The 230,686-nt window shown below is 35.7% G+C and carries 207 protein-coding genes, 6 tRNA genes, 1 other RNA gene, 1 pseudogene and 1 riboswitch (1 of these 216 cut by a window edge); of the genes and pseudogenes, 118 read left to right on the top strand and 97 right to left on the bottom strand.

Annotated features, from left to right (window positions below):
- From EK417_RS16070 to EK417_RS15945, 25 genes are all read left to right on the top strand, one after another.
- Nucleotides 1–783: the 3' portion of a relaxase/mobilization nuclease domain-containing protein gene (locus EK417_RS16070; RefSeq protein ID WP_317129514.1), read on the top strand. The gene continues 690 nt to the left of window position 1, outside the view; 783 of the gene's 1,473 nt are visible here — the last part of the coding sequence; its start codon lies beyond the left edge, outside the window; its stop codon occupies nt 781–783.
- An 89-nt stretch (nt 784–872) separates the two neighbouring features.
- On the top strand, nt 873–1,526 hold the full coding sequence (locus EK417_RS16065; RefSeq protein ID WP_136522712.1) for a ParA family protein: 654 nt from the start codon (nt 873–875) through the stop codon (nt 1,524–1,526).
- Nucleotides 1,527–1,564: 38 nt separating this feature from the next.
- The gene (locus tag EK417_RS16060) at nt 1,565–2,101 is read left to right on the top strand and encodes a hypothetical protein (RefSeq protein WP_136522711.1); all 537 of its coding nucleotides are present in this window, start codon (nt 1,565–1,567) and stop codon (nt 2,099–2,101) included.
- Between the two features lie 117 nt (nt 2,102–2,218).
- Nucleotides 2,219–2,539, top strand: a complete 321-nt coding sequence (locus EK417_RS16055) for a DUF4134 domain-containing protein (RefSeq protein WP_136522710.1) — start codon at nt 2,219–2,221, stop codon at nt 2,537–2,539.
- 3 nt (nt 2,540–2,542) lie between these two features.
- Nucleotides 2,543–2,857 carry a DUF4133 domain-containing protein gene (locus EK417_RS16050; protein ID WP_136522709.1) on the top strand — a complete coding sequence of 105 codons (315 nt, stop codon included), beginning with the start codon at nt 2,543–2,545 and terminating at the stop codon, nt 2,855–2,857.
- Entirely contained in the window at nt 2,829–5,909 is a 3,081-nt protein-coding gene (locus tag EK417_RS16045) for a TraG family conjugative transposon ATPase (protein WP_136522708.1), read from the top strand. The genes EK417_RS16050 and EK417_RS16045 overlap by 29 nt, the downstream gene beginning before the upstream one ends.
- The gene (locus EK417_RS16040; protein ID WP_136522707.1) at nt 5,896–6,549 is read left to right on the top strand and encodes a hypothetical protein; all 654 of its coding nucleotides are present in this window, start codon (nt 5,896–5,898) and stop codon (nt 6,547–6,549) included. The genes EK417_RS16045 and EK417_RS16040 overlap by 14 nt, the downstream gene beginning before the upstream one ends.
- Before the next feature lie 10 nt (nt 6,550–6,559).
- Nucleotides 6,560–7,282 carry a hypothetical protein gene (locus EK417_RS16035; RefSeq protein ID WP_228457953.1) on the top strand — a complete coding sequence of 241 codons (723 nt, stop codon included), beginning with the start codon at nt 6,560–6,562 and terminating at the stop codon, nt 7,280–7,282.
- Between the two features lie 47 nt (nt 7,283–7,329).
- Entirely contained in the window at nt 7,330–7,998 is a 669-nt protein-coding gene (locus EK417_RS16030) for a hypothetical protein (RefSeq protein WP_136522706.1), read from the top strand.
- Between the two features lie 4 nt (nt 7,999–8,002).
- Complete coding sequence (locus EK417_RS16025) at nt 8,003–8,836, top strand: hypothetical protein (RefSeq protein ID WP_136522705.1); 834 nt, start codon at nt 8,003–8,005, stop codon at nt 8,834–8,836.
- 1 nt (nt 8,837) lies between these two features.
- The gene (locus EK417_RS16020; RefSeq protein ID WP_136522704.1) at nt 8,838–10,172 is read left to right on the top strand and encodes a TraJ family protein; all 1,335 of its coding nucleotides are present in this window, start codon (nt 8,838–8,840) and stop codon (nt 10,170–10,172) included.
- 10 nt (nt 10,173–10,182) lie between these two features.
- The gene (traK, locus tag EK417_RS16015) at nt 10,183–10,797 is read left to right on the top strand and encodes a conjugative transposon protein TraK (protein WP_136522703.1); all 615 of its coding nucleotides are present in this window, start codon (nt 10,183–10,185) and stop codon (nt 10,795–10,797) included.
- A gap of 1 nt (nt 10,798) precedes the next feature.
- The gene (locus EK417_RS16010) at nt 10,799–11,149 is read left to right on the top strand and encodes a hypothetical protein (protein WP_136522702.1); all 351 of its coding nucleotides are present in this window, start codon (nt 10,799–10,801) and stop codon (nt 11,147–11,149) included.
- Complete coding sequence (gene traM / locus EK417_RS16005; RefSeq protein ID WP_136522701.1) at nt 11,146–12,360, top strand: conjugative transposon protein TraM; 1,215 nt, start codon at nt 11,146–11,148, stop codon at nt 12,358–12,360. The genes EK417_RS16010 and traM overlap by 4 nt, the downstream gene beginning before the upstream one ends.
- Nucleotides 12,361–12,364: 4 nt before the next feature.
- Nucleotides 12,365–13,234: a conjugative transposon protein TraN gene (gene traN, locus EK417_RS16000; RefSeq protein ID WP_136522700.1), complete on the top strand. Its 870-nt coding sequence runs from the start codon at nt 12,365–12,367 to the stop codon at nt 13,232–13,234.
- Nucleotides 13,235–13,402: 168 nt separating this feature from the next.
- Nucleotides 13,403–13,603 carry a hypothetical protein gene (locus EK417_RS15995; protein ID WP_136522699.1) on the top strand — a complete coding sequence of 67 codons (201 nt, stop codon included), beginning with the start codon at nt 13,403–13,405 and terminating at the stop codon, nt 13,601–13,603.
- On the top strand, nt 13,603–15,591 hold the full coding sequence (locus EK417_RS15990; RefSeq protein ID WP_136522698.1) for a type IV secretory system conjugative DNA transfer family protein: 1,989 nt from the start codon (nt 13,603–13,605) through the stop codon (nt 15,589–15,591). The genes EK417_RS15995 and EK417_RS15990 overlap by 1 nt, the downstream gene beginning before the upstream one ends.
- Nucleotides 15,592–15,595: 4 nt before the next feature.
- The gene (locus EK417_RS15985; protein WP_136522697.1) at nt 15,596–16,480 is read left to right on the top strand and encodes a M23 family metallopeptidase; all 885 of its coding nucleotides are present in this window, start codon (nt 15,596–15,598) and stop codon (nt 16,478–16,480) included.
- A gap of 12 nt (nt 16,481–16,492) precedes the next feature.
- Nucleotides 16,493–17,203 carry a hypothetical protein gene (locus tag EK417_RS15980; protein ID WP_136522696.1) on the top strand — a complete coding sequence of 237 codons (711 nt, stop codon included), beginning with the start codon at nt 16,493–16,495 and terminating at the stop codon, nt 17,201–17,203.
- A 62-nt stretch (nt 17,204–17,265) separates the two neighbouring features.
- Complete coding sequence (locus tag EK417_RS21320) at nt 17,266–19,353, top strand: hypothetical protein (RefSeq protein WP_181446083.1); 2,088 nt, start codon at nt 17,266–17,268, stop codon at nt 19,351–19,353.
- A gap of 69 nt (nt 19,354–19,422) precedes the next feature.
- Entirely contained in the window at nt 19,423–20,103 is a 681-nt protein-coding gene (locus EK417_RS15965) for a hypothetical protein (protein WP_136522695.1), read from the top strand.
- On the top strand, nt 20,096–25,261 hold the full coding sequence (locus tag EK417_RS15960) for a helicase-like domain-containing protein (protein ID WP_136522694.1): 5,166 nt from the start codon (nt 20,096–20,098) through the stop codon (nt 25,259–25,261). The genes EK417_RS15965 and EK417_RS15960 overlap by 8 nt, the downstream gene beginning before the upstream one ends.
- A 244-nt stretch (nt 25,262–25,505) precedes the next feature.
- The gene (locus EK417_RS15955) at nt 25,506–26,726 is read left to right on the top strand and encodes a hypothetical protein (RefSeq protein WP_136522693.1); all 1,221 of its coding nucleotides are present in this window, start codon (nt 25,506–25,508) and stop codon (nt 26,724–26,726) included.
- 3 nt (nt 26,727–26,729) lie between these two features.
- Nucleotides 26,730–27,752, top strand: a complete 1,023-nt coding sequence (locus tag EK417_RS15950; protein ID WP_136522692.1) for a hypothetical protein — start codon at nt 26,730–26,732, stop codon at nt 27,750–27,752.
- The gene (locus EK417_RS15945; protein WP_136522691.1) at nt 27,749–29,329 is read left to right on the top strand and encodes a metallophosphoesterase; all 1,581 of its coding nucleotides are present in this window, start codon (nt 27,749–27,751) and stop codon (nt 29,327–29,329) included. The genes EK417_RS15950 and EK417_RS15945 overlap by 4 nt, the downstream gene beginning before the upstream one ends.
- 540 nt (nt 29,330–29,869) lie before the next feature.
- On the opposite strand, the gene EK417_RS15940 is transcribed toward EK417_RS15945, so the two are convergent.
- Together EK417_RS15940 and ssrA are read right to left on the bottom strand one after the other, a co-directional pair.
- Nucleotides 29,870–31,105 (bottom strand): site-specific integrase, encoded by a 1,236-nt coding sequence (locus EK417_RS15940; RefSeq protein ID WP_136522690.1) that lies wholly within the window; start codon nt 31,103–31,105, stop codon nt 29,870–29,872.
- A gap of 247 nt (nt 31,106–31,352) precedes the next feature.
- Nucleotides 31,353–31,754: a transfer-messenger RNA gene (ssrA, locus tag EK417_RS15935) on the bottom strand.
- Between the two features lie 269 nt (nt 31,755–32,023).
- Between ssrA and rpsU the strand changes: the two genes are divergently transcribed.
- The 12 genes from rpsU (at nt 32,024) to EK417_RS15875 (ending at nt 41,918) form a co-directional block, all read left to right on the top strand.
- The gene (rpsU, locus tag EK417_RS15930) at nt 32,024–32,221 is read left to right on the top strand and encodes a 30S ribosomal protein S21 (protein ID WP_034693154.1); all 198 of its coding nucleotides are present in this window, start codon (nt 32,024–32,026) and stop codon (nt 32,219–32,221) included.
- A 78-nt stretch (nt 32,222–32,299) separates the two neighbouring features.
- Entirely contained in the window at nt 32,300–33,187 is an 888-nt protein-coding gene (locus tag EK417_RS15925) for a tyrosine-type recombinase/integrase (protein ID WP_136522764.1), read from the top strand.
- Entirely contained in the window at nt 33,184–33,474 is a 291-nt protein-coding gene (locus tag EK417_RS15920) for an HPF/RaiA family ribosome-associated protein (protein WP_076594989.1), read from the top strand. The genes EK417_RS15925 and EK417_RS15920 overlap by 4 nt, the downstream gene beginning before the upstream one ends.
- 109 nt (nt 33,475–33,583) lie before the next feature.
- Nucleotides 33,584–33,657: transfer RNA gene (locus EK417_RS15915), tRNA-Thr, on the top strand.
- 18 nt (nt 33,658–33,675) lie between these two features.
- A tRNA-Tyr gene (locus EK417_RS15910) sits at nt 33,676–33,756 on the top strand.
- 86 nt (nt 33,757–33,842) lie between these two features.
- Nucleotides 33,843–33,915, top strand: a tRNA-Gly gene (locus EK417_RS15905).
- 42 nt (nt 33,916–33,957) lie between these two features.
- Nucleotides 33,958–34,029: transfer RNA gene (locus tag EK417_RS15900), tRNA-Thr, on the top strand.
- 131 nt (nt 34,030–34,160) lie between these two features.
- The gene (locus EK417_RS15895) at nt 34,161–34,841 is read left to right on the top strand and encodes a response regulator transcription factor (protein ID WP_110368383.1); all 681 of its coding nucleotides are present in this window, start codon (nt 34,161–34,163) and stop codon (nt 34,839–34,841) included.
- A complete protein-coding gene (locus tag EK417_RS15890; protein WP_136522689.1) occupies nt 34,842–36,206 on the top strand; it encodes a sensor histidine kinase in 1,365 nt (454 codons plus the stop codon). It abuts the gene before it with no gap.
- 209 nt (nt 36,207–36,415) lie between these two features.
- Nucleotides 36,416–37,657, top strand: a complete 1,242-nt coding sequence (locus tag EK417_RS15885; protein ID WP_136522688.1) for a TolC family protein — start codon at nt 36,416–36,418, stop codon at nt 37,655–37,657.
- A 4-nt stretch (nt 37,658–37,661) separates the two neighbouring features.
- Nucleotides 37,662–38,747 carry an efflux RND transporter periplasmic adaptor subunit gene (locus tag EK417_RS15880; protein ID WP_110368401.1) on the top strand — a complete coding sequence of 362 codons (1,086 nt, stop codon included), beginning with the start codon at nt 37,662–37,664 and terminating at the stop codon, nt 38,745–38,747.
- Between the two features lie 69 nt (nt 38,748–38,816).
- On the top strand, nt 38,817–41,918 hold the full coding sequence (locus EK417_RS15875) for an efflux RND transporter permease subunit (RefSeq protein ID WP_136522687.1): 3,102 nt from the start codon (nt 38,817–38,819) through the stop codon (nt 41,916–41,918).
- 85 nt (nt 41,919–42,003) lie between these two features.
- Here the strand turns inward: EK417_RS15875 and EK417_RS15870 are convergent, their stop codons facing one another.
- Nucleotides 42,004–43,506, bottom strand: a complete 1,503-nt coding sequence (locus tag EK417_RS15870) for a DUF4394 domain-containing protein (RefSeq protein ID WP_136522686.1) — start codon at nt 43,504–43,506, stop codon at nt 42,004–42,006.
- Nucleotides 43,507–43,828: 322 nt separating this feature from the next.
- Between EK417_RS15870 and tuf the strand changes: the two genes are divergently transcribed.
- From tuf to EK417_RS15750, 25 genes are all read left to right on the top strand, one after another.
- Nucleotides 43,829–45,016 (top strand): elongation factor Tu, encoded by a 1,188-nt coding sequence (tuf, locus tag EK417_RS15865; RefSeq protein WP_034693176.1) that lies wholly within the window; start codon nt 43,829–43,831, stop codon nt 45,014–45,016.
- A 63-nt stretch (nt 45,017–45,079) separates the two neighbouring features.
- A tRNA-Trp gene (locus tag EK417_RS15860) sits at nt 45,080–45,150 on the top strand.
- Between the two features lie 12 nt (nt 45,151–45,162).
- Nucleotides 45,163–45,369, top strand: coding sequence for a preprotein translocase subunit SecE (gene secE / locus EK417_RS15855; protein ID WP_002976410.1), 207 nt, complete (start codon nt 45,163–45,165; stop codon nt 45,367–45,369).
- A 19-nt stretch (nt 45,370–45,388) separates the two neighbouring features.
- Nucleotides 45,389–45,931 carry a transcription termination/antitermination protein NusG gene (gene nusG / locus EK417_RS15850; RefSeq protein ID WP_002976412.1) on the top strand — a complete coding sequence of 181 codons (543 nt, stop codon included), beginning with the start codon at nt 45,389–45,391 and terminating at the stop codon, nt 45,929–45,931.
- A 483-nt stretch (nt 45,932–46,414) separates the two neighbouring features.
- Nucleotides 46,415–47,035: a hypothetical protein gene (locus EK417_RS15845; RefSeq protein WP_076594994.1), complete on the top strand. Its 621-nt coding sequence runs from the start codon at nt 46,415–46,417 to the stop codon at nt 47,033–47,035.
- A gap of 12 nt (nt 47,036–47,047) precedes the next feature.
- Complete coding sequence (locus tag EK417_RS15840; protein ID WP_110368386.1) at nt 47,048–47,695, top strand: hypothetical protein; 648 nt, start codon at nt 47,048–47,050, stop codon at nt 47,693–47,695.
- Between the two features lie 6 nt (nt 47,696–47,701).
- Nucleotides 47,702–48,370 carry a hypothetical protein gene (locus tag EK417_RS15835; protein ID WP_076594996.1) on the top strand — a complete coding sequence of 223 codons (669 nt, stop codon included), beginning with the start codon at nt 47,702–47,704 and terminating at the stop codon, nt 48,368–48,370.
- 270 nt (nt 48,371–48,640) lie between these two features.
- Nucleotides 48,641–49,084, top strand: a complete 444-nt coding sequence (gene rplK, locus EK417_RS15830; RefSeq protein ID WP_047435399.1) for a 50S ribosomal protein L11 — start codon at nt 48,641–48,643, stop codon at nt 49,082–49,084.
- Between the two features lie 11 nt (nt 49,085–49,095).
- A complete protein-coding gene (gene rplA / locus EK417_RS15825) occupies nt 49,096–49,788 on the top strand; it encodes a 50S ribosomal protein L1 (protein WP_002976422.1) in 693 nt (230 codons plus the stop codon).
- Between the two features lie 17 nt (nt 49,789–49,805).
- A complete protein-coding gene (gene rplJ, locus EK417_RS15820; RefSeq protein WP_110368387.1) occupies nt 49,806–50,393 on the top strand; it encodes a 50S ribosomal protein L10 in 588 nt (195 codons plus the stop codon).
- 46 nt (nt 50,394–50,439) lie between these two features.
- A complete protein-coding gene (rplL, locus tag EK417_RS15815; protein ID WP_062675820.1) occupies nt 50,440–50,808 on the top strand; it encodes a 50S ribosomal protein L7/L12 in 369 nt (122 codons plus the stop codon).
- A gap of 270 nt (nt 50,809–51,078) precedes the next feature.
- Nucleotides 51,079–51,471, top strand: coding sequence for a hypothetical protein (locus EK417_RS15810; protein ID WP_136522685.1), 393 nt, complete (start codon nt 51,079–51,081; stop codon nt 51,469–51,471).
- A gap of 19 nt (nt 51,472–51,490) precedes the next feature.
- The gene (locus EK417_RS21165; RefSeq protein WP_168802010.1) at nt 51,491–51,634 is read left to right on the top strand and encodes a hypothetical protein; all 144 of its coding nucleotides are present in this window, start codon (nt 51,491–51,493) and stop codon (nt 51,632–51,634) included.
- 31 nt (nt 51,635–51,665) lie between these two features.
- On the top strand, nt 51,666–51,896 hold the full coding sequence (locus EK417_RS15805; RefSeq protein ID WP_076595001.1) for a hypothetical protein: 231 nt from the start codon (nt 51,666–51,668) through the stop codon (nt 51,894–51,896).
- A 573-nt stretch (nt 51,897–52,469) separates the two neighbouring features.
- Nucleotides 52,470–56,291, top strand: coding sequence for a DNA-directed RNA polymerase subunit beta (gene rpoB, locus EK417_RS15800; RefSeq protein ID WP_110368389.1), 3,822 nt, complete (start codon nt 52,470–52,472; stop codon nt 56,289–56,291).
- A gap of 122 nt (nt 56,292–56,413) precedes the next feature.
- Nucleotides 56,414–60,679: a DNA-directed RNA polymerase subunit beta' gene (gene rpoC, locus EK417_RS15795; RefSeq protein ID WP_076595003.1), complete on the top strand. Its 4,266-nt coding sequence runs from the start codon at nt 56,414–56,416 to the stop codon at nt 60,677–60,679.
- Nucleotides 60,680–60,766: 87 nt separating this feature from the next.
- Nucleotides 60,767–61,072 carry a DUF3467 domain-containing protein gene (locus tag EK417_RS15790; protein ID WP_002976436.1) on the top strand — a complete coding sequence of 102 codons (306 nt, stop codon included), beginning with the start codon at nt 60,767–60,769 and terminating at the stop codon, nt 61,070–61,072.
- A 178-nt stretch (nt 61,073–61,250) separates the two neighbouring features.
- Nucleotides 61,251–61,901 (top strand): Crp/Fnr family transcriptional regulator, encoded by a 651-nt coding sequence (locus EK417_RS15785; protein ID WP_136522684.1) that lies wholly within the window; start codon nt 61,251–61,253, stop codon nt 61,899–61,901.
- Between the two features lie 125 nt (nt 61,902–62,026).
- Nucleotides 62,027–62,869, top strand: coding sequence for a DUF5777 family beta-barrel protein (locus EK417_RS15780; RefSeq protein WP_136522683.1), 843 nt, complete (start codon nt 62,027–62,029; stop codon nt 62,867–62,869).
- 1 nt (nt 62,870) lies between these two features.
- A complete protein-coding gene (locus tag EK417_RS15775; protein ID WP_228457952.1) occupies nt 62,871–63,218 on the top strand; it encodes a hypothetical protein in 348 nt (115 codons plus the stop codon).
- 9 nt (nt 63,219–63,227) lie between these two features.
- Nucleotides 63,228–63,773: a YceI family protein gene (locus tag EK417_RS15770; protein WP_136522681.1), complete on the top strand. Its 546-nt coding sequence runs from the start codon at nt 63,228–63,230 to the stop codon at nt 63,771–63,773.
- Nucleotides 63,770–64,294 (top strand): ankyrin repeat domain-containing protein, encoded by a 525-nt coding sequence (locus EK417_RS15765; RefSeq protein ID WP_076595007.1) that lies wholly within the window; start codon nt 63,770–63,772, stop codon nt 64,292–64,294. Before EK417_RS15770 ends, EK417_RS15765 begins: the two co-directional genes overlap by 4 nt.
- 1 nt (nt 64,295) lies before the next feature.
- On the top strand, nt 64,296–65,045 hold the full coding sequence (locus EK417_RS15760; protein WP_136522680.1) for a T9SS type A sorting domain-containing protein: 750 nt from the start codon (nt 64,296–64,298) through the stop codon (nt 65,043–65,045).
- A gap of 176 nt (nt 65,046–65,221) precedes the next feature.
- Nucleotides 65,222–66,070, top strand: a complete 849-nt coding sequence (locus EK417_RS15755) for a GNAT family N-acetyltransferase (RefSeq protein ID WP_076595009.1) — start codon at nt 65,222–65,224, stop codon at nt 66,068–66,070.
- A gap of 109 nt (nt 66,071–66,179) precedes the next feature.
- Nucleotides 66,180–67,463 carry an alkaline phosphatase family protein gene (locus EK417_RS15750; RefSeq protein ID WP_136522679.1) on the top strand — a complete coding sequence of 428 codons (1,284 nt, stop codon included), beginning with the start codon at nt 66,180–66,182 and terminating at the stop codon, nt 67,461–67,463.
- Between the two features lie 115 nt (nt 67,464–67,578).
- On the opposite strand, the gene EK417_RS15745 is transcribed toward EK417_RS15750, so the two are convergent.
- A complete protein-coding gene (locus EK417_RS15745) occupies nt 67,579–68,457 on the bottom strand; it encodes an NAD(P)H-binding protein (RefSeq protein ID WP_136522678.1) in 879 nt (292 codons plus the stop codon).
- Between the two features lie 81 nt (nt 68,458–68,538).
- Here EK417_RS15745 and EK417_RS15740 point away from each other — a divergent pair, with 81 nt between their 5' ends.
- Nucleotides 68,539–68,967 carry a winged helix-turn-helix transcriptional regulator gene (locus EK417_RS15740; RefSeq protein WP_076595012.1) on the top strand — a complete coding sequence of 143 codons (429 nt, stop codon included), beginning with the start codon at nt 68,539–68,541 and terminating at the stop codon, nt 68,965–68,967.
- Between the two features lie 53 nt (nt 68,968–69,020).
- Here EK417_RS15740 and EK417_RS15735 read toward each other — a convergent pair whose 3' ends face one another.
- Nucleotides 69,021–70,076, bottom strand: coding sequence for an NAD(P)-dependent alcohol dehydrogenase (locus EK417_RS15735; protein ID WP_136522677.1), 1,056 nt, complete (start codon nt 70,074–70,076; stop codon nt 69,021–69,023).
- A gap of 190 nt (nt 70,077–70,266) precedes the next feature.
- On the opposite strand from EK417_RS15735, the gene EK417_RS15730 reads away from it, so the two are divergent.
- Together EK417_RS15730 and EK417_RS21160 are read left to right on the top strand one after the other, a co-directional pair.
- Nucleotides 70,267–71,169: a helix-turn-helix domain-containing protein gene (locus EK417_RS15730; protein WP_076595013.1), complete on the top strand. Its 903-nt coding sequence runs from the start codon at nt 70,267–70,269 to the stop codon at nt 71,167–71,169.
- Nucleotides 71,170–71,537: 368 nt separating this feature from the next.
- Nucleotides 71,538–71,705, top strand: coding sequence for a hypothetical protein (locus tag EK417_RS21160; protein ID WP_168802009.1), 168 nt, complete (start codon nt 71,538–71,540; stop codon nt 71,703–71,705).
- A gap of 75 nt (nt 71,706–71,780) precedes the next feature.
- Here EK417_RS21160 and EK417_RS15725 read toward each other — a convergent pair whose 3' ends face one another.
- From EK417_RS15725 to lpxK, 6 genes are all read right to left on the bottom strand, one after another.
- Entirely contained in the window at nt 71,781–73,241 is a 1,461-nt protein-coding gene (locus EK417_RS15725; protein WP_228457951.1) for an alpha-amylase, read from the bottom strand.
- Between the two features lie 56 nt (nt 73,242–73,297).
- A complete protein-coding gene (dinB, locus tag EK417_RS15720; protein ID WP_136522675.1) occupies nt 73,298–74,395 on the bottom strand; it encodes a DNA polymerase IV in 1,098 nt (365 codons plus the stop codon).
- Between the two features lie 181 nt (nt 74,396–74,576).
- On the bottom strand, nt 74,577–75,032 hold the full coding sequence (locus EK417_RS15715; RefSeq protein ID WP_136522674.1) for a GNAT family N-acetyltransferase: 456 nt from the start codon (nt 75,030–75,032) through the stop codon (nt 74,577–74,579).
- An 85-nt stretch (nt 75,033–75,117) separates the two neighbouring features.
- Nucleotides 75,118–75,633 (bottom strand): TlpA family protein disulfide reductase, encoded by a 516-nt coding sequence (locus EK417_RS15710; RefSeq protein WP_076595081.1) that lies wholly within the window; start codon nt 75,631–75,633, stop codon nt 75,118–75,120.
- A 209-nt stretch (nt 75,634–75,842) separates the two neighbouring features.
- On the bottom strand, nt 75,843–76,658 hold the full coding sequence (locus EK417_RS15705; RefSeq protein ID WP_136522673.1) for a purine-nucleoside phosphorylase: 816 nt from the start codon (nt 76,656–76,658) through the stop codon (nt 75,843–75,845).
- Nucleotides 76,642–77,667, bottom strand: a complete 1,026-nt coding sequence (gene lpxK / locus EK417_RS15700; RefSeq protein WP_136522672.1) for a tetraacyldisaccharide 4'-kinase — start codon at nt 77,665–77,667, stop codon at nt 76,642–76,644. The genes EK417_RS15705 and lpxK overlap by 17 nt, the downstream gene beginning before the upstream one ends.
- Before the next feature lie 87 nt (nt 77,668–77,754).
- Here lpxK and truA point away from each other — a divergent pair, with 87 nt between their 5' ends.
- The 3 genes from truA (at nt 77,755) to EK417_RS15685 (ending at nt 80,874) form a co-directional block, all read left to right on the top strand.
- The gene (gene truA / locus EK417_RS15695; RefSeq protein ID WP_228457950.1) at nt 77,755–78,507 is read left to right on the top strand and encodes a tRNA pseudouridine(38-40) synthase TruA; all 753 of its coding nucleotides are present in this window, start codon (nt 77,755–77,757) and stop codon (nt 78,505–78,507) included.
- 27 nt (nt 78,508–78,534) lie between these two features.
- Nucleotides 78,535–78,879, top strand: coding sequence for a hypothetical protein (locus tag EK417_RS15690; RefSeq protein ID WP_076595020.1), 345 nt, complete (start codon nt 78,535–78,537; stop codon nt 78,877–78,879).
- A gap of 243 nt (nt 78,880–79,122) precedes the next feature.
- On the top strand, nt 79,123–80,874 hold the full coding sequence (locus tag EK417_RS15685; protein WP_076595021.1) for an ABC transporter ATP-binding protein: 1,752 nt from the start codon (nt 79,123–79,125) through the stop codon (nt 80,872–80,874).
- Nucleotides 80,875–80,962: 88 nt separating this feature from the next.
- Here EK417_RS15685 and EK417_RS15680 read toward each other — a convergent pair whose 3' ends face one another.
- Nucleotides 80,963–81,577 (bottom strand): class I SAM-dependent methyltransferase, encoded by a 615-nt coding sequence (locus EK417_RS15680; protein ID WP_076595022.1) that lies wholly within the window; start codon nt 81,575–81,577, stop codon nt 80,963–80,965.
- 204 nt (nt 81,578–81,781) lie between these two features.
- Entirely contained in the window at nt 81,782–82,456 is a 675-nt protein-coding gene (locus tag EK417_RS15670) for a DUF4919 domain-containing protein (RefSeq protein WP_136522671.1), read from the bottom strand.
- Between the two features lie 218 nt (nt 82,457–82,674).
- Between EK417_RS15670 and EK417_RS15665 the strand changes: the two genes are divergently transcribed.
- A complete protein-coding gene (locus tag EK417_RS15665; RefSeq protein WP_076595024.1) occupies nt 82,675–82,890 on the top strand; it encodes a hypothetical protein in 216 nt (71 codons plus the stop codon).
- Between the two features lie 57 nt (nt 82,891–82,947).
- On the opposite strand, the gene EK417_RS15660 is transcribed toward EK417_RS15665, so the two are convergent.
- Together EK417_RS15660 and EK417_RS15655 are read right to left on the bottom strand one after the other, a co-directional pair.
- Entirely contained in the window at nt 82,948–84,240 is a 1,293-nt protein-coding gene (locus EK417_RS15660; protein WP_076595025.1) for an MFS transporter, read from the bottom strand.
- A gap of 107 nt (nt 84,241–84,347) precedes the next feature.
- Nucleotides 84,348–85,100, bottom strand: a complete 753-nt coding sequence (locus tag EK417_RS15655; RefSeq protein WP_136522670.1) for a DUF3575 domain-containing protein — start codon at nt 85,098–85,100, stop codon at nt 84,348–84,350.
- 166 nt (nt 85,101–85,266) lie between these two features.
- Between EK417_RS15655 and EK417_RS15650 the strand changes: the two genes are divergently transcribed.
- Nucleotides 85,267–87,351, top strand: coding sequence for an outer membrane beta-barrel protein (locus tag EK417_RS15650; RefSeq protein ID WP_136522669.1), 2,085 nt, complete (start codon nt 85,267–85,269; stop codon nt 87,349–87,351).
- 62 nt (nt 87,352–87,413) lie between these two features.
- Here EK417_RS15650 and EK417_RS15645 read toward each other — a convergent pair whose 3' ends face one another.
- From EK417_RS15645 to EK417_RS15560, 18 genes are all read right to left on the bottom strand, one after another.
- Complete coding sequence (locus tag EK417_RS15645; protein WP_076595028.1) at nt 87,414–88,412, bottom strand: T9SS type A sorting domain-containing protein; 999 nt, start codon at nt 88,410–88,412, stop codon at nt 87,414–87,416.
- Between the two features lie 136 nt (nt 88,413–88,548).
- Nucleotides 88,549–89,196 (bottom strand): 3,4-dihydroxy-2-butanone-4-phosphate synthase, encoded by a 648-nt coding sequence (ribB, locus tag EK417_RS15640; protein WP_076595029.1) that lies wholly within the window; start codon nt 89,194–89,196, stop codon nt 88,549–88,551.
- A 92-nt stretch (nt 89,197–89,288) separates the two neighbouring features.
- Nucleotides 89,289–89,414: riboswitch (FMN riboswitch) on the bottom strand.
- Nucleotides 89,415–89,540: 126 nt separating this feature from the next.
- Nucleotides 89,541–89,981, bottom strand: a complete 441-nt coding sequence (locus EK417_RS15635; RefSeq protein WP_076595030.1) for a DUF1801 domain-containing protein — start codon at nt 89,979–89,981, stop codon at nt 89,541–89,543.
- A gap of 39 nt (nt 89,982–90,020) precedes the next feature.
- Nucleotides 90,021–90,800, bottom strand: coding sequence for an alpha/beta fold hydrolase (locus EK417_RS15630; protein WP_136522668.1), 780 nt, complete (start codon nt 90,798–90,800; stop codon nt 90,021–90,023).
- A 399-nt stretch (nt 90,801–91,199) separates the two neighbouring features.
- Nucleotides 91,200–91,703 (bottom strand): DinB family protein, encoded by a 504-nt coding sequence (locus tag EK417_RS15625; protein WP_136522667.1) that lies wholly within the window; start codon nt 91,701–91,703, stop codon nt 91,200–91,202.
- Between the two features lie 32 nt (nt 91,704–91,735).
- Entirely contained in the window at nt 91,736–92,119 is a 384-nt protein-coding gene (locus tag EK417_RS15620) for a 5-carboxymethyl-2-hydroxymuconate Delta-isomerase (RefSeq protein ID WP_136522666.1), read from the bottom strand.
- Nucleotides 92,120–92,249: 130 nt separating this feature from the next.
- Entirely contained in the window at nt 92,250–93,860 is a 1,611-nt protein-coding gene (locus EK417_RS15615; protein ID WP_136522665.1) for a serine hydrolase, read from the bottom strand.
- Between the two features lie 99 nt (nt 93,861–93,959).
- Nucleotides 93,960–94,739: a hypothetical protein gene (locus tag EK417_RS15610; protein ID WP_136522664.1), complete on the bottom strand. Its 780-nt coding sequence runs from the start codon at nt 94,737–94,739 to the stop codon at nt 93,960–93,962.
- 3 nt (nt 94,740–94,742) lie between these two features.
- Nucleotides 94,743–95,246, bottom strand: a complete 504-nt coding sequence (locus EK417_RS15605; protein ID WP_136522663.1) for a hypothetical protein — start codon at nt 95,244–95,246, stop codon at nt 94,743–94,745.
- A 12-nt stretch (nt 95,247–95,258) separates the two neighbouring features.
- Complete coding sequence (locus EK417_RS15600) at nt 95,259–95,774, bottom strand: hypothetical protein (RefSeq protein WP_136522662.1); 516 nt, start codon at nt 95,772–95,774, stop codon at nt 95,259–95,261.
- Nucleotide 95,775: 1 nt separating this feature from the next.
- Nucleotides 95,776–96,135 (bottom strand): hypothetical protein, encoded by a 360-nt coding sequence (locus EK417_RS15595; protein WP_076595038.1) that lies wholly within the window; start codon nt 96,133–96,135, stop codon nt 95,776–95,778.
- Nucleotides 96,136–96,196: 61 nt separating this feature from the next.
- Nucleotides 96,197–96,739 carry a hypothetical protein gene (locus EK417_RS15590; protein WP_076595039.1) on the bottom strand — a complete coding sequence of 181 codons (543 nt, stop codon included), beginning with the start codon at nt 96,737–96,739 and terminating at the stop codon, nt 96,197–96,199.
- A 69-nt stretch (nt 96,740–96,808) separates the two neighbouring features.
- Nucleotides 96,809–97,450 (bottom strand): hypothetical protein, encoded by a 642-nt coding sequence (locus EK417_RS15585; RefSeq protein WP_136522661.1) that lies wholly within the window; start codon nt 97,448–97,450, stop codon nt 96,809–96,811.
- A 68-nt stretch (nt 97,451–97,518) separates the two neighbouring features.
- Nucleotides 97,519–98,487, bottom strand: coding sequence for a hypothetical protein (locus EK417_RS15580; protein WP_136522660.1), 969 nt, complete (start codon nt 98,485–98,487; stop codon nt 97,519–97,521).
- Between the two features lie 59 nt (nt 98,488–98,546).
- A complete protein-coding gene (locus EK417_RS15575; protein ID WP_136522659.1) occupies nt 98,547–99,023 on the bottom strand; it encodes a hypothetical protein in 477 nt (158 codons plus the stop codon).
- 84 nt (nt 99,024–99,107) lie between these two features.
- Complete coding sequence (locus EK417_RS15570) at nt 99,108–99,767, bottom strand: DUF2461 domain-containing protein (RefSeq protein WP_136522658.1); 660 nt, start codon at nt 99,765–99,767, stop codon at nt 99,108–99,110.
- Nucleotides 99,768–99,859: 92 nt separating this feature from the next.
- Nucleotides 99,860–100,270 (bottom strand): SMI1/KNR4 family protein, encoded by a 411-nt coding sequence (locus EK417_RS15565; protein WP_076595044.1) that lies wholly within the window; start codon nt 100,268–100,270, stop codon nt 99,860–99,862.
- Between the two features lie 19 nt (nt 100,271–100,289).
- A complete protein-coding gene (locus tag EK417_RS15560; RefSeq protein WP_168802008.1) occupies nt 100,290–101,465 on the bottom strand; it encodes a T9SS C-terminal target domain-containing protein in 1,176 nt (391 codons plus the stop codon).
- Between the two features lie 424 nt (nt 101,466–101,889).
- Between EK417_RS15560 and EK417_RS15555 the strand changes: the two genes are divergently transcribed.
- A complete protein-coding gene (locus EK417_RS15555; RefSeq protein WP_076595046.1) occupies nt 101,890–102,318 on the top strand; it encodes a CBS domain-containing protein in 429 nt (142 codons plus the stop codon).
- Nucleotides 102,319–102,546: 228 nt separating this feature from the next.
- Here the strand turns inward: EK417_RS15555 and EK417_RS15550 are convergent, their stop codons facing one another.
- From EK417_RS15550 to EK417_RS15490, 14 genes are all read right to left on the bottom strand, one after another.
- A complete protein-coding gene (locus EK417_RS15550) occupies nt 102,547–103,188 on the bottom strand; it encodes a hypothetical protein (RefSeq protein WP_136522656.1) in 642 nt (213 codons plus the stop codon).
- A 336-nt stretch (nt 103,189–103,524) separates the two neighbouring features.
- Entirely contained in the window at nt 103,525–104,085 is a 561-nt protein-coding gene (locus tag EK417_RS15545; protein ID WP_076595048.1) for a hypothetical protein, read from the bottom strand.
- Between the two features lie 69 nt (nt 104,086–104,154).
- The gene (locus EK417_RS15540; protein WP_136522655.1) at nt 104,155–104,787 is read right to left on the bottom strand and encodes a tetratricopeptide repeat protein; all 633 of its coding nucleotides are present in this window, start codon (nt 104,785–104,787) and stop codon (nt 104,155–104,157) included.
- Between the two features lie 43 nt (nt 104,788–104,830).
- On the bottom strand, nt 104,831–105,400 hold the full coding sequence (locus EK417_RS15535) for a hypothetical protein (RefSeq protein WP_136522654.1): 570 nt from the start codon (nt 105,398–105,400) through the stop codon (nt 104,831–104,833).
- 52 nt (nt 105,401–105,452) lie between these two features.
- On the bottom strand, nt 105,453–105,737 hold the full coding sequence (locus EK417_RS21430; protein WP_228457949.1) for a hypothetical protein: 285 nt from the start codon (nt 105,735–105,737) through the stop codon (nt 105,453–105,455).
- A 9-nt stretch (nt 105,738–105,746) separates the two neighbouring features.
- Entirely contained in the window at nt 105,747–105,902 is a 156-nt protein-coding gene (locus tag EK417_RS21425; protein ID WP_228457948.1) for a hypothetical protein, read from the bottom strand.
- Nucleotides 105,903–105,921: 19 nt separating this feature from the next.
- Nucleotides 105,922–106,329: a helix-turn-helix transcriptional regulator gene (locus tag EK417_RS15525; RefSeq protein ID WP_076595052.1), complete on the bottom strand. Its 408-nt coding sequence runs from the start codon at nt 106,327–106,329 to the stop codon at nt 105,922–105,924.
- 233 nt (nt 106,330–106,562) lie between these two features.
- Nucleotides 106,563–107,261 (bottom strand): DUF4386 domain-containing protein, encoded by a 699-nt coding sequence (locus tag EK417_RS15520; RefSeq protein WP_136522653.1) that lies wholly within the window; start codon nt 107,259–107,261, stop codon nt 106,563–106,565.
- 235 nt (nt 107,262–107,496) lie between these two features.
- Nucleotides 107,497–107,910, bottom strand: coding sequence for a phenolic acid decarboxylase (locus tag EK417_RS15515; RefSeq protein WP_136522652.1), 414 nt, complete (start codon nt 107,908–107,910; stop codon nt 107,497–107,499).
- A gap of 460 nt (nt 107,911–108,370) precedes the next feature.
- Nucleotides 108,371–109,081 carry an exonuclease/endonuclease/phosphatase family protein gene (locus EK417_RS15510; RefSeq protein WP_136522651.1) on the bottom strand — a complete coding sequence of 237 codons (711 nt, stop codon included), beginning with the start codon at nt 109,079–109,081 and terminating at the stop codon, nt 108,371–108,373.
- A 448-nt stretch (nt 109,082–109,529) separates the two neighbouring features.
- Entirely contained in the window at nt 109,530–110,411 is an 882-nt protein-coding gene (locus EK417_RS15505) for a helix-turn-helix domain-containing protein (protein WP_110367958.1), read from the bottom strand.
- Nucleotides 110,412–110,448: 37 nt separating this feature from the next.
- A complete protein-coding gene (locus tag EK417_RS15500; protein WP_228457947.1) occupies nt 110,449–110,604 on the bottom strand; it encodes a DUF1348 family protein in 156 nt (51 codons plus the stop codon).
- Between the two features lie 57 nt (nt 110,605–110,661).
- A complete protein-coding gene (locus EK417_RS15495; protein WP_076595060.1) occupies nt 110,662–111,192 on the bottom strand; it encodes a carboxymuconolactone decarboxylase family protein in 531 nt (176 codons plus the stop codon).
- 264 nt (nt 111,193–111,456) lie between these two features.
- Nucleotides 111,457–111,981, bottom strand: coding sequence for a hypothetical protein (locus EK417_RS15490; RefSeq protein ID WP_136522650.1), 525 nt, complete (start codon nt 111,979–111,981; stop codon nt 111,457–111,459).
- Between the two features lie 498 nt (nt 111,982–112,479).
- On the opposite strand from EK417_RS15490, the gene EK417_RS15485 reads away from it, so the two are divergent.
- Nucleotides 112,480–112,788 carry a helix-turn-helix domain-containing protein gene (locus tag EK417_RS15485; protein WP_168802007.1) on the top strand — a complete coding sequence of 103 codons (309 nt, stop codon included), beginning with the start codon at nt 112,480–112,482 and terminating at the stop codon, nt 112,786–112,788.
- A 154-nt stretch (nt 112,789–112,942) separates the two neighbouring features.
- Here the strand turns inward: EK417_RS15485 and EK417_RS15480 are convergent, their stop codons facing one another.
- The 10 genes from EK417_RS15480 to EK417_RS15440 all read right to left on the bottom strand — a co-directional run bounded on the left by EK417_RS15480 (nt 112,943) and on the right by EK417_RS15440 (nt 122,183).
- Complete coding sequence (locus tag EK417_RS15480; protein WP_136522648.1) at nt 112,943–113,989, bottom strand: hypothetical protein; 1,047 nt, start codon at nt 113,987–113,989, stop codon at nt 112,943–112,945.
- Nucleotides 113,990–114,012: 23 nt separating this feature from the next.
- Nucleotides 114,013–114,978, bottom strand: coding sequence for a DUF6414 family protein (locus tag EK417_RS15475; protein ID WP_136522647.1), 966 nt, complete (start codon nt 114,976–114,978; stop codon nt 114,013–114,015).
- A gap of 120 nt (nt 114,979–115,098) precedes the next feature.
- Nucleotides 115,099–115,497: a hypothetical protein gene (locus EK417_RS15470; RefSeq protein WP_136522646.1), complete on the bottom strand. Its 399-nt coding sequence runs from the start codon at nt 115,495–115,497 to the stop codon at nt 115,099–115,101.
- Between the two features lie 224 nt (nt 115,498–115,721).
- A complete protein-coding gene (groL, locus tag EK417_RS15465; RefSeq protein WP_076597731.1) occupies nt 115,722–117,347 on the bottom strand; it encodes a chaperonin GroEL in 1,626 nt (541 codons plus the stop codon).
- A 53-nt stretch (nt 117,348–117,400) separates the two neighbouring features.
- Nucleotides 117,401–117,760, bottom strand: a complete 360-nt coding sequence (locus EK417_RS15460; RefSeq protein WP_110367965.1) for a four helix bundle protein — start codon at nt 117,758–117,760, stop codon at nt 117,401–117,403.
- A gap of 34 nt (nt 117,761–117,794) precedes the next feature.
- Nucleotides 117,795–118,073 (bottom strand): co-chaperone GroES, encoded by a 279-nt coding sequence (locus tag EK417_RS15455; protein ID WP_076597733.1) that lies wholly within the window; start codon nt 118,071–118,073, stop codon nt 117,795–117,797.
- A gap of 115 nt (nt 118,074–118,188) precedes the next feature.
- Nucleotides 118,189–118,446 (bottom strand): hypothetical protein, encoded by a 258-nt coding sequence (locus EK417_RS15450; RefSeq protein ID WP_228457946.1) that lies wholly within the window; start codon nt 118,444–118,446, stop codon nt 118,189–118,191.
- A gap of 178 nt (nt 118,447–118,624) precedes the next feature.
- Complete coding sequence (locus tag EK417_RS21580) at nt 118,625–118,759, bottom strand: hypothetical protein (RefSeq protein WP_262484577.1); 135 nt, start codon at nt 118,757–118,759, stop codon at nt 118,625–118,627.
- 390 nt (nt 118,760–119,149) lie between these two features.
- The gene (locus EK417_RS15445) at nt 119,150–121,537 is read right to left on the bottom strand and encodes a M1 family metallopeptidase (RefSeq protein ID WP_136522645.1); all 2,388 of its coding nucleotides are present in this window, start codon (nt 121,535–121,537) and stop codon (nt 119,150–119,152) included.
- 67 nt (nt 121,538–121,604) lie between these two features.
- Nucleotides 121,605–122,183, bottom strand: a complete 579-nt coding sequence (locus EK417_RS15440; RefSeq protein ID WP_110367967.1) for a HupE/UreJ family protein — start codon at nt 122,181–122,183, stop codon at nt 121,605–121,607.
- Between the two features lie 151 nt (nt 122,184–122,334).
- Here EK417_RS15440 and EK417_RS15435 point away from each other — a divergent pair, with 151 nt between their 5' ends.
- On the top strand, nt 122,335–125,553 hold the full coding sequence (locus EK417_RS15435) for a S8/S53 family peptidase (RefSeq protein WP_136522644.1): 3,219 nt from the start codon (nt 122,335–122,337) through the stop codon (nt 125,551–125,553).
- An 80-nt stretch (nt 125,554–125,633) separates the two neighbouring features.
- Nucleotides 125,634–126,149 carry a DUF6702 family protein gene (locus EK417_RS15430; RefSeq protein ID WP_076597737.1) on the top strand — a complete coding sequence of 172 codons (516 nt, stop codon included), beginning with the start codon at nt 125,634–125,636 and terminating at the stop codon, nt 126,147–126,149.
- Between the two features lie 5 nt (nt 126,150–126,154).
- Here the strand turns inward: EK417_RS15430 and EK417_RS15425 are convergent, their stop codons facing one another.
- A complete protein-coding gene (locus tag EK417_RS15425; protein WP_110367970.1) occupies nt 126,155–126,748 on the bottom strand; it encodes an acyl carrier protein phosphodiesterase in 594 nt (197 codons plus the stop codon).
- 122 nt (nt 126,749–126,870) lie between these two features.
- The gene (radA, locus tag EK417_RS15420) at nt 126,871–128,220 is read right to left on the bottom strand and encodes a DNA repair protein RadA (protein WP_110367971.1); all 1,350 of its coding nucleotides are present in this window, start codon (nt 128,218–128,220) and stop codon (nt 126,871–126,873) included.
- Nucleotides 128,221–128,358: 138 nt separating this feature from the next.
- On the opposite strand from radA, the gene EK417_RS15415 reads away from it, so the two are divergent.
- The 3 genes from EK417_RS15415 (at nt 128,359) to yidC (ending at nt 132,739) form a co-directional block, all read left to right on the top strand.
- Nucleotides 128,359–128,928 carry a YceI family protein gene (locus EK417_RS15415; RefSeq protein WP_076597740.1) on the top strand — a complete coding sequence of 190 codons (570 nt, stop codon included), beginning with the start codon at nt 128,359–128,361 and terminating at the stop codon, nt 128,926–128,928.
- A gap of 225 nt (nt 128,929–129,153) precedes the next feature.
- The gene (pyrG, locus tag EK417_RS15410; RefSeq protein ID WP_136522643.1) at nt 129,154–130,761 is read left to right on the top strand and encodes a CTP synthase; all 1,608 of its coding nucleotides are present in this window, start codon (nt 129,154–129,156) and stop codon (nt 130,759–130,761) included.
- 178 nt (nt 130,762–130,939) lie between these two features.
- On the top strand, nt 130,940–132,739 hold the full coding sequence (gene yidC / locus EK417_RS15405; RefSeq protein WP_136522642.1) for a membrane protein insertase YidC: 1,800 nt from the start codon (nt 130,940–130,942) through the stop codon (nt 132,737–132,739).
- A 132-nt stretch (nt 132,740–132,871) separates the two neighbouring features.
- Here the strand turns inward: yidC and rnhB are convergent, their stop codons facing one another.
- Nucleotides 132,872–133,456, bottom strand: coding sequence for a ribonuclease HII (rnhB, locus tag EK417_RS15400; protein ID WP_136522641.1), 585 nt, complete (start codon nt 133,454–133,456; stop codon nt 132,872–132,874).
- A 489-nt stretch (nt 133,457–133,945) separates the two neighbouring features.
- Between rnhB and EK417_RS15395 the strand changes: the two genes are divergently transcribed.
- Nucleotides 133,946–136,897: a SusC/RagA family TonB-linked outer membrane protein gene (locus tag EK417_RS15395; RefSeq protein WP_136522640.1), complete on the top strand. Its 2,952-nt coding sequence runs from the start codon at nt 133,946–133,948 to the stop codon at nt 136,895–136,897.
- An 8-nt stretch (nt 136,898–136,905) separates the two neighbouring features.
- On the top strand, nt 136,906–138,333 hold the full coding sequence (locus tag EK417_RS15390) for a SusD/RagB family nutrient-binding outer membrane lipoprotein (protein ID WP_136522639.1): 1,428 nt from the start codon (nt 136,906–136,908) through the stop codon (nt 138,331–138,333).
- Nucleotides 138,334–138,444: 111 nt separating this feature from the next.
- Here EK417_RS15390 and EK417_RS21795 read toward each other — a convergent pair.
- Nucleotides 138,445–139,258 (bottom strand): annotated as a pseudogene (locus EK417_RS21795) (transposase).
- A gap of 123 nt (nt 139,259–139,381) precedes the next feature.
- Here EK417_RS21795 and EK417_RS15380 point away from each other — a divergent pair.
- The 4 genes from EK417_RS15380 (at nt 139,382) to argS (ending at nt 146,538) form a co-directional block, all read left to right on the top strand.
- The gene (locus EK417_RS15380) at nt 139,382–139,648 is read left to right on the top strand and encodes a lipocalin-like domain-containing protein (protein WP_168802005.1); all 267 of its coding nucleotides are present in this window, start codon (nt 139,382–139,384) and stop codon (nt 139,646–139,648) included.
- Nucleotides 139,649–140,081: 433 nt separating this feature from the next.
- A complete protein-coding gene (locus EK417_RS15375) occupies nt 140,082–143,009 on the top strand; it encodes a SusC/RagA family TonB-linked outer membrane protein (RefSeq protein ID WP_136522637.1) in 2,928 nt (975 codons plus the stop codon).
- Between the two features lie 5 nt (nt 143,010–143,014).
- A complete protein-coding gene (locus tag EK417_RS15370; protein ID WP_136522636.1) occupies nt 143,015–144,640 on the top strand; it encodes a SusD/RagB family nutrient-binding outer membrane lipoprotein in 1,626 nt (541 codons plus the stop codon).
- Nucleotides 144,641–144,777: 137 nt separating this feature from the next.
- On the top strand, nt 144,778–146,538 hold the full coding sequence (gene argS, locus EK417_RS15365) for an arginine--tRNA ligase (protein WP_136522635.1): 1,761 nt from the start codon (nt 144,778–144,780) through the stop codon (nt 146,536–146,538).
- A gap of 93 nt (nt 146,539–146,631) precedes the next feature.
- Here argS and EK417_RS15360 read toward each other — a convergent pair whose 3' ends face one another.
- The 5 genes from EK417_RS15360 to ccoN form a co-directional block, all read right to left on the bottom strand.
- Nucleotides 146,632–147,573, bottom strand: coding sequence for a YihY/virulence factor BrkB family protein (locus EK417_RS15360; protein WP_136522634.1), 942 nt, complete (start codon nt 147,571–147,573; stop codon nt 146,632–146,634).
- Between the two features lies 1 nt (nt 147,574).
- Entirely contained in the window at nt 147,575–149,902 is a 2,328-nt protein-coding gene (gene tamL, locus EK417_RS15355; RefSeq protein ID WP_076597749.1) for a translocation and assembly module lipoprotein TamL, read from the bottom strand.
- Nucleotides 149,902–154,929 (bottom strand): translocation/assembly module TamB domain-containing protein, encoded by a 5,028-nt coding sequence (locus EK417_RS15350; protein WP_136522633.1) that lies wholly within the window; start codon nt 154,927–154,929, stop codon nt 149,902–149,904. Before EK417_RS15350 ends, tamL begins: the two co-directional genes overlap by 1 nt.
- 287 nt (nt 154,930–155,216) lie before the next feature.
- Nucleotides 155,217–156,104: a cbb3-type cytochrome c oxidase N-terminal domain-containing protein gene (locus EK417_RS15345; protein ID WP_076597750.1), complete on the bottom strand. Its 888-nt coding sequence runs from the start codon at nt 156,102–156,104 to the stop codon at nt 155,217–155,219.
- 19 nt (nt 156,105–156,123) lie between these two features.
- Complete coding sequence (gene ccoN / locus EK417_RS15340; RefSeq protein WP_076597761.1) at nt 156,124–158,403, bottom strand: cytochrome-c oxidase, cbb3-type subunit I; 2,280 nt, start codon at nt 158,401–158,403, stop codon at nt 156,124–156,126.
- Between the two features lie 184 nt (nt 158,404–158,587).
- Between ccoN and EK417_RS15335 the strand changes: the two genes are divergently transcribed.
- From EK417_RS15335 to EK417_RS15320, 4 genes are all read left to right on the top strand, one after another.
- Nucleotides 158,588–158,881, top strand: coding sequence for a helix-turn-helix domain-containing protein (locus tag EK417_RS15335; protein WP_047435138.1), 294 nt, complete (start codon nt 158,588–158,590; stop codon nt 158,879–158,881).
- A gap of 274 nt (nt 158,882–159,155) precedes the next feature.
- Entirely contained in the window at nt 159,156–160,574 is a 1,419-nt protein-coding gene (locus EK417_RS15330; protein ID WP_110367984.1) for an amino acid permease, read from the top strand.
- 263 nt (nt 160,575–160,837) lie between these two features.
- The gene (locus tag EK417_RS15325; RefSeq protein WP_136522632.1) at nt 160,838–161,470 is read left to right on the top strand and encodes an HdeD family acid-resistance protein; all 633 of its coding nucleotides are present in this window, start codon (nt 160,838–160,840) and stop codon (nt 161,468–161,470) included.
- Nucleotides 161,471–161,566: 96 nt separating this feature from the next.
- On the top strand, nt 161,567–161,902 hold the full coding sequence (locus tag EK417_RS15320) for a hypothetical protein (RefSeq protein ID WP_076597753.1): 336 nt from the start codon (nt 161,567–161,569) through the stop codon (nt 161,900–161,902).
- Between the two features lie 301 nt (nt 161,903–162,203).
- Here EK417_RS15320 and EK417_RS15315 read toward each other — a convergent pair.
- Nucleotides 162,204–162,274 (bottom strand) — tRNA-Gln (locus tag EK417_RS15315).
- A gap of 100 nt (nt 162,275–162,374) precedes the next feature.
- Between EK417_RS15315 and EK417_RS15310 the strand changes: the two genes are divergently transcribed.
- From EK417_RS15310 to EK417_RS15290, 5 genes are all read left to right on the top strand, one after another.
- Nucleotides 162,375–163,403 carry an AMP-binding protein gene (locus EK417_RS15310; protein ID WP_136522631.1) on the top strand — a complete coding sequence of 343 codons (1,029 nt, stop codon included), beginning with the start codon at nt 162,375–162,377 and terminating at the stop codon, nt 163,401–163,403.
- Nucleotides 163,404–163,443: 40 nt separating this feature from the next.
- On the top strand, nt 163,444–163,836 hold the full coding sequence (gene arfB / locus EK417_RS15305) for an alternative ribosome rescue aminoacyl-tRNA hydrolase ArfB (protein ID WP_136522630.1): 393 nt from the start codon (nt 163,444–163,446) through the stop codon (nt 163,834–163,836).
- 47 nt (nt 163,837–163,883) lie between these two features.
- Nucleotides 163,884–164,525: a DUF2715 domain-containing protein gene (locus EK417_RS15300; RefSeq protein WP_136522629.1), complete on the top strand. Its 642-nt coding sequence runs from the start codon at nt 163,884–163,886 to the stop codon at nt 164,523–164,525.
- A gap of 294 nt (nt 164,526–164,819) precedes the next feature.
- Nucleotides 164,820–165,200 carry a GreA/GreB family elongation factor gene (locus tag EK417_RS15295; protein WP_076597757.1) on the top strand — a complete coding sequence of 127 codons (381 nt, stop codon included), beginning with the start codon at nt 164,820–164,822 and terminating at the stop codon, nt 165,198–165,200.
- A gap of 272 nt (nt 165,201–165,472) precedes the next feature.
- Complete coding sequence (locus EK417_RS15290; protein WP_047097747.1) at nt 165,473–166,447, top strand: deoxyhypusine synthase family protein; 975 nt, start codon at nt 165,473–165,475, stop codon at nt 166,445–166,447.
- 127 nt (nt 166,448–166,574) lie between these two features.
- On the opposite strand, the gene EK417_RS21155 is transcribed toward EK417_RS15290, so the two are convergent.
- Nucleotides 166,575–166,721 (bottom strand): hypothetical protein, encoded by a 147-nt coding sequence (locus EK417_RS21155; RefSeq protein WP_164465392.1) that lies wholly within the window; start codon nt 166,719–166,721, stop codon nt 166,575–166,577.
- Nucleotides 166,722–166,794: 73 nt separating this feature from the next.
- On the opposite strand from EK417_RS21155, the gene EK417_RS15285 reads away from it, so the two are divergent.
- On the top strand, nt 166,795–167,091 hold the full coding sequence (locus EK417_RS15285) for an MGMT family protein (protein ID WP_076597759.1): 297 nt from the start codon (nt 166,795–166,797) through the stop codon (nt 167,089–167,091).
- A 280-nt stretch (nt 167,092–167,371) separates the two neighbouring features.
- Here EK417_RS15285 and EK417_RS15280 read toward each other — a convergent pair whose 3' ends face one another.
- Nucleotides 167,372–167,764 (bottom strand): helix-turn-helix transcriptional regulator, encoded by a 393-nt coding sequence (locus tag EK417_RS15280; protein ID WP_076595785.1) that lies wholly within the window; start codon nt 167,762–167,764, stop codon nt 167,372–167,374.
- Between the two features lie 314 nt (nt 167,765–168,078).
- Nucleotides 168,079–169,971 carry a molecular chaperone HtpG gene (gene htpG / locus EK417_RS15275; RefSeq protein WP_136522760.1) on the bottom strand — a complete coding sequence of 631 codons (1,893 nt, stop codon included), beginning with the start codon at nt 169,969–169,971 and terminating at the stop codon, nt 168,079–168,081.
- A gap of 152 nt (nt 169,972–170,123) precedes the next feature.
- Between htpG and EK417_RS15270 the strand changes: the two genes are divergently transcribed.
- Nucleotides 170,124–173,018, top strand: a complete 2,895-nt coding sequence (locus EK417_RS15270) for an alpha/beta hydrolase family protein (protein WP_136522628.1) — start codon at nt 170,124–170,126, stop codon at nt 173,016–173,018.
- A gap of 140 nt (nt 173,019–173,158) precedes the next feature.
- Nucleotides 173,159–174,592 (top strand): hypothetical protein, encoded by a 1,434-nt coding sequence (locus EK417_RS15265; protein WP_076595788.1) that lies wholly within the window; start codon nt 173,159–173,161, stop codon nt 174,590–174,592.
- Between the two features lie 309 nt (nt 174,593–174,901).
- Here the strand turns inward: EK417_RS15265 and recA are convergent, their stop codons facing one another.
- The 3 genes from recA to EK417_RS15250 all read right to left on the bottom strand — a co-directional run bounded on the left by recA (nt 174,902) and on the right by EK417_RS15250 (nt 178,285).
- Nucleotides 174,902–175,903: a recombinase RecA gene (gene recA / locus EK417_RS15260; protein ID WP_047419990.1), complete on the bottom strand. Its 1,002-nt coding sequence runs from the start codon at nt 175,901–175,903 to the stop codon at nt 174,902–174,904.
- A 319-nt stretch (nt 175,904–176,222) separates the two neighbouring features.
- Entirely contained in the window at nt 176,223–177,413 is a 1,191-nt protein-coding gene (locus tag EK417_RS15255; RefSeq protein ID WP_228457945.1) for an oxygenase MpaB family protein, read from the bottom strand.
- A 71-nt stretch (nt 177,414–177,484) separates the two neighbouring features.
- On the bottom strand, nt 177,485–178,285 hold the full coding sequence (locus tag EK417_RS15250; protein ID WP_136522627.1) for a response regulator transcription factor: 801 nt from the start codon (nt 178,283–178,285) through the stop codon (nt 177,485–177,487).
- 279 nt (nt 178,286–178,564) lie between these two features.
- Between EK417_RS15250 and EK417_RS15245 the strand changes: the two genes are divergently transcribed.
- Together EK417_RS15245 and EK417_RS15240 are read left to right on the top strand one after the other, a co-directional pair.
- Nucleotides 178,565–178,987: a hypothetical protein gene (locus EK417_RS15245; RefSeq protein WP_110367994.1), complete on the top strand. Its 423-nt coding sequence runs from the start codon at nt 178,565–178,567 to the stop codon at nt 178,985–178,987.
- A complete protein-coding gene (locus EK417_RS15240; RefSeq protein WP_110367995.1) occupies nt 178,984–180,243 on the top strand; it encodes a hypothetical protein in 1,260 nt (419 codons plus the stop codon). Before EK417_RS15245 ends, EK417_RS15240 begins: the two co-directional genes overlap by 4 nt.
- 73 nt (nt 180,244–180,316) lie before the next feature.
- Here EK417_RS15240 and gap read toward each other — a convergent pair whose 3' ends face one another.
- From gap to EK417_RS15220, 4 genes are all read right to left on the bottom strand, one after another.
- Nucleotides 180,317–181,321, bottom strand: coding sequence for a type I glyceraldehyde-3-phosphate dehydrogenase (gene gap, locus EK417_RS15235; RefSeq protein ID WP_076595791.1), 1,005 nt, complete (start codon nt 181,319–181,321; stop codon nt 180,317–180,319).
- 32 nt (nt 181,322–181,353) lie between these two features.
- Complete coding sequence (gene pfkA, locus EK417_RS15230; RefSeq protein WP_076595792.1) at nt 181,354–182,340, bottom strand: 6-phosphofructokinase; 987 nt, start codon at nt 182,338–182,340, stop codon at nt 181,354–181,356.
- Nucleotides 182,341–182,423: 83 nt separating this feature from the next.
- A complete protein-coding gene (locus tag EK417_RS15225) occupies nt 182,424–183,302 on the bottom strand; it encodes a DUF4846 domain-containing protein (protein WP_136522626.1) in 879 nt (292 codons plus the stop codon).
- Between the two features lie 69 nt (nt 183,303–183,371).
- Nucleotides 183,372–183,719, bottom strand: coding sequence for a winged helix-turn-helix transcriptional regulator (locus tag EK417_RS15220; RefSeq protein ID WP_110367997.1), 348 nt, complete (start codon nt 183,717–183,719; stop codon nt 183,372–183,374).
- A 95-nt stretch (nt 183,720–183,814) separates the two neighbouring features.
- Between EK417_RS15220 and EK417_RS15215 the strand changes: the two genes are divergently transcribed.
- Together EK417_RS15215 and EK417_RS15210 are read left to right on the top strand one after the other, a co-directional pair.
- Nucleotides 183,815–184,453 (top strand): peroxiredoxin-like family protein, encoded by a 639-nt coding sequence (locus EK417_RS15215; protein WP_110367998.1) that lies wholly within the window; start codon nt 183,815–183,817, stop codon nt 184,451–184,453.
- Nucleotides 184,450–185,250 (top strand): DNA alkylation repair protein, encoded by an 801-nt coding sequence (locus EK417_RS15210; RefSeq protein WP_136522625.1) that lies wholly within the window; start codon nt 184,450–184,452, stop codon nt 185,248–185,250. The genes EK417_RS15215 and EK417_RS15210 overlap by 4 nt, the downstream gene beginning before the upstream one ends.
- 387 nt (nt 185,251–185,637) lie before the next feature.
- Here EK417_RS15210 and EK417_RS15205 read toward each other — a convergent pair whose 3' ends face one another.
- Nucleotides 185,638–186,396, bottom strand: a complete 759-nt coding sequence (locus EK417_RS15205) for a TIGR03915 family putative DNA repair protein (protein WP_136522624.1) — start codon at nt 186,394–186,396, stop codon at nt 185,638–185,640.
- A 175-nt stretch (nt 186,397–186,571) separates the two neighbouring features.
- The gene (locus EK417_RS15200) at nt 186,572–187,831 is read right to left on the bottom strand and encodes a putative DNA modification/repair radical SAM protein (RefSeq protein ID WP_110368001.1); all 1,260 of its coding nucleotides are present in this window, start codon (nt 187,829–187,831) and stop codon (nt 186,572–186,574) included.
- Nucleotides 187,832–187,987: 156 nt separating this feature from the next.
- Here EK417_RS15200 and EK417_RS15195 point away from each other — a divergent pair, with 156 nt between their 5' ends.
- From EK417_RS15195 to EK417_RS15175, 5 genes are all read left to right on the top strand, one after another.
- Nucleotides 187,988–189,316, top strand: coding sequence for a hydroxymethylglutaryl-CoA reductase, degradative (locus EK417_RS15195; RefSeq protein ID WP_110368002.1), 1,329 nt, complete (start codon nt 187,988–187,990; stop codon nt 189,314–189,316).
- Nucleotides 189,317–189,482: 166 nt separating this feature from the next.
- Complete coding sequence (locus tag EK417_RS15190) at nt 189,483–190,553, top strand: hypothetical protein (protein WP_076595800.1); 1,071 nt, start codon at nt 189,483–189,485, stop codon at nt 190,551–190,553.
- A 1-nt stretch (nt 190,554) separates the two neighbouring features.
- The gene (locus EK417_RS15185) at nt 190,555–190,941 is read left to right on the top strand and encodes a DUF423 domain-containing protein (protein WP_076595801.1); all 387 of its coding nucleotides are present in this window, start codon (nt 190,555–190,557) and stop codon (nt 190,939–190,941) included.
- A 207-nt stretch (nt 190,942–191,148) separates the two neighbouring features.
- A complete protein-coding gene (gene sucC / locus EK417_RS15180) occupies nt 191,149–192,339 on the top strand; it encodes an ADP-forming succinate--CoA ligase subunit beta (RefSeq protein ID WP_045500844.1) in 1,191 nt (396 codons plus the stop codon).
- A gap of 399 nt (nt 192,340–192,738) precedes the next feature.
- Entirely contained in the window at nt 192,739–194,940 is a 2,202-nt protein-coding gene (locus EK417_RS15175; RefSeq protein ID WP_136522623.1) for a reprolysin-like metallopeptidase, read from the top strand.
- Nucleotides 194,941–194,968: 28 nt separating this feature from the next.
- Here EK417_RS15175 and EK417_RS15170 read toward each other — a convergent pair whose 3' ends face one another.
- The gene (locus EK417_RS15170) at nt 194,969–195,853 is read right to left on the bottom strand and encodes a mechanosensitive ion channel family protein (protein WP_076595803.1); all 885 of its coding nucleotides are present in this window, start codon (nt 195,851–195,853) and stop codon (nt 194,969–194,971) included.
- A 94-nt stretch (nt 195,854–195,947) separates the two neighbouring features.
- On the opposite strand from EK417_RS15170, the gene EK417_RS15165 reads away from it, so the two are divergent.
- Entirely contained in the window at nt 195,948–196,583 is a 636-nt protein-coding gene (locus tag EK417_RS15165) for a peroxiredoxin (protein ID WP_076595804.1), read from the top strand.
- Nucleotides 196,584–196,679: 96 nt separating this feature from the next.
- Here the strand turns inward: EK417_RS15165 and EK417_RS15160 are convergent, their stop codons facing one another.
- From EK417_RS15160 to EK417_RS15150, 3 genes are all read right to left on the bottom strand, one after another.
- On the bottom strand, nt 196,680–197,270 hold the full coding sequence (locus tag EK417_RS15160; RefSeq protein WP_076595805.1) for a hypothetical protein: 591 nt from the start codon (nt 197,268–197,270) through the stop codon (nt 196,680–196,682).
- A gap of 267 nt (nt 197,271–197,537) precedes the next feature.
- Nucleotides 197,538–198,053 carry a hypothetical protein gene (locus EK417_RS15155; RefSeq protein WP_076595806.1) on the bottom strand — a complete coding sequence of 172 codons (516 nt, stop codon included), beginning with the start codon at nt 198,051–198,053 and terminating at the stop codon, nt 197,538–197,540.
- A gap of 93 nt (nt 198,054–198,146) precedes the next feature.
- Nucleotides 198,147–200,432: a TonB-dependent siderophore receptor gene (locus EK417_RS15150; protein WP_136522622.1), complete on the bottom strand. Its 2,286-nt coding sequence runs from the start codon at nt 200,430–200,432 to the stop codon at nt 198,147–198,149.
- Nucleotides 200,433–200,613: 181 nt separating this feature from the next.
- Between EK417_RS15150 and EK417_RS15145 the strand changes: the two genes are divergently transcribed.
- Nucleotides 200,614–201,669 carry a Gfo/Idh/MocA family oxidoreductase gene (locus tag EK417_RS15145; protein ID WP_136522621.1) on the top strand — a complete coding sequence of 352 codons (1,056 nt, stop codon included), beginning with the start codon at nt 200,614–200,616 and terminating at the stop codon, nt 201,667–201,669.
- Nucleotides 201,670–201,830: 161 nt separating this feature from the next.
- Here EK417_RS15145 and EK417_RS15140 read toward each other — a convergent pair whose 3' ends face one another.
- The gene (locus tag EK417_RS15140) at nt 201,831–203,723 is read right to left on the bottom strand and encodes an ABC-F family ATP-binding cassette domain-containing protein (RefSeq protein WP_136522620.1); all 1,893 of its coding nucleotides are present in this window, start codon (nt 203,721–203,723) and stop codon (nt 201,831–201,833) included.
- 216 nt (nt 203,724–203,939) lie between these two features.
- On the opposite strand from EK417_RS15140, the gene EK417_RS15135 reads away from it, so the two are divergent.
- The 3 genes from EK417_RS15135 (at nt 203,940) to EK417_RS21150 (ending at nt 205,139) form a co-directional block, all read left to right on the top strand.
- Nucleotides 203,940–204,452, top strand: a complete 513-nt coding sequence (locus tag EK417_RS15135; RefSeq protein ID WP_110368008.1) for a 5' nucleotidase, NT5C type — start codon at nt 203,940–203,942, stop codon at nt 204,450–204,452.
- 141 nt (nt 204,453–204,593) lie between these two features.
- Nucleotides 204,594–204,800 (top strand): carboxypeptidase-like regulatory domain-containing protein, encoded by a 207-nt coding sequence (locus EK417_RS15130; protein ID WP_136522619.1) that lies wholly within the window; start codon nt 204,594–204,596, stop codon nt 204,798–204,800.
- A 171-nt stretch (nt 204,801–204,971) separates the two neighbouring features.
- Nucleotides 204,972–205,139, top strand: coding sequence for a hypothetical protein (locus EK417_RS21150; protein WP_168802004.1), 168 nt, complete (start codon nt 204,972–204,974; stop codon nt 205,137–205,139).
- 23 nt (nt 205,140–205,162) lie between these two features.
- Here the strand turns inward: EK417_RS21150 and EK417_RS15125 are convergent, their stop codons facing one another.
- Complete coding sequence (locus EK417_RS15125; RefSeq protein ID WP_076595811.1) at nt 205,163–206,026, bottom strand: glycoside hydrolase family 25 protein; 864 nt, start codon at nt 206,024–206,026, stop codon at nt 205,163–205,165.
- 66 nt (nt 206,027–206,092) lie between these two features.
- Here EK417_RS15125 and EK417_RS15120 point away from each other — a divergent pair, with 66 nt between their 5' ends.
- The 5 genes from EK417_RS15120 to deoC all read left to right on the top strand — a co-directional run bounded on the left by EK417_RS15120 (nt 206,093) and on the right by deoC (nt 210,588).
- Complete coding sequence (locus tag EK417_RS15120; protein WP_076595812.1) at nt 206,093–207,355, top strand: NAD(P)/FAD-dependent oxidoreductase; 1,263 nt, start codon at nt 206,093–206,095, stop codon at nt 207,353–207,355.
- Complete coding sequence (gene trmD / locus EK417_RS15115) at nt 207,352–208,023, top strand: tRNA (guanosine(37)-N1)-methyltransferase TrmD (RefSeq protein WP_076595813.1); 672 nt, start codon at nt 207,352–207,354, stop codon at nt 208,021–208,023. Before EK417_RS15120 ends, trmD begins: the two co-directional genes overlap by 4 nt.
- A gap of 381 nt (nt 208,024–208,404) precedes the next feature.
- Nucleotides 208,405–209,340 (top strand): endonuclease/exonuclease/phosphatase family protein, encoded by a 936-nt coding sequence (locus EK417_RS15110; RefSeq protein WP_110368010.1) that lies wholly within the window; start codon nt 208,405–208,407, stop codon nt 209,338–209,340.
- A 29-nt stretch (nt 209,341–209,369) separates the two neighbouring features.
- Nucleotides 209,370–209,840, top strand: a complete 471-nt coding sequence (locus EK417_RS15105; protein WP_002976659.1) for an Lrp/AsnC ligand binding domain-containing protein — start codon at nt 209,370–209,372, stop codon at nt 209,838–209,840.
- Between the two features lie 4 nt (nt 209,841–209,844).
- Entirely contained in the window at nt 209,845–210,588 is a 744-nt protein-coding gene (deoC, locus tag EK417_RS15100; RefSeq protein ID WP_136522618.1) for a deoxyribose-phosphate aldolase, read from the top strand.
- Between the two features lie 51 nt (nt 210,589–210,639).
- Here deoC and dusB read toward each other — a convergent pair whose 3' ends face one another.
- Together dusB and EK417_RS15090 are read right to left on the bottom strand one after the other, a co-directional pair.
- On the bottom strand, nt 210,640–211,635 hold the full coding sequence (gene dusB / locus EK417_RS15095) for a tRNA dihydrouridine synthase DusB (protein WP_076595816.1): 996 nt from the start codon (nt 211,633–211,635) through the stop codon (nt 210,640–210,642).
- Between the two features lie 144 nt (nt 211,636–211,779).
- On the bottom strand, nt 211,780–215,007 hold the full coding sequence (locus tag EK417_RS15090; protein WP_136522617.1) for a DUF8818 domain-containing protein: 3,228 nt from the start codon (nt 215,005–215,007) through the stop codon (nt 211,780–211,782).
- Nucleotides 215,008–215,157: 150 nt separating this feature from the next.
- Between EK417_RS15090 and EK417_RS15085 the strand changes: the two genes are divergently transcribed.
- The 3 genes from EK417_RS15085 to EK417_RS15075 all read left to right on the top strand — a co-directional run bounded on the left by EK417_RS15085 (nt 215,158) and on the right by EK417_RS15075 (nt 217,966).
- Nucleotides 215,158–215,949 (top strand): T9SS type A sorting domain-containing protein, encoded by a 792-nt coding sequence (locus EK417_RS15085; protein ID WP_076595817.1) that lies wholly within the window; start codon nt 215,158–215,160, stop codon nt 215,947–215,949.
- Between the two features lie 177 nt (nt 215,950–216,126).
- Complete coding sequence (locus EK417_RS15080) at nt 216,127–216,996, top strand: T9SS type A sorting domain-containing protein (protein ID WP_136522616.1); 870 nt, start codon at nt 216,127–216,129, stop codon at nt 216,994–216,996.
- Between the two features lie 160 nt (nt 216,997–217,156).
- The gene (locus tag EK417_RS15075; RefSeq protein ID WP_136522615.1) at nt 217,157–217,966 is read left to right on the top strand and encodes a T9SS type A sorting domain-containing protein; all 810 of its coding nucleotides are present in this window, start codon (nt 217,157–217,159) and stop codon (nt 217,964–217,966) included.
- A 102-nt stretch (nt 217,967–218,068) separates the two neighbouring features.
- On the opposite strand, the gene EK417_RS15070 is transcribed toward EK417_RS15075, so the two are convergent.
- From EK417_RS15070 to EK417_RS15035, 8 genes are all read right to left on the bottom strand, one after another.
- On the bottom strand, nt 218,069–220,891 hold the full coding sequence (locus EK417_RS15070; RefSeq protein ID WP_228457944.1) for a gluzincin family metallopeptidase: 2,823 nt from the start codon (nt 220,889–220,891) through the stop codon (nt 218,069–218,071).
- A gap of 53 nt (nt 220,892–220,944) precedes the next feature.
- Nucleotides 220,945–222,324: an orotidine-5'-phosphate decarboxylase gene (gene pyrF / locus EK417_RS15065; RefSeq protein ID WP_136522614.1), complete on the bottom strand. Its 1,380-nt coding sequence runs from the start codon at nt 222,322–222,324 to the stop codon at nt 220,945–220,947.
- 121 nt (nt 222,325–222,445) lie between these two features.
- On the bottom strand, nt 222,446–222,787 hold the full coding sequence (locus EK417_RS15060; RefSeq protein ID WP_136522613.1) for a YkvA family protein: 342 nt from the start codon (nt 222,785–222,787) through the stop codon (nt 222,446–222,448).
- Nucleotides 222,788–222,869: 82 nt separating this feature from the next.
- A complete protein-coding gene (locus EK417_RS15055; RefSeq protein WP_110368017.1) occupies nt 222,870–223,409 on the bottom strand; it encodes a TlpA family protein disulfide reductase in 540 nt (179 codons plus the stop codon).
- Between the two features lie 9 nt (nt 223,410–223,418).
- Nucleotides 223,419–223,982, bottom strand: coding sequence for a thioredoxin family protein (locus EK417_RS15050; protein ID WP_136522612.1), 564 nt, complete (start codon nt 223,980–223,982; stop codon nt 223,419–223,421).
- Nucleotides 223,983–223,999: 17 nt separating this feature from the next.
- Nucleotides 224,000–225,070 (bottom strand): chorismate synthase, encoded by a 1,071-nt coding sequence (gene aroC, locus EK417_RS15045; protein ID WP_076595825.1) that lies wholly within the window; start codon nt 225,068–225,070, stop codon nt 224,000–224,002.
- A 50-nt stretch (nt 225,071–225,120) separates the two neighbouring features.
- The gene (locus tag EK417_RS15040) at nt 225,121–226,755 is read right to left on the bottom strand and encodes an LIC_10190 family membrane protein (protein ID WP_136522611.1); all 1,635 of its coding nucleotides are present in this window, start codon (nt 226,753–226,755) and stop codon (nt 225,121–225,123) included.
- 56 nt (nt 226,756–226,811) lie between these two features.
- Nucleotides 226,812–227,363, bottom strand: a complete 552-nt coding sequence (locus EK417_RS15035; protein ID WP_076595827.1) for a glycine zipper domain-containing protein — start codon at nt 227,361–227,363, stop codon at nt 226,812–226,814.
- Nucleotides 227,364–227,608: 245 nt separating this feature from the next.
- Between EK417_RS15035 and EK417_RS15030 the strand changes: the two genes are divergently transcribed.
- Complete coding sequence (locus tag EK417_RS15030; RefSeq protein ID WP_136522610.1) at nt 227,609–228,049, top strand: hypothetical protein; 441 nt, start codon at nt 227,609–227,611, stop codon at nt 228,047–228,049.
- Between the two features lie 357 nt (nt 228,050–228,406).
- Here EK417_RS15030 and EK417_RS15025 read toward each other — a convergent pair whose 3' ends face one another.
- Complete coding sequence (locus tag EK417_RS15025) at nt 228,407–229,240, bottom strand: glycosyltransferase family 2 protein (RefSeq protein ID WP_228408049.1); 834 nt, start codon at nt 229,238–229,240, stop codon at nt 228,407–228,409.
- A gap of 987 nt (nt 229,241–230,227) precedes the next feature.
- Nucleotides 230,228–230,656 (bottom strand): CPBP family intramembrane glutamic endopeptidase, encoded by a 429-nt coding sequence (locus tag EK417_RS21720; protein ID WP_136522608.1) that lies wholly within the window; start codon nt 230,654–230,656, stop codon nt 230,228–230,230.
- Nucleotides 230,657–230,686: the final 30 nt, after the last annotated feature.

Below are 230,686 nucleotides of genomic sequence, written 5' to 3'. Positions count from 1 at the left end.
TCATGCAAGGTATTCAGGATTGAAGACCGCAGGGCTGGGGAAGGTATGCTGCCTGAAGAAAAGCAAAACGAGAACCGGAAGCCGAAAATTGAATTTGAGAGTGAGCTTCAGAAAAAATTGAGGGATGTTTTCGGGATTGATATTGTATTCCATACTTCTGACAAAGTAAAAACTGCTGTAGATCTCAAACCTTTTGGATATACGTTAATTGACCATAAGACCGGATCAATATATAAAGGAAGCGAGATTATGAAAATGAACGAGCTGTTTGAGTTCACTTCCGATGTCATTGACAAAAGGCTTTTTGAAAGCTTAAAGGATTACAATATAGCAGATGAAGCTTCTAAGCAAGTTATGCTAGAGTATTTGAAACGCCAGAATCCTGACCATATACCAAAAGATTTTATGCTTTTTGAAACTAAAAAAAGAAAAAATAAAGAAATATTTGGCGCTGTCAGGAGTGAGGTAAAGCAATATCTCAGAACACAGAACGTAAAAGATGTTCACATTATAAAGTCCGAAGACGGTAAATTTTATGCGATACACTCAAAACTACACTATGTAGGAAAGCTGGAACAGCTGATCGGCGAAAAAGACTATCAAAGATTCCTGAATCCGGCTGAAAAAGGGCAACAGGTTTCAGAAACCCAAAATGAAAGACTTGCAAAAGAACTGAACCGAAGCATCAATGATCTGATTTTTCAATTCAGCATATCATCAGGAGGATCAGAAAAAGACCCCGGAGAAGAGGAGCGTAAGAAAAGAAGAAAAAAGAGAAAATAGAGCCAATGGCTATCAGTTGATCGCCTATAAAAAAATTAACGGACATCTTTAAAACCGATAGCCATTGACCAACAGCTAACAACCCAACTATGATTATCACCTTTGCCACCCAAAAGGGCGGAGCGGGAAAAACCACTCTTGCCATTGCATTTGCCAATTACCTTTGGGAAACCTCACAAAGGAAAATCAAGGCATATGATTTTGACTTTCAGAAATCTTTTTTCAACAAATGGAAAGAGGACGAAAATTCAGAGCTGCCCAGGCTTTATGAAGTAGAACTCATCGGAGACGATGAAGAAGAGCAGCCTTTTGCTGATCTGGAAAAAATTATAAGCCTTAAGGAAAGCGAAGAAATATACTTGTTTGATCTGGCAGGCACGCTGGACCAAAAATATAGTGACTTACTCATTTACAGTGATTTTATTATCATTCCTTTTGAATATTCCGATGTATCAGTAAAATCGACCCTGGTATTCAAAAACCTGCTGGGTCTACTCGAAAGTGAAGCAGAGCGGATCTTTATCCGTTCCAAATATGACAAAGGCTATAAATATCTCAACCAAAAGGAGATGGATATCGAGATCGCCAAATACGGAACCCTGATTGAAAACCCTGTGTACAAAAGGAACTGCTTGCAAACGATTAATACGAGGAAGCTTACCTACGAACAGCGATACGCCATAAAAAAGCCATTCAACAAAATTATTGAACAAATAAGCGGCGTCTTACAAATTACCTTGTAGAGCAGATTCCTAAAGAAAAACAAAATAAAAAATGAAATATGATAAAGTATTCACTCATCCTTTTAGCAGCTTATTTCCTGTATTATGCCGGAAATATCCTGTACGACCTTTTTTTAAAAAAAGAAAAGATTACTCACGTCGATCTGACCGAAGAATTTTCACTGGGTGGTTTTGCACAAACTGATGCAGAACCTCCAAGCCGGATTGGAATTGAAGATGTTGAAAACGTCAGTACCCCCAAATCCTTTTTGAAAAAAGAACTTGATTTCCAAAAACTATCTTCTACCAACCAGCAGCCGGATTTAGAAGAGATGAGAAAGCGATTTGAAGCTGAGCAGGATATTGACTATATGACTGCACCGGTGAACGATACCAAATCAGCACCAGCAGAAAAGAGCCCATCCGATAACACAAACCAACCTCAGGATATGCCTGTCAAAGCAGAAGAATATCCTAAAAGGGAAAAGGCTGAGCCCAAAAAGTCCCATTGGAAAGAGCTTTTGAATTTATCGGAAACCACCGTGCAGCTCGTGGCTAATTACGGTGGCCAAAAGGTCTACCACTCCGTCATTTAAGCAGTAAGGAACACTTCAAATTGACCCAATATCATCCTGTCAACAGATACGGATAGCATACCCCTTATGCCAATTCCTAAACACAAAAATCTAATTCTAAACCAATAATTAATCATTATGAACAACAATTTAAAACGCCATGCAGCAGTAAAAAAGATATTGACTGCATGTATGATTCTTCTTGCTGTCGCTCCCGTATTTGCCCAGGGCGGAGCAACAGCCATCTCCAATGCAGCCAATGACATTAAGGACTATTGGGACCCCATCAAGCTGATTCTGAAAGCCGTGGGCGGATTGGTCGGCTTTATCGGAGGTCTTAGAGTGTATAACAAATGGACTAATGGAGATCAGGATGTTAACAAAGAAATCCTGGGGTATGGCGGAGCCATGATCTTTCTGATTGTCGTTCCGGAATTCGTCACCTCATTCTTTGCGTAAGCTATGGGATTCTACCTCTACAAGGGGCTCAAAAAGCCCCTTGTATTCTTCGGACTCAAAGGAAAATACATTTTCTATGCGGTGGGTGTTATCGGAGCCGGAGTCGTAGCCGCACTCATATTATCCAGGTTCGGATTACTGGGTTCCTTACTGGGCCTTGTAGCCACCGGAGGCGGTGTTTACCTCATTTTCAAAAGACAGGATACCCTTGGCCTTTATGATAAGACTAAAAACTTCGATCAGATTTTCATATTTCCTAAAAGGTTGGACAATAAAAAATTTTTGCAGCATGGCAACAACAAAAAAACAGGCATTTAATATTCCTTTCATCGGGTATGATTATGGAAAAGATCACCATTGGGATTTTGATGTTCTTTTCGGGCAGTACGGAAACCCCATCATTGGCATTAAAATCAGGAATATGGTGGAACAATATTCGGCAGATCCGGATTATTACCTTCATTTCCATACGGTCTTGAACCAGGTGGTAACCATCATCGGGGAGGGGAGAATTGTTCAGAAGCTTGATATTTTCTCAAAAAAGAAATATTCAGCCGAGCCTTCTAAAGAGTTCCTCCAGCAGAAATATTCCGAGCATTTTGACGGGAGGCTTTTTAAAACCATTGAAACGATGTTGCTGTTTACGGATATTATTGATGATAAGCTGAAAAAGAACAATAAGCATTACGGATTTTCTGAAAAGAGGTATAAAGAGCTTCGGGATAAATGCCAGAAGGTGTGTATGCTTTTAAAACAAAACGATTGTGAACCGGAATTTCTATTTGAGAAAGATTTTGAGTATTATATTTCCGGAGTTTTATCCATGCAATTTTCGGGTACCCCGTCTTTTGACAATCTTAAAAGTACCAATGAATATTTGCAAATAGGCAACCGGTTCGTTAAAAACATCTCTTACGTCGATGTGGAAAATATTGATCTGCCCTCTGAAATAGAACCTTATTCCATACTGGGAGGAAACGGAGCTGCCGCAGAAATGGCAGTGGATAATTTTACCTTCATCAATGAACTGGAAGATTACGAAACCATTATCTATAATCAGGTCATTACCATTCCACATCAGGCACAGCAGCAAAGGGAACTGGACAAAAAAAGGAAAAAGCACGAAGGAGCGGCAAATAACTCTCCATCCAATGCCATTATTGCCGAAGAAATCCAGAGCCTGTTACATCATATTGCCATAGACGGCCAGCTTATTGTTAATGCCCATTTTTCTATTCTGTTTTCAACAAACACTTTGGAAGAAATGGAAGGGACACAGTCCCTGATTGAAAATAAGCTGTTTACCAAAGGGATTATTGTCTCCAGAAATGCCTATAACCAGCTGGAGCTTTTCCGGGCAGCCCTACCGGGCAATGCTACGGAACTTAGGGAGTATGATCTGTTTATGACGACAAGCGAAGCGGCGCTTTGTTTTTTTTTTAAAGAAAGCTACCCCATGAATGAAGAAAGTGGCTTCTACCTCAGATTTACCGACCGACAGGGCGTTCCCCTAAAAGTTGATCCCTCGGATTTACCGATGAAAACCGGAAGAATCAATAACCGTAACAAGTTTGTGCTGGGACCCAGCGGTTCAGGTAAGAGCTTTTTAATGAATAATATCGTGGAGCAATACCTTACATATAATTATGATGTCGTGATCGTGGATACCGGAGATTCCTACTCGGGAACCTGTCAGTATAAAGGCGGAAGATATATCCAGTATACGGAGGACAAACCCATTACGATGAATCCTTTCCTGATGGACCAAAAAGAATTCAATATTGAAAAAATAGAGTTTTTAACTAACCTGATCTTTTTGATCTGGCAGGGAGCTGATGCTACGATGTCCTCCGCACAGAAATCCATATTAGATAATGTCCTGATGTCGTATTACCACCAGTACTTTAATTCGGGAACGAAGTGGTACAAAAATAAAACCTCGGAAGAACTCATTCTCTATTTAAGCAAATATAATATTCATGAAGAAGATGTTTACGCAGTATACGAAGAGCAGTCCAGGGGACAACATACCTATTATTATATTCTGGGAATTGCCTTTGATGCTGGTTTTGATGAAGTGAAAGAAGCCTTTAGAAAACTGGCTATTGAATACCACCCCGATAAAAATCTGAATAACCCCGATTATGACAGCGAGAAATTTTATACAATCTATGAAGCTTATGAAACCCTGAGTGATGAGGAAAAACGTAGAGCTTATAACGAAACCCAGCTGATTCTTATTCAGGCTAATGAAATCATACAGCAGCCCAAAAACGCTGGAGACTGGGATGAATCCTTTAGGAAAGCTCTGATCAAAAAAATCAAGGAGCTGGAAGAAAAACTTGTTATAAAAGAACTTTCCTTCAATGGGTTCTATGAATATTGCGAAAAATTTCTTCCTCTTTACCTGAATAATAAAAAGCATAAAATTAGAGAAACGGAGTTTAACCTAAGAACATTTCTATTTGTATTAAGGGATTTTTACAAAGGCGGACGTTACGGAACGACCCTAAATAATGAAGGAGACAATAGTCTCTTTAATGAGCCTTTGATCGTATTCGAAATTGATAACGTGAAGGAGAACCCAAAACTTTTCCCCATCGTAACACTCATCATTATGGACACTTTTATTCAGAAGATGAGACTGAGAAAAGACCGTCGCAAAGCCCTGATCATCGAAGAAGCATGGAAAGCTATCGCCAGTAAGCTGATGGGAGGATACATTTTGTATTTGTATAAAACCGTAAGGAAATTCTGGGGGGAAGCGGTGGTAGTTACCCAAGAACTGGACGATATTATCGGGAATGCCGTCGTAAAAGACAGCATCATCAATAATTCCGACACGTTTATTCTTCTTGATCAGACCAAATTCAAGGATAATTTTGACCGCATAGCGGCTCTGCTTTCCCTAAATAAAGTAGAACAGAACAAAATCTTCACGATCAACAACTTAAATAATAAGTTCGGGCGAAGCCGGTTCAGGGAATTTTATCTCAAACGGGGATCCAGGGGAGAGGTGTATGGCAACGAAGTGGCCCTCGAGCAATATCTGACCTACACCACGGAAAAACCCGAAAAGTCGGCAGTTGAATACTACGTTGGGCAGTACGGAAATTATGATAAAGCCTTAGAAATTTTTGTAGAACAGGTGAAAAGCTTCGGGGATGATATGGGAAGTATGGTTTCCTTAGTAAACCTCTATCAAAAGCCTTTGGACTCAAAAGTCCTTGCATTCTACCACGGACTAAAGAACCGGAAGGTGAACCTTGGTAAAAATATTTTCAAAATCATCTCCCAGGAATTGGAAGATCATAACATCAGCCTTTCGGAATTAATCAATAAACAACTGCATGAATATGAAAACGTTTAGCTTACTATTTTTAGGATTTGGAAGTTTATTATATGCCCAAAATACCTACATAGACCCTACTGTAACAGCAGCGATGATCCTGTATTCAGAAAACCTGAAAGCAAAGCAGAATGAAGTTATAGATGAAACTTCCAAGCTGAAAGATGCCCAAACCTGGGTAGGAACCCAGATGGTAGCGGCCAACGATATTCAGAATAAAATACTCAAAGGTTTAAAAGAAGTTTCCGGAACCCTGCAAAACGGGATTCAGGTCAAGGAAATTTATACGGAGCTCAATAAATGCTATGGGTATTCTTCTGATGTCGTTCAGTTGGCTTCCGCCCATCCCCAATATGCCATTTTCGGGGTTAAAGCCTCGCAAAAAACCTATGAGCAGAGCCTGAAAATCGTAACGGATGTATCAGACATCCTGGCTTCAGGAGAACTGAACCTCGCTACGGCAGGAGACCGCTATAAGATACTGCATAACATCTCGGGAAACGTAAAAAATCTAAAGCTGTGGCTGTTGGCTATCAAGCTGCGATTGGAAAAAGCCAACAGACTGGGATTCTGGAACTCCATTAATCCCTTTGCGGGCTATATCAACACGGATAAGGCCATTGTTGAAGACATTATGAATCGGTACAAACGGAATTTTTAATTTTTTTAAGATGAAATCGAGTAACGAGATTCGCCGACCTAATGGAGGCAAAAAGAATTTTTTTTTAAGCGTATTCATTCCGATGGCTTATATCGTAATCACTTCTTCCGGAGGCGGCTCCACGCCCGCCTGGCAAAAAGAAAATGTTTCCTTTCCAATGATGGACCTGGAAATTAGTGCCACGATGAAAGAGCATGACAGGCAAAAGGAGATGCGGCAAAACCAGACGCTGAATGCCGGAATTGAAACGGTCAATAAAAACGAATGGAACAGCTTCAAGGATAAGGTGGTTAAAATACAGGACAGACTTAGGATTGTTTCATTTGCCTTGCAGGCGATTCCAACAGGAGTAGCGATGAGCCGAGAAATCAATAAGATCACTCAAAACCAGGTGGCCATTATTGACGAAATCAGTACCGCACCTTATTCCATTGCAGCAGTCCTGCCTTCCGCAGTACAGTATGTGGATGATTTACAGATGGTAACACGCCTGATCACCGGTATTATCCTCTCTTACGGAGCAATCAATCAAATGGAAAAAGCGGAACGCAAGATTTTATTGGACTATGCGCTGGGTGAAGTCAAAACCCTGAGCAGGAACTCAACCCATATGCTTTTAAAAATACGGGATATTAAAGCTAAAGTACTGCGCAATAAAAGAGCTTTCCAATATTATGTCAACAGGGATAAACAAGTGGTAGAAAACATTATGAAGAACATTAAATCCTTTTAAGAATGAAATCGAAGATTAGCAAATACCATAATGAAAAAAATAAGGATATGAACAAAAAAATACTAACCCTCGGAATTGTACAGCTTTTTACGATTTGCGTAAAAAGCCAGCAGATTGTGATCAATGATAAATTGCTGTCCCAGATTACGGTCAATCATGGCGTTCGATTAGGGAGTGAGCAGGCTTTTTTAGACTCTTATGAAAAGCAAAATGAATTATATAATGAGATTAAAAATAAAACGGCCCAGGTGATTGCCATTCAGGAATATATCTACCAGCAGCTTAAAAATGTCAATTCAGCCCTTACCCAAAGTAAAAAGCTCATCTATCTCTATCAGTATTTAGGAAAAATCGTAAGCAACTCCAAAACCATGCTGGATTTGTCCATGCAGCATCCGGAATATGCCGTGCTGATTTCAAAGTATTATGCAGCCATAGGACAGCAGGCCATAAAGCTCCAACAGGAGGTCACGCAGGATATCCTGAACGAAAACAAAGATTTTCTCATGGATGCAATGGATCGGGAGATGCTTATTGAAAAGGTCCTGACAAGGGTCAGAAATATCAACGGTAATATTCTCTATATCATTTTACGGCTACAGAACGCCAAAAAGATCCCTTACCTCTATCAGGTCCCTGTCCTTAGGAATTATATCAATATCGACAGAGCCATAGTGGGAGACATTATTCAGAAACACAAATACATTTTTAACTAAAACAATGGAAAATTTATTTATAAAATTAATCAGGCTGCAATTACTGCTTGTAGCTGCTGTCGTTTCCGCACAACTGAGTGTAAAACGCCTCAATGACCCTGCCATTGTCGCTCAGCATAAGCGAATGGTTTTTGAAAGCTGGGGAGACTGGCGACCGTATCCTAAATATTTCCTGGGAGTTCAGACCAATTTTGCCTATGCCACGGTATGGGGGATGTGGGCTCCCAAGATCAACAGGGATTATAAGGACGGAGACGACATTAGGCCCTTAAAACCTACGGGAGTACAGAACCAGCGATTTGCAGAAGTGAAATACGAAGAAGAAGAAGAAGCCAAAAAAATAAAAGCAGCTTCCGATACCATTTATAAAAGGAGTGTCCAGGATTTTGCCCATTGGACTTCCGCTACCATAGATGCTGATCCACTTTGGCTTTTGTATTACAAACGAATGTTAAAGCCTATTACTGAATTTCCTGATATCCCGCAGAATTTTATGGAATGGAGGCTGAAAGACCAGCAAAGTTATGAAACGCTTAATAGTATAGGAACATTAAAAAGGCTTCAACAGGAGCTGGATATGATCAAGGAAAAATATGCGATGTCCCGGTCTATGGATATGCCGAGAGGAAAGCGCTTCCTGATGTATCACGAAACCCTCCTTCGTTGGAGAAAATTTGTTCAGGAATTAAGGAAGCATAATAACAAGACGACCCTTCTTCTGGATTATAAAAATATCCTGAAAAATCATTCTCCTTATGCTTTGCCTACAGCCTGGAGTCCGTTGTCGGACGGACAGGTCGTTCAAAATATTATGAATCAATACAAACACCGATATTAAAATGAATAAAGCAGTAACCCTATGCTGTTGCCTTCTGGCTCTTTTATTGCCGGTGATGGGCTTTGCCCAGACCGATGGCGATTACAGCAATTTACTCCAGTTCCTGAAAGGCGACGGAGCTTTTGAGAAATGGTTCATGGAGGTCTTTACCAAGCTGGATACCAGTGTTCAGGATAATGCTAACGATACGGCATTGGTTGGAAAGGCCATTGGCGGATTGGGGGCTTTGATGTACCTCGGGTATATGGGATGGCAAATGGCTGCCGGAGACCGGGAATGGGAGATTACCCCGATGCTGAAGCCTATCCTGATCGGGTTCACCCTGATCTACTGGACGGGATTTGTCAATCTGATACAGGCTCCCTTTGAAGCTATCGCAGAGCCGGGAATCAGTATTTTCAGTGATATAGAATCTGAGGTTAATGATCTTCGGGTGCAGCGCTTCAAAAAACAACAGCAATTGCTCGATGCCATCATCAAGCTGAAAGCAGATGAAGATGCCAAGCAGGAAGTTATTGAGAATACCGGACAGGATGCCGATGATTCGTGGTTTGATATCAGTGAGGGCTTAGATAAACTTATACAGCCCATCAAGGAATGGCAGATCAGGATGCAGTTCCAGATGCAAAAATTGGTGGCTGAAGTGATTGAGTTTATCTGCCTTTCCATTCTGAGAATTTGTGTCTACCTGATTTTCTTTATTCAGAAGATCTGGGCGTACATCCTTATTATATTAGGGCCGATTGCGGTGGGTATGGCTCTTGTTCCGGGATTTGAAAGTTCCTTCTACAACTGGGTTTCCAAATTCATCAATATCAATCTCTACACTTTTGTGGCGTATACCATCATCAACATTGGCCAGCAGCTTATCGCTTCCGGCTATATGATGGAAATAGAAAGATATGACACCCTTTTAACAAACGGAACGGTGACCAATTTAGATGCCTTACTGGTCTATGTAACTAATTCGGGAATGATTTATAACCAACTTTTTACGTGCGTAGCTTATATCGTTACCGGAATCGGGGTTCTGATGACCCCTACCATTGCAGATACCATTGTATCAGCAGGAGGAGCCGGAGCCATGACCAAAATGAAAAGTGCCATAGGCAAAATGGCTGGCAGCGCTAAAACTGCGGTTCTGGCTGTTAAAACCGGAGGTGCTTCTGTGGCTGCAACAGCTGCAAAATCTGCGAAATCCGGTTCTGCATCCGGTAGGGTGAGCAGTGCAATGAACAATAATAGAAGTACTGGTAATAATAGTATTAACAATTGCAGTGGGAACAGTAACCGTAATAGCAGCGATGGTCATAACAGTAGTAGCAATAATAAATAATAAATTAAAAATGCTTATCAAAAATATAGAACAAAGAATCAAGGTGAATAAGGTGGTTTCACTTTCTGCCATTGCCTTTGCCGTTTTTATTGTCATTGCAGGATTTTTCTTCGCTTATAAAATGATTGAAGATTCCAGGAAATCCATTTACATCCTGGATAACGGTGTCCCGGTTTTGGCAAAGCAAACCGATGTTTTACTTAACAGGCCCGTTGAATATAAAGCTCAGATTGAACTGTTCCACCGGTTATTTTTCACATTGGCTCCTGACGATACCTATATCAAGGATAATATTCAGAAATCATTGTACCTGATCGATGACAGCGGAAAGAAAGAATACACCAACCTTAGGGAAAAAGGCTTTTATAACCAGATCATTGCTTCAAGTTCGATGGTAAGCATTCATACCGATTCGGTTAAGCTTGATATGGAACAAAAGAAATTCGCCTTTTTCGGGAAACAGATGATCACAAGAAAATCATCCGTCATTACTCGAAAGCTCATCACCGAAGGTTTCTTTGAGGATATTATCCGAAGTCCCAATAACCCGCATGGAGTGATCCTTAAAAACTGGCGCATCCTTGATAATGAAGAAATTTCCAATCAAACCAAAAATTCATACTAATATGAACTCTATATTCAAACACACCAGACAAAAATGTCTGCAATGGATTGTATATCATCCTAAAAAGTTTTTTACCTATTCGATGATTTTTCTGTCAATATCATTCATAGGTTCTCTGATCCAGGGAACTTTCTTTCCCAGCGAGACAGTATTTACCATTAAGCCGCCTGTCCTTTATTCTAAAAATCAGATGTCTCAGCATTCCACTGTAAATAACGAGAAAGAGATGAAAAAAATTGTGGAAGAGCTGGGGACTTTGAAAGTAAAAAGAGACCAAAAACAGTTACAGAAAGAGGACAGCCTGAGGATTGAATATTTGTATAACCAATTTCAAAAATTAAAAACTCAATGAAAAAACTTGATTTCAAACAGAAGAAATACATCCTGCCTCTCTTGGCACTACCGTTTCTGCTACTTTTTATATATGTAGGCACCCAGTTCGCCAAAGAAGAACAGCCCAAAGAGAAGCCCAAAGAACTCTCCATTTCCCTTGGGGAGTCGCAGGATTCGATTATGAGTAAGAATGATGCCTATGACGCATTTTTCAAAAAAGAAGATAACAGGACGATGCTTGAAGGGTTGGACAAAGAAAAGGACAGCTTGCTAGACTACGAAGACCAGCTATCATTAGCTCAGAAGAGAAAAATAGATTCGCTCAAAGCGGTGTCAGGAAGACAAAACAGGTATCAGTCGAAAGGAAATTTATCTTCTTACTATAATCCGAAAAAAGAACAGAATGACGACGGGGATTACAAACGATCTTCAGAAATTATCCGGATGCTGAACGATAAATCCTATGGCAAACCGGAAAGTGACTATGCTTCAGAGCATTCAAAAGCAACTCCTCAAACTCCTCAACAAAACCCTGATCCGGTCAAATACCTGAAACAGCAGATGCTGGTCATGGATTCTTTGGAAAAAGCAAGAGACCCGGAATACCAAAGTAAACTGGCAGCTGAGGAAAAGCTGAAAATGAGTAAGGAAAAAATGGAAGAATTCCTTAATTCGACCTTCAATGTCAGCAAATCAGGGATCAACAGCGAGTTCAATGCTTTTTACAAAGAAAAGGAAAACAGCTTTATCAAAGCAGTTATTGATGAAAACAACAAAGGGTATTTGGGGAGCCGGATCCGGCTGAGATTATTGGAGGACATCTTTGTCGGGAACAAAAAGCTCAGCAAAGGGTCCATACTCTATGGGCAGATCTCAGGATTTGCGATGCAAAGGGTTAATCTCAGTATCGTATCTGTATTTACCAAAGGAGAAATTTACCCGGTCAACTTATCGGTTTACGATGTCGATGGAATGAAGGGGCTGTATGTTCCGGAGAGTATTTTCCGGGATATGATGCGGGAAATGGGGAGCAATTCCGTACAGGGAACGCAGATGGATATGGGCGGACAGGGATTTTTCACCAGTATTGGCTCTAAACTGTTTACATCCACTTCCAAGTCCATTGCTAACCTGATTAAAACCAACAAAGCCAAATTGAAATACAACTCTTATGTATTCCTGATTGACGAAAAACAATTGAAAGATTCACAAAACCAACAAAAAAAATAAAAAAATGAAAGCCATATTGTACACATTACTGATTTTCATAACACAGCTTTTTACGGCACAAACAGCCACTAAAGAACAGCTCATTTCGGATTTACCGGAACTCGAAATTACCGAAGGTATCAGTCTTCATATTATTTCTCCGGAACCCATTCAATATGTGGACCTCTCCACCCAGCAGCTCACAGGGGATTTACCTTCAACCCAGATTGCACGGGTTAAAATTGCCGATAAGCCTGAAAGCACCGACAAAGAAAAAAGTCAAAATCTATTTCTACACTATAACGGAGATCAAATCGGGGTGATCACGGTGGTGGGGCAATCTTTTATTGCGCAGTACAAAGCTATTTACAGAAATTCTGAAAACCTGAATACCGTTACCAATATCCATATTCAGCCGGAGGAGATGCAGCCCATCGAGTTTGATACAATGGCTTTCTCCAATCTTGAGCTTAGAAAATTTGCGATGGACATCATTCAGAAAAAATCAGAAAAAAATCCGATCCGGGAAGAGAAGAATCTCGGGCTCAGTGTTCAGCTTAATAATGTCTATGTCATCAGCGACTATATATTCCTGGATATGACTTTTAAAAACAGTTCCAACTTAAGTTATGATATCGAAGCTTTGAAATTCTCCGTAGAAGATAAAAAGATCCATAAGGCGACCAACAACCAAAGTATTGAAATGACTCCGGTATTTCAACTAAACCCTCAAAAGCATTTCAGGAAGAATTTCCGGAATATCTATGTGTTCAAAAAATTCACTTACCCGAACTCTAAGATGATGATGATCCGGCTGATCGAAGAACAGCTCTCAGGAAGAACCATCGAAATGAAGGTCAATTATTCGGACATTTTAAAAGCCGATACTTTGTAAACAATTACTATTATGGACAATTTTATAACTATCGCAATCATAGTATATGGACTCATGCTAATTGCAACTGTATACTGCTGTGTTTGTCTCATCATTTTTGGAAAAAAATGGAACCAATATGCAAAGGATTAGGAGCAATTATTAATCTTTAAAAATGAGTTTGAGAAAATGTCTGAAGAGGCAGGCTACTCTTACATGATTGAAAGGCTAAAAAAAAGAGGATATGAAATCAAGAATCAATTGAATCTGTTGAAGACTGATCTGGTTACAATACAGGAACATTATGAAAAATTGCAACAGCAGAAGCGGAATCATAACCAGTCTGAGAAGGAGCCATCACTGGACAATTTTTTTGAAAACTATTCCTAATGCAAGAACAACAACATCAGATCAAAATCTACGGATTCCTGCAAAAAGTGGTTTATGCCGTCGTAGCGCTGGATTGTGCATCGCTATTTTATCTGCACGCCAATATTCCGGTGGTTTCCAACTTATTGAAGAATTTTTCGAGAATGAGCTTCATTTATCCTCCTGTCAATGCTAAACTGGCGACACTCATTCTGATAGGATTGGTGGCGATCGGAACCAAAGCTAAGAAAAAGAAATACCTTAACATCGCTATGGAAATAGTCGTTCCTATGGTATTGGGGCTGGTGATGATGTTTTCCTCTTTGGTTTTGGAGGATAAAGCTGGAAATCCAAACTTCCCTAAAATCTTTCCGGGAATGAACATCTATCAGGCAGTTTATGCCTTGCTTTCGTTTCTGGGAGCTGTTATCCTTCAAATGGGAGCTGACAGTATTTCCAAGCTGATGCAGCAGAAAATGGGAAAAGACCGCTGGAATGTGGAAGAAGAATCTTTTGACCAAAATCAGGAGTTGGTAGAATCCGACATGATGATTAATATTCCTTATTTATTTAGGTATAAAGAGAGAAGCAATAAAGGCTGGATGAATATTAATCCTTTCCGGGGGACGATGGTGATTGGCGTGCCAGGTTCAGGAAAATCTTTTGGAGTGATCAATCCCGCCATCAGGCAGATGATTGCCAAAGGTTTTTGTCTCATCATTTACGATTTTAAGTTTCCCGACCTGGCGCAGATTGCCTATTACCATTATTTATTCAAAAAAAGTAAAGAATCAGGTTATAATTACAATTTTTATGTTATTAACCTCAATGAAGTGGAGAAATCCAAAAGAGTCAATCCTTTCAAAAAAGAATATGTAAAAACATTGGCCGAAGCACAGGAAATGGCAGAAGCAATGGTATCTTCTTTACAAAAAGGCAGTACCAGTTCCGGAGGCGGTGCTGACCAGTTCTTTACCCAATCCGCAATTAATTTCCTTTCATCCTGTATTTATTTTTTTGCGACCCACGAAAACGGAAAGTATTCGGATCTGCCTCATATTCTTTCTTTTATGAACCGTAGCTATAAAGAAATTTTTGATACACTTTTCGGTCACGAAGAACTGTATTCTTTATTATCGCCTTTTAAATCAGCCTATGATAACAAGGCTTTTGACCAATTGGAAGGGCAGGTAGGAACATTGAAGATTTTCCTGTCGCGACTGGCTACCAAAGAAAGCTTTTGGGTGTTTTCAGGGGATGAAGTGGAACTCAAAATAACAGACCGGAACAATCCTTCCATTGTTATTTTAGCATCAGACCCGGGAACTCAGGATATCAACTCCGCTTTGTATTCTTCGGTACTCAACAGGACTTTAAGACTGATCAATTCAAAAGGCAATCTCCCCGGAGGAATCATTGCCGATGAATTTCCGACCATTTATATCCACAAGATAGACAATGTGGTGGCTACGGCAAGGAGCAACAGGGTTGCTGTTTTGCTCGGGCTTCAGGAACTTCCACAACTTCGTCAGTTCTACAAAAAAGAAGTGGCAGATACCATTTCTGCCATTGTCGGAAATATCCTGTCCGGTTCTGCAAGGGATAAAAATACGCTGGACTGGCTCGAAAAATTGTTTGGAAAAATAAAGCAGAAGTCGTATTCGCAGTCCATTTCCCAGCAGGGTACGACGACAAGCATTAATGAGAAAATGGATCATATGATTCCCGCCGGAAAAATAGCGGCACTCAAAACTGGAGAAATGGTAGGAATGATTGCCCAGGGAGAAGAAAATGATACCGAAGAATACAAAACCTCCGCTGTGAACGGTAAAATCAACCTGGATATGAAAAGTATAAAAAAAGAGGAAGCGGAACTTCCGCCCATGCCTAGCTATTATTCTTTTGTTGATAAGGCAGGAGTTAACCGCAAAGAAGAAGTTTTAATGACCAACTTCAGGAAAATCAATAAGGAAGTGGAGTTAATCGTCAGAGAATCAGTAAAAGCATAATGTTATGAAGAGTAAAGTAATTGATATCCGGATTTATAGGATGATAGTTGCAATGTTTCTGTTTGCAGGCAGCTTTACGTTTGCCCAATTCAATACATTAACACTTGTACAGGCCCAAAAGCCGGAAAATAAAATCCGTATAGAAACTGCAAAAGAAGAGAACTCTCCTGAGCAAAAAAATAGAAAAAATTTCTGGGAGAGAATCTTCAAAACGACGACAAAGACGGATTTAAAAAATGAATTGGATTCCTTGAAAACCCTTATGAAAGGATATCGTCAAGAGAATAATGACAGAAAAGCACGATACGAAAAAATGAGAGATTCCTTACTAATAGCCACTAAGCTTAGAGCCGAACTGAAAAAAGACCCTTTAAAAAATCAAAGTTCTCAGGCTTTATATGATTTTGTAGAGGAACCTAAAGGATCTTTATCAAAAATCGTTATGCCTTTAGCGGGTAAGATGATAATCACTTCTTCTTACGGTACGCGGGTTCATCCTATTTCCGGAGCCCGGAAAATGCACAGCGGTATTGACCTGAAAGCATATTATGAAAATGTACATTCTGTCATGGACGGAATCGTAACGGCAGCAGGCTGGGATCCGCGTGGCGGGGGCAATTATATTAAAATACGACACTTTAACCGCTTTGAAACCGCTTACCTGCATCTGTCTCAAATTTATTATAGAGTAGGAGAAAGGGTAAAAGCCGGATTTATCTTAGGAAGAAGCGGAAATACCGGAAATTCAACAGGACCTCACCTGCATTTTTCGGTGAAAGAATTTGGACAAAGTATTAACCCTGCTCATTTTTTAAATGATTTAATAAAAGCCACTCATCTCATGGCAGCTTATCATAATAACGATACGGCTCTATACAAGCCCTACTAAAATAAATTAACAATGAAAAACAGCAATTTACCTACAGACGAACTGAAAAAATATGGAATTATTGGTGAAGACCATACATTTTCTAAAAAACTAAGTGCAGAAGATATTCAGAGATTCCTACAGGGATACACCATTGTCGCTGACAACGATAAAAACAGGGCAACTTTTCAGCTCACGGATAATAATACTCAGCTGAAAGTTATCTTCCTGGAAAGGGATAAAAGCCTTCCTGAAATCCTTAAAAACAGTGAAACAAGAATAGAATACTCCGATATCAAGGGGTTCTCAAATAAATTGCCACCGGAGCTTTCGGCGTTGGAAAAGAAAGCATTTATTTTCGATCAGGAAACCGGCAAAGTGGTCGAGTTTGATTTCATCAGGCATACAACAGAGTTGACGGCTATTATTGCTGATCTAAGAGATGCAACTGAAACTAGGCGATATAAAAATGAGTTACTAAAGCTTAAAGGATTCATCCGGAATAAATTGGAAGCGGAACTTCCGCCGGAGATAGCTAAAGAAATTACCAGTGATTTGAATATTATCTCTAAAGAGATAGATACAGTTGATGGAATTCTTGCCAGGCAGTATGATGATTCTCAAAAACAAGAAAAATCTGATATCAGTTTGAATGTAAATGATCCTGATCTCTATCAGGATGCCAACCGAATGAGAGATGAAGAAGAGCAGGAGCGAGAAGAAAAACGAAGGTTTAGAAGATAAATCCTATGGATGCCTCTAATAAACTGTTTCAGAATATATAAATCTCAAAATAAAATTTTAAAATGGATTTATTTGAAGATTACAGCCTTCTTCAGGAAGAATTGAAGGCGGTCTGTGATAAATGGCAGGAAAAAGCAGCGTACTGGGGACTTGATTATAATGATTGTGAGATTTTTCAGAAAGAATGCGAAGCTATCGGTTATACGTTTGATTACGGACTGGATGCCGAACCATTTGATTTACGACCCATCAATTTAGGGCAACAACAATTGCAGGATCATATTACTAACAATCAAAATCCAGACATTATGGGAACAACAAATGATTTAAGCTGGTATGATAAGAATATTACTCCTATAACCCGGGCTTATAAAGATTTTGTAAAAGAAAAAGAAAATATATCACCTGAAATTTTTTTTCAGGATGGTGAGAGAGTCTTTACGGCGAGAGAAATCAAGTTTTTAGCGATTCTTGGGTATAAAAATTCTAAAAATGAAATGAATGTTTCTTATCCTGAAAGGATAGAATCAGTAACCGGTGAAGCAATGACAAAAGATATCAGGAATGAATCTGTTAAAGATAATCTAAGTTTTGATCCCGGTACTCGAAATGTTATACAAGAGAATTTAGGTATTGCAGAGAACAGAGCATTGAAGCTTGATGAACTCAAGGATATGCTTAATAAGTACTATGAAAAAGAGCAGGAAAATATGTTTGATTTTACCCATCCTAAATCTATTAAGACGTTGGAACTGGCATTATTTCTTCAAAATGCAGATGAATCGTTAAAGAAGGAAGTTCTGACATACATTTTTACAGAACCGCCACTACAGCCTGATTTTTACGACTTCATGGATGATTCTTATGATAGGGGAGAATCTTTTTATGAGAAAGCAAAGGAATCCTATAAGATAAAGATAGATAAATATAACCTTTTTTTAGAAAATGCTTATTCAGTTTTTGACAGGTACAATTTTGATATTCATATGGTCCATAAATCCAATGTCGAAAGTGCACCTGATGCATTCAAAGTCTTAGTGCATGACCTGTCTAATCGGTTTTCTGCTGAAACTAAAGCTACCATTAAAGCCATTAATATAGATCAATCAGTAATTCATGCTAATAATGATAGGAAAACGTATGAAATAACATCGTCCCCTCAAATGGAAAAAAATAATCCCCATGTGGAAACTACCATCGAAGGGTATAGCAGCAGTGAATTAATGAATCTGTCAGATGGCGAATTAGAAAATCTGTTAAAGCTAAAGAAAGAACAGTATAAAATAGAACAAGTGAACGATGATATCATTGCTATGTCTTTTATTGATAGTGAAATAAAAAGACTTCTGGCCCTGATTCATCATAAATCAATTAATAACAATCAAAATCCCAACATTATGGAAACAACAAAAGAATTCGATCAGGTTCAATACCTAAAAGACCAGTTAAAATACCTTGGCTTTGGCGAAGATTCAACACTTCACGAAGATTTGGAAAAAGGTATTGAGTCTCCCAAACAGCAGTTTGAAATCAAGGCAGTCTCAGATAAGGCACTGTCCGGAAATACCGTAGACTTTGTTTTGAAATTCAATAAAAGCGAAAATGGAGGTGCTTTCTTTAATTCTTACCTGGCAACGCTGAAAAATGAAAAAGATGAAAGTTTTTCCCACAATTTTTATGTGAGCAAAGAAAACACCTTTACTGCTAAAGAGGCCGTTAATCTGCTGGAAGGGCGTTCCGTGAAAATAGAATTTCACAATCCGAAAACAGACCAGGTGGAACCTGCCTTTGTTAAGCTTGATTTTAAAGAGCCCAAGACCGAAAAAGACAATTATAATTTCCAGAATTTTTATAAAAACTATGGTATTGATACCGCAGAAATTGTAGAAAAATCCAATTTGGTCTTTGCTCAGCCTGAATATAAGGAGAATACGATAAAATCTTTGGAAAAAGGAAACGTGGTTAAGGTGAAATTTGAACTGGATGACGGGGTTATAGAAGGAAAAGCAGTTCTTAATCCCCAATATAAAAACCTGAACCTATATGATATGGATATGAACAGGATCAATACCAACAAACCTTTACAGGGTTTGGAAGATGAGAGAGAACATGATAAAGCCAATGTAAGAGAGCAAAGCATCAAACGATAAAATTTCCTACCTATTATCTGAAAGCGGTAAGTCTGATGATGATTTGCCGCTTTTTTAAAATCTACCCATATGAAAATACACTTAATACTGCCATACCTGCTTTTTCTTTTCACTATCAGTTCCTGTCACAAAGAAATCAAATCCGAGAAAGGCGGAATTGATTTGATTTCCAATGTCTATTTTGATGCATCCAAGGGACTGGATAATATGCAGAGTTTTCATGTCTCGAAAATAAATTATTCTCACGATCAGCTAATAGAATATGTTCCGGACCTTTCATTTCCTGAAATTAACAGACAGGTGTACTATATCAGGGACTCACTTTGTTATCCTATTCACCCGATGGAGCGCGATCTTATCTTTTCTGATCTTTCCAGAAAACAAAAGCCTCTTCTGGTTTGGAAAAAGAAAGAGGGAGCAGTGTTTTCAAAAGCATGGATTCCCAACTACAGGAACAGAAGAAACCTGCCAGACACGGTTTTATTCCATAAGAAATACAAGCGATTTGAAATTAATTCTCCCTGGACGTATACAAGATTCTATATGTATCCGACAGATACCATTTTACCTTATTCACTGTACAGACATGCAGAAAAAGACTATCATGGACGGTTGGAACGTATTGATTCCTATAATAAAAAGGATGACGTTTTTGTAACGCTTCAATTACTGCCCAGAAAAAACTGGGATGATACTGCGAAAGAAATATTTGAATTTAATCATTTTGTAAAAAAACGGGAAAGTGAATGAAAATCAGCTAGCATATAACATCGATGATATTTCCGTAATAGAAGGGAATAAAAATGAACTGATTGTTTTTAACAGCAGTAAGGACAGGGATTCGTTTCTGGAACTGTTGAAATTAAATAATCAGAATAATAGCAGAACCCTTGTTGCCCTTCATTCCGGTGCAAATACCAAAAAGTTTATGAACAGGTATCAGAACTATGAGGGGAAAATATTCCTTTGCCTGGATGGAGATCGGATAGGAAATATAATGACCCTGAAAATCCTTAATGAATTAAACGGGAAAAATATAAAGGACATCCGTCCCTTATATGGAATCTCAGAAAACGGTAATCAAAGCCTAAGTGAGTATTTAGAAAACAAACTAGATCTTCAAAATAAAAATACTATTTTAGTCGAACCAAAAAATTCAGAAGATGCAAACCTTAATAATAAACGAAACGGAATTCCCAACACTCAGCACGTGGGATCCGAACTTTCTGAACGAAATTCTGGAAAGCCTCTCCAAAGCAGCCAATCCGGGCAAAACGGAAATCACCCGGGAGGACAAGCTATGGGCAGCCACCATGCTGGAAATGGATTTGAAGGCACAAAGCGGAGCGATTTGGGAAGCGGAACAAGAGGAAGATCCAATGACAGAGCACAACCGCAAAATGATGAAGAAAATGAAGGAAGAAAACATTCCGTGGGCGGAATCGTATCCGGGAGAGCTTTATCCAATAGATCAGGATTAGATTTATCCCATAAAAATAATGAGGATGTAGATATTCTCGTTTCAAAGTATAGCGGTCAGAAGCTGACCAATGAGCAAGTTGCGGAAGTGGTTTCCGCAGCTTGCTTTGTTTTGGGGAATCACAAAATTTCTCTAAAGGCAAATTTTATTCTGACAGATGAGCTGCAAGATATTTGTAGTCAGTTCAAAAGCGGTGGTACAGCCAAGGAAGGCAGGGGGATTTTAGATGAATACTACACCGATTCAAGGATTGTAGATGCTGTCCGCAATTTAATCAAAGACCGGTTTAAAAACCATCAGGAAATTTCAGTATTGGAACCCAGCGTAGGAACAGGAAACTTTATCTATGCTGCAAAAGACCTAGGAGTAAAAACCAATATTACGGCTTTTGAAATCAACGACACCACAGCAAAAATTGCAAAAATCCTTCATCCCGAAGCAGAGATCCATCTTCGTTCCTTTGAAACTGAATTTATTGATGAGAAAGGTGACAAAAAAGAATTTTCCGAAAAATATGATCTGGTTATCGGTAATCCTCCCTATGGTGATCATCGGGGATTGTACAAAGGGTTGGGTGAAGAGCCGAAAATCTCAAAATATGAAGATTATTTTGTTAAACGCTCTTTAGATTCCTTAAAGCCCGGTGGGATTCTGGCAATGGTGCTTCCATCGGGTTGGCTCAACCGTCAAAACCAATTGAAAAATGTCGAATTGATTGAGGGATACCGTTTGCCTAGTGGTGCTTTTGCCGGAACCGGTATTGGTACGGATATTATTATTCTAAGAAAAGACTCTCAGAAAATTTCCACGGATATTTCCAGTTATTTTGAAATTAATCCCGAGAAAATTCTTGGCGAAACCCGGCAGAAAACCAACCGGTTCGGGCGTCAGGAAAACTATGTCCACGGAAATTTAGAGGAGGCTTTAATAAGAATTGAACAGCTGAGGGGCAAAAAGGAAACCGAAAGAATCGGGAATCTCTTTGAAGATTTATTCCTGGAAGCTGAACAAGAACCTAAAATCACCTTAAAAAATAAGGTTTCGATGGTTCAACCGGAAAAAATTAAAGATTCTGAGCCTGGTGAGATAGATCTTACTGAAGTCCGGGGAAAAGTGGAACAAGTACTTTCATCACTTAATTCTGTAAAATTCAAATCTCCGGCAGTTGTAAAGGAGATTGGTAAGTATACGAAGATTCAATCCCAAATTGCCAGCGAGCCAAAGAAATTCGATCAAAGCCAAATTGATGAAATTCTCCAAAAAGCGGAGAAAATTATTCAGTCTCAAAATGAAAAAAATACAGAGTATAGAATTCAGACCAAGCCGGAGCTTAAAAAAGGAGTTCTAAAGTATCAATTCCTCAAACCCGATGAAATTGTAAATTCTTCGCTTCAAAACAGTTCTGATCTTTCTAAGGCACAGATTGAAGCCTTTAGAGATACCTCATATGACGGAACTTTACATAATCGAGGAAAGCATTATCAATTTGCTAACTACTTAGGTGGAAAATGGGTACATGACTTTTACTATGCCGAAGGGAATATTTATGCAAAGTTGGAACAATTAGAAAGAGACTTTTCAGATAAATATGCTGTTGGCGGAACCGAACATCAATATGAAAAGCAAAAGGCTCTACTGGAAAGCGTTTTACCCAAATCTAAATCCCTTGATGAAATTTATATCAGCCCCAACCATGAATTCATTCATCAATTTAGTTTAGGGACTATTGAAAGGTTACGATATAATTCAATTACAAAAAGTACAGAGCCTGTCACGGAAAATTATACACTTGCAGAGAAATTTAAGGATTTTGTAAGCAGTTTACCCAGTGATGCCTTTGCGGGATCATCGTGGTGGGAAGTTAGAGGCTTTGTGGATAATGAAACGGTTACGGGGAGTGATAAGGAAAGAAATGCTCTCGTCCGTGAAAGGAGAAAAGCTGCTGCTAATGATTTGTTTTATAAATTTTTAAGAGAAGAATTATCGGATGAATTAAGACAACGTTTCGTAAAAGACTTTAACAGAAACTATAATAATATTCATGTTCCTGATTATGCCAAATTCCCTCTTTTTTCTAAAATTCATCTTAATTTCAAAGGAAGAGAATTAAAACTAACCGAGGTTCAGAAAGCAGGAATCGGAAGACAAACTACAAAAGGAGTTGGATTATTAGCTCACGAGGTTGGTTTTGGGAAAACCTTATCCGGAATTTTATCTATGCACGAAGCTATGGAGCGTGGAAATGCAAAAAGACCTTTAATTGTTGTTCCGAACGAAAGTATTCTCAAACAATGGGTGGAAACAATTTTTGAAACCATTCCTCATGCGAAAGTGAATATACTGGGAAACCTGGGTAAAGATTATGATCTCTCAAAGTTTGATAACAAGGACGGAGAGATTACCATTGTGACCTATGAAGGCTTTAATAATATCGGTTTTTCTGAAAATATTACTCAGGAGCTGGCTTCCCGATTTTCTTACATTTCAGAAAGTGAACTAAAAAGTGTTAATTCCATTAGCGAAAGGGATTTTCAGAAAGAACTGGAGAAAGGAAAAGAACTGGAGGGAAAAATGAGGCGTGGTAAAATCTATGATTGGGAAGATTTTGGCTTTGACCATCTTACTTATGATGAAGTCCATAATGCCAATCATATTGTAGGAAAGGTTAGAGTAGAAGACCGGAGATTTGCATCGGATTTCAGGAGCCAGAACCAGCAGACTTCCAAATTGGGAATCAATACATGGATGGCAGCACAATACATTCAGGACAAGAATAATGGAAGGAACGTTACTCTGCTTTCTGCTACCCCTTTCACCAATAAGCCTTTAGAATATTATTCGATTTTATCCCTGATCGCTAATAAACGTCTGGAAGAGTCCGGCTACTTCAATGTCAATACATTTTTTGAAACCTTTATGGAGGCAGATAATGATATGGAAATTGATGCCAAAGGTGATGTGAAATTCAAAGCGAATGTCCGTAGGTTTAAGAATAATTCTTTGTTTCAGCAGCTGCTTTCAGAATTTATTGATATCAAAGGAGAAGAAGACAATCCCGAGCTGAAACGACCTAACAAAATCAACAAGGAATTTAAAATTGAACAAAATGATCTGACGAAAGAGCAATATGATTTACTTAATGAAAGCTTTAGTGAAACGGAGAAAGGAGCGATTCTTACCCATATCCTTAATGCAAGGTTGATTGCCATTTCTCCGTATTTGTCACCTTATTATGATGGAGAAGAGCCTTCAATACGGGAATTTATAGAAAATTCTCCGAAGCTAAGGCAGACGATGCAGCTGATCCGGCAGAATAAAAAAGACATTCCGGATTCAGGACAGATTATTTATTCAGAACTAGCAGTTGCAGAATTTCATAAATTGAAAGAATATCTTGTACAGAAAATTGGCTATAAACCTGAAGAGATTGGAATCATTACCGGAGCAACAAATAAACCTAACAGGTTAAAAATCCAGGATGATTTTAATTCTGGGAAAATTAAAATTATTATTGGCAGCGAAGCTATTCAGGAAGGAATGAATCTTCAGGAAAATACAACCGATCTGTATCTCCTTTCTTTACCCTATAATTTCACTTCTCTACGGCAGGTGGAAGGACGAATATGGAGACAAGGGAACAGGAACGAAAATATCCGTGTCAATTTTATGCTGACTAATGACAGCATTGATGTCTTTATGCTTCAAAAATTGCAGGCTAAGCAGGCAAGATATTTAGAAGCGATGAAAAAAGGGGCGGATGTTTTGGATGTTTCTGACATCAGTACCCAGGAACTCAAAACATCAATTATTACCAATCCAGAAACAAGGGCTAATATTGAAATTGAATTGATGAAAAAACGAATTGAAAGTGAGAAAAACAAACACCTTGCAGATAGTGCCTTTGTATTAAGGAAGTATGAAGATTTTATCAAAGTTCAGGAGGGAGTGACCAAAGCAGAGTATAGTTATAACAGGATTTTAGGGTACTCCAAAGAGGAAGGAGAGGACTCAGAATATTGGAAAAATCAGCTTCCATCTTATCAAAAAACGATAGAGCTGGCAAGAGAAGAAGTTCAAAAAGCAATCCAGCATTTAGCTGAAAAAGGAGTGAATGTTACAGAAATTGAGAAGCAAACCAGGGCTACAGAGGATAAAATTTCTGAATTGGATAAAAAGCTGGAAGAGCTTCCTGGGATAAAAGATAATTTAATTGCTCAATATAAGATAGAAAAAGAGCAGCAGCTTAAAATTAATAAGCATATAGATCATGTAAAAGACAGGGCAGAAGAGAATAAAGATCTATATAATACTTTATTGAACGTGAGTCCTATAAATACTATGGATAGTAAAATCTCATTAGATGTAACATCAAATCGGGAAGAGGCTATGAATTTGGGTAACGTATCGGCTATAACCAGAAAAAGATAAGGAATTAATCAATATTTAATCTGACAGATATAGATTTGAACCGTTTAAGTATTATCTAATTCTCTCAATAAGATATAAATTATCTTATAAAAACACAATTGTTTTTTTAATATTTAATGGGTTTTGTTACCGTTCATTCTATCATTTAATTTGTTACATTTGTCTTTATGCATTAAGAAGTCACTTTTTTGTGAAGAGTAACTATTTTTGCCTCAAATTTTAAAATTTAGAAACCTTCAAAATTATGGTTAGCATCCTAAAAAATGGTGAAAAATTAACTCCTTTTTCTTTTTATACAAGATTTCTAACTGAAGTTGCGTATAATCTAAAGGAATATGAAGATATAAGTTTTAAACTAGTTGAAAATGGTGATACATTAGTTTATGACTCTGATTATAAAATAGAACCTATAACAATACCATTACTTTTAAGTTTGGTTGAACAATTAAGTAAATTTTACCAAAAACCTATTGATTTATCACTATATAATAATCTAGCGACTAAGAATGTGTTAAACTTTTTATATAAAAGCGATTTCTTCTATATTGCCGGAAAAAACAAAAATCCTTATTATCCTAATGGTCGGAACATTCTTAAGTTTAAAGAAGAGTATCTTGGCGATTTTATAAATAAAGATTTAAGGCCGGAGCACAAAGTCCGTTGCTATTCAATTAATGATTATAATTTGTATGCTAAACTAGATAGTTATAAAAAAGAAGATGAAAAAAGAGACTATTTGATTTCTGAATATACCTATATTGTCCGGGATCATTTTCAAGATTTATTATTTGATAATGAAAATACATCTGGTAGTATTGAGTTTTATGTCGAGATCTTAGCTGAACTAATCACAAATGGTGTATTGCATTCAAAATCAAATACATTTGCTTTGATGTTTGTTAATAAGTTTGCTACAAAATTTTCGATCTCGGATAATGGGATTGGTTTAATCCAATCTTTAAAAACTAAAAGTGAAGACAACTTATACAAATCGCTTGAATTAATTTCACGGTTACAAGAAGTCAAAATTTTAAGTATCAATTCTAAAATTTTAGAAAACTTAAATTTTATTTTTGAAACACTATATTATTCTTCACTTAAAGATAGAAAAGGGTTATTTGATCTAATGGTGTCAGTTGTTCTCAATTCAAATGGATACTTTAGATTACATTCAGAAAATGCCCAGATTATTGTATCAAATAGAATGCAAAAGGAGCTGACTGAACTTAATAATCTTAGAAATCAACTATTTAATATTCATAGAGAAATATTAATAGATGGAGTTTCTTTAGAGTCTCGGCAAGGCACAATGGTATCAATAAAAAACTCCATACTTGAACATTTTATTTTATTATACGAAAACATCTGCAACAAGTATAATGAAGATTATAAGTATTCATCGATAAGATTTTTTAATGTGAAATTTAGAGGAGTGCATATCGAAGTGGAAATTCCAAATAATTAGAGTATGATAGTTTCACAAATAAAAGATACAAACTATTTATATTTTAGTTTGCACGCCGAGGAAGTATTTACCTCTAACTATATTAAAGATAATAATGAAGGAATTTTTATTAGAAGCTTACAATATGAGACAATTTGCAGACTTTTAATATTCTTGCAGGATAATCCTGATCCAGATGTTAAATATATTATTCTTGATTTTAAATTTATTAGACACCTCCAGTCTAATATTTTTGACAAGATAATAGAAATTAGACAATTAAATTTTAAGTTAGTTTATATCAATGTTTCTAGTCAATTAATTACACCATTATCACTAAATGCAGTAGAGAATCCTAACAATATACAAAATGATAATGAGGGATTTGATACGTTCTATTTTTTTTCAAATGAAAATGAAGAAATTTATGATATCGAAATAAAAGCAAATAATATATTTGATAATTATTTTGAAAAACTGATCAAAAAGTATGTGATACCTTACGAAAAAAAGCATGTTTCATCTTTTGTCTATTTGTATTCTTTTATTGATTTGAAGAAATTGATAAGCAATGAAAATCCTTTTATATATTTTGCTCTTTACAAGCTTGCAGTTAAAATATACATCAGATGGAAAATTGAAATAAAAAATAATCCGATTTTGGTCTGTCAGAGTCTAACGAGTACTTTCATTGTTTCTATTTTATCTAAACTTCTTAATTTAGATATTCTGGTTTTTGATAAAATAGGACCAATTACCAAGCTTTACAATAAACTTGAAAAACACAATTTTGAAAACCGAAAATATATCATTGTTTCTGATCTTGTATGTTTAGGTACTGAGGTAAAAATAACCAAAAATCTAATTGAATTTTCTGGGGGTAAATACTTAGGAAATGTTTCATTAGTCAAAATAGAAACATTGACACGAGAAGATCTTCAACTTGATAATATTGATAGAACCATAGCAATTTTTTCAGTTTCCGAAAGTAATAATCAAGAATTAGATTATTATATCTACACTAATTTAAAAGCTAGCAATGAATGAATAGTATAATTTTACATATTTCTGATCTCCATGTTTCCCGTGACCAAGAATTCGGAGGTGGAGCCATTAAAGTTCAATATTACCTATCTACCAGTAAGGAAACTGAAGCTTCGATACATTTTATCGATAAATTTATTAACAGGATAAGTTCTGATTTTCCAGATACTAAAATTTATTTACTTATAACAGGTGATATTACAAATAGTGCTGAAAAGAATGAATTTGAATTCGCATTATCTTTTATAACTCGCATAATTGATAAACTGCATATTGAGAAAAAAAATATATTAATTATTCCCGGTGATCATGATTTAAACCGAAGAGATATAGCAAACCTTTTTTCTGTAAAAGAACCAAGAACAAATGAAGAAGTTAATATTGCTAAATACCATAATTTTTGTAATTTTTATCAAAATGTTTTAGGAAGAACTTTTGATCCAAATAAAGTTATTTTTGATCAATTAATAGTCGAGGATTCAATTGTTCTTTTAGGTCTAAATTCGTGTACACAAATTGATTTAAAACAAAAAGAAGGCAGTATTCCTATTGAAAAATTCGAAGAAGAGTTTGCAGAAATCTCTGTTGGTGAAAAAAAAATCATAGCCTGTGTACATCATAACTTTACATCATCATATGAAAATAAAAATGACGGTCAATGGGTATCTGGGAATAGACAAAGGTTTGTCGATAAACTATTAACAAATGGTATAAATTTTATATTTACTGGGAACGAGCACGCTAATAGTTCTAAAACCATTTTTTTAGGAGAAATTACAACTAGTGATGCCGGTTGTTTAACTAGTAAAGATTGGGATGCTTCATATAAAGTATATCCGATTCAAATTAGTGAAGATATCGTTTTAAAAAATAAAATATTCTCGCTACATAAAATTCACGGAAATGATTCTGAATATGAGTGGGATATCCGAACAAATAAGACTTTTCATCAGCCAGAGGAATATATAATATTCAAAAACAAGCCACCTGAAATTGATAGTGAAATAACTGAATTGGCTTCTGATCATCAAACTGAGCCAACAGTAGCTGCTGCTGCTTCTACAGATGTACCTATCGAGATACCAGTAGTAGAAAATAATTATTACAACTCAGAATTTACGGATGTTTTATATGATAAGGTTAAGGAACTTAAAATTTTCTATTCAGGGCATTTTCATTGGAGCGAAACTTCGAGAGCACATAATTGGATAGATGTTTCAAAACTTATTGAAAACAAAGATAATTTGAATTTTATAAAGAATGTGATCGTTGATGTTTTTGAAACAAAAATAAAGCCTGAAAATATTGATCTAATAATTGGTTTGGGATACGAAGGAAATATAATTGCAACCAAGACCGCAATTAAGCACAATAAAAAATATAGTTTTTTACCATATTCTTATAGACATGATGAACATCATGAAGCAGAACGACAGTTGAACTTTGATAACTCTAATTGTGAATTTAGGAATGTAGTTATAATTACCGATGTTGTAAATGATGGTCGTACTATCAGAAAGTTAATCAAGAAAAGACAAGATCCATTCTTTAAAAATGTTGAAAAAATCTATGTTGTATAATTGTTCTATACAGGGCAGTCAATTCTTAAAAATAACATATTAAATTTTGATTTTATAAGTACAATTCCTGGGTACGATATAGAAAATGATGAAGAAGTTAATAATATAGAGTATTATACTGTTAAAAGTTTAAAGGTAGAAAAGTGTCCATATGGAAAGGAATTTAGGAATGAGTGCTTTATTTATAAAGATGATCTAAGTTGTGTTAATTTATTTTACGATGAAAGTAAATATCAGCAGATTTAATTAAATAAAATAGTTATTTTTTGGCACAGGCTTACTAATTTAGCCTCAATGTCTGAAGAAATATGCAGAAAATGGTTTCTTCCAAAAGTGATAGATATCTTATATTCGATAATTGCCGAAATAAAAAAGTCAAGGTAAAAAATGCTGTAAAATCGATATTTTACAGCATTTTATTTAAATTAAGTTCTAAAATTATAATATCAAAGCCTTAATTTTTAATCCTTGCATTTCACGCGATAATGTCTTCCAAGTAATCTTTATAGCAGCTGGAGGAAGAGGAGATCTTATACATCCCTAACACATTTCTTTTTTTATTTTTTTACCTTTTATCAATATTTTTTTTAATACGGACATATCCTCTCCAATTTTTTTATCTTGTATTTTAGCATAATGCTGCGTCATTCGAATGTTGGCATGACCAAGCATTTTGCTTACAGTCTCTAAAGGTACACCATTATTAAGAGTAACCGTAGTAGCAAATGTATGTCTTGCCGTGTGAAAAGTAATATCAAAATCAATTTCACATAAGTCTCCAATCTCTTTTAAATACCCATTCATCTTTTGATTGCTTAGTACCGGTAAAACAGTATTTTCATTTATACATTTCGGATGATTTTCATATCTGCTTAAAATTTCCTGTGCTTCTGGTAGCAGCGGTATACTGGCTTCGATCTTTGTTTTAACTCTTTTGGTTTTTATCCATAATCCTGTGTCAATTCCCTTTGTTATTTTATCTCTTGTAAGATTCTTGGCATCAATATAGGCTAACCCTGTATAACAGCAGAATACGAAAATATCACGTACTATTCTTAATCTGTCAGAATTAAAATTCTTCTCACGGATTTTTTGTAGCTGGATATCAGTTAAGAATCTGACATCGACGCTTTCTATTTTAGATTTATAGCCTATAAAAGGGTTTTTGCTAATCCATTCATTGTTGAGACAGATATTAATTATTTTTTGAAAATTTCTAATATACTTTACAGCAGAATTATTTGAGCAGTTTCTCACAGTTCTCAAATAAAACTCATAATCTGCAACGAATCCGGGATTAATATGACGGACATCAATGTCACTGATATTAAATTTCCATTTCAAAAATGCCTGAGTATGCCGTAATGATGTTTCATACCGTTTCCACGTTCCTTTAGAAAATTCTCTATCTACAAGTTCCTTTACCTTTGAGTTGTGATCTTTAAAAGCTTCAATAAGAGTAACTTTTTTTTCTTCAATTCCTAAATATTTATTTCGGAGATTTTCACAAGTTATCTCTTTGCCTTCGTTATACAAGGAATTATAGCATTCAAATAATTTAGCTCTGAAGCTTTCCAGTAAGGAGTTTAATTGTCTACCATTGGGACTATTACCTGATATCTTACCTGATTTTATACTCCATTGAGAGGTTTTCACCGTTTGTCCTGTTGAAATCTCCGTTCGTTTTCCGGCAACAGTGATTCTCATGTAAATTGTAGATAATTCAGGGTTGTTCTTTGCCTTTTTGGCATAAAATAGTAAGCTGTAGGTTTGCATAACATTTTAATTTTAAAGATTAATAATATTGCTGAATCTTTAAACCTACAAGATGTTCAATCAATGAACAGGCTGATGAATAAGCTGTTTAATGAGAATTCGGTGAGTCAAAAAGCTACCTAAAGACGACTCACCGAATGACTCACGTTCGATTTGTATTTCTTTGGTATATTTTGATAACTCAAAAAATAAAAAAGCCCTTAAATACTAGGATTTAAAGGCTTTTAGATTAATTTGGTTTCCCACCTGGTGGAGTTGGAGGGATTCGAACCCTCGTCCAAACAAGCAATACATAAGCTTTCTACATGCTTATTCTACCATTGGTTTTCGACTGGAAGCAGAGGATAGACACCCAACTAACAGCTTATCTTCTGAAATTTTCGAGCTTTAGCCAAAGCTTCTAAAGCCTTATTTCCGCATTCCTATATCCCAGGTTCAAACGCCGCAGAACAGAGCATTTGTGGAATATCTTGCTTCCCTACTGAAATCTTCGGGAAAACGCTTGATCTACTATACTTCGATATTAAGCTGCAAGAGCGAACTCTTCGTTGCCAGTTAAAATTTTGTAGCAAGGGATTATAGAGATCGCGCTACGGTTCTCTGCATGCTTACTTACCCATTGGTCTTGCTGTCGAAACCAGTCAACCCCATGAATAAATTGTATGCAAAGATAGTGCTTTTTGTTTACATTTCATTAATATAGGTGGTTTTAATAGTAATTGGGAAAGAAAATGAATAACCTGAAGCTATTAAAAATTGAATGTCTGGTTATTGTGGATAAAAAATTAATGCCTGTTAACAGGCATTAATACGAGTTTTTTTAACAGTCTTAAGATAGGGTAGTGATTGTTTATTGCAATATATTTTGTGTTCTCATAAAAATTACCTAGTTTTGCAATCCAAAATGAGATGTAAAATATGTTAATAATTCCAGTAAAAGATGGTGAATCCATCGACAGAGCTTTAAAAAAATACAAGAGAAAATTTGATAAAACAGGAACTGTTCGTCAATTAAGATCTAGACAACAGTTTATTAAGCCTTCTGTAACTTTGAGACAAGCTAGACTAAAAGCGGCTTACAAACAAAGAGCGCTTAGCAAAGAAGAGCAGGCTTAAGATTTTTTCTTAACCATATATTAATTCACTTCTTAAATTCTTATATTTGAGGAGTGAATTTTTATTTTTATACCTATGATGCTGGAAAAATTTTTAGAATACTTACAATTCGAAAAAAGATATTCTCCTCATACCATCACAAGCTACAAAAAAGACCTTGAAGACTTTTCCCATTTCTTCCTCCGAACAGAATCTTCCGACAATTTAGCCAGGGCAGACAAAAAAATTATCCGAAATTTTATTGTTGAATTGAGCGAAAATAATATTTCCAAAAGAAGTATCAATAGAAAATTATCTTCACTCCGAAGTTTTTATCTTTTTCTTTTAAAAATAGGGGAGATTGAAGTTTCTCCTGTAGAAGGGATTTCTTCCCTGAAGTTTTATGCTGAAAAACAGATTCCTATGTCTAAAGAGGAAATGACTGATCTCAATGAAAGAATTTTCGAACAGGTACATGAAGTGCTTGAAAAATGTATTATGGAAGTTCTTTATCAGACAGGAATGCGTAAAGCAGAACTTTGTGGCCTGATATTTGAGAATGTTGACTTATATGGAAATGAATTAAAAGTAATAGGAAAAGGGAACAAAGAAAGGGTGATTCCCATTTCCAATGAATTGTCTGAGCTTCTGAAAAGTTATCTGGAAATAAGAAATCCGCAGACAGAATTCAAATCATATTTTTTCGTCAATAAGAAAGGGAAAAAACTCAATGAAAAATTTGTTTATGTGGTAGTTAATAAGTACCTTAGTCTTGTAACAACGAAAGAAAAAAAAAGTCCTCACATCCTACGGCATAGCTTTGCTACCCACGTATTGGATAATGGGGCGGAGATCTCCAAAGTAAAAAAAATATTAGGGCATTCCAGCCTTGCCAGTACTCAAGTCTATACGAATGCTAATATTGAACAATTGAAAAAAGTGTTTAATCAGGCTCACCCTCGAGCATCAAAAAAAGAAGAATTATGAAGATTTCAGTTCAATCAATTGGTTTAACACCACACGAACCACTAGAGTCACACATTGACAAAAAAGTAAGCAAATTGGATACCTTTTATGACAAAATTCATGAGTGTAAGGTATTTTTAAAAGTAGAAAATAACGCTGATAAAGCTAATAAAACTGCTGAGATTATTTTGGCGGTTCCGGGAGACGATATCGTAGTAAAGAAAACATCTACCAGTTTTGAAGAAAGTTTGGACCTTTGTGTTGATACAGCTAAAAAGCTACTAATCAAGAAAAAAGAAATGGCGTAGAAAAAAAAGTCAAAAAAAGTTTATAAAATATTTGAGAATTCAAAAAATCCGTTCTATATTTGCACTCGCAAAAAAGGAACAGTGATCTTTTGAATTCTTTTTTATATTTGCCTCCATAGCTCAGTTGGCCAGAGCACGTGATTTGTAATCTCGGGGTCGTGGGTTCGAATCCCTCTGGAGGCTCATAAAATATAAACTTTTGGGGAGATTCCAGAGTGGCTAAATGGGACTGACTGTAACTCAGTTGCTTCGGCTTCGTAGGTTCGAATCCTGCTCTCCCCACATTTTATATTATAAAAATAGTTGCGAGATTAAATAAGTTTTCTTAGTTTTGCACAGCGTTTACCAATAGTTTTGGAAACAAAATTGCGGAAGTAGCTCAGTTGGTAGAGCGTCAGCCTTCCAAGCTGAATGTCGCGGGTTCGACCCCCGTCTTCCGCTCAACGAAAAATCACGCTACTTAGTGTGATTTTTTTAGTTGATGCCGACTTAGCTCAGCGGTAGAGTGCTTCCTTGGTAAGGAAGAGGTCACGGGTTCAAGTCCCGTAGTTGGCTCTCGATTTTCCCGAATTTTCTTCGGGATTTTTTTATGCCCAACTTTTGAGACTGATCCCTTAAAACTTTTACTCCAGCTTTACAATCACAATCATAAAATTTTCGTTAAATTCGTGTAAAATAAATTTTTGATGAATATTCTTTTACTGGAAGATGATCTCATTCTGTCTGCAGAATTGTGCAGATTTTTAGAATCAAATAATTTTAACTGTGATAAAATCTATGACGGAGAAACCTTTCTCCGTCAGATAAAAAATAGTACCTATGATCTGTATCTGCTGGATATTAATGTTCCTAAAATAAACGGACTAGATGTCTGTCAGACGATCCGTTCTTTTGACAAGAATACTCCCATCATTATCATCTCTGCCTATGGAGATATCTCTGATAAAAAAGATGCTTTCACAAGACTGGCTGACGATTATCTCGTAAAGCCATTTCAGTTTGAAGAACTTCTTCTAAGAATCAATTCGCTGCTGAGGAGAAAAGCTCCTTCTGATAATTCCGATCAGGATATTGTAAGAATTGATGACCTTATTATCAACAAAACAGAGCAGAAGGTTTATCGTGGAGGAAATGAAATAACCCTTACGCTGAAAGAATTTCAGTTGTTGGTTTATCTAGCGGAAGCGCAGGGAAGAACGGTTTCCAAACAACAGATCACAGAACATGTATGGGAACACAATTTTAACACAAATACCAATACCGTAGAAGTGTATATCAATTTTCTGAGGAAGAAGATTGATAAAGATTTTAAAATAAAACTGATCCACACCCGTTCTGGTTTCGGATATTACCTAAGCCCATTATAAATGTCTTTAAAAAGGAAGATCGCTTTAACGATAAGTATTGCCTTTTCATTACTATTTGGAATGGTGATGGCGGTCATTTATTTATCTTTTAACGATTTCAGAAGGGATGAGTTTAAAGAACGATTCAGACAGCGACTTGAATTTACTTCCCATTTTATCTCAAAATCAAAAGACTTTGAAGAAGAGGCTCCGGTTTTTTTCAACGAAAATTCAGATAACATTCTTTTGAATGAAAAGATTTTAATTTTCAATGAGAAAAAAGAACTCATCTACAGTACGATCAAAGACCGGAATGTCATCTGGGACAGTGCAATGCTTAAAGAGCTGGATAAAAAGAAAATTATCTATACAGAAAAAACAGTTCCGGAAATCTATGCTGCACTCAGGAATATTAATGGAGAAAATTATTATATCCTTACCAGTGCTTTTGATACCAACGGAAAATCCAAGTTGGGATATCTTAAATATCTTTTGATTACGGCTTATGTGATGAGCACCATGCTTATTGGTTTTTTCAGTTATTATTTTGTCGAAAAGTTCCTTCGTCCACTGGAAGACCTGAACAAGGAAATTTCTGAAGTTACTGCCCATAAACTCACCACACAGATTCCGGTAGAGCAGTCTAATGATGAAGTAAGTGTTCTTGCCAAATCCTTTAATACCATGATTGGAAGGCTGGATGATGTATTTCAGTCGCAAAAAGATTTTACGGCCAGTGCTTCGCATGAGATCAGAACGCCGATAACAAGAATGGCATTTCAGCTGGAAAATCTGATTAAATTTGAGGAACATTCTCCGGAAACGATGTCTTCTTTAAAACAGATTCAGCGGGACGTTTATCAATTATCAGACCTTACCAATTCACTTCTGCTGTTGACAAAGTTTGATAAAGAAAATATTCAGAGCATTTATGAGGAAGTAAGAATTGATGAAGTCATCTTTGAAGCCTTTGAAGCGGTGGAGAAAAGTTATCCACAACTTAAGCTGGATTTTCTGATCAATGAAGATAGTTCTGAAAATGCTTTTCTGACTATAAAAGGAATTCATTCATTATTGGTAATCGTATTTATCAACTTATTTAAAAATGCAGCAGTGTATTCAGATAATACAGAAGTGAATGTTTTGATTACTGAAACCAACGATAATCTTTCCGTTGAAGTTATTTCTCACGGCAATACTATTTCTGAAGAGGAACAGACTAAACTGTTTGAAGCTTTCACAAGAGGAAATAACGCACAGAATATAGCAGGGTCAGGATTAGGCCTTAGAATTGTCAAAAGGATTCTGGAATATCATGATGCAGATATTGTATACGCTTCCCCTGAGGATCACATGAATAAGTTTACATTATTTTTTAAAAAATAAAAGCGACTGATACGAAAACAGTTGCTTTTTTGTTAAACTCCTGATTTGAATTTTTAACAAAAATTGAATGTTTGTAGAAAAATTAACTGATTTTGTCTCGTAATTTATTCTGTAAACAGCCTGTTCATAACTATTTTAATATTTTTTTAAGCGTCATTTAAGTTTCTTTTAATAGCATCAAAGCAATTTTGTAATTTAAAAAAATAATAATGAACAGAATTGCAGTGCTGTGCCTCGCCGTTTCCTCATTCATGGCGGCACAACAGCAGATGTCTCTTTTGGAATGCGAAGAAGCTTTTCAGAAGAACAACCTCCAGCTGCTCGCCGAACAATACAACATCAATATGGCTGATGCGGATATTCTGCAGGCTAAAATCTGGGAATTACCTCAGTTAAGCGGACAGTTCAATGCTTACAATCCTCAGAACAAAAAGTTTTTTGATGTCGGACATTCTAAAGGAGCGGGTATTACTCAATTGATTTATATGGGCGGCAAAAAGAAAAGTGAAATTGCTTTTGCCAGATCCAATAAAGAACTGGCCCAGCTTCAGTTTTCACAATTGCTGGTAGACTTAAGATCTCAGCTTCGCTCTGCTTATTTTAACCTTTATTACGAAAAACGAAAGCTGGAAAATACCAACAGGCAGTTAGGATATATGAATGATCTTTTGAATGCCTATCGTATACAGTCGGCAAAAGGAAATGTTTCCCTTAAAGATGCTGTAAGGCTGCAGAGTATTGTGATTCAGCTGAATCATGATAAGCTGGAGATCAATAAAAATATTCTTGATTTTGAGCAGAATTTGAAAGTTCTGACAGGAGTTGCAGAAGAGATAGAGCCAGCAATGTCTGAAACCGAAGCAAAAGAAGCTCTGGCAGCACAGCCTTTCGGTGATGAAGAAGAACTGAAAAGCAAAGCCCTCGAAAATAATGCAGATTACCGATACAATTTGAAGCTCATTGATAACAGTAAGTTGTATGCACAGTGGCAGAAATCATTGAATGTACCGGATGTTACGGTAGGTGCAGCGTGGGATCAGGCAGGAGGAACTTTTAATAACGAAGCTAATCTGACCTTGGGAATTCCTTTGCCACTATGGAAAGCCAATCAGGGAAATGTAGTAAAAGCAAACTATGCTATCCGGCAGAATCAGAAAAATGCTGATTTTCAAAAACTGACGCTGGAAACTAAAGTTCAATCTGCATACAAAACCTGGAAGGCACAATATGATCAGCTTCTGGATGTAAAAACTACAGACCTTCAGAATATGGAACTTGTTTACAACGGAATGCTGACCAATTTCAGAAAAGGAAATATCAACCTGATTGAATTTACAGACTTCATGGATAGCTATAGGGAGACAGCTCTTCAGATCTATGATATGAAAAATGAGATCATGCAGTCGGCAGAACAACTTAATCAACTAGTACAAACGAAAATCTTCTATTAAAATGATGAAAACATATATTATTCCCGCATTGATGGTCCTTTCATTAATGGCCTGTTCAAAAAAAGAGGAAGAGAAAAATAATCATACGAAAAAAGGATTCGAGCTCAGTAACACCATGCTGAATTCTATTTCTCTGGCAAAAGTTGAAAAAAAGAATATAGAAGATGAATACAGCTTCTATGGAAAAATATCGGCAGACAAAAACAGTTATATAGATGTTTACCCTTTGGTAGGAGGAAATGTGATGAGTGTGAATGTAGAATTGGGTGACTATGTAAAAAAAGGACAGGTGTTGGCTACCATCAGAAGTACTGAGCTTGCAGAAATTCAGAAAGATGTTAGCGATGCAAAAACAGATCTTGTAGTAGCAAAAAATAACCTCCGTGTTGCAAAAGAACTCTACGAAGGAAAGCTTAATACGGAAAGAGATGTACTGGAAGCTAAAAGTCAGTTACAAAAAGCAGAAGATCAGTTGCAGAGAGCCGCCGCTGTAAGTACCGTTTATAATGTGAAAAGCGGAAATATATACAGTGTAGTAGCACCTATCAATGGTTATATTGTTCAGAAAAGTATTAACAAAGACATGCAGCTGAGAAGTGACAGGAGTGATAATATCTTTGATGTGGCCAATACTACCAATGTATGGGCTATTATGAATGTCAACGAATCTGATATTGATAAAATCAGCCTTGGAATGAAGGCCCAGGTATCCACACTTTCTTATCCGGACAAGGTTTTTGATGGAAAAATTGATAAGATCTTCAAAATTATTGATCCGCAGACCAACGCCATGCAGGCAAGAGTAGTATTGAACAATGCCAACGGACTTTTGATCCCGGAGAGTAAAGCCACGATAAAAGTTTCCAGCCTTGAAAGCAACGCTACACTTACCGTTCCCTCCAAAGCAGTGATTTTTGATGATAATAAAAGCTTTGTGGTGATTTTTAAATCCAGAACAGATGTAAAGATCAGAGAAATCAAAGTATTAAAGCAGGTTGGTGATGTCACCTATATTGCACACGGTCTTAAAGAAGGAGAAGAAGTAATTACCAATAACCAGCTGCTGATCTACCGTTCACTGAACAGCTAGTCTTATTAAACCATTAAGAATATGTACTTTTTTCTTTAACGGCTTTTTTAGGTCATCAATGTATCTATCATGAATAAATTCATAAAAAATATAATCGCTTTTTCATTAAAAAATAAAGCATTTACCTTTATCTGGGTAGCGATTTTAGCCATCTCTGGTTTTATAAGTTTCAAAAACATGCCTATTGAAGCTTTTCCGGATGTAACCAATACCCAGATTGTCATCATCACCCAATGGAATGGGCGTAGTGCAGAAGAAGTAGAACGTTTTGTCACGACACCCATCGAATTGGCGATGAGCCCGGTTCAGAAAAAAACAAGTGTAAGAAGTACCACCATGTTTGGGCTTTCTATTGTTAAAATTCTTTTTGACGACGGGGTGGATGATACTTTTGCCAGAAATCAGGTCAATAACCAGTTAAGAACCATTAGCCTTCCTGATGAGGTAGACCCTGAAGTACAGCCACCCTACGGGCCAACCGGTGAGATTTTCAGATATACGCTGGAAAGTAAAACAAAAGACTCCCGAACACTGCTTACCCTGCAAAACTGGATAATAGACCGTGCTCTAAGAGGAGTTCCGGGTGTAGCAGATATCAATGTTTTCGGAGGGCAGGATAAAGTGTTTGAGCTCAGTATTGATCCGAGAGCATTGGATAAATATAACCTCACGCCGCTTCAGGTATATGATGCCGTTACCAAAAGTAACCTGAATGTAGGAGGTGATGTTATTGAGAAAAACGGACAGGCCTACGTGGTAAGGGGAATTGGTCTCGTAAAATCTGTAGCGGATATCGGAAATATTACGATTCAGAATGACAGTGGAAATCCTGTTTTGGTAAAAAATGTAGCAGAAGTTCACGAAAGCTCTATGCCCAGAGTAGGACAGGCTGCACTGAATCATCATGATGATACCGTGGAAGGAATCGTTGTGATGAGAAAAGGGGAGAATCCAAGAGAAGTACTGGTAGGAGTGAAGGCTAAAATTAAAGAGCTTAACGAAAAAGTCCTTCCAAAAGATGTGAAAATGGTCACTTTCTATGACCGCGACAATCTGATGGATTTCACAACCCATACCGTAATGCATAACCTTATTGAAGGAATTGTTCTGGTAACGGTAATCGTTTTAATCTTCATGGCAGACTGGAGAACTACGCTGATTGTTTCCATCATCATTCCTCTATCCTTACTATTTGCCTTTTTATGTTTAAAACTGGCCGGGATGAGTGCCAATCTGCTTTCGTTAGGTGCTGTAGACTTCGGGATTATCATAGACGGAGCCGTCGTCATGGTGGAAGGCCTCTTCGTAATGTTAGATCATAAAGCGAAGCGTTACGGAATGGAGAAATTCAATAAACTCGCAAAAGGAGGCTGGATCAAGCAGACAGGAACCGGATTAGGAAAAGCGATCTTTTTTTCAAAATTAATCATCATCACTTCGTTGATTCCTATTTTCTCATTTCAGAAAGTGGAAGGTAAAATGTTCTCTCCTCTGGCATTTACATTAGGATTTGCATTAATGGGAGCATTGATATTTACATTAACATTGGTTCCTGTTCTTTCGCATATCCTTTTAAATAAAAATGTAAGAGAAAAAAATAATCCGTTTGTTAACTTTTGGGACAGAATCGTTTTGAAAGGTTTTAATTTAACATTCAGGCACAAAAAAATGAGCATGATTGCAGCGATTTCCTTTCTGGCTGTTACATTGTTTTCCGGAAAGTTTTTAGGAACAGAATTCCTGCCTCAGCTGAATGAAGGATCATTGTGGATCACTGCAGAAATGCCGATGAGTTCTTCATTAAAAGAATCTCTGAAAACAGCAGATCTTTTAAAGAAAGACATTCTGAGCTTCTCCGAAGTGACAGATGTTCTTGCGCAGACGGGAAGAAGTAATGACGGGACTGATCCCAACGGGTTCGGATTTGTGCAGTTTGCAGTTAATCTTAAGCCAAGAGAAGAATGGAAGCGTAAAATTACTTATGATGAACTGATCAATGAAATAGACAAAAAGCTCAGAAGTTACCAGGGAATTACTTTCAACTATTCCCAGCCGATCTCGGATAACGTAGCCGAAGCTGTAGCAGGATTCAAAGCAGAAAATGGAATCAAGATCTATGGTGACAATCTGGAAACGCTGGACAAATTAGCCCATGAAGTTTTGCTTAAAATTAAAGACGTACAAGGCGTAAAAGACCCGGGAATTATTAAAAATATCGGCCAGCCTGAAGTAAGTGTGGTTCTGGACAGAGATAAAATGGCTGCTTACGGAGTAATGCCTGCAGATGCACAAGCCGTTTTGGAAATGGCGTTTGGAGGGAAAACAGCGTCTGAAATGTTCGATGGGGAAAGAAAATTCCCGATCCGTCTTCGTTATTCTCAGGAATACAGAACCAATGAAAACGATATTGCTTCTTTGATGGTCCCTACACAGGATGGAGCAAAAATTCCCTTAAAAGAAATAAGTACCATTGTTAAGGATAACGGAGCCGCATTTATTTACAGAGACAATATCAAGCGATATATCGGGGTTAAATTCTCCATCCGTGACAGAGATTTGGGAAGTACCATTGCGGATGCACAGAAAAAAGTGGAAACTATTGAACTTCCGGATGGGTATTCCGTAGGATGGACAGGTCAGTTTGAAAACCAGCAGCGCGCATCACACAGATTGGCACAAGTAGTACCGGTGAGTATCCTGATGATTTTCTTCCTGCTGTTTATTCTGTTCGGAAATATGAAAGATTCTCTTCTGGTACTGGCGAATGTGCCTTTTGCTTTGATAGGTGGAATTATCGCCCTGCATGTTACCGGTATCAATTTCGGAATCTCTGCCGGAGTAGGGATGATTGCTCTTCTTGGAATTTGTATTCAGAACGGGGTAATCCTTATTACAGAGTTCCACCAGAATGTTAAAGACGGAATGGATATAGACACCGCCATCTTAAATGGAGTAAAATCCAGGACGAGACCTGTAATTATGACAGCATTGATGGCTTCCATAGGGCTTATGCCGGCAGCCTTGTCTACAGGAATCGGATCGGAGTCTCAGAAACCTCTGGCCATTGTTATTATTGGAGGACTGATTACCGCTACAGTGCTTACCCTGCTTATTTTCCCTATTATCTTCTGGATTTTCAACAAAACGAAAAGCTCGGTCAAATTTGATTAATCTTTCATTTATATAGTAAGAAGCGCGGAAAACAAAGTTTTCAGCGCTTCCCGATTATTGAAATAAAATAGGATGAGTTTAAAATTTAAAATCCTAATCCTACTGCAAAAGCTTTTACAGCATTCGGATAATCGGAAACAGAAGTGGCTGCTCCTGTCGTTGTATTGATAGAGTAAATTTTTGTAGATGAACCTACTGATGCCATTAAATAGGCCTTTTGGCTCATACTTCCAATATCAAAACCATTGGCATTGGTAATGTTGATTCCTAAAGAACCTGTTTCAACCAAAGTTCCGTTATTGGGTGGGTTTTGGAGATATAATTTATCCGTATTATGATCAATCACCAATAAGGTAGTTGAGGTAGCTCCGGCAAAGTTGTTGGTATAGGCGGCTGCACTTATCATGGGACTTCCCGGGTTCAGTGTAAGATCTACAGCAGCAATTGTTCCATCGTTAGGATTGAGGCGGAGATTTTGTCCTGTATTGCTTACTACCCTTATTCTGTCTACTGTGGGATTAAAATCAAATCCGAAATCCGTGCCGGAAAGTAAGGTGGAAAATGGAGATGCTCCCACAGCAGTAGCGGCACCTGTACCTAAGTTAATTGTATAGATTCTGCTTGAGCTTCCCAAAGCATACAATTGTCCGTTCGCAGGACGGAAATCTATTCCTAAAATATTCTCGCCGCTTTGTAATCCGGCCACTGTTTTAGAAACAGGCATAGGATTATTGGGATTGAAAATCTGAAGATTATTTGAATTGTCAATAGCGTAAGCTACCGGTTCTGTAGGGATGGCAATATCAATAATTCCCTGCTGAAGTGATCCTATTGAGGTTGTTTTACCATTATTCAGGTCCAGAACATGTAATTTATCATTGAAAGCTAGAAGAGCAGTACTGTTATCATATTTGATGTCAAAAGCAGACTGTCCCGTAAAAGTCGTTCCAAGACTTCCAACCTCTACTAAAGTTCCATTGTTGGGAGGGTCCTGCTTATATAATTTCCCCAAAGTAGGATCGATATCGTATAAAACAGTTGTAGAGGCACCTGCTTTGCTGTTGGTATATGCCAATCCGGTTATGGACGGGCTTCCTGTGCCGTTAATATTGATGTCTGTGGCCGCAACAGCTCCGGTTTCCGGATGTAAGCGTAGATTTTGGCCAGAATTACTTACCAAACGAATTCTGTCAACAGTAGGGTTGAAATCAATAGAAGCAATTGTTCCGGAGATCATAGGAGTAAATGCCGTTGAACTTACCACTCTTGCGGAGGCATTGGCTGTATTGATAATATATAATTTGCTGGCATTTGATAATGCATACAATTCTCCTGTGGCAGGTCTGAAATCTATACTTAACAGCTTTTCGCCTGATGCAACACCTGTTACAGATGTTTTTGAGGTGAAATTTTTTGGATTGTTGGAATTAAAATAAACAAGCTCGTTCATGGCTGTTATTCCATACACCATAAGATCAGGCCCTTGAGATGTCATATTTTCAGTCATGATATTTTCATCTGAATTATCACATGAAAATAAGGTTGTAATGGCAAACAAAGCCAAATACATGGGTAATAGTTTTCTCATAATATTGATTTTAGTTGTTGTTTTTATATTTACGAGAAAAAAATAAAGCTGGATGTACACAAATTAATTCTCTGGATTTTTTTTCAGTATATTGTATTCATAATTAGTAAGATAGTTTATATTTTTAATAAAACGTTTCTAAGGATTTTTTCTATTGGGAAAAATTTGTAAATTTGCAGTCTCAATACGTTGAAATATAAGGTTTGTCCTTCACTGGATGAGAATATTGAAAGTTTTTTTAATAAAAAGTTTTTGGTATTTAAAAATTCATTATATTTGCACACCGAAAATTTGAAAAACAATAAATAAATAATTTTAAATCATGGCAAAGGAAACGTTTAATCGTAACAAACCACACTTGAACATTGGTACTATTGGTCACGTTGACCATGGTAAAACTACACTTACTGCAGCTATCAGTAGTGTATTAGCGAACAAAGGTCTTGCTGAGAAAAAAGACTTCTCTGCTATTGACTCTGCTCCAGAAGAAAAAGAAAGAGGTATCACTATTAATACAGCTCACATCGAGTACGAAACTGAAAACAGACACTATGCACACGTTGACTGTCCAGGTCACGCCGACTATGTTAAGAACATGGTAACTGGTGCTGCTCAGATGGATGGAGCGATCTTAGTATGTGCTGCAACTGATGGACCAATGCCTCAAACTAGAGAGCACATCCTACTTTGCCGTCAGGTAAATGTACCAAGAATCGTTGTTTTCATGAACAAAGTTGATATGGTGGATGATGCTGAGCTTTTAGAGCTTGTTGAACTTGAACTTAGAGATTTATTATCTACTTACGAATATGACGGAGATAACTCTCCAGTGATCCAAGGATCTGCTCTTGGTGCTCTTAACGGAGACGAGAAGTGGGTTAAGACTGTTGAAGAATTGATGGATGCAGTTGATACATGGATCGAGCAGCCTGTTAGAGATCAGGATAAGCCATTCTTGATGCCAATCGAAGACGTATTCTCTATTACAGGTAGAGGTACTGTAGCAACTGGTAGAATCGAGGCTGGTGTTATCAACACTGGTGATCCGGTTGATATCGTAGGTATGGGTGATGAAAAATTAACTTCTACTATTACAGGGGTTGAAATGTTCAGAAAAATCCTAGACAGAGGTGAAGCTGGTGATAACGTAGGTCTATTGTTGAGAGGTATTGAAAAAACTGACATCAAGAGAGGTATGGTTATCGCTAAGAAAGATTCAGTTAAGCCACACAAAAAATTCAAAGCTGAGGTTTATATCCTTTCTAAAGAAGAAGGTGGACGTCACACTCCATTCCACAACAAGTACCGTCCTCAGTTCTATGTAAGAACTACTGACGTTACAGGTGAGATCTTCTTACCAGAAGGTGTAGAAATGGTAATGCCTGGTGATAACTTAACAATCACTGTTGAATTACTTCAGCCAATCGCTCTTAACGAGGGTCTTAGATTCGCGATCAGAGAAGGTGGTAGAACTGTAGGTGCAGGTCAGGTAACTGAAATCATCGACTAATCCACATCTAAAACATATAAAAAGCTTCCGTAAGGAACATTCTTTACGGAGCTTTTTTTAACTACGGGCATCGTCCAATGGTAGGATACCGGTCTCCAAAACCGTTGATCAGGGTTCGAATCCTTGTGCCCGTGCAAATATAAATTATGAGTTCATTTGTCGATTTTTTAAAAGGTTCTTATAACGAATTCAGACATAAAGTTGAATGGCCAAAATGGGCTGACCTTCAGTCTTCTACAATTGTAGTGACTATAGCGACAGTTATTCTGGCTTTATTTACCTTTGGAGTTGATGAATTGTTTTCAAAGGCAATCAGCAACATAATAGGAATGCTAATCAACTTGTTCAATTAATAATTAAGTATTTTCCATAATGAGCGAATTGAAATGGTATGTGCTGAAAGCAATCAGCGGACAGGAAAATAAAGTGAAAAACTATATTGAGACAGAAATCAAACGTTTAGGTTTTGAACAGTACGTTACTCAAGTGGTTATTCCTATGGAAAAGGTGATTCAGATTAGAAATGGTAAAAAAGTTCCTAAAGAAAGACCTTACTATCCTGGCTACTTGATGATTGAAGCAGACCTGATGGGAGAGATTCCTCACGTTATTAAAAATATTCCTGGAGTTATCTCTTTCTTAAGTTTAACAAAAGGAGGTGATCCTGTTCCAATGAGAAAATCAGAGGTTAACAGAATGCTTGGAAGAATGGATGAACTTTCAGAATTCGCAAGCGATGTTGAAATTCCTTATGTAGTAGGTGAAAACGTTAAAGTGATCGACGGACCTTTCAACGGATTCAATGGTACAGTTGAGAAGATTCTTGAAGACAAAAAGAAAATTGAGGTTTCTGTATTGATCTTCGGTAGAAAAACTCCAATGGAACTGAGCTACATGCAAGTAGAAAAAGTATAATACATTACTTATAAAATATAAAAAGACCGTTTTAAAAACGGTCTTTTTCATTTGTATCTTTTTATATTTTTCAATGACTTCTTTTGAAATAATTAATTCTGTACTCCTATTAATTCATAATGAAATTTTGAATTTTACTTTTACACTTTTTCCCTGTTGTTAGAGTTTTTTTAATTTAATGATATTATTTTATTGATCCTCAAAATATCATAACTCTGTTGATTGCCTCTATAGTGTACTTTGCTTTAATTGAAATATCACCGTTTTGTGATTAAATTTTCATTTTAAGCATTAAGCTTTTTTTAATTGTTTGATTCACTTTCAGATGGCATAGTTCTTGCAAACAAGCTGTTAACTAATTCTTAAAATTTTATATCTTTTTATTTCAGACAATACAGAGGTATGGATATTTTATGTTTAAAATAAATGTCAAATTCGGATCAACTATCCATAAACACAAGCTTTATATAAACACATAACCCAATGACAAAAATTATCTCGATGATCACTCTGGTAGGTGCATCTGTGTTCATAAACGCACAGGTTGGTATTAATACCACAACGCCGGAAAAAGAACTTACCGTGAACGGTACAATGAAGACATCAGGAATAGTTTTCAAGCAGCCCCTTGAAAAACTGACTGCAGACGAGAATTACACTTTCATTATTAAGTCTCCGTCTCCGGAAAACAAAATTACAGCGTACAATGATTCTTTTGTACCTAATTCACCGGCACCTATCAACCTTATTCAATTCAAGATTACCTGTGATCCTACAGACAAGGATTGGGTAAATCAATTTGACACAAAGATCAATTCCAGTAAGTTTCTGGTCGTTATTTCTTCTTTCGGATTTACACAGCCTACAAGAACATATTCTGCTGATTGGCTTACTCCGGTACCTCAGATTTTTGCTTATTCTTCGGGAGGAACATGGAAGCTTAAGGCAGATTACGAGGGATTCGCTCCTGATAATTCTTTCCCTACAGGAGTCTGGACACTGAACTTATTGGTATTTGACAGATCATATGCCAAAGATTTTAATTCAACACAAAACCTTAGCGGTTCAACTACTGGTGCTGCTGCTGCTCCATTAATTCAATAAAACATAAACTCTATGAAAAAAAATATTGCGATACTCTTGATGGGTTTTGCTGCTTTAAGCATGAATGCCCAAGTAGGAATAAACACTAACACACCTAAAGGGACATTGGATGTTGAAGGTGAAACATTAGTGGAATCCTATTTAATAGATACTGAAAATACAAAGGCAGGCGGAAACTATCTTCTTCTTACCCGATCAAAAGATACTTCACCGGTAGGTAAGGTGAAGCTGTTGGATATATCGCTCCGTAATGTAGCACCTGTAAATATGTATAATGTTATACTAAAAAATGTGAGACAGGATGAAGTGGTGAATCTTAATACAGGATTAGATGCCAGTAAATATGTTGTGGCTATTACAGGTGCTGTTTTTACAGGAGCGGTTTCGGCAGCCAATACCACTACCACTCCCAAATCTTATGGTTCCTACGCAACTGAAATTACACAGGTAACCAGTGGAGGTAAAAAATACCATGCTATTAATTTGGCTTTTAAAGGGGCCGGAACTGTTTCTTCTCAAAATGGAACCTGGACACTTACCTTAAATGTCTTTGAAAAATCATTAGTTAAAGACTGGGGAACTTTTAATGGTTCTGTTTCAGCATCTGCTTCACCGGTATATTCAGGAGTATCAACCAATACGCCTTTAGGGCTTCAATAAAAAACTATGAAAAGAAAAATTTATATCACATTAATCATGTGCTTTGGGATATTTTTGAATGCCCAGAAAGGAAAAGTAGGGGTGAACACAGCCAATCCTACAGAAACACTTGATGTAAATGGAAAAACCTATACGAATTCTCTGTATTTAAGAAATCCTGGAGAACCTACGATGACAGGAGGCAGCTTTTTGGCAACCTCACAGAATGCTTTGCAGCTGTATGATCCTGCTCTCGAAAGCAGCGGACTGTTTAATTATCTTAAGCTTACCCTTACCGGAGTACCCGGAACCGGAATTGCAGATTATGATACCAAAATTGATGCAACCAATTTTCTGGTTATACTTCACAACTATTCATTCAAGCTGAATGACGGAACTACCAACGTAATGCTTGATTATGGTGATAACGGAGTGAACGACAACAAGCAGGGATCGCCGGAAGTAATTGCCTTCAAGAGTAATGGGACTTGGCACGTCAAAGCAAGATTTGTAGACAGCAGAATTATTGCTACCAATTCTACTACACCATCAAGAACATACAACAACTTTACCGTTGATCTTTATCTGATGGCCTACAGAAGATTGATTGAAAAACAAAATATAAACGATATCAATGATGATCTTGGAGGAAATGACGGTTCTACAAAAACAATTAATAAACCTACAGGTTTCTAGTAAATCTTTTCTTTCAAAAATATTTAAAAATGCTCATTTACAGTAAATGAGCATTTTTGTTTTTCTGGCATTATTTTTAATGATATAATAATAGGGCATGATTTGTTTTTTTTCTAAAACTTTTAAAAATCAGTAATTTCCGTTTGCTAATTCAAAAATATTTTATACTTTTGCAGTCCAAAAAGTAGGTTTATTGTTATGTGAGTGCATAACCTACTGAATAATAAATGCTTCCAAACTCATTAATTATTCAAATTTAAAAAACAAACAATGGCTAAGAAAGTCTTTAAAATGGTAAAGCTTCAGGTGAAAGGTGGCGCAGCTAACCCTTCTCCACCAGTAGGTCCAGCATTGGGTTCTGCAGGTGTGAACATCATGGAGTTTTGTAAGCAATTTAACGGAAGAACCCAAGATAAGCCAGGGCAAGTTTTACCTGTAGTAATTACAGTATACGAAGACAAATCTTTTGAATTCGTTATTAAAACTCCACCTGCAGCAATCCAGTTAATGGATGCAGCTAAGATCAAGGGAGGTTCTGGTGAACCAAACAGAAACAAAGTAGGTTCTGTAACTTGGGAACAAGTAAAGAAAATCGCTGAAGATAAAATGGCGGATCTTAACTGTTTTACAATGGACTCTGCTCTTTCTATGGTTGCAGGTACTGCCAGATCTATGGGATTAAGAGTAACAGGAACTAAACCAACTAACGCTTAAAACTTAAAGAAATGGCAAAATTAACTAAAAAGCAAAAGGAAGCTTTAAGCAAAGTAGAAAAAGGAAGAATCTATAACCTTGAAGAAGGTTCAGCTCTTGTAAAAGAAGTGAACACTACAAAGTTTGATGCTTCTGTAGATATCGCTGTAAGATTAGGTGTAGACCCTAGAAAAGCAAACCAAATGGTAAGAGGTGTTGTATCTCTTCCTCACGGTACTGGTAAAGATGTTAAAGTATTAGCTCTTGTAACTCCAGATAAAGAAGCAGAAGCTAAAGCTGCTGGTGCTGACTATGTAGGTCTTGACGAATATTTACAAAAAATCAAAGAAGGTTGGACAGATGTTGACGTTATCGTTACTATGCCAGCTGTAATGGGTAAATTAGGTCCGTTAGGTAGAGTATTAGGTCCAAGAGGCTTAATGCCAAACCCTAAATCAGGAACTGTAACAATGGAAATTGGTAAAGCAGTAACTGAAGTAAAAGCAGGTAAAATTGATTTCAAAGTAGACAAGTATGGTATTATCCATGCAGGTATTGGTAAAGTATCTTTCGATGCTGCTAAGATCAAAGAAAATGCTCAGGAATTAATCCAGACATTGATCAAAATGAAACCAACTGCTGCTAAAGGAACTTATGTGAAGAGCATCTATTTGTCTTCTACAATGAGCCCTGGTATTGCAATTGATACTAAATCTGTTAACTAATAATAATCCTTAAGACAATGACAAAAGACCAAAAAGTTGTAGCAATACAAGAGATCAAAGATTTGCTTCAGGATGCAAAAGTAGTATACGTAGCAGATTTAGAAGGTTTGAACGCTGGTAAATCTTCAGATTTCAGAAGACAGGCTTTCAAGCAAAATATCAAAGTAAAAGTTGTAAAAAACACACTTTTACAAAAAGCAATGGAACAAATTGAAGGAGTAGATTACTCTGAAATGTTCCCATCTTTCAAAGGAAACTCAGCATTAATGATTGCTGAAACAGCAAATGCTCCTGCGAAATTGATCCAAGGATTCAGAAAGAAAGAAGAAAAGCCAGCTTTAAAGTCTGCTTTTGTTCAAGAAACTTTCTATGTTGGTGACAACAACCTAGACATGTTGGCTAACATCAAGTCTAGAGAAGAAATGATCGGTGAAATCATCGGATTACTTCAGTCTCCAATCCAGAGAGTTGTTTCTGCTCTTCAAAACAAACCTGAAACTGTAGAAGCTAAAGCTGAAGAAGCTGCTCCTGCGGTAGAAGAAACTCCTGCTGCTGAAGCTCCGGAAGCTGCTGCAGAAAGCACTGAAGAAACAAGTGCTGAATAATTACACTCAAAAAATTAAATAAATAATCAACAAAAACATTACAACAATGTCAGATTTAAAAAATTTAGCTGAAACGCTAGTAAACCTAACTGTAAAAGACGTAAACGAATTAGCTGCTATCCTTAAGGATGAGTACGGAATTGAGCCAGCTGCTGCTGCTGTAGTTGTTGCTGCAGGTGGTGCAGGTGATGCTGCTGAAGAAAAGACTGAATTCGATGTAATTCTTAAGTCTGCGGGTGCTTCTAAATTAGCTATCGTTAAATTAGTAAAAGATTTAACTGGTGCTGGTCTTAAAGAAGCTAAAGATATCGTAGACGGAGCTCCTGCTGCAATTAAGCAAGGTGTTTCTAAAGACGAAGCTGAAGCTCTTAAGAAGCAATTAGAAGAAGCTGGTGCTGAAGTAGAATTGAAATAATTTCAATTGTATTATAAATATAGGAGCCCGGGCAATAGCCCGGGCTTTTTCTTATGTAAGCCCTTGTAAATCTGTCTTTTATTTTGTAACAGTATTTTAATATTATTATTTTCAATTCTGATATATTTTTTTATGATTAACTATTTATTTCAAATTAACATAATATTTTGATTGTGTCGTATTGTTTGTTTATTTTGTGTAATTTTTCACTAATAAATTGTTCTTTTTATTGAGAAAATATTATATTTGTGTCTGAAAAAACACAACATATTGGATAAAAATTATTTTCTTTCTTACGGCTATAAGATTAAATTTTTGTTACTTCCGGTAGCTGCAGTAACTCCAAACACTAAATTGATATCTGTAATGAGAGCAAAACCTGTGTTGTCATATTCTGCAGATATTAAAAATTATCCGCAGGTTGTTTTAGCTGATGTTTTCGTTTATATGTGTTCTGAAGCAAAAAATATTTGGCATGCCATTAACAGGCTTTTTGCTCATAAAAAAGGAACTCATACATTCTATGGCAAAAATTTCCTATATAATCTCTTTTCCTTTAATAAGATAAAACTTGGTGCTATATCGAATAAATTGATTTATTCGTGCCAAAAACATATGGAGAATATTTGTATGACGTTTAGAGAAGTTAAAAAATTACTATAGTAATTCCTTTAAACTGGTTATGAGGGGTATCCATTACGCACAGGTAGGCATCAATATAATGGAACCTCAGGCAAGCTTTGATATTATTGGATGGGTTTCTAATACAAGCAGACTTGACGGTAAGATAGTCTCAATGCTTGCAGGAGTACAATTAAAAAGCTAAAAACCACACTGCTTGCCAAATCGGAGCATTAGTGCATGCTACAGCCGCTGAAACTGCACTTGCAGGACAAACCATGACGTTGTATTATTATTTTGATGATACCGGGGAAAACTTAAGTGAAGGTATTAGAACAAATGGGAATGCGTGCATAATAGCAACTACGGTAGCTTTAGGAATATACATTGGAACTGGAAATTATTTGAGAATACATGACGGTCATAACTTAGTTTGGCTACTCATAAAAATGGAGTTCTCAACATAAGGACAGGAAGTTAAGAGGGATGGATTTAAAGCTCATATGGACATTGATACTTCTTCATTTCCAAAAGGAGTAAGTATGATTAAGATAGAAATCAAATCGACGATATAATCTTATAAGATTATTGTAAAATAATCATAAGATTAGCTTGTGTTGCGGAGGGGTTGCTCAAATTTGGGCAGCCTCTCTTATTTTAAGAGCCTCAAAATGAGATGATTTATTTGTTATTGTGGATAACTTTTTGTATATTTGCCCCTCTTTTGGCGCGAAAAATTGTTTGTAAATTTATAAAATACTGAAAATCAACTCTTTCATTGTGTAAAACATGGAAGGGATTTTGTGTATATAAATACTGCGGTAATACTGCCTCAAAAGTAATAAAAATATTTTGCATTACGCTGTGAAAAGATATACCAGTGTTGCAGTTAGAAAGAACCAAGTACAAAGTTTAAAAGAACCTGAGGTCCTTTGTGAGCGCCAAAAACACTTTTACCTTTTACTTTTATCTTGTTTCTTGTTCTTTTCTGATATTTTTTAATGAATCAAAATATTTTTTAACCCTTTCTTAAAAGTTTTATGAGTAAAACAAAATCAACAACTCAAGGAAATCCGAGAATTAATTTCTCATCAGCGAAAGGAAAAATCATCACTCCTGACTTTTTGGATATCCAAATTGAGTCTTTCAGAGAATTTTTCCAGCTTGATACACTTCCTGAAGCCAGAAAGACAGAAGCTCTTTACAAGACTTTCCAAGAGAATTTCCCGATTACGGATTCAAGAAACCAATTCGTATTAGAATTCTTAGACTATCTGGTAGATTCTCCACGTTATTCAATCGATGAGTGTGTGGAAAGAGGACTTACCTATTCAGTTCCTCTAAAAGCAAGACTTAAACTGTATTGTACTGACCCGGAACACGAAGATTTCCAAACAGTGGTTCAGGACGTATACTTAGGTCCGGTTCCTTATATGACGCCAAGTGGTTCTTTTATCATCAATGGTGCTGAAAGAGTTATCGTTACGCAGCTTCACCGTTCACCTGGTGTATTCTTCGGACAAACTTACCATGCCAACGGAACCAAACTTTACTATTCAAGAATTATTCCTTTCAAAGGATCTTGGATGGAATTTACAACAGATATCAACAGCGTAATGTACGCGTATATCGACCGTAAGAAAAAATTACCATTAACAACTCTATTAAGAGCGATTGGTTATGAATCTGACAAGGATATCCTTCAGATCTTCGACCTTGCTGAAGAAGTGAAAGTTTCTAAAGCTGCCCTTAAAAAAGTGGAAGGGAGAACATTGGCTGCGAGAGTATTGAACACCTGGTTCGAAGACTTCGTAGACGAAGATACAGGTGAAGTAGTTTCTATCGAAAGAAATGAGATCATCCTGGACAGAGAAACTATTCTTGAAAAAGAACATTTAGATCTTATTCTTGATGCTGGTGTGAAATCAATCCTGATTCACAAAGAAAACAGCAACGAATTCTCGATCATCCAGAATACATTACAAAAAGACCCTACTAACTCTGAAAAAGAAGCAGTAGAGTATATTTATCGTCAGTTAAGAAATGCAGATCCGCCAGATGAGGAAACAGCAAGAGGAATCATTGAAAAATTATTCTTCTCCGAGCAAAGATATTCATTAGGTGAAGTAGGGCGTTACAGATTGAACAAAAAGTTAGGTCTTAATATTCCAACTACCACTGAGGTTCTTACCAAAGAAGATATCATTGCTATCGTAAGACACCTAATCGAGCTTGTCAACTCTAAAGCTGAAGTGGATGATATTGACCACTTATCAAACAGAAGAATTAAAACTGTTGGTGAGCAATTAGCAGGACAGTTCGGAGTAGGTCTTTCAAGAATTGCAAGAACAATCAAGGAAAGAATGAACGTTAGAGATAACGAAATCTTTACTCCACTTGACCTTGTAAATGCTAAGACATTAACATCTGTAATCAACTCATTCTTTGGTACCAACCAGCTTTCTCAGTTCATGGACCAAACCAACCCTCTATCAGAAATTACTCACAAGAGAAGATTATCTGCACTAGGGCCTGGTGGTTTATCAAGAGAAAGAGCAGGTTTCGAGGTTCGAGACGTTCACCATACTCACTACGGAAGAATTTGCCCGATTGAAACTCCGGAAGGACCAAACATCGGTTTGATTTCATCCCTTGGTATTTATGCTAAAATCAACAGACTAGGTTTCATCGAAACTCCATATAGAAAAGTAGAAGAAGGTAAGATTAATCTTAATGCTGATCCTATTTACCTTAATGCAGAAGATGAAGAAGACAAAGTAATTGCTCAGGCAAACGTTGAATTGAGCGATAACGGTGATTTCTTGACAGACAGAATTATTGCAAGATTAGATGGTGACTACCCTGTAGTAGAGCCATCTCAGGTTAACCTTATTGATGTTGCACCAAACCAGATCTCTGGTATTTCTGCATCATTAATTCCGTTCCTTGAGCATGATGATGCGAACCGTGCATTGATGGGATCGAACATGATGCGTCAGGCCGTTCCTCTATTGAAGCCACAGGCTCCAATCGTGGGTACAGGGCTTGAGCAGCAAGTTGCAAGAGATTCAAGAATCTTAATTAACGCTGAAGGTACAGGTACAGTACAGTACGTAGATGCTGACAGAATCGTTATTAAATATGAAAGAAGCGAAGACGAAGATTTAGTACAATTCGAGTCTGCTACTAAAACATACAACCTTACTAAGTTCAGAAAAACAAACCAGAGTACAACCATTACCCTAAGACCAAACGTAAGAGTAGGTGATGTAGTGGAAAAGGGACAGGTACTTTGCGACGGTTATGCTACTGAAAAAGGAGAATTGGCTCTTGGTAGAAACTTAGTGGTAGCGTTCATGCCTTGGAAAGGGTACAACTTCGAGGATGCAATCGTAATCAACGAAAAAGTGGTACGTGAAGACTGGTTTACTTCAATTCACGTGGATGAATATTCTCTTGAAGTTCGTGATACTAAATTAGGTATGGAAGAGCTTACAGCAGATATTCCAAACGTATCTGAAGAAGCTACTAAAGATCTTGACGAGAACGGTATGATCAGAATCGGTGCTGAAGTGAAGCCTGGAGATATCATGATTGGTAAAATTACTCCAAAAGGTGAATCTGACCCGACGCCTGAAGAAAAACTTCTTAGAGCAATCTTCGGTGATAAAGCTGGTGATGTGAAGGATGCTTCACTGAAAGCTGACTCTTCATTAAGAGGTGTTGTTATCAACAAGAAACTGTTCTCAAGAAACATTAAAGACAAAAAGAAAAGAACTGAAGAAAAACTTAAACTTGAAGAAATTGAAAACACTTACAAGGCTAAGTTTGACGAGTTGAGAAATACGTTAATTGAAAAATTAAATACACTGGTAAGCGGTAAAACTTCTCAAGGGGTACAAAATGACCTGGACGAGGAAATCATCGGTAAAGGTGTGAAATTTACTCACAAGTTATTAACTTCAGTTGAAGATTATGTAAACGTTAGCGGTTCAGACTGGACAGTAGACGCTGACAAGAATGAATTGATCAAACAATTGATTCACAATTACAAAATCAAATATAACGACATCCAGGGAGTTAAAAACCGTGAGAAATTCGCAATTTCAATCGGAGATGAGCTTCCGGCAGGTATCATGAAGCTGGCTAAAGTTTATATCGCTAAGAAACGTAAACTGAATGTAGGGGATAAAATGGCAGGACGTCACGGTAACAAAGGTATTGTTTCAAGAATCGTTCGTGAAGAAGATATGCCATTCCTTGAAGACGGAACACCAGTAGATATAGTATTGAATCCACTAGGGGTACCTTCCCGTATGAACATTGGTCAGATCTATGAAACAGTTCTTGGATGGGCAGGTCAGAAACTGGGTATGAAGTTCGCTACGCCAATCTTTGACGGAGCAACTCTTGATCAGATTACTGAATACACTGAGAAAGCAGGTCTTCCTAAATTCGGTCACACTCACCTTTATGATGGGGGTACCGGAGAAAGATTTACTCAGGCTGCAACAGTAGGTATCATTTACATGTTGAAACTAGGACACATGGTAGATGATAAGATGCACGCACGTTCTATTGGTCCTTACTCATTGATTACTCAGCAGCCGTTAGGAGGTAAAGCTCAGTTCGGAGGTCAGAGATTCGGAGAGATGGAGGTTTGGGCACTTGAAGCATTCGGTGCATCTAACATCCTGAGAGAGATCTTAACTGTGAAGTCGGATGACGTGATTGGTAGAGCAAAAACTTATGAAGCAATTGCAAAAGGTGAATCTATGCCTGAACCAGGTATTCCGGAATCATTCAACGTATTACTTCACGAGTTACAAGGTCTTGGATTAGACGTAAGATTGGAGGAGTAAGATATCAGATGTCAGACACAAGATGTCAGACTATGACACTCTAAGAATTTTATAATCCTTGAATTTGGAATGATGATTTCTTCTGAAATCTGAAATCTGAAATCTAAAATCTAAAAAAAATTATGTCAAATAAAAATAAATCAAGTAGATTTAATAAAATAACCATCGGTTTAGCTTCACCGGAGTCTATTTTACAAGACTCAAGAGGGGAGGTTTTAAAGCCGGAAACTATTAACTACAGAACTCACAAGCCTGAAAGAGACGGGCTATTCTGTGAGAAAATCTTTGGTCCTGTAAAGGATTACGAATGTGCTTGTGGTAAATACAAGAGAATTCGTTACAAAGGAATCGTTTGTGACCGTTGTGGAGTAGAAGTTACTGAGAAAAAAGTAAGAAGAGAGAGAATCGGGCACATCAACCTTGTAGTTCCAATTGCACACATCTGGTATTTCCGTTCATTACCAAACAAAATCGGATACCTTTTAGGAATTCCTTCTAAGAAATTAGATATGATCATCTACTACGAAAGATATGTAGTGATTCAGCAGGGTATTGCTAAAAAATTAGACGGTTCTGATTTTGAAAGCATGGAATTCCTTACAGAAGAAGAGTACCTTGACATCATGGAAACTCTTCCTGTAGAAAACCAGTATCTTGATGATTCTGATCCCAACAAATTCATCGCCAGAATGGGTGCTGAAGCTGTAGAAGATCTGTTAAAAAGAATCGATCTTGATGCATTGTCTTTCGACTTGAGACACAAAGCTCACAACGAAGGTTCAAAACAAAGAAGAACTGAAGCTCTTAAGAGATTGAACGTTGTAGAAGCATTAAGAGGTGCTAATACAAGAATGATCAACAGACCAGAGTGGATGATCATGCGTGTACTTCCTGTTATCCCGCCAGAACTAAGACCATTGGTTCCATTGGATGGAGGACGTTTCGCTACTTCTGACCTGAATGACCTTTATAGAAGAGTTATCATCAGAAATAACCGTTTGAAGAGATTATTGGAGATCAAAGCTCCTGAAGTAATCTTGAGAAACGAGAAGCGTATGCTTCAGGAATCAGTAGATTCATTATTCGATAACACAAGAAAATCTTCTGCAGTAAAATCTGAATCAAACAGACCATTGAAATCACTTTCTGATTCATTGAAAGGTAAGCAAGGTCGTTTCCGTCAGAACCTACTAGGAAAAAGGGTTGACTACTCTGCGCGTTCGGTAATTGTTGTAGGTCCAAACTTACAGCTTCACGAATGTGGTATTCCTAAGGATATGGCAGCTGAATTGTACAAACCGTTCATCATTAGAAAACTAATTGAAAGAGGTATTGTAAAAACAGTAAAATCTGCAAAGAGAATTATCGACAGAAAAGAACCGGTAGTATATGATATCCTTGAAAACGTGATGAAAGGTCACCCTGTTCTATTGAACAGAGCACCTACGCTTCACAGACTGGGTATTCAGGCTTTCCAACCTAAGATGATCGAAGGTAAGGCAATCCAGCTACACCCGTTAGTAACTACGGCCTTCAACGCCGATTTCGATGGTGACCAGATGGCAGTACACTTGCCGTTAGGACCAGAAGCAATCCTTGAAGCTCAGTTATTGATGTTAGGTTCTCAAAACATCTTGAACCCTGCAAACGGTTCTCCAATTACAGTACCATCTCAGGACATGGTTCTTGGTCTTTATTTCATGACTAAAGAATTGAGCTCTACAGAAGATATGAAAGTGAAAGGAGAAGGTCTTGCATTCTATTCTCCTGAAGAAGCAGAAATTGCTTACGCTGAAGGCAGAGTATCTTTAAATGCTAAAGTAAGATGTAGACTACCTATCAAAGAAGATGGAGAAATCGTAACAAGATTAATCGAAACTTCTGTAGGTAGAATCCTGTTCAACCAGATTGTACCTAAGCAGGTAGGATATATCAATGAACTTCTTACAAAGAAATCATTGAGAAATGTTATCGGTAAGATCCTTGCTGATACAGATTTCCCTACCACTGTGAAGTTCCTTGATGCAATGAAAGACCTAGGGTATTCAAATGCATTCAAAGGAGGTCTTTCTTTCTCACTAGGGGATATTGTAGTTCCTGTTGAGAAAAAGCAGATGATTGCACAATCAATCGAAACTGTAGACGAAATTAGAGCCAACTATAACATGGGTCTGATTACCGATACAGAACGTTATAACCAGGTAATCGACGTTTGGACAAACACCAACGCCGGATTAACTGAAATGATCATGAGCAGAATGAAAACTGACCAAGGTGGTTTCAATTCTGTATACATGATGCTTGACTCTGGAGCGAGGGGTTCTAAGGAACAGATCCGTCAGTTATCAGGGATGAGAGGTTTGATGGCAAAACCGCAGAAAGCCGGTTCTACCGGTGCGGAGATCATTGAAAACCCGATTCTTGCCAACTTTAAGGAAGGTCTTTCGATCCTAGAGTACTTTATCTCTACCCACGGTGCGCGTAAGGGTCTTGCGGATACCGCTCTTAAGACAGCCGATGCCGGTTACTTAACGAGAAGACTGGTAGACGTTGCACAGGACGTTATCGTTACAGAAGACGACTGTGGAACATTAAGAGGTACAGAAGTTACTGCACTTAAGAAAAATGACGAGATCGTTGAAAGAATCTCTGAAAGAATCTTAGGTAGAGTATCTCTTCATAATATTTATGATCCTGAAACTGACGAGCTTATTGCAAGTGCAGATCAGGTGATTATTGAATCTTTGGCGAAAAGAATCGAAGAAGCAGGATTAGAAGCTGTGGAGGTTCGTTCACCATTAACTTGTGAAGCTAAGAAAGGGATCTGTGCGAAATGTTACGGTAGAAACTTAGCAACAGGTAAAGTGATCCACATGGGTGAAGCGGTAGGTGTAATTGCAGCACAGTCAATTGGGGAACCGGGTACTCAGCTTACGTTGAGAACCTTCCACCAAGGGGGTACTGCAGGTAACGTATCAGAAAACCCATCTATCGTTGCAAGAAGAGATGGTATCGTAGAAATGGATGAAGTAAGAACAATTACTTCTGAAGATGAAAACGGTAATACAGCTGAGGTTGTAGTTTCCCGTTCAACAGAATTCAGATTAGTTGCTGATAATGAGTCCAGAACTCCATTAATGGTAGCTAACGTACCTTACGGATCCATATTATCTGTAAAACCAGGTGATAAAGTGAAGAAAGGAGATACCATCTGTAGATGGGATCCGTATAACGCGGTTATTATTGCTGAAACTTCAGGTAAGGTAGAATACGAGGATATCATCCAGGGTATTTCATTCCAGCTTGAAATTGACGAACAGACAGGATTTGAAGAGAAAGTAATCTCTGAATCAAGAAATAAGAAAGCCGTACCTACCTTGAAGGTGGTAGACTCTAAAGGAGTTGAGCAGAAAGCTTACAACTTACCGGTAGGAGCCCACTTAATGGTAAACGATGGTGAAAAAATTAAGGCTGGTAAAGTCTTAATCAAGATCCCAAGAAAATCTGCAAAAGCAGGGGATATCACCGGAGGTCTTCCGAGAGTTACCGAATTATTCGAAGCAAGAAACCCTTCAAACCCAGCGGTTGTTACTGAAATCGACGGGGTAGTTTCTTACGGAAAAATTAAGAGAGGTAACCGTGAACTTATTGTTGAGGCTAAAACTGGAGAAAGAAAAATTTACTTAGTAAAACTTTCTAACCAGATTCTTGTTCAGGAGAATGACTTCGTAAGAGCAGGTTCTCCACTTTCTGACGGTTCTATCACACCGGAAGATATCTTAAGAATTAAAGGTCCAACAGCCGTTCAGGAATACTTAGTAAACGAAATTCAGGAAGTTTACCGTCTACAGGGGGTAAAAATCGACGACAAGCACTTCGAAATTATCGTAAGACAGATGATGACGAAAGTATCTATCGTAGATGGAGGTGATACTCAATTCCTTGAAGGAGCTCTTGAACACAAGTTTGATTTCTTGGAAGAAAACAACAGAGTATTCGGTCTTAAAGTAGTAGTAGATGCTGGTGATTCTAAAGAATTCAAACCAGGTCAGATGATTACTGCAAGAGAATTAAGAGATGAAAACTCTAAGTTGAAGCGTGAAGATTTAGCATTGGTAGAAGTAAGAGAAGCTCTTCCAGCTACTGCAACTCCTGTACTGCAAGGTATTACAAGAGCTGCCCTTCAGACTAAGTCATTCATGTCTGCAGCATCGTTCCAGGAAACAACTAAAGTTCTTAACGAAGCAGCAGTTGCTGGTAAGATAGACGATCTTAACGGTCTTAAAGAAAATGTAATTGTAGGTCACAGAATCCCTGCAGGTACAGGTCTTAAAGAGTATCAAAACGTTATTGTTGGTTCTAAGAAAGAATTCGAAGACCTTAACTAAAATTAATGATTTGAAATTTGGGATTTGAAATTATTTTTATATTTTCACAATCTCAAATTTCGAATTTTAAAAACATAATTTATAACAATGGACAACAATCAAAATCCACAAGACGGAAACATCAACATCGAATTAAACGAAATGGTAGCTGCTGGTATCTATGCTAACCTAGCTTTAGTAAACCACTCTCCATCTGAATTTGTAGTAGACTTTATTCAGTTGATGCCAGGTGTTCAGCAGGCAAAAGTAAGATCAAGAGTAATTCTTGCTCCACTTCACGCTAAAAGAGTATTAAATGCTCTTCAACAGAACATCGCTAACTACGAGCAGCAGTTCGGAGAAATCAAAGAAGTTGAGCCTTTCGTATTAGGAGGAAACAACGTTCAAGCGTAAGATTTCTTTTACAATAAAATAAAGGATGCCCTGGTAAAAACCAGGGCATTTTTTTGCACTTTGAGGAATAATAGTGAGCACTTGTTAAATTGTTAATTATATTTAATAAGGTAAAAATGTGTAGTAATAACATATCAATTTTATATATTTGTTTAAGAAAAAGCAGAAAACATAACATATGATTGATAACTCGTTCGCTATAAGTAAATTTGGCTTTTTAGGTGCCGAATTTTTATCTGAGCTTGAAAAACATGCTGTTGCTATTGATATAAAAGCAAAAACTGAAATCATAAGGGAAGGACAAAAAAATAAGTTTGTTCCTTTCCTGATAAAAGGATCAATCAAGGTATTTACCCTTAATGATGGAAGAGAGCTCATCTACTATTATATTAAACCTAAGGATAGCTGTCTCATGACCTTTTCATCTATTCTGACGGACTATATCAGCAGGGTATATGCCATTGCAGAAGAAGACTCGGAAGCAATTCTTATTCCCGTCTCTATTATGCATGAATGGCTTATCAGATTTCCGGAAATCAATAAACTCTTTTACCATGAATATGACCGAAGATTTTCAGAAGTGATGAATATGGTGAATGATGCTGTTTTTCATAAACTGGATAAAAGAGTCCTCAATTATATCAAACAGCAGATTTCATCCACAGGAAACAATCCTATTAAGATCACTCATCGGGAAATAGCCAGCAGTCTGGGAACTTCCAGAGAAGTTGTGAGCCGGGTTTTGAAAAAAATTGAAAGCGAAGGTGAAATTATTCAGACTAAAGAAGGAATAAAAGTTGCTGTAAATGAAAATGTTAGAACGATCTAATTTTAATTGTTTGGAAAGTTTATTTCTATTATTGATAAAAACAATTTGACTGGTGACTTTTATCACCTGTTTTTGAATTGAGAACTCAATAAGTTTGTCATATCATAATTTAATTCAAATTGTATATGACAAAAACTCTCTTATTTTTGTCAATGTTTTCATCAGGTCTTGTCTTTGCACAGGAAGATCTGCTGAAAGATATTGACACTGTTAAAACCAATACAGAAACCTCACAACCCGCCTTTAAAGCCCTTCAGATTGTAACAGGACAATCTACAAAACTGGCAGCTAAAAAAGAATGGTACATTATCGTAGCCCACAGATTTGGAGATATAAGCGCAGGATTTAAAGATTTTTTCGGTCTGGATCATGCTTCCACCAAATTAGGCGTTATCTATGGTATTTCAGACGCAGTATCTGTAAGCCTTTCCAGAGAAACGAATATGAAAACCTTTGAAGGAGCCGTGAAATACAGACTGGTAAGACAAAATGAAAACTTCCCGGTGGATATTGTGGGGTACAATGTAATGGGGGCCAATACTGAACTGGATAAAGATACTTATCCTCATCTGAAATTCAGTGACAGGCTTTCTTATCTAACACAGGCACTGATCTCAAGAAGATTCAGTAATAAGCTCTCTGTACAGCTTACACCATCTTTCGTTCATAAAAACCTTTACGAACCTACTATAGAAAACAAGAATCAGTTTCTGGCAGGGTTGGGAGGACGCTACAAAATCTCAAAAAGAGTTTCTGTGAATGCAGAATACTTTGTGAATTTCGACGATCACAGTTTTTACAAAAACCCACTGTCACTAGGGGTTGATATAGAAACAGGGGGACATGTGTTCCAGCTTTTACTAACGAACTCCCAGATCAATTCAGATATCGGATATCTTACCAATGCCACAGGAGCATGGGGAAAGGGACATATTTTCTTTGGATTTAACCTTTACAGAGTCTTTTAAAATGAAAAAGCTAACATCCTTATTGATATTGTCGTCAGCAATCATACTGACGGCTTGTGACAGCAGAACGTATGAAGAGATTTCTGACAATACACCCATTACAACACCCGTAAAATATACTGCAGATGTAAAACCAATTGTAGATAACAACTGTATAAGCTGTCATTCTGCAGGGAGTTTTAAACCGCTGGTTACCTATGGTCAGGTAAAAAATAATATAGACGGAATTCTGGATCGTATTCAAAGGCCTAATGGTGATCCCGGGAAAATGCCGCAGGGAGGATCTCTGTCCGCTGCCCAAATCAATATTTTCATCAAATGGAAAACCGACGGATTAAATGAAAATTAAAAAATTGATATGAAAAAATTAGCATTATTAAGCGTATTACTCCTTTCTGCCGGGTACGCTTCAGCACAAAAATATAGCTCCAAAACAGGGAAAGTAACTTTTGAAGCTTCAGTACCTCTGTTTGATGATATTTTTGCTCAGGATGATAATAATGTTGTCATTCTCAATGCAGACAATGGTGAGATGGCATCAGTCTCAAATGTCAAAAACTTTCATTTTAAAACAAAATTAATGGAAGAGCATTTCAATGAAAGCTATGCTGAATCTGCAAAATATCCAAAAACAACTTTTAAAGGGAAGATTGTCAACTTTGATAAAACAAAGCTTACCACAAGCCCTCAGAAATATACTGTGCAGGGAACGTTAAACTTTCATGGAGTAGACAAAGCTGTTACCTCCGCTGCCACTTTATATGCAAAAGACGGGAAAATCTATATGCAGGGAGGGTTTGTAGCAAGACCTGTAGATTATAAAGTGACTATTCCCAAAATGGTTACCAAAAAAGTGGCAGAAAATGTCAATATTGAGTACAACTACATCATGGTAAAACAATGAGAAATATAATCTTAGTATTAGGACTCTTTCTGAGCTCATTCATATCTGCTCAGGAAAAAGCAAAATCAATATTTGATGTTGCCAGAAGCGGAACGGTTGCGGAAGTACAGGAACTGATGAAACAAAATCCGGATGTTATTAATCAGGTTAACGAAAACGGATTTTCACCCCTTATTTTAGCCTGTTACAGAGGAAATACAGACGTTGCAGATTTTCTGATTGAGAATGTGAAAGACGTCAACTACAAAAGCCGTGAAGGAACAGCGTTGGCAGGTTTAGCCATTAAATACAACAAAGATCTGGTAGAACATCTGCTGAAGAAAAAAGCAGATCCCAATATTGCAGATGAAACAGGATATACGCCTTTATTCTGGGCTGTAAAATCCGGAAATAAAGACCTGGTGGAACAGCTGCTGAAATATAAAGCAGATAAAACAAAGAAGGATTCAATGGGAATGACCCCTTTCGAATATGCATTACAAACTAACAACAGGGAAATTATAAATCTTTTAAAAAATTGATATGAAAAAAACTCTACTAGCGCTTAGCGTACTTCTTGCCAATTTTGCATTGGCGCAGTTTTCATCAGGAACGGTAACCCTACCGGCAACTTCCATGACGGTGAAATTAGATACAACTCCTTCAGGTGTAACAATGACAGTGACTGGTGACAGCAACTCTATGATGGGAATAGGTTTTGGAACTATAGGAATGGCAGTCGGTGCAGATGGTTTTATTTATAACGCTTCTGCCAATAGAGATTATTCTTTTAATGGAGTTCCCAATACACCTTCAGCTGATGCATCTCAGGACTGGACAGAAACTTCGAACACCGTATCGGGATCTACAAGAACTGTAGTAGCAACAAGATCACTTGCAGGTGGAGCAGGAGATTTTGCGATTGCCAACGCTGCCGGAACAATCAATATTTTCTATTCCCGTAAAAGTGGAGGAACTTCTTTAGGATATCATGATGCAGGAAGAGGATATGCAACATTAACGATGACGGCAGCCACTTTATCTACCCATGAAATTACAGCAGATAGCAAGAAGGTAAATCTATATCCTAATCCGGCAAAATCAACCGTTAATTTCAAAAACTCTGATAAAATAAAGTCTGTTGATATCTATGAAGCAACAGGAAGAAAAGTGAAATCAGTAAAACCTGAAGGCGAAAGTATCAGTGTTGAAGATCTGAGATCAGGAAGTTATTATCTTGAAATTCAGTTTAAAGATGGAAGTAAATCTTATGAAAAACTGATTAAAGAATAATTTTTCGCAGAGAACCCACCTTAATATTTTTTTTAACAGATACCTCTGATCTTTCAGGGGTATCATTTTTTTCTTAAAGTCCCAATTTCAGGGAGTTTGCTTTAAAATTTATATATTTGTGAATATCCTGATTTTTAACAAAAAGAAATTTCCTGATCTTACAATTTTTATAACCAATGGAATTTAAAACTTTAGCTGATATCACAACAGATGAGCTTTTATTTGTGTTCAATCATTCATTTTCTGATTATGTTGTTCCTTTTCACTTAACAAAAGAAGTGCTTGTTGCAAAAATAGCTGCCGAAAAACTGGATATGAATATTTCTGCCGGAGCATTTGAAGAGGGTAAACTGGTAGCTTTTATTCTTCAGTCTGAAAAAATTGAAAATGGAGAAAAGATTATCTACAACGGAGGTACAGGAGTTGTTCCGGAAAGCAGAGGCAAAGGATTGGTGAGAAAAATGTATGATTTTATCATTCCTGTTTTAAAAGAAAGAAATGCCAATACATTGCTGCTTGAAGTTATTGAAGGAAACCAGCCTGCTATAAGGGCTTATGAAAATTTAGGTTTTAAGATTGTCAGAAGACTGCTTTGCTTTAACGGAAGTATTAAGCAGAATGGAAAAGAAAATACTGAAGTATCTATACGAGACTTAAAAGACTTCCAATGGAATGTATTATGTTCTTTCTGGGATATTGAACCTTCATGGCAGGGATCAGTTTTCGTATTGAAACCGATGCCGGAAAATTATGTGACTTTAGGGGCTTATAAAGATGAAAATCTGGTTGGATATATTGTTTATGGTCCTGCTTCTAGAAAAATATATCAGTTTGCTGTAGATAAGAATTACAGAAATCAAGGAATAGGCACAAAGCTGTTTAATGCAATTAGAGAAAAAAATAACGGACAGACTATAGCCCTGAATAATGTGGATGATTCCTCAGAAAATACAAGTAAGTTTCTTAGTGAAAGAGTAGGACTGAACAACTGGCTGTCACAGTTTGAGATGAAAAGGTCTATTTAACAGGTATTCATTTTGATTCAAAAAAAATTAGGGGGTTTTAATATACTTTTAATCTCTTAAACTTTTCAGGGAGAAGGATAGGATGTAACTTTGCTGAAAATTTTAAATAATGAAGCGAGGAATCCATTTTTTACTGCTGTTCATTTCCTTTACGGCTTTTGCACAACAAGTCAATATTGACACTGCCCAGGTGGTTATACCAGGAAGACAAAACAGCACGGAAGCACAGTCGAAACCTTATGTGATTATGATTTCAACGGATGGTTTCCGTTATGACTATGCCCGGAAATATAATACTGAGAATCTTTTAAAACTGTCTAACGGCGGGGTGAAGGCCGAAGCAATGATTCCAAGCTATCCAAGTATTACTTTCCCCAACCACTGGAGTCTAATTACCGGACTTTACCCTTCTCATCATGGTTTGATTGATAACTTTTTTTACGATTACGAGCGAAAAGAAGGCTATGCAATGAGTAACAAAAAAAATGCTGAGGACGGAAGCTGGTACGGAGGAACTCCGCTTTGGGGTCTTGCTGAAAAGCAGGGAATGGTATCAGCCTCTTTAATGTGGGTAGGTTCTGCCAGTGATGCCGGAGGAATAAGACCCACTTATTATTATCCTTATCACGAAAAATTTACCCCTTCAGAAAAAGTAGAAAAAGTGGTCAACTGGCTGAAATTACCGGAAGATAAAAGACCACACTTTATTTCATTATATTTCCCGGAAGTAGATGGAAGCGGGCATCATTATGGTCCGGATACCAAAGAAACGGCAACAGCTGTTCATTTGATAGACCAGGCTGTTGGTGATCTTGTTCAGAAAGTAAATGATTTAGGATTAAAAAATGTCAACTATGTTTTTGTTTCTGATCACGGAATGATTAAAGTAGACGGAGGCACACCGTTGGAGATTCCGGCTGTTCTTTTTGATAAAAACAGATTTGATTTTTATAATTCCCAGACTTTGTTAAGAGTTTACGTTAAAAACCCGAATGAGATAAAAAAGGTTTACAAAGAACTGAAAGCTCATAAAACAGATGATTACGAAGTATATCTTGACAAAAAGCTTCCTAAATATCTGCACTTCGCTACAAGAGACGATCAATACAACAGAATAGGGCAGATTCTTCTCATTCCGAATGCTCCGAAAATTTTTCTGGAAAAAGGTAAAAAATCATCGGTGGGAAAGCATGGCTATAATCCTAAAGTTGTTCCGGAAATGAAAGCTACTTTCTTTGCCTGGGGACCTGAATTTAAAAATAATCTGGTGATCAGTGAATTTGCCAACATTAATGTTTATCCTTTGGTTGCTGAGGTTTTAGGATTAAAAATTGATCAGCCTATCGATGGAAAACTGAAAGTTTTAAAGAAAACCCTGAAAGACAAGAAATAGTCTGAAGGTTTACCATATAATAATTAAAATAAGTTTCGGCGCACCAAAGGTGCGCCGAAACTTATTTTAATTCCAGTCTTGAACTTTTGTTTCTTTTGTCTTGAAACAAAAGAAATTAAAACTTAGAAGAAAATTCCTTTGCAAAATCTTCTAACTTAACGCTTCCCGTAACAGGAGAACCATGATCAATAAAATCTTTCTGTACAACTCCTGTTCTTATTCCCCTACCCATTTCAACATACAGTTTAGCCATATCTTCAGGTAATCCTGCCTGAAGCATTCCGTTTAAAGAATCTTCATCAGAGAATTCTACCCATGGAAGTTCAGGATTATTCACTGCAATTCCTAAAACCTTTGCAAAATCTGCAGCTTTTCTTACATCACTTACTATATATCTGATATTGTTGGCATTTCCGTCTTTTATCAGTTCTTCAGCAGCGGCTTTGGCAATATCAGTAGGGTGTACTACGGGTACTTCAATACTTGCAGGATAATTTCCTCCGATGATTCCTGCATTTTGAATCATCGGAATATCATTGAAGAAGTTATTATAAAAATATCCGGCTCTTAAAAAAGTAAAAGAAGTATTCTCTACCTCGTTGTATATTTTTTCAATATTGTGAAGACCTGCGATGGGTCCGTTTTCTACCGGGGATTCCGCTCCTACGCTGCTTAACATTACAGCTCTTTTTATATTTGCATTTTTTAAAGCTTTAGCATAATTTTTTCCTGCATTGGTAGTATTTTCCACAATCTTATCCGGACTGATGGCAGGAGGTGTCATGACAAAAACAGCATCAGCTCCTTCAAAAGTTTGCGTTAAAAAATTAATATCAGTGATAGATCCTATAGCCGGTGTTGCTCCCAGAGATTCAATATCCTGTTTTCTTGCATTACTGCTGCTTACTACTGTAATATCATGCCCTTGGGCAATTAATTGTTGTGCTAATGGTTTAGCTACATTTCCTAATGATCCTGTGATTACAATTTTCATAATAAATATTTTTTTATTTCCGGGAACAAAGTTATATTTGTACTTACTTTTATACAAGTACTTACCCTAAAGTATGTAGATATGACAGCCATCAAAGAAAGCTCAACCATTCAGGAAAATAAGAAAACAGTGCAGGATTGTCCTGTAATGTACGTTATGGAAAGAATTGGCGGATTCTGGAAACCTATTATTCTGTTTAATCTTTCCACAGGAGAAAAAAGGTACAGCGAGTTGAAGAAAGCAATTCCTGCAGTAACAGAAAAAATGCTCATCCAGCATTTGAAGCAACTGGAATCAGATGGATTGATTATCAGAACAGCAAAGCCTGTTGTACCGCCTCATGTGACTTATAAACTGAGTGAAGCAGGTAATGAATTGGCTCCTGTGATTGATGCAATGGCAGCATGGGCTTTTCAGGATATGGAAAGGAATGATAATAAATATGCCAAAGGAAACAGATATATGCTGAATCAGGATCAAGATACTTTTAGCCAAAACCTGAAAAAATAAAAACAGGCTCTTCAATCCGAAGAACCTGTTTCTGTTAATATTCTATAGAAGAATTACAAAGACTGCATATCAATTACAAAACGATATTTTACATCACTTTTCAGCATTCTTTCATACGCGCTGTTGATATCCTGCATTTTAATCAGTTCAATATCAGAAACAATATTATGTTTTCCACAGAAATCTAACAATTCCTGTGTTTCTGCAATACCTCCGATTAAAGATCCTGCTACAGAACGGCGTTGGAAGATCATCGGTCTTGTGCTTACTTCGGTTTCCTGAAACTCACCTACGAATCCTACAAGAACCAAAGTTCCGTTCAAAGAAAGAGTTTGCATATAAGGGTTGATGTCATGCTCATAAGGTACAGTATCAATGATAAGATCAAATTTACCCTTTACAGCGTCCATCTGTGAATCATCCGTAGAGATCACTACATGATCTGCTCCAAGTTGTTTGGCATCATCAGTCTTTCCAGGAGTTCTTGAGAATAAAGTAACTTCAGCTCCCAGTCCTTTTGCCAGTTTAATAGCCATGTGGCCTAATCCACCTAATCCTACAACTGCCACTTTTGAACCCGGCCCGGCATTCCAGTGTCTTAATGGTGACCAAGTGGTAATTCCTGCACATAGAAGGGGCGCTACTGCTGCCAGATCTAAATTTTCAGGAACACTTAGTACAAAATGCTCATCAACGACTACTTTTTGAGAATATCCTCCGAAAGTGTGGCCTCCAAGGTGCTTATCTTTTCCGTTATAAGTTCCTGTAAATCCATTTTGACAATATTGCTCCAAATCGTGTTTGCAGCTGTTGCAATGTCCGCAAGAATCTACCATACATCCTACTGCTGCAAGATCTCCTGCTTTAAATTTGGAGACTTCGCTTCCTACCTTTGTAATTCTTCCTACAATTTCATGTCCCGGAACTACAGGATATAAAGATCCTCCCCAGTCGTTTCTTGCTGTATGAAGATCAGAGTGGCATACCCCGCAGTAGAGAATTTCAATTTCTACATCCTTTGCGGTTACTTCTCTTCTTTCAATATTCATTTCTTTCAGATCTGCTGTGGTAGACTCTGCACCATAAGCTTTTACTGTGATTGTACTCATTTTTTTATATTTAGTTTATTTAGGTTTTTAATGATTGTGTTTTTGATAATGGTTTCCAAAACATTACAAAAATCGATACTTTATTGTAAATCGTGCTTATACAGATTACCGAATTACTTACCAATTTTACAGACATCATTTCAGTTACAAATGAAAATGGTAATTTTGAATAGCAATAAAAATATACTTCATGGAAAATCAGGAGGTTGAAATCTATAACACGGTCTCGGAATATAATAAAATGGCGAATCATGAAACCCTGCACCCGCTGGTGAGTATTATTGATTTTTCCAAATCTGATCCTATTTGCCAGTATAGAAGGAAATTTGGGTTTTATACCGTTTTCCTGAAAGATGTGATGTGTGGAGACATGCAATACGGGAAACACAGCTACGATTATCAGGAAGGAACTTTGGTTTTTATTGCTCCCGGACAGACGTATGGAATTTATAATAAAGACAGATCTGTTCAGCCTGCAGGTTTTGCTCTGATTTTTCATCCGGATTTAATAAAAGGAACTAACCTGGGGAAGAATATGAAAGACTATTCTTTTTTCTCTTATGATGTACATGAAGCATTACATCTCTCGGAAAAAGAAAGGGAAGTGGTGCTGGACTGCTTTAAAAATATTAAACTCGAGCTGGAACAGGCTATAGATAAACACAGCAAGTCTTTAATTGTTAATAATATTGAACTGTTTTTGAATTACTGTATGCGTTTTTATGACCGTCAGTTTATTACAAGAGATCATATTAACCAGGGAGTCATCGGGAAATTTGAAAATCTGGTAGATGATTATCTGAAATCTGAAAATCCAAAAAATATAGGTTTTCCCATGGTTAATTATTTTGCAGAGAAGCTGAACCTGTCTGCCAATTATTTCGGAGACCTGATCAAAAAAGAACTGGGAATTTCTGCTCAGGAATTTATCCACAATAAGCTTATTGATATAGCTAAAGAACAGATTCTGGATCAGGGAAAGACAATCAGTGAAATTTCCTATGATTTAGGCTTTAAATATCCGCAGCATTTTACAAGACTGTTTAAAACCAAAGTAGGTGTTTCTCCGAGTGAGTATAAAGTACTGAACTAGTTTTTAAACACTAATAACACTAATTTTTTCACAAATGGCACAATGATGGTTCGTGGATATTTGTGAGATCATGGATGAGATTGGTGTTTAAATAATTAAAAGTTTTCACCGTTGTAAAGATGACACCAAATCTGGAGCTCCGAAAGATGTAGCTGGTCATCAAAATTTTAAAACCTCTTACCTTAATCAATATTCCAACTGAAGAGGCAAACATTGACATCCTTAAACGGGGTGGTTCATCATATTTCCAATATTTATATTTTTATTATATAAATTGTGTATGTTAAATCAATAAATAATACTTAATGTTTATCCATAATTGTATTTTTTAATGTATATTTAGTAATTAAACCCAAAAAATAGTAATTATGAAAACAAACAAAGATTACAAAGTGAGAAAACTGAATCGACAGGAATTAAAGAGTTTAAAAGCCGGAGATATTAACAGAGGTAAGGTGTGCTGTACTTCCAACGAAGACGGTCAATGCTGTGAATGGGCTAAAGATATTTGGTACTGCCAGTATATCTATTGCTAAAATATACTTCTGATAAGAACAAGGCATAACTGATCGTCTGGCCAGGTATGCCTTTTGTTTTGCTGAAATTTAATCTTATTCAGGAATCCAGACGCTCACGTTTCCTGCCGGAGCAGGAAAATCTCCCCACCCGTTTTCATCAATGGTTACTTTTTCTTTGAATCTTTTCAACACATCTTTGAATTTTTTTCCTGCATACAATGTTCCCATTTCCATGGGCTTGTTGTAAGAATCTTTATTGCTCAGAACAACAGCACATCCGCTATATTGATCATCTCCCATACGTACCCAGCCGAGGCAGTTCGCATCCTCAAAATAATCATGCTGGTCTCCATAGGCATGATCTTTCCTTGCTTTTAGTAACTCTTCAATACCGTCTACTTTGGGCATGAATATTTCCTGATCATTGCCTTCTCTGTCTTTATCCACATAATGAGCACCATAGAGATCAGGATAAAATATACATGGGTAGCCATCTTTTCTCAATAAAATAAGGGCATAAGCAATAGGTTTGAACCATGGCTCAACAGGGGCTTCAAGATCCTGTAAAGGCTGTGTATCATGATTGGCTACTAAACTGACAGAGTGTATAGGATCTGCCTGGGTAAGCGTTTCATCAAAAATTCGTCTGAGATCATAAGAAGCTCCTTCCCTGGAGGCTGTATGAAAATTATTCTGCAGGGAACTGTCAAAAAGACTCATGCATCCTTCCGTCACTTCAATATATTTTTGGAGAAGATGGAGATATCCGGGAGCCCAGTATTCTCCAACGGCGAAAATGTCTTTTCCGGAATTAGAACGGAGCAGCATAAGCCATTCTTTATAAAAATCAAAAGAAATATGTTTTAAAGCATCCAGTCTCACTCCATCAAAATCGGTCTCGTCAAAATACCATTTAGCCCAATTGTTGAGCTCTTCCCGTACAAAAGGATTCCGGTGCTCAATATCATTATACATCAGGTAATCATAATTTCCTTTTTCATCATCTATCATTTCCTCCCAGTCATTTCCGTATTCTGACTGTATTTTAAAGATATGGGAATCCATCCCTTCTGCATAATCCACACCGCTGAAACAGGTGAAATTCCATTCAAAATCAGAATATTTTTTTCCTCTTCCGGGAAAAGTGAATTTTGTATAAGATTCTATTTCGATGACATCGGAAATTATTTTTTCCCTGTTCTCTTCATCTACTTTTACGACTTTAAATTTTTCCAGTTCGTCACCACCGGCTTTATGCCCGAGAACAATATCTACAATGACTTGTATATTTTTTTTCTTTAAGGCTTTAATGGCTTTTGTATACTCGTTTTTCGTGCCGTATTTGGTAGGAAGCGTGCCTTTTTGATCAAACTCTCCCAGATCATAAAGATCGTAAGCATCATATCCGGTAGAATAACCGCCATTTGTTCCTTTATAGGCTGGAGGAAACCATACAGAAGTAATTCCAAGTTTTGCCAGGTATCCGGCCTGTTTTTCGGCTTCTTTCCACAATTTTCCGTCACCTTCAGAATACCAGTGAAAAAATTGGATCATGGTTGGGTTCATAAATTTGCTGATTTGGTTGATACAAGATAGCGAAAAAATATGACCTATTCATTTTCGAATTCTTCAAACGGGATTTTTAGTTGAACTGAAACCTGTTTTTTTTCTTCCGTATTCAGTTGAGAGAGGGATAATCCGAGCAGACGTACCGCTTTATCAAAAGGACGAAGTTCCCAAAGTTTTTTTCCGGTATTATAATACTGCTCAGGAGACGAAAAATAATCTTCGCTGGTTATACTTCTTGTGAAAAGAGAGAAATCTTTATATTTTATCTTTAAAGTTAAAGTCCTTCCGAGAATATTATTCTTCTGTAATCTTTGGTGGATTTCCTCTGCAAGGCTTTCCAGCTTTTCATTGATCTGCTGTTCATCCAGAAGATCCTCAAAAAATGTTCTTTCCACAGCCACACTTTTCTGAATACGATGAGGCTTTACTTCAGAAGTATGAATCCCGCGCACCACATTGTAATAATGCTGACCGGACTTTCCAAAAAGCCTTACCAGATCTTCAAGCGATCTTTTCTTTAGATCTTTTCCTTTATAAATTCCTAAACTAAACATTTTGTTGGCTGTTACCTTTCCAACACCATAAAATTTTTCCACAGGCAGTTCTTCCAGAAAATGCTCCATTTTATCAGGATGAATGGTTTTCTGGCCATTCGGTTTATTAATATCAGAAGCTACTTTAGCCAGAAACTTATTAACTGAAATACCTGCAGAAGCCGTCAGACCGGTCTGTTCAAAAATTTTCTGACGTATTTCTTTGGCGATGAGGTTAGCCGATTCCATTCCTTTTTTATTTTCAGTAACATCCAGATAAGCTTCATCGAGTGATAAGGGTTCTACCAGATCGGTATATTCATAGAAAATTTCCCGGATTTTTTTGGAAATTTCTTTATATCTGCTAAACCGGGGGGGAACAAAAATGAGCTGAGGACACTTTTCTTTGGCCGTCTTACTGGGCATTGCAGAACGCACGCCATATTTTCTGGCTTCATAACTTGCGGCTGCCACTACACCCCGGTGCTGCCCTCCTACGGCTATTGGTTTTCCTTTCAACTCAGGATTATCATGCTGCTCCACAGAAGCATAGAATGCATCCATATCCACATGAATAATTTTACGAAGAGGCAAAGAAAAATCCATATACAAAGATATGGATTCCTTTATTTACGGTAAATTTTTATAGAAGGGAAGTTTGAAGCTGGAGACTGGAAGGTAATGAGGATAATATGGAAATTGATGACCTGTTTATTGAAAATGAATTAAAAAAATAACGGATTATTTAACGCATTAAGATTACTTCCATATCCCATCTTCCAGCCTTTTATGGTTTTAATCTCATCAGAAGAATATGAGGTTCAAAACCTGCTTTTTCATAAGCTTTTATAGCGGATTCATTTTGAGCATATACCTCTAGTCTTACCTCATTGATTCCTCTTGATTTTGCCCAGGCAATGAGTTCATCGGTAATCACTTTATTGATTCCTTTTCCTCTGTACTCAGGCTTTACATACATAAAACCGAGATAGGCATATTCTTTAAACCGGTAATAGTTCTTCTCTGCTTTTTTGATCAGGGCATAGCCTGATGCAATGATTTCATTATTCTCTTCGGCAACAATTAAGGTTGCTTCCGGAGATTGTATCAGAGATTTTAAATCATAATAATGAATCTCTCCATCAATCAATGTACTGTTGAAAGGTCTTTCTGCAGTAACAACTCCCTGTTCAAATTCTAAAAGAATTTCTAAATCCTGTTCTGTGGCTTGTCTTGTGATCATGGTGTTTAATAAAATTTTAAAAACTCATTGAAAGCAGATGAGTTCCAATGAGTTTTATGTTTTTCGAATTAAAAATAAATGGCAACTATTTTAAAAGTCTGTCTATGGTTTGCTGAATTTCAGGATCGTCAGGGGAGATTGCATAATATTTGGCAATAGAAGATTTCTGATCAATCACCATATATCTTGGGATCCAGTTAAGATCTACATAATTATTAAAATCGTTTTTCCAGCCCGTAGAAAACCAGTAATTTTCTTTGTGTTTCATATCAAATCTTTCCAGACTTTTTTCAAACCCTTCTTTTGAACGGTCTAATGACAGAAATACAAAATCAATATTTTTGTTGTGTTCTTCTAATTCCTTGGCTTTTGGAAGAGCATTTAAACAGTCTCGGCACCATCCTGCCCAAAAATCAATCACTAAAACTTTTCCTTTATGCTGATCCAGTATCTGCTGAATGGTAATGGCTTTTCCTTCTTCATCTTCCAGTTTCTGTTGTAAAGCTTCTTTTGAAAATCCTGTTTTAAGGACTGAAGGCGCTTTTTGTGAATAGCTTATTCCAAAAATACCTATCATAAATAATAATATCAACTTTCTCATCCCGTACAATTTCATTTGTACAAATCTAAACAATGAATTGCAATCTGGGATTGATTTCTCTGGAATTAGGAAAAATTTATAATATTGATGGATTCTATGGGATGGGAGAGTGGGAGTGTGAAAACCACCCCGTCAAAAATTCTTTGAATTTTTGCCACCCCTCCAGAGGATGGGAATGTTACGTCTTCAGTTGTAGTATTAGGTTATTTTTACCGATAGTTTTTAATCAAACCTTTGACAACAGCAATTACATTCGGCATTGCTTTGTTGGCTGCATTCAGAACTTCTTCGTGAGAAACGGCAAAAGCCACATCTGGCCCGCCAAGATCGGTGATGACAGAAATACAGAATACATCCATCCCCATATGTCGGGCAACGATGACTTCGGGAACAGTACTCATTCCTACCATATCACCACCAATGGCTTTAATCATTCCGTATTCGGCAGGAGTTTCGAAAGTTGGACCTTGTAATGCCACGTAAACTCCCTGATGGATTTTAATCTGATGATCTGCTGCTGCCTGTTCCGCAGTAGCAATCATTTTTTTGTTGTAAGGCTCACTCATATCCACAAAACGTGGTCCAAGCTCATCTATATTTTTTCCGCGTAACGGATGCTCGGGCATCATATTGATATGATCTTTCAGAATAACAATATCTGCCACGCTATAGGCAGTGTTTACCCCGCCGCAGGCATTGGAAAGAATAAGATTTTGAATTCCCAGCAGATGAAAAACTCTTATCGGGAAAGTGACCGTCTCCATTGAATGTCCTTCGTAATAATGGAAACGTCCGCTCATCATCAGTACTTTTTTTCCTTCCAGAAGTCCATAAATCAGTTTTCCGGTGTGTCCGGCAACAGTAGTTTGTGGGAAATGGGGAATGTCTTTGTACTCTAAAACGTGGATGGGGTCTACTTCATTTTGTAACTTTCCAAGACCGGATCCTAAAACAACTGCAAAATCAGGAGTTTCCTGAATGATATTTTTAATGAAATCTGCGGTCTCTTTAATTTTTTCTAACATAATCTAAGATGATTTGGTTGAATTCTTCTTTCTTATCAATAAGTACATTGATAGGCCAGTAGTAAACAATATCTCTAAGATAGTCAAAAGTTTTCAGACGTACATAATCTTTCTCCGTGGTTAATATCAGTTTATATTCTCCGAGTTTTTTGTATTCAGCAATAATTTTTTTAATATCATCATCTGTGAAATTATGATGATCTCTGAACTTTAAATGTTTCACCCTTTTTGAAAATTTTGCCAGATGTTCCAGAAGCGGTTTAGGATTGGCAATTCCGGTAATGAGTAAAATATCATAATAATTCAGGTTGTTATCCGGAAGCATTTTATCTTTTCCGTATATATTTTCGTCATAGCCGATGGATGAAAAGAATACTTTTTGTCCGTAAGAAGGTCTTATTCTTGAGATATAATACCTTTTTGTTTCTTCTGTGAGTTCATCAGGACATTTGCTGACCATGATGATGTTTGCTCTTTTATAACCTGCTCTTGATTCTCTAAGATCTCCGGCAGGAAGAATATAATCCTTGAAAAAAGGATCATTAAAATCAGTCATCAGAATATTGAATCCGGCCTTAATGGCTCTGTGCTGCATAGCATCATCCAGTACAAGAACTTCAAGATCCATGTCATCAATCACTTTTTTGGCTCCGGGAACACGTTCTTCGGAAACGGCAATTACGAAACGGTTTTTAAAGCGTTCAAAAAGCTGCATTGCTTCATCACCTACCATTTTGTAGTTGCTTTCGTAATTCGTTACTTCATAGCCTTTGGTAAGCCTTCCGTAGCCACGTGAAAGCACTCCGGTTCTGTAATGTTTGGATAGGAGCTGAGCAAGATACATCACCATGGGTGACTTTCCGCTTCCGCCCACAGAAAGGTTTCCGACATTGATTATCGGTGTTTTGAATTTCGTCGACTTAAAAATTCCCAGATCATACATTGTGTTCCGGATACCCGTTACCAAATGATAACCAAGGGAAAAAGGATAAAGGTACCATCTTTTCATACGATTGCAAAAATAGGAATTTTCATAAGCATTGATGTAATATTCTCGAAGACTTTTCAACAAATATTTCGTTAAATTAAAGTATTTTTGTGGAGTTATTACAATACATTGAGATACTTTATTGAATTTTCTTACAACGGGAAGAATTATTTCGGCTACCAGATACAGCCGGATGCTATTTCTGTACAGGAAGAACTGGAAAAAGCGCTGTCTACAATTTTGCGCGAAGAGATTAAAACAACAGGAGCAGGAAGAACAGATACAGGAGTTCACGCCAAAAAAATATTTGCCCATTTTGATACCGGAAAAGAGTTGGATGATCAGCTTACACGCAGACTGAACAGTTTTCTTCCATCCGATATTTCCATTAAAAGGATTTTTCCGGTAAAAGATGATTTTCATGCCCGTTTTGATGCGACTTACAGAACCTACGAATATTATATCTCCTTGGAAAAAAATCCGTTCACTCAGGAATCTGCATGGCAGCACTGGAAAAGAGGGCTGGATATGGATGCGATGAATGAGGCCTGCAAAATTCTTTTTGAATATGAAGATTTCACCAGCTTTGCCAAATTAAAAACCGACAACAAAACCAATATCTGTAAAATATACAAAGCAGAGTGGGAACAGAATGGTTCAGAGCTGAAATTCACCGTTTCTGCCAATCGTTTCCTGAGAAATATGGTTCGTGCTATTGTCGGAACGATGGTGGAAATTGGAACAGGAAAACTGAAACCTGAAGATCTTCGTAAAGTAATTGAAGATAAAAACCGGAACGCTGCAGGAACTTCAGCACCAGGGCACGGGCTGTATCTTGTAGATGTGGGATATGAATTTTAAATAAAAACTAAAAACAAAATAATAATCATGTTATCAATTTTTATTCTTATCGGCGCTTACCGATATTATGCGCAATTAGCAGAAAGGTTTGGAAAAACAAAGTGGCAGTATGGTATTCTGGCCATCGGTATTTATCTGGGTACTCAGCTTTTATTAGGTTTCGGTTATGGTATGTATATGGGATTAACAGATCCTGAATCCGCAGAAAATGTTAATTATACAGGATTTTCCGCCGTGAATATCATTGGCTGGTTAATCTCTATTGTCGCTGTTTGGGGTGTTTATAAATTCCTTGAAAATAAATTTGTCAAAGAAAGATCTGTAAAACCAATCATCGAAATTGAAGAAATAGGAAAGATCTCGGATAAGTAAGATCTGAGTATTGGAAATTAAGATTATCCTTTAATAAAAAGAGTTTTACTATCAATAGAGGTTTGCAATTGATGAAAAATATATACTGGTCTGAATGGAAAAAAGTGTTTAATATATTCATATTGTAAATAGTAGGTATCTTATATTTTCTATTACGATTTGCAGAAGTTGTAAAGGCGGTCCGGTTATAATGTCTTATTTTTGCATAGAATTTTATTTTAATTCTTTCTTTCGATTCGTACAATGAAAAAACAAGATACCTGGGGAATTATAAAAAGGCTGTTCTTTATCGGAATGAAATTTCGTTCATGGTTCATCCTTACCCTTATCATTTCCATATTCCTTTCTATCGTTTCTACTTACAGGCCTTATCTTACCATGCAGGTGGTGGATAATGATATTACAAAGCTGCATGATAAGGCTTTGATGATGAAACATATCTATATCCTTGTTGGATTGGTCTTTGCTGAAACAGTTTTAAACTTTTTCCTGGTTTATTTTTCAAATTTCATTTCGCAGAATGTAATCAGGGATATCAGAGAGCGTTTATATGCCAAGCTGATTTATTTTAAGACCTCATTTTTTGATAAAACGCCTATCGGGCAGCTGGTAACGCGTGCTGTAGGAGATGTGGAGACCATTGCAACGGTATACACAGATGGTTTCCTGATGGTATTTGGGGATATTCTGAGAATTTTGTTTGTACTGATTATGATGTTCAGTACCAATGTTCACCTGAGTTATATTACGCTGGCCATTTTACCTTTAATGGTTGTGATTACAAGATTCTTCCAGAAAAGACTGAAAAAAGCTTTCGGGGATGAGAGAAACTGGACGGCCAATCAGAACTCTTTTGTTCAGGAAAGACTGGCAGGAATGTCGATCATTCAGGTCTTCAACAGACAGGAATCTGAGTTTAAGAAATTTGATGATATCAATATTACGCTGAAAGGAGCATTACTGAGAACGGTATTTATTTTCTCACTGTTCTTTCCTGTAGTGGAACTTATTTCTTCATTATTCATAGGGTTTATTCTTTTCTATGGAGGATATATTACCATCAGTGCAGGAGTTGTAATTGCATTTATCCAGTATATTTCAATGCTGATCCGTCCATTAAGACAGATTGCAGACCGCTTTAACAATATCCAGCGGGGAATTGTAGGAGCGGAAAGAGTACTGGGATTAATGGATGAAGAAAACTCAATGCCGAATAACGGCACCGTGAAGAAAGATCACTTTGACGGAAAAATTGAATTCCAAAAAGTACACTTTGCTTACGATGAAAAGCAGGAAGTGCTGAAAGGAATAGATTTTAAAGTAAACCCGGGAGAAACGGTAGCGATTGTAGGGGCAACTGGTGCCGGAAAATCTACCATCATCAGCCTGATTACAAGATTATATGATATCAACTCCGGAAATATTCTCATTGATGATGTGGATTTAAAGGATTATGAATTGTATAATCTGAGAAGCCATATCGGAGTGGTATTGCAGGATGTATTCCTTTTCCATGGAAGTATTTTTGAAAATCTTGCCTTCGGGGATGACAGTATAACACTGGATAAAATAAAAGCAGGTGCACGGGAAATTGAAGTAGACGAATTCATCCAGCAGCTTCCCGGCGGATATGATTATGTAGTAAGTGAAAGAGGTTCATCCATCTCTTTAGGACAAAGACAATTGCTGTCTTTCCTGAGAGCTTATCTGTCAGATCCGAAAATTTTAATTCTGGATGAAGCCACATCTTCTATTGACCACGAAAGTGAAAAACTGATTCAGAGAGCAACAGAGAAAATTACCAAAAACAGAACCTCCATTATTATTGCCCACAGACTTTCCACTATTGAAAAAGCAGATAAGATTATTGTGATGGAGCATGGTAAAATTGTGGAAGAAGGCAAGCACCTTGAACTTCTGGATAAGAACGGTTACTATGCCACTCTTTACAAAGCCCAGCTGCGAGTAGAAGTGGAAGAAGAAAAAGAATTATAATCAGGAAGAATAATCATTCCTTTGAAATGAGATAAACAAAAAAGAGAGCCAGTAATGATTCTCTTTTTTTATCTAAATAATACACTCGTTACTGCTTTTTAAAATTACAGAATATGAAATTCTGAATGGTCTCGAAAGGAGTCGTGTGATCTTCAGTAATACATTGTAATTTTTTAAAACTTTTTTCAAATTTTTCTGATAATGATTCCTCGTCATACTGTTGAATATCCAATCCACTGCATTTCGTTGGACCGTTTTTCGAAAAAGTTCCGACGATTATAAAATTGTTCACATTTTTTTCTGCAATACCAATATATCTGGAAACCTGTTCCGGGGTTGTGAGAAAATGAAAAGCAGCCCTGTCATGCCAGATATCATACTTTTCTGTAGGCTCGAAATCCGTAATATCAGTGACAATCCATTTTACTTTACCTGCAGAATCACCCAGTCTTTGCTGTGCTTTTTCCAGAGCTTTGGCAGAAATATCAAGTACGGTAATATTTTCGTAACCATCCTCAAGAAGAAAATCAACAAGGTTACTGTCTCCGCCGCCAATATCAATGATGCTGGCTTCTTTTCCCAATCCGGAAGATCTTATAAAATCAAGTGATCTCTGAGGCTTTTTCTGAGTCCAGCTTACCTGATCCGGACTTTTGGTTTCATATACATTTTCCCAATGATTTTTGTTGTCTGAAGATATCATGATTCTTTTAATTGATTATTGATCTCTTCAAATTTATTAATTAATTCGCCAAGTTTATCCTGCTGTTTCTTTATGGTTAGTGGTTTCAGATAGAACCAATTGAAGCGAGTCCAGAAAAGCGTTACTGCATAAGTGAGAATACCTGATCCAAACCGTCATTCCTGAAGTATATTCATACATAAAAAACACATTCCCGGAAAATGATTAATCTAATATTCTTCCGTAGAATCTGCTGATGTCAAAATAAAATCCTTCAACTTTGTATTTGTCCTTTTCGAACTCCTGATAGTCACATTTTCCTTTCAGACTTTGTGATTTTGTTTCCATTTGAAATCTGTTTAAAAGGGCATATTCATCTGTAACGGAAATAACATGAAAACCTGTTTCACATGTAAGTCCGTCACCGGAGGTAAGAATAGCATTTAATAATCCATGAAAATTTCCTGCAATTTTTTCTGCGGTGGCATCATCTTTATTTAAATGATATAAATAAGCCAGATAATTCATAGCACGCAGATCCAGTGGATTTTCATCCAAAGCATCGAGAAATAACTGGATTCCTTTGGACAGATCTTTTTGTGAAATACCCTCGCCTCGGTAATACTTGGCAACTTCTTCAGCTTTCTTTCCTGTTTTATAAGGCTGATATGCTTTTTGAAATGTATATCCGAAATAAAGATGACGATATTGATTCCTGGTAAGGAGCGTATCGTTCTGTTTTAATCTTTTTAAAAGTTTCGGATAATAGAATTCTGAATTTTTATCTTCAATATTTTTTTGAATGACAGCATAATCCGGTGCTTTAAATTCCATTTTCTGACCATGAAGGAAAGTAAGCAGCGTGAAAAAGAATAAAGAGAAAAATGCTTTAATATTCATGGTTTGTATAAGGTTGTGACAATTTTCTGTAAGGTTAAAAATACGAAATATACATCAATTGAATAATATCGATTAGCTATTTATAAAAAAAACAATAAAATATTACCAGAGTGTTACTTTGTGTTGATAAATTTACTAACTTTATTCGGAATTTGAGATGTTACCCCTGACATTTGAAGGGGTAAAAGGAATTTTTAACTAAAAAACTATAAATATTAATGAGCAGTAGTATCCAAGATGAATTTAAAGTCTTCAAAGACGAATTAAGAAAGTTGAATATCGAAGTACAGAAAGTGGTAAAAGTAGGAAACGGTAGTATGGATTTTCACGAGGTTTTCTACAAATCACCGAGGTATGAAGAGATAAAAAGCATATACGTCCAGCGTCATAATCTGGATAGTATGATTGAAAAATTTAAACAGGCCTATCATTAAAAATAGAACGAGCGCCACAGAAAATCTGTGGCGCTCGCTTTTTATAATTTTCTGATACTAATCTTTATCCAGTGCTGACGTTTTTTTGGTGTCTTTCATTCCGATATAAACAACCAGTGAAAAAAGAATACATCCGGTAATGTACCAATAAAAGTATTCTTCAGAACCCATCTTTTTAAACCAGAGTGCAATATATTCTGCTGTTCCACCAAATACCGCAACTGTTATTGCATACGGCAAACCAACGCCAAGTGCCCTGATTTCAGAAGGAAAAAGTTCTGCTTTTACTACTGCATTGATGGATGTGTAGCCGCTTACAATAATCAAAGCTGCTATAATCAGGAAAAATGCACCCCAGATTGATGTGGTTGTACTTAGTGCTGTAAGAAGCGGAACGGTACACAAAGTACCCAAAATACCAAAGCCTAAAAGAAGTGGTCTTCTTCCGATCCTGTCAGATAAACCTCCAAATACAGGCTGAAGGCATGCAAATATAAAGAGTGAAATAAAAGAGACTAATGTAGATTCTTCCTTTGTAAGGTGTACGGTATTCACCAGGAATTTCTGCATATACGTTGTATAGGTATAAAATGCCAGTGTTCCTCCTAATGTCAGCCCTACAACGGTAAGTAATGCTCTTGGGTGTTTCATCAGTTCTTTCACTGTTCCTTTTTTCTTTTCGCTGACTTCTTTTTTATTCTCAAAAGCTTCGGTTTCATGGAGGTTGGCGCGAAGATATAATGCAATAATAGAAAGCATTGCTCCAATCACAAACGGAATTCTCCATCCCCATTCCTCAAGCTGAGCCTCTGTGAGTAATAGTTTTTGTAAAATAAGCTGAATACCTAAAGCAATAAGCTGACCGCCAATTAAAGTGACATATTGAAAACTTGAATAAAATCCCCTTCTGTCCTGCGTGGCCATTTCGCTGAGGTAAGTTGCAGAAACCCCATATTCACCGCCAACACTTAATCCCTGAAGTAACCTTGCCAGTAAAAGTAATAAAGGAGCGAGAATACCTATGGACTGATAAGTAGGTGTAAGAGCAATCAGCAGAGATCCAAAAGACATCAGCAGAACGGAAAGCGTCATTGCTTTTTTTCTTCCGATTTTATCTGCAATACTTCCGAACATCCATCCGCCGATTGGGCGCATTAAAAAACCGACAGCAAATATTCCTGCGGTATTCATCAGTTGGGCATTCAGGTCAGAATCCGGGAAAAATGAATGGGAGAAATAAATGGCAAAGGCTGCATACGCATACCAGTCATACCATTCAACAAGATTTCCGATAGATCCGCCAATGATGGCTTTGATCCTTTGGCCTGTGGTGATTGAGTGTGAGTCCATAGAAGTATTTCCAGAAAGTTTTTAATAATGGCATCCAAGATACAAATTTCAGGAAAAAATAAACCGTTCTTAAAAGAGCGGTTTAATCCCAAATAAGAATGATTTTTCTAAAACCTATATCCAATGGAAAGTCCGCTTCTGAAACCAGCCCACGGCCCGTCCACTTTTATTCTGGCACCATTGGCATTGGTTTCTACGGTATACTTAACAAATGGAATATCCAGATTTTCAATTTCTTTTTTAAGCTCAGCCTGCATATCAGGTGTCAGCACATAATCTGAGGTCATGGTAAAATCACCTTTTCCACTTCCATAATGAGCTCCTGCGATCCAGAAATCAAGGACAAGATTCTGACTTCTGGTCAGAAAGAACTGTACGCCTACCATTAATCCACCGCTGTTTCCTTTGGTGTCTCCCTGGCCTCTTAGAGGAATTGGATAGGTATTCCCGTCAGGACCATTGTAGTCATAATAAAAATTAAAAGTATTTGAGGTAACACTTGAATAACGGTAATACGGTGCAAAATAGAAACCTTTCCCATAGCCTTTTCCAATATAAAACCGGGGTTCTATGGTGAAATTGGTAACTTTTACTCTCAGATTCTGGAATCTTTCTTCATCTTTATCTTTCAGAAAAGCATTGATAAAAGGGACTTTCCCTTCAGTCATAGTCCCGAATCCGATATTCACAGAAAACCATTGGTTAATGGCTCTTTCATAAGACAGATTGATATTTCTGAATGCATAAGCCGTACCATTGGTCTTGATGATATTCATCTTCTCTGCCGCGCTGTTATGAATTTCCTGAGCTCCCAGAACAGAAAACAGGAAGCACGGAATTAATAGAAATGCTTTTTTCATGACTCAATATTTTGTGATGTAAAAAAAGTACCAGCAAAAAACGGGCTGGATTTAACATAATAATTTGAATTTAAAGAAAAATAGGTCAATTATTTATTTGTTTGCTTTTATAAATGTAATATTTACCGGGAATTGATTGTCCTGATAGTATAATTCATCTTCAGACATGAAAAAAACTATATATACCATTTTCTTTCTTTGCAGTGCTTTTATATTTTCACAAGAGAAGAAGAATGATACAATGGATGCAGCAGCCACTAAAGAAATTCAGGAAGTTATTTTGAAATCACAGCGTAAAAAGCAATTTGCAGACAAAGCCGTTTATACTTTTGATAAAGAAGCACTGGAAAAGGCCCGGTATGCAAAAGATCTGCTTCGTACCCTTCCGGAATTGCAGCTGAATCCGGTAGAAAACACCATTACGAGTACTAAAGGAGGAACCATACTATTTCTTATCAACGGGATTGAAGCTACAGATATGCAGATCCGTAGTGTTGCGCCCAACGAGGTTTTGAAAGTAGAGTACTATGATATTCCTCCTGCAAGATGGGCGACAAGAGCAGATACGATAGTGAATATTCTGACAAAATCTACAGAAACAGGGTATATGTTCGGGGCAGATGTGTCTGCGGCTTTGAATACCGGTTTTGTGAATGGTTCTGCTTATGCTAATTATACAAAAGGAAAAAATAATTTCGGACTTGAGTATTCCCTCAACCTCAGAGATTATAATGACAGAAGAGTCAACAGTATCTATGATTATCAGCTGAACGGGAAGCATTACCGCTCTGATGAAAACCGCAAAGATCATTTTGGATATACTTTCCAGAATATTGCTTTGCGTTATACGAGATTTGTTCCTGACGATTATGCTTTTCAGACAAAGCTGAATATGGATATTTTCAGCAGATTTTCGAAAGGAGTAGGACAAAGTGTCTTTACTGAAGATAATCTGAAGGAAGAACATAATATGTTCAAAAATAATGGTTCGGATTATGTGATTCCTAAGCTGGATCTTTATTTTTCTAAAAAAATTGGTGAAAAAGATGAGTTAAGTATTAATGTATTAGGTTCTCATTATACTACCAATACTACAGAAACAGCCAAAGAATGGATAGTAGGTTCAGGATTGTCTGTGTATGATAATGATATGGTATTGAAAGCAAAACAAACGAGCTGGGTTGGAGAGCTGGCGCATATACATGATTTCAAGGCAGGAAAACTTTCATCCGGATATCGTATTTCAAGGTCTTCTATATCCAATGATTTGAATAATCTTGCAGGATATTCCCAATACAATGTCAACTATCTGGAACAGTATTTTTATAGTGAATTTGCCGGAAAAGTTGATCAATTTAGCTATCGTATCGGAGCAGGGCTTACCAATATTCACAATAAAAGTGCAGAAAATACTTTTGATGAATGGACTTTTACTCCAAAGGTTATTTTAGCCTATCAGATTAAAGGAAATCACAACCTTCGTTTTACGGCAAGTTATAATCCGGTAAGTCCATGGAGTAATGCTTTGAGTAGTAATGTGGTACAGTTGGTACCTAATATTGTTCAGAGGGGAAATCCTTTTTTAGAATCCCAACAGGTTTTTTCTAATAACCTTATCTATTCTTTTAATAATAAGTATTTTGATTTTAATGCAGGTTTATTTTACCGATATACCAACAGGGTGATCAATCAGTACTATGTTCAGGATGAGGTGTTGAATGGATATGCATTAACTTACGAAAACGGAAAAAATGCTCAGAGATATGGAGTTCAGTTAACAGGTTCTTATAAACCTTTCGGGAATAGCCTTTTGGTTATAAAGGCTGTGATCACACCTACTTCCGAAACTGTGAAAACAAGTAAAGGTGTTTTGATAAAGAATGATTATTTGGGAAATTATTTTTCGATTTCTTCAGAATATAAATCTTTCTCCGTTCAGTACCAGTTTAATATTCCGGTGTATAGCCTTAGTGGAGCATTCCTGAATACGAATGAAAACCAAAATAATATTTTTGTGAGCTATAAACATAAAAACTGGACCTTTTCCACAGGGATGTATTGGATAGGAATGCCTTCAGAGTATAAAACAAAAAGTTTATCGGAAAGCCTGGTAGATTATAAGGTACATACACAGATTATGAACAATAAATCCATGTTTGTATTAGGGCTGAGTTATGATTTCTCGAAAGGAAAAAAAACAGAAATTCAGCGAAAGCTTAATAACGAAACTGCTCCTGCAGCTACCTTTTAGAAGCTATTTTGAATGTTAATAAGAAATCCCCGCTCATTTGTAGGAGCGGGGATTTTGCTTTATTATTTCTTAATGAATTTCGTGTTCTTTGTGTCAGCAGCATTTTTTCCATTGATCTGAATGAAATAGGATGCAGGAGGAAGATCTGAGATCTGTATATTTCCGGATTTTACGTCTGAAGTTTTAACCAGTTTACCATCCAGACTGTAAATATTTGCTTTGGAATAATGATCTGTATTTCCTTTGAAACTGATAAAATCCTGTGCAGGATTTGGATAAACCACTAGGTTTTCTTTTTTCACTGCATTGTTTACCGCCAGAAATGTTTCGTTTAAAGCCAGTGAAGTTGCTACTGTCTGGTTGATACTCAATATTGGAACACTGATATTTCCGGTTGTAGAATTTAGCAAAGCATATCTGTGAGATGCATCGTAATAACCATAAGCTGTATTGGTAATGGTTCCGATAGGGTTAGAATAAATAACATCCAGAGATGAATACAGATTGAAATTCTGTGTGAATTTTACTCTGAGAACATTACTGTATGTTTGATTACCTATAATTAAAGTTCCGTAAGCATCAGCAATAGCTGTCATTGTGCCACTGAACAATCCGCTGGCAGAAGATGAGGAGAAAGTACCTTTAGCGGTGTCGTTTTGTGCCGGTCCGTAAGTTGTTGGATAATTGATATAAGTTCCATTGTCCACATTAAAGTTTAAAGTTGCCTGGGTATTTACAATTCCTGTAATTTCCAGTTTAGTGGATGAAGCTTTGTAATAAACGGTTGTAGAACCGTCTATCATCTTAATGGTGGAACCTGGAAATGTTGCTATTTCAGTAGAGGTAGGAGTTGCATAGGTTGTTTGTGATGCTGCCCCCATCGTAAGTCCCGCGTTTGAGAATGTAGCGTTGGCTCCTGTAGCAGAGTTGTTTACGCCTCCGTTTGCAATATTGTAATTAACAATATTTCCGGAAATAGGATCATTGGCTGCTTTTGTAAGCGTAATCTGCGCAGAAAACATGGCAGAAGCTCCTAATAAAAGGAGTAAAGATTTTCTCATAGTCAAAAATTTTTGTTAAATGTAAATAAAAAATGGCATTCAATTATCAAATTAATTGCCTTTTGATTGGATTTTTAATAAAAAACGCCTGTTGATCGGTTCAACAGGCGGTCTGTGCGTTAAAAAATGTTTAGGTCTAGTTACTCATTACCATTTTACGGTAAGCATAAATATCTTCAATGGTTACCACACTCATTCCTTTTTTGAGAGCAAAGTCTGCAATTTCCGGAAGTCTTGCCATAGAACCATCTTCATTAGTCAGTTCGCAAAGTACAGCATCTTCACCCAGGTTGGCCATTTTTACAAGGTCTACACTTCCTTCGGTATGTCCACGTCTTTCAAATACACCACCTTTTCTGGCAATCAGCGGGAAAACATGCCCGGGGCTGGCAATATGCTCTGCCTGTGCGCCTGATGCTATCGCTGTTTTGATTGTGGTTATACGATCTTTTGCTGAAACTCCTGATTCCACACCTTCTTTAGCTTCAATGGAAATGGTAAAGGCAGTTTGATTTTTTGAATTGTTGTTTTCCACCATAGGGCGAAGGTTGAGGTGGCGGCTTTTCTCTTCAGAAATGCATAAGCAGACGATCCCGCTGCATTCACGGATTAGAAGTGCCATGTCCTGTTCTGTAATCGTGGAAGCGGGAAAGATGATGTCACCTTCGTTTTCACGGTTTTCGTCATCTACTAAAAGAATACCTTTTCCCTTTTGTAATGTTTGAAGTGCTTTTTCTACACGTTCTCTGGAGCTAGCTCCGAATTGTTCTAATAATTTTTCCATGTTATTTTACTTTTAAAAGTTAAAATACTCTTCGGTACATGGAAATGAAATACAACGCAACAAGAATCCATTAGGACTCTTATTGGTCATCTCATTTTCTTCTCCCATCCAGACTTTAACTGTCGGTTCCGGAATTTCACCAGATCAGTCCTTTCAGAAGAAAGGAGTCGCGGACTGTAACCGCCGGTAGGGAATTACACCCTGCCCCGAAGAAAACTTATACTAAGTTTTGCTGTATGTTGTAATTTAAATTTTTATTTCATTGAATAGTATTTAACGCACAGACTGCTAATTTCGGGAAGTTTTTTGAATTGGAGAAGAAATTGATGACGAATCAGCTTACATTATTTTTCTCTACAGGCACATTCATGATTTTCATTTAAATAAGCAATGGTTGTCCTGCATATTTTTTCTAAGATGTCAATATTGATGTCAGAAAGCTTCTTGATGTAAATGCAGGATTTTCCCATTTTAAATTTTCCAAAGTCATCCAATAACCGCTTGCTTTCTTCGGTAGGCGAATAAACATACAGTGAAAACTCTGCTTTACGTGGTGAAAAGCCTATGAGCGGCATATCGCCTTCATGTCCGCTTGTATATTTATAATGATAACTTCCAAATCCGATAATGGTTGGTCCCCACATTTTAGGCTCAAATCCCGACCATTCACTCATCAATTGTATTAATTGAAAGCTATCCGATTTTTTTTCATTTTTTTCTACAAATGAGTTAATGAAATCAGTTACGTTTACGTCAGTTTCGTTAGTTTTATTTGCTTTAGCCATGGTTTCCCATTTTTTTAGTTATCATTTTTATCATATATTTCAAATCAGTCTTTTCAGGACATTATCTAAAATAGCATTGAACTCATCCGGTTTTTCCAGCATAGGATAATGTCCGACTCCTTCGATAATAACATAATCATAGTTTTTCAAATATTTACGGTTTGCTTCCAGATCAGTAGGAGAGGTATCAGAATTGATGGCAATAACTGGTATTTGAACTTGTTTCGCAATGGTATTGAAATCCGTTTTATATAGAGGTCTGAGAAGGTTGATGGCTAGTTCAGGCTTATTCTGAAGAAATTCGTACTGCAGTCTTTCTTTTACGTTAGCAGGAGTTTGCTCAACAAACAGGTATTGAGGCAAAAAGTTTTCCACCGCATATTTAAAATCCGTCATATACTGTGTGAATAAAATTTCTTCAGCCTGTTGTTCTGTGAAAGCTTCATCCAGATTTTTCAGGGTATCAATCAGAATCAGAGCTTTTACCTTTGGTATTTTCAAAGAAGCTTCAAGTACATAGGCGCCGGACATAGAATGTCCTATAAGAATGATTGCATCTGATTTCACAGTATCGGCAACTGCTTTAATGTCATCAGCATATCCGGCGCTCGTCCATTCCTTTCTTGAGGAATCAGATTTTCCGTGCCCTGCGAGATCCATTAGTACAATGTGATACTGACTGTTTAAATATTTTTGCTGAGCGTCCCACCATTCAGTATTCCCAAGCCATCCATGAATGAAGATTAGGGTTGTTTTTCCGCTTCCGGATTCTTTGTAACATATTTTCTGACCGTCTGATGATACTGTGTGTTTTTCCATTTAAAATTGTGAGTATTGGTTATTATAAATCAAATTTACAAATCGCAGTGATCATATAAGAATTGTTACCGCAGATAAATGGAAACTCACTCTAAAAATGCGGATAAGTTATCCACAAAACTTATCAACATGATCTTGTATTATGGAAATTTTGCGAAAATTTATATTTATTGTAAATTAAAGAAATACAGGTGATTATGGATAACTTTTTAATTCATTAAAAAGTTATCCATAATTTATCCACAGGGGTATATTCAAGGATGAAAAGTTATCCACAGATATTTTGATATGTGGATAACGGTTTGTTTTTGATTTAAATTGTTTTAAATCAGTAATTTAATAGTATTTAAGTTGATGATGTGAAATTCTTTATCAGACTTATCCACAAATTGATTGGTTTTATTGCTGCTCTTTGTAAATATTCCAGAAATTAAAATCGGTCATGGGTGCATCCGTGATTCCGATATTTCTTCCCATTGTTACAATTTGTCCTCTGTGATATGTTCCGTGAAGAATAGCATGCTGGATATATTCGTATTTTGAAAAATTGCACTGAAACCATTGGGATTCTATCTTTACATTTTTTGCAAGATCTTCTTCAGATAAGCTTTCCACATAATCCACCAGTTTTTGAGAATTGTTTTTTATCGCATTAAAAATATCTTCTTTACTGCTGGTTTCTGTCGTTTGGGTAAAATCAAAATCATTATTCTCTGAAATATGACTCCACCAGTATTCCTGGGTCTGCCAGATATGATGCAGGGTTTTTAAGATAGTCGGGAAACTGGAGATTGTCTCCTGATTCAGCTGTTCGTCAGACTTTGTGGATAACCAGTCAATGTATTTATTGACTACCCAGTTGTTGTACTGTACGCTTTTGTTGACTAATGTTTTTAGGCTCATAGTATTAATATTTTGTAGGTTTTAAGAATGTGCTATAATCCGAAATGCCGGTCTTTATTAATGTTTTCAGGATTGATGAGTGCTTTGTTGCTGTAGGTTGCTGCTTCAAAATCACTAATGTTTACAGAAAGAAAAGAAATATCAGGCAGCAATTCTGAAAGCCGGATACTGATTTGTTTTGACAGACTGGCTTTTTGTTCTGTATTTCGTCCCTGCATGATGTACCCGAATACATGAAGAAAATTTTTTTTGCCTTCTCTTAATCTGTAATACTGATAAGGCTGGATTCTTATTTTGATATCATTGGGAGCAAACAAACCAGTAGCGCCAGCCACTCCGTAAACGGCATCCATCAATTCATCGGGAATTCTCCGCTGAAGAATATCCTGTGAACAATCTATAATAAAATGAGGCATAGACTATATTTTGTGGTTTGATTTTGTGTGAGATAAAAATAATAAAAATATTAATGAATAGTTAAAATAAAAAACCACTCTTAAACAGAATGGTTTGAAAATGTGTATTTTTTACTTTATGAATGTGATTTTACGGATTCGATTTTTGGATGCTGTATTGTGGTATTATGGCGTTGGTCATGTCAAGAACAATATCATAAATTCCATCTTCATGGATTGGGAAATCATAAGCATCAAAGGCAATACTTTTATTATCATTATTCAGACCAAGGCTGTATCCCCAGTCATTATTAAACCTGAATTTTAAATTACCTTTTTTCAATGTATAGTTTTTCAGAAAATAAATATTCGGATTTTTAAGATCTGTCTGTAACGGAATATCTTTTCCTTCCCAACCGTTTGGAGTGGCGTTTCCAATAATTCCCCACGTAAGAGTATTGGTATTTCTTTTCGCCGTTTTTACAGTTCCGTCCCAGAAATGAATAACAACGGTATTTATTTTTCCATTTTGATCCGGTTGGAACGTACAGGTGAATTTTTCATCCAGCTGAAAAGATGTTTTGCTTTTTGGCAATAAGGCATTTCTTGGATAGCTGCCTTCTTTGAAAACAAGTTGTCCATCGTTACTGGTGATATAAAAATTTGAATTTTCTGTGGAATAAACACCTTCCAGCTTTTTTAAATCCTCGGCACTCACTTTTGCAATGGCCGGAATGCTATATGGTTTATTGTACAGTATTTTTTCTACCTGAGGAATAATAAAATCGGAGTGCGAAAGTTCTGAATTGGAAATTACAATCACACAAATATCATCATCCAGAACTCTGTAATATCGGCTTCTGTAACCAGGTCCGCCACCATCATGGCCAACCCTTTTTTTATCAAAAGTTGTAGAGATCTGGAAACCTAAGCCATAGTGATCTTTAAGATAAGGTGTAAAAGCTTTTTCTGTGGTCTCTTTTTTAAAAAGGGTATAGTTTTTTAACGCTTCATTAAATTTAAAAAGATCTTCTACCGTAGAATACATCGCTCCGGCAGCAAAAGGATGATCGGTTTTGAAGCGCAATGCTTCGTTAGACCTTTTAGCTGATAAAAATTCATATCCAAATGCCTTGTTTTCATCCGTTACATTATTGAAATTGAATCCACTATGATTCATTTTCAGAGGTTTCAGGATATTATTTTCTATGACCTGATCATAATTCAGACCTGTAACTTTCCTAATGATATAGCCGAGAATATAATACCCGGAATTGGAGTAATCCCAATCCTTACCAGGGGAGAAATTCAAAGGTTTTGCAGCAATATATTTTAAAAATGTTTCTTCATCTATCGTGTATTCAGAGTTGGTATCATTGGGAATTCCTGAAGTGTGGGAAAGCAGCTGGGCAATGGTAATGCTGTCACCTTTTGGAAAGTCAGGATAGTATTTGGAAAGTTTGTCGTTTAAAGATAATTTTCCCTGTTCTTCTAACTGAAAAATAACAGTTGTCGTGAACATTTTTGTGGTGGAGAAAACTCTGTAAAGACTGTTATTGGTATTTTTCTCTTTTTTAGGAGCATTTCTATAGCCGTAGCTATTTTCAAAAATAATTTTTCCTTTTTCAGCAATCAAAACAGAACCACTGAACAATCCTGCTTTTTCATATGTTGAAAATAACTGTTTCAGTTTTTTGGATTTTTGTGAAAAAAGAGGATGTACCGCAAGCATTAAAACGATACAGGTGAGAATAGGTTTCATGTAATTTTTTTAAATAAGACACTTTTAAGTGTGATGATATTACATGGGGTTTTAAAAAATATTTACAACTGTATTTTCGTAAGTTTTCCTTCAAGTTTTTTAATCTAGTGGATCAAAAGGAATTTTATTTTCATCGATAAGTTTGTTTTTAAATTTCTCTGAGTAAGTGTGAGCAAATTTTTCTTTTTCATTTTTGGGAATCCGGAAATAAAGATCCATTCTTTCGTCACATGCATCACCATCCATATCTTTTTCATTATCTTTGTATCCTGGTCTCTCAACAACTTCCAAATAATGAACATAATGTCCAAATTCATGTGGCAAAGTTCTATAAAGCTGAGTATTTCTAATATTTTGAGGTTGGAATTCTGCTATGAAATTTCTTTTTGTTTCCGTAAAAGTATGACCATCTGTTTTTAACCTTTCAAATTCCTGTTGATTTTCTATTGTCTGTTTCTTTGGCCATGATAATTGTTTTTTCAAATCAATAGCGTCTAGAATGATGGCGGGAAAATATTCATTTTCGAAATTGTAACTATAAATTAATCTTCCCCACACTGGCGAAAGTATTTCTTCCTTTCTTTTGGGCTGCCTTAAAATGATATACTTTAATTCTCCATAATCATTTGCAGGGATATTTTCTATAATTTTTTGAATGTCATTGATGGAGCAAGAATGCATTGAATTTTTACGGGTATTTTCAATTATAAATACAAATTCATGATTGTTGATAAGCCGTACTTCTTTTCGATAATCAGTGAGCTTTTCATAAAAAGATTTGAGATCTCCATAAGGAGAGGAAATTGTCAATTTATTATTTTGGCCATGTCCCTGTTTTTTTGTGCCAATATTTCTATTTCTTCGGGTTGGATTATACATTTTTTAATACCACATTTTTTTTATTTCATCTGTTATTTCATAAGCTTTGGTGTTGGTGATCCAATCTATAACTCTTATTTCGTTGCGATTTTGTATAAAAACAACAGAATAGGTTGAGCCACTCAGAGAAAAGTGATAGCGAACCCCGAATTTATATTTTTTTATCTGAAAATCTTTTATCTGAATCTGATCAATTTCTTTTTTTACATAAATTTTTGGGCTTGCAAATAACTTGTTTTTATATCGTACTGTTATTTGTTCTGGCTCAATAATAAGTATTGTTTTTCCAAAGGTATTCCATAACCAGATATACAAGAATAGTATAAAAAATGCTGCAAAGGGAGCTGTAAATGAAATATAATATAAAATAAAAAAGAAACTTTGCTCCTGAAGGCTTGTAAGAGAAATAATAATCAGGATAATAAAAGTAAGTAGGAGCAATCCTAAGCCCAATATAATGGTTACAACCCAGTTGGTTTTATTTTTTATTTTAATGGTGATGGGCATAATTATCAATCTTTAAGCAAGTCTTTTTTCATATAACTTTGTTTTCTCAAGCCCGAAATTATTAATCCTAACCGATAGCGAATCCAGTTCCCAGGTAGGAAGATTCGAGGAAAGTTGATCTGTTAATTTTACTATTCCTGGGGTTACCTTATGATCAAATTCATAACATTTTTCATTGGTGATTATTTCCAGTCCGGATTGTTTTTTATCAAACGGAGACGGAATAATGAAAGAATATACAGATATTATTTCATCCCATTTTATAAACTCTGTTTCCTTATTTTGCTTGAAATAAAATCCATCTTTTGTGTATTGAAAGATACCATCAAATGTATGCAGGCTATCCATTTCCTTTTCAAATGTATCATAACCTTTTTCTTCAAGAGAATAGAGTTTAGCAATGGAAAATACAAGAACAACAAAACAAAGAAAAATAATAGCAAATGTTATTTTTTTGTCATCATAAACAGGGTAGTTGTAAAGTGTAAGAACTAATACCAGGGATGTAGCTGCAATGATTTTTTTCATGTTATATTTTTTTAAAGTACTTCCCTTTGAACTGATAACGGATTTTCTTTTCTGTAATTTTAGAATTTTCAATATACAGCCCTTTTGGAGAGTTATCTGGCTCAAACATACCTCCGTTCATAGCGAATACTAATTTTTCTTGTTTAGCCTGAACATCATTCTTCAGATGATCAAGACTTTTCAGAATTTCCCCTTTATTATTTTTCCAATACAACCGTATATTTTGTTTCTCAGGATTTACCTGATAGGCAACAAAACGGTTGTCCTCCTTTATTTTTTCTGTACAACATATACAAAAGAAAAGCAGGATATAAAGAAGAATATGACAGATTATCTTTGGAGTAAAGCTTTGATTTTTCATTTCAATAAAGAAATAATTTCTTTGTTCATGATATCGTTTTCAATTTGATGTTTTTATTATTCTATACATTAAATAGTTCGGTTATTTTTTGATACAGATCATTCAGATATTCATTATGAGGGGCGCAATTGCCATTGCTCATTTTTAACAGACTGTTTTTCTTCATTGCATAAATAAATATTCCATTTCCGTCTGTACAATTTGAAGGAACATCATAATTGTTATTGAGCCAAAAATGATTTTCAGATAGTAATTTCATGAATTGTACATATTGTTTTTGAGTTAAATTTTTCTGTACAAGAATGGTAAACAATGAATTTCTTTTTTCACCTGTCTTCTGATCGTATTCACTTGTATATATTTTCTTTTTGACAAGAATATATTTGTGTCCTTTTTTTTCTATCCTGAGTAAATGATTATCTCGAAATGCAGACCATTTGAAAAACTGATATACTTCATTGTTTTCTTTAAAGGTCGATTTATCAATACATTCTAAAGGTTTTTCTTTAAGGTTTTCAGATAAGTATTTACATATATTGTCATTGTTCTGAGCAGTAAGAAGATTGAATATAAAGGGTAGAATGAATAATAATGCTTTTTTCATAGGTTAAATTTTAAACAAATAAAGCCGCTCTTGTAACGGAACAGCTTTCAATATATTGTCAACATCAGCTTATCGATAAGGCAAATTGATTTCTTCAATTTTTGTTCTCAAATCTCCAATGGTAAAGGTTTCTGAATTACATTGGAATTCAGGAATATCGTGCTTGGATAAGAAATCATTTAAATCATCACAATTTTGCAGAATATTAAATTCTTTATTGTCTAAATCTAAAACAATTCCTTTGGTTTTCCCATTGATAGAGTAGGTAAGAGGACTTAATGCTCCCCAAAAAGCCTTGGACCATAAGCCTTTCATGTTTTCTTCAAAATAAATGAATCTTCCATAGTTTAAAACTTTGCAGAATCTTGAATACTGGTCAGGATCATAGCCATTGTCTTTCTTGTTGGTATATTTCCGATAAGTCTGAAAATACATTTCTCCTTTATGCGAAACAGCTAATGGAATTTTTACTCTTTTATTTTTTTGTTTGAAATAAAAGAATGCTTTTTCCGGCAGATCAAGAGAATCACATTTCTGGCAGGATTTGAAATAGACCTCTTCGGTTGAAGAAGGCTTTTTATTTAAAACATCTTCCAAAGTCATATAAATGCCTTCCGGAAAATCTCCTTTTTTGATGGATGGATATTCTTTTTCTTGTGCTGTTACTATGCTGGAAATAAAAAGAAGAGCAAATAAAATATACAGTTTCATGGGTTTTGTTTTTTCTCAGCGGCTAAATTACAAATAAGTAGATAGCGAAAATAGAATAAAAAGAAAGTTTATTCGGTTTCGCTGTAAGAATTAACCTTATAAAGCAGCTGGAACTTGATGGTATCTTTTTTAGAATTCGGATATTTTTCTTCATTTACCTGTTTTTCGAATTCTTTCATAATTTCCAGATCCAGATCATCTTTAACTGCAAACTGAATGTCATTTTTCTTTTTTCCTAATTCAAATTGGACCATTATTTTTCCTTCCCTTTTGGAATTTTTAAACAATTTCTCAAATATCTTGTTGGTTTTGTCAATAACAGACTTAATATCCTCAATGGAAGAATTCGCCTTTAATTCAGAATCACCGGTCAAAAATATGACCTTTTCCAGTTTAGTTTCTCTGTTTCCTTTATCGGTAACATACACTTCATTGCCATTTTTATAGGTTTTAATTGTTCCTTCCGTTGTATAGGTTCCGTTATCAATAGGATTATTGTAAGAGTTTTTATACGGGAACTCATCAAGCCAGAATAATGTCTGATTTTTTTTCAGAAAGTTTAAAATATAACGCTGGTTTTCGGTTTGCAGAATGAATAAAGGCTCTTCGATGTCAAATGAAATGGTAGACCAATAGTATTTTAATTCATCTTCATTGGCTTTTCTAATCTGATAATTTCCAGAAACTTCTTTCTTAAATTCATTCCATATCTTTTTTGAGTCATCCGGTTTCTTGGCCATTTTCCCCTCAATTTCCACATCATCTATATAGAAAATCAAACTATTAGGAATACTTTTTAAGTTTTCTATATTTTTAAATCTTTTCCACAGAGTTGGTCCTATAATTAAATTATTTCCCAGTACATCATAACTGTTGGTATTGGTAAGGCTTTCGGTAAGTAATTTTTTTACTTTTTCGTTGATTTTATCATCTGCATAATGATAAACTATGCCATTGGGAATGGTTATTTTCTCCGTGATTTGTGCTTTGACAGCATTGACGAAGAATAAAAAAATGAGAAGAATTTTTATTTTCATGTTTTTTTTAATTGGGTAACATAAAAAAAGGAAATCTGATTTTTTCTGTGTCCTGAATATTATTGTGTAAACTGTAATGTATGAATTGCTTTTAAAAGTTCTACCTGACTTTCTTTTTTCAGATTTGTACCATATAGATTGAATCTGATTTTTCCTATTGGTCCAGTCTTGAGGCTGTCAATATAAAATCCTGTTATTCCTTTTCCCACTTGTTTGGGCTCTAATATTTTTACCTTGTACCCATCAATTTTTTTATAGGTTATTTTACTTTTGACAAAATCTTCTCTATTTACATTTTTATCAATGACAATAAATTGTGTTGTATCAGCCTTTGGATTCACTGCTAGAAGTTTGTTGAAATCTTTTCTGTTAATAATCGTGACATTTTCTTCTAATGAATAGGAATAAGGTCCGTAATCATAAAAAATCGAATCATTATTTTTTGTAATGATAATTCCGGCATTACTATCATATGTACCCAGTTTCAACTTGCTCCAGTCTTTAGGAGCCTGAAGTTTAAAACTGCGAAAATCCATGGATTTTGTTTTCTGAGAATTCTTAGAACAACCAAATATTATGAAAGAGGTAAAAATGAATAAGAGCATTTTTTTCATGACTTTTTAAAATAAAGGCTCTCCGTTCAAATCCGTGGTCAGAATTTCACTCATATAATCAAAAAAAGGTCTCATGGCAAGTAAGGTTTGCAGTGCTTCTTTTTGAAAATTGTCTGATAAAACCTCCTTGTCTGTAAATTTCCGCATTACAACAAATTGCTTTTTCCGGATTAAATCTATAGACGGATGATTTTTATCAAACCCACGAGGTGCTGTTTTTACAGCATCACCTTTGAGTTCTCCAAAATATTGTATAAAAGTCTTATCTGAGATAATTTTTTCAATTTCTGAGCTGCTGATTTCAAATTCTTTACGGATACGAAGTAAATCTTTGGCTTCCGGACCCCAAAAACCGCCTCCTACAAAACTGTTGCCGGGTTCCAGCTGAATATAATATCCGCCTCTCAGCATGGGTTTCGACCGCGAATATCCAACGCCGAAATTGGTTTTATAGGGTGTCTTGTCTTTAGAAAAACGAACATCATTGTAAATCCTGAAAATATGGATTCCTTTAAGCTGATCATGTTCCTGAAGCTCATGATAGATCTGGGTAAATAAAACTTTATTTTCCTTTACAATAGTATCGTATTCAGATTTGTGTTGAACAAACCATTCCCGATTGTTATTTTCTTTTAAATGGGTGAGAAATTCAAATGCTTTTTTCATAAAAGTGTAGGAATTTTTTATTTAATGATAAGTCAAAATAAAATAAGTGACAAAGTTGATCCTACAGAATGTTTATCTGTAAGTAATTGATCTCAATACAGAATATCTGCATCTATATGGATAAGAAAGATTGCTTCAGAAAAAGTATTTGCTATCTTCACAGGCATTTCATCTGTATTTTTAAATATCCCGTTTTTCCCTTTTACAAAACCGATATGATGCGCGTTAATCATATAGTCTGCAAATACAATGAAACTCTTATCATTTTCATTATGATATTCCTCCAGAATTCTTGCTAGTGGCCAGATAGAAAACATATTTTTTGTCCAGTCCCAATCTGCAAATCCATCCAGATTTAAATAAAATTCTTTAAAATCATCAGAAAAATGAAAATCAATGATTTCTTCGAATACTTTTATAGCTTTCCGTGTTGCGGGTGGGCTAAGCTTTATATTTTCACTTGCCCATTTCTCTTTAATTTTATCAATTCGGAGATGTATCATTAAGAATATTTAGGAGATATTATCTGTAAATTTTAATCTGCTGTAAAACCCCTTTCTCATTTTTAAAACTGAAAATATAGTTTCCGGGTTTTACTCTGGATAAATCTATCGTTTTATTATAGTAAGCAAAACCTTTACTTATTTCCCTTCCATCTAAAGAGTAAACGGTAAATTCAAATTGATTGCTGTTATTTTTATTGCTGATGATAAAGCCATCTCTTTGTGCATTGGTATACACTCTTGTTTTAGTTTCATGATCTTCACTGGCTGTATCTGAAGAGAGGGCATTCTCAGTAATATCGGCTGCCTGTATACTTTTAATAGCTGATTTCGTTATAGACGTTGTACTTCCGCCGAGGATGTATAATTTATTATTATATACCTCTGCTGCGGCGTGTCTTCGGGGAATCATATTGGATGATAGCTGATGGAATTTATGGGTTGTTGTATCAAAATAGGCCAGAAAAGTCTGATTATTGTAACCTCCGGCAATAAAAATCTTATCACCGGATACGGCTAATGAATGTCCGGATATCCCGGCAGGCATCGTAAATTGATCGGTCCACAGATTGGTGTTGAGGTCATAAACATTGATCAGGCGGGATGAGGTGCCGTTAAAACCACCAATAACATAAAGCTTATCGTTCACTATTTTGCCTTTTGCTTCTCTGGCGGTGGGCATATTAGGTAATGGATGCCATGTATTGGAAACAATATCGTAATATTGGAATCTGTTAGAAAATACAGTAGTTGCAGCACCGTTTAGGCCGCTGCCACCAAACACATATATTTTGCCATTATGAATAGCAGAACCTGCATTTCCTGTATAGGAACGGTTAACAGCTCCTTTCGTTACCTTATGCGTGGCAAGGTCTACAATTTCAAGATGGCTGTTTCCCCAACCGTTAAAAATATAAATTTTATTATTGTAAGTCTCCGAATTAGCAAATTTTTTGGGACTGAGAGTAGCAGTGAGAACACTCCATTTATTATCCGTAATATTATATTTTTCAATATAATTGGCGTTACCTCCGCTTGCCAGATATCCATTGATCACATAGATATTATCATCCACAATGATACTGGTTGCAGCACCTCTGCCCACAGACATATTGGCGAGACTTTTAAAGTTAAGCGTTTGTGCATGGGCGAGCAGTGAACTTAAAAATGACAGGAATAATAATTTTGTTTTCAATGGCATGCGTTTCAGTGTTGGATTCTGTTTAACTTTCTTTCAGTGATTCAGGTTTGTTTTTAATACCGGTTTTAAGCGAATATTTGTGGTTTAAAGATAGGAAAAAGTTGAAGAGAATTACCATATGCTTTTGGTCAGGCAGAGATATTTTCCGGCAGCATCAAGATCTGCTTTGCCTGCATGGAAAAAACAGGTTGATTTTTGGTAAGGTATTGAAAATGATTTATTAAAATTAGAAAATCCTTTAAAAAATCACAAAAATGCAACCATGATATTTAACATATCATACAACGGGAAAAATTGATAAATATCAGCCGTAATTGTATGATAAGGCGGGTGTTTCTTCGCTAACTTTGAGTATGAAAAAGGGATTTAGGGTTCGTTTTTCATTGTTAATTTTCACAATAATCTAAACAAAAATGGTATGAAACAAAGAGTTCCAATTTCCCAAATTATGACCAAAGAACTGATTACACTTAATCTTACACAATCATTGTATGAGGCTGAAAGTTTATTTAAAAAAAATAAAATCAGGCATATTCCGGTTGTAGAAAATCAAAAGTTATTAGGAGTATTAAGTTATAGTGATCTATTAAAAATCAGCTATGCGGATGTAGAACAATCGGATGATGCGGAAGATGTTCCTGTGTCAGCAGTGGTATACGACGTATTTACTATTTCGCAGGTGATGACAAAAGCTCCTCTCACTGTAAATCCTGATACTACCATAAAAGAGGTAGCAGAGATTTTATCCGAACATAGTTTTCATTCTGTTCCGGTGGTAGAAAATGGTGACCTAAAAGGTATTGTAACTACTACAGATATTTTAAAGTATTTATTGCAGCAGTATTAAATGGATCAGTATTCACTTTAAATGCCCATTTATACTGAGTTCCTTAAATTTTCCAAATTCAGAGTAATTGAAAATTGCATAGGTATAAGAACCCCGAAGTCCGGACTTCGGGGTTCTTATTTTTTTAGAGGCTGTTGAATGTTCCCCGCTGCTGCACGAATCCTTCGTGTGGTTATCATATTATAAATTAAAAATTCTAATAATATAAAATCATGTTAGCAACAGTTATTATTTTAATTGAATTTCAATCTTTTTATCTTCCATAAATAACTTTATCCAATTCGGATTTTCATTATTTCCTGGAATGCATTCGATTAAACTTTTATTATTTTTATAATTTTCTATAGCTTTTTCCCCAAACTTGATTTTCATTTCATAAATTTCATTGCCACCATATCCAATCCAGGCTTTTGTTATGATTTGCTTGTTGTTTTCAATATTATGATACAGTAAAGATTTTGTGTCTTCCGGTAAATGACTTACACCATCACACCAAAAATTCTTAGCATAATATTTTATCTTTTCATTTTCAATGTTGTTAAAATCCAGAGACCATTCTAAATGACTGCAAAACTCTAAATTAAACATTGGTTCATTAAGATTATAATTAAAAGCACCACAATTTGGACACTCAATATATTCTCCATTCAATTTTTCAAATTCACATTCTGCACATCTGCCGTTTCTATTGTTTAAATGTTGAATAATAATTTTTGCTTCTTTTTTGTCTAAATTGAATTCGTCAATTATTTTTTTTTCAGTAAATACTTTTAAATCGTATTGCATCAAAATATAAAGATCAAGCTTTTGTTCTTCAGAAAAGGTTATGGTAATAACTTCATTTTTACATTTGTTGCAATTAACTTTCATTCTTAATTTGTTTTTTTGTTACAAACATCCAAATCTAGAATATTAAATTAACATGAGAGTATCTATAAGTTCAAATTTGAATAGAGAGCATTTGAACAAAAATTGTTCTTTTAGAATAGGTTTTATTTTTTCCCTTTCCTTGCAAGAAGAAGGTACGCTGCTTCAAGTATTTTGATCAGATGAATATATGGGCTTATAATGTCCCTTTCTGGTAGTTTGTCATAGATGCCCACTGCTACCGCACGAATCCTTCGTGTGGTTATAGTATTATAAATTAAACATTTCAATAATATAAAAAAAACTAAGCCACAGGATACAATAGTACGGTAGCTACATTTAATTATTGTTAATTATTTCCTGACTTTCGGATTTTGAAATACCAAATGAATCAGAAACATTCCAGTTTTCACTTTTACTCAAAGTCACATGCAGGATTTTAATTTCCATACCGTTGGTATAATGAAACATTAAAGTACCTTTATTATCAATTAATGAATTTTTACTATACCAAACCAAAAGCCCATTATTGATGGCAGGAAAGTAATATTGTTTTAGTGGAGAGTAATGTACTTCAAACAGACGGTATTCTCCTTCTTTTCTTTTTTTTATATAATCTGAAATCTTACATGGAATGTAATAGCCTCTGTAAGAGTCCTGATAAATAGAAGTAGAAGAAATAATATTAGGGTGAAAAAGAGATATTCTGAGTTCATTACCATGACTCCAAAAAGAAAATAATTTTTCTTCTTCAGTTGCCCATCTGCTATCAAAAATATTATTTACACCGGTAATAAATAATTCTCTTGGTTTCCAGAGCTGAACATATTTTCTGATGATTTTTTCACAGTTGGCAATGAAAGTAGAATCATCATTTTCATCTTTGGTTATAAAATCCATTATTTTATGTTGAATGAAATGGAATTAGTGAAGTACTTATACCAATTTTATTTCTGAATTACGTAATTATTATTTTACCTTTTTCAAGTCCATTTCCGAATATAATCTATACTGTATATTTCCTGTACTTTCATACACTTTGTCATATAATACCTTTGCCTCTTTGTATTTTCCCAATTCATCATAAAGAGCACCTAACATATAAGCAGCTTCTACTTGATCAGGTTCATTTTTTAAAATTTCTTTATACATCCTTTCAGCCTGTTCATTTTCATTATGGGCAAAATACCAGTTGGCTATTTCCCAATAATCAGCTAAGAGCTTTGTTTCAGTAAATTTATTTTTTAGAGAATCGATACTTATTTCTTTGTAATCATTTCTAAACTTGTCCATTCCTGTTTTCTTTAAATCAGCCATATGAATATAGAAAGGATCACAATTATTTATTAATCTGATCATAAGGTCTTTCATGAAATCATTTCTGTTTTTGTTAGCTGTGCTGTTATGGAAGTTTTCAAAATCTTTCTGAAGTTTTGACATTACTTCATAGGAACAAGTTTTAAATGTTTCATCAGTATAATTTGTTTTACCAGATAAACAAGTGCAAAATTCCTTTTCAAATTTTTGTAAAAAATCCTGAGCTTTAATGTGAAAAGAAATTGAAACAGAGAACAATATTCCAAATAGTAATTTTTTTTTCATGTATAGCTATTTTATTAATGTTTTTCTGTTCATAACAATATTCTTAATCACAATAAATTGCCAAACGTATTTGATCAAATCCACCTTTTCCTCTGAAACGAAATAAGTAGGCGTTCAAATTTTTACTTTGCCATTTTACATCATCCCTTACCGTTTCTTCTTTAGATTTTTCTAAATCTTCATATATTTCAAGGGATGGTTTTCCAAGATTTTCAGTTATATATTTTTTTATTTCGTGGAATTTTTCGTTAAACATTTCATTCGAAGTTTCAATTTTTTCATTTTCATTCCATTCATAAGACTTGAATTTGACTTGCTTATCTTTGGTGAAAAAATAATCTACTTTAAGAATGAAGTTGTTTTCGTTTCGTTGATATGATCTGGGAATTTCAAACTTATATTTTTGAAAAGCGGGATAAATATCTTCTCCAATTCCCCAAAAATATCCAAGAGTAATATCTTTTGATTCTTTATCAACTTCTTCATTTTTAATTTCATTAAAGCTTTTAAAGGAAAGATCAATTTCATTTCTAACAGGAACATTGCCATATTTATTTAGTGAGCAGCTATAAGAAATTAGAATCATAAGAAGAAAGAGAATTCTTGATTTCATTAATATGTTGTTGCGATTATATAGGTGAAAAAAGGTATTGAAGTATCGAATTTTATTTAGTATAATCCCCTGCAACAATAGATTTTTCCATGGTACTTATAATCTCAGAAACTTGAATGGTAAATATCCCGGCATTTCCATTATCAAACTCTTTTTTCCAGTAAGAATATCCATCCATTTCAAGGGAGTCAGGGTTTTTGTAAGTCTCCTTTTTCAGACTGGTGACACTTTTGTTCAAAGCTTCTTCCGATATGGGAAGATGGCTGAGGTTTTCTGCATACCCTGTAGGGCTGGCAGGATTTTTCATCTTCAAACCACTGATGGAAATATGGATCACTTTTCCGGTTTAAGGATATTCTTCAATCTTTAAAATTTTAAGGGTGGAGCTTTTTTCTGTGGGACGCGTTTTGTAATTCCATTCCTGGCCGACACTGTATTTGTCTTTTTTTGCACAACTGAAGGATAGCAAAAGTAGTACTGCTATGAAAGTATAGAGTTTCATAAAGGGTGGTTTTTGTTTTTTATTTCTGTATCAGCTGCTCCAGCCTGGTCATCATCTCATCTTTTTCTTTCAGCATTCTTTCGTAGAGCGCAATTTTTTCTTCGTGTACTTTAATCAATTGATCTACAGGGTTAAGTGTAGAATTATAGAAAATAGAAGCTGGTTGCTGACAATTATCGAAAGTGTTAGAAATAATATTAATTGCCTGCTCTTCATCAAAATTCTGAAAAGCTTCCACCGGAATTTTCAACACTTCGGAAATCTTTTGCAACAAAAGATCTTCAATAGTTTCTTTCTGCTCCAAAAGCGAAATCTTCTTCTGGTTCCAGTCTTCACCAAGATCAAAAGCCAAAGCCTCCTGCTTGATGCCCAGCATCTCCCGAAAACGCTTGATATTTCTCCCCTGATGTATTTTTTTGTTTTGCATATTTGTGTACGTTATAGAAACAAATATAGGTAAAAGTTGGGGGATAGAAAATGCGAGAGTGGGGTATTTTAGATGAGAAGATTATAAAAATACGAAGTCAGGAGACTTCGTATTACTTATTTTATTGTGGAAATCAGGGAAACTTACAAAATGTCTTCAAAAGTATTGTTTCGGGTTTCAAGCCCTTCTCATTTTTGGTATAATGGTTCGGGTATTTTCAAGTGTATTGATTTTCATCTGTTGTTTTCTAGTTTTGATATGTCGATACCTTTTATGAGTAACCACAAACAAAGAGATAGTTCTCCTAAAAAAATCGGAATTGCAAGGTAAATGAACAAAGGATTTACAAATCCTTTTGACAGAAGCATTGTAAAATTATTGATCAAGTAGCATATTCCTGCTATTGCATAAGCTAATCCAATAATTTTTGGGATGGCATTTGTTTTAAAAATTACATATCCAATTAATATACAGTAAAATCCAAAAAATACTAAACCAATTCCATAACCTTGTGCCTGAATATTTAAGGACAAAAGAGCAAGTGTTGCGAGTTGGTTTTGCTGAAAAGTATTCAAGTAAGTGTCATTGCTTAATAGTAATAATGGTGTGATTTGATTTAATAGATTGACTGCAATAATTGCTGTTTGGATAATAACCAATGCTAAAGCGATTTGCAGTATAATTTTATTTGATTTTTTAAAAAAATGATAAATTATCAATATTGTGGGTATGCCCACTACAAAATTGATTAGGTCAGCCACAAACCCCCAACGAAAAAGCATTTCATTAGTCTGAATATTGTGAGCCGTTGTTAATGCATCGTTTGACACCCTTAATGCCTGTCTTACGAAAACTTCTGAAAATAGCCCTGTAGCTATTACAATCAAGTAGCAAAAGCCTGCAGTTCTTGCTAAATTTTTATTTGAGATCATTTTGTGGAGAATGTAAATTTGTGATTGTTATTTTTTATAATTTTCAGTTAAATTTATTTTTCGTTATATTGAGTTGGGAGGTTGCTTTCCTGACTGGCTTAACGGTTTGGGCTTTGCGCTCGGGTGGGAAATCAAAGTACAATAGCTGATAAGATTACTAAAGTTCAATTGAAAAACTGCCGTTGAGTTTTGCATTTCAGTCCGCCTGACACAAAACTCTTTTTATATGCAGGCTTTATTTGACTTCCTTAAATTTACCGGGATTAACAAAAACAGAATTATCTTGTCTTGCGTGAGTTGTCAAATTATTTGTGTTAAAGTCCATTATATTACAATATCCCAATCCACTTTTTTCAACCCAGGAAACAAAAAGCACATTTTCACTTATTTGAGTAGAAATATACTTGTCAGTTTCTTCTCTTGCTCCCGGAAATTCTCCTTTTACTAATTTCCAGTTAACTGTAGAATCCGATTCAAATTTTATATGATACACATATTTGTCTGAGTAATTGAATTCGTATGTTTTGCCAATTATGTCTTTTAATTCTGTTTTATTTAATACTTGCTTCTCCATTTTAGATTGTTTCTTTTCATCACAAGAAGTTAAGAAAATTGAAATTGTCAGTAAAAAAAATAATATTTGTTTCATAGTTTCGATATTTAAGGATTTTTCGGTTTAAGCTTGTATACAACATCCAAATTTGCACATTGCCAATATACAATATATAGTTGCACTAATGTTGTTTTGATTGGGTAATCATTAAATTAAAATTTAAATATACTATTTCCTTACAGAAAACTATAATCCAAATAAAAAACCGCTCCACAAAAAGCAGTACGGTTAGTATATTAATCTGTCTCGGTCGCTGACCGTTATATCATTACTTACATTCCGGCATCCATGGGTATAGCTGGCTCAGCGTTCTTTACTTCAGTGATCACACATTCCGTTGTTAAAAGTATTCCGGATAAAGAAGTTGCTTTTTCAAGGGCAACTCTTGTTACTTTAGTTGGGGCAATAATTCCTACTTAAAGCATTTGAACGTACTCGTGATTTTTTACGATTTAAGTTTTTGCACTTTGGATTTTTTAATGGGGTGATTTTTATACTATAAGTTAATCTTTACTATTAACGGCTTATGATCGCTATATTTTGTCCATTTTTCATAAGTGCCTATCACAACATTTTCTAATTTATCAATAAGATTTAAGGAGGCAAAACAAAAGTCGATATGATATGGTTTGTTAATTTTTCGATGCATGAACAGAGTATTATGCTTTTCCTGCCCTTGAGCCTGATTATGGAAATGATGATAAGTACTTATAATATTTTTGGTCTTTAAGTAGTTAACAAGATTGGTATGGTTGTAAATTCTGTTTGGTTTATCCCAAATTGAATTACTATTAAAATCACCTGCAAGAATTACATTATCATTATCTAATAAATTACTATAAAAATGAACTGCGTTCCAAATTTGTTCTGTATAGCAGCTATGTTTTTCTGGTTTCTGTGCCCATATTGCAAAAACTGTGAAGCAGACTTTGTCATTATAAATTGATAATGGTAAAACGTATCTGAAGTCAGAGTTATGAATGTCTAGTAATTTAATTTTAAATTCATTAAATGAAAAAACTCCAATTCCTTTATTAGGATTGTCTCCATACCAAAAAATATCAGTTGGTTGCTTTGTATAATGTCCAATTAAAAGGCGTTCTTGGTTTTCACATTCAGGAACTATGAGTATATCAGGTTCTTCTGTTATAATAAATTCTCCTTTTTTACGAAAAGCCATGTTACAATTCCACGTGATTATTTTCATTTTTTTCGTCGTCTTTAGCTGTTTTAGTTAGTTTTATTGAAATAAAAACCAATGAAATTATGGGATTTGATTTGTTATAATCGGTAAATGTCGATTTTATTTCGTTTTGTTGGAATTGTCACTAAATTAAACGATTAAAGTGAAATGCTGTTACGGTAAACCATAAAACAAAAAACCGCTCCACAAAAAGCAGTACGGTTAGTATATTAATCTGTCTCGGTCGCTGACCGTTACATCATTCCTGGCATTTCACCACCCATTGGCATAGCTGGTTTGTCTTTTTTCACTTCAGTGATCACACATTCCGTTGTTAAAAGTATTCCGGATACGAGTAAGTTTTTGAAGGTTTAGAAATTCATCCTCAGGAATTGTTCGGCTTCATACAGTTGAGAAACTCTGACGAGAGTTAGGCTTTATATTTATTAACCTATCAGATAAAGAGGTTGTGTTACACCATTGCTCTTCCAAAGCCAACCGTATTTCTGTACGCTTGCGGTGAAATATCGGTATTGTTTTTAAAAAATCTGCTAAAATAGTATTCATCTGCATAGCCCAGCTCATAGGCAATTTCTTTAACCGCTTTGTTTGTTAAATACAGTTCTCTTTTGGCTTCTATAATTATTCTCTCGGAAATTAAATCAGTGAGTGTTTTATTAAAATGGGTCTTAGTAATTTTAGCTAATACTTTAGTTGATATATTCAGCAAGTCTGCATAATCACTAGCCGAATGCTTGGTTTTAAAATGGATTTCGATATAATTTTTAAGATTTTGAAGGATAAAAGGTTCTTTGTATTCTTTAGGATTCATTTGGATTTCGGTTTGTTGTTCGGCTTTTAGCCTGGATGCAGTAATTAGAAATATTTTTAAATAAGAAACCAATAATTCATATTGAGCCAATGCAGGGTTTTGCATTTCAGCTGTTATCTGCTCCAGCAACATGTTAAAGGTATTGTTTGCATTTTCATCAACATCTACCAATGGCGGATTGTATATATTATTAAACAATACACCATTACAGGCTACCTCTTGCTGATGCTTGTGAATGCAAAAAAAATCGGGATGAAAATTTATTACAACGCCTTGTATGTGCTCATCGGTTTGAAACATAAAAGGTTGGTATGGCGAAAATGCAAACAAAGTACTTGGTCTGAAATCGTATTCCGAAAAATCAGATTTTGCAATTCCTTTCCCATTTTTTATCCAAATCAATGAGTAATAATTAAGTCGCTGAATATGGTCGAAATGGCTGCTGCCGTTCAACGAAAAAACTTTAAATGCTAAGTTTCCCGTTTGCGGATTAATCAAAGTATAGGTATCTGAACTCATCATATATAGGTAAGATTACTTTGGTTTTCTGTTTTTTTCATCAATAGCCGATTTTCTTTCGGCCATTTATAGGGTAAGCCTTGGATATTCTTTCCGGGTCTTGGATATTCCATGCATTTTCTGCCAATTGTACTTTTTGAAGAGCTGTTTCTGGGGTACAAGGTGATAATGGCAGGTGTTGTTTTATATTTTCCATCCTGTTTGTTTAAAATTTGCGAACCGGCTTTACAGCTAGTTCGCAAATGTATTCATTTTAAATTGTTGGAGCTAAAGGAAAATCTACAGGGACTTTGGTAAGATTGTGCAAATAGTTCATAGCTGTTTTATCGCTTACCTGTAGGATTAGGTCAACTAAATTTTCTTTGGTATATCCCGCTGAAAAAAAAGCATCTACATTTTTTTCGCTTGCGTTACCTCTGTTCTCCGTAATATCGGCAGCTAATGCAACCAATGCATTCAGCTTGCTGTCAGAGGATTTGCCGTGTCTGATTTCAGCTAATTGTTCCTCATTAAACCCATTCATTTTGCCTAATACTAAATGAGCACTTTGGCAGTATATGCAGCCATTTATTTGGCTTACAATTAAATTTACGGCTTCTTTTTCTTTGTTTGAAAGTGATGTCCTGGCATTTTGATAGGTCAAAAATCTTTCCAAACCATTTTTGGAATAAGCAATAGTGGCATACAGATTGGGTACAAAACCTAAAGCTTTATTCAGATTGTCAAAAATTGCTTGATTAGCCGGGGCTACTTCTTCTCTTGTTGGAACTGTGAATACTGTCATCTTTTTATTTTTTTAAATTATTGTCGTTATTGACAATACAAAGGTGCAACTCCTTAGGTGCTTATAAAATGGACAGACAACGCAATTAGATGGACAATTTTTTTGGTATGGTGTTTATCTTGTATGCTTTCATAGAATGATACATAATATCCAAATTTACCCGCGGCACTAATATACAATGTGCTATTTAAAATAACAAACGAAGTTGAGTTTAAATCTGATCCGAATACCGTCAAAACCATTTTCAATTTAATTTTTAAAGCTTTACTGCTTTCCTCTTCTTTCAAGAATAAGGTACGCTGCATCCAGCATTTTGGTCAGATGGAGGTACGGACTGATGATATTCCTTTCCGGCAGGTTGTGGTAAACCCTGAGGGAGAAATAAACCATCCCGGACAAAAAATAATTAAATTCCTGTACGCTGTATTCTCTGAATGCTTTTTTAAAGACCAGCAGAGGATTTTGGTATTCTTTCTCAGACAGCAAGCCAAGAATTGGCGGGGAGACCTCTTCAACATGAATATTGAAGGACTGTTTCTTTTCCTTCAGTGCCATGAGATAGCCAGCCTGTACAAACGACTGCATACACTGGTGAAAGTGATAGATAACGGACGGATCTTCGTTGATCCGGCTATTTCTTTTTATGGCATGATTCATAATGCTGTTGAGTTTCTTTTTGGAGGTTTCCAGATCATTGAACCGGAAGAAGGTCTCCATCCGCTGTAAGCCGCCATGTTTTTTTTGGCTTTTCCCGGGCTGGGGTTGAATATCTGATTGGGTTTTTGTCATGTTTTTGTGTTTTTTTTACTGGTTGTAAAGGAGGAAGCCCCGGCAATGCCTGAACTTCCTGCCCATACGAACCAAGGGTAATATGATAGAATTTGTGTTTTTCTGAAAGCCCGAAAGCCGCAATGGATTTTACACCCCATTGTACCGTATCATGATACTTTATGTGGTAAAGCAGGCTTAGAAAAAAATGATTGTAGAAAAGCAGAACAGCATGAAAATAAAAACGGCATGAGACTCTACAATATCTGCCATTGAGGCACTGGTATACCTGGGAACAGATAAGAGAGCCCACGCCTAGGTCGTGAGCTTCTAGCTTATCGTCTCGTTCCTAAAAATTACCAGTTTCCAATGGCGAGATTCTAAGCAATAGCTTCTATATTTCTTTGAAGTATCGCAAAGCTACATTTATTGTAGCTTATTGTACAAATATAATAAAAAAAAATAATATAACACATATATGTGTTGATGAAAAACTTTAGAAAGTCTAAAATTTACTCAATGTATAAATGGGATATTGAAGAATTAAAATTTCAAATTGGGAAGCTTATTCAATTGCATAGGCTAAAGAAAAATCTTTCACAGTTCCAACTTGGAAATGAACTTAATCTGTCAAGTAATCACGTTGGTAGGATTGAACGTGCTGAAACTAATCCAACAATAGAAAACCTTGTTAAATTTTGTAATTTTTTTGAAATTGATATGTTGCTTTTATTTACGAAGCTAACTAACAAAGAATTAAAAAATATTGAAAGTGAGATTGAATATCTACAAAAAGTATTTAAAAATAAAAATAAAACAAAATCCTAACTACAGCTAGGATCTGTATTTTTTAAGATATTAGGTAATAGAATAATGGGAAAAGTATTCGGTTTGTTTGTCTAAAGCTGGACTTTTTATTCAATTTTTTCCAAATTTTGCTAATATAATCTTGTGCGATCTTACTTTTAGTTTTTATATTTAATTAAGATTCAATTTTTTCTGTATAAGCAAAATAGTTAACAGGAAATCCTTTATTATACCTAATATAAGGAGTATATTTATTAGAAATAATATTAATTAATTGACAATAACTTTGCCTCCATTTATAATCTTTTCTGTCATAAAATTTTGGAGATATGTATACATTTTCAAGATTGTTTATTATGTGAAATGATAAATATTTCTGAAACTCAAGTTCGGTAGAAATATTATCCAATTCGTCTAAATATTTTATCGCTAATAAATCCTCTGGAAATGCTGCTAAAATAATAACTGTCCTCTCTGCAAAGGGTAAGACTGTTGTGAAAATATCTGAATATGAAATATCTGCCTTCTCACTTAAATTAAATGGATCACCATTTTTGAAATGCCCTGGAGTTGTTACACCAGCACATGAAACTGGACATCGATATGGATATTCATAACAATAATATTCTAACTCTTCATAGCTTTTATTTATCAGCATTTCATCTAAACTTTTTTTTGGAATTTCTAAGTCTTGAAGTGCTAATTTTACACCTTGAGTTACCTTTTCTAAGTCTCCTCCGTAAAATTTATTTAAATATTTAAGTACTTCTGGTTCTGACGATGTAAAAAGTTTGTATTCTTCATATTTCCTATGGTAAGAGTGAGAAAATGACCTATAAGTATGCAAAAAGCAATGTAGATTATTATTAATATCAGTAGCTTCAGGATCATTCTCAATTTCTTTAAAAAGCTCCGTGTCATGAAAATCACAAAAGCCATAAAATGTAGAAGCATCCCTTCTTCCAATTGGTTTAAGGTCTAAAAAACCATACTTCTTATTTATTTGCCTTTCAGTGTGACAATATATGAAGGAATTTCCATTGATTGTTTTTTCCAATAGTTTTAATGAACCTTGTCGTTGCAAGCTATGAGCACTCTTTATCGGTAAACGGCATTCATCTTTTAATGGATGTGAACAATCTTTAATTGTTGCACCTTGGGAAATTAATGAAGTAAGTCTATTTAATTCTTTCTGTTGTTCTATAAATTCTGATTGTTCCATAATTTCATGAAAATCTGTAGTTTTTATATTTCTATGTACAAAGCAATTGGATCAATTACATATTCATAATCCAATTTCCCAACAAAAGTATTTTCAAGGTTACTTAATTGCTTTATCATATTAAACATTGCTTCTTTCAAATTTGGATCTTCGTTATTAATCTTCAAACTTTCAAACATTTCTTCTTTTTTTTCTTTTGTCATTTTTTGAGTTACAATTCCAAATAAGGTAAATTCTTTTTCAGATTCTCGAGAGTATTTCTTAACAATGTTATTTTCACTTTCTTTCAAATTATCCCTGTTTAATTGAGCACTAAAAAGACTTACTTTATCGGAATTTGAAAGTGGCATTTGAACTTCAAATTGTCTATGGTAACCATATTGGATTAAATATTCCATGTTTTTTAAGTAGTCATCATCTAGATTTAATCCCTCGTCTATCAAAACTTTTTTAAAAGAAGCTTTATTTTTTAAAGTATGGATGGCATTAGATTTTTGATTTCTATCTTTTATATTTTTTAAATCTTCTTTAGCTCCTTTCATTAGCTCATCGTATTTTGCTTTTAGTGTTATAAAACCTAAAGCTTCTCCCATTCGGTTAAAACTTGATATAGTTTTCTCCATTGTCTCTAAATCATTAAAGACTACATTTGATGTAATTTTTATAAAACTATAATCAGGAATTTTATCTAATTCCGTTGAAATATTTGATTTGTTAATCTCTAAAACTCTGTTATCCTTTTGCAATGCTTCCTCAAATAAGTTATATGAAAAATCATGAAGAAATTTTTTTTCAGTATAATTTGTATCTTTCTCAATAATATCAGCTAGAACTCTTCCGCTAAAAACTGGTCCTTTTTGTTCTTCCTTTTCTTTTGTATTTGTATTTTCTGATTTTAAAATATACTCTGTTAATCCTTCAAAAATTTGTGAAGAAATAGAATACATTTTATAATTATCTAAATAGATAAATGATCTAATTTTTTTCATGATTTTTTTTTCGTTGTATATAATCGTTGTAATATTTTTTTCTAGTTTCGACTAAAGTATTAATTGAAAGTAACAATCCCAATATTGCAACTATTACAGTTATTATGATAATTAGAATTGTCATCTTGCCAATGTATTTAACCGATTATAAATTGAGTATGTGAAGATAAAGTTTACTGTCGCTAAAATGAACGAACACCATTTTACAGCAGTTCTATTTATATCTGTATTATTTTTGAAATCTGAATAAGTAACAATTGCTAAAATAGAAGATAACAAAATTAAAGAAACAACCGAAAATCCAATATTTCTAGTTTTCCATAATTTATCTTCGAAATCTTTATCTTCAAGTTCATTTATAACGGATAAATTTAAAACTAAACCAAAATTAATAATATCACTTTCATTTATCCAATAATTAATTGAGCCATTTTTATCGAAAATTGTAATTAAAGTTCTAATAAAAAAAGGAATAAGCCCTATAATTACTGTATAAATTATCCATTTTGTTTTGACCATTATGTTTGTTTAAAATCGCAGATAACTTTCTAATTTATGCATTGAGTCAATAATGGCAATAGATATTGAGCCAATGTTGTTTTGATTTTAGCTATCTATTTGTTAATCATCAAATATAAAATATAAATATAATATTTCCTTACGGAAAACCATAATTTAAACAAAAAAACCGCTCTACAAAAAGTAGAACGGTTAGTATATTAATTTGCCTCGGTCGCTGACCGTTACATCATTCCTGGCATTCCGCCACCCATTGGCATAGCTGGTTCGTCTTTTTTCACTTCAGTGATCACACATTCAGTTGTTAAAAGCATTCCGGAAACAGAAGCTGCGTTTTCAAGGGCAACTCTTGTTACTTTGGTAGGGTCAATGATTCCTGCTTCAAGCATGTTTACATACTCGTCAGTTTTTGCATTGTATCCGAAGTCTCCTGAACCTTCTGCTACTTTAGCAACGATTACAGAACCTTCACCACCTGCATTGGCAACGATTTGTCTTAATGGCTCTTCAATCGCTCTTTTCACGATTTTGATCCCTGTATTTTCGTCAGAGTTAGCACCAGAAAGGCTTTCCAGAGATTTAATTGCTCTTACTAAAGCAACACCACCACCAGCAACAATACCTTCTTCTACAGCTGCTCTTGTAGCGTGTAGGGCATCATCTACTCTGTCTTTTTTCTCTTTCATTTCCACTTCGGAAGCAGCACCTACGTAAAGTACGGCAACACCACCAGCTAACTTAGCTAATCTTTCCTGAAGTTTCTCTCTGTCGTAGTCAGAAGTTGTAGTTTCCATCTGAGCTTTGATCTGAGCTACTCTTCCTTTGATTTTCGCTTCGTCACCACCACCGTTTACAACTGTAGTGTTGTCTTTGTCAATCGTTACTTTCTCAGCAGTTCCAAGCATATCCAAAGAGATATTTTCCATAGTGAAACCTTGCTCTTCAGAGATCACCTGTCCGCCTGTAAGGATAGCGATATCTTCCAACATTGCTTTTCTTCTGTCTCCGAATCCAGGAGCTTTTACAGCAGCAATTTTAAGAGATCCTCTTAGTTTGTTCACTACCAAAGTAGCTAAAGCTTCACCTTCAACTTCTTCAGAGATGATCAATAAAGATTTACCACCTTGTGCAATTGGTTCAAGAACTGGTAACAATTCTTTCATTGAAGAGATTTTCTTTTCTACTAAAAGGATATATGGGTTTTCCAGTTCAGCTAACATTTTCTCAGGGTTAGTCACGAAGTAAGGTGACTGGTATCCTCTGTCGAACTGCATACCTTCTACAACATCTACTGTTGTATCGATACCTTTAGCTTCTTCTACAGTGATTACACCTTCTTTTCCAACTTTTCCGAAAGCTTCAGCGATCAAAGCACCGATTGTTTCGTCATTGTTAGCAGATACAGAAGCAACCTGCTTTACTTTATCTGTAGAATCTCCCACAGCCTGAGACTGTGTTTTAAGGTTTTCAACAACTGCAGTTACTGCTTTGTCGATCCCTCTTTTAAGATCCATTGGGTTAGCACCCGCAGCTACGTTCTTAAGACCTTCTCTTACGATAGCCTGTGCCAATACAGTAGCGGTAGTAGTACCGTCACCTGCAATATCATTAGTTTTGGAAGCCACTTCTTTTACCATCTGCGCTCCCATATTTTCTACTCTGTCTTCAAGTTCGATTTCTTTTGCAACAGACACCCCATCCTTAGTTACATGTGGAGCACCGAAAGATTTTTCGATCACTACGTTTCTTCCCTTAGGACCTAAAGTTACTTTTACTGCATTAGCCAATGCATCAACTCCTCTTTTCAGAGCGTCTCTTGATTCAATATCGAATTTTATTTCTTTTGCCATAATTTTAAGCTTTAGGCTATAGGCTTTAAGCAATAAGCTTTTACCTTTAGCAATTAATTATTATTTAATAATTTTTTTCTGAGTTGTATAAGTTTTTGTCTGATTAAATTCAGTGTTGCATTAAGATTTGCTATTTTATCTTCAGAAGTGAATCCTAAATCACAAGAAAGTAAAAGAAGGTATTCCGTTTCATTTGTGGAACCTATACTTATTTCTAAAAATCTTGCAAATTCTTTCTCTGTGGATCTTCCACAACCTTCTGCGATATTGGTAGGAATAGAGACTGCTGCTCTTCTTATTTGAGAGGTAAGACCAAAAAGTTCAGACTTAGGAAAATTTTCAGAAATAATATAAATTTCTTTTACCAGTTCATGGGCAATTTTCCAGGTATCATATTTTTTGTAGTCTCTCATTGCCTACTGCTTATAGCTTAATGCTTACTGCATTTTACCCAATGATTCCCAATAAATCTCCTTCCTTTACAATTAAGTAATCTTTCCCTTCCAATTTTAATTCGGAACCTGAATATTTTCCATAAAGAACTTTGTCACCTACCTGAACTGTTGTAGGCTCATCTTTCTTACCGGGACCTACTGCCACTACAGTACCTTCTTGCGGCTTTTCCTTTGCAGTATCCGGGATGATAATACCTGAAGCTGTTTTAGTTTCTGCTGCGATTGGCTCTACCAGAACTCTGTCTGCCAATGGTTTAAAGTTTACTGACATAATATTATTTATTTTTTAATTATTCTGTCTTGTAATTCTCTAAATGTATGCCATAAGACACTGCTGGCTGAAATGGCAGATTTTTATTTGTGAATGTGAAAATTTGGCAGAAAAATTATTTCTTGCGGGCTGGGAATCCGAAAAGATAACTCGTTGCTATGGGTACTATAAACAAAAGAAAGGTAATAGCGGAAACTAAAATTTCCATAGTATGGCTGGCTAAAAAATGAGCAAATACCGCAGCAGGGTAGAAGTGCTCATATAAAGACATACTTGGTTTGATTCCTAAAATAGCAATCACAATAAAAGCGGCCGTTTCCAGGAAAGGAAATACCTGTGTGAGACAAACAAACCCCTGCGCGATAAATCTCATCGCTAAAATTCCTATAATCAGAACATATTAATTCGTATAATTCCAGCCATGTTTTTTTAAAAAAGGTGAAGAACTTCCTTTGGGGAGAACCTGTAAAAAGAATGTAAAAGAACATTTAAGTTAAAAAGATAAAGCCGGAAATTTCCGGCTTTATCTTAAATGGTTGTCAAGTAACGGATTACGGACAATACTGCCCCGGACCGATCCATAGAATACATTGTCCTTTGTAATTGTACTCGCAGCAAAAACGTCCTGCAGCTCCGCCATTGATAGATTTCTGAGCATCTCTGCTTAATACTTTGGCATTTTTCATAGTTAAAAATATTTTGGTTGTACATCCTGAGCATTTAAAGTCAATCAGGATTTTGACATTTGGTGTAAAAGAAGTGAATCAAAGATATTGTTTTTCCTTGTTATGTGATATATTTTATTGGTGTTTTTTTTAATAAAATTTTGGTTATCAGTTGTTAATGGCTTTTGTTCGAAATCCTGAGGTTGAGAATATAAATAGAAAATACGGACACTTCCGGCTTTATGATAATTGTGATAAGACCACTGTCTAAGGAAGGGCAATTGATCTCTGAACTTTTTGGCTAGATAGATTGTAAGCAAAAAAACACTACTTCGTATTAAAAAGAATTATTCTTATCATCTTTTAATACGAAGCAGTGCTGTATTTGTTAAAGTCTACAACTTCCTGATGTTAACTTTTTCCTGCAGCTTGCATTGGATTAACCTTTCCGGTTGAGCCTCCTCTTACACTTCCGCCTTCCTGTTTTTGTTTAAAGAGCTGGAATTTTGAAGTTTCAGTACCCGTTCCGGTGCTGCTCCAGAAATTATTGGTAGTATCAATATCAGCAGTTTCCCTCATGGGATCAAGCTGAATAGATTTCAATTTCTTATCAAAATAATAGGTTTTGGAAACTTTTTGTTCATTCAGTCTCCAGATCTGTGCTGCAGATTTATCGTATAATTTTGAGCCGTCTTCAAAAGTGAATTCAAGAATGATAGGCATTACCAGACCACCTTTGTTTACAAAATCGATCTGATATCCTGTAATATTTTTGAATTTCTCTTTATCCCTGGTATCTAAAGGAAGACCAGCCTCAGTTTTGATGGTGTATTGCTTATTATTATCAAGCTTTTCCTGGCCTCTGTCATATCTGTAATAGAAATCCTGAAGATCTTTGTCCCCCTCTACGTAGAATTTGATATTCTTATCTTCTCTGTTTCTGATTTTTGAAAGGTCTTCAAAACTGTTTACCAAAGGTTTTTCAACCTGATATTTTATTTCAGCAGCTGCTTTTGGATCCGTTTCAAGGTTTGGAACAGCTGCCGTTACTTTATCAATAGCGATATCTACAGGATCTGTGCCGTAGAACCAACCTCTCCAGAACCAGTCAAGATCTTCACCGCTGGCATCTTCCATGGTACGGAATAAATCAGCAGGTTCAGGATGTTTGAATGCCCATCTTTTAGCATACGTTTTAAAAGCTTTGTCAAAAAGCTCTCTTCCCATAATCGTTTCACGAAGAATATTCAGTCCTGTGGCGGGTTTTGAATAAGCGTTCGGACCATACTGAACAATATTTTCAGAGTTGCTCATAATGGGTTCCAGCTGATCTTTCGGAAGTTTCATATAATCTACGATCGTCCATGCCGGTCCTCTTTTGGAAGGGAATTTATTATCCCATTTTTCTTCCGTAAGATACTCCGTAAAGGTATTCAGACCTTCGTCCATCCATGCCCATTGTCTTTCATCAGAATTGATGATCATAGGAAAAAAGTTATGACCAACCTCATGGATGATTACTCCGATCATTCCGTTTTTGGTCCCCTCAGAATAGGTTCCGTCTTTCTCCGTTCTTCCGAAGTTGAAACAGATCATCGGATATTCCATTCCGTTTGCTGCTTCTACAGATTGGGCTACAGGGTATGGATAAGGAATCGTAAATTCCGAATAGGTTTTAATGGTATGAGCAACTGCTTTTGTGGAAAACTTTCTGTAAAGACCATAAGATTCCTTGGGATAGAAACTCATGGCCATTACTTTATTATTATTTTCTGGAATTGTTACGCGCATTCCGTCCCAGACAAATTTTCGGGAAGAAGTCCATGCAAAATCACGTACATCTTTTGCTTCAAAAACCCATGTTTTTCTTTGTTTTGAATGATTTTTTTCTGCCTTTTTAGCTTCATCCAATGTTACAATTTCAATAGGTTCAGAAGCATTTTCAGCTTTTCTGTATCTTGACAGCTGATCAGATGTCAACACCTGATCGTAGTTTTTACATTCTCCGGTTCCTCCAACAATATGATCGGAAGGAACATTCATGGAAACTTTAAAGTCTCCGAAAACAAGTGCAAATTCACCTCTTCCGGTAAACTGATGGTTCTGCCAGCCCTGGAAATCACTATATACACACATTCTTGGATACCATTGTGCCATTGTGTACAGATCGTTTCCGTCTTCAGGGAAGTTTTCATAACCGCCGCGGCCTCCCATCCTGATTCTGTTGGGAATATTGTAGTTCCAGTCTACTTTGAAAACGAATTTCTCCCCCTTTTTCAAAACTTTGGGAAGATCAATACGCATCATGGTTTTGTTAACGGTATATTTCAGGGGAGTTCCTGAAACATCAGTCACTTTCTCAAGACTTACACCATACCCGTTATCCTTAACAGGAAGTTCAGTTACTTTAAGCTGCTGGTCTGTTGTTGACGGATGAAGAACAGATGAAGTATCATACCCCGAATTTCGAATGCTGGAATGCTCGTTTTCATCAAGCTGAAGCCAGATATAGTCCAGATCATCCGGAGAATTGTTGTAATACGTCACCGTTTCGGAACCTTTCAGATTTTTTTTATCTTCATCCAGATAAGCGGTAATGTTATAATCGGCTCTGTTCTGCCAGTATCCGTGTCCGGGAGCTCCTGATGCCGTTCTGTAGATGTTGGGTGTTGGCAGAATTGTTCCCAGCTGCTCAAACCTGTTGCCATGATTACTGCCCGGATTATTCTGAATATTTTGTGCGGTGAAACCTGTATATGCAAATACAGAAAGTGAAAGTATAACAACTTTTAGTTTCATAACCGGAATGATTTTTTAATGATCAAAGATAGTAATAACCTGTTGAATTCATAAGAATATTTAACTTTTAAAAAGGAATTCTTTCCAAAGTCATTTTTAAGGATAAAGCAAATACTCCCGAAGAAACAAAAAGTATCCAGTCTTTTTTATTCACCTTGAAAAGATTGAGTGAAAGGAACAGGATGATTAAAATTGCAGCAACAATTACAATCTGGCCAAGCTCCAGACCAATATTGAACCCAAGAAGAGGTAAAGCTATACTCTGGCTTTTGGCAATCATTACTCTTGCTGTATTGGCGAATCCCATTCCATGCACAAGGCCGAAGATCAGGGCAAGATAATAGTTGGCCCGCATCAAAGTCTGTTTCTGATTTTTCATGATAATATTATCCAGTGAAGTCAGAACAATGGTTAAAGGAATTAAAAACTCTACCCAATCAGAAGGAACCCTGAAAACATCCAGAATGCTTAGGGCTAAGGTAATGGAATGTCCAATTGTAAATGCGGTCACAAGAATCAGAATTTTTTTCCAGTCACTGTAAGAATATACAGCGATCAGGGCCAGAACAAAAAGCTGATGATCCAGAGCATCCAGAGAAATAATATGTTCCCATCCAAGGTGTAAATAAAAAAGAAAATCCTGCATTTTGGTTAAAAAAAATTATATTTTGAATATATTGTTAAATTGTTATTGATTTTATTATTTTGAGTAATTTTAGCACTCAATATTTGTTAATATTTTATGTCATTTGTGTTTTGAATAAAAATTGTATAATTGTATTGCTTAAAAATATAATATGAATATTAAAAAATTATTTTTTACAAATGTAAACATTTCATATGGAGGAGCGAAGCTTCTCAGAAATGCTACAGCAGCCTTTTTGGGATTGTATTCCTACGCTTTTTACGGGCAGGTACAGAAACTGGATTCCCGTTTTGATATTTTATTGAAAAATAAAGAGAGTATTGCTAATGGAAGAGCGGTAAAAGAACTGGAACGTCCTGATATGAAACTAGACCAGCACCTGGTGGTGACCTCAAAGGGAGCGCAGACTATGTATTCATGTATTGTTTACACTAAAGAGCCTGAAAAACTAAAGGAAGACGGATTTCTGGTACAAAGCCAATTGCCTTCTTTTTCTACAGCTTTAGTCTCTCTTGAAGACATTGAAAGACTGATTCAGCTTCCCTATGTAACCTCAGTAATGGCACCGGAATTTGATGTACTTCATAACGATGTGAGCAGAGCTCAGTCCGGAGCAAGTCTTCTGCAGGATGGTGTTTTCAATAACACCGCTTATAATGGAACAGGAGTGTTAGTAGGAATTTATGATAGTGGGATAGACTGGAAACATCCGGATTTCAGAAAAGCTGATGATCAGACCAAAAGCAGAATTGTCTCTATCTGGGATCAGACATTAACTGCACAGGCGGGAGAAACTGCTCCCGCAGGATTTTCTACCGGTGTAGAATATACCAGAGCGCAGATTGAAGATGAACTGGACGGAACACCAACAGGCTTTGTTCGTGAAAATGATACCAATGGTCACGGAACCCACGTTTCCGGCACGGCAGCCGGGAATGGTGCTGCCTTTACCGATAAAAGACATAAGGGATTCTCATCTGATGCGGATATTGTTTTTGTAAAAGGAGGAAACGGGTCTTTTCCCACAACCAATACCATTAATGCCTTAACTTATTTCAAAAATGTAGCTACTGCTCTCAACAAACCCATCGTTGTCAATATGAGTATCGGTGGACAGGGATCTGCCCACGACGGAACTTCCAGCCATGAAGTAGCAGTTAATAATTTCACCACTTCAGGAGCGGGAAGAGTAGTTGTGATTTCTGCTGGAAATGATTATGGAGCTAATCTTCACAGAAAAGTAGATATTGCAGCTGGTGCGGCACAGACATATAATTTTACAGTAGTAAGCAATACTTCTGCAGCTTCGGTATTTTCATTCATTATGTATGCCAATGATAATACTCCTGTTACTGCCAAGCTGACTACTCCGGACGGCCAGCAGTATACGCAGAATATCAGTACAACTACAGCTCACACTATATTGGGAGGAGGCCTTACAGCAACCATGTATAACTATTGGAGCAATGATAACAACAAAAGGTATGTTCAGCTGGTTGTTACCAGAACTTCAGGAACCACCAATGTTCAGGGGAATTATGCATTGGAAATTACGAATAACGGAACACAGCAGATCACGACCCACGGCTGGCTGTATAGCCAGGGAGTGCAAACCACGTTGCAAAACGGAGATAATGAATATATAGTAGGATCTCCGGGGAATGCTTCCAATGCAATTACAGTAGCTTCATACATGGGAAGAGCAAGCTGGTATAGCGGAACAAGCGGTTATTTTACACTTACTCCACAGGAATCAATCTCTTCATTCAGTTCGCAGGGACCAAGAGTAGATGGTTTTCAGAAACCAGATATCGCAGGCTCGGGCCAGAACGTAATTTCTTCCAGATCTGCTGATTCTTCTCCCGGAGCGACAGATATTATTGCAGGAACCAATTATTATGTGAAAAATCAGGGGACAAGTATGTCTTCACCAGGTGTAGCAGGAGCTGTCGGATTATTGCTTCAGGCTAATCCTTCATTAACGGCGGCACAGGTGAAAGCACGTCTTACTTCCAATGCAAGAATGGATGGAGCAACAGGAACTGTTCCTAATATGAGATGGGGATATGGAAAATTGGATATCTACAAAGCTGTTACGGATGAATTAGGATGTGTTAAATCTAATTTTGAAACAGTAGGGTACGATGAACCTTATATTATTGCCAATACAGAATCTAACTATTACTTTGATAATGTTGCCCTGGCAGTAAGATATACGCCTACATTAACAGGGAAGTTGGGAGGCTTTTCATTTTTAACGGGTACTTCTCTTCCTTCGGATATTCCTGTTGATATTCAAATCAGAAAAGTGAATGCCAATGGAAATCCAGGAGATATTATAGCCACTAAAACCATTACTTCATGGCTGAATAGTTCTCAAAGATTTACGTGGAATTATGTAAATCTTTCAGATCTTAACGTACAAATGGTAACCGGGAAAGACTTTTATATCGTCGTAAACGGATTAGGCGGAAGGATTGCCATGAAAGCTGAGAATGCGGTGTTGAATAACAGGTCTAAAACTTCTACAGATGGTACTGCATGGACTTCAAGAACATTTGATCTTAAAATGAGAGCCGTAGTTTATGAAAATGTTGCTGAAGTAAAAAATTTAGCAACTTCCAACCAGACAAAAGCCAGTACAGTGGCTAATGGTTATAACTATTTTACAAATTCCTGCCAGCTTATCTCAAGAATAGAAAAAGAAGCAGCCAGTACAGTAACAGGAAATGTGACATCAAAAGTATGGGTAGATAATGCACAGCCCAATTATGTTGCAAGAAGATATGAAATCAATTCAGATGTAAATACTAATACAGCAACCGGAAAAGTAACTTTATATTTCAAGCAGAGTGATTTCGATGCCTATAATCTGACCAATGGAGTGAAATTACCTACTTCACCCACTGATGTTGCCAACAAAGCGAATCTTTTTATTGAAAAATATACGGGAACAAGCACTACTGGTACCATAGCTTCTTTTGGTGGAGCAGCAACAATTATTACTCCTGATATTGCAGATATTATCTGGAATGATACCTATCAATACTGGGAAGTCAGTTTCCAGGCAACAGGTTTCGGGGGATATTTTGTTAAAACAGGAACAACATTAGGCACAGCCGATGTTAAGATGAATTCAGAAGTGAATATCACTCCGAATCCTGCGAAAGATTTTGTTAATGTGATATTGGGAAGACATTCTAAAGGGGCGGTAACCATTTATGATGCTTCAGGAAAATTGATTAAAACCGTAAATGTGAATACTAATTCAGGTAAAATTGATGTTTCAGAGCTGATAAAAGGAACGTATCTGTTCACCATAATGCTGGAGGATAACACAAAAATTACAAAAAAAATAATTAAACAATAAATCTTCGTCAATGATATTCAATGAAAAGCAGCAGTTATAGAAACTGTTGCTTTTTTTATATTTGCTGTAAAATAAGATTCATGTCAGGTAAGTTTTTTGGGAGTTTTCTTTTCGTATTAATAATGACTTTTCAGAGTTTTACAGGGAGTGAAGCTTTTCACCCCTATCACGTAGGATCTGTAGAGATTAATTATAATTCAAAATCCAGAACATTTGAAGTGACCGGAAGATTCTTTCTTGATGACCTGGAAAATGGCTTGGGAAAAAAATATGGAGGCGCTTTTCATTTTAATGACGAAAAATACAAGACCAAACTGAATGATGCCCTGCAAAAATACAGCTCAGAATATTTTAAACTAAAAGTTGATAATAAATTTTTAAAAGTAAATTATATTGGCTATGAAGAAGACCAGGAATCTGTAAATATCTTTCTAGAATCCGAACCTGTGTCCCCTCCGAAAAAAGTAGAAACCGCGGTAAGTTTTCTGTATAATCTTTTTGATGATCAGATCAATATTGTTCATATCATTGTAAACGGACAAAGAAACAGTGAAAAACTTATCTATCCTAACCGCTATCTCTATAAACAGTTCTGAGAATATTAATTTTCCAGCTGAAGCAATGTATTGATTCCTTTTGCGTGAGCCATCAGATCAGGAAAAAAATCATCATAACACTGCTGAAGATGATCCTTGTTCTTTAAAAAAGCTTCAAAAACAGGAATATCCCTATCAAGATATTTTGCTTTATTAAGTACATTCTGAATGCTGAATTTGATTCCCCAGTCTTCACGGTAATTATAAAGCCAGTCATCATGCTCCATTTTTACCAGCATCTTTTTGAAATTTTCAGGAAGCCACTGTTCATGGGTATTTAAAACACGATAAACTTTGAGGGAATGCGATTTCCATTCTGTCAGAGAATTCAGTGATAGGTCTCTGGCTACAAAATGATCCATAGAAACATCCACAAATGCACCGGCGTACAATCTTACCAATGGGGCAAACACTTTTTTGGCCTCATGGATAGCCGGATGGGAATCTGTAAAAGTGTCAATTGCTCTGTGCAGGGTAATTCCGTCCTGAATTTCCTTTGGGAAAGAGAAACGATCTCTGTTGCGGATAAAGTCTTCAAGAAATTGCCCCACGATCTGCCCGTCGGTAAAAGAAAGAAAAGAATGCGCCAGATAATTCATAATTTAAAGGTATGAATTAAATGTGGATAGTGAAAGGTGAAAAGTGAATTCGCTTCGCTTGTTAATTTTTTATCGTGATATTAATTGACTATTGACTTGCGTAGCAAAATTGACCATTCACATTAAAAAAGCCTCTCGTGAAAATCTTCAATCTTACTCACTTCTTCAATCTTGATTCCAAATTTTCTTTTCGGGATTTTATTAAGATTGGAAACGAATATTTTTTCATAACCCAGTTTTTCCGCTTCAGTAATTCTCTGTTCAATCTGGGCTACCGGACGTATTTCTCCGCTCAGACCAATTTCTCCGGCAAAGCAGTAATGTTCTGAGATGGCAATATCTTCATTAGAGGAAAGAACAGAAGCAATGACCGCCAGATCCAGTGCAGGGTCATCTGTTTTTATTCCGCCCGTAATATTCAGGAAAACGTCTTTTGCTCCCAATTGAAAACCTGCTCTTTTTTCTAATACGGCCAGAAGCATATTCAGTCTTTTGGAATCAAAACCGGTACAGCTTCTCTGTGGAGTTCCATAAACGGCCGTACTTACCAATGCCTGAATTTCCAGCAGCATAGGTCTGTTTCCCTCAAGGGTTACCGCAACGGAGTTACCGGAAAGTTCTTCAAATTTTTTGGTGATCAGAATTTCAGAAGGGTTTTTAATCTCTTTCAATCCCTGGGAAACCATTTCATAAATTCCAATTTCGGAAGTAGAACCAAAACGGTTTTTATTGGCTCTCAATAATCTGAAAAGATGATTTCGGTCTCCGTCAAAATTCAAAACAACATCCACCATATGCTCCAGAACCTTTGGTCCGGCAATCTGTCCGTCTTTGGTGATGTGGCCTACAAGAAATACCGGAGTATTATTTTCTTTGGCATATTTGATGATCTCATTGGAGCATTCCCGGATTTGGGATACGGTTCCCGGAGAACTTTCTATCAGCTGAGACTGCAGAGTCTGGATAGAATCGATGATCATGAAATCAGGCTCCAGTTTTTTTGCTTCATGAAGGATTTTTTCCAGTGAAGTTTCAGTAAAAAGAAAACAGTTCGGATTCTGAATATCAGTAAGCCTGTCCGCTCTCATTTTAATCTGAGAAGCACTTTCCTCCCCGGAAACATAGAAGATTTTTTTCTTCATTTTTAAAGCAAGCTGAAGCAGAAGGGTCGATTTCCCGATTCCGGGTTCGCCGCCAATCAAAGTCACAGAACCCAAAACGATACCGCCTCCTAAGACACGGTTCAGTTCTTCAGAAGGTGTTTTTATCCTTGGTTCCTCACTTGTTTCCACTTCAACAATATTGATAACATGTTGTTTGGTTTTTGAGAAAGGAGGAGTTTTGTGAGAAGGTTTTTCTACAACTTCTTCTACTAAAGTATTCCACTCTCCACAGTTTTTACATTGTCCCAGCCATTGAGGGTACTGGGTTCCGCAGTTTTGACAGAAATATGCTGTTTTCAGTTTTGCCATACTGCGAAGTTATAAAAAAAGCATTTTTCTTTCGGAATCTAAATGGATTTAATATAAAAAACTAATACGTCTGCGGTAGAAATATCTTTCTTATCTTAGCTTTCTTCAATTAAAATATTAATGTAAAATATCATTACAATGAAAAAAGTATTTTTATCTTTCGTATTTACGCTTTTAAATATCGTTGCTTTTGCACAGGGAACCTGGCAGGTAGACCAGATGCATTCATCGGTCAACTTTAATATCAAGCACATGGGGATTAGTTTTGTACAGGGAAGGTTTGATAAATTTGACGGAAAAGCAGCTACAGGAGGCGCTAATCTGGATAATGCCGATGTAAGCTTTTCTATCAGTGTCCCTTCCATTAATACCGGAGTGGATATGAGAGACAGACATCTTATCAGTGAAGAGTTTTTCGATGTTGCCCAATATCCTACGATTGAATTTAAAAGTTCTTCTGTTACAAAAGATAAGAACAACAACTACATTGTAAAAGGGAAGCTGACGATGAAAGGTGTGGAAAAAGAAATCACTGCTCCGGTTACGTTTGGAGGAATTACAAAAAATAAAGACGGAAAAGAGATTATGGGGATTCAGACAAAATTTACCGTGAACCGTCTGGATTATGGTATCAAATATGATCCGTCAGGAGCAGGAATCGCAAAAGATGTTGAAGTAACGGCTTACTTTGAACTGACTAAGCAATAATATTTCAGAATATAAACTATAAAAAGGTTTTCCGCTCCAATGGAAAACCTTTTTCGTTGATAGATGAAATCCTGTTGATCATAGCTTTGTTTCATTTGCTTATACTAAATATTGATAAAAATTTTATTAGGTTTTATAATTGTTTGAGGGATGTTTTATCATTTTCAAAATGTAAAAGATTGCTTTGTATTTCTTTTTCCCCTAACTTTGCACAAACCTAATCTAATGAGTAAAAAGAATACAAAGTACATCTTTGTGACAGGAGGTGTAACTTCATCTTTGGGAAAGGGAATCGTTTCTGCTTCTCTGGGACTTCTACTAAAATCACGCGGCTTTAATGTAACGATCCAAAAATTAGATCCTTATATCAATATCGACCCAGGAACTTTGAATCCTTATGAGCACGGAGAGTGTTATGTGACTGAAGATGGTGCGGAGACGGATCTGGATTTAGGCCACTACGAGCGTTACCTTGATGCTCCTACATCCCAAAACAACAACGTTACTACAGGAAAAATCTACCAGACTGTCATTGAAAAAGAAAGAAAAGGAGACTTCCTTGGAAAAACAGTTCAGGTAATTCCTCATATTACTAACGAAATCAAACGTAGAATTAAAATCCTTTCAAAACAGAACTACGATATCATCATTACTGAGATCGGAGGAACGGTAGGGGATATCGAATCTTTACCCTACATTGAAACTGTTCGCCAGTTGAAGTGGGAGCTGGGAGAGAGTAATTCTATGGTGATCCACCTTACTTTACTGCCTTATCTTGCTTCAAGTGGAGAATTAAAAACAAAACCATCCCAGCACTCCGTTCGTCAGTTGATGGAAAGCGGAATTATGGCAGATGTTTTAGTGTGCAGAACAGAACATAAGATTCCTAAAGATCAGAGAGCAAAACTGGCTCAGTTCTGTAACGTTCCTTTAGATAACGTTATCGAATGTAAAGACCTTGAAACCATCTATGAAGTTCCAATGTATCTTCAGAAACAAAACTTTGATGATGTAGTTTTAAAAGAGCTGGATCTGAAAAGTGATAAAGATGCAGATCTTAAAGACTGGAAGAGTTTCCTTAAAAAATTCCAGAACCCTAAGAAAACCGTTGAAATTGCATTGGTAGGAAAATATGTTTCCCTTCAGGATTCTTATATTTCTATTGCTGAGGCTTTCAAACATGCAGGAGCTGACCTTGAAACTGAGGTAAAAGTAAGATGGGTATACAGTGGAGATATTACGGAGGAAAATATTAAAGATACTCTGAAAGGTGTGAATGGTATCCTTGTAGCTCCTGGTTTCGGAGACAGAGGGATTGAAGGAAAAGTTCTTACCGCAAAATATGCAAGAGAAAATAAAATTCCAATGTTGGGAATCTGTTTAGGAATGCAGATTATGACGATTGAATTTGCAAGAAATGTTTTAGGACATACCAAAGCAAACTCTATGGAATTTGATACGGCTACTCCGGATCCTGTAATTTCTTTGATGGAAGAACAGAAAAATGTAGTAGATAAAGGAGGAACAATGCGCCTTGGATCATGGAAATGTTCTTTGAAAAACGGTTCTAAATTATATGATGTCTACGGAAGCAAAAATATCTCTGAAAGACACCGTCACCGTTATGAATTCAACAGTGATTATCTTCAGGAATTTGAAAAAAATGGTTTCCTGGCTACAGGAACTAACCCTGAAACAGGTTTGGTAGAAGCCCTGGAACTTCCTGATCACCCGTTCTATGTAGGGGTTCAGTATCACCCGGAATATAAGAGTACGGTAGCAACACCGCATCCTTTATTCAGAGCTTTCATCAAGGCTTGCGAAAAGAAATAAGGTAAAATTTTATCATAAACGTCTACCCATAAACTCAGGCTGATTATTCTCAGCTTGAGTTTATTATATAGTAACAACGTAAAGCATAGAGTTTTGATAAAAAAACAGTATTTTTGTCAGCTCAAATTACGTACACCAGTATGTACATTTTAAATTTAAAATTTTAATATAAAATAAAATGCAACAAAACAACGGAATCGATAAGAAGCAAATGATTAGTTTCGCGGTTTTATGCCTTGTTCTCTTCGGTTTTATGTTCTACTTCCAGAACAAACAAACGAAAGAAGCGGAGTTGAAAGCTCAGGAGCAGAAAACGGAACAGGTAAAAAATGCCGTAAAGCAAACTCAGGCAAACAATATCAATCCAAATGTAACTCCTAATGCAATCCAGACAGCAAGTCTTGGAAATAATGAATTGAAACTTGAATTTTCAAGCTTAGGAGGGCAGGTTTCTAAAGTAGAGCTTTTAAAATATAAAGCATACAACCACAAAACAGACAATGCTGATCAGCCACTTTATCTGATCAATAAAAATAATTCAAACTACGGTTTTCAGTTTAAAGACAAAACAGGGAAGATTGTTAATACTAAAGATTTAGTTTTCTCACCTGCTGTTAACGGAAACGCTGTTACCTTAACTGCAGATTATAATGGCGCTGTCATTCAATTCATTTACACACTGTTGCCAAAATATACCTTAGACTTTAAAGTAAGAACTCAGGGACTTTCTAAAATTACTTCTGATAATAAAGCAGATTTTATCTGGGATTATAATGTAAGAAACCTGGAAAAGGGTAGAGCACAGGAGCAGTCTCACTCAGAATTTTCTTATGCTTTCAATAATTATAAAGATTATGATTATGATGGAAGAACCACTATGGAAGAAGAAAAGGAAACTCTTAACTGGATTGGTGTAAAGCAGCAGTTTTTCTCTTCTGTCATTGAAGCTAAAAACGGATTTACTCAAAGTAAAGGAAACCAGGAAAATGTTGAAGAAGGAGAATATTTAAAGAAGTTCAACTACGAAGGTTTTGTTCAGATGACCGGAAGTGAGCTGAATCAGGATTTTACTTGGTATTTCATGCCATTGGATTTACCATTGCTTAAATCCTATGATAAAAACTTTGATGAAATTCTTCCGTTAGGCTGGTCATTCATCGGAGCCATGAACCGTTATTTCTTTATGTGGTTATATAGCATTATCGCTGCGTGGGGATTATCTGCTGGTTGGGTAATTTTCGTAATGACGATCATCGTAAAGCTTATCCTCTCACCAATTATGTATAAGCAGCATAAATTGAGTGCAATGATGAAAGTAATTCGTCCGGAAATTGATGAGGTAAATGCGAAGTTCAAGGATGCAGATCCGATGAAAAAGCAGCAGGCCACTATGGAAGTGTACAGAAAAGCCGGAGTGAATCAGATGGCGGGATGTTTACCGGCGTTGGTTCAGATTCCTATCTTCTATGCTTTATTCCGTTTCTTCCCGAACTTTATTGATCTTAGAGGACAAGGGTTCTGGTTTGCAAAAGATTTGACAGCTTATGATGATTTGATCAAACTTCCGTTTAAAGTTCCTTTCCTTGGAGATCACTTAAGTATTTTTGCTTTAGCCTGTACGGTTGTTATCTTGATCTATACTGTAATGACTTCAGGAAATATGCAGCAGCCGCAGCAGGAAGGAATGCCAAACATGAAGGTGTTAATGTATATCTTCCCGATTACATTCCTGTTCTTCCTTAATACTTCGGCTTCAGGTCTTTCATGGTATTATTTTGTATCGAATGCGATTAATATTCTGATCATCCTTGTTATTAAGTATGTGATTTTGGATGAAAAGAAAATCCATGCCCAGATTCAGTCTAACAAGGAAAAACCAAAAGCAGAAGGTAAGTTCCAGAAGAGAATGAGAGAAATGATGGAGAAGGCACAGGAACAGCAAAAAGCTCAGGAGCAGCAAAGAAATAAGAAGAAATAAAATTCTTAATAATATGTTAAAAAAGAGAAGCAATTAAGTATTGCTTCTCTTTTTTTATCTGGGTTTTTATTTAGAAATATTTTAAATTTCTAACTGGTGATTGCGAATTTGATAATTGAAAATCGGTTGCTTTTAATCATATTTCAGCCTGAAAGATTGTCTGTGATGGGGTGTTGGGCCATGTTTTATAAGGGCTTCCTGATGTTTTTTTGTGGCGTAGCCAAAATTGGTGTCCCAACCATATTCAGGATGTTCTTCGTGGAGTTGAATCATCAGTTTATCCCTGTAATTTTTAGCAAGAATAGAGGCCGCAGCAATAGATAAAATCTTGGAATCTCCTTTGATAATACATTGATGCGGAATGTAGTTATAAGGATGGAATTTATTTCCGTCCACCAAAATAAGTTCAGGAGTTATCGTTAGCTTATCCAGCGCACGATGCATTGCATGGATACTTGCATTGAGAATATTATGCTCATCAATAAAGGAAGGTGGTAATTCTGCAATAGCGTAGTTTTTCACATTATCTTTGATGTAACTATCCAGCTCCATCCTTGTTTTGAACGTTAATTTTTTTGAATCATTAACCAGATTTTGTTTAAAATCATTATCCAAAATTACCGCTGCTGCTACCACCGGACCACTTAAACATCCTCTTCCTACCTCATCGCATCCTGCCTCAATGTATAGGTTTGACCAGTTTTTTATTAGCTCCATGAATTGTTTCTATACTGCAAAAATATGGAATTTTCCAGGAAATTATTTTATGGTTTATTATTATCATTATTTAAGTTATTAATTATTTCTATTTGAATTCTGGTAATTAAGTATGCTATTTTCTCTAATTCTTGGTGATTTAGATTCTTTTTGGAATGAGAAATATTGTATGCATTGCATTGTATTTAAATTTTTAAATGATTTTTTTATCTTTTAGAAGTGATTTATTGTGTTGCTAATCAGTTGATTTGTTGTTGTTTTTGAAGTTTTTTCTATAGATAATATAAATATTTATTATTGTTAATGTTTCTTAAAAAATTATAATGTTCCAATGTTTTATTTTTGTTAAAAAATATGTTTTTAACAGAAATAAATATTTTTTTATTATTATTATTTGTTTAATTTTGAAATATTGATATTTTTTTTGCTTTTTTCTTTGTGTTATTAAGAAAGTTTTACAAATTTGTAGCGTACAAAAATTAATTTGATATGAAGAAAATAACAATGAGTCTTCTTGTTGTTGTATTATCTTCTTCCTTTGCAATTGTAAATGCTCAGCAGAAGAAAAATGATACAGCTTCACAGACAAAGGAGATTGAAGGTGTAGTAGTGACTGCACTTGGGATTAAAAGAGAAAAAAAATCTTTAGGGTATTCCACACAGCAAATTAAGGCGGATGCTATTACTGACGGGGTAAATACTGGTAATATTGCAAACCAGTTGGTAGGTAAAGCTGCAGGTCTTAATATTTCAACTACAACAAATTTTGGTGGATCTGCTAATATCGTTATCAGAGGAAATAAATCAATTGTTTCTAATAACCAAGCATTGATTGTTGTTGATGGAGTACCGTTGGATAATAGGAATAATTATAGTGACAGGTATGATTATGGGAATAACTTGTCGGATATAAATCAGGCTGATATTGAAAGTATAAATGTTTTGAAGGGTGCAGCTGCATCAGCTCTTTATGGTGAAAGAGCAGGAAACGGAGTGTTATTAATTACCACCAAAAAAGGTCGCTCAAAACAAGGTAGAGTAGGTATTACTTTATCTTCTGAAGTACAGATAGGTAATATTGATAAATCTACATTTGCAAAATATCAGGATAAGTATGGGGCTGGTTACGGACAATATTTTGATGAAGATGATGCCGGAAATTTATATGCACCTTTTTATGATGATGCGTCAATAGGTATGGCATTTGATCCGAAATTGATGGTTTATCAATGGGATTCATATGATCCTAATTCTCCTAATTTTGGAAAGGCATATTCATGGATGGCTGCCAAACATACCCCTGCAGATTTCTTTGAAACAGCAACAAACTATGTGAATACTGTAAGTTTGGAATCTGGTAGCAATGATTCTAATATTTTAGTAAATTATACCAATTTCCTTTCAAATGGTGTATTACCTAATTCTGAACAAAAGAAAAATACAATTTCTGCAAAATTTAATCATAAGTTTAATGATAAGTTTGATGTTACTGCCTATACATCCTTAACAATTCAAAATACAAAAGGTAGAAACTCTACTGGGTATGGCGATAATATCATTACAGGCTTTAGACAATGGTGGCAGAATAACGTAGATGTTTACTCACTAAGGGATGCATATAATAATTCTGGAAGAAATATAACGTGGAACAGAACGAGTGCAAATGATGGCAATCCAAAATATTGGAACAATCCATATTTTGACCGTTATGAAAACTACCAAACGGATGATAGAACTAGGTTCTTTGGCTATGTTTTGTTAAACTATAAAGTAAATCCAAACCTTACTATTACCGGTAGAGCCTCTTCTGATTCTTATGATCAAAAGAACCAAACCAGAAAGCAGCTAGGAAGTATGCCGGAATCATTTGGACTTTCAGGAAAATCTGTAGCATCTGGTTATGAACTTGAAAATCTAAGATCTTCTGAATTAAATTTTGATCTATATGGAGCTTATAATAAAAAATTTGAAAATGAGTTAAGTTTAAATGGACTATTAGGTACGAGTTACAGAAGAAATAGTATGGAAGGGGTGCGTAACTCAACTGAAGGCGGTCTAATATTACCCAATGTATGGGCTTTAAATAATACAGCAGAAGCTCCATTACCAGCCCAGGAAGATTTAGCAAAAAGTGTTACAATGGGAGCTTATATCCAAGCCGCTTTAGGGTATAAAGATACTTACTTCATTGAAGGGTCATATAGAGTTGACAAATCTTCAAATCTTGGACAAAATAACAATGTCTATGGCTATCCTTCTGTCTCTGCATCAATTATTCTATCTAACCTAATTAACCAGGATTGGCTTTCTTTCTTAAAATTAAGAGGAAACTTTGCCAAAGTAGGAAAATCTACAGATAATTACAGATTACAAGATCAATACAGAATTTTAGGTATTTTTGGAAAGATCCCTATGGTTAGTAACAGTACTGTTAAGAATAATCGTGATCTGAAACCTGAATCATCAAATGAATTTGAAGTAGGTATGGAAGCCAATTTCTTTAAAAATAGAATTGGATTTGATGTCGCTTATTATGATACCCGTACTACAGACCAGATTGTGAGAGCAGATGTTTCTACATCTACAGGTTATGCAGCAAAATGGATTAATGCCGGAGAAATCCAAAATAAAGGTATTGAAGTTGCTCTTAATGCAACTCCATTTAAATCTAATAATTTCAGTTGGGATATTAATATTAACTGGTCAAAAAACAAAAGTAGTGTATTAAAACTAACTGAAGGATTAGATAACTTATTATTACAACAGGTACAAGGAGAGGTTACTTATAATGCATACGTAGGACAGCCTTTTGGTATTATTAAAGGAACTGATTATGTATATGTTAATGGGCAGCCTGTTGTAGAAGATGGTGTATATGCAAGAAAAGAAGATCAGGTGATTGGTAATATCAATCCTGATTGGATAGGAGGTATAAGAAATACATTTACTTACAAAGGAATCAGTTTAAGTTTCTTAATAGACGGACAAAAAGGAGGAGATATTTTCTCTACCGACCTTTATTATGGAATGGGAACAGGAATTTATCCTGAGACAGCTTTTCCTGATAGAAATAATATAGTTTTAGCGGGGGTGAATCCTAATGGAACACCTAATACAACTCCAATTCCAATAGCAGATACTGGGGAACTTATGGGAGGAATTTCTGTAATGCCAGCAAAAGCATTTGTTTATGACGCATCATTTATTAAGTTAAGAGAGGCTTCATTAACATTTAATCTTCCTAAAACATGGTATGATAGAACATTTATTAATGATATGAAATTCTCTATCATAGGAAGAAATTTATGGATTATCCATAAAAACTTACCATATGCTGATCCAGAATCTGGATTAAGAGCAGGTTTACTGTCGAGAGGTTACTCGGTGGGAGCTATGCCAACTGTAAGGACATTTGGATTTAATTTTACGGCTAAATTTTAATAGAAATTATGAAAAAAATATTTTTAATACTTGGAAGTGCTTTGTTGATGTTAACATCTTGTGATGGTGATCTAGAGTCTTTGAATGTTAACCCAAAAGCTCCAATAGATAATCCACCTAGTGGATACTTATTTTCTTCCGGAGTCGTTACTGGAATGAATCAAATGAATACCCTAAATGTTAATAGAAGTGTTTTCAGACATCTGACTCAGCAATTAGCTGATGTAACTTATAGAGAAGGTACGAGAATGAATTTTAGAAGAAGAGATGTTGCAGATGCGCATTGGAATCAGTTATATTATGCATTAAATGCTCTAAATACCTCTAAAACTATTATTGTTAATGAACCAGTAGATGCTAATGTGAAAAAAAATAGATTAGCAATGGTAGATGCAATGCAGGTTTATTTTTATCAGATATTGGTTGATAGCTACGGAAATATCCCCTATTCTCAATCATTAAAAGTAGATGAAAATTTATCACCAAAGTATGATGATGCTAAAACAATTTATTTGGATCTTTTAACAAGGATTAATGCTGATATTAATGCTTTAAATACTTCCTCTGCAGGATTTGGAACGGATGATATTATATATGGTGGCGATATTGTTAAATGGAAGAAGCTTATGAATTCAATAAAGCTAAAATTAGGAATGAATTTAGCCGACGTAGATGCAGCACTTTCTAAAAGTACTGTTGAATCTGCTTATAACTCTGGAGTTTTTACTTCTAATGATGACAGTGCTATTATCAAATATCAGCCTACAGGAGTATTTACATCTCCTTTATATGAAGACCTTGTACTTTCAGGAAGAGTGGATTTTTGTGCTACAAATACAATTATTACCTATCTGAAAAATAATAATGACCCTCGTATAGGTAAATATTTCACTACTGCAGCTAGTGGCGATAATGTAGGAGAATATGTAGGAGGTGTATTTGGTTTAAATCCAACTGCGGCCCAAACGTTATCACTGATAAACCCATCGATATCTGTTGCGGATGGCTTAGGATATTTAACTGATTATGTTGAAATCAAATTTTTATTAGCCGAAGCAGCTGCGAGAGGATATGCAGTGGGAACAGCAGCTATGCATTTTGATCAAGGTATCACTGCATCACTGGATCATTGGAAGGTAAATGCTGTGGATAAAACAGCTTATTTAGCTACGCATAATTATTCTGTCCAATCTGCAAGCGGTCAGCCGTGGAAAAAAATTATTGGAAATGAAGCCTGGATAGCGATGTATAACAGAGGATTTGAAGCTTGGACTTTTAGCAGAAGATTAGACAATATGACTTATTCTCCTACTCCTCCAGTTAGAGTTTTATACCCAATTAAAGAATATTCTATTAACAGTACAAATGTTGCAGAAGCGTCAACTGCAATAGGAGGTGATAAACAAACTGTAAAACTTTTCTGGGATAAATATTAAAATGTATTAACAACATTCATATTATACCGCCTTCGGGCGGTTTTTTATTTAATAATATCATTTGTGTTGTAATTAAATTGTGTTAAGTTATTAAGTTTACCAGAGTTCGGTTTAAGCAAAATTTAAAAATAACTGTCCGCCATTTACTTTTTTCAAGATGAGTGACGGTTTTTTTTGAAAGAAGCAAATAAGCAGTTAGTAATCCCAAAATATTGATCATAAAATTGTTCAGGCTTCGATGTCTTGTGTGTTCTACTTTACAATTGTTTTTAATTCATTATTTATGGTGTCAATGATAGATTTTTTTCTAAGCAAAATCTTGTCTTCCATTTTCATGATATAATTTTTTATATTTTTTCTAAGTTTTGTAAATAGTTGAATTTCATATTTAAAGAGCATTTTCCATAAAGTTTTTGAAAGGTATCCTTTATTTGTAAATAGTTTTCCGAAAAGCGGCTCGGTCATATTTTTAATTGGCCTGATATTACTGTCGTCAACATTCCCTTTTGTCAAATAAAAGGATAAAAGTTCTCCTTTTTCGTTACAAACCAGATACACCTTAAGCCCATAAAACTTATTCCTGTGTATTTTCCCAAATATTTGTCTTTTGAAAACAAGGCAAAAATCACGAAGCTTCTGTGCTGAAATTCAATAAATCTAATGTAAGAAAGACTTTTAGGAAATAAGTCCTTTCAATAACTACAAACAATTTCCTTATAATAAAGCTTAAAGCTTTTGTGGGCACTCAAATGAAATAAAATCATAACGGTGATGATTTTAGAATCCGACATTATAGATGTTCTATTTCTTATTTTTTTGCGATGGTTGAGTGCTTGGAACTTTATTTTTTTAATTAAGTATCAAACTCTTTACAGAGATCATCAATTTGTATAGAATTATTTGTGATTTTTTGTTTTAAATCTATATTGGTTATTTATTTAAGTGTTTTGATATCCATGTTTTATTTGTGGTGCTGGTTGTTTTATAAAAATTTTTTTGTCTATTTTTATTCCAAACTCAGGTTAATGATGATGATAACAATGTAGTGGTGAATAATGTAGTTACTAATGGAGCTTGGCGACCATTTAAATATGAATTCAGAGGTGAAAATATTGTATTGAATGATTGTGAAGATAGGGGAGTAATTGTGATTAATGCAGATTTTTCTGGAGCTTATGACAGATATGAGTCAGGGATTTCAGGGAACTGTAATTTGTCAGATTATTTTGTAGGAAAATGGGCTTATGATAATTTGTATAATACTCTTACAATTACTTATACAGATGCTGGAGTCACCAAAACAATGAAAAAATAAGTGCAATCATATTCTGATTCTGAGCTTAGAATTAATGACAATAGTAAAAACCTGGATAATACGCCTGGAAATGACGAGGCAGTCTTAGTTTTAGAAAAGAATAAACATTCTTGTTTACTTATAAAACCGCCATAAGGCGGTTTTTTTTATTTGCAAATGGTTTTTTATAGGATTTTGTGAATTAAATTTCATTTATTTGTTTTTAAATATCATTAATTCAGTGTTTTATGTGTTGTTTTTGATGGTGTGTTTTCATCACTTTAATTAGAATATTAAAGTTGTTTTTTTTTATTAAATGATTAGTTTTTAATGTATTTTATTAATTAATTTTATTATTTTTGTGCTGATTGTTGGTTTATTTATTATTTTATTAGCCTTTAGTTGTTAATTTGTTAAAAAAAATACAAATTTACTCTCTAAAAATTAATGTGATATGAAGAAACTAACAACGAGTCTGCTTGTTTTGGTATTATCTTCGTCTGTTGCAGTTGCAAATGCCCAGCAGAAGAAAAATGATTCCGTCACGCAGACAAAGGAAATTGAAGGTGTAGTGGTAACAGCACTGGGTATTAAAAGAGAAAAGAAAGCTCTTGGATATGCCTCTCAGGAAATTAAAGGAGATATTATTTCTGAAGCGGGACAAACAAATGCGGTAAGTGCATTGTCTGGAAATGTTGCAGGGGTACAGGTTACTGCGCCAAGCACAATGGGAGGGTCTACTAGAATTACTATGAGAGGTATCAGTTCTATTACTGGTGAAAACAGACCTTTAATTATTGTAGACGGAGTACCATTGGACAACTCGAATGTTAACGATGTTGATACTCAAAGAGGTGCTGGGGGTAGAGATTACGGAGATGCTTCATTTGATATTAACCCAGATGATATTGAGAGTGTAACTGTATTAAAAGGAGGCCCTGCTGCTGCTCTATATGGTTCTAGAGCAGGCAACGGTGCTATCTTGTATACAACTAAGTCTGCTAAAAAAGGTAGAACAGAAATTCAATTAAATACTGGAGTTTCTTTTGAAAGTATCTACATACGTCCAAAATTACAAAATCAATATGGGGGTGGGTATTCTGATACATTACCAACGGCAAATATAAATGGACAAACCTATAATATACAAGAATACGAAACAGATGCTTCATGGGGACCAAAATATGATTCTAATTTGATGTATCTTCCATGGTATGCATTTGATTCTGAATTTTCTAGTGATTATTTGAAACCAGTTCCTTGGATAGCTCCTAAAAAGGATGTAGATTCTTTTTTTGATACTGGGGTAACATATACTAATAACCTATCTGTAGCCAAGTCCTTTGGTGATACAAACGTAAGACTTTCATATACAAATACAAATATTGGAGGTATAATTCCAACGTCTAAGATTAAAAAAGATAATTTTAGTATCAATGTAAACTCAAAATTATCAGAAAATTTAAAGGGAGAGGCTGTTATTAATTATGCTCATACAGAGGGTTTTAATAGACCTGAAGTAGGTTATGGAAATAATTCTGTCGCTCAGAAATTTTATCAGTTTGGCCAAAGAAATCTTGATTTTACCAAGCTAAAAGATTATAAGCTTTCTAACGGAGCTCAAAGAACATGGAATAGATCAGCTTGGGATAACCCTACACCATTATATTCAGACAACCCTTACTGGACTATTAATGAAAATACATCAGAAGATTCAAGACACCGTTTTTTTGGTAATGCAGGATTAACATATAATTTTAACAAGAACTTTTACATTGTAGGTAAGGTCTACGGAGATGTATATTCTCAAAATATCAGCTCAAGAGTTGCGGTTGGCTCACAGGCTGTTTCTGATTATACTATAGAGAAAAGGAATGTATCAGAATTTAATTATGAAGGTAGAGCTCATTATAATAATAATTTTGGAGATTTTAGTTTAAATGCCTTTGCAGGATTTAATATTAGAGATAACAAAATGAGTTGGTTAAGAGGTACTACAGTGGGGGGACTAATTATCCCTAATTTATATAATCTAAATAATGGTAAAGAAAATTCTTTAGCAACCAATTATTCGGAGCATTCATCTGTTAAAAGTTTATTTGCATCAGTTTCCTTAGGATATAAAGATATGTTATTTTTGGAGGCAACCGGAAGAAATGACTGGTTCTCTATGCTAAATAATGATCAGTTTTATCCATCTGTAACAGGAAGTTTAGTGTTTTCTAAAGTGCTTAAGGCAGACTGGTTATCGTTTGGTAAAATTAGAGCGGGTTGGTCCAGTATAGCTGCAGGAACAGCTCCTTATAGCAGGCTTACTTATACGGTAATCGGTCTTCCTTTTAATGGAGCTCCTCAATATTCAAATCCTAATACATCTAATGATCCTAACATTAAACCTGAGTTGAAAATTACTCAAGAAGTTGGTCTTGAAGCAAGTTTCTTCAAAAACAGATTAAGCGTTGATTTTACATATTATAAAACAAAATCCAAAGATCTTATTATTGCTCTTCCTGTTGATCCTGCTACTGGATTCTTATATAAGAGAATTAATGCTGGAGAAATGACTAATAAAGGTATTGAAGCAATGGTAACTATCACACCTGTAAGAAACGATAATTTTTCATGGGATTTAACTTGGAATTTTGCAAGAAACAGAAACAAACTGGTTAATTTATATCAGGATTTACCGACTTATGTTCTTACCAATGCACCATTTAGAGCCCAGTTAACAGCGCAGGTAGGTCAGGCATATGGTATCATCTGGGGTACTGATTATGTGTATGATGCGAATGGAAACAGAGTGGTGGATGATAATGGGTTTTATAAAGCTTCTGAGCTTAAATCTTTAGGGTCAATTCTTCCTGATTACAATATGGGCTTTAGAAATACAGTTAAATATAAATCTTTAAGTCTATCATTTTTAATAGATATTCAGCAAGGAGGAAAGTATTTCTCCACTACTCATATGTTTGGGATGAATTCCGGAATGTTAGAGGAAACGGCTTTGGGAGGGAACAGAGAAGCAGGGGTGATTCTTGATGGTGTTAAAGAAGACGGAACTAGAAATGATATTCTGCTAGATGCGCCAACATGGGGAGGAACTTATTATAATACAGTGGATGCACAAAATGTTTTTGATGCAAGCTATATAAAATTAAGAGATGTAACTTTAGGTTATGATCTGCCAAAATCACTTACAGGAAATGTATTTCAGGGTATTAGGATTTCAGCATTTGCAAGAAATTTATTTGCATGGAACTTAGCTAATAAAGGAATTGATCCTGAAAATACCTCTTATGGTTCGGGTAATATCCAAGGTATGGAAGGTGGATCTTTACCTTCAACAAGAATTTACGGGTTCAATGTTAATTTTAAATTTTAACTAAAATGAAAAAAATATTTTTAATATTATCTGTTTTAACAGTAACATTTATTTCAAATAGTTGTGCAGATAAATTCGATGAGATAGATATTAATCCCAACTCAACTGATAAGCCATTAAGTTACGGTATATTTAACGGTGCTAATAAAGAGTTAATGGATAATACAAGAGATGAATGGCAATCAGGAAGAATAGTATTGCCTTGGGTACAGTATTCTGCTCAGCGAGCCTATACAGAGGAGGATAGATATCAATATAGGTTATCAACAGGGGATGCATTGTGGAGTTTTTCTTATAGAGTAGCACAAGATTATAAACAGATTATAGATCTTAATACCGATCCGGCTACAAGTGTACAGATGGCATTATATGGTCCAAATAAAAATCAGATTGCAGCAGCACGAGTAATGTTATCTTATGTATTTCTTAATTTAGTAGATTCATATGGAGATATCCCATATTGGTCTTATGGAAATAAAGATGCTGACTTTCAGGCATTAAATATAGATACAACTTTGCAGCCTAAATTTGCAAGTCAACAAAAGGTATATGCTGATATCATGAAAGAATTAAAAGAAGCAGCTGCGATGATTGATGAAAATCAGTCTGTGTTTAGTAAAGGGGATAACTTGTTTTCATACTTAAATAATAATATTAGAACAAGTAAAGGAATTAAGCTTAAGAAATTTGCTAACTCTTTGAGATTAAGAGTTGCAACTAGAGTAAAAGGAGTTGTTCCTGGTGCTGAGGCACATATTGCTGATGCTATTGCTTCCGGAGTGATGACGTCGAATGCTGATAATGTGGGAGTAACTTATGAAAATAACCTTGTTAATCCTTCTCCTTTATATGATAATTTTAGAGTCAGATCAGATTTTTCTGTTTCTAAAACTTTTGTAGATCTATTGAAAGGTAATAGTGGAAATTTTGGTTTAGATCCAAGATTATTTAAATACGCTACAAAATCGAAATTGAGTGCAGCAGAATTGGCAGATGGTACTAATAAATCACTTAAAGATAGAATTCTTGATGGTTCAATTACTGAATCTACAGATCCTAATGATTTTAAAGGTATGCCTTATGGAGTTCCTAGCTCTTTAGCTCCTAGCCAAGCCGCAAGTTCAAACTTTTTTAGCAAGAATATTTTAAAGCCAGATTATACTGAAATTTTAATGGAGTATTCTGAAGTTGAATTTTTATTAAGTGAAGCAAACGGTTGGTCACAAACTAATTACGTAAACGGAGTAAAGGCATCAATGGAAAAATGGGGAGTAAATGCAGCAACAATTAGTAGCTTTGTTTCTGCCTTACCAGCAGCTTCTAAAGCAAATGTTTTAACTCAGAAATATATTTCGTTGTTTATGCAGCCATATGAAGCATGGGCAGAATATAGAAGAACAGGATATCCAAACATGCTATTGTTACCTGGGCAGACTGGTACTCTTAATGTAGCTTCTGGAGGTAATACAACTTATACTTTTACATCTCTAATTGCAGGACTGACTGATTTGCCTACAAGATTATTTTATCCAACAACTGTACAAACATTAAACACAGCGAATTATCAAGCTGCATCTAATGCTATTGGAGGAGATAAAATGAATACAAAACTAATTTGGGATAAAAACTAGCATGTATTTTAATAATATTCATGTGATACCGCCTTCGGGCGGTTTTTTTATTTCCGTATATTTGTAACTCAGATTTTGAGCTGAAACACACTTTAAAAATGTATCAGTGATAAGCATTAAAAAGAGAATTTAGAAACATGAATATTAAAGATATTATAGAAAAAAAACTTTCAGAAGTCATTTTAAACGTATATCAGTTAAAAGACATTAAGTTGGAAGTTCAGGAAAATAAAACGGAATTTGAGGGAGATTTTACTATTGTCACTTTTCCGTTGGTTAAACAATTGAAAAAAAATCCTGAGAGTATCGGGGTTGAATTAGGTGAAGCTTTGACAGAGCAGACAGAGCTTTTCGAAAGCTTTAACGTAGTAAAAGGTTTCCTTAATGTAAAGGTAAAGAACCTGTTATTTGTAGACAATTTCAGATCCGTAACCAAGAATTTTTCAACTATAGAAAAGAAAAATGCTACGGTAATGGTAGAATATTCTTCTCCGAATACCAATAAGCCGCTACACTTAGGACATATCAGAAATAATTTATTAGGTTTCTCGGTAGCCCAGATTTTAAAAGAAGCGGGATATGAAGTAATCAAAACTCAGATCATCAATGACAGAGGTATTCATATCTGTAAATCTATGCTGGCCTGGGAGAAATTCGGACATGGAGAAACTCCTGAAACTACCAATACCAAAGGAGACAAATTTGTAGGAAACTATTACGTAGAATTTGACAAAAACTACAAAAAAGAAATTGCAGATTTAGTAGGCCAGGGTGTAGGAGAAGAGCAGGCTAAAAAAGAGGCTCCGTTGATGAAACAAGCTCAGAAAATGCTGTTGGATTGGGAAAATGGTGATGAAACAGTAAGAGCGCTTTGGGCAGAAATGAATTCTTGGGTTTATAAAGGATTCAATGAAACCTATAAAAGATTAGGCGTTGATTTTGACCAGGTTCAATATGAAAGCAATACCTATATTTTAGGAAAAGATCTTATTCAGGCTGGATTGGAGAAAGGAGTTCTGTATCAAAAAGAAGACGGTTCTGTTTGGTGTGACCTTACTGACGAAGGGTTAGATCAGAAATTATTATTACGTTCAGACGGTACCTCAGTCTACATGACTCAGGATCTTGGTACAGCTGTGGAGCGTTTTAAGCAAAATAATATTCAGAAACTGATCTATACTGTAGGAAACGAACAGGATTATCACTTCCAGGTTTTATTTAAAATCCTGAAAAAATTAGGATATGAATGGGCAGAGCAGTTGTTCCACCTTTCTTACGGAATGGTAGAACTCCCTGAAGGTAAAATGAAATCCCGTGAAGGAACTGTAGTAGATGCAGATGACCTGATGCAGGAAATGTATGAAACAGCAAAATCTAAAGCTCAGGAATTAGGAAAAATGGAAACCCTTTCAGAAGAAGATAAAGAAGCATCTTATGAAACAGTAGGATTGGGGGCACTGAAATATTTCATGCTGAAAGTAGATCCTAAGAAAAAGATGTTATTTAACCCTGCAGAAAGTATTGATTTCAACGGAAATACAGGTCCGTTTATTCAATATACTTATGCGCGTATTCAGTCATTATTGTCTAAAGCAGGTGCTTTACAGACAGAAACTGCTGATACTGAATTGAATCAGTCTGAAAAAGAATTGATTATGCAGCTGGCCAACTTTAAAACTGTAGTGGCTAAATCAGCAGAAACATTAAGCCCTGCTTTAGTAGCAAATTATGTATATGATCTTGTGAAAGCATACAACTCTTTCTATCAGAATAATCCTATCCTGAATCAGGAAGATGAAAATGTAAAACAATTCCGTTTAAATATCTCAGATATCGTAGGAAAGACGATCAAAAAATCGTTGGAACTCCTGGGAATCGGAACAGTAAACAGAATGTAAAAACAGAAAGCCTCCTGAAAAATTCGGGAGGCTTTTTTATATATGAGAATTAATAATCTCGTATCAGCGTAACCAGAATCCCGAAACCCGAGTTTATGTTTTGTCATTATCCTGTCCATGCATCTGTTTCAAACTATCTGCATACAATTTAGCAGGAGTCCATCGTGCATGTTTGGAAAGAATCACTTTATAGCCTTTTTTGTAGGTATACACTTTAGTGAATTCTGCGCCGAAGAATATCAGCATACAGGAATAATTGATCCACATCATTATCAGAATAACCGTCCCGGCAGCTCCGAAGGCTGAAGTAGGTTTTATCTGATTAAAATAAAGACTTAATAAAAATTTTCCGAGTGTAAATAAAACTGTAGTCAGGAACGCTCCTTTCCATACCGGTTTCCAGCTCACCAAAACATCAGGCAGTACTTTAAACATTAAAGCAAACAAGAGCATGACAAGGCCAAAACCTACGGCAAAATTTACGGTTTCTACCAGCATATAGGTTTCAAAGCCAAAATATTGGGTGATAATCGTATTAAAAAGACTAATCAGAGAAGACAAAACCATGGTGATCATCAGAAGAAATCCCAGAATAAGAATCATTCCTAAAGAATTGGCTCTGTCTAATAAGAATTTGACCAGTGCTTTTTTGGGGGCAGCTTCTACTTCCCAAAGGGTATTTAACGTATGCTGTAGTTGAAAGAAAAGAGTAGTAGAACCAAAAACCAATGATCCTACTCCCACAGCTTTCATAAAAACATTCTTTTTGTCAATCAAAGCACCTGCGAGCATCCCCTCAATACTTTTAGCCACATCCGGGCCCATAATCCCGCTGATTTGCGTGCTGATCTGTCCGCGGATAGCTTCTTCGCCGAAGAAATTTCCAAGTACCCAGATGATAATGATTAATAATCCCGGAATAGAAAAGATGGCATAATACGCAAGACTTGCTGAATCTTTTGATGCAGAAGAATTGTTCCATTCAGTAAACGTATCTTTCAGAACTTCCCAGAAGAATTTAGCTGTTTTGATCATATTAAAAAGGATATCCGATGGCAATATTTAGGACAAGATTATCTTTTCTCCAGTTTGAGTCTCCGAAATTAATTTTATCGAAGGCCCATCTGTCCCCTTTCTGATAGTAGGGAACTCTCAGTGGCATCGCAAGGTCAAGTCTCAGAATCAGGATAGAAAAATCCAGTCTCAGACCTACTCCAGCTCCCACCGCAATTTCATTTAAAAAGTCTTTTGAAAATTTAGCGCCGGGTCTCGTATCATCATCGTGAAGCAGCCAGATATTTCCGGCATCTACAAAAACGGCAGCATTTAAAAATTTATAAAGATTAGCACGGTACTCCGCATTTAATTCCAGTTTGATATCTCCGGATTGGTCAAAATAAGTACCCGGTTCCAGCGTTCTTGGATCAAAACTTCCCGGTCCTAATGTTCTCGCACGGAATGCTCTGATACTGTTACTACCTCCTGAGAAAAACTGCTTGGAGAAAGGAATATACTCTGAATTTCCGTATGGATAGGCAATTCCTCCGATAAATCTCGTTGCCAGTGAAGATTTTTCAGTGAACTTATGATAGAATCTGAAATCGTTTTCAATCTTTACATACTGGCTGAAAGGAATTCCAAATATTTTCTTTTCCTTATCTTTTTTTACATCGGCTCCTGTTACCAACCCTGTAATATTTCCTGCAAGATCAAGCGTCCCTTTATAATAAACGGTATTGGTCTTTGGAAGCATCGTGTTGGTGTAGGTGTAAGAATAGGTTGGTCCAAAAATAAGCTGTTTTTGTACAATTCTCTGCATGGCAGGATTTCCGGCAGATTTAGTTTTATATTCTTCCGTAACATTTGCAGGGGATACCAAAGTAATATCAATCACTTTCAGATCATGTTCTTTTCTGGCATTTTCTTTCCATAAATATCCGAATGATCCGGTGAAGTTATTTAAAGTATAATATTGTGTTCTGTTCTGGAATTCATATCCTAATGTAATGTTGGTTCTCGGAACAAACTCACTTGAAGAATGAAAACGGAATGGTGCAACAATTCTTGGAATAGAAAGCTGTGCATTCGCTCCTGCACGGAAAATATTATTGGCATCCTGAGATCCTCCCATCTGAAAATCAAAAGCGCCGAAGATTGCTGCCTTGAATTGTTCTGCCCCCCTGAAGAAATTTCGGTGGGTCCAGTTCAGATTAAGCTCACTACCTGCATAGTTCGCAGAGTTTGTTCTTCCCAACGCTTCCAGACGAAGTGACTGGATTTGTCTTGGAGTTAATAAATAATAAGCATCAAACTTATGGCTTAATGAATCTGAAACAACGAATTCATTTTTTACAAATTTGAAGACACCTAGACTGATCAATCTGTTCAGTGTCAGATTATGATTGGAACGATTGTAAAGATCACCTTTTTTGAAATATAAAGCTCTGTCAAAAATCTTCGGCTTAAATTTATGCTGAGGATCAATGACGTAAATATCATCAAAAGCGTATTTTGAAAGAGAGTCTTTATTCATCGGAATGCTGTATTTTCCCTCTTTTACATCCTGAATATTGTAATTGGGAAATACAATAACATTATTAATGCTGAATTGCTGGGTTGCTAAGTCAGGAGTATTGTCTTTCAGCTTTACATTAAGTTCTACTTTATGATTCTTGCTTACTGTACTGTCTGCCTGAACGATAATATTATCAGGATGGAAATAATAAAAACCTCTTTCTTTTAAACCATTATCAATTCTTTCTCTTTCTGCTTTGATGACATCCAGATCAAATGGCTTTCCGTTTTTAAGAAACGTTCTTTTCGTTAAACCTTGAATTTCCTGATTTACCAAGGTAGAATCCTTCTGGAACTTTACACCATCAATAAGATAGCGTGAACCTGGTCTTAAGGTATAAATAACCTGAGCCTTTTTATTCTTCGATACCGTATCATAAGAAGCTTTGGCATTGAAATATCCCTTGTTTTCAGAATAATTTTCAATAATATTTTTGTTGAACTCACGGTCTACATCTGCTAATAATACAGGCTTTTCACCCATTTTATATTTTAGCCAGTAATTAAAACCTTTATCTTTTTTGGGTTCTTTGGCGATATTATAAAAATACAGCTTAGGACGCATTCCCAAAAATGTTGAATTGGGTTTTGGGGTGAGATTAGCTTCCAATGCAGCCTGAAGATCTTTTTTTTCTTTTTTTGAAATCGTATCGTTTTCAATCTTTACCTTGGCTCCTGTATACAGCATCTGTCCTTCTTTCAAAAACCTTGTATTGCTGCACGAGACTACTGTGGATGCCATTCCGGAAACCAACAGATACTTACAATATATTTGGAACTTATTATTCATTACTTAAATTCTACCACTTGATTATTTTGATTCTTTTTTTGCTTCTTATCTTTGGATTTCTGGAAAATCTCCCGGAATTTATCATAATCCAACGTGATAATAAATCCTACACCTGTCTCTATGATCTGCCCCTGAAGAGCCACCTGATATTCGTCCTTACGATAAGCACGCAGCATATACCTTCCATCTTTGGAAAGACTGTAATCTACGGAAACATTACCCGCAATATTGGTCATATTTTCATTCTGACGTGCCTGGCCTTCCAGTCCGAAATTACTTCCTACCGTCACTTTTAGTCGGTCGTTCAGTAATTTTTTACTGATATCTACATTCAGATCGGTTCTGGTGTTTTTCTCTCCGCTGGAATAATCTTCCGTAGAATCCAGCCCGAAGTTAAGATCTACCCCTTTGATAAGTCCGGAAGCAAGATTATTCAACTGTTGAGAAAGGATCTTACTCACACTCTGTCTTGCCATGGTTTCCGCAGACATTCCGGCTCCGCTTTCAAATGGATTTTCGCCGATGAAACGGTTCAGTAGCAATAAAGCAAATACCTGTTTGTTCATTTCAGATTCCTGGGTTCTGAGCTGTGCGAGTTTTGCATTCACATCCTCGGTGACTGTTGATGCAACAGAATTATTTTTTTCATCAGTAGTAATGTCAAAAGAGAGTTGTGGTTTCAAAAGCTCACCTTTCATTTTTAATAAAGTATTGAAAGGAATTTTTTGTTTATACTGATTCATCAGTGAAGCTGCTTTTCCACTGAGTTGTTGCTCTAAAAGATCAATTGGCGGAGCTTCTGTTTTGTAGATGGCCGTAATATCCATTTGGGCCATAGTAGGTTCGCCTGTCCAGGTAATTGTACTGCCTTTCTGAATATCAAACTTACGTTTAAGCAAACTAACAGAAAGATCGTAGCTTCCTTTTTCCACCTGATAAACTCCTACTAACGTCATTTTTCCGGAAGGGTCAATACCACCGGTTAATTCTGCCTCTCCCTGAAGTTTTACAAAATCACCGTTTACTTTATCAATAATAATAGAGAGTTTAGCTTCTTTGCTTACTTCAATGTTGACACTCATGTCCATCCCTTTGATACGGCTTTTGGAGTTCAGAGAATCTGCTTTAATTGTTTTATTTAAAACCACCTGATCCTGATCCACAAATTCTACAATACCATCTCTCTCCTGTAAAGATGGGGAAGATTGAGGTAGCACAAAAGTAAAGTCCGTGTTGTCTGCTACATTCAGTTTTCCGTCTACTTTAGGGAGATCAAGGTTCCCACGGATATGAAGTCTGGCATCAATTGCAAGTACACCATACATCATGGCATCATTGGTCTTTTCAGAATTAACAACTTTAAAATCTCTGGCATTTACATTCAGATTGAAGGCAAAATCTCTATAAGTTTGAGTAAGCACCTGTCCGTCTACAACAAGAGCATTTCCGTCTTTATCTTTAATTTTGAATTTATCAAACTCAATTCCACGGCTGGTAAAATCTATTTCATCACTCAGATGTCTGAAGTCACTTCCTGTTTTCGCTATTTCCAGCCCTGCATCATTGAATTTTACTTTTCCTAAAATATTGGGTTGAGCAGCTGTTCCTGTGATTTTTAAATTTCCGGAAAGATATCCTTCCGTATTGGTAATGGCATTCATGGAAAACCCTTGAATACTCTTCATCTGAAGCTGATTGATCGCCATATTCAGGTCGAAAGTACTGGAAGAAGTATTATAATCCCCAAGGATTTTTACATCATTGTTATTTCCGGAAAGGGCAATGTCTGCATTTAAAATATTAGGTGAAGCATTGTTCACTTTTACAGCAAGATTTCCGACAGGACTTCCATACACAATTAAGTCTGAAATATTCAGATCAGAATTGAAAGTCATTTTTTTCGTTACATCCCGGAGCTGGGCTGTTCCGTTGATAGTTCCTCTTGCCAGAACCGTATCTTTTTTGATAAGTTCCGTAATGGTTTCAATTTTAAAATCTTTCAACGAAATGTTCAAAGGACTACTTGGGCTATTGCTTTCAGACTGAACTGCAATCTGGCTGTTTCCATTGGATAGGATGAAGTTATCTGCCAGAATCCCTTTATTACTGATCTGGATTTTGTTGTTCTCCGCAACATTCCAATCTGTATAATTGAGCTTTAAACCGTTCGGGTTAAGAGATATTTCGGTAATATCATTCAGTGATTTTGCATTTCCAGCAATCAGGAATTGGGTAGCGTCCTTCTCATCTTTTGTGGTGACATTGTATCGGATGGTATTGTCTGCCACATCTCCGTCAATATTTATTTTGTTTAAAGAAAAACTTGAGCTTTTCAAAGCAGCAACATTCAGGCTGTACTGCAATGCCTGATTTTCATTAGTAACTTTTAAAGCTCCTTTTTCAATCGTATTTTCACCGTATAATAATCGTGGAATCTGTCCGTCAATTTCAATTTTCTGAGAATCAGCATCATAATTTCCAACAAGATTAATGGTTTCAAAATCTTTCAGATCCGGAACAAATTTTCTGATCAGGTCATCATTTTTAATTTTAGCCGTAAAGGTAAAATGCTGCCCCGGATCTATTTTCTGTTTTTTATCCGGCTTCTGGAACTGATAATACTGATTAACGGTTTTCGTTAAAGCACCGAAAATCTGAGTAAGTTTGTATTTACCTTTCAGCTCTATATCTGCGATCTGAGAATTGAAAATAATCTGTGTAGAATCATTTGTGGATGAAGCTTTCAGATTGACCTCCTGTACCGGATAGACTTCTTTGGTATCTGAAAATGCAAAATCTTTAAGGTTTAAAAATCCATTCAGATTATTGGGGTCTAAGCTGGTGAAATCTCCATCAATTTTTCCGGCAATAATCATCGGTTTTTCATAGAAGCCAAGCTTGTTGACATCCAGTTTAATGACTTCTCCATTCACTTTTACCGTAGGATTTTTTTCATCATAAACTCCGGAAGCGGTCAGTTGTAAACTGGCATTAGGGTCTTTGGAATCCAGAATAACATGATAAGCTCCTTTATTGATTTTTCCGGTAAGATTCATGTTTTGATAACGGTATCCTTTGTAAACCGCGGAAGCAACATGACCTTTTAAGTCTGCATTGGCATTTTTAAAATCAAAGCTTTCTCCTTTGGCTGCAATTTGTGCTGTGACAGGACCGATATCTTTATTCTGGATAAGTTTTCCAACCTGAATTCCCTGCAGATTTGCCTTTACATCATACAATTCATGATTCTTTCTGCGCATGTCTACCTGTGCGATAATGGCAGCATTCCCCAAAGTAGAGTAGAGGTTAAGGTCTGTACTGACTACTTTAGTAGTTCCTTTTGCATTTCCTTTGATGCTGAAATGGGAAGGAAGCGAAATATTGGAAGGAATTGTATTTTTAGGGACAAGATTGAATATTGTTTTGGCGCCGGAAGAAAACTCTCCGATTCTCAGATCATAATATAACTGGTCCGGGTTCATCGCATTTTTAATTTTTCCGGAGGCCATTATCCTCAGCTGATCTAACCCGGAAACTTTCAGATCCTGAATGAAGAGATCATTCACGCTTCCTTTTACGTTAGCGTTTACGTTGAGAACAGCGTTCGGATATTTATTAAATGGAACTGTATTTTTTAACGTCGGAACCAGATTCAGTATGTCTGAGAATCCTATTTTTGAATCTTTGATATTGGCTGAAATCTTTACAGCACCTAAGTTTTTGCTAAGATCATTAATGGAGTTATAATTTAAAATAACTTCATCACGCAATATGGTTTTTGGTGTCTGAAGATAAAGATCTTTCAGGTAGGCTTCTTTTTCTGCATAAACAAAATCGGTATTGAATTTCTGGATATCCAGGCCTCTTCGTTCTTTGATTTCTGCCGAATTTACAGTTCCTGCAAAGGTATTATTCTCCATTTTAAAGCTTCTCACCTCCACATTCATTTTTGAAAAATGAAGGTGGTTGAAGTCCATTCCTTGTTGGGTTGGAGCAATAGCGGTGTTGTTATAATTGACCTTTACATCATTTAGAATAAGTTTTCCTAAAAGAAGTTTCATGGCTTTATCCTGATCGGAAGCTTTGGAAACTTCTGGTTCTTTTGTATTTTTCGGATTGGCATTCTGAGCAGGAAGATAAAGATTAGCATTGATATCTGCCCCTGAAAGAAATACATTGGAAACATTGTAAGCGTTATTTTCAAGATCAAGTTTATTAACCTTTGTACTCAGCTCTTTGAAGATAACCTTTGCGAATGTTTTCGTATTTTCATCCCCATAATCAATATCAAAATGAGTAAGCTTGATGCCTCTCAATCCGATATTCATAGGCTTCTTATCATTGAGAGAATCTACTTTTTTCTCTACTTTGCTGGCTACTTCTTCTACAAGGCCCTGCTTTAGCTTCAATTTTAATCCGTCAAGATTGATATCATTAACGGCATAATTGTTTTTGCTGAGATCAAAAGTTTTTACTCTGGTATCGAAAGATGTAAAGTAGAGTTGAATATCATTCTTAGACTGCTGGTCGTTGAATGTTACTCCAACATCTTTTAAATTAATTTTATCAAGAGAGATAATAAATGGCTTGGAAGGGCTTTCTTCCTTATCACTGGAAGCAAAAGCATCTATAATATAATCAAAATTGAATTTGCCATCAGGTTTCCTTACAACATTGGCGCGCGCTCCTTCCATATTAACAGAAGTAATATCTGCAGTAGAATTAAGAAGCTTCATCATATGAAGTCCTACATTGAGCTTTTTAACAGCCAGAAGAGTATCTACATCCTGTCCTTTGAGATAGAGGTTTTCCATGACAAGGCTGTTGGGAAATCCTATATAAACTCTTTCAAGACTTACGGGAGTTTTTATTTTTTTTTCCAGATAGACAACGAGCTTGTCTTTAATGAAGTTTTGAACGGCAGGAAGTCTTAAGCTCAGGATCAATAGAGTAATGAGAACCAATATCGAAATAAAGGTTATGGCAGTACGCCTTAAGAGTTTTGTGGTGTTGATTTTCAGTTTCAAATGCGAAGAGGTTTCTAACAAAGATAATAATACTATTTTATTTGGTCTTTGTTGTGGTACTCTTTGAGAATGCAAAAATCCTGCCTTGGCTGTCTTATTATGGAATTTTTAGTTTGTAGTTGTCAAGTGAATAGTTGAGTAAGACGAGCCAAGGCAGGGATTGTTATGCTAAAAAAACGCCCCCTTTTATCATTTTTTAATGTTGAAAAGGTTAGTTAGCAAAAATGAAATTCAAATGTTAGTAGTTGTTAGGGGGCGTGGCATGGTTTAATATGATAGATAATAATTTAGTTGTTTCCGTTTTCCCATTTCACTTCTTCTCCCTGAGGAGCTGCACCACCTTGTGCTGTTGTAATAGGAGCGGTTTCCTGATTGATGTGATAAATATAAGCGGCGATTTTCTCGGCATCTCTTCCGGTAATGGTTCCTTCCTTAATGAAAGGTCTCATAGTAGGATTGTTTGGAGAGCCGTTTTCAAGCATCCAGAATACATTTTTAAATAGGCTTTTTTCTTTAATATTAATCCAGTGAGTGTCAGTAAGATTGGGACCTATACCTCCTTTTCCTCCATCTCCGTGGCAGGTAACACAATTCGTTTTGAAAAGTTCCTGTCCTTCGGCGATGTTATCAGCACTGTATTTTGCAGATTCCAGATTGATCTGAGGGGCCGTTTTCTCATATTCAGCAATGGATGCTAACATGGTTTTTGTTTCTTTGGTGTACTCTGCATCCGGATGGGCATAATCTGTAAAAGAAAAGGCAAACAGATAAACTGCACAGAAAATACATCCGAACCAGAACAGCCCGATCCACCATTTCGGAAGAGAGTTGTCAAGCTCTGTAATTCCATCAAAACCATGGTCGATAAGAATATCTTTTTCTTCTGTAGCGGTTTGTTTTTTGAAGGCAGAGTTCCATAATTTCTGGTAGTATGGAACTTTTTTTTCTTCCAGATATTTTTTTTTCTCTTCTTCGGATAATCTGTTGAAACTTTCATTTTCCACCAGATCTCCAATAGAGTTCATGATCAGCAATAGGATAGTGGCTATTAATATCAGCGCCCAGAAAAAAGGAGAAGAAAAATATCCTGAATCTCCGGCGAACATTTCAAAGGCCATGATCGTTAAACCTATCGTAGTTGCGATATATATTGAAATGGGGGTTCTCGTTTTCATTGCAGTTTAATTTTAAATGTTACTCTACGCTTGCAGTCTGTACCTGTGTTGTTTTAATGTCTGTACCTAATCTTTGCAGGTAAGCAATCATCGCTACAATTTCTCTTTGTTCAAGGGGTACATAAGCAGATCCTTTTGCTGTTTTTTCTTTGCCCATCTGATCTTTTACATCTGTTGCTTCAGAATAAATTCTCTGTACAATTGCTTTGGACTGGTTGTCTGCCCACTGGTTGGCAGAATCTATCTGAGCTTTTGTATAAGGAACACCGAAGGCATTTTTCATCAGTTTCATTTTATCCACCATTTGTGTTCTGTCCAGTTTATTGCTGATTAACCATGGGAAGCGAGGCATGATGGAACCTGCAGAAGTAATTCTTGGGTTATACATGTGTTTGAAGTGCCATGAATCCGGGTTTCTTCCTCCTTCTCTTTGAAGATCCGGCCCTGTTCTTTTAGAACCCCATAAGAAAGGTCTGTCATAGATAAACTCTCCTGCTTTGGAATACTGTCCGTTTTTCCCTTCAAATCTTACCACTTCATCACGGAAAGGTCTGATCATTTGTGAGTGGCATGAGTTACATCCTTCACGGATATAAAGATCTCTGCCTTCCAGCTCCAATGGCGTATATGGTTTTACCGCAGTAATTGTTGGGACACTTTGCTTCAGTGACAACGTAGGAACAATTTCCACCAATCCACCGATTGCTATAGTGATGAAAGCTAATACAGAAAGGAGAGTAGGTGTTCTTTCCAACCAAAGGTGTATGCCTTCGCCTTCTTTTCTTGAACTACCGATATTGGCTAACGCAGGAGCCTCTGCCGGAACTTCTTTCTGGAATGAACCAGCTTTAATAGTTTTAATAACATTTACAACCATTAGGATAGCTCCTGAAAGATAGAACAGTCCTCCTAAGAATCTCATTTTATAGTAAGGAATGACAGCTGTTACAGTATCCAGCCAGTTTTTCCATAATAAGGTTCCGTCCGGGTTGAACTGTTTCCACATTAACCCCTGTGTGAATCCTGAAATATACATGGGTACTGCATAGAAAATAATTCCTAATGTTCCCAGCCAGAAGTGCCAGTTGGCCAGTTTTTTAGACCAAAGGGATGTTCTCCACATAATCGGTACCAGGTAATAAACAATTCCGAATGCCATGAAACCATTCCATCCGAGCGCACCAATGTGTACGTGCCCGATTACCCAGTCGGTATAATGTCCAATTTTATTTAATGATTTTGTTGCTAATAAAGGTCCTTCGAATGTAGCCATACCATAACATGTGACAGCAACTACGAAAAACTTAAGAATAGGATTTTCTCTTACTTTATCCCATGCACCTCTTAAGGTAAGAAGACCATTCAGCATCCCTCCCCATGATGGGGCAATAAGCATGATAGAGAATCCTGTTCCTACTGCCTGTGCCCACGCCGGTAAAGCTGTATATTGCAGATGGTGAGGGCCGGCCCAAAGGTATACAAAGATCAGCGACCAGAAGTGAATAATGGATAGTTTGTATGAGAATACCGGCCGCTGAGCTGCTTTTGGCATAAAGTAATACATAAGACCTAATACAGGGGTTGTTAATACGAATGCTACCGCATTGTGCCCATACCACCATTGTACTAATGCATCTTTTACCCCTGCATATACAGAATAGGATTTCCAGCTTGTGAAAGATAACGGAACTTCAAGGTTATTGAAGATGTGAAGCATAGCTACAGCAATCCAGGTTGCCAGATAGAACCAGATTGCTACATAAAGGTGTCTCACTCTTCTCTTAGCAATAGTTCCGAACATATTGATTCCGAAAATGATCCATGAGAATGCAATTAAGATATCGATTGGCCATTCATGTTCGGCATATTCTTTAGAAGTATTGATTCCCATAAGGAAAGTGATGACTACACTAACGATCATCAGCTGCCAAGACCAGAAGTGAATCCATGAAAGAGTATCACTGTACATTCTGGTTTTAAGAAGCCTCTGCATACTGTAATAAGCACCGCAGAAAAAGGAATTACATACAAAAGCAAAAATGACAGCACTGGTATGAAGCATTCTGATTCTTCCGAAGCCCATGGCACCTTGAGTATTGATCAGTCCCTGAATATTACCTGAAGCTAAGCTTTTAATAGTTGTATCATCTGTACCGAATAAAAATTCAGGCAGTTCAGGATAAAAAAGCATCAATGCAGCTGTAAGCCCCAGCAGAAATCCTACAAGTCCGAATGCGATAGTCGCATAAAGGAATGCTCTGACAATATTATTGTCATAATTAAATTTTTGCGTCTCCATAAATTCCAATAGTGTTTACCGAAGTGATATTTTCTCTGAAAAAAGACGTATTTTTAAGCCTTTTCTCTATTGAAAATAAATATCATGTAACGTGTGTAATGTTTTGCCAAAGGTATTTATTAACTTTGTTAGAGGCTAATAGATAATCTTCTAAAATATACCGAAAACTACTAAAACGAAAACGATGAAAGTATGTGGACAAAATATCAGGAAAATACGTAGGAGCAGAGATCTTACGCAGGAATACATGGCTTTTGAAATGGGGATTTCCCAAAAGGCATATTCCGATATTGAGAATTCCAAGGTGAAGATCAACCTGGAAATACTGACTAAAATATCCGATATTTTAGACATCAAGCCCTCTGATATCTGTAGTATTTCGCATAAGTGCGGAACTGATGGATATGAAGATAAATACCAAAACCTTTTGGAATACATGAAAAAAAATGATATTTCAATTCCGAAAGAATTTTTATAGACCTTTCTTAGATAATTTATAAAGGAATGACCTCTTTCAAAAATAGAAAGAGGTCATTCTTTTGATATAGAAGGAGGTGAATTATTTAGTATTGATAGGGTAAAATACAATCTTAACTACACTTATTAAGAATGTTTTTGTAATTGTATTTAAACTTTATTTATAATGAAGTAAAAAGAAAAGATGCGGATGAGTCTGAATTCTCAATTTACCCCATGCAATGTGAATTTCTCTGAAAAGTTTTTATATATTTAGCGACCGAATAATTCATTCAATGAGCAACGAAAATAAAACAGGACAAAACGAGACTTTAGTTAGAGGATTAACAAATCGACACATACAATTAATTGCCCTTGGAGGAGCTATAGGAACAGGGCTGTTTCTGGGAATTGGGCCAGCAGCAGTACTGGCAGGACCCTCTGTAATCTTAGGGTATGCTTTAGCAGGAATTATAGCCTTTTTTATTATGCGTCAGCTGGGTGAAATGGTAGTTCAGGAACCTGTTTCGGGAAGTTTTAGTTACTTTGCCTATAAATATTGGGGAAATTTCCCGGGATTTGCTTCCGGATGGAACTACTGGATTCTCTATATTCTGGTAAGTATGGCGGAACTTACCGCTATCGGGCATTACATTCATTTTTGGTGGCCGGAAATACCACTCTGGGTCTCCAGCTTATTCTTCTTTGTGGTAATTAATGCGCTTAACCTGGCTTCTGTAAAGGTATACGGAGAAACAGAATTCTGGTTTTCCATCATCAAAGTAGTAGCTATTATTGCGATGATTATTTTTGGAGTCTATCTTTTAATAAGTGGAACAGGAGGAGAAAAAGCAAGCATCACTAACCTTTGGAATGACGGAGGTTTCTTTCCCAAAGGATTATTTAATAAAACAGAAAACGGATATTCAGGATTATTTGCAGCAATGGCGATGATTATGTTCTCGTTCGGAGGACTTGAACTTATCGGAATTACAGCGGCAGAAGCCAAGAACCCGGAAAAAACTATTCCACAGGCAACCAATCAGGTGATCTACAGAATCCTTATTTTTTATGTAGGTGCTTTGGTGATTTTATTTGCATTGAGTCCCTGGAGAGATATTACAGAAGGATCAAGCCCTTTTGTAATGGTATTCCAGAATCTGAACGGACTTGAATTCAGTCTTTTTGGTAAAGTAATTCAGTTCAATACATTAATTGCGAATGTTCTTAACCTTATTGTTTTGACAGCCGCTTTGTCTGTTTACAACAGTAGTGTTTACAGTAACAGCAGAATGCTTTTCGGATTGGCTCAGCAGGGAAATGCTCCCAAATTCCTGAAAAAACTGAATAAAAACTCAGTTCCTACCAACGCAATCATTATTTCATCATGCTTTGCAGGGATTTGTATTATCATTAATAAATTAGTTCCGGAAAAAGCATTTGAATATTTAATGGCTTTGGTAGTATCAACATTGATCATTAACTGGCTGATGATATGTTACACGCATTTAAAGTTTAAGAAATCAATAAATGCAGATGGAGTTCAATCCAAATTCCCGTCTATATTTTATCCTATATCCAACTATATCTGTATTGCATTTCTGGTTCTGATCTTAGGGCTTATGAGCATTACAGGAATGGAAATTCAGGTAATTCTTATTCCGATATGGATTGGCTTTTTGTTCGTGATGTATAAATTGTACAAACCAAAATAAAAATATAAAACAGATCTATACATATTTTGGAAAGGTGAAAATCAAATGATTTTCACCTTTTTTTCTGAGGATCTTTTGATGGACTTTCTAAATAAGGAAGAGATAAAAATCATTGGATGAGTACTTCCCATTTTCGCTTATTTTTTGTATATTGGTAAGAGGTTATATTTCAAATTCAGGTGAAAAAAATACAATCTGTTTGCAATACCTGCGGAGAAGCCGAAAACCGTTACAAAAAGTAGGCAAAACCAAAAAAGACACCTATGGCCAATTTATTTCAAACCCTTACCAATACCGTAAAACATTGGTATATTCCATTAATCTTCGGGATTATTTTCCTTATCTGTGGTTTTTATGTATTCAGTGTGCCTTTGGCAACATATGTTACACTCTCAATTTTTTTCAGTGTTTCCTTTTTATTTTCAGGAATAACAGAAATATTCTTTTCCTTACAAAACAGTAAATCGTTACAGGGTTGGGGCTGGTTTCTTGTAAGTGGATTATTAACAACAGCAATAGGAGTTTACCTAATTGCAAACCCTCAGATTTCCATGACGGTACTTCCGTTTGTAATCGGATTTACTTTGCTGTTTCGTTCCTTTCAATTACTGGGCTTTGCATTTGACCTGAAAAGCATGAGAATAATGAGTTGGGGAAATGTAGCTTTGGCGAGTGTAGGAGGCATAATATTTTCCCTGTTGCTGATATTCAATCCGGTATTCATAGGAATTTCACTGGTTACCCTTACTGGTGTTTCTTTCATCTTCATGGGAATAGCTTCCATTATGCTGGCTTTAGACTTAAGAAAAGTCAAAAAAATTCCGGGAAAAGTAAGTCAGGAATTAAGGGATAAAATCAAATCAATACAGGAAGAAATTGATGAGCTTAAAAAATAAATAATATGATGATTGTATTCCTTTACTCAAATAACTATATTAAATGAAAGTTGGTTTAAAAAAACTATTTACCTTAAGCCTCAATTCGATTAAAGTATGAAAATATTTGTTTTTTTTAGCTTTTTAATCTTGGTGTCTTCATGTGTGGAACCTGATTGCAATGATGTGAAAAAAGCGTTCTATCCTGATGAATATAATTTGATTGTCGGAGAAGCAAGTATAGATAATTCCTGGATCAAAATTATAGGTTATCATCCTATAACTTATAAAAAATCAAATATTATGGTGCACAATAACTGGATTGATGATTATAATGAAGTGGAAGCAGGAGATACAATAATTAAGAGAGCGGGAAATCTAGAACTTGTCATTCATAAAAAAGATACAATTATTAGACATGATTGGTATTGTAAAGGAAAGCCTTATAAGTAAGTTTAATACTTGCTCTAATATTATCATCAAATTAGATAAGAGTGGAAGAAATTTCACTCTTATTTTTTTCATTTTATAGCTTTTTTGCCTACTGAAAATGAAACTTCAACTTTATAATCTTAATTTAAAAGATAGATTATTAAACTAGAAAACGCTTTCCCCTGCGATCTAGTTCAGAAGAGGTGAAAGACGGAACATTTTTCTTTTCAGATCAGCTAAACTTTTTCTTTTCCCAACTTTTGTGTTTGATTTACTAATTTTAGAATAAAAAACAAAAACCATCCTTTTTAAGGATGGTTTGTAGACTCACAGGGATTCGAACCCCAGATGACTGAACCAAAATCAGTAGTGTTACCGCTACACCATGAGTCTCTGTTTGTTTTAGTGGTGCAAATTTACAGCTTTTTTCTTTATATACAAGAGGTTTTTGAATTTTTTTTTAAATTTACTGTAGAATTTATTTACAGAAAACATGCTACTAGACTTCAATAATCTCAATATTAATCAATTATCATTCTCTACGGAATTTGAAAAAAAAGTGAAAATTTTTCTGGAAGAATGGTTTTCAGAAAAAACAGAAGTAAATGTCCAGACTTCGGGTTCTACCGGAGTTCCGAAAATTTTTGAAATTGAGAAAAAAAAAATGATCAATTCCGCAGTAATGACCTGTAATTTTCTGGGATTAAAAGAAGGGGATACCGCATTACTCTGCCTGCCTGTGGAATATATCTCCGGGAAAATGATGATTGTACGTTCCATAGAAAGAAAACTGAAGTTAAAAATTACTGATCCTTCTTTAAAACCGATGGAAAATCTGGATGGAGAAATAGACTTTTGTGCCATGACACCCCTTCAGGTGGAAAACTCTCTGGAAAAGCTTCATCTGATTAAAAACCTGATCATTGGTGGTGCTGCCGTCTCAGAAAGTCTGAAAAGTAAAATCCTGCAAATGAATCTTAGTCCTTCAAATCGTATTTTTGAAACCTATGGAATGTCTGAAACCCTTTCCCATATTGGCTTAAAGCAATTGATGCCGGAACAGGAAGAGTATTTCACCGTTTTTGAAAATGTAAAAATCTCTTTAGATGACAGAGGCTGTCTGAAGATTTTTGCTCCCAATGTAAATGCTGAAGAGTTGCAAACTAATGATTTAGTTGAAATCAGAAATGATAAACAGTTTAAATTCCTTGGCAGGATTGATAATATAATTAACTCCGGAGGCGCAAAAATTTTTCCGGAAACCCTGGAAGCTCTGGTAAAAAAAGAATTCCCGAACGAAGCTGTATTTATGGGGTTGCCTGACGAAAGTTTAGGTCAGAAATTGATATTGATTATAGAAGGAGATGAATCTGATGAGGTGAAAAAGAAAGTTTCAGAAATATCATTTGAGAAAAATTTTCACAGACCTAAAGAAATTATTTTTGTGAGTGAAATTCCAAGAACTCCCAATGGAAAAATAAATAGATTAGAATTGTATAAAAATATAAACTCAAACCAATAGTCTCAGCTTTTGATTCTATTATTTTAAAATCTTAAAAACCATGAAAGACTTTTCAAAAGAACTCAGTTTCAAAACTTCCCGCAGCAGCGGTGCAGGAGGACAAAACGTCAATAAAGTGGAGACTGCAGTCACCGTACTTTGGAAAGTAGATGTATCAGAGTTTTTTAATGAAGACGAAAAAGTATTGATTCAGCTTAAACTGAAAAACAGGATCAATGCAGACGGTTTTTTATTCCTCTCAGTTTCTGAAAGTAGAACCCAGCTCATGAATAAAAATAAAGCCATTGAAAAAATACTTGAAATGGTAAACAAAGCTCTTGTTGTTCCCAAAAAAAGAACAGCAACCAAGCCTTCAAAAGGACAGAAACAAAAAAGGCTGGATAACAAGAAAAAGCTTTCAGACAAAAAAGAAAACAGACGTTTCAGATTTTAATTAGTTTTTCCATAAAAAACTTTATTTTTGTCGGAAACTTTAAAACCATGATAAAAAAATTAATCGTAGTTGGAGTGTTCTCAATCTCCACTTTATCTTTCGCTCAGAAATTTTCTATCAGGCCTTCCGTAGGATATGCATGGAGAACAGCAAAAACAATTTCCGGCCTTAGCAGGGAAGAAGAACAATATGTAAAAGGTCTTAAAAACGGACTGAACTTTGATATTGCGGCCCATTATGAAGTGAAAAACGGTCTTGCGTTTGGACTGAAGTATTCTAATTACAGTGCGTCCAGTGACGGATTTTTACTTGGAAATGTCAACGGAATGCCTGTCTCTGTTCCTGTAACAACAAAAGATAATATTACATTTTTCGGTTTCTCCGGACTTATTTCAAATAACCATCTGTCTACCAGACATAAGGTATTTGCAGATATCGCACTGGGAGTACTATCTTATACTACAAAAACAGGATCTGTAAAAGGTACCGGAAGTACGTTCGGGGCAGAAGTTGATTTTGGATATCAATATCAGGTAAGCAAGAATTTTCTGATTGGGCCAAAAGTAGGTTTAAGCGGCGGTACTCTGAATAAAATGAAGATAAACGGAGTTACCTATAAATTTGATGATGATCAAAAAGAAGGTTTGCACAGAGTTTCTTTAAGTGCAGCCGCTACATTTCGTTTTTAAGCCGTATCTTTGTTAGAATTAATAATAATTGATAATGACAGCAACAATCTTTTTATCTGCAGAACACCGCCGGTCAGGATTGCTGCTGTCTTTACTTTATCTTCATACAGATTCTTTTCTGAAAAGTTCTAAGGACTTCATTATTTAAGCCCTGTCAGGATCCAGGACAGGGAATCATCACGAATTTTATTTATCGCTTTTTGTAGTTTTCCAGAGAAGAAGGCTGTTATATGCCTGGATTCTACTTTGGATCATCAGGGAATAACTGCATTTAATTTTTTTAAAATGAAGAAAATGTCTAATCATATTATTGTAACCACCGGAATTTATGATGCTATAAAAGATACACTGAGAAGAAAAAAAGTGAGCATCGGAGAAGAAAAGAGATTAACTGAAGAACTTAGAAAGGCAAAACAAGTGTTGAGAAGAGATCTTCCTGCAGATATTGTAACGGTTGAAAGAAAAGTAACATTAAAAGACCATACCTTAGATTTTGAACACGAGTATATTTTTGTGGCATCTAACAAAGAAAAACTAAAAAAGAATAAGCATTCCATACTGTCGGAGATTGCGCTTGCAGTAGTAGGGTATAAAGTAGGAGATATCATCAACTGGCCTTTCAAAGACGGAGAAAGGAAAATCGAGATCCTGAAAGTGGAAGCCTGGGAAGGATAAATCTCTTTGAATATTATTAAGTTGAATTACAATGAAAGCGCGGCTTATTTGGGCTGCGCTTTTTTATTAATATAACCCATCTTAAAAATTAAATGGCACAAGTTTTTTTATAAGTTAAAAGCTTTAAGGCGCTATGTTTGGGAACTCTTTGCATATTTTACAAAACAGCGTTGGAATTTAACAAATGATAAAAAATACTCTTCTATCACACTTTCTTCAGGTGCTTTAGCTTCATTCCGTTTTTAAGTTTTATCTTTGCAAAAATTAAAAAAATGAGCAAACCGATAACTGAATTCATAGAAAAGTATTACCTGCACTTCAACGCAGCTGCATTGGTGGATGCTTCTAAAGGATATGTTGCACATCTTAAAGATGGCGGAAAAATGATGATTACTTTGGCAGGAGCAATGTCTACTGCTGAATTAGGAAAGATTCTTGCTGAAATGATCCGTCAGGGAAAAGTGGATTTTATCTCTTGTACAGGGGCTAACCTTGAAGAAGATTTAATGAATCTTGTAGCACACTCTCACTATGAAAGAGTTCCTCATTATAGAGATTTAACAGCTCAGGATGAGTGGGATCTTTTGGAAAGAGGCCTGAACAGAGTTACAGATACCTGTATCCCTGAAGAAGAAGCTTTCAGAAGATTACAAAAACATATCGTGGAGATCTGGAAAGATGCAGAAGCTAAAGGAGAAAGATACTTCCCTCACGAATTTATGTACAAAATGATCCTTTCAGGAGTATTGGAGCAGTATTATGAAATTCCCAGAGAAAACTCATGGATGATTGCTGCTGCAGAAGCCAACCTGCCAATCGTAGTACCAGGATGGGAAGATTCTACAATGGGGAACATCTTCGCTTCTTACTGTATCAAAGGCGAGCTTAAAGCCACTACCATGAAATCAGGGATCGAATATATGACTTACCTTGCAGACTGGTATACTAAAAATTCAGGAGGAAAAGGAGTTGGATTCTTCCAGATTGGTGGAGGTATCGCTGGAGATTTCCCTATCTGTGTAGTTCCAATGCTATATCAGGATATGGAAATGCATGATATTCCTTTCTGGTCTTATTTCTGCCAGATTTCTGATTCTACAACATCTTACGGTTCATATTCAGGAGCGGTTCCAAATGAAAAAATCACCTGGGGTAAACTGGATATTACTACACCGAAATTTATCGTTGAAAGTGATGCCACAATCTGTGCACCATTGATGTTCTCTTATATCTTAGAAAACGCTTAAGAATAAAAGTCTCACCAGAGATTACAATACCAGCGCTTCAATTCATTTGGAGCGCTTTTTTATTTGTTAGATTGCGTTTTCCAAAAATTCTTTACAAACATCTGTGCAATCCGTGGGAAAATAGAATTCAATCCAAAGAATTAACCAGCACAAAATAACGATACGCAAGAATTCCCTTTTCTATTTTTGTCAGCTTGTTAGGATCTTTCTTACTTAGCTTCGGAAGGACCTTTTTATTGATCACATTCAATAAACGGAAAAATGATTTTTTCATATCTTTATCTTTTAATGAAACATCATCGAGTTTGATAGAATTCGAAAATGATGCAAAAATATAGAAAACAGATATGGACGAAATTTTCAAACAACAGGTCTACGAAGTGGCAAGACTTATTCCCAAAGGAAGAGTATCTACATATGGCGCCATAGCAAAGGCTGTTGGTTACCCTAATCATTCCAGACATGTAGGAAAAGCGATGGGAGGATGTCCCAAAGATGTTCCTGCACACCGAGTGATTTCAAGCTCAGGAGTATTATCTGTCCCCGAATTTCAGCCTAAGCTGGAAGCTGAAGGAATCATTGTGGAAAATCTTAGAATAAAAAATTTCAGAAAACTCTTTTGGAATCCGCTGGATGAATTGTGAATTTCAAAGAATTTTTTTCACGCAAAGTTTTCTCTGAATATCGTAATATTTTTAAGAGAGCAAAGCCGGAATCCATTTCATTGATTCTTTCTAAGCGAATGTATTACTCAAAGCTTCATCAGCGACAATGTCGCAGCTCTTTGCCTCCTGAAATAAAAAACATTCGAATTACTATGCCTTTTGCGTCAAAAAACTCTTGCATCAATATTATACATCACAAAAAATGTCACTCCATAATTGAATAGGAGTGACACCAATATTTTTAAAGTTTCAAACTTTCTTACTTTCTTCCTCTCGGTAGACCTTTCAATTCTTCTTTCAGCCTTTCATTTTCTTCTTTTAATAGGGCAATATAGCTTTGTAGGTTTTCAATAATAGCCCCCGGAATATTATCATAATTATTTTGATTCGTAATAATTCCCGCAGAAGAAGATCTGTCATTAAATACAGGATGATCATTATTGATAATTACTGCAGGTTCATCTTCTTCATAAATGTCCTCAAACGGCACATCCAGAAAACGGGCAAGTTTGTCCCATTCATCTTTTACAATTCTTACATCACCGCTTTCTTTTCTGCTGTAATTAGATACATCCGTTGCAATAAAGTCAGCTACCTGCTGTTGGGTGTAGCCTTTCTGCTTTCTGATGAGACGTAATTTTTCTTTTTGCATGACCTACATTTTATACAAAAATGGCAAAAAAGCAGAAGCTATACAATAAAAAGCAGAAAAAATATGCGATAAAGAATAAGATTAAAGATAAAATGAAACTAAACTTAAAAACAGAAGTGTTATCTGATTTAATTGTTGAAAATTTTCTTTGCAGTGGTCGTTTATTTCATAATAACTTCTGATTAATCAAAGATAATGTCTTAAAGGATGAGATTTAAACTTCTAAAACCTATTAGGTTTGGATTAGCTATTTATAATTTTTATACTTTTTTAAACAAAAAAGACTGCTTCAAAATGAAACAGTCTCTTGTCAATTATTTTTCAAGCTGCTTATAGCTTCTCTGTATAAAATCTGTCAGGTCTTTTCCTTTCAGTAAGTTTTGGGAAAGCTTGGCCAGATCGAGAGCATATTTAATTAGATTTTCTTTCTCTTCTGTATTCTCAGTTTTTAAGATCTGATTAGAAAGCTCACTGTTCGAGTTTACCACAAGATTATACATTTCCGGGAATCCTCCCATTCCAAACATGCCGCCCCCGCCTGTAGCCTGCATTTCTTTCATTCTTCTCATGAATTCAGGCTGCGTAATCGTAAACGGAGCATCATTGCTGTCAAGGTCTTCCAGTTGCACTGTAAATTTTGAATCCTGAATTGCCTCTTCTACATTCTTCTTCAAAGACTCTTTTTCAGTGTCATTCAGTTTTGAAATAACAGGTTCATCTTTTTTGATAAGGTTATTAACGTGATCAGCATCTACTCTCGCAAATGAAATATTTTCTTTTGAAGTTTCCAGTTTCTGAATTACGTGTGAAATGATAGGAGAATCCAATAGCAGAACTTCGTATCCTTTATCTTTTGCAGACTGGATGTAGCTGTGCTGCTCATCAGCATTGGTGGCATATAATACAACCAGTTTGTTGTCTTTATCTGTCTGCATTGGCTTGATTTTCTCTACCAATTCATCCCAAAGGAAATATTTACCGTCTGTTGTAGGATATAAAGTGAATTTGTCTGCCTTTTCAGCAAATTTCTCTTCAGTAACAATTCCATATTCAATAACAACCTTGATGTCGTTCCATTTTTGTTCATAATCTTCACGGTTTTCATTGATTAAAGAAGCCATTTTGTCGGCAACTTTTTTCGTGATATAAGATGAAATTTTCTTTACAGCACCATCTGCCTGAAGATAAGAACGGGAAACGTTCAACGGAATATCCGGAGAATCAATTACACCTCTCAGAAGCATCAGGAAATCCGGAACGATTCCTTTTACTTCATCCGTTACAAATACCTGGTTTTGGTATAACTGAATTTTATCTTTGTCGATATTTAAATTGTTGCTCAGTTTCGGGAAGAATAAAATTCCGGTAAGGTTGAAAGGGTAATCAACATTCAGGTGAATATTGAATAAAGGTTCCTCAAACTGCATTGGATACAATTCGTGGTAGAACTTCATATAATCCTCGTTGGTCAGTTCGCTTGGAGCAATCGTCCATGCCGGAACCGGATTGTTGATAATATTGTCCACCTCTTCCGTTTCAGCTACAGCATCTTCAGGAGCATCTTCCGGTAAAGGAATTGTATGTGTTTTAGTCCCGAATTTAATCGGAACAGGCATAAATTTGTTATATTTTAATAGCAGTTCACGAATTTTTGCTTCTTCTAAAAATTCTACAGAATCTTCAGCAATATGAAGGATAATTTCCGTTCCTCTGTCTGTTTTGTCAGTAGTTTCTTCAAGTGTGAATTCCGGGCTACCATCACAGATCCAACGTACTGCCGGCTCATCTTTATAAGATTTTGTAAGAATTTCTACCTTTTCTGCCACCATGAATGCAGAGTAGAATCCAAGACCAAAGTGTCCGATAATTCCTGAATCCTTTGCAGAGTCTTTATATTTCTCCAAAAATTCTTCAGCTCCTGAGAAGGCAACCTGGTTGATATATTTTTCAACTTCTTCACCTGTCATCCCGATACCTTGGTCAATAATTCGTAAAGTTTTCTGGTCTTTATCAATTTTAACTTCAAGTTTCGGGTTTCCGTATTCCACTTTTGCTTCACCAATGCTTGTCAGGTGTTTTAATTTTAAAGTAGCATCAGTTGCGTTAGAGATTAATTCTCTTAAGAATATTTCGTGGTCACTGTAAAGAAATTTTTTGATAAGCGGGAAAATGTTTTCCACAGATACATTAATATTTCCTTTAGTCATCATATTTTATATTTTAATTATTCAAAATACTTCTCAAAAAAAATACCATGAAGAAGAAAGTGACAGAATGACATTTTTTCAGGCTGAAACAGTCTTGTTATAGAGATTTGTCAAAGAAATATCTTACTTTTAATTCTTAAAATATTTTAAAAATGAAGTTGAAATGTACAGTTTTTATGCTGCTCATCATGACCTTATGGGTATATGGGCAGAAGAAGCCTTTAGACCATTCTGTTTACGACAGCTGGCAAAATATCGGATCTAGAAAAATCTCAAATGACGGAAAATGGATTGCCTATTCTGTAGATGTTCAGGAAGGTAATTCTACCCTTTCTTTATATTCTGTTAAAAATAAAACAACAAAGAAGTTTGCAAGAGCTGCCAAAGTGGATTTTACCCATGATTCCAGGTTTGCTGTTTTTCAAATCCGCCCGCAGTATAAAGATATAAAAGCGGTAAAGGATAAAAAACTGAAGAAGAATAAATTAACGAAAGACAGCCTTGCTATTGTTGATTTCTTCAATGATAAAACAGAGAAAGTTCCGAATGTAAAATCATTTAAAATTCCTGAAAAGGCAGGCTCCTATGTTGCTTATCTTCTGGAAAATATAAAAGATAAATCTTTTGATGATGCTTCTGATAAAGAGGATGGAGATGAAAACAAAGATGAAGAAAAAAATGTAAAACCATTACAGCTGGTAGTGCGAAATCTATTGGATGGAAAAAGTACAACCTATGATAATGTAGTACGTTATGAGTTCAGCAAAAATGGGAAGCAGCTTGTCTTTGTAACAAAAAAACCGGACGAAAAAAAGGATAAAAAAGAGGGGAAAGAATCAACAGATGAAAAATCTGCAGATAAAAAAGATACAGACAAATCAAAGCCGAAGAAATATGCATTGCAAACCGTGCAGGTAGTTGATCTTCAAAAAGGAACGGTCAATAAAATTTCTGAAATGGAAGGAGATTTTTCACAGCTATCTTTTGACGAAGAAGGAAATCAGTTGGCTTATGTAGGAACTTCTTCGGCGCAAAATGACCTGGTGAAATTGTATCAGTTGTATTACTTTAATTTTAAAGCAAACAAAAAAGAAATTGTTACTAATGAAAACGCTCAGATGAAAAAGAATTGGGTAATTTCTGAAAACCGATTACCTATTTTCAGTAAAAACGGAAAACAGCTGTACTTTGGTGTTGCTCCCAAACCTATCGGAAAAGATACGGCAATGATTGCGAATGACCACGCGGTAGTAGATATCTGGAATTACAGAGATGATTATCTGCAAACGGTACAGTTAAAAGAATTGAAAAATGATCTGAAAAAATCTTATGCAGCAGTAATGCAAACGGAAAAACCGGACTTTTTTAGAAATATCGATGGAGAAGATCTGGACACTTTACGACTGGTAAATGAAGGAAATGCAGAATTTGCATTGGGAATTACGAGTATCAATAACAGAATTTCTTCACAATGGGAAGGTGCAACAAAGAAAACCTATTTTCTGATCGACAATAGAACGGGAGACAGAACTGAAATTATTAAAAATCTGAATGGTGCAGCAGCTGTATCTCCGCTTGGTAAATTTGTTGTCATCTTTGACAGAGAAAAAGGGAAGTGGTTGAGCTATAATGTGAAGACCAAACAAACTCTTCCGTTGAATACAGGTTTACCTGTTTCCTTCGTTGACGAGGAATTTGATATGCCGGATTTTCCAAATTCTTATGGAATCGCATCATGGACGGATAAAGATGAATCTGTGATTATCAGAGACCGCTATGATCTTTGGGAGTTTTTCCTAAATGGTTCAAAAAAACCGAGAAATATAACCAATGGATTTGGGCGTAAGAATAAAATAACATTTGAGACTTATGATTTGGATAAAGATATTAAAAGCATAAACAGAAAAGCTACAATTTACTTATCAGCATTTGATAATACAACCAAGGCCAACGGGATTTTCAAAACATCTGTTCAGTCAAACGCTGACCCTGTAAAAATTCAGATGGAAAATGTCTGGGGATACAGAACTCTTCAAAAAGCAAAAAATGCTGAAGCATATATTCTGATAAAAGAATCCTACACAGATTCTCCCAATATTTTTGCAACATCAGATTTTTCAGAACAACAAAAACTGAGCAATACAAATCCTCAGCAAAATCAATACAATTGGGGGACAGATGAATTGGTAAACTGGACAACACCCAAAGGAAAGACTTCTACAGGAATTTTATACAAACCGGAAGATTTTAATCCTAATAAAAAATATCCTATGATCGTTTATTTCTATGAAAAGCTTTCAGATAATTTAAACCGTTATGTAGCGCCTGCTCCCACACCTTCAAGATTAAATATTTCTTATTTTGTGAGTAACGGATATCTGGTTTTTACTCCTGATATTTCTTACACAGATGGTTTCCCGGGAGAATCTGCTATGGAATATATTAATTCCGGAGTTGAGAAGTTAAAGCAAAATTCGTGGGTAGATGGTACTAAAATAGGAATTCAGGGACAAAGCTGGGGAGGTTATCAGGTAGCTTATCTTATTGCCCATACTAATATGTATGCCGCTGCATGGAGTGGTGCTCCTGTTGTTAACATGACTTCTGCCTATGGAGGAATCCGGTGGACTTCAGGAATGAACAGACAATTCCAGTATGAAAAATCACAAAGCAGATTAGGGAAAAACTTATGGGAAGCACCCGATCTTTATATTAAGAATTCACCCCTTTTTACTATTGATAAAGTACAAACTCCGGTAGTTATTATGAGTAATGATAAAGATGGAGCAGTACCCTGGTATCAGGGAATAGAAATGTTTACCGCATTACGCCGTCTCGGAAAACCAGTATGGCTTCTGAACTATAATGGGGATGACCATAACCTTGTAAAGCGTCAGAACAGAAAAGATATTCAAATCCGCGAACAGCAGTTTTTTGATTATTATCTTAAAGGCGCTAAAGCTCCGGTCTGGATGACAAAAGGTATCCCGGCAACCCAAAAAGGAAAAGATTGGGGATTTGAACTGACAGATGATAAACCTAATTAAAAAAATTCCGGCGAAGCCTTTGGCTTCGCTGGAATTTTTTATTATAAAAGCAATGAAGAAGAAACTGACACAATGGCATTTTTTTATGATGGGTCTGTTGAGCACTTTTATTATATTTACCGCCAATTATAAATAACAGTATGGGAATCTTTGATTTTTTTAAGAAAAAGAATAACAGTCAGGAAAATGTAAGTACTCCGGTTCAGAAAATGGATATGCAGGAGGAAAAAGTAGTAGAGCAAATGGTGGAAGAAGTTGTAGAAACAACACAGGAAATCCCTTTACAGCCGCTAGAAGAGCCAAAAGTACATGAAGAATATGAAAAAATCAGGATTTATAATGATTATATCGTCTATTCTATAGCCCTTCAGCTAAGAGGTGAGTATACACCTCTTTCTGCTTTTGAAAAAGAAAATGGAGAGGTAGAAGGTTTTGCCTATATGGTAACTGAAGATGCCTATGCGATTTCTCCACAACAGGCGATTGCTCAAATGGAAGAAAAATTTGAAGGTGAGCTTCAGGGAGGTAAAATCAAATCTTATATGATTCTTTATCATTCTCAGTTTGATCATAACGGTAATCACATTCCGGCCATTCAGGAAGGAGAATTCAAGGGAATTTCACTTGCTTATCATTTTGCCGGTGATGAAAAGAAGAAAACAGGGTTGCCTTATATTTTCGAAAACCAAAATATCACCTATAAAGGTTTTGCAGAGTTCTCTCATGAAGAAAATAATGAGATCATGAATCATCAACTGATTGATGGTAAAAATTATTTTCCAAATACAGAAGGAATTGCGGCTCCTGAAACCACTAATGAAGCTGGGATTATCATCAGAAAATCGAATGTTCATAATCTTGTGAATACATGGAGTGGAGTTTTTGGACATCAGAATTTCCAGACTAAAGATTACGGACAGTACCTTAGCACAGTTTTAATGCAGTCTGCCGTTTCTGATCCTGCTGGAGAAGCCAAAAATAAAACCGAATTTCAAGATGTAAGGTTTAAAACCATTGTTACAGATGAATTGAGTACTATCATTCCTGAAGTGAAAACGAATTACACCCTGGATTTTGAAACCAGATCAATCAGAGAATGGGAAAATGCCCTGAATTTACAGGCGATTGTAGCAGGACCTGCCAGAGATACGTTTGGTGTTTGGTTCTTTGCCACAGATTATGCTGAAAATAGAAATACCTACATGACGCAGCCTCATCTGAAAGTAAATGTCAGCGGAATTATTTTCATTCTTGATGTTCACACAAATACTGATTTACCGGACGGGACTAAAATGAGTGAAGATTTCACTACCTACGCGCCAAGCCAGGATCTTCCTAATTATGCATGTTTTGACTTTATTGGGCAGATTGTAGACTTTAAGGAAACCGAATTGCTTGAAGACGGAAGCGTTAAAGGATATATCTTGAAACTGAAGTTGATCACAAATGAAGAGAATGAAGATTTCTTTACCATTGATGCTTTTGTGAATAAAGAGAATATGAGAATGGAAACACTTACAAAAGGGATGAAAGTAACCGGAGCACTTCAGCTGCAAGGTAAAATTGCTGAATAATTTTTAAAAAATATAAAAGCTTGAGGAGGTTGACCGAAAGGTCGGCCTCTTTTTCATTTGAGTTTTATCTTAAAAGCAAATGAATACAAGATTCGAAGGTGATCTTAAAAAGGCAAAGGGTTGAAACTTTGTTGCTGATGAAGTACTAAGTAATGCATTCGCTCAAAAGAATCAATGAAATTGGTTCTGCCTTTTGCTCTCTTTAAATTGTACAACTTGCAAATAAAAATTTTGCGTTAAAAAAAGCATGTGTGTTTAAAAAACAAAAAAGGCAATCCTAAGACTGCCTTTTCTATATTTTTCTGAAAATTATTTGTTTTTCATTTCTTCCTTGATCTTGTTTTCCAATTCTTCGGAAAGATCAGGATTGTCTTTTAACACATCTTTTACAGCATCACGTCCCTGACCTAATTTAGTCTCTTCGTAACTGAACCATGATCCGCTTTTCTTCACAATTCCCATATCCACAGCAGTATCAAGAATTTCACCTACTTTAGAAACTCCTTCACCATACATGATATCAAATTCTGCTTGCTTGAAAGGAGGGGCTACTTTGTTTTTCACAATCTTCACTTTCACACGGCTACCGATAGCTTCATCACCCTGTTTGATTGGTGCACTGGCTTTTCTGATATCAATTCTTACAGAAGCATAGAACTTAAGAGCGTTACCTCCGGTAGTTGTTTCAGGATTTCCGAACATCACACCAATCTTTTCTCTCAACTGGTTAATGAAAATCACGGTACATTTTGTTCTGGAAATAGTCGCAGTCAATTTTCTTAATGCCTGAGACATCAATCTTGCATGAAGACCCATTTTAGAATCTCCCATTTCTCCTTCGATCTCTGCTTTTGGAGTAAGAGCAGCTACAGAGTCAATGACAACAATGTCAATAGCTCCAGAACGGATCAGGTTATCAGCAATTTCTAATGCCTGTTCACCGTTGTCTGGCTGAGAAATGATAAGATTTTCAAGATCGATTCCCAGTTTCGCGGCATAAGTTCTGTCAAAAGCGTGCTCTGCATCAATGAATGCTGCAATACCACCTGCTTTTTGAGCCTCAGCAATAGCATGAAGGGTTAACGTTGTTTTACCTGAAGATTCCGGACCATATATTTCAATGATTCTTCCTTTGGGATATCCGCCTATACCTAAAGCAATATCTAAACCTAAAGAACCAGAAGGAATGACTTCAATGGTATTGTCTATAGATTCATCACCTAAAGTCATTACGGTTCCCTTTCCATATGTTTTATCTAGCTTGTCAAGCACTAAAGCGAGTGCTTTTTTCTTATCATCAATGTTACTCATCTCTATTAAAATAATTTCTCAAAAATACATAATTTATAGATCAAAAGCTAATATTATTTGTCTCTGAAAGCTGTTTTAAGAGTTAAAAAATGATAAAATTTTACTACTGATCTCATTCATAACGAAGCACATGCAGAATGTGGTATTAGTGCATTAAAAAAATAATAACTATTAATTAGAAAGGATGCTGGAAGCTGGAAGAAGGGAGTTATTGAAGCTTGTAAAATGTATTGAACTTAATTTATTACTTTTACTAAGTAAGAGGTATCGTCCAATAGAAACCTCCTGCCTCCATCTTCGGGCTTGCTGACTTATTATCCTAATGAAAATTTGAATTCTTAGTAATGTTAAGATAATCTTCCAGTACTTTCATCTGATCTTTATTTCCTCTTTGTATTCTGGATTTTCGACTGACAAGTTGATCATAAATTTTGTTGAAAAGTATCTTAGATTTTGGAAACAGCTTTCTGTAAGGAACTTCCGGAATCTGCAATCTTTTACAAACTTCATCATCCAGAAGAAACCAGGTACAGCAGACGTGCAGATATTTCAGATTTTTTCTCTGAAATTCAAATTTTAGAATAGGATTTTCCAGTGATTCATCTAAAAGAGAGTGAGCAAGAAGAACAGAATCTTTATCTGAAGGTGGCTGAACGGAAGTCCATAAATAAAAATATTCCGTTGCCTGTTTCTTATCATCAGGGAGGAGCAGCTCCGGAATTCCCAAAAGATAACCTACATATTTCCAAAGATGAAAAATTCCCTGTTCCTCTTCCATAGAAAAGCGATTTCCCAGTTTCTGAAGGCTGTGAAGAAATACCAGACTGAACCCGATATACGTTGCCATCATATCCCATGAATTGATAGGATCTCCCCAGCTTTCTGTATCCCAGTTTTTATAATGTTTTTTAATAGAAAGTCTTGCGTAGGAATGAATCAGACGGGTTTTTATCGCAAATTCATAACCTTTTGCATGGATTTCCAGTGCGTTGTACCGGGTAGCATTCACCCAAAAATCCAAGGTTTCAGAAAGACGCTTCACTGCCCCTTTTTTCAAAGCTTCAGTAACAATTAAAGGTTTGTTGAGGTAGGCATAATCATAACCACCAATCAGACAATAATCCCTCAGGGAAATCAAAGAATCAAGGTTGCTTCTCATACAGAGTTCAGCACCGCTTTTAAGTAAATTATAATCCAGCCATTCAGGAACTTTTTGCGTTTGGCCGAACAATTTTTTTACACTTTCAGGAACTGAATCTGTTTCAGAAACACCATTTCTGATGTAATGTTCAATCTCCCTGGAAGCTTCATGGAATTTTTTAGTCAAATAAACATTTTTTACCACTTCATCACCAACCTCATCGGTATGATGAAAATAAGGAGAAAATTTTTCAAAATGTTCAAAACTTACTTCTGCTCCGGAAAATTCTATAAGCTGCTTTCCATTACCATATTCCCAAAAGTTCCTGAAGTGAGGAGCATCTTTAAAACGCGGTTGTATCATGTTCATTCCTTTACTATAAAAATACAAGTTTTATGCTGAAATATGCTGGTGAGATTTATCAGCATTATGATTGATTTCTACAGATATCCCCATTCAAAGGTTTTTTTGATCAGCTCCGAGCTGTTTTTGCAGTCTGATTTTCTTAGAATATTTTTTCTGTGGGTCCGAACAGTTTCTTCCGAAATATGTAACAGATTGGATATTCTTCCTGTGGGGTATCCTTTCGCAATACAATTAATGATCTCAACTTCTCTTTTTGTAAAAATGACAGGGGTAGATTCAGTAGATTTATTGTTTTCTATCCACTGCATCTGGTGAAAATCTTCCCGTCCGTTAATGCCTGAGACGAGTACAATATAAGAATTTTGGTGTGTGATGTGTTCAATATTGGTATGGATGTTAACTGCCTGTAAAAGCCTGCCGTTTTCATCTTTATACGTGTGTAAAGCCTGATGATGAAACAGTTCATAATTGCCTTTTGAAGTTCTCATTCTGAAGCAGTAGCTGGTTTTCAGTTCCTGCTGATAATCAAAACCGTCAATTTCTTTTATTTTTTCTATAGACATTCTTTCGGCTTCCATCACAAATTCTATGTCGTCGGGATGAATGAGGTCTATAATTTCTTTCAGATGGACAGGATGTTTATGGAGACCATGTATTGCTAAAATATCTTCATCGTGATTACAGATGATAGTACTGTCTGTGAAATTAATGACATAATAATAGAATTTCCCGGGAGCAAAAATTTCTCCGATTATATTTTCAATGTTGGGAACGGGTAATATTATGCTGTCGTTCTGCAAAATTTCAGGATAGTCATTCCAGACCTTAATGAGGGGATGAGGTCTTTTTGCGTGGGTCAAATGTTTTTTCGTCATGGCTAATGTTTTCTTAAAAATAATAAAATTATGTTAAAAAATCACCCTTTTGTGGTATTTCTTGTGGCAGGTAAGTGTTGTAGCTTTAACTAAAAATAATGACCATGGAAACTTAATTTTTGGAATATCCTGTTTTCCTAAGCTTAGACAATTCAAAAACGTAATTTTAAAATTAAATATCATGAAAATTATATTTTGATTTTTATCTTGACTTAACTGAAAATATGTGATAAGTCTTAGTTCTTAATTAATAAATAATAACCTGAAAAAATAAGTGTCATGAATGAAAATCCAATCAAAATAGAGAATAACGGAGAATATGTGAAATTTAATATATCTCCTAATTATGAAAACAAAAAGTTATTTATTTCAACAAAAACAGAACTTCTTGAACAGGGATGGAAAATGTATTTAATGCATGGAATGAATTTAAGAGGATTGCCTCAGGATTTTGATCCAACTCCTGATATAGTAAAAAAAGACTTGGGACTTTGTAAGAATTTAAATAATGCAAGATTTGCACTATTTTCTCATGTTTCCCGCTTTTCAAATGGAGCTAAAAAAGATAGTTTACCTTGTAAGATTAAATATACATTAAAATTTGAAGTAGAAGATGAGGATTTTGAGAATGAATTCGTGGCTGAAAGCACTGCTCAGAACCCTTTTATATTTATTACATTAATAAAATTCATAATATCATGAAAAGAGGATATATTTTAAATCTATTAGTGCTTTTCATTGCATTTGCTGGTATAAAAGCACAAGATAAGGCTCTAGAAAATAATATTACAACTTTACAGCTTAAATCTTCTCCTGCATTTGTTGTATTAGGAGTTGAGCCAGAGAATATTCAGCGGCCTAATTCGCCAACTGATTTTCTCGCAAGTGTAAACTCAGCTGTTGTTAATGAAAAATTGCAACCTGGTTTTGCCATTGAAACTTCACCATATTATTGGGGAAAAAATAAGAATCAAAGTAATTATGAGAATATCGATTATATTTTTAGTAGCAACTATGGAAATAATCTTTTACGAAGCCTGACTTTTTCATTTGCGAGTTCGGCAAGTGATACTCTGTCATTTGGAGGAGCACAAAAGGGTACAGCATTTGGAGTTGGTATGCATTTGCAGTTAGTACAAGGGAAGCCATCTAAAAAAACAGTAAAAAAACTTACGGAATGGTATGTCTCTAGTTATAGTTCATTGGCGCTTATGCAGATTCTTGAATCCATCAATACAAGAGGAAGAATTGATGATCTTGATACCTATCTAGAAGAAGTTCTTTCCATCGGAAGTTTTAAATTAATAGAAGGAGAGCAGAAAAAAATCATAAAGCTATTACTTCGGCAGATGATTGGTAGTAATTCATTAGATGAAAATGATGTTGTGAGAATCAAAAGTGTTGGTGAAAACTTGAAACATGTGTCAGAAATTGTAGTTAATGATATAAATAAATATACTTTTCCTTTGACAAGAGAAGGATTCATGCTTGAATTTGCCATCGCTAATGCAAGTCTTGCCGTAGAGAGTCAATGGAAGCAGCTTAAAAGTGCGAAAACATCAATATGGATCACTCCCTCATACAGATTTAATATTAATAAAGATCAAGAGTCATCCGATTTTTTTGATATTATTGCCGTTTCAAGAATGACTTTTAATGCAAAGCAAACTGATGTCTCGAATTATTATGAATTTGGAGGTAAGTTACAATGGATTCATAATAGGATTAGTATTTCTGGTGAATATATATCTAGGTATCTAAGTGAAAAACCAGATACAATGTTAAAAAATCATACTTCTCGGACAGCCTTTTCATTTGCGTACAAACTCTCAGACAGTTTTACATTTCAGATGTCTGTAGGAAGTAATTTTGATGGTAATAGTACAACTTATTCTGATCCTGCAAAAATGTTTCTAGTTGGTGGCTTTAACTTTGGTTTTTCTAGTCTATTTAAATAGTTTTTACTGGATGAATATAAAAAAAAACGTCTCACAAAAATGTGAAACGGTTTTTTATATTACTTATTATCGCTTATAAAGAAGCAGCGTGTACAAGCATATCCACTAACTTGTTAGAGTAACCCATTTCGTTGTCATACCAGGAAACAAGTTTCACGAAGTTAGGAGAAAGCATGATACCAGCATCTTTGTCGAAGATAGAAGTTCTCTTATCTCCTACGAAATCCTGAGATACTACAGCTTCTTCAGTATATCCTAGGATACCTTTCAATTCACCTTCAGAAGCAGCTTTGATTACTGAACAGATTTCGTCATAAGAAGCAGCCTTTTCAATTCTCACTGTTAAATCTACTACAGAAACATCAACTGTAGGTACTCTGAAAGACATACCAGTTAATTTTCCGTTTAGTGAAGGGATTACTTTTCCTACTGCTTTAGCGGCACCTGTAGAAGAAGGGATGATGTTGTTTAGAGCAGCTCTACCACCTCTCCAGTCTTTCATTGAAGGACCGTCAACCGTCTTCTGAGTAGCTGTTGTAGCGTGTACAGTAGTCATTAAACCTTCTACGATTCCGAAGTTATCGTGGATTACTTTAGCTAAAGGAGCTAAACAGTTTGTAGTACAAGAAGCGTTTGATAAGATTTTGATATCATCAGTAAGTTCCTTGTGGTTTACACCCATTACGAACATTGGAGTATCATCTTTAGAAGGAGCAGAAAGGATTACTTTCTTAGCACCTGCAGTAATGTGTTTTGCAGCGCTTTCTTTATCTAAGAATAAACCAGTAGATTCTACTACGTAATCTGCACCAATTTCATTCCATTTTAGGTTGCTTGGGTCTTTTTCAGCAGTTACTCTGATTCTTTTTCCGTTTACTACAAGATCATTTCCTTCTACAGAAACTTCACCTGGGAAAATACCGTGTACAGAGTCATATTTTAACATGTAAGCCATGTATTCTGCATTGATCAGGTCATTGATTCCTACAACTTCAATGTTGTCTCTTTCAGTCATTGCTCTGAAAACAAGACGTCCAATTCTACCAAAACCGTTGATACCTACTTTAATTGTTGACATAATAGTTTGTTTTTATTAGATTATAAAAATAATTAGATTGCTAAAATTTCTGAAATCAGTAAAAGATCTTTATTGATTTCATTATGTTTTTTAATGGCTTCTTCAATTGGCGTGTACGTCAGATCGTTGGAACGCATTCCTGCCATTACATTGGTTTGTCCTTCCATTAATCCGGTTACGGCTCCATAGCCCAGTCGGCTTGCCAAAACCCTGTCTGCACAGCTTGGAGAACCTCCTCTCTGCATATGACCCAAAACCGCTACACGAATATCATAATCAGGAAATGTCTGTTTTGTTTTTTCTGCAAGTTCGTACACATTGGCTAGTTTTTCACCTTCTGCAACAACCACAATGCTTGATGCCTTTCCTGTTTTTTCTGCGTCCCTGAATTTCGTGAAAAGCTCATCAATACTGTCTTTTTTCTCAGGAATTAAAATATCCAGAGCACCTGTTGCCAATCCACTGTTTAAAGCAATAAAACCAGCATCACGACCCATTACTTCCACAAAGAAAACCCTGTTGTGGGAAGTAGCTGTATCACGGATTTTGTCAATGGCATCCATAGCAGTATTCAAAGCAGTATCATAACCGATGGTGTTATCCGTACCGAAAATATCATTGTCGATTGTTCCGGGAATACCGATTACCCTTATTCCGAATTCTTCATTAAAGATCTTTGCACCGGTAAAAGTTCCGTCTCCTCCAATACATACCAATCCGTCTATCCCAAGTTTTACGCAGTTGTCGTAAGCTTTCTGACGGCCTTCTTTTGTTCTGAACTCAGCGGATCTGGCAGATTTTAGAATCGTTCCGCCCTGGTTGATTATATTTTTTACGGAACGGGCTCCCATTTTCAGGAAATCATTGTTGATAAGGCCGTTGTAGCCTTCCCTCACTCCGTAGCATTCGATATTATAGTAATTGGCGGTTCTTACTACCGCTCTTAATGCCGCATTCATACCCGGAGAGTCACCCCCTGAAGTAAGAACTGCAATCTTTTTTACAGCACTCTCTTTCATCAAGTAAAAAATTTCGAACACAAATTTACAAAAACAAGTTCAGATTATCGTAGTAAGTTTCCAATAGTTTTGAATATAAATTATTAAAAGCTTCTGAAGTTTGCAGGCTTAAAAAAATATCGCGCAGTTTTCGTTTCCGCAGCATTCACGTCAAGCTCGTACCAGGGCGTAAAATAAGGGTTGAATGGATTGGAAAGCATATGAACCGACTGAGCCGGGGTGAATCCTTCACTTAATAAAAACAATCTTTCCCCTTTCTGATTTTGGCAGGCTCCGGAAATAAAAACGATATGTCCCGGACTTCCCGGTGTGATCAGAATATCTCCTGTTTTCAGATCAGAATTCCTCATTACCGGCTTTGTTTCTTTGTTTAATGAAATGGTTCCTGCATAATTAAAAATCAGATCCAGATAATTTCTGAAACTGTTATAAGAATCATCAAAGGCTGCAGTTTTTCTGAAACTAACAGAATTTCCATTCACCAAAGCTCTCGTTCCGTTTTTATAATCATTCCAGCTGAGAAGATCACCACTCGTAAAATGAAATTTAATTTCGTTAAATTTTTTCGACTTATAAAGATATTCAGCTCTCATGCGGATAGCGGCATCAGCACATTGCTGAAGATCCTTATTTCCGGTATCAATATCAAAAACAGCTTCATGAAGGTGCTGGGTAGAAATAGGAACTCCATCATATTTTAAAATCTGACTTCCATAGGGTTTCAGCTTAAAATTTTCAATAAAATGTCCGAAAGAACCGGGCTTTTCTTCAATCCATTCATATCCTTCCGGAGGAGAAAATCTTTCCCGGATGGTGTTTTTATTTTTATTGATTTTTAAAGCATTTTCTGAAATTAAATGCTCATTCTTATCTGGCTCCTCCAACAGACGGTCTGATGGCTTTTCTTTGATACAGCCTGTGAAAATTAAAAATACTGTGATTCCGGTGAAAATTTTTTTCATGCGTTTTTTTAGTTGACACAAATATCATTTTTTTTTCACAGATCTGTCACTATATAATCTGAAAATCTGCTAGTTTAATGACTCTTCGTTCTCAGGAATCAATAATTTTCCCCAATCATTCAATTGCCAGAGGATTTCCACAAGCTTTTCACCAAGCTCCGTCAAAGTATACTCAACTCTAGGAGGAAGTTCATTAAAAGACTGTTTGGTTAAAATACCATCTTCCACCATCTCGGCCAGCTGTTGATTCAAAACTCTGCGGTCTACTTTTGCAATACCGCGTAAAAACTCGCTGGGACGTTTTTTCCCTTCATTAATCTGCCACACAATAGGAATTTTCCATTTTCCACTGATGCTATTAACAGCAACTTCCAACGGACATATTTTATTTTCTTCAGCTTTTCCCTTTGTTTCCATAAAATTGACTTTTTTATCCCTATGGGTGAAAAATATGCGGTATTGCCTATTCTTAAAGGCTTTTAGACCTTTGTAAAAATAATAAATTAAAAATAATGAATCCACTGGCCATACAGATTGAGCAATTGAATCAGGAACTTTCTTCACAACTCCCGCAAGACATTTTAAATGCATTCGGAAACTCGGTTGAAGATTTAAAAACAAAAAATATGGGAGATAACAGTATTCAGGCTGGACAGCAGATGCCGGAATTTTCACTGCCTAATGCCTATGGTGAAAACATACATTCTACACAAATTCTTAAAAAAGGAAAAATGATTCTGGCCTTTTACAGAGGAAGCTGGTGTCCTTACTGTAATCTGGAATTGAAATTTTTGCAGGATAATCTCTCAAGATTAAAAGAAAAGAATGCTGTTTTGGTCGCCATTTCTCCTCAAAATCCTGATCACTCTCTTACAATGGTTGAAAAAAATAATCTTGAATTTGAAGTGCTGACCGATCATAATAATGATTTTGCAAAAAAACTGGGTATTGTTTTTCAGCTGCAGGATTTCGTATTACCTTATTATCAGAACTTAGGAATTGATCTTTCTCTTTTCAACAATAATAAAGAAAATACATTACCTGTTCCTGCTGTTTTTGTAGTGGATGAAAATAGTAAGATTGTATATAAATTTTTAGATGTAAATTACATGAATAGAGTAGATATAGAAGAATTAATACAGACATTATGACAGAAAAAAGAAAAGGAGCCCGATCCATCAAAGATATTCCACCGGATATTCTGGACCAGCTGAACAGGGGAGAAATTGAAACCGCCAACCTTACAGAATGGCTCGCTGTAGATCAAAGGCTGCTGCTGGAAAATCTGCTTTTGCAGAATGACCGCAAAGAATACCTGCTGCCTGTTTTAGATAATGTAGACAAACTGAAAAAACAAACTGTCAATTCTATTAATGAAACAATAGGAATTGGTTTGCTTAATCTTGCTGTGAAAAATAAAGATGATGAATTTCTATTGAAATTACCTGCTCATAAGGCAGATCTTGTTCGTTGCTGGGCTGCTTATACTATTGGAAGGAATAAGGATTTACAACTTAAAGAAAAATTAGATAGAATCCAGTCATTCGCTGTCGACTCTCATTTTGGAGTAAGGGAAATCTGCTGGATGACAGTACGTCCGGATATCGCCAGAAATCTTGAGGAAAGTTTATCACTTTTATCAGAATGGACAGTTCATGACAATGAAAATGTAAGACGTTTTGCCAGCGAATCTACAAGACCAAGAGGAGTCTGGTGTGAACATATTGATGCTTTAAAACAAAATCCCGGACTCGGACTGGAAATTTTGGATCCTTTACGATCGGATTCTTCCCGATATGTGCAGGATAGTGTTGGCAACTGGCTGAATGATGCCAGCAAGTCGCAGCCTGAATTTGTAGTGGAAATCTGTGATGAATGGATTAGGGAAAGTCCTACAAAAGAGACGCAGTATATCATAAAGAAAGCCCTGCGAACCCTTAAAAAGTAAGAGTTATCCACAAATCAAAAAAATGAAAGCAGTATTTTAGTATATATGTTGCGTGTTTTCAGATTTTTAACTGATTGTACCCAACCCTATGTTATCATTGAATACATAATATTTCAGCTACATTCCGAATAAAAATAAGTTGAAAAAAAATCTTATATTAACGGTATGTTAACTGAGAAAAGTTATCCACAATATGAGTTTTACATGAATGTGAATTATATCTGTTATAAAATGAGAGTGTTAAGTAATTTACTTCAGAAAATAACTTGAAATGATCTGTTTTTTAGCCGAAATAAAAAGTTATCCACAATATGATATTTTGAATCAAAATTTAGATTCATAAATCAGCTTAATCAACGGAAATATTATAAATTTTTGAGAATGCGGTTACCATTTTTCCGTCAGATATTTCCAGTATCTTTTTGGTACATGTTGAATATGGAGCTTCATATTTTTTCGTTCTACAATGTTGGTTTTTGTAAAATATCGCTGCCAAAGCACCTGATAACTTTTTTCTTCATCATGAAAATTCTGCTTATAATGATGGAGGTCAATTTTTTCATCAGGGTAGAAAAAATCACAGGTGTCCAGATCATAAAGAAGTCCGTAGTTTCTTCGCAGATCATAGATCATCCATTTCTGATCCTGATACCGGTTTTTAAAATGTTTTCTGATCAAAGGAAGAACATTGAAGTCGGGGTCTGTTTTGGAGAAAAAAACACCATCCTGCATTTTTTCAAAGCGCACAAAAGCTGTCATTCTGTGTCTTTCCCTATCCACGGATTTGCAGATTTTTGAAATTTTTAAAACATCAGAATCGGCAAAGTTTTCCAGAATATTGTTTTGCGGATGTTTTACAGACTGCCTTACCGCAGATAAGATGAGGTTTTCCAGATTTGGATCTTCGGATAAAAAAACTTTTAAAAGTTGATAAATGCCCTGCTTTCCAATATTCTGTTCCAGTTTATTCAGAACCCTTTCAGATTTATCCGGTTGGGTAATGACTTCATGCATCTCTGCGAAAATATTTTCCTGATGAAACCTGTCTCTATTGGCAATCTCCACATCTTTATAACGGTATTCGAAAACTTCAAATATCGCAGTAAAAAGGCCTTCAAAGCTGCCATCGTAGAGTAGAGTTGTCATGTTTTTAATTAAAATTTAATTGGTTTGTCATTCTGAATGAGATAAATGAGGTGAAGAATCTGGTTAATTGAAGAGATTCTTCCTTCGTCAGAATGACAAATGTGCTGTTAAGTCGAAGTAATAAATTAGTGGTCATTCGTGAACATATTTGTGTTATTTGTGTTTAATATCAGAATCAAAATAAAGTCAGCTGTTGTGAAAACTGATTATGAAACTTTGACGAACTTCCACCTATCAGCAGCTTTCTGAAGTTTTTATCCGTTAAATATTTCAGATAAGCATTTCCTGCATTGAAATCAATGAAATATTTTGCCCGGTTAACAGCCGCTCCCAGTTTTTTCAAATGATCCATGGTCAAAATTTGAAAACGTCTGGCACTGACAATCTTTTGGGCTGTTTTTACTCCAATCCCGGGAATTCTTAAAATCAACTGATATTCGGCGGTCTGAAGGTTAATCGGAAACTGATGAAGATTTCGCAATGCCCAGCTTAATTTCGGATCTACTTCCAGGTCAAGGAAAGGAACATTCGGATCTAAAATCTCTTCCGCTTTAAAACCATAAAATCTCATCAGCCAATCCGACTGATACAGACGGTTTTCCCTTAACATTGGAACTTCCGTGGTTAAAGAAGGCAGTCTCTGGTCTTCCAAAACCGGAACATACCCGGAATAATAGACTCTTTTCAGATTAAAGTTTTTATAAAAATGATCCGCAACTTTAATGATCTGTAAGTCATTTTCATTGGTTGCTCCCACGATCATCTGGGTAGACTGTCCTGCCGGAGCAAACTTGGGAACTTTTTTCAGAATTTTCTTTTCATCCTTATATTGAATAATTCCTTTTTGAATATACCGCATAGGGCTGATCATATCCTGTCTGTTTTTTTCAGGAGCCAGCAATTTCAATCCGCTTTCCGTAGGAATTTCAATGTTGACGGATAAACGGTCTGCATATAAAGCCGCTTCCTGCATCAGATCATCACTTGCTCCCGGAATAGATTTCAAATGAATATACCCATTAAAGTTCTCTTCCAGACGCAGCTTTTTAGCAACCCTTACCAATCTTTCCATTGTAGTGTCTGCATTTTTGAAAATTCCTGAGCTCAGAAATAAACCTTCAATATAGTTTCTGCGGTAAAAATTGATGGTAAGATCTACCACTTCTTCTACCGTAAAGGCGGCTCTTTTGATATCATTAGAACTTCTGGAAACACAGTAGGCACAATCGTAGATACAATGATTGGTCAACAGAATTTTAAGCAGGGAAACACATCTTCCGTCTTCTGTATAGGTATGACAAATCCCGCTTGCAGAACTGTCTCCTAACGCTCCTTTTTTATTCTTTCTCGTGCCTCCGCTTGATGAACAGGAAACATCATATTTTGCTGCATCAGCAAGGATTTCGAGCTTTTCTTTAAGACGGTCAAAATTCATATTTAAAATAATTTGATATGTTTTGTATCTGAAGTGTTATTTAATTTTGTTCAAATTTAGTTCCAAAATTGATAAATGTCAACCTTTTTTCATAGAAGTTATCAACAAAAAAGAGTCTCAAAATCATTATATTTACGGCTCATTAAAGTTTATATCATGAATCATAAACCAATAGAAGGTTTTTCCAAGCTTCCAAAGCAGGGGAAAATCGAATGGCTCGTAAACGAATATCTGGAAGGAAACCAGGAATATCAAAATATATTAAAACAATACTGGAATGATGATGCAGACCTTCAGAAGCTTCACGAAGAGTTTTCTGAAAATACCATTTCCAATTTTTATATGCCGTACGGAATTGCTCCGAACTTTTTAATCGATGGAAAACTGCTGGCACTGCCAATGGCTGTTGAAGAAAGTTCAGTGGTAGCTGCTGCTTCCAAAGCTGCAAAATTCTGGATTGATAAAGGAGGTTTCAAAACAACCATTATCAATACTGAAAAACTGGGACACACCCACTTTATTTTTAATGTGGAACCTCACAAATTATTACATTTCTTTAATTTCAGTTTAAAGAAAAAATTATTCGAAACAACAGAAGATATCACAGCCAACATGAGAAAACGTGGAGGTGGGATCTTAAATATCAGCCTGGTGGATAAAACCGCAGAAATGCCGAATTATTATCAACTGAAAGCAAGCTTCGATACAGTAGATTCAATGGGAGCTAATTTTATCAACTCATGTCTTGAACAGTTCGGAAAAACGCTGAGACAGGAAGTTGCTACCAGTGAAGATTTTACCCAGGAAGAAAAGAATTCACTACAGATTGTGATGAATATTCTTTCCAACTTTACACCGGACTGTATCGTAAGGGCTGAGGTTTCCTGTAAAATTGAAGACTTAAAAGACGATAGCGGAATTTCTCCTGAAGAATTTGCTTCTAAATTCAAACAGGCAGTCACCATTGCAGAAATTGAACCTTACCGTGCAACCACTCACAATAAAGGAGTAATGAACGGTGTAGATGCCGTTGTAATTGCTACCGGAAATGATTTCAGAGCTACAGAAGCCTGTGCTCATGCTTATGCGGCAAAAGACGGACAGTACAGATCTCTGACCCACTGTACTACAGATAACGGCGTTTTCAGATTCTGGATAGATCTTCCAATTTCCGTAGGAGTAGTAGGTGGACTTACCAACCTTCACCCTTTGGTAAAATTCTCCTTAGCGCTGCTTGGAAAACCTTCTGCGCAGGAACTAATGAGTATTCTTGCAGTTTCAGGTCTTGCGCAAAACTTTGGTGCTTTACGTTCTCTCGTAACAACAGGAATTCAGAAAGGGCATATGAAAATGCACTTATTGAATATCCTGAACCAACTGGGCGCTACAGAAGAAGAAAAACTGCATTTTGTGACTTATTTTAAAGATAAGACGGTAAGTCATCACGAGGTGATCAATGAATTTAACAGAATGAGAGGGAACTAATGTTACAGATCATTTTGCCCATAGTATTTCTCCTTTTTGGATTTTTTCTGAAGAAAACAGACAATGAAGGTTTCAGAAGCTCCAAGAAGTTCGCCAATATGTTTATCATACTGGGAATTTCTACATTGGTTGCCAAGTTCATTTTAATGTACTTAAAATCAAAATAGTGAAAAAAAGTATTGTATTTTTCTTATTGATTTCTGGTTTAAGTTTTTCGCAGTATAAAGATGTAAAGATAAATGATCTGCAGCCTAAATCTGAAAACTTCGTGTTTCCTGTGGTTACTTACACAGGAAATCCTGCAGTAGCCCATAAGATCAATACATTTCTTCAGGTCAATGAACTGGAATATGTTCCGAATTCAGGTGGAAATCCTTTTAAACTGGCTTCTACAGCCACAAACTCTTATTCCAACTATGTTTATTTCTATAGTTGGAATAAGATTGAAACACCTAAGAATATTCTTAGTATTGCCATAGATGGTGAAGCTTCAGGTGCTTATCCGGAAGGTTTTCTGATCTGGAAGAATTTTGATCTGAGAACAGGAAACTTTATTAATGCCAAAGATTTATTTCAACCCGGTTCAGTGAAAACTGTTGAGGGAATTATTCAGAAAAGAGTAAAAAAAAGAATTTCTGATTTTCTTGTTACGCTGAAAGCTGAGAAAAATCCTGAAGAGGAAACTCAAGATCAGATCGCTATGTATGAAGACTGTTTTACGGAACATACTTTAGCTGGTATCAGATATTACTTTGGAAAGGATAAGTTGACTTTTGTAGCAGGTAGATGTTCCAATCATGCCATGCAGGCATTGGACGATTTGGGAAGTCACGAGCTGGAATTTACCTATAAAGAACTTGAGAAATACCTGAGTATTTATGGTAAGAATCTGATATCAGGTTCTGAAAAGATTGGGCAGACAGGTCCAGGAAATAAATTATATAAAGGAAAAATTGACGGAAAATATCCTATTACGGTTTTGTTTAGCGAAATTAATGAGGATGATTCCTTTTCAGCCACTTATTGGTATGACAAGAACAAAAAACCAATCAACTGGAGAGGAGAATTTGTTCATGACCATTTTTCCATCACAGAAGATGATTATCACAGTGAGGAACTTAAGGAATGGATACCAAGGGCCTTAATAGAAGCCGATCTGAAAGGAAGCAAAATCGTTGGGGCATGGCAGGATTATAAAACAAAAAAATATTTAACCCTAGAATTAGAAGAGTTATAAAATGAAAACAATCACATTAATTTTTGGAGCGGTTTACGGAATGGTGTCTGTAATCCTGGGTGCATTCGGAGCACATGCTTTAAAGAAAATATTAGCTGTGGAAAGGCTGGAAAGTTTTGAAACAGGAGTAAGGTATCAGATGTATGCAGCTTTTTTCCTGCTGATCATCGGTTATATCTTAAAATTTGAAACTTCTGCTGAAAAATGGACTTCCATTTTAATGATTACGGGAACACTTTTATTTTCTGTAAGCATCTATTTCCTGAGCATGCAGGATTATCTGGGAGTGAACCTTAAATTTTTAGGCCCAATCACTCCGCTTGGAGGTCTGATGATGATCCTGAGCTGGGGAATGCTGATCTTTTATTTTGCTAAAAACAGAATGTAAGAATGAAAATTCACAGAAGAAGACGGTTAATACGAACATTCAATCTCTTCAATCTGAGAAATTAGCGGAAGAATAGGGGAAAATAGATAGATATGTTAAAAATCAAGTCAGTCAGACTTTAATTTTTAAGTCAATAAACTTGAACTTCCGTGTCTTTTTAGTAAATTTGTCAACCTTTAAATATTAAAATAAAATAATAAAAATAATATGAATCTTCACGAGTATCAATCAAAAGAGATTTTATCAAAGTATGGAGTAGCTATCCAACGTGGTTTCGTAGCAAACAACGTAGATGAAGCTGTAGCAGCTGCTGAAAAATTGACTGCTGAAACCGGAGCACAGGCTTGGGTTGTAAAAGCACAGATTCACGCGGGTGGTCGTGGTAAAGGTGGGGGGGTTAAGTTTTCTCCAAATATGGATAAACTTAAAGAAAACGCTCAGAATATCATCGGAATGCAGTTGGTAACCCCACAAACTTCTGCTGAAGGTAAAAAAGTACACTCTGTTTTGATTGCAGAAGATGTTTATTATCCTGGAGAATCTGAAACTAAAGAATTTTATGTTTCTATTCTTTTAGACAGAGCTGAAGGGAAGAATACAATCGTATATTCTACTGAAGGAGGTATGGATATTGAGCACGTTGCTGAAGTAACTCCTCATTTGATCCACAATGAATTGATTGATCCGGCTATCGGTCTTCAGGGATTCCAGGCTAGAAAAATTGCTTTCAACCTGGGTCTTGAAGGAAATGCATTCAAAGAATTTGTGAAATTTATTTCATCTCTTTACAATGCTTATACAGGAATTGATGCTTCTCTTTTCGAAATCAACCCGGTATTAAAAACTTCTGATAACAAGATTATCGCTGTAGATGCTAAAGTAACTTTAGATGACAACTCATTGTTCCGTCACAAAGACTTAGCGGAGCTTAGAGATACAAGAGAAGAAGATCCAATGGATGTAGAAGCTGGTGAAGCGGGTCTTAACTTCGTAAAACTAGACGGTAACGTTGCTTGTATGGTAAACGGAGCAGGTCTTGCAATGGCAACTATGGATATCATCAAATTATCAGGTGGTAACCCTGCAAACTTCCTTGATGTGGGTGGTACTGCAGATGCTCAGAGAGTACAGACTGCTTTCGGAATCATCTTAAGAGATCCAAACGTAAAAGCGATCCTGATCAACATCTTCGGAGGTATTGTAAGATGTGACAGAGTTGCTCAGGGAGTTGTAGATGCTTACAAAGCTATGGGTAGCCTTCCGGTTCCATTGATCGTAAGATTACAGGGAACTAACGCTGTAGAAGCTAAAAAATTAATTGACGAGTCTGGTCTTCCGGTACACTCTGCAATTACTTTAGAAGAAGCTGCCAATAAAGTAAAAGAAGTTTTAGCTTAATCTAAAATTTTTAAATAAAATAGAAACCGTTCCATTTTTTGGAGCGGTTTTTTTGTGGTTATTTGTTTTCTGAAAATAATAAATTTTTGAAAATAGAATGTAAAAAAGTGGAGCTGAATACCTTTTTGCGGATAAAATTGAAGATTTTGGAGAATCTATAGTCCATTTTAAATTCATAAAAATATGATGCTATTGTAAAATTAAAAATATACATTATTAATTCTGCTGTATAATTAAATTAATTTATCAATAAAAATGTTTTTTATTCTTAATTGGTTGTATTTATTTGTGAATGTCGTATTTATAAGAAATTTTAAGACCTGCAAAGAGCTATTTATTTTGTATTTAAATGCTTTATGCAGAACATAAAAATTGTTTAACACAAATAATTGAAAATCTATGAAAAACAAAACATTTATTTTTTTCAGCATGCTGGCTGCTGTATTAAGTTTCGGGCAGCAGAATTACTGGAGAGTAGCCGAAAGGGAGGAAGGAAAAGAACTAGCACCCAGAAACATTATGCCTAAAGTCTTTTCGCTATATCATCTGGATCTTGAAAAGATAAAGGAAGATCTGAAAAAAGCTCCCGCACGATTTTCTGAGAATTACGGTTTAGTTCTGAAATTTCCGGATGCTGGCGGAGAGTTTCATGATTATATTGTACAGGAAGCTTCTGTAATGGAGCCTGAGCTTCAGAAAAGATTTTCAGACATCCGTTCCTATACAGGTTGGCAGAAAAGTAATCCGGAAAATACGATCAGATTCAGTATCAGTCAGGAAACAGGGATCAGTGTAATGTATTTTAACGGATGGGATGTGAGTTATCTTGATGCCTTTACCAGAGATAATAAATCTTTTATTTGTTACAGGAGAAAAGATCTTCCGGAAAGTTCAGTCCCTTTTCAATGCGGTATAGAGGAAGATGCCGATAAGCTTTTGGATACTGACCCGCCTTTGAGTGGTACATTGGCCGGGAGACCTATGGTTTCAGACGGGGTGTTCAGAACATATAAACTGGCATTAGCCGCTACTGGAGAATATACCCAATATCATGGAGGTACAATACATGGAGCAATGGCGGCAATGGCTACAACGATGACAAGAGTAAACGGAGTGTATGAAAAGACGATTGCCGTTACAATGGTCATGGTTGCCAATAATCATCTTCTTATTTACAGAAATCCGGCAACTGATCCCTACACCAATGGAGATGAGGATAAGATGCTTAATGAGAATGTAAAGAATATCAATAATGTGATAGGATTTGCACATTATAATATAGGTCATGTTTTTGGAGTCAACAGTGGCGGTATTGCAGGGCTGCGGGTTATATGTTCCCAATTGAAAGCACAGGGAGTTACAGGATCCGGTACTCCCATCAATGATCCTTTTAATATCGACTATGTGGCTCATGAAATGGGACATCAGTTTGGAGCCAATCATACCTTCAGAGCTAATACTGTAGCGTGCAAAGGAAATGTAAATAACAGAACGGCGTATGAGCCGGGAAGCGGCAGTACCATTATGGGATATGCTGGAATATGCGGGGGGAACAGCATCCAGCCGCATAGTGATCCTTATTTTCATGCTGCCAGTGTAAGAGAAATGTATTATTCAATTTCAAGAGATACAGATTGTTCTGTAAAAAGACGGATGACTAACAGGGTTCCAACTGCCAATGCTGGTCTGGATTATTCTATTCCCAAAGGAACTGCATTTGTACTGACAGGGCAGGGAACAGATCCTGACAATGATCCGCTTACCTATTTATGGGAGCAATATGATAGCCGGAACAATACGCAGCCGCCTCTGGCTTCCAATGTTGCAGGCCCTGTATATCGGTCGAGATTGCCAAAAACAGAGAACATGAGATATTTTCCTCATCTGTCAGCCGTTCTATCTAATAATTTAACTCCGATATGGGAAGTTACCCCTCATGTTGCAAGAACACTGAACTTCTCCCTGCTTGTTAATGATAACAGAGCAACTGGAAATCAAACTGCCCGTGATGCCATGGTAGTAACTGTAACGAATGCCGGCCCGTTTAAAGTGACATCACATATGGGAAGTTCATACACTGCAGGCCCTAATACCGTAAAATGGGATGTAGCAGGTACGAATACCGGAGCTGTAAATACAAGGTATGTTACCATTCTTCTTTCTAAAGACGGAGGCTATCACTTTGATACTGTTCTTGCTGACAGTGTTCCTAACAATGGCTCTGCTGTAGTGAACTTCCCCAATGAAAATATAGGTGTCGCAAGAATTATGGTAAAAGCTGTTGGAAATATATATTATGCTGTAAATACAACTAATTTTTCCATAACTAAAAGTGCTTTGACTGTAAAAAAAGAACTAAAGGCTAGTCGTTTTGCTGTTTATCCTAATCCTTCTCGTGAGGAAGTGAATATCAGGCTTGATGATGAAGCTGATACGGCTCAGTACAGCCTGATGGACAGTTCAGGGAGGGTATTAAAAACAGGATATCTGAAAGGTTTCGTAAAAATTCAGGTACTTGATATTCCTGCCGGAACCTATCTGATAAGTGTCAATGTTCAGAATGGAAAGAAGTATATAGAGAAACTTATTATCAGCAAATAAAATAAAAACCGCTTTTTAAAAGCGGTTTTTATTTGTCAAGATTTTCTGATACGGTATTTTCTCCTGCTGTAATGCTGATGCTTGTAGGAGTCACCAGCTGAATTTTATCAGTATCAAAACGCTCTTTAATGTTCAGATAAGCCTTACTTTTTATCTGAGCCAGATTAGCTCCTACTTTTATCCAGAACTTTACCTGAAGATTAAATGATCCCTGTTTCAAATCTGTAAAAATTACTTCTACCGTGTCTAACTTATCCACATTATCAAGATTTTTAACCACATCAAGAATTCCTTTCTGTGCTTTGCTGATATCTTCATCAGCAGGAATCTCAAAATTTAAAATAACCCTGCGTTGTGGCGAAGCGGTAATATTGTAAAATGGAGCATTGAAAATAACCTGATTGGGGATGTAAGCTTTCTTTCCGTCATCAGTAAGAATTTTCGTGGTTAAAAAACCAATTTCCTGTACTGTTCCCGAGTGTGCTCCGATGGTAATATAATCTCCTGCCTTAAATGCTTTATCGATTCCGATCAGCATTCCCGAGAAAATACTAGAAACAAGATCTTTCAGGGCAACCCCAGCAATAACCCCTGCAACTCCTAAGCTTCCGATAAATTTCCAGAGAAAACCGCTGAAACCCATTATTTCAAGAGCAATAAAGGTTCCCATTAGCATGATCAGAAATCTGAATATGCTGATTAAGGTTACTAATGAACTCTCTTTTTGACTTTTCGGGAAAAATTTGTGAAATAATTTGACAGCACCTTTACTTAAATATTTACTGCTGATTAGGAAGAATGTAAATACTAAAATCCCAACAATCAGCTTTGGGGTAAGTTCAGCGAATGTGATGTACCAATTTTCCAACACCTTATAAACAACATCTAGATACCTTAATCCGGTTTTCTCCATGAATAAAATTTTAGTTAAATATATAAATTTTCATCAAAAAATTTGCCAGTTCCAAAAAGTCTACTAAATTTGTAGACTATAAAGAGGAAATATTATGTCAATCAAACTAGGAGATACAGCACCCAACTTCCAGGCAGAGTCGTCAGTAGGTGATATTAATTTTTATAATTATCTTGGAGATTCCTGGGGGATTTTGTTTTCGCACCCTGCAGATTATACGCCGGTATGTACTACAGAATTGGGGTATACCGCAAAATTGCAGTCTGAATTTGAAGCCAGAGATACAAAAGTGATTGCTCTGAGTGTAGATGGGGTAGAAGACCATCAGAACTGGGTGAAAGATATTAATGAAACTCAGAATACCACTGTTAAGTTTCCAATTATTGCTGATAAAGACAGAAAAGTTTCGGAACTGTATGATTTTATTCATCCCAATGCATCAGCTACAGCTACGGTACGTTCTCTTTTGATTATTGATCCTTTAAAAAAAGTAAGACTGATTATTACCTATCCGGCCTCTACAGGAAGGAATTTTAACGAAATCCTCAGGGTGCTGGATTCTTTACAGTTGGTGGATAAGTATCGCGTGGCCACACCTGTTAATTGGGAAAATGGTGAGGATGTTATTATTCCGCCTACCGTTTCTACAGAAGATGCAAGAAAAATGTTCCCAAAAGGGGTAACGGAAATAAAACCATATTTGAGATACACGCCCCAGCCTAATCCATGATTTATTTGATTTTTTATAGTTTAGTTTTAATTTGTACGAAAAGCGCCCCGGAATTTATTTCCGGGGCGCTTTCATTTTTTATAAGTATTTCAGTGATTACTTAACGTCGTTGATGATTTGCTTACCTTTTGAAGTTGGTAAATAAATGCTAAATCCTACGTTGAAAGTTAAAGTAGAAGTTAATCCCTCGCTACCAAATCCTGCAACACCATTATATTTTACTAAACCTTCAACACCAATGTTTGGAGTAATGAAGTATGAGTAACCAGGTCCTGCTCCAAAATCTAAACCAGTTGTAGAGTTAGAACCTTCAGTAGAAGTACCTCCAACACCTAAGTTACCTTCGAAGAACCATCTTCCATGGTGTAATAGATTATCTACTCCTTTTTCTCCTGGAGAAACATAATATCTCCCTAGAGCACCAACTTTATAAACAAAATTGGTAGGTGATCCATTTGTTACTTTATTAAATCCTAAATCTACATATCCCCCAACTGCTACATTATCTTGAATAAAATAAGCTGCTTTTGGCTGTAGTGAAATGTTGTATCCACCACCTGTATTTAAACCAAAATTACTTGCAACGATGCTACTTCCTACCATCCAATTACCTTTTTGAATCTGAGCGTTGGCAGTTGCTGTTAAGCCTGCTACGGCTAATATCCCTGTTAAAATAAGTTTTTTCATAATTTATTATTTTAATAATTAAATGTTATTATTCACGAATTACAGAAAAAACAATAAATGTGCCAGACTCTTAATTTTACGTAATTTTTCTAAATAAACGTTAACGTTATCAGTAAGATATAATTTAACTTTTTAACATAATACCTGAGGATATCGTAATCATAAATGAAATGAAACTGGTCTTTTGGAATGGAAATGGTAAAAGTAGATGTCATGTTGTTAATATTCCAAATTGTTGTTTTTTCTTTTCGTAGACCTCTTATTATATTAAATAAATAAAAGAATCACGGAAATGATAAGTCCGGCAATGGTAAACTTGATTCCGCGTTTGAATGCTTTTGTCTTGGGATTAAACATCCAGAAACTTGATATTACAAAAAAGAAAAGGGAAACTCCAAAGAATACGCTTAAGGGAGATATAGCATCTTTTGATTGTGATTTGTGAAGAGAAACCATTTTATCCAATACGAAAGGTAGTTCCTTTTTAGTGTACTTGGCTTTTCCGGTTGCGCTGTCATAAGTTCCCTGTTTAAAATAAAGAACGCTTCCTTCTGTTTTTTCAACTTCCAGACCTTTCATTTTCAGTTCTTTTTTCAATTCTTTTTCAGAAAGATTGGGCGCTATGTTTTTTTCATATTTCTTTTCGCTTTTCAGAAAATCAGTGTCTCTGTATACCAGAAGAATTCCACTTAATGAATATACAGCCATGATTCCGGCAAGGAAATATCCCAGATAACGGTGAGTAATTCTCATGAAGCTTCTTGTGTCTTTAATCTTATCCATATCTTATTGTTTTGTTTTTGTTTAAAATTTCAAAAGTGGAAACTGCAAAAATGCAATCTCCACTTTTAATAAAGAATTATTATATAAAGAGTTCTAAAGTCTGTATGTTAATGTGAAATAGTAATTTCTAGGCGTAATAGGATTCACTGAATAATTCTCGTGAACGTTATAGTTTACTACATCAAACAGGTTTCCCACTCTCCCCTGAACGGAGAATTTTTTCCACTCGTAGCCTACTGATACGGAAACAGTTGTGTAATCTTTCAGATCAAACATTCTGCTTACATTATTTCTACTGGTATTGGTAGATTTTGTATCATTCCATCCGGCAATTCTGTCTCCGATGTAATAAATTCCAGCTCCGATTTTTAACCCTTTTACATAGTTTGTAAATTTATAGAAAACAGAAGCATTTGCTGTTGTAGCCGGTGTTCTTACCAGTCTTTGGTTTTCAATATATCCTTTTTCAGGAGTATCAGTATAAACGGAGTTGTTATAAGAAAAACCTCCGATTATAGATAAGTTTTCTGTAGGATTTCCTGTAATGTCCAGTTCCACACCGCGGCTTCTCATATTTCCTGCAAATTCTTTAAGATTGGTGTCTGTGGAATTTACCGGTGCTCCATTGGAAGCAGAAGCAAACCAATATGTTTGATAATAATTATTGTACATAATCTGGTAAGCCGTTAAGTTAACAGCTAAAGCATTGTTCCAGAAATTCTTTTTAATACCAATTTCGTATTGATCAACAGTGGATGGCTTTATGCTTTGTCTTGATAGAGTAGTTAACTGATTTTGAACATCTGTAACAGGTTGGTTGGTATTTACTGTTCCAAATTGATCTGAAGTATACCCCGCATTTGCTGCAAAAGAATTCGTATAGGTTGCAAACACTGAAAGATTTTCATTAGGAGCATATACCAAGCCTACTTTTGGAGAAAACGCATTGTCAGAAGTTGAAGAATTTGCTACTTCAATTTTATCATTTAATGTAAAACGGGTTGTCAGCGTAGGCATATTTTCTATATAAGACCATCTTAGTCCCGCAATTACTTTTAGTTGCTTTGTTATGCTGATAAAATCCTGTGCATAGATCCCGATTCTTCTTGTGTTGATTCTGTTTCTTGTGCTAAGGGTAGAATTTGGCATATCAATACTTCCCCATGTTGAAGGGTCATCTAAATACAGGAGATTTTTGGGCGCTGTAATATTATAGGCATAAGCATCTGACTGGCTGTAATCAGCATCTGCACCAATTAAAACTTTGTGGCTGATTCTTCCTGTATTGAACTCTCCATTGATGTTTACTTGTGCAGAAGTATAATTTTGTTCGTTATAAGTTTTTCCAAAAGGTCTTTTCCATGATAATCTGTTAGGATCTACAGTGGTATCTTTGGTATCATATATCCATTGTACTCTTTCAGAAGAGAAATAATCTTTAGTATAGTTTTGGTATGAAGCAGCCGCGTTCAGAGACCATTTTTCATTAAATTGATGATTAAATGTTACATTTGTAGAAGCCTGCTGTACATTTTGATATTGCCAGTCAGTTCCGAAGAAAGTGTTTCTGGAAACGGTATCATTCAATCTGTAGCTTTGGTCTTTTTCCGTAATAGATCCAAGACCGAAATCAGGTGTAAAATTAGTTTTAAGATAATCTGCCTCAACAATTAACTGAGATTTATCACTTAAATTAAATAAGAATGAAGGGTTGAAATAATATTTCTCTGATTCTACAACATCTCTGAAACTTTCAGCATGCTCATAGGCTCCATTTATTCTGAAAGCAGCATTTTTGGATAATGGACCATAGATATCAACAGTCGGTTTATAAGAATTCCAGCTTCCGCCATTTAAACCTATGCTTCCACCAAAATTGAACCGGGGTTTTTTGGTAATCATATTGATAACACCCCCTGCTGCTGTATTCCCAAAAAGCATCGCATTGGCTCCCTTTAAAACTTCTACTCTTTCCAGACCACTTACTTCAGGGAAAACACCACTGTTTACTCTTGAACCATTTTTAAAAATATTATCATTTCCTAAAATGAAACCACGCCCACCAAAGCTGTCCTGAGAATTTCCTCTGGATGAAGTGATGTACAAACCATTTACATTCTGAAGAACATCACTCAATTGTTTTGCCTGTTGCTGCTCAATAATTTCGTGGGTTACAATAGCAATGGGCTGAGGGGTTTCCATTATCGTCAGGTTTGATTTTGTCGATAAGGGTCTTGCCTGGTTAGGATTTCCTGTTTTATGAAGGTTGATATCTTCAATAGTCTGAGTTCTGATTGTATCTGCTTCAGCATTTTTCAGCTGTGAACTTGCCGAAGCTGCGATCAATAGAAGGCCTAAAGAAAGTAATTGTCTTTTCATTTTATTTTTATATAGAACAGTTTTAAATAAGGCGCAAATGTAAGTATTTGTTTAGAATAGATAAAAATAATTTTATGATTTAAATCATATTTTAAGAGTTGATGGGATGAATTATTTCTATACCTCCTTTAGACTGGGGAATAGAGAAGTTTTTATCAATATATTTGTTAAAAATTATAATATGCAATTGGTAAAAGCAGGGCTTTGTGCCTTTGGAATGAGTGGGAAAGTATTCCATGCTCCTTTTTTGAAGGAACATCCGGGATTTTTTATGTCTGCTGTGGTGGAAAGAAGTAAGGAGGAATCAAAGGAGAAATATCCCGAAGCAACCATCTACCGTTCCGTGGAAGAAATGCTTCAGCATGCTGATGTGGAATTGGTAATCATCAATACTCCGGTTCAGACCCATTATGAGTACGCGAAAAAAGCACTGGAAGCAGGAAAAAATATTATTGTGGAAAAACCCTTTACTGTAAATGTTTCTGAAGCAGAAGAGCTGGTACAATTGGCAGAAGAAAAAGGATTGTTTTTAAGTGTATATCAAAACAGAAGATTCGACCGGGATTTATTACAGGTTCAAAAAATTCTGAATGATAAGAAACTAGGGAATATTAAAGAAGTTGAAATCCGTTTTGACAGATTCCGTACCACTGCCAGTGGAAAAAAGCATAAAGAAAGTCCTGATCAGGCGGGATCAGGATCTCTTCACGATCTGGGAGCACATCTTGTAGATCAGGCGGTACAATTTTTTGGATACCCTGAAAAACTTTTTGCAGATGTATTTTCTATGAAAGGAACTGACTTCGCTAACGATTATTTTGAAATTCTGTTATTCTATAAAAATAATCTGAGAGTAAGACTGAAATCTTCTGTTTTCAGTAAAGAAGGGCATTATGCCTACGCAATTCATGGGGACAGAGGAACTTTCTTACAGGAAAGAACCGATAATCAGGAAAATGAGCTGGTGGCTGGTGCTGTTCCTGAATATGCTAAAGAATGGACGCAGCCGCTAAAAGAACCGGACGGAATTTTAAACTTTCTGAATGATGATTCTGAAACAGAAAGAATTCTTACCTCTAGCGAACCCGGAAATTATATGGATTATTACCAGCAGATTTATGAACATATTGTTTTTGGATATGCTTTACCATCTCCCGGAAAAGAAGTTATTCAGAATATGAAAATCATTGATGCTTCTCTTGAAAGTGCAAAAGAAGGAAGAATTATTCAATTATAAATGGTGAGTCATGAATTATGAACGAATTCAAAGTTTAAGGTTTAAGGTTGATCGTAGTTGTGATTATAAATTTTCAACTCATTTACCCTCAAACCCTCAAACCCTCAAACTCTCCAACTCTTTGAATTCGTTCATAATTCATCATTTTTAACTCATCATTATTAAAGGATTTCCTGAAGTTCCAGCCATCTCATTTCGTGGTTCTCCAGTTTTTCTGAAACCGTTTCCAGCTCAGAAGAAAGAGTGGCTATCTTTTCGTAATCAGCTTCATTGTTGAGCTTATCCAGAATTTTAGCACGTTGTTCTTCCAGTTCAGGCATTTCTTTTTCAATGGTTTCCAGTTCTCTTTGTTCTTTAAAAGTGAGCTTTCTTTTAGAATTCGAAGACTGGATATTCTCTGTTGAAGAAATTACTTCTTTTACAGGCTCAGGTTTTACCGCTGCATTTTTTTCCAATGCTTCTTCACGGCTTCTGGCTTCTCTGTATTCTGAGAAATTCCCTACAAAATCCCGGATTTTTCCATTACCCTCAAAAGCCATTACATGATCTACAATTCTGTCCATGAAATACCTGTCATGGGAAACGATAATCAAAGATCCCTGAAATTGCTGAAGGAAGTTTTCAAGAACAGTTAATGTTGGAAGATCAAGATCATTGGTAGGCTCATCAAAAATCAGGAAGTTAGGATTCTGATACAAAATATACATCAGATGAAGTCTTCTCTTTTCACCACCTGAAAGTTTAGAAATAGGAGAGTACTGAGTCTGATCGTCAAATAAAAACAATCTTAAGAACTGTGATGCAGATAAACTTCTTCCATTTGCTAAAGGATAAAATTCTGCAATCTCCTTGATGAAATCAATTACACGTTCATCCTCTTTATAGCTAAGGCCTTTCTGAGCAAAATAACCGAAAGAAATCGTTTCTCCTGTTTCAATTTCTCCTTTATCCGCTTTTTCAAGCCCTTGAATGATATTGAGAAGAGTAGATTTTCCTGCTCCGTTTTTTCCAATGATTCCCACTTTTTCTCCACGCTGAAACTGGTAGCTGAAATCCTTTAAAAGAACTTTCGGTCCAAAGCTCTTGTCAATATTTTTGAGTTCAAGAATTTTATTTCCCAGACGCTTCATCTCAAAATCCAGTTCCAGTCCGTCCTTTCTGGTATCGGTTTTGGCAACTTTTTCCGTTTCGTAGAAAGCGTCAATTCTGCTTTTTGATTTTGTGGTTCTTGCTTTTGGCTGTCTTCGCATCCACTCCAGCTCCTTTCTGTAAAGGTTGTTGGCCTTGTCAATTGTAGCATTAAGATTCTCCTCACGAATCATCTTGTTCTCCAGATAAGTGGCATACGAACCGTTGTGAACGTAAAGATTCTGATCCTCCATTTCCCAGATAATATCACAAACACTGTCAAGGAAATATCGGTCGTGAGTTACAAGCAATAAAGTGATTTTTGCTTTGTTCAGATAATTTTCAAGCCATTCTACCATATCCACATCCAGGTGGTTGGTAGGTTCGTCCATGATAAGAAGGGTATGTCTGTGTTCAGCTCTTGTTTCTGTTAAAAGTTTAGCCAATGCTACACGTTTGATCTGTCCTCCGGAAAGAGTTCCCATTTTGGCATCCAGATCAGTGATCTTAAGCTGGGAAAGAATCTGTTTCATTTCATTTTCCAGGTCCCAGGCTTTATGAGCTTCCATATCAGCTAATGCTTTCTCAATAAAATCATTATCTGTAGAATGAAGTGATCGATGATAGTTTTTAAGGGCGAGGATAGGCTCAGAATCAAGGGTCATCATAAATTCTTCAATGCTGAGCTTAGGATCAAAGTCGATTTCCTGGTCAAATAATACCACCTGGATATCTTTGTTAATGATCGCAGTTCCGCTGTCTGCAATTTCTTTACCCATTAATATTTTCAGAAGCGTAGATTTTCCACTTCCGTTTTTGGCAACAATCGCTATTTTATCTCCTTCATTGATGTGGAAAGAAATATTTTTAAACAAAACTTTGATGCCGTAAGATTTGGTAAGATTTTCTGCAGAAACGTAATTCATTGGGAATTAATAGTTTGATTTTAATTTTTAACTAAGCTGCAAAAATACGAAAATGTAACCATAAAACTTTCCGGAACTTCTCTTATGAAAATGAATATTTATGATTTTTTAATAGACTGTGTTCCTTGTCTGAAAAAACTAATCAGTAAATTTGATTAACCATAATGAAGTGTACATTGTAAATACTAATACATAATACAAAATCTGATTGAAGTAATGAAAAAAGTAATTGTCGACATGGACGGGGTAATGGCAGATGTATATCATCAGCTGGTACAATTTGAAAAAAGAGATACAGGAAGAGAAATTGAAATCAGTGATTTGGCGGGTAAGCCTGAAATAGAGTCTTTTCCCAATGGAAAAAAGCACGTGAATGAAGTAGGTTTTTTCAGAACATTGCCTGTAATGAAAGGAAGCCGTGAGGCAATTGAATATCTGAATAATAAATATGAACTCTATATTGTCTCTGCCGGAATGGAGTTTCCCAACAGCTTAAGAGAAAAGTATGACTGGCTGGCAGAGCATTTTCCATTCATTACCTGGGAACAGATTGTTCTTTGTGGAAGTAAAAAAGTGGTTGCCGGAGATGTTATGATTGATGATTATCCTAAAAATTTAGATCATTTTTCAGGGCAGAGATTGATATTTACCCAGCCTCATAATGAATTGATAGAAAATGATACGTATGAAAGAGTTCATTCATGGGAAGAGGTTATGAATATCCTTTAATATGTGTTAAAATTCTTCTTAGCGTCATTATAAAAATTCTGGTAATTTTTAAAGTAATTCTAATAAAACGTAGAATAAATTTAATAAAGTATTGAGAGTGTGACGTATTAAAAATAAATAAGTTTGCTTCAAACTTTTAACATGAAAATATTGTACGCTTTATTTTTTTTTTATTTCTTCTATGGCCTTAAAGCACAGGTTATTTCCGGAACCATTATTTCTAAAAATGAAAATGAGCCGATTCCTTATGTGAAAATTGGAATTGAAAAAAAATCAATAGCAACGATCTCTGATGAAAAAGGAAATTTTCAATTGATCTTTCCAATACAGGTCCGCGGCAGAAAATAAAAATAGAAGTACCGGGATATGATCCTTATCAGGAAAAAATACAGAATTTTAAAAGTATGATCAGCAGAAAATATTTTTAAATGGAAAAACTCAAAATATTAAAGAGGTTACAATTAAACCTAAAAAACTAATCGATAAAAACTGGGGAGTCAATGCCAAAACGAAAAGTGTTTGAAATATTTTGATGGCAGAATTAAAATCAGTGCTGCTTTGTTCAGAACCGGATTGATAAGAGAATTTTATGGTGACTGGCAAAAAATGACTATTGCCGTACCAGCCATTAATATTGATGTGAAAATGGATGAAAACGGAGACAATAATCCGAATAAATATGATTAATACATCATGTGTTTTCTAGCTATTTAATCCAGTGTCAGTCTTTTTAATGACCACGAACTTCCATTGTAAACATCCAGATCTACTTTTGCATTAATGCCATGAACAATTCCGTTTTCTGTAAATTGCCAGAAGTCCCATTCATCATCAGGCGAAGGAGACGGAACATCATTGTAATTGGCAAGCCATAAAGGGTAGCCTTCAAATTCCCCTTTCAGAAAATCTTTATAATAATGGTAGTAGGTGTAGATGATGGGCTTTTCACCATAAGCGTCTTCTACAATTTTACACCATACTTTCAGGTCTTCAACCAGTTTTTTGTTGGTTTTACGCTTTGGAATTTTTTCAATATCAAGAATCGGAGGAAGATCTCCGCTTTCAAGTTTCACATTCTCTAAAAAATTATTAGCCTGGATCACAGGATCTTCATCAGCTCTGTAAAAATGATAGGCTCCCCTGATAAGCTCATGTTTTTTGGCACTTTCCCAGAATTCATCAAAATGCTTGTCGGCACTCCGGTTTCCCATTGTTGCACGCATCACAACAAATTCCAGCGGAATCGTTTTATTTCCGATGCTGAGGCTATCCCATTTGATATCTTCCCGGTTCTGATAATGCGAAACATCAAAGCCATAGGTTTTGTCAAGATTGCTGGCTAATATCCTTTGAATTCTTGCCGCCTCTTTTTCACTGTTATGAAGCTTTTTATGCTTAAATTTATTAAAGTACAAGGCATAGTAATAACTGACGGACTGTTTTAAGTAAAGCCCTGTTCCCACTAATGCTATCATTAAAATCGCCAATATGACCCATCTCCGGAAAAAATACTTCTTCCGTCGCGATTTATGGACTTGTTTGGCAGTTTTTTTGGTATACTTTTTTGGTGTCATAAAGTTTTGCAAAACTAACTTTTTTCACTGCCAAATGCTAAAATAAAATCAGTAAATTTGTGTATTATGGAAACACGCGAAAAAATCATCATTATTGGAGGAGGATTTGCGGGGCTGCAGCTTGCAAAAACATTGAATAACAAGAACAAAAAGGTCATTGTTCTCGACCGGATGAACCACCATATGTTTCAGCCGCTTTTTTATCAGGTAGCCTCAGGAAGGATAGAACCTTCCAACATTTCTTTTCCCTTCAGAAAGATTTTTCAGCAATCCAGAAACACACAGTTCCGTATGACTGAGGTGAAGGAAATAGACCCTGCCAACAATAAAGTCATTACCGACGAAGCAGAATTTACTTACGATAAACTCATCATTGCAACGGGCTGTAAAACTAATTTTTTCGGAAACAAAGATCTGGAAGGAAAAGCTTTCGGAATGAAAAATACCCAGGAAGCCATCAGTATCAGAAATCATGTTCTGATGACCTTTGAAAAACTGATTATTGAAAAAAGCCGCAGCGATGACGGAAACTGGAATATTGTGATCGTTGGAAGCGGTCCTACCGGAGTAGAACTGGCGGGAGCTTTTGCTGAAATGAAAAAAGACATTCTTCCAAGAGATTATCCTTACATGAACTTTGATCATCTGAAGATTATCCTGGTAAGCTCCACAGAAAAACCCCTTGCTGTAATGAGCAGCGAGGCCCAGGAAAAATCTGAGAAATATCTGAAAGATCTAGGTGTTACTTTTTTGAGCGGAGAAGTGGTAACAGATTATGATGGTGACAAAGTGCATCTCAGAAGCGGAAAAGAAATACCATCCAACAATGTGATCTGGGCAGCCGGCGTTACCGGAAATGTAGTAGGAGGTTTTCCGGAAGAAAAATTAGTAAGAAACAGATATATTGTAGATCGATATAATAAAATACAGGGTTACGATAATATTTATGCCATCGGAGATATTGCCTATATGGAAACACCAAAATATCCACAGGGGCATCCTCAGGTAGCTAACGTAGCCATTAATCAGGGAAAAAATTTAGGGAAAAATATTTTAAAGAAAAGCCTGGAAGAATGGAAAGAATACGAGTATGATGATAAAGGCTCATTAGCGACTATTGGGAAGCACAGAGCTGTTGTTGATCTGCCGTTTATAAAATTTCAGGGATTTCTGGCATGGTATTTCTGGATGTTTCTCCATTTAATGCTAATTTTGAGCGTTCGAAATAAGCTGGCCATATTCTTCAACTGGATGTGGAGTTATATCAACAAAGATTCTTCTTTAAGATTAATTATTATACCTACTAAGAAAAACGGAACATTACAATGAGAATTGACATAATAAGCGTACTTCCGGAATTGATGGAAAGTCCTTTCAAAACTTCTATTTTGAAAAGAGCGATGGATAAAGGGCTGGTAGAAGTACATTTTCACCATTTGAGAGACTGGGCAATCAATAAGCACAGACAAATTGATGATGAACCTTACGGGGGCGGAGCAGGAATGGTAATGATGGTAGAACCGCTGGATAAATGTATTTCAGAGCTTAAATCTCAACGGAATTATGATGAAGTCATTTATCTGACACCGGATGGCGTTACTTTGAATCAGAAAATTGCCAATTCACTTTCCATCAAAGAAAATCTCATCTTTCTTTGCGGCCACTACAAAGGAATAGACCAAAGAGTAAGAGATCTTCATATTACAAAAGAAATTTCAATCGGAGATTACGTTCTTACCGGGGGAGAACTCGCAGCCTGTGTTTTGGCAGACTCAATTATCAGATTGCTTCCCGGAGTTTTGAATGATGAACAGAGCGCTTTAACAGACAGTTTTCAGGACGATCTTCTTTCACCACCCATCTATACAAGGCCTGAAAGCTATAAAGGCCTGGATGTTCCCAAGATCTTGCTGAGCGGAAATTTTGGAAAAATCGAAGAATGGCGGCATGACGAAGCTGTAAGAATAACAAAGGAAAAACGTCCCGATTTATTGTAATCGAAAATTGTCAGAACTTATCTTTTTTCGGGTTTCATATTTAATTCCATTCGTTATAGATAAATGGAATAATTTTTGTTTCATTTTTAATAATAGTGAAAAATATTAATTTTTTTGGTTTTAACTTGAGAATTTATTTCTATTATCCCGGATTTTGCGTATTGTCTCAATTTTGATAAATATATCAGAACTACAGGATGATTGAAAAATTAATTCATATTAACTTATTTCATTAGTATTTTTTACTATATTTGAATTGTTTTTTATTGGAAATCGATTTACTGTTTTAGAAGTAAATCACGAAAATTTGAAAAAAAAGAATAAATTTACATCTTAAAGTAAAAAGAACATAATAAATTAAAAGTATAGAAATTAGTGTAGATGGAGCTGTTCTCTTTTTATAATGTTGAAAATTTATTTTTACCCGATCCGAAACCTGTCCACAAATTAGATCCTACCCGGTCAGGATTAAGGAATTGGGATGAAAAGAGATACAGAAATAAGCTCTTCAAGATCTCACATGTATTTCAGTTGATGAAGGAGGATAATGGTGTACTGCCATTTGTAATAGGATTATCTGAAGTTTCCGGAAGGAAAGTTTTGGAAGATCTTGTGGAGATGGAGCCCTTTAATTCGGAATACGGAATTGTACATTACAATTCTATGGACGAAAGAAAAGTGGATGTAGCCATGTTATATGATAAAAATAAAGTAGAGGTAATAGATTCGGAAACCATTACTTTCTTTTTTGAAATAGTAAATAAAAACACAGAAAATTACGACACAACCAGAGACGTACTTTTTTCAAAAATAAAATATAAAGGGGAAATTATTAATGTCTTTATCGCCCATCTTCCCTCTAAGCGCGAAAAAGATATCAATAAACCTAAAAGAACCTTTATATTGAATGAAGTACGGCAACGGATTATAAAAATTGTAAATGCTGATAAAGAGCATGTTATATTGTGTGGTGATTTTAACGAAAACCCGGATGATGAAAATTTAGTACAAATTCTCTATGACAATGACGATGAGAAGGCTTTAATGAACCCTTTTCAGCAATTGTTTTCCACAAGAAATTATTCTACTTTTCATTATAAATCTGGATTGCTGTATGATCAGATCATTATGTCAAGATCTTTGCTTGATAATAAGACGCTGGTTTTTCAGGATGCTCATATATTCAATTCTGAAAAAATTAGCAGCAGAACCAGAAATTTTGAAGGACGGCCATTCCGAACTTATGCTGGTACACGGTATTTAGGCGGATATAGCGATCATTTTCCGGTTTTTGTAAAATTTAAAAATTTACAGTAAAAAAACATAAATAATAAAAAAAGTAGAAAATGAAAAATTCGAGCAACACAAGCTACCATTTAGATTCTATTGACAAAGAAATCATCTACATGTTGATGGATAATGCTAAAACTTCTTTAGCCCACATTTCAAAAAATGTTGGAATTTCCACCACTGCAGTGCATCAAAGAATCAAAAAACTCGAACATGCAGGAGTTATTGAAAATTCAATATCATTTCTTAATCCTAAGAAAATTGGATACAAAGTGATTTCCTACATTGGTGTATTTTTAGACCAGCCAAGCCATTATCCGGAAGTGGTAAAGTCTTTGCATGATATCAACGAAGTAGTGGAGGCCCACTATACTACAGGAAATTACACTATTTTCCTGAAAGTGCTTTGTAAAGACAATGATCACTTAATGCAGATTCTTAGCAAGCTTCAAAAGCTGAAGGGAGTAACAAGAACAGAAACTTTTATATCTTTAGAACAAGGTATTTACAGACAATTGAAAGTATAACAATATGAACATAGCCCAATATTTGGATTCAACTTACCTGAAAACTCCAGAGCAATCAGGTATTTCCCACGAAGAAACACTTCAAAAAGATAAAGAACTTACGCAGGAAGCAATAGACAATGGTATTTTTGCCGTAATGATTCGACCGGATTACGTAGCTGAGATCAGGAAATATATTCAGGAAAGAAATTCAAATGTTGTAGTAGGAACTGTGATAGGTTTCCACGAAGGAACGTATTCTGTTGATGAGAAACTTGCAGAAGCTTCAAAAGCAATAGAAGACGGAGCAGATGAATTAGATTTTGTGATTAATTATACGGCTTATTTACAAGGAAGTATAGAACTGGTAAAAGAAGAATTTGTAAAATGTACCCAATTATCTCTTGAGCATCAAAAAGTTGCAAAATGGATTATTGAAATTGCTGCATTAACTGATGAACAGATTGCAGATCTTACTAAAAAGATTTCTACCTGGGCAGAAGAAAATTTTTCTGAAAATGAGTTGTCGAAAATTTTTGTCAAATCATCTACAGGATTTTATCAGACTGCAGAAGGAAAGCCTAACGGAGCAACCTTTGAAGGAATAGCAATTATGCTCAGCAATGCTGGCAGACTTCCTGTAAAAGCAGCCGGAGGAGTGAGAACTCCGGAAGATGCTGAGAAAATGATCAAAATGGGAGTTAAAAGAATTGGAACTTCTTCAGCGCTGGGATTAATTAAAAACGAATCTTCATCAGAAGGATATTAATATTAGATTCTAAATAATAAAAAACCATCAGTTTTGCTGATGGTTTTATTTTTATAGCTGTGCCTGATATTCTTCGTAGAACTGTTGGGTTTCTTTAATTAAGCTGTCCATTTCTTCCATAGTGAAAACTTCCAGGAATTTTTTTCTGAATTCCTTGAAATGAGGAATTCCACGGAAATAGTTGCTGTAATGTTGTCTCATTTCTACCAACCCTAATCTTTCTCCTTTCCATTCAGTACTCCATTCTGCATGTTGACGAACAGCCAGTAACCGATCTGAAATTGTTGGTTCAGGTAAATGTTCTCCTGTTTTAAAGAAGTGTTTGATTTCATTGAATATCCATGGATATCCAATAGCAGCACGCCCGATCATAATACCGTCACATGCATACTTTTGCTTGTAGTCTAAAGCTTTTTCAGCAGAATCTATATCACCATTTCCAAAAATGGGAATCTCAATATTAGGATTTTGTTTAATTCTTGAAATATGTTCCCAGTCTGCCTCACCCTTATACATTTGAGCACGGGTTCTTGCATGGATGGTAAGAGCTTTAATTCCTGTTTCCTGCAGGCGTTCTGCTACTTCATCAATATTAATGCTGGTGCTGTCCCATCCCAGACGGGTTTTTACCGTGACAGGAAGGTGAGTAGAGCTTACAACAGCTTTTGTAAGACGTACCATAAGGTCGATATCTTTCAGAACACCAGCTCCTGCTCCTTTGCAGACAACTTTTTTTACAGGACATCCAAAATTGATATCTACCAGATCCGGATTTACGGTTTCAACAATTCTTGCAGACATAGCCATTGCTTCTTCGTCTCCACCAAATATCTGTATTCCAACGGGTCTTTCATAATCGAAAATATCCAGCTTTTTACGACTTTTGATAGCGTCACGAATCAACCCTTCGGAAGAAATAAACTCCGAATACATTAAATCTGCACCATGCATTTTACACAAACGTCTGAACGGAGGATCACTTACGTCTTCCATTGGAGCCAGCAAAAGTGGAAATTCCGGCAGTTCTATGTTGCCTATTTTTATCATGGTGCAAATTTACGAAATTCTGAACATTCAGAAATATGATATTATCTATCGGTATAAATGATTGTTTTGTTTAGAAATTTGAGCATAGAAAAAGAATTCAAATAATGTAAGTTCTAATGGTCTGCTCACTTCAGTTTTCCATTGTTAGAAGCTCGCCTTTACCTGCATACTACCGATGTGAATGGTCCGGTCACCGGAGTTTCTTCCTTCGTAATTAAGGTTCAGCTGGATAAACGAGTTGATTGCCTGTTGTATAAATACACTCCATACCTGGTTTTTTCCGGGTTTAAGCCCGTCCAGCATCTGGTTTCCTACAATACTGAAATTGTTTCCTGTGAAATTGTTACTGATGAAAGAGAAATTACCACGGATAGACGTTTTTCTGCGCTCCCATTGGATGGTTCCTGTAATATCAAAAGCTTTAAGAAGTTCTTCTCCATCCAATCTTTGTTTCTGGCGGAAAGCTGAAGATAACTCAGCCTGAATGGCATCTGTAAATTTATACGTTGCTTTGGGCTTGGTTTCAAAATTATTGAGACGATAATCCCTTGTTTTAAATAATTGTGAGGAGTTTTGGATATCATGAACCGAGTTTTCCCAATCCACTCTGAATTCTTTATTGAACCAATATCCTATATTCAGGAAATGAGAAGTCTGTTCACGTTCTTCATTACTGAAATTGGCATTAATGAGATTGTCATTGGTGATGAATCTGTAATTTCCGTTCCATCCTGATTTTTCGGTTGGATTAAACTGTACGGAAGCCAAAATATTCTGATTTTTAAGGATCTGATCACTGTTTTTTTCAAAAGGATTCAGAACAAGCACTTTTTCCTTTTTATAGAATGAGTTTTGAGAATTTAATGAAATATTGAAATTCCAACGTTTTAAAAATTTATTCTCAGAATTGAAAACAATGGCCGGATTGACAAATAAGGCCAGCTGCAATTTATTTTTATTGGAAGGAATGTATCTTACAGAATTAGTATACACACGGATATATTGGGCAAGATCAGAATACTCAGCGATTTCAAATTCGTCCAGCTGCTGAATGCCATCGCCATTATAATCGGTCCATTTATAAACACCTTGTCCGTCTGTTACTTTAATGTACTGAAATTCCCTCTGTGCTTCCTGCCCGTTTCCAAGCTCATAGAAAGCCTGAAGACGCATTCCGTTCCTGAAAAGCTGCTGATTGTATAAGATGTTTCCGACAACAAAATCATTATTACGGGTTACTTCACCTTCTGCACCTGCGTAGAAGAATTTCCGGTAGTGAACTAAGGCATTTAAGGTGGTTCTTTCTGTTTTGATAATCTGACTTTCAGCCATGATCCCCAAAATATTGTTCATATTCTGAAGTCTGTTATCACGCACCGAATCGTTATCTCTCATATACACTTTTGCCAATAATTTGGTTCTTGTACTGTCACCGATTTTCTTTTGCAAAAAGATTTCTTTCCAGCTGAAACTTGTGACATCCATAAGTTGGGTATCATTATATTTCTTCTCGTTATGCTCCATGCTTCCACCAATGGCCCAGCTTCCTTTTTTACCGGTAAATTCCGTTGAAACTCCACCACGGATGAACTTCGTATCCTGAAGAGTAGCGTTGGTACTCAGATAAGACAGATTACCTTTTGTAAAGAATTTTCCTGTCAGCCAGCCGAAATCAAGGTCATTTTTAATCCCTTTGTAAGAATCCTGTTCATTCAGATAATTGATGCGGTAATTCAGCGTAGACTTATTATTCCATTTATTCAGGAAGCTGAAGATAAATCTGTTCTGGGTCTTTTTATTGAATTCCTGCGTAAGGTTGAAGTCTCTGGAGAATTCTACATCATTGATACGGTCAAGGATATGAAATTGCCTGTCTATATATTGATATTCAAAGCTTGGAGTTCCTTTCCATGTGTTTTTTGTGAAGCTTTTATTTCCAAAAATACGCCACGCATATCCCATATTCTGATCAGAATCTTTTGATGAAAATAAATTGACATCATAATTGCTCAGCGAGATATCAGCACCTATTTTTCCTTCATTCAGCAGATATTCAGAGTTTAGAGAGTATACCTGTGATTTCTGAGGTGAAGGAAGTTTTCTTACTGCTCTGTAGTCTCCGCCATTGGGGCCTGCATATTCAAAAACACGTCCGTTGTTGGTAGTCTGTGCAATTTTATAATCTCCCTGATTGGCTCCGAAATAGGTAAAAGAAACCTGATACAGTGTTAAACTTGAATCCGTAGAATATTCATAGAAGTTTCCGGCAGGACTTAATTTATATAAAATCTTATTGACATCATATTCGGTTACTACTCCTGAAGGGGCATACATCAGGTCAGGATTATTTCCGGCTTCTGCAAGAATCTGCTCATCTTCCTTAGAAAGATTTAGAGAAAGAGGAGCATTTTTGTTGTCATTTTCCATAAACCAGTTGAACCCCACTTTGAATTTTTCTCTCTGATGCTCAAGCTTTCCGGTAAACAAATACCTTGAATAGTTCCTGTTGGCGTAGTTATAAGAAATGGTGATGAAATTCTGCTGGAAAATAGGGCGGAAACTGGTAAAAGTAACCTCACCGGTATTGTAATTGATGATATAATCCTGGTTTTCACCACGCTTCATTAAAATTCCATCAATAAAAACCTGTTCAGATCCGGAAATCAGTGTGATAAATTGTTCACCGTTCTTCCCTGTCAGACGGTAAGGTCCCTGGTTACCTTCAACCCCCTGAAAACGGATTCTGTGGAATTCACTTCTAGCAACACCTGCAGAGATATCTACAAATGTCTTGTTCTCCTTCCCGAATTCTGTCTGGAACTGAAGTCCCATACTTCTTCTCTGGTATTTGGCAAAATAATTCTTAGCTTCTACCAGATCAAGATGCCCCGCTCTGAGAATAGACTTGTCCTTAATATTAAGCTGCATATAGATTTTGTCAAACTCCTCCAAAGTCTGGGTATAACCATCAGCCTGAATCGGCAGGTTATGATCTGAGATACTTGCTAAAATGGTAACATCTTTAGATAAACGCCCAGATATCTGAAGATCCATAGAACTCTGTACAGATTGCCCCTGATTATTACCAAAAGTAATTCCCCGAATGATAGAACCTTTTGAATTGAGTTCTCCTAAAAATCTCTTTTTATCATTTTTTGCCAGTACAGCTTCATCAATAATGATCTTATTGTGGGTTCTTATGAAGTCCAGAGTGTCCTTGGCAAAGATATCCTGTTCCAGCTTTGCAGCAAGAATACTATCCCTTTTAATACTGTCTTCAGGAACGTTGGGATTTTTCCACGAAAAAACCTGAGCATTTCCTGAAAATATGCCTAAGAAGAATAAAACGGATAGAATGACAAGATTCCGCAAGTTTTGGAAAATAAATCGTAAAAATAGGTAAAAAATGTTAATACTATGAGATTAACAAATAAAAATAAAAAATTAATCAAAACTTTGTGATATATTAAAAAAATATTTTTACTTTAGTAAGTGAAATAATTAATTAAAAAAATTCAAGTCATGAAAAAAATGTATTCGTTAGTTGCTGTAGCTATGCTTGCTACAGCCTCTTTTGCACAAACAACTCTTTTGTCAGAAAATTTTGGTACAACTTCCGCATTACCATCCGGGTGGACAAGTACAAGTAGTACAAACGGTTGGAATATAAATACAGCTTCTGCTTCATCCGGATATTCCGGTGCATCAGGAGGAAGCAATGCTGCATTTGCGGGAACTGGTACAAATGGAGTCACTCATTCTTTAACTTATTCTAATTTATCTACAGTTGGGTATAGTAATATTAACGTTATATGGGGAGGTAGAGGAACAAGCAGCTTTAACCAGAATGTTAATTTTCAATGGAGTACAGATGGGACTGTCTGGAATAATGTGACGTATACTTACAACAAAAATTCTGGCACCTGGGATCTTGTAAATGGAGGTGTAGCTATTCAATTGCCTGCAGGAGCAGAAAACGCTTCTAATTTAAGGCTTAGATGGTCTTCTGTGACAAGTAATTCAGGAAATTACAGGATTGATGATGTAAAGGTTGTTGGTACTTCTGCTTCACTTGCTACCAATGAAGTGAAAAGAAATAAAAATCTTTTCGTTAAAAATACTGTTCTAAAAAGTGACATCAGCTTCGGAGTAACATCTGATGTTAAAATCTTCAATATGGCAGGTCAGGTTGTTAAGACGGCTGCTGTTCATGAAAATCAGTCGCTGAATGTTTCTGACCTTAGAGAAGGAGCTTATATTGTAACGGGAACTGTCAACGGTAAAGCTGTTTCAGAAAAAGTGATTAAAAAATAGTATCAGGATAGACTTATAGTTCAATATACAACGCCATTTTATCAAAATGGCGTTTTTTTATTTTCTTCATGTAAATGATTTATTTTATTAACAGAAATTTAATCTAAATATTGTGAATTATTGAAAAATCGATGTAATTTAGTCACTGAAATTATTAATAACAAAAGATTTTAAATCATGAAAAAACTTTATTCTCTTTTTGCAACAATTGTGATGAGTGCAGTTGCTTTTGCACAAACAACTTACCTTTGGGATGGTAGTTCTGTAAATCCCATTTCTGGTATCAATGCTAATATTTCAAGTGTAGCATTTGCGGCAACTCAGGGAAATAATAATGGTACAACCACTTTAATTACCACTTCATCCGTATCTTCAGGATATACCGGAGCAAGTGGATCCAGTAATTTTGGTGCTGCAGCTTTTAAAGAAGCTCTTTCGACTGCAACTAGTACCTATTTTAGTGTAACTGTTACTCCTGTCGCAGGTAATAAAGTAACTTTAAATTCTTTAAGTTTCGGGTCCAGAGGAACATCTACAGGCCCTGGAAAGATTACAGTATATTCAAGCATTGATAATTATGCAACAGCGATAGGTACAGCCAATGTTAATAATAATAGTACATGGGCATTGAGTAACATCACTTTTTCAGGTGCTAATTTAGTTGGTGCAGAATCGGCTCCGGTTACGCTAAGAATTTATGGAAGCGACAGTGCTGGTGCCGGAACTCCATCTCTTGGTACTGCCAACTGGAGAATAGATGATATTTCTTTAACGGTTACTTCGTCTACTGCCTCTTTAGCTGTTATTGATGCCAAAAACGAAAAGTCAGGAAACTTCGTAAAGAACTCTTTAATTAAAAATAATGAGATTATTTTCGGATCTGACGTGAAAGATGTGAAGATTTTCAATATGTTCGGACAGCTTGTAAAAGAAACTTCAGTAAAACAAAACGAATCTGTAAGTGTTGCTGAACTGGCAAAAGGAAACTATATCGTTACAGGTACCGTAAACCACCAGCCGGTTTCTCAGAAAGTTCTTAAAGACTAATTTCTTTTAAATAAAAATATAGCCAGCTGCTTCAATTGAAGCAGCTGGCTTTTTATGTAATTATTTCCAGATTTTTAGATTTTTGTATCTTGTATATTTCTTAATTTGGTGGTATTATTTTTGATGTTTTTATGATCAATCCATTTCTAAAATTATTACTATGAAAAAAATCTTTACTCTTGTTGGACTTATAGTATTAACTTCGTTTTCCAATGCCCAGATTGTGATCAATGAAATCTATGGCGGGAATGTCAATTCAGGATCTGTATTGAAAAATAATTATATCGTCCTTAAAAATATCGGAACTACTTTGGTTTCTTTAACGGGAGCAAGTATTCAATATGCTCCGGCCATAGGTGCTTTTACAGAATATCATACGCTTCCGGATTTTACATTAGGACCGGAAGAAACCTATTTAATTCAGGAGTCAGCGATTGAAGGTGGTGTTGAAAATCTGCCAAAACCGGATTTTATTGCAACTACAATTATAAATTTTGACGGAACTCCTAATAAATCTTCCGGATTAAAAATCTCCAACGTATCAGGAAAAGTTGCATTAGCCGGAAATATAGTGCAGGTCACCGGACCTTCTGCGTCCAATGTTCTGGATTTTGTAGGATATGGATCCAATGCAGATCAATTTAAAGGAGATGGCCCAGCTCCTTCTCCCACTACAACTACAGGCATCAAAAGAAATTTAGTAGGAAGTAATGATAATATGTCAGACTTCTCTCTCGAAGGCAGCGTGAAGTCTGGTTTTGTACAGAATCCTTTTATAAAAGACAGCAGAATAGTGTTCGGAACAGATGTGAAAGATGTGAAAGTTTACGATACATACAGACAGGTTGTTAAAAAATCACCTACTAAACTGGCTTCAGCTCTTGATATTGCAGAACTTCCCAAAGGAACTTATATTGTGACAGGAACGATTAACAATATTCCGATCTCACAGAAAATTATAAAAGATTAGTTTTTAATAAAAAGAACAGCCTGTATTCATAAGCTGTTCTTTGACTTTTATATTGTTATCTATATAAGATTTAATCCACAAAGATATCCACAATTTTTTCTATTAATACCAGCCTCTTCTTGCTGCATTAATAATGGATCCGAGATTAAGAATTAAAGTATATCTGATACGTTTTCCGTAATCTTTGAATGAAGGTTCAAAACCCAGAGAAGACTGGATCGGGAAATATACTTCCAGAAAATCAGGGATGATTCTTACTTTAACTCCTGTGTCCCATATGAATTTGGCAGGAAGATCTTTATTTTTATATACTCCGGCATCCGCATACACATGGAATATTTTCCATACACTGGAATCTACATTGGCAGAGGTGATCCATTGGTTCACTGTTCCCGGCAGGAAAGATTTAAAACCACCATCAGCTAATATAAACTGTTGAGAAAGGAGGCCGCTGCTGGCACTTTCTCCCAAAAGAGTATAAGAGAATGAATAGTTGGAAACCCTGGAAATTCCATAGTCAAAGAGGTTATTTCTGGTGTTGTTTCTTAAGAAGTATCCGGCAAATAAACGTAAGCTTAGCTTTTGTTTAGGGGCAAATTCCCATCTGTAGAAGCCTTCAGCCGTTATTTTATTGAAATCTTCCATTCCCTGGGCGCTCAGGCTGAAGCTTTTTTCATGAATCATCTGGTTATCGCTATAACCATAGCCAATACTCCAGAGATTATATTTGCTGTAATCATTATTGGCGATCATTTGAGGACTCAGATCTCTTTCAAAATAATTATAGGAAACTCCAAGACTTCTGCTTACAGTACTTCTTGGGTTCTTTCTGAAGTTAATTGAAGATGATATTGAGGTTTTTCTGTAGGCCAGATCATAATCATAATGGAAATAAGAGCCTGAAAGACCGAATGTAAGACTTCGGATAATGCTTTCAGCAGGCAGAATAGAGTAGGAGACTGCTCCGGAACCCGTAAGTTTTCCTGTTCCGGTACTATAGGTTGGAGTTACCGAATACAGGAATTTCTGATCAAAGAAAGATTGATTTTTAAAATTAGCTCCCAAAAGAAATTTATCATACGTATTGTTGAAACGCACTCTTGGGCTGATGTAAATCTCATTGTATTCCGGGTTAGGAATATCTTTTATTAATTTAAGTTTAATTTTTTTCGTATTGGAAAACAGTCCTTTCGCATACAGAAAGTTGTCTCTGTAATTGGATTCCGGGAAAATATAGCCACTGTTTAAGGTGGTTTTGTAAATATTCTCTGATGCAGGAAGTGACAGGCTGGTGGTACGTTCATTTTCCTCCGTGTCTATCCAGTACGTTTTCTTTTCTCCTTCTCTGGTTTCTGTTTCCAGTTTTACAGGAATAGAAATGTCTGTATTTCTTACAATTTTTATTTGCAGAGAATCATTATCTTTTCTGATGTTTTTCAATTTAAAATCAATCCTGTTCTTTTGTTTGAAAAAGTTGGAGAGATAGGCGGCTGACTTATTGTTTTCAGCAAGGGATGACAGAAATTCATCAGGATTAATTTTTTTTCCTGAATTCTGAGAAATATAATTTTTTACAATTCTATCAAATTGTTCATATCCCATTTTGTCTGCCGAATAGTTGAAAAGACTTCCGGTTTCAAAGCTGCTGATGGCCATATCATTGAAATTACTCAAAACGGGAAAATGTTCATCGATTTTCTGATCAAGGTTCTGCAGCATGATATACTGATAGGAAAGCCCATAGCGGTCCAGAAGTTTTACTTTGGAGGCATGGAATAACTTTAACGGTTGAAGTCCAAAGATTCTGGTCTCGGGAAGTGTACCTAAAAGTTTCGTATCAGCATAGAATTTTTTGAGATATTGAATTTCAAGATAAGATTTTAACCCATTTTTAAACCAGTGATCTTTTTCTTTATCTGCAATAACGCCTTCGTCAAGAATTTTCTTAGCGATGATCCCAAAATAATCCATATCCGTTTTTTCGGTCTCGGTAAACAGACGGAATCTGAATTTCCAGAAAGTAATATCATTATTCCCGAAAAAGTCTTCTTTGGCTCTGAATTTATCTGAGATAAAGATACTTTTCGGAAGATACCCGATGCGCTCCTTAATGAATTTTAATTGTAAAGGAAGATAAAACTCCAGGTTTTGTTTTTCATCCGGTTTCAGATTATATCCAAATTTAATTTCGATTTCATCGCCGTCAACATTGGTTTTGATGGATTGAAATTCTGTTGTAGAAATCAGGAATTCAGGATCTGAATCGAGATATCCCTTAAATGAATTCATCTGAACCTGTGGAAGATTTCCCTCAACAAAACTATTTACAGGGATGTCAAAGTGAATGGTCCAGAAAGTATTAAAGCTTATCTGTTCCTCAATATCGTGATAGTTTCTTCTGGAAATATTGTCCGGATCAAAATGATCCGGAACAATAAAGAAATATTTTAATACAGTATTCTGAGCGGATGTTCCGTATCCCGTAAAGTTTTTATCGGGAAGCTGCATCCTGTATTGCAACTGTAAAGTGACGCTTTCGCCAGGTTTTAACACATTTTTCAGAGGAATAAAAAGATTTTCATCCGAGAGTGTATTGACAGGAAGAACTTCATTTTCAGAATTTTTAATATTCAGTTCAAGAAGTTTTCCCAATTGATCATTTTTTGCAAAATGCAAATCATTATTCCGGTCTTCCAGTTTTCTGTAGACTAAAGAAGTTCCCCGTTTATTGTACGCGGAAACCCAATTCAGGAGTTTTATGGTCTGCAGGTCTTTCCCGGAATGATTGTAATAAACAATTTCCTGACGGACATCAAGATTCTTTTTGTCAGGAGACAGTTTTGTTTCAATGTATATACTGTCTGTCTGTGCAGAAACCTGTACAACTCCACATAACAAAATAAGGCAAAGGCTGATCTTTTTCAAATATTCGTGATAAAGCCCAAATATAACTTATTTTGTATATACTTTATAGCATTTTAACCTTGAATTGCTTTTTTTTCCAAAGAATTAATGTAAGCGTTCCATCCCTCTGTTTTATAAGTGATTGCTGATGCTTCCGGATCATTGGATTTGTAGATTCCTCTTCCTACAATAATAAAATCTGTGTGAAGTGTTTTGAAAACATGTTCCGGTGTGTTGTACTGCTGCCCTTTACCGTCTCCCGAGTCTGCAAGATTTACCCCCGGAGTGAACAATAGCAGATCTTCAGGAATTTTATTCTGAGATACACCGCCAATTACATTAGGGTGAGATAAAGCTACTTTTAAAGCTTCTTCACGATAGCTTGCAGTTGTTAAAGCTCCTTTAGAAGACATTCCAACGATGGCTACCACTCCTACATTTTTGAAGCAGTCTAATGATTCAAAACCTCCGATTACCTGAGAAGTTACGAAATCTGCCCAATCCGTAATTTTGAAAACCCCGCTTGTGAACTGAAGTTCCTGCGTGTTTCCGATATCAGCAAATTTTCTGTCTTCCATCAGTAAGAACTGGTGTTTTGCAGCAATAGCTTTTAAAGGAGTAATTGTTTTTTCGTATTCGAAATCAGAAATAATATCGATATGCGTTTTTAAAGCAATAATATGCGGACCTACTTTTTCAGCAAGTTCCAATAGCTCGTGAGTTGTGGTAACATCTGCAGAGGCAATAAGGTTTGATTTTTTTGTCAAGGCCGTTTCCAGTAATTTTTTTGAAACGGAATGTTGTGCTGCCTGAAGTTTCTGCTCATAAGAAGATCTTGTTTCTTCTTCAAACTGAATGTGGTTCCCCTGAAGGAAGTCCTGGATTCTTTTTACTTCTTCATCTGACAACTCACCTGTTTCCTGAAGAATATGGCATACTTCCGAAATATTGAAAAGAGTATGTACTCTATATCCTTTACCTTCCAGTAATTGTTTTCCTCCCTGCTCTCTGTCAAGTACCACCACAATGTCAGAAACTTTAAGATCTTCCTGTTCTATTTCAGGAATGGTTTCCAGCAAAGATTTCCCCGAAGTGATCACATCTTCTACCAAAAGACAGTTTTGTCCTTTCTGGTAAATTCCCTCAATCAGCTTTTTGGTACCGTAGCTTTTTGCTTCTTTTCTTTTAATAATTAATGGAATATAGCTTTCCAGAGACATTGCAGTAGCCATAGGAAGCGCAGCATAAGGAACTCCACAGATTAAATCAAAATTATCTAACGGAAGCATTTCCAGTAAATAATTTGCAAGATTTTTTAAAATTTTAGGATCTGAAGCCAAAGGTCTCAAGTCTACATAAAAAGGACTTTCAATACCGCTTTTCAGGGTAAACCTGCCGAATTTGATGATGCCTAATTTGTAACACTCTAAGAAGAATTCTTTTTTACTTTCCATTATTTTTTATTAGATATTGCAAATTTAAGGAATTGAAATAAGGCTTAAAAATTTATCGCTCATTTGTCAATAAAAAACCATCCCGGATTGGCCGGGATGGTGTGAAAAATATAATAAACTATTATTTTACGATTTCAGCATCAATGATTTGGGTACCACTGTATTTTTGCTGAGCTTCCCATAATAAAAACTTGTCCACCTCTTTAATGAGCTTAGGAATGGTAAGTGACAATACTGCCAGGTCATCCATGACTCCAATTACCGGTATCACAAATTCAGGAAGGAGGTCAATAGGAGAGAGCACATATAAAATTCCCAGTAAAGGAAGAATAATGTCTATGGATTTCATTGGATAAATTCCTTTTCTCCACATTTTAACCATTCTGAAAATATCAGGGATCTTTTTTATAAAGCCCTTATGATTGATGGCTTCTTTTGCAAGATTTAATTTTGAATATTTCATTTTGTGTTTGGATTAATAAATTTTTCAATGCTATAAAATTCGCAAATCCTGTACCAACAAATTATAAAATTTAGTTAAAAAATTATTTGATAATATTGTCAATGAACTGATGCACAGTCTCTGTGTTCCAGTCTTTTGTGGCATCCTCTTTAATAAGGATTCTTCCGTGTTTATCCAGCAGGAAAGTGGTAGGAAATACCTTTGGAAGAATTTTCTCAGAAATTGGACTTTGAGCAATATATACAGGAACAGTATAATTATTTTCTTTCAAAAACTTTCTTACATCTTCTTCCTTATCATTCATGGCAATCAGTACAAAATCTACATGATCCTTTCTGGTATCATACAGTTTCTGAATAGAAGGCCATTCTTTTCTGCAAGGCGGACACCATGTTCCCCAGAAGTTCAGAAAAATACCTTTGTCCTTAAAGTTTTTAAGATTAGTGCTTGGCGTATTGATTCCTTTAAGCTCTATATCATAATCTTCTTCACTGATATGAACCGCATTTTCTATAGTAGCTACCGGAAAGAATGTATCCTTCAGAAAGTTTCTTACTCCTGGTATAAAAGCAACACCAGCGATAATCACAATAAGTATAAGATAAATGATGTTTTTTTTCATATCTCTTTTTTATAGAAGATCCAAAATTTCCTGAACAGCATCTTTCCCTCTGTTTTTAGCATAATATATTTGCAGATCATTATAGAAAGAATCTTTTGAATATGCTTCAGGATCGGCTTTATATTTCATCAGAAGTTCATATCCATATTTAGGACGTGGTCCCCATGAATTTTTTACATTCAGGTCTTTATCAAGGATAAGTACTTTCGGAATGGATTCCGTACCATTAGTTAAAAACTGATTGATTAAACTTTTATCACTGTCTCTCAGAAAAACTCTTACTTCGTTATGTCCTTCAAAAAATCTGAAAAGAGCAGGCACTGTTGCACTTGCATCTCCACACCATGCTTCAGAAATAATCAGAATTCTTCCGTCAAAGTTTTTGGCTGCAAGTTCTTTCAGCTGATCTTCATCCGGAACGTATTTTTTTACCGTTCGGTCCATTCTCTGAAGACCCAGTTCGTAATATTGTTTATAGTCAGCTTCCTGTTGGTTGGCAGGATTCTCTAATCTTTCTTTTGCAATCTGAAGATATTTTTCAAACGAAATTCCTTTATCCCAGTAATTTTTCATTACTAAAAATATTTATGTTAAAAATTATTGATGTTTCTTGTTTTATTGATCAAAAACAGGTCTGCCAGTACAAATGCAGCAAGACCTTCCACTACAGGAACGGCTCTTGGAACTACACAAGGATCGTGGCGTCCTTTTCCTTCTACAATAACTGGGTTTCCATCTTTGTCAATACTGTCCTGAGGTCTCAGAATAGTAGCCACAGGTTTGAAAGCTACACGGAAATAGATATCCATTCCGTTGGAAATTCCGCCCTGGATACCTCCTGAAAGGTTAGATTTTGTAGTGAAATCTGTATTGAAAGCATCATTGTGCTCTTTTCCTGTCATTTTAGCCCCGCAGAAACCGCTTCCATATTCAAAACCTTTGCAGGCATTGATGTTCAGCATTGCTTTTGCCAGCTCAGCCTGAAGCTTTGAAAATATTGGTTCACCGATTCCTACAGGAACATTTTTAATCACACAGGTGATAGTTCCTCCGATGGTATTTCCTTCTTTTTTGATTTCTTTGATTCTTGCAATCATCTTTTCTGCCGTTTCAGCATCGGGGCAACGAACATCATTGCTCTCTGTTTGGGAGAAATCTAAAGCCTGATAAGGCTTTTCACAGAAAATATCACCTACAGAAGATACATAAGCGTTGATCTCAATGTCCGGTAAAAGCTGCTTGGCAAGTGCCCCTGCAACTACCCAGTTCATTGTTTCTCTTGCAGAAGATTTTCCGCCTCCGCGATGATCCCTGAACCCAAATTTCTGATCATAAGTAAAATCAGCATGACTTGGACGATACGCGCCTGCAATATGATCATAATCCTTCGATTTCTGATTTTCGTTTTCGATGATAAAACCGATGGGCGTACCTGTTGTTTTTCCATCAAAGATTCCGGAAAGAAACTTTACAGTGTCACTTTCTTTTCTTTGTGTAACGATTGCCGACTGGCCGGGCTTTCTTCGGTTCAATTCGTACTGAACCTGACCGAGATCTACCGCTAAACCTGCCGGAAAATTATTGATGATACCGCCATAAGCCACTCCGTGACTTTCTCCAAATGTTGTAAGACTAAGAAGATTACCTAATGTGTTGAACATGATACAAAATTACCTTTTTTTCTTCAGATAATAAAGTTTCCGGATTTGTTCTATTTATCAATGTTTTCGATAGTATTGATAACCTTTTGGGCTTCCACTTGTTCTTCTGATGTCATTTTTTTCCAGATAAATCCTTTTTTGATGTCATTTTTATCCGAAAGTTGTGGAAAAATGCCTGTCTTCACATTATCGAAAAGATAAGCCGGAGTAATGGCCGGAAGCGGAGTGTCAAAACTATAAGGATAATGGTGGGACACATTAAATTTAAAATTTCCTACTTTATAGGTATCAAACTTTTCATATTGGTAAGTTGAAGGCTTGTAAATCTGTTCTTTTTCAAATCCGGTCATGAATGTTCCGACTCTGAAACTCGGAAGATAACTCTGAATAAATTCAGGAAAAGATAATATAGAAATAAAGAATATACTTAAGACTGAGAAAACGAAAACTGCTTTCTTCCGGTCAAAATATTCATGGAAGATAACAAAGAATATCACAAAAAAGACATCAATAAAAAATCTGTATTGTGCGGAAAATATCAAAACCAATATACTTTTCATCAATAACGAAATAAAAATCAGGGTGATGAGTTTTCTCTTTTTTACCCAGGCAAATACTGAGAAAATAATCAAACTCAAAACAAAGAGAATATTGATTTTAGATTTTATTCCATCCAAAGAAAACCAGTTTCTGATATAATCTGCAGTTGAAAATTTTTGAATTTCCTCATAGGTATACTGCATATCATAGGTTTTCATGATGGCAAATTGTGAGGAAATTTTTAAAACTTCAGGATTAGGTTTCCAGAATATTCCTACATCACCTAATGCTAACGGAAAGATGGGATATCCAAATGTCCAAAGGTTTTTAATGAAGAAAAGCAGGAGAATGATTATTCCTGAAATGAGGTATCTGAAATTGGCTTTAAAAATAAGAAGTGAGCTTAGGAAAGTCAATACAGGCAGCCATATCATGGTTGGTTTTATGGCAAAAACAAATATTGAAAATGCAAAAAGAAAAGTAGTATTTTTCTGTCCTGCCATAATTTCATTTAAAATAATCAATGAAAAAATAATAACAGGGAGATCAGGGCTTGGAGATTGTGAAAAAAGCAGTAACACCGGAAGAAAGCAAAGATGTATCCAGTTTCTTTTTTCAACGGTATATAATGTATAGATGATTAACAATACTGTATTGATTCTTAAAAAAGGATCCGAAAAGTTTGAAAATCCAGCCTGAAAAACATGCCAGAGAGACATTTGGCCTAATGTAAGGTCTGTGTTGGAAATTCCTCTTACAAGTCCATATTCTGTAAGCCATTTCAATGTGGGAATATAATATCCAAAATGATCCAATATATAAGGATAGAAAGAGCCTGCGAATATTACAGCCAGAGAGCTTACACTCAATACTACAAAATCCTTTTTTGAAAATTGATGAAATTCCTTGTAAAGTTTCTTTTTAAAGAAAAAGAAGAGTCCCAATAGAATGGAAGGTACTTCCACGCTCATATTTAAGGGAGTGAAAAAAGAAATAATTGTCCATATCAGGGTTATTCCAAGGATTCCGGATAAAATTTTTCCAGAGATTCCCTGAAATAAAATCCCCCATATTGTTTCCATGATCTTTCCCCAGCCCGTAAGGACAGGAATGATGAAAACGGAAGAAAACAGAATCAGTATCATAAAAAAAGATTGCTTAAAAGTAAGCAATCTTTGTATTTTATCATTAAAAATATTTATTAACGGGGTTGTACTCTTCCATCTTTTCTATCCTGTGATCTACCAATAGTATACCCGGTTGCACCTCCTACAACACCGCCAATAACAGCACCCAGTCCTCTGTTTTTCTTAGCAACTATGGCTCCGACAGCAGCTCCACCTACGGTACCAATGACAGTTCCCTTGGCTGCTTTACTCCATCCTTTTTTCTGAGTAGTTCCCTGGGAAGTACCACTTCCGTTATTGGCATAACTTCCGTTGCTGCTTCCTGAACCGGAATTTGAGTTTCTGTCTCTATACACTGTTCGTGTTTCTCTGATCACCTGTGGTTTTGAATTATTTTCAGCCGACGCTCTGGCTTTTTTGCTTTCTGATACACTATCTGCTTTTTTTTGCGCCTCATATACCATTTTTTCCTTTTCTATTGCCAGTTTTTGTTTTTCTATTTCAAGTTGTCTGGCCTGAAATTCAAGTTTCTGTGCTTCCAGTGACTTTTCTGCAACGCTGTCATCTTTCTTGCAGGCCGTCATTAAAAAGACGGATAAAAACCCTGCTAATACTATCTTTCTCATAATTCAAATTTTAATACCGTAAAGCCAAAATGACTTTTAATTTTAGTTGTATTTTCAATTATGAAGCCAAATTTCAGTTAATGAATGTTAAAATTAACAGTCTGAAAGTGACGTAATTTTGAATAATCATGAATTTTATATTGATAATGCGTAGTTTCAGAGTATTTTGTAAATTTTATTTCATTGATAGTTTTTATTAAATTCATATAAGTTGAGTATTTTTGAATGCCAAAATACTTTTTAATATGAAAAAATCAATTTTTACAGTATCAGCACTGATTGGACTGCTTACTGTTGCAACATCGTTTTCCTCCAGGGAAATAACACAGACCTATAAAGGTTATTCAGGAGCAGCAGATGAAACGCTCAAAACTCAGACTTACAAGATACGTTATGGTCTTCTTTCAAAAAACGGAACAAAAATTCTCTCAGGAAATTACGATGTAGGAAGTTTTCTTGCTGAAAATATAGCGACAGGGGAAGTGTATGATACTTATTACAGTGGTGGATTTCAGTCTGTTCCGCAATATTATCATGATCTTCCTGCAGGAACCTACAGTTTTTCTGCAATGCAGGGGCAGGGTGGCTGGGTAGGTTATGGAACAATAGTTGCTACAGTTTCTGACGCTAATGTAGATTCTGATGGATATATTACAGTGTACATTCCAATTATTTGGGAGGAATAGTCTTGTGAACCAACAAATATTTAACTAAATTTACCCATCCAGAGATGAAGATTTTTTAATTATTAAAATAATTTATATTGTTTTTGTGGTATTTAATTGATTTTCAAGATTAAATCTAAATTGCAAAAACTTTTAATAATACAAAATTATATTTTTATTGATCTTCAGGATGCCGTTTGATTCTTAAAGAAAGTATTCATTCTTCTGTTCCGTTACTGTATAATGTTTTCTGGTTAGAAATGTAATGGTATAATGATCATTTTGAATGATTCTACAATATTCTGTTTGGATTTTTCTAAATAGATTTTTTTCATCATTTGTGTTTTTTAGGCCTCCGGAAGGAGGCCTTTTCTTTGGCTATATATTGTCTAAAGTAACTTTTATTTTACTGATAAGACGATGCATTCTGTTGGTCTGGTAGTTTAGGAGTTTAAAAATTTCATCTGAACTGGTGAAAACCTCAGGAATAATTTTATGATTAATAGTTTTTATTCCCCGCCTTTTCATGGTGTCATGTATCACTCTTGCAAATGAATCTTTTGAACTTTGCTTTGCCTTATCCTGAGAAATTCCATTAGAATGAAGCCTGTACAGATACAGAGGTTCTTTCAGGTATTTCACTCCTCCCTGTTCCAGTATTTTCAGATAAAGATCCTGGTCTACTGCATTTTTCAGATTGGGATTAATTCCCGGAGTCCTTACATAGGCTTCTCTTTTAAAAGTAAAAAAATGAGCTAGCTGAATAGGATAGTTAAAGAAATAACGGTTGTTATAAATTTGTTTAGTGCCAGTATAAATTTTTTCCGGAATCAGACTTTCATTACAAAGCATCATTTTAGAATATACTGCTGAAAGATCATCTCTGTTCATAAATTCCAGTACAACCTTTTCCAGTGCTTCCGGATAAATAGCATCATCAGGATCAAGATAAGCGCATAGATCTCCTTGAGCATATTTCATGCATTTTGCTTTTGTAGACCCGCAACCTTCATTAGTTGCATTATGATAAAGTTTAAAACGGGAATCATTTTTGATCAGAGACTGTATGATTTCAACCGAATCATCTGTAGAAGCATCATCAATGATAATTGCTTCCCAGTTTTTATAGGTTTGGTTAATTAATGATTGATAGCATTCCTTGAAATACTTTCCATTATTATAGTTGGCTACAAGTACAGAAAAACTTATCATGATTTCTTGAATTAATAATGTAAAATTATAAAATTATACGTGTGAAACATATAATCATAATCATTATATGTTTGTTATTTTTTCTTATATTATTGCGAAATAAAATAATTTCTTGGTTTTTTAGAATAATGGTATTTTATCAGGCATAAGGATCATATTCCTATAGATTTTGATTACTGTCTTTTTTTGAGAAATAAAGTATCTAGCCTCCAAATTCTGTATTTAAAAGAAATAATAATTTTATGATTATACTCATAAAATAAAAAAAAAGAGGTGTATATCTTTGGCTAAGAATTAATAGATAAAATAATTTTTATCTATGATATAAAATTTTTTTCATCATTTGTGTTTTTTGAGGCCTCCATTTCTGGGGGCTTTTTATATAAAAAACTTATATGATATTTTAATGTTGATCTTCAAGAAATTTTTTATAAATTTTTTGTGTCTTGAGATTAATATTTTTTTGGATGAATATGTCTAGTGTGTCAATTTGTTATTGAAAATACTTTTTATGACAGATTAGCTATTTTATTTTTTTTATGTACTGAATGTAAATTTTATTTTATTAAAATGTAAATTATTTTTTTTTTAATACTTTTGCCGGAGCATTATATTTATATGAAACTATTAAATATAATTATGAAGAGGTTTTTAAGGTATCTGTAAAATCCGTTTTAAATGTTAAATTGGTGAAAATGGTGCTGCAACAAGAAAATGACTTTTTTTCTCTAAATCGTTATTCTTGGCACGATTTTTCAATATAGAAATGTAACTCATGTTTAATTTGAGTTTTCATGGTTATTAGTTTTTATCCTCGGAATTTCCGGGGATTTTTTTTTGGCTGTTATGACGCTGCTCATAAAAGTCTGCTGGAATGCTCTATTTTTGAAAGAGATAATTTTCCTATTGATCATTATCTTTTACATTATTTATTAATCTCTTTTTTGACCAGGAAGAGCTTGTTTTATATTATTAATAAAATAAAAGTTACATTATAAACAAGAAACCATAAAGGTTGAATAAAGCGTGGAAGAGTACTGCTATAATAAAACTGTAATTAGTAATGTGCTTGTAATAGTAAATATAAAGGTTGTTGAGGATAATGCCTCCAAAAAATGTCATCACAATATAGAGCCAATTATAGTAATGCATTGATGCGAAAATGATACTCATAATGATGATGCAAAATGCTTTATTGTTGAGCCTTATCCATTTGCTTAAAATCAAGTAGGGGAGATACTGAAATATAAAAGTTTCAATAAAAGGGGCAATGAATATGGCAATAAAGTTTAGTTCGTTTTTTGAGATATTTTGAGACTTATTATAATTGATATCAAAATGTAAGTAGGTGTCATTAATATAATTGAAGAAATATCCGTTTAAAACTGCTAAGACAAAAGAAAGGATCAGTCTCAAAAGTTGGGGGGAATGTTAAGTAGCTTTATC

The sequence above is a fragment of the Chryseobacterium candidae genome, assembly GCF_004916905.1.
GTDB lineage: Bacteria > Bacteroidota > Bacteroidia > Flavobacteriales > Weeksellaceae > Chryseobacterium > Chryseobacterium candidae.
Note: the sequence above shows the minus strand (reverse complement) of the source record. Positions and strands in the feature narration are given on the sequence as shown.

Excerpts from the sequence above, each read along its gene's own strand:
- EK417_RS16065 (WP_136522712.1), top strand. The coding sequence starts at position 873 with ATGATTATCACCTTTGCCACCCAAAAGGGCGGAGCGGGAAAAACCACT.
- EK417_RS16060 (WP_136522711.1), top strand. The coding sequence starts at position 1,565 with ATGATAAAGTATTCACTCATCCTTTTAGCAGCTTATTTCCTGTATTAT.
- EK417_RS16055 (WP_136522710.1), top strand. The coding sequence starts at position 2,219 with ATGAACAACAATTTAAAACGCCATGCAGCAGTAAAAAAGATATTGACT.
- EK417_RS16050 (WP_136522709.1), top strand. The coding sequence starts at position 2,543 with ATGGGATTCTACCTCTACAAGGGGCTCAAAAAGCCCCTTGTATTCTTC.
- EK417_RS16045 (WP_136522708.1), top strand. The coding sequence starts at position 2,829 with ATGGCAACAACAAAAAAACAGGCATTTAATATTCCTTTCATCGGGTAT.
- EK417_RS16040 (WP_136522707.1), top strand. The coding sequence starts at position 5,896 with ATGAAAACGTTTAGCTTACTATTTTTAGGATTTGGAAGTTTATTATAT.
- EK417_RS16035 (WP_228457953.1), top strand. The coding sequence starts at position 6,560 with ATGAAATCGAGTAACGAGATTCGCCGACCTAATGGAGGCAAAAAGAAT.
- EK417_RS16030 (WP_136522706.1), top strand. The coding sequence starts at position 7,330 with ATGAACAAAAAAATACTAACCCTCGGAATTGTACAGCTTTTTACGATT.
- EK417_RS16025 (WP_136522705.1), top strand. The coding sequence starts at position 8,003 with ATGGAAAATTTATTTATAAAATTAATCAGGCTGCAATTACTGCTTGTA.
- EK417_RS16020 (WP_136522704.1), top strand. The coding sequence starts at position 8,838 with ATGAATAAAGCAGTAACCCTATGCTGTTGCCTTCTGGCTCTTTTATTG.
- traK (WP_136522703.1), top strand. The coding sequence starts at position 10,183 with ATGCTTATCAAAAATATAGAACAAAGAATCAAGGTGAATAAGGTGGTT.
- EK417_RS16010 (WP_136522702.1), top strand. The coding sequence starts at position 10,799 with ATGAACTCTATATTCAAACACACCAGACAAAAATGTCTGCAATGGATT.
- traM (WP_136522701.1), top strand. The coding sequence starts at position 11,146 with ATGAAAAAACTTGATTTCAAACAGAAGAAATACATCCTGCCTCTCTTG.
- traN (WP_136522700.1), top strand. The coding sequence starts at position 12,365 with ATGAAAGCCATATTGTACACATTACTGATTTTCATAACACAGCTTTTT.
- EK417_RS15995 (WP_136522699.1), top strand. The coding sequence starts at position 13,403 with ATGTCTGAAGAGGCAGGCTACTCTTACATGATTGAAAGGCTAAAAAAA.
- EK417_RS15990 (WP_136522698.1), top strand. The coding sequence starts at position 13,603 with ATGCAAGAACAACAACATCAGATCAAAATCTACGGATTCCTGCAAAAA.
- EK417_RS15985 (WP_136522697.1), top strand. The coding sequence starts at position 15,596 with ATGAAGAGTAAAGTAATTGATATCCGGATTTATAGGATGATAGTTGCA.
- EK417_RS15980 (WP_136522696.1), top strand. The coding sequence starts at position 16,493 with ATGAAAAACAGCAATTTACCTACAGACGAACTGAAAAAATATGGAATT.
- EK417_RS21320 (WP_181446083.1), top strand. The coding sequence starts at position 17,266 with ATGGATTTATTTGAAGATTACAGCCTTCTTCAGGAAGAATTGAAGGCG.
- EK417_RS15965 (WP_136522695.1), top strand. The coding sequence starts at position 19,423 with ATGAAAATACACTTAATACTGCCATACCTGCTTTTTCTTTTCACTATC.
- EK417_RS15955 (WP_136522693.1), top strand. The coding sequence starts at position 25,506 with ATGGTTAGCATCCTAAAAAATGGTGAAAAATTAACTCCTTTTTCTTTT.
- EK417_RS15950 (WP_136522692.1), top strand. The coding sequence starts at position 26,730 with ATGATAGTTTCACAAATAAAAGATACAAACTATTTATATTTTAGTTTG.
- EK417_RS15945 (WP_136522691.1), top strand. The coding sequence starts at position 27,749 with ATGAATAGTATAATTTTACATATTTCTGATCTCCATGTTTCCCGTGAC.
- EK417_RS15940 (WP_136522690.1), bottom strand. The coding sequence starts at position 31,105 with ATGCAAACCTACAGCTTACTATTTTATGCCAAAAAGGCAAAGAACAAC.
- rpsU (WP_034693154.1), top strand. The coding sequence starts at position 32,024 with ATGTTAATAATTCCAGTAAAAGATGGTGAATCCATCGACAGAGCTTTA.
- EK417_RS15925 (WP_136522764.1), top strand. The coding sequence starts at position 32,300 with ATGCTGGAAAAATTTTTAGAATACTTACAATTCGAAAAAAGATATTCT.
- EK417_RS15920 (WP_076594989.1), top strand. The coding sequence starts at position 33,184 with ATGAAGATTTCAGTTCAATCAATTGGTTTAACACCACACGAACCACTA.
- EK417_RS15895 (WP_110368383.1), top strand. The coding sequence starts at position 34,161 with ATGAATATTCTTTTACTGGAAGATGATCTCATTCTGTCTGCAGAATTG.
- EK417_RS15890 (WP_136522689.1), top strand. The coding sequence starts at position 34,842 with ATGTCTTTAAAAAGGAAGATCGCTTTAACGATAAGTATTGCCTTTTCA.
- EK417_RS15885 (WP_136522688.1), top strand. The coding sequence starts at position 36,416 with ATGAACAGAATTGCAGTGCTGTGCCTCGCCGTTTCCTCATTCATGGCG.
- EK417_RS15880 (WP_110368401.1), top strand. The coding sequence starts at position 37,662 with ATGAAAACATATATTATTCCCGCATTGATGGTCCTTTCATTAATGGCC.
- EK417_RS15875 (WP_136522687.1), top strand. The coding sequence starts at position 38,817 with ATGAATAAATTCATAAAAAATATAATCGCTTTTTCATTAAAAAATAAA.
- EK417_RS15870 (WP_136522686.1), bottom strand. The coding sequence starts at position 43,506 with ATGAGAAAACTATTACCCATGTATTTGGCTTTGTTTGCCATTACAACC.
- tuf (WP_034693176.1), top strand. The coding sequence starts at position 43,829 with ATGGCAAAGGAAACGTTTAATCGTAACAAACCACACTTGAACATTGGT.
- secE (WP_002976410.1), top strand. The coding sequence starts at position 45,163 with ATGAGTTCATTTGTCGATTTTTTAAAAGGTTCTTATAACGAATTCAGA.
- nusG (WP_002976412.1), top strand. The coding sequence starts at position 45,389 with ATGAGCGAATTGAAATGGTATGTGCTGAAAGCAATCAGCGGACAGGAA.
- EK417_RS15845 (WP_076594994.1), top strand. The coding sequence starts at position 46,415 with ATGACAAAAATTATCTCGATGATCACTCTGGTAGGTGCATCTGTGTTC.
- EK417_RS15840 (WP_110368386.1), top strand. The coding sequence starts at position 47,048 with ATGAAAAAAAATATTGCGATACTCTTGATGGGTTTTGCTGCTTTAAGC.
- EK417_RS15835 (WP_076594996.1), top strand. The coding sequence starts at position 47,702 with ATGAAAAGAAAAATTTATATCACATTAATCATGTGCTTTGGGATATTT.
- rplK (WP_047435399.1), top strand. The coding sequence starts at position 48,641 with ATGGCTAAGAAAGTCTTTAAAATGGTAAAGCTTCAGGTGAAAGGTGGC.
- rplA (WP_002976422.1), top strand. The coding sequence starts at position 49,096 with ATGGCAAAATTAACTAAAAAGCAAAAGGAAGCTTTAAGCAAAGTAGAA.
- rplJ (WP_110368387.1), top strand. The coding sequence starts at position 49,806 with ATGACAAAAGACCAAAAAGTTGTAGCAATACAAGAGATCAAAGATTTG.
- rplL (WP_062675820.1), top strand. The coding sequence starts at position 50,440 with ATGTCAGATTTAAAAAATTTAGCTGAAACGCTAGTAAACCTAACTGTA.
- EK417_RS21165 (WP_168802010.1), top strand. The coding sequence starts at position 51,491 with ATGAGGGGTATCCATTACGCACAGGTAGGCATCAATATAATGGAACCT.
- rpoB (WP_110368389.1), top strand. The coding sequence starts at position 52,470 with ATGAGTAAAACAAAATCAACAACTCAAGGAAATCCGAGAATTAATTTC.
- rpoC (WP_076595003.1), top strand. The coding sequence starts at position 56,414 with ATGTCAAATAAAAATAAATCAAGTAGATTTAATAAAATAACCATCGGT.
- EK417_RS15790 (WP_002976436.1), top strand. The coding sequence starts at position 60,767 with ATGGACAACAATCAAAATCCACAAGACGGAAACATCAACATCGAATTA.
- EK417_RS15785 (WP_136522684.1), top strand. The coding sequence starts at position 61,251 with ATGATTGATAACTCGTTCGCTATAAGTAAATTTGGCTTTTTAGGTGCC.
- EK417_RS15780 (WP_136522683.1), top strand. The coding sequence starts at position 62,027 with ATGACAAAAACTCTCTTATTTTTGTCAATGTTTTCATCAGGTCTTGTC.
- EK417_RS15775 (WP_228457952.1), top strand. The coding sequence starts at position 62,871 with ATGAAAAAGCTAACATCCTTATTGATATTGTCGTCAGCAATCATACTG.
- EK417_RS15770 (WP_136522681.1), top strand. The coding sequence starts at position 63,228 with ATGAAAAAATTAGCATTATTAAGCGTATTACTCCTTTCTGCCGGGTAC.
- EK417_RS15765 (WP_076595007.1), top strand. The coding sequence starts at position 63,770 with ATGAGAAATATAATCTTAGTATTAGGACTCTTTCTGAGCTCATTCATA.
- EK417_RS15760 (WP_136522680.1), top strand. The coding sequence starts at position 64,296 with ATGAAAAAAACTCTACTAGCGCTTAGCGTACTTCTTGCCAATTTTGCA.
- EK417_RS15755 (WP_076595009.1), top strand. The coding sequence starts at position 65,222 with ATGGAATTTAAAACTTTAGCTGATATCACAACAGATGAGCTTTTATTT.
- EK417_RS15750 (WP_136522679.1), top strand. The coding sequence starts at position 66,180 with ATGAAGCGAGGAATCCATTTTTTACTGCTGTTCATTTCCTTTACGGCT.
- EK417_RS15745 (WP_136522678.1), bottom strand. The coding sequence starts at position 68,457 with ATGAAAATTGTAATCACAGGATCATTAGGAAATGTAGCTAAACCATTA.
- EK417_RS15740 (WP_076595012.1), top strand. The coding sequence starts at position 68,539 with ATGACAGCCATCAAAGAAAGCTCAACCATTCAGGAAAATAAGAAAACA.
- EK417_RS15735 (WP_136522677.1), bottom strand. The coding sequence starts at position 70,076 with ATGAGTACAATCACAGTAAAAGCTTATGGTGCAGAGTCTACCACAGCA.
- EK417_RS15730 (WP_076595013.1), top strand. The coding sequence starts at position 70,267 with ATGGAAAATCAGGAGGTTGAAATCTATAACACGGTCTCGGAATATAAT.
- EK417_RS21160 (WP_168802009.1), top strand. The coding sequence starts at position 71,538 with ATGAAAACAAACAAAGATTACAAAGTGAGAAAACTGAATCGACAGGAA.
- EK417_RS15725 (WP_228457951.1), bottom strand. The coding sequence starts at position 73,241 with ATGATCCAATTTTTTCACTGGTATTCTGAAGGTGACGGAAAATTGTGG.
- dinB (WP_136522675.1), bottom strand. The coding sequence starts at position 74,395 with ATGGATTTTTCTTTGCCTCTTCGTAAAATTATTCATGTGGATATGGAT.
- EK417_RS15715 (WP_136522674.1), bottom strand. The coding sequence starts at position 75,032 with ATGATCACAAGACAAGCCACAGAACAGGATTTAGAAATTCTTTTAGAA.
- EK417_RS15710 (WP_076595081.1), bottom strand. The coding sequence starts at position 75,633 with ATGAGAAAGTTGATATTATTATTTATGATAGGTATTTTTGGAATAAGC.
- EK417_RS15705 (WP_136522673.1), bottom strand. The coding sequence starts at position 76,658 with ATGTTAGAAAAAATTAAAGAGACCGCAGATTTCATTAAAAATATCATT.
- lpxK (WP_136522672.1), bottom strand. The coding sequence starts at position 77,667 with ATGAAAAGATGGTACCTTTATCCTTTTTCCCTTGGTTATCATTTGGTA.
- EK417_RS15690 (WP_076595020.1), top strand. The coding sequence starts at position 78,535 with ATGTTATCAATTTTTATTCTTATCGGCGCTTACCGATATTATGCGCAA.
- EK417_RS15685 (WP_076595021.1), top strand. The coding sequence starts at position 79,123 with ATGAAAAAACAAGATACCTGGGGAATTATAAAAAGGCTGTTCTTTATC.
- EK417_RS15680 (WP_076595022.1), bottom strand. The coding sequence starts at position 81,577 with ATGATATCTTCAGACAACAAAAATCATTGGGAAAATGTATATGAAACC.
- EK417_RS15670 (WP_136522671.1), bottom strand. The coding sequence starts at position 82,456 with ATGAATATTAAAGCATTTTTCTCTTTATTCTTTTTCACGCTGCTTACT.
- EK417_RS15665 (WP_076595024.1), top strand. The coding sequence starts at position 82,675 with ATGAGCAGTAGTATCCAAGATGAATTTAAAGTCTTCAAAGACGAATTA.
- EK417_RS15660 (WP_076595025.1), bottom strand. The coding sequence starts at position 84,240 with ATGGACTCACACTCAATCACCACAGGCCAAAGGATCAAAGCCATCATT.
- EK417_RS15655 (WP_136522670.1), bottom strand. The coding sequence starts at position 85,100 with ATGAAAAAAGCATTTCTATTAATTCCGTGCTTCCTGTTTTCTGTTCTG.
- EK417_RS15650 (WP_136522669.1), top strand. The coding sequence starts at position 85,267 with ATGAAAAAAACTATATATACCATTTTCTTTCTTTGCAGTGCTTTTATA.
- EK417_RS15645 (WP_076595028.1), bottom strand. The coding sequence starts at position 88,412 with ATGAGAAAATCTTTACTCCTTTTATTAGGAGCTTCTGCCATGTTTTCT.
- ribB (WP_076595029.1), bottom strand. The coding sequence starts at position 89,196 with ATGGAAAAATTATTAGAACAATTCGGAGCTAGCTCCAGAGAACGTGTA.
- EK417_RS15635 (WP_076595030.1), bottom strand. The coding sequence starts at position 89,981 with ATGGCTAAAGCAAATAAAACTAACGAAACTGACGTAAACGTAACTGAT.
- EK417_RS15630 (WP_136522668.1), bottom strand. The coding sequence starts at position 90,800 with ATGGAAAAACACACAGTATCATCAGACGGTCAGAAAATATGTTACAAA.
- EK417_RS15625 (WP_136522667.1), bottom strand. The coding sequence starts at position 91,703 with ATGAGCCTAAAAACATTAGTCAACAAAAGCGTACAGTACAACAACTGG.
- EK417_RS15620 (WP_136522666.1), bottom strand. The coding sequence starts at position 92,119 with ATGCCTCATTTTATTATAGATTGTTCACAGGATATTCTTCAGCGGAGA.
- EK417_RS15615 (WP_136522665.1), bottom strand. The coding sequence starts at position 93,860 with ATGAAACCTATTCTCACCTGTATCGTTTTAATGCTTGCGGTACATCCT.
- EK417_RS15610 (WP_136522664.1), bottom strand. The coding sequence starts at position 94,739 with ATGTATAATCCAACCCGAAGAAATAGAAATATTGGCACAAAAAAACAG.
- EK417_RS15605 (WP_136522663.1), bottom strand. The coding sequence starts at position 95,246 with ATGCCCATCACCATTAAAATAAAAAATAAAACCAACTGGGTTGTAACC.
- EK417_RS15600 (WP_136522662.1), bottom strand. The coding sequence starts at position 95,774 with ATGAAAAAAATCATTGCAGCTACATCCCTGGTATTAGTTCTTACACTT.
- EK417_RS15595 (WP_076595038.1), bottom strand. The coding sequence starts at position 96,135 with ATGAAAAATCAAAGCTTTACTCCAAAGATAATCTGTCATATTCTTCTT.
- EK417_RS15590 (WP_076595039.1), bottom strand. The coding sequence starts at position 96,739 with ATGAAAAAAGCATTATTATTCATTCTACCCTTTATATTCAATCTTCTT.
- EK417_RS15585 (WP_136522661.1), bottom strand. The coding sequence starts at position 97,450 with ATGAAACTGTATATTTTATTTGCTCTTCTTTTTATTTCCAGCATAGTA.
- EK417_RS15580 (WP_136522660.1), bottom strand. The coding sequence starts at position 98,487 with ATGAAAATAAAAATTCTTCTCATTTTTTTATTCTTCGTCAATGCTGTC.
- EK417_RS15575 (WP_136522659.1), bottom strand. The coding sequence starts at position 99,023 with ATGGATTTTCGCAGTTTTAAACTTCAGGCTCCTAAAGACTGGAGCAAG.
- EK417_RS15570 (WP_136522658.1), bottom strand. The coding sequence starts at position 99,767 with ATGAAAAAAGCATTTGAATTTCTCACCCATTTAAAAGAAAATAACAAT.
- EK417_RS15565 (WP_076595044.1), bottom strand. The coding sequence starts at position 100,270 with ATGATACATCTCCGAATTGATAAAATTAAAGAGAAATGGGCAAGTGAA.
- EK417_RS15555 (WP_076595046.1), top strand. The coding sequence starts at position 101,890 with ATGAAACAAAGAGTTCCAATTTCCCAAATTATGACCAAAGAACTGATT.
- EK417_RS15550 (WP_136522656.1), bottom strand. The coding sequence starts at position 103,188 with ATGAAAGTTAATTGCAACAAATGTAAAAATGAAGTTATTACCATAACC.
- EK417_RS15545 (WP_076595048.1), bottom strand. The coding sequence starts at position 104,085 with ATGGATTTTATAACCAAAGATGAAAATGATGATTCTACTTTCATTGCC.
- EK417_RS15540 (WP_136522655.1), bottom strand. The coding sequence starts at position 104,787 with ATGAAAAAAAAATTACTATTTGGAATATTGTTCTCTGTTTCAATTTCT.
- EK417_RS15535 (WP_136522654.1), bottom strand. The coding sequence starts at position 105,400 with ATGAAATCAAGAATTCTCTTTCTTCTTATGATTCTAATTTCTTATAGC.
- EK417_RS21425 (WP_228457948.1), bottom strand. The coding sequence starts at position 105,902 with ATGAAACTCTATACTTTCATAGCAGTACTACTTTTGCTATCCTTCAGT.
- EK417_RS15525 (WP_076595052.1), bottom strand. The coding sequence starts at position 106,329 with ATGCAAAACAAAAAAATACATCAGGGGAGAAATATCAAGCGTTTTCGG.
- EK417_RS15520 (WP_136522653.1), bottom strand. The coding sequence starts at position 107,261 with ATGATCTCAAATAAAAATTTAGCAAGAACTGCAGGCTTTTGCTACTTG.
- EK417_RS15515 (WP_136522652.1), bottom strand. The coding sequence starts at position 107,910 with ATGAAACAAATATTATTTTTTTTACTGACAATTTCAATTTTCTTAACT.
- EK417_RS15510 (WP_136522651.1), bottom strand. The coding sequence starts at position 109,081 with ATGAAAATAATCACGTGGAATTGTAACATGGCTTTTCGTAAAAAAGGA.
- EK417_RS15505 (WP_110367958.1), bottom strand. The coding sequence starts at position 110,411 with ATGATGAGTTCAGATACCTATACTTTGATTAATCCGCAAACGGGAAAC.
- EK417_RS15500 (WP_228457947.1), bottom strand. The coding sequence starts at position 110,604 with ATGGAAAATATAAAACAACACCTGCCATTATCACCTTGTACCCCAGAA.
- EK417_RS15495 (WP_076595060.1), bottom strand. The coding sequence starts at position 111,192 with ATGACAGTATTCACAGTTCCAACAAGAGAAGAAGTAGCCCCGGCTAAT.
- EK417_RS15490 (WP_136522650.1), bottom strand. The coding sequence starts at position 111,981 with ATGACAAAAACCCAATCAGATATTCAACCCCAGCCCGGGAAAAGCCAA.
- EK417_RS15485 (WP_168802007.1), top strand. The coding sequence starts at position 112,480 with ATGTATAAATGGGATATTGAAGAATTAAAATTTCAAATTGGGAAGCTT.
- EK417_RS15480 (WP_136522648.1), bottom strand. The coding sequence starts at position 113,989 with ATGGAACAATCAGAATTTATAGAACAACAGAAAGAATTAAATAGACTT.
- EK417_RS15475 (WP_136522647.1), bottom strand. The coding sequence starts at position 114,978 with ATGAAAAAAATTAGATCATTTATCTATTTAGATAATTATAAAATGTAT.
- EK417_RS15470 (WP_136522646.1), bottom strand. The coding sequence starts at position 115,497 with ATGGTCAAAACAAAATGGATAATTTATACAGTAATTATAGGGCTTATT.
- groL (WP_076597731.1), bottom strand. The coding sequence starts at position 117,347 with ATGGCAAAAGAAATAAAATTCGATATTGAATCAAGAGACGCTCTGAAA.
- EK417_RS15460 (WP_110367965.1), bottom strand. The coding sequence starts at position 117,760 with ATGAGAGACTACAAAAAATATGATACCTGGAAAATTGCCCATGAACTG.
- EK417_RS15455 (WP_076597733.1), bottom strand. The coding sequence starts at position 118,073 with ATGTCAGTAAACTTTAAACCATTGGCAGACAGAGTTCTGGTAGAGCCA.
- EK417_RS15450 (WP_228457946.1), bottom strand. The coding sequence starts at position 118,446 with ATGAGATTTATCGCGCAGGGGTTTGTTTGTCTCACACAGGTATTTCCT.
- EK417_RS21580 (WP_262484577.1), bottom strand. The coding sequence starts at position 118,759 with ATGAAAAATGCCAAAGTATTAAGCAGAGATGCTCAGAAATCTATCAAT.
- EK417_RS15445 (WP_136522645.1), bottom strand. The coding sequence starts at position 121,537 with ATGAAACTAAAAGTTGTTATACTTTCACTTTCTGTATTTGCATATACA.
- EK417_RS15440 (WP_110367967.1), bottom strand. The coding sequence starts at position 122,183 with ATGCAGGATTTTCTTTTTTATTTACACCTTGGATGGGAACATATTATT.
- EK417_RS15435 (WP_136522644.1), top strand. The coding sequence starts at position 122,335 with ATGAATATTAAAAAATTATTTTTTACAAATGTAAACATTTCATATGGA.
- EK417_RS15430 (WP_076597737.1), top strand. The coding sequence starts at position 125,634 with ATGTCAGGTAAGTTTTTTGGGAGTTTTCTTTTCGTATTAATAATGACT.
- EK417_RS15425 (WP_110367970.1), bottom strand. The coding sequence starts at position 126,748 with ATGAATTATCTGGCGCATTCTTTTCTTTCTTTTACCGACGGGCAGATC.
- radA (WP_110367971.1), bottom strand. The coding sequence starts at position 128,220 with ATGGCAAAACTGAAAACAGCATATTTCTGTCAAAACTGCGGAACCCAG.
- EK417_RS15415 (WP_076597740.1), top strand. The coding sequence starts at position 128,359 with ATGAAAAAAGTATTTTTATCTTTCGTATTTACGCTTTTAAATATCGTT.
- pyrG (WP_136522643.1), top strand. The coding sequence starts at position 129,154 with ATGAGTAAAAAGAATACAAAGTACATCTTTGTGACAGGAGGTGTAACT.
- yidC (WP_136522642.1), top strand. The coding sequence starts at position 130,940 with ATGCAACAAAACAACGGAATCGATAAGAAGCAAATGATTAGTTTCGCG.
- rnhB (WP_136522641.1), bottom strand. The coding sequence starts at position 133,456 with ATGGAGCTAATAAAAAACTGGTCAAACCTATACATTGAGGCAGGATGC.
- EK417_RS15395 (WP_136522640.1), top strand. The coding sequence starts at position 133,946 with ATGAAGAAAATAACAATGAGTCTTCTTGTTGTTGTATTATCTTCTTCC.
- EK417_RS15390 (WP_136522639.1), top strand. The coding sequence starts at position 136,906 with ATGAAAAAAATATTTTTAATACTTGGAAGTGCTTTGTTGATGTTAACA.
- EK417_RS15375 (WP_136522637.1), top strand. The coding sequence starts at position 140,082 with ATGAAGAAACTAACAACGAGTCTGCTTGTTTTGGTATTATCTTCGTCT.
- EK417_RS15370 (WP_136522636.1), top strand. The coding sequence starts at position 143,015 with ATGAAAAAAATATTTTTAATATTATCTGTTTTAACAGTAACATTTATT.
- argS (WP_136522635.1), top strand. The coding sequence starts at position 144,778 with ATGAATATTAAAGATATTATAGAAAAAAAACTTTCAGAAGTCATTTTA.
- EK417_RS15360 (WP_136522634.1), bottom strand. The coding sequence starts at position 147,573 with ATGATCAAAACAGCTAAATTCTTCTGGGAAGTTCTGAAAGATACGTTT.
- tamL (WP_076597749.1), bottom strand. The coding sequence starts at position 149,902 with ATGAATAATAAGTTCCAAATATATTGTAAGTATCTGTTGGTTTCCGGA.
- EK417_RS15345 (WP_076597750.1), bottom strand. The coding sequence starts at position 156,104 with ATGAAAACGAGAACCCCCATTTCAATATATATCGCAACTACGATAGGT.
- ccoN (WP_076597761.1), bottom strand. The coding sequence starts at position 158,403 with ATGGAGACGCAAAAATTTAATTATGACAATAATATTGTCAGAGCATTC.
- EK417_RS15335 (WP_047435138.1), top strand. The coding sequence starts at position 158,588 with ATGAAAGTATGTGGACAAAATATCAGGAAAATACGTAGGAGCAGAGAT.
- EK417_RS15330 (WP_110367984.1), top strand. The coding sequence starts at position 159,156 with ATGAGCAACGAAAATAAAACAGGACAAAACGAGACTTTAGTTAGAGGA.
- EK417_RS15325 (WP_136522632.1), top strand. The coding sequence starts at position 160,838 with ATGGCCAATTTATTTCAAACCCTTACCAATACCGTAAAACATTGGTAT.
- EK417_RS15320 (WP_076597753.1), top strand. The coding sequence starts at position 161,567 with ATGAAAATATTTGTTTTTTTTAGCTTTTTAATCTTGGTGTCTTCATGT.
- EK417_RS15310 (WP_136522631.1), top strand. The coding sequence starts at position 162,375 with ATGCTACTAGACTTCAATAATCTCAATATTAATCAATTATCATTCTCT.
- arfB (WP_136522630.1), top strand. The coding sequence starts at position 163,444 with ATGAAAGACTTTTCAAAAGAACTCAGTTTCAAAACTTCCCGCAGCAGC.
- EK417_RS15300 (WP_136522629.1), top strand. The coding sequence starts at position 163,884 with ATGATAAAAAAATTAATCGTAGTTGGAGTGTTCTCAATCTCCACTTTA.
- EK417_RS15295 (WP_076597757.1), top strand. The coding sequence starts at position 164,820 with ATGTCTAATCATATTATTGTAACCACCGGAATTTATGATGCTATAAAA.
- EK417_RS15290 (WP_047097747.1), top strand. The coding sequence starts at position 165,473 with ATGAGCAAACCGATAACTGAATTCATAGAAAAGTATTACCTGCACTTC.
- EK417_RS21155 (WP_164465392.1), bottom strand. The coding sequence starts at position 166,721 with ATGAAAAAATCATTTTTCCGTTTATTGAATGTGATCAATAAAAAGGTC.
- EK417_RS15285 (WP_076597759.1), top strand. The coding sequence starts at position 166,795 with ATGGACGAAATTTTCAAACAACAGGTCTACGAAGTGGCAAGACTTATT.
- EK417_RS15280 (WP_076595785.1), bottom strand. The coding sequence starts at position 167,764 with ATGCAAAAAGAAAAATTACGTCTCATCAGAAAGCAGAAAGGCTACACC.
- htpG (WP_136522760.1), bottom strand. The coding sequence starts at position 169,971 with ATGACTAAAGGAAATATTAATGTATCTGTGGAAAACATTTTCCCGCTT.
- EK417_RS15270 (WP_136522628.1), top strand. The coding sequence starts at position 170,124 with ATGAAGTTGAAATGTACAGTTTTTATGCTGCTCATCATGACCTTATGG.
- EK417_RS15265 (WP_076595788.1), top strand. The coding sequence starts at position 173,159 with ATGGGAATCTTTGATTTTTTTAAGAAAAAGAATAACAGTCAGGAAAAT.
- recA (WP_047419990.1), bottom strand. The coding sequence starts at position 175,903 with ATGAGTAACATTGATGATAAGAAAAAAGCACTCGCTTTAGTGCTTGAC.
- EK417_RS15255 (WP_228457945.1), bottom strand. The coding sequence starts at position 177,413 with ATGAACATGATACAACCGCGTTTTAAAGATGCTCCTCACTTCAGGAAC.
- EK417_RS15250 (WP_136522627.1), bottom strand. The coding sequence starts at position 178,285 with ATGACGAAAAAACATTTGACCCACGCAAAAAGACCTCATCCCCTCATT.
- EK417_RS15245 (WP_110367994.1), top strand. The coding sequence starts at position 178,565 with ATGAATGAAAATCCAATCAAAATAGAGAATAACGGAGAATATGTGAAA.
- EK417_RS15240 (WP_110367995.1), top strand. The coding sequence starts at position 178,984 with ATGAAAAGAGGATATATTTTAAATCTATTAGTGCTTTTCATTGCATTT.
- gap (WP_076595791.1), bottom strand. The coding sequence starts at position 181,321 with ATGTCAACAATTAAAGTAGGTATCAACGGTTTTGGTAGAATTGGACGT.
- pfkA (WP_076595792.1), bottom strand. The coding sequence starts at position 182,340 with ATGAAAGAGAGTGCTGTAAAAAAGATTGCAGTTCTTACTTCAGGGGGT.
- EK417_RS15225 (WP_136522626.1), bottom strand. The coding sequence starts at position 183,302 with ATGAAAAAAATTTTCACCGGAATCACAGTATTTTTAATTTTCACAGGC.
- EK417_RS15220 (WP_110367997.1), bottom strand. The coding sequence starts at position 183,719 with ATGGAAACAAAGGGAAAAGCTGAAGAAAATAAAATATGTCCGTTGGAA.
- EK417_RS15215 (WP_110367998.1), top strand. The coding sequence starts at position 183,815 with ATGAATCCACTGGCCATACAGATTGAGCAATTGAATCAGGAACTTTCT.
- EK417_RS15210 (WP_136522625.1), top strand. The coding sequence starts at position 184,450 with ATGACAGAAAAAAGAAAAGGAGCCCGATCCATCAAAGATATTCCACCG.
- EK417_RS15205 (WP_136522624.1), bottom strand. The coding sequence starts at position 186,396 with ATGACAACTCTACTCTACGATGGCAGCTTTGAAGGCCTTTTTACTGCG.
- EK417_RS15200 (WP_110368001.1), bottom strand. The coding sequence starts at position 187,831 with ATGAATTTTGACCGTCTTAAAGAAAAGCTCGAAATCCTTGCTGATGCA.
- EK417_RS15195 (WP_110368002.1), top strand. The coding sequence starts at position 187,988 with ATGAATCATAAACCAATAGAAGGTTTTTCCAAGCTTCCAAAGCAGGGG.
- EK417_RS15185 (WP_076595801.1), top strand. The coding sequence starts at position 190,555 with ATGAAAACAATCACATTAATTTTTGGAGCGGTTTACGGAATGGTGTCT.
- sucC (WP_045500844.1), top strand. The coding sequence starts at position 191,149 with ATGAATCTTCACGAGTATCAATCAAAAGAGATTTTATCAAAGTATGGA.
- EK417_RS15175 (WP_136522623.1), top strand. The coding sequence starts at position 192,739 with ATGAAAAACAAAACATTTATTTTTTTCAGCATGCTGGCTGCTGTATTA.
- EK417_RS15170 (WP_076595803.1), bottom strand. The coding sequence starts at position 195,853 with ATGGAGAAAACCGGATTAAGGTATCTAGATGTTGTTTATAAGGTGTTG.
- EK417_RS15165 (WP_076595804.1), top strand. The coding sequence starts at position 195,948 with ATGTCAATCAAACTAGGAGATACAGCACCCAACTTCCAGGCAGAGTCG.
- EK417_RS15160 (WP_076595805.1), bottom strand. The coding sequence starts at position 197,270 with ATGAAAAAACTTATTTTAACAGGGATATTAGCCGTAGCAGGCTTAACA.
- EK417_RS15155 (WP_076595806.1), bottom strand. The coding sequence starts at position 198,053 with ATGGATAAGATTAAAGACACAAGAAGCTTCATGAGAATTACTCACCGT.
- EK417_RS15150 (WP_136522622.1), bottom strand. The coding sequence starts at position 200,432 with ATGAAAAGACAATTACTTTCTTTAGGCCTTCTATTGATCGCAGCTTCG.
- EK417_RS15145 (WP_136522621.1), top strand. The coding sequence starts at position 200,614 with ATGCAATTGGTAAAAGCAGGGCTTTGTGCCTTTGGAATGAGTGGGAAA.
- EK417_RS15140 (WP_136522620.1), bottom strand. The coding sequence starts at position 203,723 with ATGAATTACGTTTCTGCAGAAAATCTTACCAAATCTTACGGCATCAAA.
- EK417_RS15135 (WP_110368008.1), top strand. The coding sequence starts at position 203,940 with ATGAAAAAAGTAATTGTCGACATGGACGGGGTAATGGCAGATGTATAT.
- EK417_RS15130 (WP_136522619.1), top strand. The coding sequence starts at position 204,594 with ATGAAAATATTGTACGCTTTATTTTTTTTTTATTTCTTCTATGGCCTT.
- EK417_RS15125 (WP_076595811.1), bottom strand. The coding sequence starts at position 206,026 with ATGACACCAAAAAAGTATACCAAAAAAACTGCCAAACAAGTCCATAAA.
- EK417_RS15120 (WP_076595812.1), top strand. The coding sequence starts at position 206,093 with ATGGAAACACGCGAAAAAATCATCATTATTGGAGGAGGATTTGCGGGG.
- trmD (WP_076595813.1), top strand. The coding sequence starts at position 207,352 with ATGAGAATTGACATAATAAGCGTACTTCCGGAATTGATGGAAAGTCCT.
- EK417_RS15110 (WP_110368010.1), top strand. The coding sequence starts at position 208,405 with ATGGAGCTGTTCTCTTTTTATAATGTTGAAAATTTATTTTTACCCGAT.
- EK417_RS15105 (WP_002976659.1), top strand. The coding sequence starts at position 209,370 with ATGAAAAATTCGAGCAACACAAGCTACCATTTAGATTCTATTGACAAA.
- deoC (WP_136522618.1), top strand. The coding sequence starts at position 209,845 with ATGAACATAGCCCAATATTTGGATTCAACTTACCTGAAAACTCCAGAG.
- dusB (WP_076595816.1), bottom strand. The coding sequence starts at position 211,635 with ATGATAAAAATAGGCAACATAGAACTGCCGGAATTTCCACTTTTGCTG.
- EK417_RS15085 (WP_076595817.1), top strand. The coding sequence starts at position 215,158 with ATGAAAAAAATGTATTCGTTAGTTGCTGTAGCTATGCTTGCTACAGCC.
- EK417_RS15080 (WP_136522616.1), top strand. The coding sequence starts at position 216,127 with ATGAAAAAACTTTATTCTCTTTTTGCAACAATTGTGATGAGTGCAGTT.
- EK417_RS15075 (WP_136522615.1), top strand. The coding sequence starts at position 217,157 with ATGAAAAAAATCTTTACTCTTGTTGGACTTATAGTATTAACTTCGTTT.
- pyrF (WP_136522614.1), bottom strand. The coding sequence starts at position 222,324 with ATGGAAAGTAAAAAAGAATTCTTCTTAGAGTGTTACAAATTAGGCATC.
- EK417_RS15060 (WP_136522613.1), bottom strand. The coding sequence starts at position 222,787 with ATGAAATATTCAAAATTAAATCTTGCAAAAGAAGCCATCAATCATAAG.
- EK417_RS15055 (WP_110368017.1), bottom strand. The coding sequence starts at position 223,409 with ATGAAAAAAAACATCATTTATCTTATACTTATTGTGATTATCGCTGGT.
- EK417_RS15050 (WP_136522612.1), bottom strand. The coding sequence starts at position 223,982 with ATGAAAAATTACTGGGATAAAGGAATTTCGTTTGAAAAATATCTTCAG.
- aroC (WP_076595825.1), bottom strand. The coding sequence starts at position 225,070 with ATGTTCAACACATTAGGTAATCTTCTTAGTCTTACAACATTTGGAGAA.
- EK417_RS15040 (WP_136522611.1), bottom strand. The coding sequence starts at position 226,755 with ATGATACTGATTCTGTTTTCTTCCGTTTTCATCATTCCTGTCCTTACG.
- EK417_RS15035 (WP_076595827.1), bottom strand. The coding sequence starts at position 227,363 with ATGAGAAAGATAGTATTAGCAGGGTTTTTATCCGTCTTTTTAATGACG.
- EK417_RS15030 (WP_136522610.1), top strand. The coding sequence starts at position 227,609 with ATGAAAAAATCAATTTTTACAGTATCAGCACTGATTGGACTGCTTACT.
- EK417_RS15025 (WP_228408049.1), bottom strand. The coding sequence starts at position 229,240 with ATGATAAGTTTTTCTGTACTTGTAGCCAACTATAATAATGGAAAGTAT.